The sequence below is a fragment of the Couchioplanes caeruleus genome (assembly GCF_003751945.1).
Classification (GTDB): domain Bacteria; phylum Actinomycetota; class Actinomycetes; order Mycobacteriales; family Micromonosporaceae; genus Actinoplanes; species Actinoplanes caeruleus.
This window is the reverse complement of sequence record NZ_RJKL01000001.1, coordinates 6,962,501-7,192,369: the sequence shown is the minus strand read 5'-3', so window position 1 is coordinate 7,192,369 and position 229,869 is coordinate 6,962,501. Positions and strand designations below refer to the sequence as shown.

Annotated in this window: 222 protein-coding genes, 1 tRNA gene, 2 rRNA genes and 10 pseudogenes (1 of these 235 running past the window's edge); 115 read left to right on the top strand and 120 right to left on the bottom strand. The window is 68.9% G+C overall.

Annotation, left to right across the window (positions count from 1 at the left end):
- Positions 1-58: 58 nt before the first annotated feature.
- Positions 59-442: a response regulator gene (locus tag EDD30_RS32425; protein WP_071806068.1), complete on the top strand. Its 384-nt coding sequence runs from the start codon at positions 59-61 to the stop codon at positions 440-442.
- Positions 443-481: 39 nt separating this feature from the next.
- On the opposite strand, the gene EDD30_RS32420 is transcribed toward EDD30_RS32425, so the two are convergent.
- Positions 482-697 carry an EAL domain-containing protein gene (locus EDD30_RS32420; RefSeq protein ID WP_244945668.1) on the bottom strand — a complete coding sequence of 72 codons (216 nt, stop codon included), beginning with the start codon at positions 695-697 and terminating at the stop codon, positions 482-484.
- Between the two features lie 65 nt (positions 698-762).
- Here EDD30_RS32420 and EDD30_RS32415 point away from each other — a divergent pair, with 65 nt between their 5' ends.
- Both EDD30_RS32415 and EDD30_RS32410 read left to right on the top strand, forming a co-directional pair.
- Entirely contained in the window at positions 763-1,308 is a 546-nt protein-coding gene (locus tag EDD30_RS32415; protein ID WP_071806067.1) for a GNAT family N-acetyltransferase, read from the top strand.
- A gap of 199 nt (positions 1,309-1,507) precedes the next feature.
- Positions 1,508-2,092: a transposase gene (locus EDD30_RS32410; protein WP_282958180.1), complete on the top strand. Its 585-nt coding sequence runs from the start codon at positions 1,508-1,510 to the stop codon at positions 2,090-2,092.
- Here the strand turns inward: EDD30_RS32410 and EDD30_RS41840 are convergent.
- The 3 genes and pseudogenes from EDD30_RS41840 to EDD30_RS32395 form a co-directional block, all read right to left on the bottom strand.
- Positions 2,029-2,271 (bottom strand): annotated as a pseudogene (locus EDD30_RS41840) (methyltransferase domain-containing protein); the annotation flags it as partial. The gene EDD30_RS32410 and the pseudogene EDD30_RS41840 overlap by 64 nt on opposite strands.
- 39 nt (positions 2,272-2,310) lie before the next feature.
- Entirely contained in the window at positions 2,311-3,042 is a 732-nt protein-coding gene (locus tag EDD30_RS32400) for an ABC transporter permease (protein WP_071806065.1), read from the bottom strand.
- Positions 3,039-3,764, bottom strand: a complete 726-nt coding sequence (locus tag EDD30_RS32395; RefSeq protein WP_071806074.1) for an ABC transporter ATP-binding protein — start codon at positions 3,762-3,764, stop codon at positions 3,039-3,041. The genes EDD30_RS32400 and EDD30_RS32395 overlap by 4 nt, the downstream gene beginning before the upstream one ends.
- A 162-nt stretch (positions 3,765-3,926) precedes the next feature.
- Here EDD30_RS32395 and EDD30_RS32390 point away from each other — a divergent pair, with 162 nt between their 5' ends.
- The 4 genes from EDD30_RS32390 (at position 3,927) to EDD30_RS41095 (ending at position 6,947) form a co-directional block, all read left to right on the top strand.
- Positions 3,927-5,087, top strand: a complete 1,161-nt coding sequence (locus EDD30_RS32390; protein WP_143162715.1) for a sensor histidine kinase — start codon at positions 3,927-3,929, stop codon at positions 5,085-5,087.
- Entirely contained in the window at positions 5,084-5,761 is a 678-nt protein-coding gene (locus EDD30_RS32385) for a response regulator transcription factor (RefSeq protein WP_071806063.1), read from the top strand. The genes EDD30_RS32390 and EDD30_RS32385 overlap by 4 nt, the downstream gene beginning before the upstream one ends.
- 326 nt (positions 5,762-6,087) lie before the next feature.
- Positions 6,088-6,447: an Arm DNA-binding domain-containing protein gene (locus EDD30_RS41100; protein WP_071806062.1), complete on the top strand. Its 360-nt coding sequence runs from the start codon at positions 6,088-6,090 to the stop codon at positions 6,445-6,447.
- A gap of 188 nt (positions 6,448-6,635) precedes the next feature.
- Positions 6,636-6,947 (top strand): tyrosine-type recombinase/integrase, encoded by a 312-nt coding sequence (locus EDD30_RS41095; protein WP_244945480.1) that lies wholly within the window; start codon positions 6,636-6,638, stop codon positions 6,945-6,947.
- Between the two features lie 406 nt (positions 6,948-7,353).
- Here the strand turns inward: EDD30_RS41095 and EDD30_RS32370 are convergent, their stop codons facing one another.
- The gene (locus EDD30_RS32370) at positions 7,354-8,898 is read right to left on the bottom strand and encodes a hypothetical protein (protein ID WP_148088170.1); all 1,545 of its coding nucleotides are present in this window, start codon (positions 8,896-8,898) and stop codon (positions 7,354-7,356) included.
- 180 nt (positions 8,899-9,078) lie between these two features.
- Here EDD30_RS32370 and EDD30_RS32365 point away from each other — a divergent pair, with 180 nt between their 5' ends.
- Positions 9,079-9,396, top strand: a complete 318-nt coding sequence (locus EDD30_RS32365; RefSeq protein WP_071806059.1) for a hypothetical protein — start codon at positions 9,079-9,081, stop codon at positions 9,394-9,396.
- Positions 9,397-10,160: 764 nt separating this feature from the next.
- On the top strand, positions 10,161-11,990 hold the full coding sequence (locus tag EDD30_RS32355) for a right-handed parallel beta-helix repeat-containing protein (protein WP_071806057.1): 1,830 nt from the start codon (positions 10,161-10,163) through the stop codon (positions 11,988-11,990).
- 607 nt (positions 11,991-12,597) lie between these two features.
- Here EDD30_RS32355 and EDD30_RS32350 read toward each other — a convergent pair.
- Positions 12,598-13,575: an aldo/keto reductase gene (locus EDD30_RS32350; RefSeq protein ID WP_071806056.1), complete on the bottom strand. Its 978-nt coding sequence runs from the start codon at positions 13,573-13,575 to the stop codon at positions 12,598-12,600.
- A gap of 78 nt (positions 13,576-13,653) precedes the next feature.
- Here EDD30_RS32350 and EDD30_RS32345 point away from each other — a divergent pair, with 78 nt between their 5' ends.
- The 7 genes from EDD30_RS32345 (at position 13,654) to EDD30_RS32320 (ending at position 19,898) form a co-directional block, all read left to right on the top strand.
- Positions 13,654-14,145 carry a MarR family winged helix-turn-helix transcriptional regulator gene (locus EDD30_RS32345; RefSeq protein WP_071806055.1) on the top strand — a complete coding sequence of 164 codons (492 nt, stop codon included), beginning with the start codon at positions 13,654-13,656 and terminating at the stop codon, positions 14,143-14,145.
- 170 nt (positions 14,146-14,315) lie between these two features.
- Positions 14,316-14,684, top strand: coding sequence for a transposase (locus tag EDD30_RS40055; protein ID WP_211277820.1), 369 nt, complete (start codon positions 14,316-14,318; stop codon positions 14,682-14,684).
- Between the two features lie 16 nt (positions 14,685-14,700).
- Positions 14,701-15,030, top strand: coding sequence for a transposase (locus EDD30_RS40050; RefSeq protein ID WP_244945479.1), 330 nt, complete (start codon positions 14,701-14,703; stop codon positions 15,028-15,030).
- Between the two features lie 126 nt (positions 15,031-15,156).
- Positions 15,157-15,330: a hypothetical protein gene (locus EDD30_RS39460; RefSeq protein WP_170047307.1), complete on the top strand. Its 174-nt coding sequence runs from the start codon at positions 15,157-15,159 to the stop codon at positions 15,328-15,330.
- A gap of 1,145 nt (positions 15,331-16,475) precedes the next feature.
- The gene (locus EDD30_RS32330) at positions 16,476-17,807 is read left to right on the top strand and encodes a phosphatase PAP2 family protein (protein WP_071806054.1); all 1,332 of its coding nucleotides are present in this window, start codon (positions 16,476-16,478) and stop codon (positions 17,805-17,807) included.
- A 123-nt stretch (positions 17,808-17,930) separates the two neighbouring features.
- Positions 17,931-19,148 carry a sensor histidine kinase gene (locus EDD30_RS32325; RefSeq protein ID WP_211277818.1) on the top strand — a complete coding sequence of 406 codons (1,218 nt, stop codon included), beginning with the start codon at positions 17,931-17,933 and terminating at the stop codon, positions 19,146-19,148.
- A 57-nt stretch (positions 19,149-19,205) separates the two neighbouring features.
- Complete coding sequence (locus EDD30_RS32320) at positions 19,206-19,898, top strand: response regulator (protein WP_071806072.1); 693 nt, start codon at positions 19,206-19,208, stop codon at positions 19,896-19,898.
- A 531-nt stretch (positions 19,899-20,429) separates the two neighbouring features.
- Here the strand turns inward: EDD30_RS32320 and EDD30_RS32315 are convergent.
- On the bottom strand, positions 20,430-24,122 hold the full coding sequence (locus EDD30_RS32315; RefSeq protein ID WP_071806053.1) for an nSTAND1 domain-containing NTPase: 3,693 nt from the start codon (positions 24,120-24,122) through the stop codon (positions 20,430-20,432).
- Positions 24,123-24,468: 346 nt separating this feature from the next.
- Here EDD30_RS32315 and EDD30_RS32310 point away from each other — a divergent pair, with 346 nt between their 5' ends.
- The 4 genes from EDD30_RS32310 to EDD30_RS32295 all read left to right on the top strand — a co-directional run bounded on the left by EDD30_RS32310 (position 24,469) and on the right by EDD30_RS32295 (position 27,050).
- Positions 24,469-24,978, top strand: coding sequence for an RICIN domain-containing protein (locus tag EDD30_RS32310; RefSeq protein WP_170208294.1), 510 nt, complete (start codon positions 24,469-24,471; stop codon positions 24,976-24,978).
- A gap of 90 nt (positions 24,979-25,068) precedes the next feature.
- Complete coding sequence (locus tag EDD30_RS32305; protein WP_211353761.1) at positions 25,069-25,290, top strand: hypothetical protein; 222 nt, start codon at positions 25,069-25,071, stop codon at positions 25,288-25,290.
- A gap of 138 nt (positions 25,291-25,428) precedes the next feature.
- Positions 25,429-26,070: a helix-turn-helix domain-containing protein gene (locus EDD30_RS32300; RefSeq protein WP_071810326.1), complete on the top strand. Its 642-nt coding sequence runs from the start codon at positions 25,429-25,431 to the stop codon at positions 26,068-26,070.
- Between the two features lie 77 nt (positions 26,071-26,147).
- Positions 26,148-27,050 (top strand): LysR family transcriptional regulator, encoded by a 903-nt coding sequence (locus tag EDD30_RS32295; RefSeq protein ID WP_071810325.1) that lies wholly within the window; start codon positions 26,148-26,150, stop codon positions 27,048-27,050.
- A 441-nt stretch (positions 27,051-27,491) separates the two neighbouring features.
- On the opposite strand, the gene EDD30_RS32285 is transcribed toward EDD30_RS32295, so the two are convergent.
- The 6 genes from EDD30_RS32285 to EDD30_RS32260 all read right to left on the bottom strand — a co-directional run bounded on the left by EDD30_RS32285 (position 27,492) and on the right by EDD30_RS32260 (position 33,650).
- Positions 27,492-28,463: a DMT family transporter gene (locus EDD30_RS32285; RefSeq protein ID WP_071810324.1), complete on the bottom strand. Its 972-nt coding sequence runs from the start codon at positions 28,461-28,463 to the stop codon at positions 27,492-27,494.
- Positions 28,460-28,963 (bottom strand): MarR family winged helix-turn-helix transcriptional regulator, encoded by a 504-nt coding sequence (locus tag EDD30_RS32280; RefSeq protein WP_071810330.1) that lies wholly within the window; start codon positions 28,961-28,963, stop codon positions 28,460-28,462. Before EDD30_RS32280 ends, EDD30_RS32285 begins: the two co-directional genes overlap by 4 nt.
- Positions 28,964-29,047: 84 nt before the next feature.
- On the bottom strand, positions 29,048-30,520 hold the full coding sequence (locus tag EDD30_RS32275) for a saccharopine dehydrogenase NADP-binding domain-containing protein (protein WP_071810323.1): 1,473 nt from the start codon (positions 30,518-30,520) through the stop codon (positions 29,048-29,050).
- Positions 30,517-31,695 carry a type III PLP-dependent enzyme gene (locus EDD30_RS32270; RefSeq protein WP_084558069.1) on the bottom strand — a complete coding sequence of 393 codons (1,179 nt, stop codon included), beginning with the start codon at positions 31,693-31,695 and terminating at the stop codon, positions 30,517-30,519. The genes EDD30_RS32275 and EDD30_RS32270 overlap by 4 nt, the downstream gene beginning before the upstream one ends.
- Positions 31,688-32,533: a dimethylarginine dimethylaminohydrolase family protein gene (locus EDD30_RS32265; protein WP_071810322.1), complete on the bottom strand. Its 846-nt coding sequence runs from the start codon at positions 32,531-32,533 to the stop codon at positions 31,688-31,690. The genes EDD30_RS32270 and EDD30_RS32265 overlap by 8 nt, the downstream gene beginning before the upstream one ends.
- 43 nt (positions 32,534-32,576) lie before the next feature.
- Positions 32,577-33,650: a hypothetical protein gene (locus EDD30_RS32260; RefSeq protein WP_071810321.1), complete on the bottom strand. Its 1,074-nt coding sequence runs from the start codon at positions 33,648-33,650 to the stop codon at positions 32,577-32,579.
- Positions 33,651-33,973: 323 nt separating this feature from the next.
- On the opposite strand from EDD30_RS32260, the gene EDD30_RS32255 reads away from it, so the two are divergent.
- Genes EDD30_RS32255 through EDD30_RS32230 form a run of 6 tightly spaced genes read left to right on the top strand, consistent with a single transcriptional unit; the run spans position 33,974 to position 39,608 of the window.
- On the top strand, positions 33,974-35,059 hold the full coding sequence (locus EDD30_RS32255; RefSeq protein WP_084558067.1) for a hypothetical protein: 1,086 nt from the start codon (positions 33,974-33,976) through the stop codon (positions 35,057-35,059).
- A gap of 9 nt (positions 35,060-35,068) precedes the next feature.
- The gene (locus EDD30_RS32250; protein WP_071810320.1) at positions 35,069-35,416 is read left to right on the top strand and encodes a cupin domain-containing protein; all 348 of its coding nucleotides are present in this window, start codon (positions 35,069-35,071) and stop codon (positions 35,414-35,416) included.
- 9 nt (positions 35,417-35,425) lie between these two features.
- Complete coding sequence (locus EDD30_RS32245) at positions 35,426-37,090, top strand: methionine--tRNA ligase (RefSeq protein WP_071810319.1); 1,665 nt, start codon at positions 35,426-35,428, stop codon at positions 37,088-37,090.
- Entirely contained in the window at positions 37,078-38,136 is a 1,059-nt protein-coding gene (locus EDD30_RS32240; protein ID WP_123678633.1) for an FAD-dependent oxidoreductase, read from the top strand. The genes EDD30_RS32245 and EDD30_RS32240 overlap by 13 nt, the downstream gene beginning before the upstream one ends.
- Positions 38,137-38,154: 18 nt before the next feature.
- On the top strand, positions 38,155-38,631 hold the full coding sequence (locus EDD30_RS32235) for a DUF4178 domain-containing protein (protein ID WP_244945667.1): 477 nt from the start codon (positions 38,155-38,157) through the stop codon (positions 38,629-38,631).
- Positions 38,628-39,608 (top strand): SIS domain-containing protein, encoded by a 981-nt coding sequence (locus EDD30_RS32230; protein WP_071808217.1) that lies wholly within the window; start codon positions 38,628-38,630, stop codon positions 39,606-39,608. The genes EDD30_RS32235 and EDD30_RS32230 overlap by 4 nt, the downstream gene beginning before the upstream one ends.
- 185 nt (positions 39,609-39,793) lie before the next feature.
- Here the strand turns inward: EDD30_RS32230 and EDD30_RS32225 are convergent.
- From EDD30_RS32225 to EDD30_RS32195, 7 genes and pseudogenes are all read right to left on the bottom strand, one after another.
- Positions 39,794-40,617: pseudogene (locus EDD30_RS32225) on the bottom strand (IS5 family transposase).
- Between the two features lie 97 nt (positions 40,618-40,714).
- Complete coding sequence (locus EDD30_RS32220) at positions 40,715-41,932, bottom strand: alpha/beta hydrolase (RefSeq protein ID WP_071802837.1); 1,218 nt, start codon at positions 41,930-41,932, stop codon at positions 40,715-40,717.
- 16 nt (positions 41,933-41,948) lie between these two features.
- Positions 41,949-42,248: a CHAT domain-containing protein gene (locus EDD30_RS39455; protein ID WP_170047067.1), complete on the bottom strand. Its 300-nt coding sequence runs from the start codon at positions 42,246-42,248 to the stop codon at positions 41,949-41,951.
- A 408-nt stretch (positions 42,249-42,656) separates the two neighbouring features.
- Entirely contained in the window at positions 42,657-43,163 is a 507-nt protein-coding gene (locus EDD30_RS32210) for a hypothetical protein (protein WP_143162527.1), read from the bottom strand.
- Positions 43,164-43,168: 5 nt separating this feature from the next.
- Positions 43,169-44,047 carry a hypothetical protein gene (locus EDD30_RS32205; protein ID WP_143162528.1) on the bottom strand — a complete coding sequence of 293 codons (879 nt, stop codon included), beginning with the start codon at positions 44,045-44,047 and terminating at the stop codon, positions 43,169-43,171.
- Between the two features lie 29 nt (positions 44,048-44,076).
- Positions 44,077-44,766, bottom strand: a complete 690-nt coding sequence (locus EDD30_RS32200) for an FtsK/SpoIIIE domain-containing protein (protein WP_071802841.1) — start codon at positions 44,764-44,766, stop codon at positions 44,077-44,079.
- Between the two features lie 5 nt (positions 44,767-44,771).
- Entirely contained in the window at positions 44,772-45,698 is a 927-nt protein-coding gene (locus EDD30_RS32195; RefSeq protein WP_280526228.1) for a transposase family protein, read from the bottom strand.
- 190 nt (positions 45,699-45,888) lie between these two features.
- Here EDD30_RS32195 and EDD30_RS32190 point away from each other — a divergent pair, with 190 nt between their 5' ends.
- The 3 genes from EDD30_RS32190 to EDD30_RS32180 are packed head-to-tail and all read left to right on the top strand — an operon-like array spanning position 45,889 to position 47,115.
- Positions 45,889-46,200 carry a hypothetical protein gene (locus EDD30_RS32190; protein ID WP_071802842.1) on the top strand — a complete coding sequence of 104 codons (312 nt, stop codon included), beginning with the start codon at positions 45,889-45,891 and terminating at the stop codon, positions 46,198-46,200.
- Complete coding sequence (locus EDD30_RS40045; RefSeq protein ID WP_211277646.1) at positions 46,197-46,562, top strand: hypothetical protein; 366 nt, start codon at positions 46,197-46,199, stop codon at positions 46,560-46,562. The genes EDD30_RS32190 and EDD30_RS40045 overlap by 4 nt, the downstream gene beginning before the upstream one ends.
- Positions 46,563-46,566: 4 nt before the next feature.
- Positions 46,567-47,115: a hypothetical protein gene (locus tag EDD30_RS32180; protein WP_071808510.1), complete on the top strand. Its 549-nt coding sequence runs from the start codon at positions 46,567-46,569 to the stop codon at positions 47,113-47,115.
- A gap of 122 nt (positions 47,116-47,237) precedes the next feature.
- Here EDD30_RS32180 and EDD30_RS32175 read toward each other — a convergent pair whose 3' ends face one another.
- The 8 genes and pseudogenes from EDD30_RS32175 to EDD30_RS32145 form a co-directional block, all read right to left on the bottom strand.
- Complete coding sequence (locus EDD30_RS32175; protein ID WP_071808504.1) at positions 47,238-48,905, bottom strand: AMP-binding protein; 1,668 nt, start codon at positions 48,903-48,905, stop codon at positions 47,238-47,240.
- Between the two features lie 233 nt (positions 48,906-49,138).
- Positions 49,139-50,296: a beta-ketoacyl-[acyl-carrier-protein] synthase family protein gene (locus tag EDD30_RS32170; RefSeq protein WP_244945478.1), complete on the bottom strand. Its 1,158-nt coding sequence runs from the start codon at positions 50,294-50,296 to the stop codon at positions 49,139-49,141.
- A 132-nt stretch (positions 50,297-50,428) separates the two neighbouring features.
- On the bottom strand, positions 50,429-50,569 hold the full coding sequence (locus EDD30_RS41085) for a hypothetical protein (RefSeq protein ID WP_170047606.1): 141 nt from the start codon (positions 50,567-50,569) through the stop codon (positions 50,429-50,431).
- A 17-nt stretch (positions 50,570-50,586) separates the two neighbouring features.
- Positions 50,587-50,748, bottom strand: a pseudogene (locus EDD30_RS42165) (aldehyde dehydrogenase family protein); the annotation flags it as partial.
- Positions 50,749-50,814: 66 nt separating this feature from the next.
- The gene (locus EDD30_RS32160) at positions 50,815-52,356 is read right to left on the bottom strand and encodes a GMC family oxidoreductase (RefSeq protein WP_071808501.1); all 1,542 of its coding nucleotides are present in this window, start codon (positions 52,354-52,356) and stop codon (positions 50,815-50,817) included.
- Positions 52,357-52,466: 110 nt separating this feature from the next.
- On the bottom strand, positions 52,467-53,594 hold the full coding sequence (locus tag EDD30_RS32155) for an FAD-dependent monooxygenase (RefSeq protein WP_071808500.1): 1,128 nt from the start codon (positions 53,592-53,594) through the stop codon (positions 52,467-52,469).
- A gap of 199 nt (positions 53,595-53,793) precedes the next feature.
- Positions 53,794-54,372: pseudogene (locus EDD30_RS42160) on the bottom strand (alpha/beta hydrolase); the annotation flags it as partial.
- 38 nt (positions 54,373-54,410) lie between these two features.
- Positions 54,411-55,397 (bottom strand): TetR/AcrR family transcriptional regulator, encoded by a 987-nt coding sequence (locus EDD30_RS32145; RefSeq protein WP_071808499.1) that lies wholly within the window; start codon positions 55,395-55,397, stop codon positions 54,411-54,413.
- 173 nt (positions 55,398-55,570) lie between these two features.
- Here EDD30_RS32145 and EDD30_RS32140 point away from each other — a divergent pair, with 173 nt between their 5' ends.
- Positions 55,571-56,290 carry an ATP-binding protein gene (locus EDD30_RS32140; RefSeq protein ID WP_170208293.1) on the top strand — a complete coding sequence of 240 codons (720 nt, stop codon included), beginning with the start codon at positions 55,571-55,573 and terminating at the stop codon, positions 56,288-56,290.
- Between the two features lie 521 nt (positions 56,291-56,811).
- Here EDD30_RS32140 and EDD30_RS32135 read toward each other — a convergent pair.
- Positions 56,812-57,498, bottom strand: coding sequence for a hypothetical protein (locus tag EDD30_RS32135; RefSeq protein WP_143162958.1), 687 nt, complete (start codon positions 57,496-57,498; stop codon positions 56,812-56,814).
- A 534-nt stretch (positions 57,499-58,032) separates the two neighbouring features.
- On the opposite strand from EDD30_RS32135, the gene EDD30_RS32130 reads away from it, so the two are divergent.
- Positions 58,033-58,698 carry an ATP-binding protein gene (locus EDD30_RS32130; RefSeq protein WP_143162957.1) on the top strand — a complete coding sequence of 222 codons (666 nt, stop codon included), beginning with the start codon at positions 58,033-58,035 and terminating at the stop codon, positions 58,696-58,698.
- Positions 58,695-59,363, top strand: coding sequence for an STAS domain-containing protein (locus tag EDD30_RS32125; RefSeq protein WP_071808495.1), 669 nt, complete (start codon positions 58,695-58,697; stop codon positions 59,361-59,363). Before EDD30_RS32130 ends, EDD30_RS32125 begins: the two co-directional genes overlap by 4 nt.
- Positions 59,364-59,407: 44 nt before the next feature.
- Here the strand turns inward: EDD30_RS32125 and EDD30_RS32120 are convergent, their stop codons facing one another.
- A complete protein-coding gene (locus tag EDD30_RS32120; protein ID WP_170047608.1) occupies positions 59,408-59,662 on the bottom strand; it encodes a response regulator in 255 nt (84 codons plus the stop codon).
- Here EDD30_RS32120 and EDD30_RS41835 point away from each other — a divergent pair.
- The 3 genes and pseudogenes from EDD30_RS41835 to EDD30_RS32105 form a co-directional block, all read left to right on the top strand.
- Positions 59,663-59,815: pseudogene (locus EDD30_RS41835) on the top strand (transposase); the annotation flags it as partial.
- A 58-nt stretch (positions 59,816-59,873) separates the two neighbouring features.
- Positions 59,874-61,013: an IS701 family transposase gene (locus EDD30_RS32110; RefSeq protein WP_123678631.1), complete on the top strand. Its 1,140-nt coding sequence runs from the start codon at positions 59,874-59,876 to the stop codon at positions 61,011-61,013.
- 99 nt (positions 61,014-61,112) lie between these two features.
- Positions 61,113-61,499, top strand: a complete 387-nt coding sequence (locus EDD30_RS32105; RefSeq protein ID WP_123678630.1) for a transposase — start codon at positions 61,113-61,115, stop codon at positions 61,497-61,499.
- Positions 61,500-61,972: 473 nt separating this feature from the next.
- Here EDD30_RS32105 and EDD30_RS41080 read toward each other — a convergent pair.
- Positions 61,973-62,101, bottom strand: a pseudogene (locus EDD30_RS41080) (tyrosine-type recombinase/integrase); the annotation flags it as partial.
- A 119-nt stretch (positions 62,102-62,220) separates the two neighbouring features.
- On the opposite strand from EDD30_RS41080, the gene EDD30_RS38510 reads away from it, so the two are divergent.
- A complete protein-coding gene (locus EDD30_RS38510; RefSeq protein ID WP_143162865.1) occupies positions 62,221-63,177 on the top strand; it encodes a helix-turn-helix domain-containing protein in 957 nt (318 codons plus the stop codon).
- Here the strand turns inward: EDD30_RS38510 and EDD30_RS32095 are convergent.
- The 4 genes from EDD30_RS32095 to EDD30_RS32080 all read right to left on the bottom strand — a co-directional run bounded on the left by EDD30_RS32095 (position 63,094) and on the right by EDD30_RS32080 (position 70,778).
- The gene (locus EDD30_RS32095) at positions 63,094-67,170 is read right to left on the bottom strand and encodes a polymorphic toxin-type HINT domain-containing protein (protein WP_148088169.1); all 4,077 of its coding nucleotides are present in this window, start codon (positions 67,168-67,170) and stop codon (positions 63,094-63,096) included. The two genes, EDD30_RS38510 and EDD30_RS32095, sit on opposite strands and share 84 nt — an antisense overlap.
- Positions 67,171-68,416: 1,246 nt before the next feature.
- Complete coding sequence (locus tag EDD30_RS39445) at positions 68,417-68,590, bottom strand: hypothetical protein (RefSeq protein WP_170047516.1); 174 nt, start codon at positions 68,588-68,590, stop codon at positions 68,417-68,419.
- A 426-nt stretch (positions 68,591-69,016) separates the two neighbouring features.
- Positions 69,017-69,772, bottom strand: coding sequence for a hypothetical protein (locus EDD30_RS39440; RefSeq protein ID WP_211277919.1), 756 nt, complete (start codon positions 69,770-69,772; stop codon positions 69,017-69,019).
- Positions 69,762-70,778 carry an ArsR family transcriptional regulator gene (locus tag EDD30_RS32080; RefSeq protein WP_211277918.1) on the bottom strand — a complete coding sequence of 339 codons (1,017 nt, stop codon included), beginning with the start codon at positions 70,776-70,778 and terminating at the stop codon, positions 69,762-69,764. The genes EDD30_RS39440 and EDD30_RS32080 overlap by 11 nt, the downstream gene beginning before the upstream one ends.
- A gap of 461 nt (positions 70,779-71,239) precedes the next feature.
- On the opposite strand from EDD30_RS32080, the gene EDD30_RS39435 reads away from it, so the two are divergent.
- Positions 71,240-71,359 (top strand): ATP-binding protein, encoded by a 120-nt coding sequence (locus EDD30_RS39435; RefSeq protein WP_143162878.1) that lies wholly within the window; start codon positions 71,240-71,242, stop codon positions 71,357-71,359.
- A gap of 574 nt (positions 71,360-71,933) precedes the next feature.
- Here EDD30_RS39435 and EDD30_RS32075 read toward each other — a convergent pair.
- On the bottom strand, positions 71,934-72,605 hold the full coding sequence (locus EDD30_RS32075) for an HlyD family secretion protein (RefSeq protein ID WP_123678628.1): 672 nt from the start codon (positions 72,603-72,605) through the stop codon (positions 71,934-71,936).
- 114 nt (positions 72,606-72,719) lie between these two features.
- On the opposite strand from EDD30_RS32075, the gene EDD30_RS32070 reads away from it, so the two are divergent.
- The 4 genes from EDD30_RS32070 to EDD30_RS32055 all read left to right on the top strand — a co-directional run bounded on the left by EDD30_RS32070 (position 72,720) and on the right by EDD30_RS32055 (position 76,667).
- On the top strand, positions 72,720-73,544 hold the full coding sequence (locus EDD30_RS32070; RefSeq protein WP_211277928.1) for an IS5 family transposase: 825 nt from the start codon (positions 72,720-72,722) through the stop codon (positions 73,542-73,544).
- 270 nt (positions 73,545-73,814) lie between these two features.
- On the top strand, positions 73,815-74,672 hold the full coding sequence (locus EDD30_RS32065) for an IS5 family transposase (RefSeq protein ID WP_123678311.1): 858 nt from the start codon (positions 73,815-73,817) through the stop codon (positions 74,670-74,672).
- A gap of 228 nt (positions 74,673-74,900) precedes the next feature.
- Positions 74,901-75,743: a DUF4253 domain-containing protein gene (locus EDD30_RS32060; RefSeq protein ID WP_084557052.1), complete on the top strand. Its 843-nt coding sequence runs from the start codon at positions 74,901-74,903 to the stop codon at positions 75,741-75,743.
- A 144-nt stretch (positions 75,744-75,887) separates the two neighbouring features.
- Entirely contained in the window at positions 75,888-76,667 is a 780-nt protein-coding gene (locus EDD30_RS32055) for a transposase family protein (RefSeq protein ID WP_084557054.1), read from the top strand.
- Between the two features lie 65 nt (positions 76,668-76,732).
- Here EDD30_RS32055 and EDD30_RS32050 read toward each other — a convergent pair whose 3' ends face one another.
- The 8 genes from EDD30_RS32050 to EDD30_RS32015 form a co-directional block, all read right to left on the bottom strand.
- The gene (locus EDD30_RS32050; protein WP_123678626.1) at positions 76,733-78,409 is read right to left on the bottom strand and encodes an ISAzo13 family transposase; all 1,677 of its coding nucleotides are present in this window, start codon (positions 78,407-78,409) and stop codon (positions 76,733-76,735) included.
- Between the two features lie 575 nt (positions 78,410-78,984).
- Positions 78,985-79,278, bottom strand: a complete 294-nt coding sequence (locus tag EDD30_RS32045) for a hypothetical protein (protein ID WP_071806836.1) — start codon at positions 79,276-79,278, stop codon at positions 78,985-78,987.
- Entirely contained in the window at positions 79,271-80,371 is a 1,101-nt protein-coding gene (locus tag EDD30_RS32040) for a WXG100 family type VII secretion target (RefSeq protein ID WP_071806837.1), read from the bottom strand. Before EDD30_RS32040 ends, EDD30_RS32045 begins: the two co-directional genes overlap by 8 nt.
- Positions 80,368-80,742, bottom strand: a complete 375-nt coding sequence (locus tag EDD30_RS32035; protein WP_143162787.1) for a hypothetical protein — start codon at positions 80,740-80,742, stop codon at positions 80,368-80,370. The genes EDD30_RS32040 and EDD30_RS32035 overlap by 4 nt, the downstream gene beginning before the upstream one ends.
- Positions 80,743-80,866: 124 nt before the next feature.
- A complete protein-coding gene (locus EDD30_RS32030) occupies positions 80,867-81,571 on the bottom strand; it encodes a creatininase family protein (protein ID WP_071806839.1) in 705 nt (234 codons plus the stop codon).
- 126 nt (positions 81,572-81,697) lie between these two features.
- Positions 81,698-82,318, bottom strand: coding sequence for a transposase (locus EDD30_RS32025; protein ID WP_244945117.1), 621 nt, complete (start codon positions 82,316-82,318; stop codon positions 81,698-81,700).
- Positions 82,282-82,746 (bottom strand): winged helix-turn-helix domain-containing protein, encoded by a 465-nt coding sequence (locus EDD30_RS32020; protein ID WP_280526127.1) that lies wholly within the window; start codon positions 82,744-82,746, stop codon positions 82,282-82,284. The genes EDD30_RS32025 and EDD30_RS32020 overlap by 37 nt, the downstream gene beginning before the upstream one ends.
- A gap of 77 nt (positions 82,747-82,823) precedes the next feature.
- Entirely contained in the window at positions 82,824-83,804 is a 981-nt protein-coding gene (locus EDD30_RS32015) for an NsdA family TPR-like regulatory protein (protein ID WP_123678625.1), read from the bottom strand.
- A gap of 353 nt (positions 83,805-84,157) precedes the next feature.
- Between EDD30_RS32015 and EDD30_RS32010 the strand changes: the two genes are divergently transcribed.
- The 11 genes from EDD30_RS32010 to EDD30_RS31960 all read left to right on the top strand — a co-directional run bounded on the left by EDD30_RS32010 (position 84,158) and on the right by EDD30_RS31960 (position 93,432).
- Positions 84,158-84,985, top strand: a complete 828-nt coding sequence (locus tag EDD30_RS32010; protein WP_143162918.1) for a hypothetical protein — start codon at positions 84,158-84,160, stop codon at positions 84,983-84,985.
- A 63-nt stretch (positions 84,986-85,048) separates the two neighbouring features.
- Positions 85,049-85,504, top strand: a complete 456-nt coding sequence (locus EDD30_RS32005; protein ID WP_071808254.1) for a single-stranded DNA-binding protein — start codon at positions 85,049-85,051, stop codon at positions 85,502-85,504.
- 10 nt (positions 85,505-85,514) lie between these two features.
- On the top strand, positions 85,515-86,432 hold the full coding sequence (locus EDD30_RS32000) for an FtsK/SpoIIIE domain-containing protein (RefSeq protein ID WP_123678624.1): 918 nt from the start codon (positions 85,515-85,517) through the stop codon (positions 86,430-86,432).
- Positions 86,433-86,503: 71 nt separating this feature from the next.
- A complete protein-coding gene (locus tag EDD30_RS31995; RefSeq protein WP_071808252.1) occupies positions 86,504-86,884 on the top strand; it encodes a hypothetical protein in 381 nt (126 codons plus the stop codon).
- Positions 86,885-87,004: 120 nt separating this feature from the next.
- Positions 87,005-87,649, top strand: coding sequence for a DUF6197 family protein (locus EDD30_RS31990; protein ID WP_071806112.1), 645 nt, complete (start codon positions 87,005-87,007; stop codon positions 87,647-87,649).
- The gene (locus EDD30_RS41830) at positions 87,646-88,323 is read left to right on the top strand and encodes a hypothetical protein (RefSeq protein WP_071806113.1); all 678 of its coding nucleotides are present in this window, start codon (positions 87,646-87,648) and stop codon (positions 88,321-88,323) included. Before EDD30_RS31990 ends, EDD30_RS41830 begins: the two co-directional genes overlap by 4 nt.
- Complete coding sequence (locus tag EDD30_RS31980; RefSeq protein ID WP_071806114.1) at positions 88,320-88,604, top strand: hypothetical protein; 285 nt, start codon at positions 88,320-88,322, stop codon at positions 88,602-88,604. The genes EDD30_RS41830 and EDD30_RS31980 overlap by 4 nt, the downstream gene beginning before the upstream one ends.
- Positions 88,601-89,611 carry a hypothetical protein gene (locus EDD30_RS31975; protein ID WP_071806115.1) on the top strand — a complete coding sequence of 337 codons (1,011 nt, stop codon included), beginning with the start codon at positions 88,601-88,603 and terminating at the stop codon, positions 89,609-89,611. Before EDD30_RS31980 ends, EDD30_RS31975 begins: the two co-directional genes overlap by 4 nt.
- A complete protein-coding gene (locus EDD30_RS31970; RefSeq protein ID WP_071806116.1) occupies positions 89,608-91,407 on the top strand; it encodes a replication initiator in 1,800 nt (599 codons plus the stop codon). The genes EDD30_RS31975 and EDD30_RS31970 overlap by 4 nt, the downstream gene beginning before the upstream one ends.
- A 57-nt stretch (positions 91,408-91,464) precedes the next feature.
- On the top strand, positions 91,465-91,794 hold the full coding sequence (locus EDD30_RS31965) for a MerR family transcriptional regulator (protein ID WP_071806117.1): 330 nt from the start codon (positions 91,465-91,467) through the stop codon (positions 91,792-91,794).
- A 21-nt stretch (positions 91,795-91,815) separates the two neighbouring features.
- Positions 91,816-93,432 (top strand): tyrosine-type recombinase/integrase, encoded by a 1,617-nt coding sequence (locus EDD30_RS31960; RefSeq protein ID WP_071806118.1) that lies wholly within the window; start codon positions 91,816-91,818, stop codon positions 93,430-93,432.
- Between the two features lie 428 nt (positions 93,433-93,860).
- Here EDD30_RS31960 and EDD30_RS38505 read toward each other — a convergent pair whose 3' ends face one another.
- The 3 genes from EDD30_RS38505 to EDD30_RS31945 all read right to left on the bottom strand — a co-directional run bounded on the left by EDD30_RS38505 (position 93,861) and on the right by EDD30_RS31945 (position 105,484).
- Positions 93,861-94,586, bottom strand: a complete 726-nt coding sequence (locus EDD30_RS38505) for a hypothetical protein (protein WP_143162721.1) — start codon at positions 94,584-94,586, stop codon at positions 93,861-93,863.
- A 123-nt stretch (positions 94,587-94,709) separates the two neighbouring features.
- Positions 94,710-100,919 (bottom strand): RHS repeat-associated core domain-containing protein, encoded by a 6,210-nt coding sequence (locus EDD30_RS31955; RefSeq protein WP_143162722.1) that lies wholly within the window; start codon positions 100,917-100,919, stop codon positions 94,710-94,712.
- Positions 100,920-102,013: 1,094 nt separating this feature from the next.
- Positions 102,014-105,484, bottom strand: a complete 3,471-nt coding sequence (locus EDD30_RS31945) for a putative Ig domain-containing protein (protein WP_170047313.1) — start codon at positions 105,482-105,484, stop codon at positions 102,014-102,016.
- 259 nt (positions 105,485-105,743) lie between these two features.
- Between EDD30_RS31945 and EDD30_RS31940 the strand changes: the two genes are divergently transcribed.
- On the top strand, positions 105,744-106,037 hold the full coding sequence (locus tag EDD30_RS31940; protein WP_071806121.1) for a hypothetical protein: 294 nt from the start codon (positions 105,744-105,746) through the stop codon (positions 106,035-106,037).
- Between the two features lie 341 nt (positions 106,038-106,378).
- Complete coding sequence (locus EDD30_RS31935) at positions 106,379-107,341, top strand: hypothetical protein (protein ID WP_143162723.1); 963 nt, start codon at positions 106,379-106,381, stop codon at positions 107,339-107,341.
- Positions 107,342-107,544: 203 nt separating this feature from the next.
- Here EDD30_RS31935 and EDD30_RS31930 read toward each other — a convergent pair.
- A pseudogene (locus EDD30_RS31930) lies at positions 107,545-107,640 on the bottom strand (cold-shock protein); the annotation flags it as partial.
- A gap of 196 nt (positions 107,641-107,836) precedes the next feature.
- On the opposite strand from EDD30_RS31930, the gene EDD30_RS31925 reads away from it, so the two are divergent.
- From EDD30_RS31925 to EDD30_RS31900, 7 genes are all read left to right on the top strand, one after another.
- Positions 107,837-109,183, top strand: coding sequence for a putative antirestriction adenine methyltransferase (locus EDD30_RS31925; RefSeq protein ID WP_071806123.1), 1,347 nt, complete (start codon positions 107,837-107,839; stop codon positions 109,181-109,183).
- Entirely contained in the window at positions 109,180-110,100 is a 921-nt protein-coding gene (locus EDD30_RS31920; protein ID WP_071806124.1) for a ParB N-terminal domain-containing protein, read from the top strand. Before EDD30_RS31925 ends, EDD30_RS31920 begins: the two co-directional genes overlap by 4 nt.
- A 70-nt stretch (positions 110,101-110,170) precedes the next feature.
- Positions 110,171-110,446, top strand: coding sequence for an Acb2/Tad1 domain-containing protein (locus tag EDD30_RS31915; RefSeq protein ID WP_071806125.1), 276 nt, complete (start codon positions 110,171-110,173; stop codon positions 110,444-110,446).
- Between the two features lie 88 nt (positions 110,447-110,534).
- A complete protein-coding gene (locus EDD30_RS31910) occupies positions 110,535-111,140 on the top strand; it encodes a hypothetical protein (RefSeq protein WP_071806126.1) in 606 nt (201 codons plus the stop codon).
- On the top strand, positions 111,137-111,280 hold the full coding sequence (locus EDD30_RS39430; protein ID WP_170047315.1) for a hypothetical protein: 144 nt from the start codon (positions 111,137-111,139) through the stop codon (positions 111,278-111,280). Before EDD30_RS31910 ends, EDD30_RS39430 begins: the two co-directional genes overlap by 4 nt.
- Positions 111,277-111,681: a hypothetical protein gene (locus EDD30_RS31905; protein ID WP_123678623.1), complete on the top strand. Its 405-nt coding sequence runs from the start codon at positions 111,277-111,279 to the stop codon at positions 111,679-111,681. Before EDD30_RS39430 ends, EDD30_RS31905 begins: the two co-directional genes overlap by 4 nt.
- 20 nt (positions 111,682-111,701) lie before the next feature.
- Positions 111,702-113,114, top strand: coding sequence for a terminase large subunit domain-containing protein (locus EDD30_RS31900; protein ID WP_071805678.1), 1,413 nt, complete (start codon positions 111,702-111,704; stop codon positions 113,112-113,114).
- A 15-nt stretch (positions 113,115-113,129) separates the two neighbouring features.
- Here the strand turns inward: EDD30_RS31900 and EDD30_RS31895 are convergent, their stop codons facing one another.
- Positions 113,130-114,065, bottom strand: a complete 936-nt coding sequence (locus EDD30_RS31895; RefSeq protein ID WP_071805677.1) for an AbiTii domain-containing protein — start codon at positions 114,063-114,065, stop codon at positions 113,130-113,132.
- Positions 114,066-114,176: 111 nt separating this feature from the next.
- Here EDD30_RS31895 and EDD30_RS31890 point away from each other — a divergent pair, with 111 nt between their 5' ends.
- The 6 genes from EDD30_RS31890 (at position 114,177) to EDD30_RS31870 (ending at position 121,540) form a co-directional block, all read left to right on the top strand.
- The gene (locus EDD30_RS31890; protein ID WP_084556405.1) at positions 114,177-116,105 is read left to right on the top strand and encodes a ParB/RepB/Spo0J family partition protein; all 1,929 of its coding nucleotides are present in this window, start codon (positions 114,177-114,179) and stop codon (positions 116,103-116,105) included.
- A 106-nt stretch (positions 116,106-116,211) separates the two neighbouring features.
- Complete coding sequence (locus tag EDD30_RS31885) at positions 116,212-116,526, top strand: hypothetical protein (protein WP_071805675.1); 315 nt, start codon at positions 116,212-116,214, stop codon at positions 116,524-116,526.
- A 5-nt stretch (positions 116,527-116,531) separates the two neighbouring features.
- Complete coding sequence (locus tag EDD30_RS31880; protein WP_123678621.1) at positions 116,532-118,379, top strand: hypothetical protein; 1,848 nt, start codon at positions 116,532-116,534, stop codon at positions 118,377-118,379.
- Positions 118,376-120,583 (top strand): phage head morphogenesis protein, encoded by a 2,208-nt coding sequence (locus EDD30_RS31875; RefSeq protein ID WP_071805673.1) that lies wholly within the window; start codon positions 118,376-118,378, stop codon positions 120,581-120,583. The genes EDD30_RS31880 and EDD30_RS31875 overlap by 4 nt, the downstream gene beginning before the upstream one ends.
- Before the next feature lie 15 nt (positions 120,584-120,598).
- Positions 120,599-120,760 (top strand): hypothetical protein, encoded by a 162-nt coding sequence (locus EDD30_RS39425; protein ID WP_170047271.1) that lies wholly within the window; start codon positions 120,599-120,601, stop codon positions 120,758-120,760.
- 72 nt (positions 120,761-120,832) lie between these two features.
- Positions 120,833-121,540, top strand: coding sequence for a DUF981 family protein (locus tag EDD30_RS31870; protein WP_071805672.1), 708 nt, complete (start codon positions 120,833-120,835; stop codon positions 121,538-121,540).
- Between the two features lie 310 nt (positions 121,541-121,850).
- On the opposite strand, the gene EDD30_RS31865 is transcribed toward EDD30_RS31870, so the two are convergent.
- The 4 genes from EDD30_RS31865 to EDD30_RS31860 all read right to left on the bottom strand — a co-directional run bounded on the left by EDD30_RS31865 (position 121,851) and on the right by EDD30_RS31860 (position 124,050).
- Complete coding sequence (locus EDD30_RS31865) at positions 121,851-122,567, bottom strand: MarR family transcriptional regulator (protein WP_071805671.1); 717 nt, start codon at positions 122,565-122,567, stop codon at positions 121,851-121,853.
- A gap of 362 nt (positions 122,568-122,929) precedes the next feature.
- On the bottom strand, positions 122,930-123,145 hold the full coding sequence (locus tag EDD30_RS38500; protein ID WP_143162693.1) for a hypothetical protein: 216 nt from the start codon (positions 123,143-123,145) through the stop codon (positions 122,930-122,932).
- Positions 123,146-123,204: 59 nt separating this feature from the next.
- Entirely contained in the window at positions 123,205-123,330 is a 126-nt protein-coding gene (locus tag EDD30_RS41620) for a hypothetical protein (RefSeq protein WP_280526182.1), read from the bottom strand.
- 63 nt (positions 123,331-123,393) lie between these two features.
- Positions 123,394-124,050, bottom strand: coding sequence for a hypothetical protein (locus tag EDD30_RS31860; RefSeq protein WP_071805670.1), 657 nt, complete (start codon positions 124,048-124,050; stop codon positions 123,394-123,396).
- Positions 124,051-124,522: 472 nt separating this feature from the next.
- Here EDD30_RS31860 and EDD30_RS31855 point away from each other — a divergent pair, with 472 nt between their 5' ends.
- Genes EDD30_RS31855 through EDD30_RS31840 form a run of 3 tightly spaced genes read left to right on the top strand, consistent with a single transcriptional unit; the run spans position 124,523 to position 127,459 of the window.
- Complete coding sequence (locus EDD30_RS31855; protein ID WP_123678620.1) at positions 124,523-126,217, top strand: major capsid protein; 1,695 nt, start codon at positions 124,523-124,525, stop codon at positions 126,215-126,217.
- Between the two features lie 31 nt (positions 126,218-126,248).
- Positions 126,249-127,079, top strand: a complete 831-nt coding sequence (locus EDD30_RS31845; RefSeq protein ID WP_071805668.1) for a hypothetical protein — start codon at positions 126,249-126,251, stop codon at positions 127,077-127,079.
- Between the two features lie 14 nt (positions 127,080-127,093).
- Complete coding sequence (locus tag EDD30_RS31840) at positions 127,094-127,459, top strand: hypothetical protein (RefSeq protein WP_148088167.1); 366 nt, start codon at positions 127,094-127,096, stop codon at positions 127,457-127,459.
- 291 nt (positions 127,460-127,750) lie between these two features.
- On the opposite strand, the gene EDD30_RS31835 is transcribed toward EDD30_RS31840, so the two are convergent.
- Positions 127,751-128,137, bottom strand: a complete 387-nt coding sequence (locus EDD30_RS31835) for a hypothetical protein (RefSeq protein ID WP_071808279.1) — start codon at positions 128,135-128,137, stop codon at positions 127,751-127,753.
- A 320-nt stretch (positions 128,138-128,457) separates the two neighbouring features.
- Between EDD30_RS31835 and EDD30_RS31830 the strand changes: the two genes are divergently transcribed.
- The 4 genes from EDD30_RS31830 to EDD30_RS31815 all read left to right on the top strand — a co-directional run bounded on the left by EDD30_RS31830 (position 128,458) and on the right by EDD30_RS31815 (position 133,110).
- Positions 128,458-129,567, top strand: coding sequence for a tyrosine-type recombinase/integrase (locus EDD30_RS31830; RefSeq protein WP_071803513.1), 1,110 nt, complete (start codon positions 128,458-128,460; stop codon positions 129,565-129,567).
- Positions 129,568-129,572: 5 nt separating this feature from the next.
- Positions 129,573-129,896, top strand: coding sequence for a helix-turn-helix domain-containing protein (locus EDD30_RS31825; protein WP_071803512.1), 324 nt, complete (start codon positions 129,573-129,575; stop codon positions 129,894-129,896).
- A gap of 262 nt (positions 129,897-130,158) precedes the next feature.
- Positions 130,159-131,661, top strand: a complete 1,503-nt coding sequence (locus EDD30_RS31820; protein ID WP_123678615.1) for a site-specific integrase — start codon at positions 130,159-130,161, stop codon at positions 131,659-131,661.
- A 174-nt stretch (positions 131,662-131,835) separates the two neighbouring features.
- Entirely contained in the window at positions 131,836-133,110 is a 1,275-nt protein-coding gene (locus tag EDD30_RS31815; protein ID WP_244945474.1) for a barstar family protein, read from the top strand.
- On the opposite strand, the gene EDD30_RS31810 is transcribed toward EDD30_RS31815, so the two are convergent.
- The 5 genes and pseudogenes from EDD30_RS31810 to EDD30_RS41065 all read right to left on the bottom strand — a co-directional run.
- A complete protein-coding gene (locus EDD30_RS31810) occupies positions 133,020-133,763 on the bottom strand; it encodes an ATP-dependent DNA ligase (RefSeq protein ID WP_143162571.1) in 744 nt (247 codons plus the stop codon). The two genes, EDD30_RS31815 and EDD30_RS31810, sit on opposite strands and share 91 nt — an antisense overlap.
- A 232-nt stretch (positions 133,764-133,995) precedes the next feature.
- Positions 133,996-135,069 (bottom strand): TniQ family protein, encoded by a 1,074-nt coding sequence (locus tag EDD30_RS31805; protein ID WP_071803510.1) that lies wholly within the window; start codon positions 135,067-135,069, stop codon positions 133,996-133,998.
- Positions 135,066-135,236 carry a hypothetical protein gene (locus EDD30_RS41075; protein ID WP_244945473.1) on the bottom strand — a complete coding sequence of 57 codons (171 nt, stop codon included), beginning with the start codon at positions 135,234-135,236 and terminating at the stop codon, positions 135,066-135,068. The genes EDD30_RS31805 and EDD30_RS41075 overlap by 4 nt, the downstream gene beginning before the upstream one ends.
- Positions 135,237-135,338: 102 nt before the next feature.
- Positions 135,339-135,572, bottom strand: coding sequence for a hypothetical protein (locus tag EDD30_RS41070; RefSeq protein WP_244945697.1), 234 nt, complete (start codon positions 135,570-135,572; stop codon positions 135,339-135,341).
- 71 nt (positions 135,573-135,643) lie between these two features.
- Positions 135,644-135,874: pseudogene (locus tag EDD30_RS41065) on the bottom strand (ATP-binding protein); the annotation flags it as partial.
- Here EDD30_RS41065 and EDD30_RS41060 point away from each other — a divergent pair.
- Positions 135,773-135,997, top strand: a complete 225-nt coding sequence (locus EDD30_RS41060; protein ID WP_244945696.1) for a hypothetical protein — start codon at positions 135,773-135,775, stop codon at positions 135,995-135,997. The pseudogene EDD30_RS41065 and the gene EDD30_RS41060 sit on opposite strands and share 102 nt — an antisense overlap.
- 119 nt (positions 135,998-136,116) lie before the next feature.
- On the opposite strand, the gene EDD30_RS31795 is transcribed toward EDD30_RS41060, so the two are convergent.
- Together EDD30_RS31795 and EDD30_RS31790 are read right to left on the bottom strand one after the other, a co-directional pair.
- Positions 136,117-138,168 (bottom strand): Mu transposase C-terminal domain-containing protein, encoded by a 2,052-nt coding sequence (locus tag EDD30_RS31795; RefSeq protein WP_071803509.1) that lies wholly within the window; start codon positions 138,166-138,168, stop codon positions 136,117-136,119.
- Complete coding sequence (locus EDD30_RS31790) at positions 138,165-138,929, bottom strand: TnsA-like heteromeric transposase endonuclease subunit (RefSeq protein WP_244945472.1); 765 nt, start codon at positions 138,927-138,929, stop codon at positions 138,165-138,167. The genes EDD30_RS31795 and EDD30_RS31790 overlap by 4 nt, the downstream gene beginning before the upstream one ends.
- A gap of 358 nt (positions 138,930-139,287) precedes the next feature.
- Between EDD30_RS31790 and EDD30_RS31785 the strand changes: the two genes are divergently transcribed.
- Both EDD30_RS31785 and EDD30_RS31780 read left to right on the top strand, forming a co-directional pair.
- Positions 139,288-139,833: a hypothetical protein gene (locus EDD30_RS31785; protein WP_071803508.1), complete on the top strand. Its 546-nt coding sequence runs from the start codon at positions 139,288-139,290 to the stop codon at positions 139,831-139,833.
- Between the two features lie 26 nt (positions 139,834-139,859).
- Complete coding sequence (locus EDD30_RS31780; RefSeq protein ID WP_244945471.1) at positions 139,860-140,324, top strand: hypothetical protein; 465 nt, start codon at positions 139,860-139,862, stop codon at positions 140,322-140,324.
- A gap of 112 nt (positions 140,325-140,436) precedes the next feature.
- On the opposite strand, the gene EDD30_RS31775 is transcribed toward EDD30_RS31780, so the two are convergent.
- Positions 140,437-140,871: a DUF6334 family protein gene (locus EDD30_RS31775; RefSeq protein ID WP_071803507.1), complete on the bottom strand. Its 435-nt coding sequence runs from the start codon at positions 140,869-140,871 to the stop codon at positions 140,437-140,439.
- A gap of 188 nt (positions 140,872-141,059) precedes the next feature.
- Between EDD30_RS31775 and EDD30_RS38495 the strand changes: the two genes are divergently transcribed.
- Positions 141,060-141,314, top strand: a complete 255-nt coding sequence (locus EDD30_RS38495; protein ID WP_148088166.1) for an Imm32 family immunity protein — start codon at positions 141,060-141,062, stop codon at positions 141,312-141,314.
- A 32-nt stretch (positions 141,315-141,346) separates the two neighbouring features.
- On the opposite strand, the gene EDD30_RS31770 is transcribed toward EDD30_RS38495, so the two are convergent.
- The gene (locus tag EDD30_RS31770; protein WP_143162568.1) at positions 141,347-142,288 is read right to left on the bottom strand and encodes a DUF7710 domain-containing protein; all 942 of its coding nucleotides are present in this window, start codon (positions 142,286-142,288) and stop codon (positions 141,347-141,349) included.
- Between the two features lie 312 nt (positions 142,289-142,600).
- Positions 142,601-143,035 carry a hypothetical protein gene (locus EDD30_RS31765; RefSeq protein ID WP_071803505.1) on the bottom strand — a complete coding sequence of 145 codons (435 nt, stop codon included), beginning with the start codon at positions 143,033-143,035 and terminating at the stop codon, positions 142,601-142,603.
- Positions 143,036-143,311: 276 nt separating this feature from the next.
- Between EDD30_RS31765 and EDD30_RS31760 the strand changes: the two genes are divergently transcribed.
- Entirely contained in the window at positions 143,312-143,632 is a 321-nt protein-coding gene (locus tag EDD30_RS31760) for a hypothetical protein (protein WP_071803504.1), read from the top strand.
- 120 nt (positions 143,633-143,752) lie between these two features.
- Positions 143,753-144,736: an N-6 DNA methylase gene (locus EDD30_RS31755; RefSeq protein WP_071803503.1), complete on the top strand. Its 984-nt coding sequence runs from the start codon at positions 143,753-143,755 to the stop codon at positions 144,734-144,736.
- Positions 144,737-145,163: 427 nt separating this feature from the next.
- Here EDD30_RS31755 and EDD30_RS31750 read toward each other — a convergent pair whose 3' ends face one another.
- Positions 145,164-145,736 carry a hypothetical protein gene (locus EDD30_RS31750; protein WP_071803502.1) on the bottom strand — a complete coding sequence of 191 codons (573 nt, stop codon included), beginning with the start codon at positions 145,734-145,736 and terminating at the stop codon, positions 145,164-145,166.
- Between the two features lie 53 nt (positions 145,737-145,789).
- Positions 145,790-146,677, bottom strand: a complete 888-nt coding sequence (locus EDD30_RS31745) for a NucA/NucB deoxyribonuclease domain-containing protein (RefSeq protein ID WP_071803501.1) — start codon at positions 146,675-146,677, stop codon at positions 145,790-145,792.
- 740 nt (positions 146,678-147,417) lie between these two features.
- Between EDD30_RS31745 and EDD30_RS31740 the strand changes: the two genes are divergently transcribed.
- From EDD30_RS31740 to EDD30_RS31710, 7 genes are read left to right on the top strand one after another with little or no spacing between them, the layout of a single operon-like run.
- Positions 147,418-148,332, top strand: coding sequence for a hypothetical protein (locus EDD30_RS31740; RefSeq protein WP_143162567.1), 915 nt, complete (start codon positions 147,418-147,420; stop codon positions 148,330-148,332).
- Entirely contained in the window at positions 148,329-149,123 is a 795-nt protein-coding gene (locus EDD30_RS31735) for a hypothetical protein (RefSeq protein WP_084556145.1), read from the top strand. The genes EDD30_RS31740 and EDD30_RS31735 overlap by 4 nt, the downstream gene beginning before the upstream one ends.
- On the top strand, positions 149,120-149,659 hold the full coding sequence (locus EDD30_RS31730) for a hypothetical protein (RefSeq protein WP_143162566.1): 540 nt from the start codon (positions 149,120-149,122) through the stop codon (positions 149,657-149,659). Before EDD30_RS31735 ends, EDD30_RS31730 begins: the two co-directional genes overlap by 4 nt.
- A 6-nt stretch (positions 149,660-149,665) precedes the next feature.
- The gene (locus EDD30_RS31725; RefSeq protein WP_123678613.1) at positions 149,666-149,935 is read left to right on the top strand and encodes a hypothetical protein; all 270 of its coding nucleotides are present in this window, start codon (positions 149,666-149,668) and stop codon (positions 149,933-149,935) included.
- Positions 149,935-150,366: an HK97 gp10 family phage protein gene (locus EDD30_RS31720; RefSeq protein ID WP_084556144.1), complete on the top strand. Its 432-nt coding sequence runs from the start codon at positions 149,935-149,937 to the stop codon at positions 150,364-150,366. Before EDD30_RS31725 ends, EDD30_RS31720 begins: the two co-directional genes overlap by 1 nt.
- A 15-nt stretch (positions 150,367-150,381) precedes the next feature.
- Positions 150,382-150,723, top strand: a complete 342-nt coding sequence (locus EDD30_RS31715; protein ID WP_071803497.1) for a hypothetical protein — start codon at positions 150,382-150,384, stop codon at positions 150,721-150,723.
- A gap of 41 nt (positions 150,724-150,764) precedes the next feature.
- A complete protein-coding gene (locus EDD30_RS31710; protein WP_143162565.1) occupies positions 150,765-150,989 on the top strand; it encodes a hypothetical protein in 225 nt (74 codons plus the stop codon).
- Positions 150,990-151,318: 329 nt separating this feature from the next.
- Here EDD30_RS31710 and EDD30_RS31705 read toward each other — a convergent pair whose 3' ends face one another.
- Positions 151,319-151,900, bottom strand: a complete 582-nt coding sequence (locus EDD30_RS31705; protein WP_071803495.1) for a hypothetical protein — start codon at positions 151,898-151,900, stop codon at positions 151,319-151,321.
- A 445-nt stretch (positions 151,901-152,345) separates the two neighbouring features.
- Positions 152,346-153,212, bottom strand: a complete 867-nt coding sequence (locus EDD30_RS31700; protein ID WP_071803494.1) for an oxidoreductase — start codon at positions 153,210-153,212, stop codon at positions 152,346-152,348.
- Positions 153,213-153,349: 137 nt separating this feature from the next.
- On the opposite strand from EDD30_RS31700, the gene EDD30_RS31695 reads away from it, so the two are divergent.
- Positions 153,350-154,222 carry a helix-turn-helix domain-containing protein gene (locus EDD30_RS31695; RefSeq protein WP_071803493.1) on the top strand — a complete coding sequence of 291 codons (873 nt, stop codon included), beginning with the start codon at positions 153,350-153,352 and terminating at the stop codon, positions 154,220-154,222.
- A gap of 200 nt (positions 154,223-154,422) precedes the next feature.
- On the opposite strand, the gene EDD30_RS41615 is transcribed toward EDD30_RS31695, so the two are convergent.
- The gene (locus tag EDD30_RS41615) at positions 154,423-154,545 is read right to left on the bottom strand and encodes a hypothetical protein (protein WP_280526181.1); all 123 of its coding nucleotides are present in this window, start codon (positions 154,543-154,545) and stop codon (positions 154,423-154,425) included.
- Between the two features lie 358 nt (positions 154,546-154,903).
- On the opposite strand from EDD30_RS41615, the gene EDD30_RS31680 reads away from it, so the two are divergent.
- Entirely contained in the window at positions 154,904-155,809 is a 906-nt protein-coding gene (locus EDD30_RS31680; protein ID WP_071803492.1) for a hypothetical protein, read from the top strand.
- Positions 155,810-155,855: 46 nt separating this feature from the next.
- Here EDD30_RS31680 and EDD30_RS31675 read toward each other — a convergent pair whose 3' ends face one another.
- The 9 genes and pseudogenes from EDD30_RS31675 to EDD30_RS31645 all read right to left on the bottom strand — a co-directional run bounded on the left by EDD30_RS31675 (position 155,856) and on the right by EDD30_RS31645 (position 161,983).
- Positions 155,856-156,059, bottom strand: a complete 204-nt coding sequence (locus tag EDD30_RS31675; RefSeq protein WP_071803491.1) for a type 1 periplasmic-binding domain-containing protein — start codon at positions 156,057-156,059, stop codon at positions 155,856-155,858.
- A gap of 134 nt (positions 156,060-156,193) precedes the next feature.
- Complete coding sequence (locus EDD30_RS31670) at positions 156,194-156,964, bottom strand: hypothetical protein (protein WP_143162564.1); 771 nt, start codon at positions 156,962-156,964, stop codon at positions 156,194-156,196.
- Between the two features lie 159 nt (positions 156,965-157,123).
- The gene (locus EDD30_RS40035; RefSeq protein ID WP_211277689.1) at positions 157,124-157,387 is read right to left on the bottom strand and encodes a hypothetical protein; all 264 of its coding nucleotides are present in this window, start codon (positions 157,385-157,387) and stop codon (positions 157,124-157,126) included.
- Between the two features lie 150 nt (positions 157,388-157,537).
- Positions 157,538-157,675 (bottom strand): annotated as a pseudogene (locus EDD30_RS42155) (peptidoglycan-binding domain-containing protein); the annotation flags it as partial.
- 187 nt (positions 157,676-157,862) lie between these two features.
- Positions 157,863-158,027: pseudogene (locus tag EDD30_RS42150) on the bottom strand (GH25 family lysozyme); the annotation flags it as partial.
- 463 nt (positions 158,028-158,490) lie between these two features.
- Positions 158,491-158,658 (bottom strand): hypothetical protein, encoded by a 168-nt coding sequence (locus EDD30_RS39420; protein WP_170047148.1) that lies wholly within the window; start codon positions 158,656-158,658, stop codon positions 158,491-158,493.
- A 34-nt stretch (positions 158,659-158,692) separates the two neighbouring features.
- Positions 158,693-159,448: a GOLPH3/VPS74 family protein gene (locus tag EDD30_RS31655; protein ID WP_170047146.1), complete on the bottom strand. Its 756-nt coding sequence runs from the start codon at positions 159,446-159,448 to the stop codon at positions 158,693-158,695.
- A gap of 68 nt (positions 159,449-159,516) precedes the next feature.
- Entirely contained in the window at positions 159,517-160,557 is a 1,041-nt protein-coding gene (locus EDD30_RS31650) for an acetamidase/formamidase family protein (protein WP_084556143.1), read from the bottom strand.
- Positions 160,550-161,983 (bottom strand): APC family permease, encoded by a 1,434-nt coding sequence (locus EDD30_RS31645; RefSeq protein WP_071803516.1) that lies wholly within the window; start codon positions 161,981-161,983, stop codon positions 160,550-160,552. The genes EDD30_RS31650 and EDD30_RS31645 overlap by 8 nt, the downstream gene beginning before the upstream one ends.
- Before the next feature lie 614 nt (positions 161,984-162,597).
- On the opposite strand from EDD30_RS31645, the gene EDD30_RS31640 reads away from it, so the two are divergent.
- The 5 genes from EDD30_RS31640 to EDD30_RS31620 all read left to right on the top strand — a co-directional run bounded on the left by EDD30_RS31640 (position 162,598) and on the right by EDD30_RS31620 (position 166,551).
- On the top strand, positions 162,598-162,810 hold the full coding sequence (locus EDD30_RS31640) for a hypothetical protein (protein WP_071803486.1): 213 nt from the start codon (positions 162,598-162,600) through the stop codon (positions 162,808-162,810).
- 294 nt (positions 162,811-163,104) lie between these two features.
- Complete coding sequence (locus EDD30_RS39415; RefSeq protein ID WP_170047144.1) at positions 163,105-163,296, top strand: hypothetical protein; 192 nt, start codon at positions 163,105-163,107, stop codon at positions 163,294-163,296.
- Positions 163,297-163,427: 131 nt separating this feature from the next.
- A complete protein-coding gene (locus EDD30_RS31630) occupies positions 163,428-164,963 on the top strand; it encodes a helix-turn-helix domain-containing protein (protein ID WP_071803484.1) in 1,536 nt (511 codons plus the stop codon).
- A gap of 69 nt (positions 164,964-165,032) precedes the next feature.
- The gene (locus tag EDD30_RS31625) at positions 165,033-166,094 is read left to right on the top strand and encodes an asparaginase (RefSeq protein ID WP_071803483.1); all 1,062 of its coding nucleotides are present in this window, start codon (positions 165,033-165,035) and stop codon (positions 166,092-166,094) included.
- The gene (locus EDD30_RS31620; RefSeq protein ID WP_071803482.1) at positions 166,087-166,551 is read left to right on the top strand and encodes a PPC domain-containing DNA-binding protein; all 465 of its coding nucleotides are present in this window, start codon (positions 166,087-166,089) and stop codon (positions 166,549-166,551) included. Before EDD30_RS31625 ends, EDD30_RS31620 begins: the two co-directional genes overlap by 8 nt.
- 183 nt (positions 166,552-166,734) lie before the next feature.
- On the opposite strand, the gene EDD30_RS31615 is transcribed toward EDD30_RS31620, so the two are convergent.
- The 7 genes from EDD30_RS31615 to EDD30_RS31585 form a co-directional block, all read right to left on the bottom strand.
- Positions 166,735-167,541 carry a twin-arginine translocation signal domain-containing protein gene (locus EDD30_RS31615; RefSeq protein ID WP_123678611.1) on the bottom strand — a complete coding sequence of 269 codons (807 nt, stop codon included), beginning with the start codon at positions 167,539-167,541 and terminating at the stop codon, positions 166,735-166,737.
- Positions 167,529-167,885: a tyrosine-type recombinase/integrase gene (locus tag EDD30_RS42145; RefSeq protein WP_071803480.1), complete on the bottom strand. Its 357-nt coding sequence runs from the start codon at positions 167,883-167,885 to the stop codon at positions 167,529-167,531. Before EDD30_RS42145 ends, EDD30_RS31615 begins: the two co-directional genes overlap by 13 nt.
- Before the next feature lie 406 nt (positions 167,886-168,291).
- Positions 168,292-169,008 (bottom strand): enhanced serine sensitivity protein SseB C-terminal domain-containing protein, encoded by a 717-nt coding sequence (locus EDD30_RS31605; RefSeq protein WP_071803479.1) that lies wholly within the window; start codon positions 169,006-169,008, stop codon positions 168,292-168,294.
- 9 nt (positions 169,009-169,017) lie between these two features.
- The gene (locus EDD30_RS31600; protein WP_143162562.1) at positions 169,018-169,353 is read right to left on the bottom strand and encodes a hypothetical protein; all 336 of its coding nucleotides are present in this window, start codon (positions 169,351-169,353) and stop codon (positions 169,018-169,020) included.
- Positions 169,350-170,582, bottom strand: a complete 1,233-nt coding sequence (locus EDD30_RS40020) for a hypothetical protein (RefSeq protein ID WP_071803477.1) — start codon at positions 170,580-170,582, stop codon at positions 169,350-169,352. Before EDD30_RS40020 ends, EDD30_RS31600 begins: the two co-directional genes overlap by 4 nt.
- The gene (locus EDD30_RS31590; protein WP_071803476.1) at positions 170,579-170,917 is read right to left on the bottom strand and encodes a type VII secretion target; all 339 of its coding nucleotides are present in this window, start codon (positions 170,915-170,917) and stop codon (positions 170,579-170,581) included. The genes EDD30_RS40020 and EDD30_RS31590 overlap by 4 nt, the downstream gene beginning before the upstream one ends.
- The gene (locus tag EDD30_RS31585; protein WP_071803475.1) at positions 170,907-171,302 is read right to left on the bottom strand and encodes a YbaB/EbfC family nucleoid-associated protein; all 396 of its coding nucleotides are present in this window, start codon (positions 171,300-171,302) and stop codon (positions 170,907-170,909) included. The genes EDD30_RS31590 and EDD30_RS31585 overlap by 11 nt, the downstream gene beginning before the upstream one ends.
- A 181-nt stretch (positions 171,303-171,483) precedes the next feature.
- Between EDD30_RS31585 and EDD30_RS31580 the strand changes: the two genes are divergently transcribed.
- The 13 genes from EDD30_RS31580 (at position 171,484) to EDD30_RS31530 (ending at position 186,359) form a co-directional block, all read left to right on the top strand.
- On the top strand, positions 171,484-174,303 hold the full coding sequence (locus EDD30_RS31580) for a phage tail protein (RefSeq protein ID WP_071803474.1): 2,820 nt from the start codon (positions 171,484-171,486) through the stop codon (positions 174,301-174,303).
- On the top strand, positions 174,303-178,535 hold the full coding sequence (locus EDD30_RS31575; RefSeq protein WP_071803473.1) for a hypothetical protein: 4,233 nt from the start codon (positions 174,303-174,305) through the stop codon (positions 178,533-178,535). Before EDD30_RS31580 ends, EDD30_RS31575 begins: the two co-directional genes overlap by 1 nt.
- Positions 178,507-179,592, top strand: a complete 1,086-nt coding sequence (locus tag EDD30_RS31570) for a hypothetical protein (RefSeq protein ID WP_071803472.1) — start codon at positions 178,507-178,509, stop codon at positions 179,590-179,592. The genes EDD30_RS31575 and EDD30_RS31570 overlap by 29 nt, the downstream gene beginning before the upstream one ends.
- Complete coding sequence (locus EDD30_RS31565) at positions 179,589-180,305, top strand: hypothetical protein (protein WP_071803471.1); 717 nt, start codon at positions 179,589-179,591, stop codon at positions 180,303-180,305. The genes EDD30_RS31570 and EDD30_RS31565 overlap by 4 nt, the downstream gene beginning before the upstream one ends.
- 291 nt (positions 180,306-180,596) lie before the next feature.
- Positions 180,597-180,929 (top strand): hypothetical protein, encoded by a 333-nt coding sequence (locus tag EDD30_RS31560; protein WP_071803470.1) that lies wholly within the window; start codon positions 180,597-180,599, stop codon positions 180,927-180,929.
- 104 nt (positions 180,930-181,033) lie between these two features.
- Positions 181,034-181,828 carry a helix-turn-helix domain-containing protein gene (locus tag EDD30_RS42140; protein ID WP_394328212.1) on the top strand — a complete coding sequence of 265 codons (795 nt, stop codon included), beginning with the start codon at positions 181,034-181,036 and terminating at the stop codon, positions 181,826-181,828.
- A complete protein-coding gene (locus tag EDD30_RS31555) occupies positions 181,825-182,079 on the top strand; it encodes a hypothetical protein (RefSeq protein WP_071803469.1) in 255 nt (84 codons plus the stop codon). Before EDD30_RS42140 ends, EDD30_RS31555 begins: the two co-directional genes overlap by 4 nt.
- A 16-nt stretch (positions 182,080-182,095) precedes the next feature.
- Entirely contained in the window at positions 182,096-183,184 is a 1,089-nt protein-coding gene (locus tag EDD30_RS31550) for an AAA family ATPase (protein WP_071803468.1), read from the top strand.
- A complete protein-coding gene (locus tag EDD30_RS31545; protein WP_071803467.1) occupies positions 183,181-183,726 on the top strand; it encodes a hypothetical protein in 546 nt (181 codons plus the stop codon). Before EDD30_RS31550 ends, EDD30_RS31545 begins: the two co-directional genes overlap by 4 nt.
- Entirely contained in the window at positions 183,726-183,890 is a 165-nt protein-coding gene (locus EDD30_RS39405; protein ID WP_170047142.1) for a hypothetical protein, read from the top strand. Before EDD30_RS31545 ends, EDD30_RS39405 begins: the two co-directional genes overlap by 1 nt.
- Complete coding sequence (locus EDD30_RS31540; protein ID WP_071803466.1) at positions 183,887-184,396, top strand: hypothetical protein; 510 nt, start codon at positions 183,887-183,889, stop codon at positions 184,394-184,396. The genes EDD30_RS39405 and EDD30_RS31540 overlap by 4 nt, the downstream gene beginning before the upstream one ends.
- Positions 184,393-184,653: a hypothetical protein gene (locus EDD30_RS31535; protein WP_071803465.1), complete on the top strand. Its 261-nt coding sequence runs from the start codon at positions 184,393-184,395 to the stop codon at positions 184,651-184,653. The genes EDD30_RS31540 and EDD30_RS31535 overlap by 4 nt, the downstream gene beginning before the upstream one ends.
- Positions 184,654-185,441: 788 nt before the next feature.
- Positions 185,442-186,359, top strand: a complete 918-nt coding sequence (locus tag EDD30_RS31530) for a recombinase family protein (RefSeq protein WP_071803464.1) — start codon at positions 185,442-185,444, stop codon at positions 186,357-186,359.
- A gap of 180 nt (positions 186,360-186,539) precedes the next feature.
- Here EDD30_RS31530 and EDD30_RS31525 read toward each other — a convergent pair whose 3' ends face one another.
- The 6 genes from EDD30_RS31525 to EDD30_RS31500 all read right to left on the bottom strand — a co-directional run bounded on the left by EDD30_RS31525 (position 186,540) and on the right by EDD30_RS31500 (position 192,152).
- Positions 186,540-187,754 carry a cytochrome P450 family protein gene (locus EDD30_RS31525; protein ID WP_084556140.1) on the bottom strand — a complete coding sequence of 405 codons (1,215 nt, stop codon included), beginning with the start codon at positions 187,752-187,754 and terminating at the stop codon, positions 186,540-186,542.
- 12 nt (positions 187,755-187,766) lie between these two features.
- Positions 187,767-189,005, bottom strand: a complete 1,239-nt coding sequence (locus EDD30_RS31520) for an MAB_1171c family putative transporter (protein WP_071803463.1) — start codon at positions 189,003-189,005, stop codon at positions 187,767-187,769.
- A gap of 17 nt (positions 189,006-189,022) precedes the next feature.
- Positions 189,023-189,493, bottom strand: coding sequence for a hypothetical protein (locus tag EDD30_RS31515; protein WP_143162561.1), 471 nt, complete (start codon positions 189,491-189,493; stop codon positions 189,023-189,025).
- Between the two features lie 116 nt (positions 189,494-189,609).
- Positions 189,610-190,467, bottom strand: coding sequence for an IS5 family transposase (locus EDD30_RS31510; protein WP_123678311.1), 858 nt, complete (start codon positions 190,465-190,467; stop codon positions 189,610-189,612).
- Positions 190,468-190,737: 270 nt separating this feature from the next.
- The gene (locus EDD30_RS31505) at positions 190,738-191,562 is read right to left on the bottom strand and encodes an IS5 family transposase (protein WP_211277928.1); all 825 of its coding nucleotides are present in this window, start codon (positions 191,560-191,562) and stop codon (positions 190,738-190,740) included.
- Between the two features lie 149 nt (positions 191,563-191,711).
- On the bottom strand, positions 191,712-192,152 hold the full coding sequence (locus EDD30_RS31500; RefSeq protein ID WP_071806658.1) for a helix-turn-helix transcriptional regulator: 441 nt from the start codon (positions 192,150-192,152) through the stop codon (positions 191,712-191,714).
- 539 nt (positions 192,153-192,691) lie between these two features.
- Here EDD30_RS31500 and EDD30_RS31495 point away from each other — a divergent pair.
- The 5 genes from EDD30_RS31495 (at position 192,692) to EDD30_RS31475 (ending at position 196,620) form a co-directional block, all read left to right on the top strand.
- A complete protein-coding gene (locus tag EDD30_RS31495; RefSeq protein ID WP_071806659.1) occupies positions 192,692-193,762 on the top strand; it encodes a ParB/RepB/Spo0J family partition protein in 1,071 nt (356 codons plus the stop codon).
- Between the two features lie 306 nt (positions 193,763-194,068).
- Positions 194,069-194,533, top strand: coding sequence for a hypothetical protein (locus EDD30_RS31490; RefSeq protein WP_071806660.1), 465 nt, complete (start codon positions 194,069-194,071; stop codon positions 194,531-194,533).
- Complete coding sequence (locus tag EDD30_RS31485) at positions 194,530-194,934, top strand: hypothetical protein (protein WP_211277852.1); 405 nt, start codon at positions 194,530-194,532, stop codon at positions 194,932-194,934. Before EDD30_RS31490 ends, EDD30_RS31485 begins: the two co-directional genes overlap by 4 nt.
- Before the next feature lie 211 nt (positions 194,935-195,145).
- On the top strand, positions 195,146-195,415 hold the full coding sequence (locus EDD30_RS31480; protein WP_244945469.1) for a helix-turn-helix transcriptional regulator: 270 nt from the start codon (positions 195,146-195,148) through the stop codon (positions 195,413-195,415).
- Positions 195,415-196,620 carry a tyrosine-type recombinase/integrase gene (locus EDD30_RS31475; protein ID WP_123678608.1) on the top strand — a complete coding sequence of 402 codons (1,206 nt, stop codon included), beginning with the start codon at positions 195,415-195,417 and terminating at the stop codon, positions 196,618-196,620. The genes EDD30_RS31480 and EDD30_RS31475 overlap by 1 nt, the downstream gene beginning before the upstream one ends.
- A gap of 158 nt (positions 196,621-196,778) precedes the next feature.
- On the opposite strand, the gene EDD30_RS31470 is transcribed toward EDD30_RS31475, so the two are convergent.
- The 7 genes from EDD30_RS31470 to EDD30_RS31440 all read right to left on the bottom strand — a co-directional run bounded on the left by EDD30_RS31470 (position 196,779) and on the right by EDD30_RS31440 (position 203,193).
- Positions 196,779-196,852: transfer RNA gene (locus EDD30_RS31470), tRNA-Pro, on the bottom strand.
- A 222-nt stretch (positions 196,853-197,074) separates the two neighbouring features.
- Positions 197,075-198,460 (bottom strand): ribosome biogenesis GTPase Der, encoded by a 1,386-nt coding sequence (der, locus tag EDD30_RS31465; RefSeq protein WP_071809391.1) that lies wholly within the window; start codon positions 198,458-198,460, stop codon positions 197,075-197,077.
- A 35-nt stretch (positions 198,461-198,495) separates the two neighbouring features.
- Positions 198,496-199,176, bottom strand: a complete 681-nt coding sequence (gene cmk, locus EDD30_RS31460) for a (d)CMP kinase (protein ID WP_071809388.1) — start codon at positions 199,174-199,176, stop codon at positions 198,496-198,498.
- Between the two features lie 309 nt (positions 199,177-199,485).
- A complete protein-coding gene (locus EDD30_RS31455; RefSeq protein ID WP_071809389.1) occupies positions 199,486-200,232 on the bottom strand; it encodes an alpha/beta fold hydrolase in 747 nt (248 codons plus the stop codon).
- Between the two features lie 57 nt (positions 200,233-200,289).
- The gene (locus EDD30_RS31450; protein WP_071809390.1) at positions 200,290-201,048 is read right to left on the bottom strand and encodes a pseudouridine synthase; all 759 of its coding nucleotides are present in this window, start codon (positions 201,046-201,048) and stop codon (positions 200,290-200,292) included.
- On the bottom strand, positions 201,017-202,126 hold the full coding sequence (gene scpB, locus EDD30_RS31445) for an SMC-Scp complex subunit ScpB (RefSeq protein WP_123678607.1): 1,110 nt from the start codon (positions 202,124-202,126) through the stop codon (positions 201,017-201,019). The genes EDD30_RS31450 and scpB overlap by 32 nt, the downstream gene beginning before the upstream one ends.
- A complete protein-coding gene (locus EDD30_RS31440) occupies positions 202,123-203,193 on the bottom strand; it encodes a segregation and condensation protein A (protein WP_123678891.1) in 1,071 nt (356 codons plus the stop codon). Before EDD30_RS31440 ends, scpB begins: the two co-directional genes overlap by 4 nt.
- A 297-nt stretch (positions 203,194-203,490) precedes the next feature.
- Here EDD30_RS31440 and EDD30_RS31435 point away from each other — a divergent pair, with 297 nt between their 5' ends.
- The gene (locus EDD30_RS31435; protein WP_211277826.1) at positions 203,491-204,318 is read left to right on the top strand and encodes a DUF72 domain-containing protein; all 828 of its coding nucleotides are present in this window, start codon (positions 203,491-203,493) and stop codon (positions 204,316-204,318) included.
- Between the two features lie 4 nt (positions 204,319-204,322).
- Here EDD30_RS31435 and EDD30_RS31430 read toward each other — a convergent pair whose 3' ends face one another.
- From EDD30_RS31430 to EDD30_RS42135, 18 genes are all read right to left on the bottom strand, one after another.
- Positions 204,323-204,991, bottom strand: a complete 669-nt coding sequence (locus EDD30_RS31430; RefSeq protein ID WP_071806244.1) for a zinc metalloprotease — start codon at positions 204,989-204,991, stop codon at positions 204,323-204,325.
- 1 nt (position 204,992) lies between these two features.
- Positions 204,993-205,925 carry a ParA family protein gene (locus EDD30_RS31425; RefSeq protein WP_071806245.1) on the bottom strand — a complete coding sequence of 311 codons (933 nt, stop codon included), beginning with the start codon at positions 205,923-205,925 and terminating at the stop codon, positions 204,993-204,995.
- A 113-nt stretch (positions 205,926-206,038) separates the two neighbouring features.
- Positions 206,039-206,962: a site-specific tyrosine recombinase XerD gene (locus EDD30_RS31420; protein ID WP_071806246.1), complete on the bottom strand. Its 924-nt coding sequence runs from the start codon at positions 206,960-206,962 to the stop codon at positions 206,039-206,041.
- A gap of 35 nt (positions 206,963-206,997) precedes the next feature.
- Positions 206,998-208,113, bottom strand: coding sequence for an alanine dehydrogenase (gene ald, locus EDD30_RS31415; protein ID WP_071806247.1), 1,116 nt, complete (start codon positions 208,111-208,113; stop codon positions 206,998-207,000).
- Between the two features lie 129 nt (positions 208,114-208,242).
- Positions 208,243-208,554, bottom strand: coding sequence for a hypothetical protein (locus EDD30_RS31410; RefSeq protein WP_143162725.1), 312 nt, complete (start codon positions 208,552-208,554; stop codon positions 208,243-208,245).
- Between the two features lie 124 nt (positions 208,555-208,678).
- Positions 208,679-209,278, bottom strand: a complete 600-nt coding sequence (locus tag EDD30_RS31405; protein ID WP_071806249.1) for an NUDIX domain-containing protein — start codon at positions 209,276-209,278, stop codon at positions 208,679-208,681.
- A complete protein-coding gene (locus EDD30_RS31400; protein ID WP_071806250.1) occupies positions 209,275-210,999 on the bottom strand; it encodes a CTP synthase in 1,725 nt (574 codons plus the stop codon). Before EDD30_RS31400 ends, EDD30_RS31405 begins: the two co-directional genes overlap by 4 nt.
- Positions 211,000-211,131: 132 nt before the next feature.
- Entirely contained in the window at positions 211,132-213,405 is a 2,274-nt protein-coding gene (locus EDD30_RS31395; RefSeq protein ID WP_244945468.1) for a hypothetical protein, read from the bottom strand.
- Complete coding sequence (locus EDD30_RS31390) at positions 213,402-214,532, bottom strand: glycosyltransferase family 4 protein (protein WP_071806251.1); 1,131 nt, start codon at positions 214,530-214,532, stop codon at positions 213,402-213,404. Before EDD30_RS31390 ends, EDD30_RS31395 begins: the two co-directional genes overlap by 4 nt.
- A complete protein-coding gene (gene murJ / locus EDD30_RS31385) occupies positions 214,529-216,103 on the bottom strand; it encodes a murein biosynthesis integral membrane protein MurJ (protein ID WP_071806252.1) in 1,575 nt (524 codons plus the stop codon). Before murJ ends, EDD30_RS31390 begins: the two co-directional genes overlap by 4 nt.
- Positions 216,100-216,960: a hypothetical protein gene (locus tag EDD30_RS31380; RefSeq protein WP_071806253.1), complete on the bottom strand. Its 861-nt coding sequence runs from the start codon at positions 216,958-216,960 to the stop codon at positions 216,100-216,102. Before EDD30_RS31380 ends, murJ begins: the two co-directional genes overlap by 4 nt.
- A 105-nt stretch (positions 216,961-217,065) precedes the next feature.
- Positions 217,066-217,989, bottom strand: a complete 924-nt coding sequence (locus EDD30_RS31375) for a copper transporter (RefSeq protein ID WP_071806254.1) — start codon at positions 217,987-217,989, stop codon at positions 217,066-217,068.
- Between the two features lie 28 nt (positions 217,990-218,017).
- A complete protein-coding gene (gene steA, locus EDD30_RS31370; RefSeq protein ID WP_071806255.1) occupies positions 218,018-219,196 on the bottom strand; it encodes a putative cytokinetic ring protein SteA in 1,179 nt (392 codons plus the stop codon).
- Positions 219,197-219,270: 74 nt separating this feature from the next.
- The gene (recN, locus tag EDD30_RS31365; RefSeq protein ID WP_071806256.1) at positions 219,271-221,019 is read right to left on the bottom strand and encodes a DNA repair protein RecN; all 1,749 of its coding nucleotides are present in this window, start codon (positions 221,017-221,019) and stop codon (positions 219,271-219,273) included.
- An 87-nt stretch (positions 221,020-221,106) separates the two neighbouring features.
- Positions 221,107-221,994 carry an NAD kinase gene (locus EDD30_RS31360; RefSeq protein WP_071806257.1) on the bottom strand — a complete coding sequence of 296 codons (888 nt, stop codon included), beginning with the start codon at positions 221,992-221,994 and terminating at the stop codon, positions 221,107-221,109.
- Positions 221,991-222,851, bottom strand: coding sequence for a TlyA family RNA methyltransferase (locus EDD30_RS31355; protein WP_071806258.1), 861 nt, complete (start codon positions 222,849-222,851; stop codon positions 221,991-221,993). Before EDD30_RS31355 ends, EDD30_RS31360 begins: the two co-directional genes overlap by 4 nt.
- 31 nt (positions 222,852-222,882) lie before the next feature.
- Positions 222,883-223,182, bottom strand: a complete 300-nt coding sequence (locus EDD30_RS38485; protein WP_071806259.1) for a hypothetical protein — start codon at positions 223,180-223,182, stop codon at positions 222,883-222,885.
- On the bottom strand, positions 223,179-224,267 hold the full coding sequence (locus EDD30_RS42135) for a phasin family protein (protein WP_071806260.1): 1,089 nt from the start codon (positions 224,265-224,267) through the stop codon (positions 223,179-223,181). The genes EDD30_RS38485 and EDD30_RS42135 overlap by 4 nt, the downstream gene beginning before the upstream one ends.
- A 118-nt stretch (positions 224,268-224,385) precedes the next feature.
- Between EDD30_RS42135 and EDD30_RS31345 the strand changes: the two genes are divergently transcribed.
- Positions 224,386-224,721 carry an SCP2 sterol-binding domain-containing protein gene (locus EDD30_RS31345; RefSeq protein ID WP_071806261.1) on the top strand — a complete coding sequence of 112 codons (336 nt, stop codon included), beginning with the start codon at positions 224,386-224,388 and terminating at the stop codon, positions 224,719-224,721.
- 34 nt (positions 224,722-224,755) lie between these two features.
- On the opposite strand, the gene EDD30_RS31340 is transcribed toward EDD30_RS31345, so the two are convergent.
- Together EDD30_RS31340 and EDD30_RS41045 are read right to left on the bottom strand one after the other, a co-directional pair.
- Positions 224,756-225,739, bottom strand: coding sequence for an HAD-IIA family hydrolase (locus EDD30_RS31340; RefSeq protein WP_123678606.1), 984 nt, complete (start codon positions 225,737-225,739; stop codon positions 224,756-224,758).
- Positions 225,736-226,758: a Replicase polyprotein 1ab gene (locus tag EDD30_RS41045; RefSeq protein ID WP_244945467.1), complete on the bottom strand. Its 1,023-nt coding sequence runs from the start codon at positions 226,756-226,758 to the stop codon at positions 225,736-225,738. The genes EDD30_RS31340 and EDD30_RS41045 overlap by 4 nt, the downstream gene beginning before the upstream one ends.
- Here EDD30_RS41045 and EDD30_RS39400 point away from each other — a divergent pair.
- On the top strand, positions 226,702-228,441 hold the full coding sequence (locus tag EDD30_RS39400; protein ID WP_170208292.1) for a hypothetical protein: 1,740 nt from the start codon (positions 226,702-226,704) through the stop codon (positions 228,439-228,441). The genes EDD30_RS41045 and EDD30_RS39400 overlap by 57 nt on opposite strands.
- Positions 228,442-228,581: 140 nt before the next feature.
- Here EDD30_RS39400 and rrf read toward each other — a convergent pair.
- Positions 228,582-228,698: ribosomal RNA gene (gene rrf / locus EDD30_RS31325) — 5S ribosomal RNA — on the bottom strand.
- Between the two features lie 118 nt (positions 228,699-228,816).
- A 23S ribosomal RNA gene (locus EDD30_RS31320) occupies positions 228,817-229,869 on the bottom strand (it continues 2,056 nt past the right edge of the window).

Below are 229,869 nucleotides of genomic sequence, written 5' to 3'. Positions count from 1 at the left end.
GGTGCGGTAGACAGCGGCGTGATGAGCGCTATCGGGTGTGTAGGTGAGGGGGCTACCTATGTCGGTGCTGGTGGTTGACGATTCCCGTGCGATGCGGGCGATTCTGCGTCGTCTGGTCACGTCGGTGGGTTACGACGTGGTCGAGGCCGACAACGGCCGCAGCGCTCTGGAGGCGCTCGGCGCGATGGAGCAGCCCCCGCAGGCGGCTCTGGTCGACTGGAACATGCCGGAGATGAATGGTCTGGAGTTCATCGGCGCCGTGCGGGCTCAGCCGCAGTGGCGCGACATCGCCCTGATGATGGTCACCACCGAAAGTGACCCGAACCAGATCGTCCGAGCCCTGGCCGCCGGCGCTCATGAGTACCTCATCAAGCCCTTCACCCCCGAGGTGATCAGGGACAAGCTCGCGATACTGGGCGTGATGGAGACAGCCGCCGCCTAACGCGCAACCCGCCCCGGAGCGCGCCCGGGTGAGTGTGTTTCAGAGCAGGGGCTCGATGTGGCGGCTGGGTAGCGGTCCCGGGCGGGCCATGTAGTAGCCCTGGCCCAGTTCAATGCCCAGCGTACGGAGCTTCTCGTGTTCGGCGTGTGTCTCGACGCCCTCGGCGATCAGCCGGGCGCCGATGTCGCGGGCGAAGCTGGCCAGCGCCCGGGCCAGGGCCGTGCGGATCGGGTCGATATCGATGTTACGGACCAGGGCGATGTCGAGTTTGATGATGTCGGGGCGTAGCTGCAGGATGTGGCTGAGGCTGGCGTAGCGTCATGGAACCACCTGAAATGATCAACGTTGGCGACGTCGTGCTTAAGCGATGGGAGCCCGCCTGGGCCGACCATGCCACCATGGCCGTCCGCGAGTTACTGCCGGAACTGAAGCCTTTCCTGCCATGGGCCACCGACGCCTACGACGTCGAGGCATCCCGCGCCTTCATCGAGATGTCGATAGCGAACTGGGACAACGGCACGGCGTTCAACTACGGCATCTTCACCGGGGCGGGTGACTTTGCCGGCGGCATTGGCCTGATGACCCGGATGGGGCCTGGCGTGCTCGAGATCGGCTACTGGATGCGTACCGCATTCACCGGACGCGGCTACATGACTACGGCTGTCGAGGCGCTGACCCGCGTGGCGCTCACACTGCCCGGCATCGAGCGCGTGGCCATCCGACACGACGTGGCGAACGCAGCCTCGGCCGCGGTGGCGGCCAAGGCCGGATTCGTCGAAGCCGGCCGGGTCCAAAGCGAACCTGAGGCGCCCGGAGAGACAGGTACGGAAATCATTAGCGAGCGCCGCGCTACCCAAGGCTTCTAGCAGCCGGCCACGGTCGATCCCTTGCCCAGAAACATATCCAAGGGGAGCACCGGCGCCCAAGCCAAAGCCCGGGGATGGTCATCACGTCGCGGGTTTAGCTTGACGGGTTGGCTGCACCGTGACGGGCTGTATCGCAGCGTTGCTCGGTCCGATGAAGTGGTGGCGCTGCAGCGCACGAAGCCGCGTCCGGCCCGGGTCGATGCTCGTTGTCGCGGTCATGACCGACCGGGCGCAAGCAATCGAGGTGTTAGCGGGGTTTCGGGAAGAGTTCTACCGGTGCATGAACAGGCGGGCGGATGCTCTATTCGAGCTGACCGAGGCGTTGTTGTGCACGGATGGGCCGGTCAAGATGCTGGTCGGGTTGTCGCTCGCACCGGAGCACCGGCGCGGCCACGGCGCCTTGTATGACGCGTTCAACCACGGCCACATCGACGTGGAGTCGTTGCGCCGCCAGTTGGCCGGTTTGCCGTTGCCGCGGGCGGCGGACGGCCGCCTGGTGCTGGCCGTGGACGTCTCGCCGTGGCTGCGCCCGGACGGCGCTTGCAGTCCGCAGCGTTTGTTCTGCCACACCTACGGGCGGGGCAAGGACGAACATCGGATGATCCCGGGCTGGCCGTACTCAATCGTCGCTGCCCTGGAAAGCGACGGGACATCCTGGGCCGCAGTGAAGGTGCACGTCGGTGGGGCGAGACGGCGGGCCAGGCTCAGCATCTCGGTGGACGGGTCGATGCCGGTGACCGACCCGGCCGGGCCGACGGCGCGGGCTGTCCGCCGGGTGAGGTAGCCGGTGCCGCAGCCGACGTCGAGAACCCGGTCGCCGGGCCCGGCGCCGGACACGCGGACCAGAGCGTCGTAGGCGCGGCGGCGGGATCCGCCGAAGACGAGGGCCGACAGGACCTCGTAGCCACGAGCGTGGCGGATGACCCCGCCGTGGGCCGACGGGTGTGTGTGGGAGTGGGGCATCGGACCTCCATGATGGAAGGGCAGGGTGGCCGCCGCGAGTCAGGTGACATCGCGGCGCAGGGTGGTGGCGACACCGGCCAGGACGAACGCCGCGGCGTAGCCGCTCAGGGCGAGGCCTGCCTGCCACTGCGGCGGCCCGTCCACCGCGGTGGGCAGCCGGTCCAGGGCCGAGCCGAGGGCGAACGGCAGCCACTGTTTGGCGTCGCCGATGAGCTGCGCCACGAGGCCCTCCACCAGGGCCAGCCACGCCAGCGCGGCGGCGATCGCCCCGATCTGGTTGGTGACGAGTGCGCCGATGCCGACACCGATCGCCGCGAACGCGGCAATCCATGCCACTCCACCGGCGACCGTCAGCCACAGGTCGGTGGATCCCAGGTCCAGCGAGAAGCCGCGGCCGGCCAGCCACACCGCGCTGGCGGCGAGCGCCAGCAGCGCCGTGACGACACCGAAGGCCAGGCCCGCGCCGGTGTACACGAGCAGTTTCGCGACGACGATGCGGCCGCGCCGAGGAACCGTCAGGTAGGTGTCCGTGATGGTGCGGTGGCGGTACTCCCCCGCCACTGCCGTGATCCCCAGCACGAGGGTGAACAGCGAAATCAGGCCGATGTGCGCGACGGCGCTCTGCTGCACGGTCGGGGAGCTGACGTCGTCGCGATCGAGCATGACCCCGCTGACCCCGACGACGATGAGGACCTGCGCGGCGGCGAGCAGCAGCCACGCGCTGCGGGTGGTCCGCAGCCGCAGCAACTCGGCGGAGATCAGTGCGGTCACGGCCGGCTCCCTTCCAGCGTGGGGTCCGAGGTGAGCCGCAGGAACGCGGCCTCCAGACCGACCGCGCCCGGTGCGGTCAGCTCGTCGAGGGTGCCGGCGAAGCGGACCACGCCCGCGTGCATGACGATCACCCGGTCCACGGTCTGCGCCACCTCGGCCAGGACGTGGCTGGACACGATCACCGTGCGGCCCTGGGCGGCCAGGTCGCGAAGAAGCCCGCGCAGCCAGGCCATTCCGGCCGGGTCCAGGCCGTTGCCCGGCTCGTCGAGGATGAGGACCTGCGGATCGCCGAGCAGCGCCGCGGCCAGGCCGAGGCGCTGCCGCATGCCCAGCGAGTACCCACCCACCCGGCGATGAGCGTCCCCGTTCAAGCCGACCTCGTCGAGAACCTGGCCGACCCGGGAAGCCGGCAACCCGGCCAACCGTGCAGTGATCGCCAGGTGGTCCCGGGCCGTACGGCCGGGGTGGAAGCCGGTGGCTTCCAGCAGCGCGCCGACCACCCGTCGCGCTTCGCTCAGCTGGGCGTACGGGCGGCCGTCGATCAGCGCGGTGCCCGCGGTCGGACGGACCAGGCCGAGCAGCATGCGCAGCGTCGTCGTCTTGCCGGCGCCGTTCGGGCCGAGGAACCCGGTCACGCCCGGCGACACGGTGAAGCCGGCGTCGCGTACCGCGGTCACCGCGCCGAAGCGTTTCGTCAGCCTCGTGACGGACACGTCGGTCATCGTCATTCCCTTCCTTCGGATCAACGACCTCACTGTCGCCCGGAAGCCACCAGGGTGTCGTCGCCTCGGCGCGGCATCCTGCGCATACCGCGACCGCGGTACGACCCGGATGCACCGCCAGGACGACGCGGCCGCCCCTCGGCGCCCCGTACGGTGATGAACGTGCACGTCATCAGCCATCTCCAGCACGCGGCACAGCACCGTCCGCACCTCGCGGATCTCTCTGTCGCGCTCGTGATCCTGCTGGTGACCCTGCTCACCACCGCCGTCCCGGGTCACCTACCCGACGGCGTGTCGCTGGCCAGCGCCGCGATCGCCTGCGGGATTCTGCTGCTGCGGCGCCGCTGGCCGTACGCCGTCCTCGTGGTGTCGACGATCGCCGCCGAGGTGTACCTCGCCCGCCACCACGGCCTGGGCGGCATCCTGATCCTGGCCGCCCCGCTGTTCGCCCTCTACACCGTGGCCGAGCTCTCCGACCGCCGCAGCGCCCTGATCGTCAGCGGCCTGGTCATCGTCGCGGTCGGCGTCACACACACCCTCGGGCTGCCCTCACGACGGCTCGGCCCGGAGAACCTCGCCCTCGCCGCGCTCGGCGGCCTCGCCGTCGCCGCCGGCACCGCATCCCGGCACCGCCGCGCCTACCTCGCCGAGGTGGTCCGCCGCGCCCAGGACGCCGAACGCGACCGCGACGCCGACACCCGCCGCCGTCTCACCGAGGAACGCCTGCGCATCGCGCGCGACCTACACGACAGCGTCGGCCACCACCTCGCCCTGATCAATGTCCAGGCCGGTGTCACCGGCCACCTCCTGACCGGCGAATCGGAGCAAGTCCGCGACACCCTGGCCCAGATCCGTCAGAGCAGCCGCGCCGCCCTCGACGAACTCCGCGAGTCCGTCGGCCTGCTGCGCCAATCCGACGACCCCGCGCCCCTGCACCCCGCCGTCGGCCTGGCCGGACTCGCCGACCTGCTCGGCACGTTCCGGCGTACCGGCCTGCAGATCACCGCCCGCATCGACGGCCGGCGAGCCGATCTGCCCTGGGCAGCCGACCACACCGCGTATCGCGTCATCCAGGAAGCTCTCACGAACGTCCGCAAGCATGCCGGACCGGCCGAGGTCGCCCTGACACTGCACCACGACGGCGATGCCGTCACCGTCGTCGTCGACAACGACGGCCCGCCCGTCGCCCCCATCGACGACGCACACGCGCACGGCATCGTCGGCATGCGCGAACGGGTCACCGCCCTCGGCGGCACCCTGCTCGCCGGTCCCCGACCCACCGGCGGCTTCCGTGTCACCGCGACCATCCCGACCACCTCATGACCACACCGATCCGCGTGCTCATCGCCGACGACCAGCCCCTGCTGCGCGCCAGCTTCACCACCCTCATCAACTCCACACCCGACCTGCACGTCGTCGGCGAGGCCGGCACCGGCCACGACGCGATCGACCGCACCCGCACCACCGGCGCCGACGTCGTCCTGATGGACATCCGCATGCCCGACCTCGACGGCCTCACCGCCACCCGCCGGATCACCACCGACGCGCACCTCGCGCACGTCAAGGTCCTGATCCTCACCACGTTCGAGATCGACGAGTACGTGTTCGAGGCGCTCCGCAGCGGCGCCAGCGGCTTCCTCGGCAAAAGCGCCGAACCCGGCGACCTGCTCGACGCCATCCGTATCGTGCACCGCGGCGACGCACTACTCAGCCCCGCCGCCACCCGCAGCCTCATCAGCCGCTACCTCGCCCGTCCCGACCACGGCCTCGCCATCACCCCGACCCGGCTCGACCGCCTCACCGAACGGGAACGAGAAATCCTCACCCTCGTCGGCACCGGCCTCTCCAACGACGACATCGCCGGCCACCTCACCGTCAGCCCGCACACCGTCAAGACCCACGTGAACCGCACCATGACCAAACTCGACGCCCACGACCGCGCCCAACTCGTCGTCATCGCCTACGAAACCGGCCTGGTCCGACCGGTACGCCCCTGACGAACGGCCATTCCGCCGCTTTTCGTCGCTTGCGGCAGGGTAGGACCAGCAGACCGCGACGGTGCTGCATGAAACTGGGACTTGCCACCGCGACGCCGGTTAAGCCTTCCTCCGTCCGGCGCTGAGTCTGGTGTGCATGCTGTCTGCAGGTTTGCGCCGCACGGGCTCGGCCGCGAGCCCCAGTCACTCGAACACTGGGCACCCCTTGACCGGGCTACAACTCCGGGGCTCACACCCAGGGGTGACGTCCCGGATGGTCGCGTTGTGGTCGCACCCGGATCGGGCACCGCGCTGGAGACAGAGCAAACCGGCCTGAGGAGGCCATCATGAGGCCGAATCCGAACCGGGGCCGCGTCTACCGCCGATGCGGCTACCGGGACAGCCACGGCAGGCAACTCGGCACCCGCTGCCCGCGGCTGTCCAACACCCGCCACGGCAGTGGGGCGTACGCCGTCGACATGCCGTCACTGAACGGCAAGCGCAAGACCAGGCGCCGCAGCGGCTACGCCACCAAGACCGAAGCGTCCACAGCGTTGGCCAAGACGCTCGAGTGCGAGCGAGCCGGCGTACACCTCGACGACACCGAGACCGTCGCGCAGTACCTGACCGGCTGGCTGCAGGAGAGATCCCGCACGCTCAAGCCAACACCGTCGTCCGCTACCGCAACTACACCACCAAGGACCTGATTCCCGCCTTCGGCTCCATCCGGCTCGAGCAGCTGACCCACGAACACATCAAGCAGTTCATCACCAGCCAGCTCAACGCCGGCCGCGGCAGAGTCACCCTGCGGCGCTGCATCTCCACGCTGTCCAGTGCCCTCAGCCATGCCGTCAAACAACGCCGACTCCCCCACAACCCAGCCCGCTACACCAACTTGCCCCAACAGCCACGCGGCGAACTCGTCTGCTGGAGCACCGAACAGACGATCGAGTTCCTGGACTATTGCCACCGCGTCGACGACCCGCTCACCGACCTCTACGAAGTGATCATCTACACCGGGATGCGCAAGGGTGAAGCGCTCGGTTTGCACTGGGCCGACGTCGATCTCGACAGCCGGCTGCTGTACGTGCACAAGCATCTGGCCACCACCGTGGACATCTACGGTCACCTCACCCGGCAGGCCGCCCAGCAGGCCGTCGACGCCATCGCCGAGGCGCTGGACGTAGACCCGTCGCAGCCCGCCTGACCAGCACGGTTACAAGATCCGTGCACGGATGCGACCACATGACGACCACATCGCTTCTAAATGATCTCAGCGGATATGCATTACATGCATATCCGCTGGTCAGGCGTGTCGGGCTGACAGGATTTGAACCTGCGACCCCTTGACCCCCAGCGCGATGTACGGCGTTCACCGCTCCCCCACTCGTTCAGGTCCGCGCATTGGAGCGCATGGCGTGTGGTCCCCAACTGGTCCCCGCCGGTCCCCAGTTCACCGCTGGCCTGACGGAGAGATGCCCCCTACGGCATGCCATCCTCCGTTTGCCCCGGCCCCGCATGACTACGCGATAACCGCGGTCAGCGCGAGGCACGGGAGTGAACGACTCACCCCCGCCGAGGCACGACGGGGGTGAGTGCAGATAAGTGTTGCCTCAGACGGCGGGGTTGGTGCCGTTCATCATCCCGTAGCCGGTGTCGACGGCGCGTTCGCCGTCGCGGATCCAGAGGAAGCCGGTGTTGGCCTGAAAGGCGATCCGGTAGCCGCGGATGGCGGGGCTGGTGCCGCGCATCATCCCGAATCCGGTGTCCTTGGTGACCCCGGTGTTGGTGTGGACGTACAGGAAACCGGTGTTGGCCTGGAACGCCGTGGTGTAACCAACCGGGGTGGCGCTGATCGCCGGGCTGGTGCCGTTCATCATCCCGTAGCCGGTGTCGCGGGCGCGGCCGTTGCCGTCGATGACGTATAGGAAGCCGGTGTTGGCCTGGAACGCGATGGCGTAGCCGCCGCCGGGCAGGGCGGTGATGGACGGGCTGGTGCCGGCCATCATTCCGTAGCCGGTGTTCACCACGGCCCCGGAGGAGTCGCGGGTGTAGAGGAAGCCGGTGTTGGCCTGGAAGGCGATCCGCCACCGGCCGGTGTCACCCGCGATGGACGGGCTGGTGCCGCGCATCATGCCCAGCTGCAGGTCGTGGGTGGCGCCGGTGTTCATGTTGCGGGTGTAGAGCATGGTCGTGTTCGCCTGGAAGGCGATCTGGCCGCCGGAGATGGCCGGGCTGGTGCCGTTCATCATCCCGTAGCCGGTGTCGAGCATCGCGCCGTTGGAGTTGCGGGTATAGAGGAACCCGGTGTTGGCCTGGAACGCGGTCTGCCCGCCCGACGTGGCGGGACTGGTGCCGTTCATCATCCCGTAGCGGGTGTCGAGCATGGCGCCGGCGCCGCTGCGAGTGTAGAGAAAGCCGGTGTTGGCCTGAAACGCCGCCGGGATGGTTTCGGGGCTCGGTATGGTCGTGCCGGTCCCCGAGCCGGAACCCGTATCGCCGCCGCCGGGCGCGGTACCGAACCCTTCATCGGCGGGAATGACGATGCGGGGGAACCAGGAGGGGCCCTCGGGGAGACCGGCCGCGCGACCACCGCATCTCATGGAGGTGATGATGACTTTGTCGCCGTCGTGGAGCCGTATCCACCGGCTTTGCTTGCCGACCTGGTTCAACTGGCCGCTGGAGCCGTTGAGGGTGTAGTTGGTGATGCAGTCTTGGTAGCCGCGGAAGGCGTCGACGTCGTAGTACTTCATGAATGTGTGATTCATGCTCGAGTCCTGCCCGGGGGGCAGCTCGTAGTCGCCGTACACGGCGCCCTTGTTGTTGAAATTCGACGGATCGATGCACGGATCGGACGAACCGGTTTTGTAGGGCTGGTCTAAGTGAGCACCGAAGCGCTCATGTTGCCACTTCCAGCACCAATTGTTCGCAATGAGGATCGACAAGTCATTATTGTCTGTTTTGTTATAGACCACGCCACCGCAGTAGGGCGTGTAACACTTTTCGGCCATGGCGGGGCCGGCAAACGCGACCGGTGCGACAGTTCCGGCGAGCATCACGACCGCGGCAATCCGGGCTATGACACCGATTCGTGTCCGCGATTGCGGGCGTCCACCGGCCGTGTCGGACCGGCGTGGGCGCAGGAAGTGTGGTTTCACAAATACTCCACTACAACTGGGTGGTTCGAGCAGTCGGGCTGCGGCTCGGCGGGCAGCGTACTTGGCGCTTGCCACGTATCAGAGCGGTGTCGATCACTACGCCATCATCTCTATCCAAGCCCACCCATACGAGACATCAACGACGAAGCGGAGCAGGAAAGAGCAATCACCGACCCGTACTTGCAGGCGCAGGCGCTGGCCGCGGTGGCCGGGGCGGTCGCCGCTGGTGACCCAGAGCGGGCCGGGCGGCTGGCCACCGACGCCGAGACCGCGGCCCGCTCGATCACCGACCCGGCCGCGCAGGCGCAGACGCTGGCCGCGGTGGCCGAGGCGGTCGCCGCCGCTGGCGATTACCACCGGGCCGGCAATCTGCTGGGTGTGGTACTGGCGGTGCGATCCTGGCAGGTTCCGTTACCAGTGTTGGCCAAGTATTGGCCCCGGGTGGTGCTTCGGTTCGTGGATGAGCTGTCCGGTAACGAACGTCCGCGTTACACCTGACCTGCGCGACATTCGCGCGGGTTATTCCCGTCAGACCGCCAAGGATATCGGTGATCATGATGCCTGAAGTTGTTCGGGTCTGGAAATTACGGACGGGCCCACAGGGTGCAGTGGAGCGTGAGCTGGACTAGCACCAGTTTCGGTTCCATTGCTCCTTACGGGCCGTGGAGCCGGCCTTCGCGACCGGCTCGCCAGGCCGGTCGTAGCTCGGTTACCAGCAGGTGCAGGTGCCGCCGTGAGATGCCGGTGAACGCGTAGTTACTGAACACCCTGCGAGCCCACCGCATCGACATCCGCTGCGCGGACTGCAGACCGATCGCACAGCGCAGGTCGTGATCGCCGGGCACGCCTTCCTGCAGAACCTGCGCCGCGGTCACTACGAACTCGCCGTCGACACCACCCCGGTAGAGCGGGTCGCGGCTGCGTTCACCGAACTCGCCCAAGCGATCTGACGCCTGTCTCGGCCGAGATCGGCGCGTCCGCTGATCTCTCAATGCAACGGTGCCCACCGGAGCAAGGGTCCTTTCGCCGGAAACACACCGCTTCAAAGAGGACGCGCGCCAGCGCGCAGCTGTGTGCTGTAGACACCGCGGTGCGCAGGGCCCCACCGAAGCGTCTCAGCTATCGCGAACTGGGAGAGGTGGCCACTCTCTCCAGGCTAGGCTCCCCACCGCAGCGTCCATCCAGGACACTGTGGATGTCGCCGTCCTGTAGAGGAGTCACCCGTGACCCACGGCACCCCGCGTCCTACGCCCGAGAGAGGCGTGCGGCCGCTTGTAGCGACCGCCTCCATCGCCGGCGTCCTGGCATTGGCCCTCGTCGCCCCGGCGGCTCCCGCAGCGGCCGCCGCCGCACCGGCTGTGGCGGCCTCCACCGCCACGCCGCCGGCCAGCCTCGGCGTCGTCGGCCCCGTCACGACGATCACCTGCCCCACCGGCTCCACCATCCTGGAGCCTTCCGATCCCACAAGAGGCATCGACAACGACGGCTGGAAGGCGGCCGTCGAGGCCCAAGGCGCCGCCGGCCGCACGTTCTGCTTCAGGACCGGCAGGTACACCGGCTTCAGCGTGCGGCCCCAGACCGGGCAGAAGTTCTACGGCACGCCCGGAACGGTCCTGGACGGCTCCGTCGCGCTGACCGGCACCGTCGGGGAAAACGGCCTCTGGACCTACAGGGGTGTCGCCGCCAACCCGGTGCCGACGTCCTACGACCTGGTCTGCGTCGATCAGCGGCCGGCCTGCCGGCTCACCGACGACTTGTATGTCGGCGCCAGTCGGCAGACCCGCGTGGCCAGCGCGGCAGAGGTGACGACGAACAAGTACTTCATCGACGCCGCGACCAAGAAGCTGTACTCGGGCACCGATCCGGCCGGCCGGACGGTCAGCCTGACGCGCACCCCGTACGCCTTCGACGGCGCGTCCGGCGCGGAGAACGTCGAGATCCGGAACTTCGTCGTCCAGCGGTACGCGACGCCGGGCCACGAGTACGCAGTGGGCGGTGCGAGCAAGCCCACCGGCTGGATCGTCGAGAACCTCGACGTCAAGGACAACCACGGCGGTGGCATCGCCGTCTACGGCGGCCAGGCGCGCCGCAACCGCGTGCAGTGGAACGGCCACCAGGGCATCAGCGGTGACGGCCGGTACACCGTCATGGAGAACAACGACATCGCCTACAACAACGTCGCCGGGTACCACCTCCACGAGGGTGCGGCCGAGGGCGGCGCCGGCAAGTTCACCAACACGGTAGGCATCCAGTACCGGTATAACTGGGTGCACGACAACTTCGGCCAGGGCATCTGGTTCGACATCTACAACATCGACGCGCACATCGAGCACAACACCGTGACCGACAACGAGGGCGTCGGCATCATGTACGAGATCAGCAAGTCCGGGTACATCCAGCACAACGACGTGCGGGGCAACGGCGCCGGCAGCGCCCGGTTCGCGCCGGAGGGTGGCAAGTTCTACGCGTACAGCGCCGGCATTCTGGTCTCCAGCTCCGAGAAGGTGCTGGTCGCGCACAACACGGTGGTGGTGCCTCCGGTCTTCCTGCATGGCATGAGCACGAAGCGCGCGTACGACAACAGCCTGGGCCGGGACAGCTGGGTGCTCAAGGAGACCGCACACGGCATCATCGTGCTTCAGGGCGCGCGCAAAGAGTACTGGGCCAACTGCTCGCTCAACCCGGCGAAGACCAACGCGCACCTGATCTGGGACTGCGACGCCAAAGACGTCACGGTGCGCGACAACCGCACGGTCTTCCAAGGCACCTGGACGTCGAAGCTCATCGACCCGGCCACCGGCAGGGAACTCGTCGACCCGGCCACCGGCAAGCCGTACCGGTCGGACGGCAAGGGCGCGAGCGGCTCCGGGCTGTTGGCCAACGGCGAGACCAGAAAGGCCGTTGTGACGTTCCAGAACAACCGGTACGAGATGTCGAACTGTGCCGACTGGCGCTGGTTCTGGCTGATCCCCAACCCCGATGACCCCGACAACCCGCAGGCGGAGTACAAGGGAGCCTCGGGACCGCTCGCCGGGGCGCAGAATGCAGGGCTGGAGAGCGAAAGCTCCATCTGCACGCCCGTCCCGTCCTGACGTGAGCCCCTGGGGACCGGTTCCGGCCGGTCCCCAGGTCAGGAGGCCGGTCCGGATCCAGGGGCCGGCCCGATGCGCATCGCCGACCCGGCGGGCGTCCCGACGCCATAAGTCGCCCGCATTCTTCACTTCGAGCGGGCCGCGGAACGTTTTCAGGTGTCCTGGCGTACGGCGAAACGCTGGGCCGAGCGCGGCGCGGGCGCCATGAACGACCGGCTTCCCCCGAACGGTCCCACGGCCGGCTTCCTGCCGGTGGCCCCGCACCGAAGGATGTCCCTGCCGCCTACCGCCCTACCGGTTATCAGACCGGGCCATGGACTGGCCGGCGCGCCCACTGACCTGCTGCGAAAGGCGTGCAGGCATCCCCCCGCCTTGCAGCCGACACGTATTCGACGTGCCCGCAGATGCCGGCAAGTAGGCTGGCCGCGCCGACACCTGCGCTCGCCTGCCGTTGCTCACACACTGGAGTCCCGTTCGATGGGCAGTAGCCGCGCGCTGGCACCCCGAGAGGACTGGTCGCCGAGGGCAGACAACGGCACGGGTGACCGCCGGGCCACGCGCTGCTGGCGGACGGCGCACGTGGCAGTGGTATGGCCTGGTGACGCGGTTAGCCGTTGACCCGGCTCATGTCGACATACCGGTCGCCGGCGGCCGCGCCAGGCGGCGCCGCGGCGTCGAGCGAGGCCAGTTCCTCGGCGCTCAGCCGCAAGCTGGTCGCGCCGACGTTGTCTTCCAGGTACTCCCGGCGCTTGGTGCCGGGAATGGGCACGATGTCGTCGCCCTGAGCATGCAGCCAGGCGAGGGCGAGGCGGGTCGGTGAGGTGCCACGCTGCTCGGCGAGGTGGCGCACCCGGTCGGCGATGGCCAGGTTGGCGGCCAGTGCGTCGGGTTGGAAACGGGGGTCGTAGCGCCGATAGTCCGCGGGGTCCAGCCCGTCGAGCGAGCGGATGGTTCCGGCCAGGAAGCCACGTCCCAGCGGCGCGTACGGCACGAACCCGATGCCCAGCTCACGAACGACGGGCAGGATCTCGCGCTCCGGGCCGCGTTCCCACAGCGAGTACTCCGTCTGCAGCGCGCTGATGGGGTGTACCGCATGGGCCCGCCGGATCGTCTCGGGAGCCGCCTCGGAGAGCCCCAGATATCGGACCTTGCCCGCGGCGACCAGCTCCGCCATCGCACCCACGGTTTCCTCGATCGGGACGGCCGGGTCGACCCGGTGCAGGTAGTACAGGTCGATGTGGTCCGTGCCCAGTCGTCGCAGCGATGCGTCGCAGGCCCGCCGGACGTACCCGGGACTGCCGTCGATACGCGGCATCCGATCGGCGGCCTCGCGGACGCCGCCGAACTTGGTGGCCACAACCGCCTCGCCGCGCCGGCCCGCCAGGGCCTGGCCGAGCAGGCGCTCGTTGGCCCCGTCGATGCCGTACACGTCCGCGGTGTCGAACAGGGTGACGCCGAGGTCGAGCGCATGGTGCACCGTGGCGACCGCCTCCGCCTCGAGGGCCGGCCCGTAGAACTCCGACATCCCCATGCAGCCGAGGCCCTGTGCCCCGACCGTGAGTGTGCCAAGTCGATGCTGCCGCATGTCCGTTCTCCGCTCCTCGTATCATGTATGTGGCCACATACAATCACTTGTATGCGCGTACATCCAGTGGAGGATGGTATGACTCAACCCACAACAGAGCCGGAACCCGAGCCCTCGCTGGTCGAACAGTGGGCCTGGTATGGGCTGATCCGGGCCCGCGAGAAGCTGACCCTGGAACTCGAACGCGAGCTACAGCGTGCACACGGTCTACCGCTGTCCTGGCTGGAGATCCTGATGCATCTCGCCAAGCAGCCCGCGCCACGCAAGATCACCGACGTGGTGAGCACCGTCCTGCTCAGTCAGAGTCAGACCTCCCGCGCACTCGATCAGATGGTCGGCCGGGGACTCGTCACCCGGGCGTCGAGCACCGACGACGCGCGGGCGCGCACCGTCGCACTCACCGACGCCGGCCGCCGGGTGTGCGTCGAGGGGATGGCGCTGCAGTGGCATGTCGTACGCGAACAGATGCTCGACCGGCTGTCCCCCGCACAGGTGCAGATCCTGGCCCAGATATGGCAGGAGCTCGACGCGGTCCCGGCGAATGCCCTCGACCACAAGACCGGACCATGAGGATGCACAGGACGAGGCCGGCGCTTGGCAGAAGTTCCTCGCCGCTGTCTACCGGTAGTTTATCGAGTCCGTAACTTTCTCCTGCTCTGTGCGGTTACTCAATGTGCATGACCGGCTGAGCGGGTGAGGTTTCGATGGTCCGTGCGGTGTGTCCGGCGGCTGCGGGCCCCTTGGAGGATTACGCGGCCTGTTTTGATGATCTATTCCCTCGGCTGGCGCAGCGGCGCGGGTTTCGTGAATATCCGACCGGGCTGCTCGCGCCGCGGGACCGCAACAAGACGTTGACGTGCCTGGCCGCGGCCGAACCAGTGGAAGGGGCGCAGCACGCGGCGGTGCAGCGGCTGCAGTACATCCTGTCGCAATCCGCTTGGGACAGTGAGCAGGTCAACGACCGGCGGCTGGAACTACTGCTCACCGATCCGTCGACTGCACCGCACGAACGTGGCGTGCTGGTGATCGACGATTCCGGGGATCGCAAGGACGGCACCCGCACCGCGCACGTGGGGCCGGCAGTGGCTGGGGCGCTACGGCGAGACTGACAACGGCATCGTTACCGTGACCACGGTGTGGGCCGACGAGCGTGTCTACTATCCGCTACACGCCGAGCCCTACACCCCCGCCTCACACTTTGTGAAGAAGCGCACCGATCCTGGCTTCCGCACGAAGCTGCAGATCGCCGCCGACCTGGTCGCCAAGGCGCGCACCACGGGAGTGGTGTGCCGGGCGGTGGTGGCGGACTGCTTCTACGGCGACCACGACGACCTGCGCGCCGAACTGCGCCAGGGTGGATGGGGCTTCGTCATGGCCCTCAAGCCAGCCCGCGGCACCTGGCAGTACCAGGCCGAGGCGTATACCCCGAAAGACGCCGCTCGGGTGGTTGCCTAGAACGGGCCCGACGACCCCGGCGGCTGGCACCCGGTGCAGCGCCGGTTTCGTGACGGGCGCACCGAGACCTGGTGGGCTACCGACGCCGTTCTGTGCTGGTGGGGACCCGACGGGCACACTCGGCTCGTGGTCGCCACCACCGACCCGCAGACCCTGCCGGACAAGGCAACCTGGTACCTGGCCACCGACCTGCCCCGCCCCGGCGGCCCGCACGACATCCCCGAGCGCAGCCATGAGCCGGCGGATCTGACCGAGGTCGTGCGGCTCTACGGCATCCGGCACTGGATCGAGCAAAGCTAAAAGCAGGTGAAAGACGAACTCGGCTGGGCCGACTTCCAAACCCGCTCCACGACCGCGATCCGCCGCCACCAAACCCTGGTCCACTGCGCGTTCTCATTCTGCTGGAACACCTGGTTCGACCCGCCCGCCCCGGACAACCCGACCACGACGTCCCCGCGGCCACCCCTCGACGACGCCGGAGAGAGGGGGTGCTCCGACCGACCAGCCCGCCGTATATCCCTGCTGGCCCAAGGCCCTACGCGCCGTCCGCGCCTGGCTCACCCCATGGCTGCTCCTGCAGCGCTGGTGGAAAGCCTGGTCCGACAAGCCCCCGCCTGACGAACTTCAGCAACTCCTCAACGCCCTCGCACAAGGTCACGCCATCAACCTATATTTACCGCCGTAAAAACGACGAACTACCGGTAATCGCGGCTCCCTTGGCCATCCTGAGCATGTTCGTCTCCTCGTGTCGCGCCGTCGCTCTTGTCCGCGCGGCGTGACGCAAGCCTCGCAAGGTCAAGCGGGCCAGTCGTCAATCCACCGCGGTGCTTGCGGGTAGACCCTGAGATTAGGCCGTAGGAAAGCGGTGGCCCCGCCGGTGGTTATCACGAGACTGGAGGCCAGGTCATTCCGGAGTGGCCGACCGAGCGCGAGGGCCTTTGCAACCCGCGAATGGGGCGCCCTTCGCCGGCGACGGTGGGCGAGACTCGCGGATCCACAGCGCGGCCCTGACAGCGGCATGGTGGCGGATTCCTCCGGGCGTTACCAGTACGAGGATCCGGGGACGACAACAGCTCGGTGGCTGACCTGTGAACGCGCCTGCCACGCGTCCCCCGCAAGCTGAACGGCTTCTGGCTCCCACGATCCACGTCCTAGTTCGACGGTCGTAGAGGCGGTGCCGTCTACCGCGATGGTTGCAGCAAAAGTTCCTTCCCGCGTGTGAGGCTTCACGATCCGCTCGGCCCGTAGCGTCGTCGCGGGCTCCGTCTGACCCGGTCCGATTCCGGCCGGCACCCCTACACAGAGGCGGAGCCGAAAGGGGGAGGAACATGCCCGGGTCCAGGCGAAAAGCCGGCCGCACGGTCGAACGGCGGAGGCCGGAGGGTTCGGTCGGAGGGGTTCGACGGGTGACGAGAAGCCGACGACGACGGCCAGGAACGGCGTTCGTGGTGGTGGTGCTTTGTGTGCTCGGCCTGCTGACCGTGGTGCCGCAGCGCGCCACGGCCGCGCCGAACTACAGCGGTGACCCGGTGCACTACTGGAACGGCGTGCTGCTGGAGTTGTTCCGCCGCGTGGACGAGCCGCCGGGCAAGGTGACCCGGGCCGCGGCGATGCTGAACATCGCGGTCTACGACGCCGAGAGCGCCTATCAGCGGACCTGGCACACCATGGTCTACCAGCCGTATCTGGGAGCGCCCCGTTACTCCGGGCCGCCATTTCTGGAGGGGCCGGACGAAGAGGAGCGGGTGATCGGGCGTACCGCGTACCGCATGCTCACCCGGTTATACCCCAGCCAGGCGAACTTCCTGGAGAATCGCTTCCAGAACCGGTTCGGCACGGCGCCGGACGCCTTCGATATCCTCGACATCCTGGTCGTCAATCCGGTCGTTCAGCAGACCATGAACGCCCGGGCCGACGACGGACACGATGACCCACGGCCCTACTCGGCGGACGGCGTGCCGGGCGCATGGCGACCCACCGACAGCAAGTGCACCGCGGCCAGCCAGGCGGCGACCCCATTCTGGGGTGAGGTACGCCCCTTCGCCATCCCGTCCGGGGCGCACTTCCGACCACCGACGCCACAGCTCTACGCGTCCTACGACGCCCTGCTGGCCAGCCCGGAATACCGGACCCAGGTGGACGAGGTGCGGCGTCTCGGCGGCGCGGCCTCGACGGAACGCACCGTGGAGCAGACCGCGATCGGCTGGTTCTGGGCCAACGAGGTGCCCGGGACCTACAAGCCTCCCGGCCAACTGCTCGAGCACACCAGCATCGTGGCGGCCCAGCAGAGGCTGACCGTCTACCAGAACGCGCGGCTGTTCGCCCTGGTGTCGTTGGCCCTGGCCGATGCGGCGATCGCCGAGTGGGACGTCAAATACCTTACCCCGATCGACCTGTGGCGTCCGGTGTCGGCGATCCGCGACACTGGGCTGGACCCGAACTGGCAACCACTGTCGGCCGACCGTAACGGCGTCCACTTCACCCCATGCTTTCCGGCGTGGGCGTCGGGGCATGCCACCTTCGGCGGCGCCTGGGCCCGGGTCATGAGGGGATTCTTCAACGGGGTCGACGCGATCACCTTCGAAGCCACCACGGAGGACCCACACTCGCCGGTGCGGACGCGGCGGTTCACGAGCTTCAGTCAGGCGGCGGAGGAAAACGCGCAGAGCCGGGTCTATCTCGGCGTGCACTACTCCTGGGACGCACGCGACGGCCTGAAGCTCGGCGACGACGTGGCCGGGCAGGTACTCGCCACCAAGCTGTTGAAGATCACCTGATCGGTCCCGTACCCGTCCGGGAGGCTTGGGTCGCGAGGCCCCGCGGCCGGGACCGGAAGTGACGGGGGCGACGCCGCCGGCGGCCGATCCTGGCCGCCGGCGGCGACGCGCTACCGTGCCCTCGTGGGAGGTCGGGCAGGTACGTCGAGGGCGCGGCCTCCATTGTCGTCGGCGCGGATCTCGACGCTGGGCGAGCGGCACCCGCTGCTGCTCGACGCCGTGCTGGCCGCCGCCACGGCGGTGGTGAGCCTCGCGCTGGCGCGGCAGCACCCGCCGGGTGAATGGCGGTTGATGGACGGGCTCGGCGTCGCCCTGACCTGCCTGGCGAGCCTGACGCTGGTGGCGCGCCGTCGCGCGCCGATGGCCGTCCTGCTCGGATACGGCGCCCTATGGTGCGCCTATGTGACGGCGGGTTACTGGCCCGTCGTCAACAGCGCCGGGGCGCTGCTCACGCTCTACACCGTCGCTTCACTGCGGCCGCCGCGAGTAACGCTCGCGGCCGCCCTGCTCACGGCCGCGATCTGGGTGTACGCAGGGTTGGTCGGCCACTCGGACGCGTTCCTGACGATCCTCGGTCAGAGCATCGTCTGGACCGGCGTGGTCTCCTGGTTCGGCAGCCGCGCCCGGCTGCTGGCCGAGCGTGGCCGCCGGCTCGAGCGCCTCACCATGCTTCTGCGGCGGGACCGCGAGGAGCGGGCGCGACGAGCGGTCGTCAACGAGCGGGTCCGAATCGCTCGGGAACTGCACGACGTGGTCGCCCACCACATGTCGGTGGTCTCGGTGCAGGCGGGCCTCGCGCGGTATGTCCTTTACTCGGACCCCCGTACCTCGCACGCCGCCCTGGACACCGTCCTCGACAGCAGTGGGGAGGCGCTCGGGGAGATGCGCCGCCTGTTGACCGTGCTACGTGTCGATCCCGAGGAGAGCGAGGGCGACGACCCGCACGGTTCGGCAGTCGGGCTGGATCACCTGGACGACCTCGTGAACCGGGTGCGGCGGGCAGGAGTACCGGTCGACGTGGTTGTCGTCGGCGCACCGCGACACCTGCCGTCCGGCTTGGATCTGTGCGCCTACCGTGTCATCCAGGAGGGTCTGACCAATGTGCTCAAACACGCCGGACGCGCCTCGGTTACCGTGACCCTGCGGTACGAGGTCGACCGGTTCGTCGCTCAGGTCGTCGACGATGGCGGGAAAACGACGTCGATCGTGCCGGAAGCGGCCGATGGGCAGGGGCTGGTCGGCATGCGGGAACGCGCGGGGCTCTACGGCGGCAGCGTCGTCGCCGGTCCCTGTCCGGCGGGCGGGTTTGAGGTCGTTCTCATCCTGCCGGTCCCGCAGTGACCGGAAGGGAACCGGGCCGGGCCGAGCCAGCCGGGTGCCGAGATGGGGAGGCTGTGGATGGCCAGGGTGCTCGTTGTCGATGATCAGATCCTGGTGCGGGCTGGGCTTGCCGCGTTGATCCGGGCGGCGCCCGGGCTCGACGTGGTGGGCGAGGCCAGTGATGGGCGGGACGCGGTCGCCCAGGCCGCGGCGAACCTCCCGGAGGTCATCCTCATGGACGTCCGGATGCCGGGCCTGGACGGGGTGGAGGCGACCCGCCAGATCCTCAGCACCGCCTGCGTGGACCCGCCGAAGGTCATCATCTTGACAACCTTCGATCTTGATGAGTACGTCTACGCCGCGCTCCGCGCCGGCGCCAGCGGATTCCTGCTCAAGGACACCGCCCCGGAGCGGCTGCTCGCCGCCATCCACACCGTCGCCGGTGGCGACATGCTCTTCGCTCCCAGCGTGACCCGGCGTCTCGTTGAGGCGTATGCGCACCGCCCGCGGCTGTTCACGGAGACGCCGCCGGACCTGCGTCCCCTGACCGGTCGGGAGCGCGAGGTCCTTGAGCTTGTCGCCACCGGCATGACGAACGCGGACATTGCCCGCCGGATCATGGTGAGCGAGGCGACCGTCAAGACGCATCTCAGCCGGACCATGACCAAGCTTGGTCTGTCCAGCCGCGCCCAGGCCGTGGTGGTTGCCTACGAGACCGGGCTCGCCACGCCGGGGAACGCCGGCTCGCCGACTGACGTCGAATGTCGATGATGTCGGCAATGGCGGCCAGCGTGCCTCTGAGCTTTCCGTTTACAGTAAACGGAAAGCTGAGACCCTGGTAAATAAGGGAAATCAACCCGGCTCAGGATTTGTGCCTGCTGCCGGCAAGGAACGAAATGCCATCGACGGCACAGCCCAGTGTTGATCGGGTCGCAGTAGGCGTACAGCTTGTTGCGCCTCCATCGCTCCCCTTGACCGGGCCACGCGCGATGTGTGGCGTTCACCGCGCGACCACCTGTTCAGGTCCGCGCATCGGAGCGCATGGCGTGTGGTCCCCAACTGGTCCCCGCCGTCCTCCCAGTTCGGCGCTGGCCTGACGGAAGAAGTCCCCACCGCATGCCATCCTGCGTCTGCCAGTCCGGCATGACGCGTTGTTGAAGTCGCAGGGCGTCCGCCCTGTTAGACGCGGTAAGCGCCTCGAGGGCCCGGTCGTGCAGCGCGGTGGACTCCGCGAACATGCCGCATCGCTGGAGCGCGACCCGGCGGACAGCTGCGCTTGCCCTAGTTTCGGAACATTCTCGCTCAATCGGATTGGTGTAGGTATTTCTGGCGTTCCTCGGTGTTGAAGTCGCGGGTAATGCGCTGGCGGGCGAGCGCTGTCACGGTGGTGATCGGTCCGCAGACGTCGCAGATCAGGTGGCGGACGGTGCCGTCGTTGTGCAGGGTGACCAGATCGCGGCCGTTGGGGGCGAATCCCAGGGACATGATGGGCGGCCCGGAGCGTTCCAGGGTGATCGATTCGCCGGTGCCGTCGATATTCTGGATGCGCACGGCGCCGTCACCCATGTTGTTCGCTACCAACTTGCCGTCCGGGCTGAAGGCGATGTTCACCGCCTCTGCAGGCGTTCTGGCTAGGACTGTGGAAGCATCTGGGGCGCCAACGCGGTATATCCGAAAGGCGCCATCCCTGGTCTGGACGGCCAACTGTTTGCTGTCTGGTCCGAACTGCAGAAGCGTAGCGGCGTCTGATGTCTGCACTCGGTGTATGACCGTATCGGTGTGGAACCGCCAAACGGTGATCGGCCGGGGGACGTCGTAGGGACCTGCAGAGACGCTGGCCAGCAGTTGCCCGTCCGGGCTGAAGACGAACGGCGCGCCGCCCTCCGGCAGTGACACGGTCTTCTTTTCGCCCGCTTTCAGGTCCCACAGTGTCAGCTCCTGGTCTAAGCCGCAGGTAGCAGCCAGCCACCGTCCGTCCGGGCTGAGCCGCATCTCGCCGGTGTCGGCGCACTTCAGCGATCGGGGCCGGCCGTCACCATCGACGTTCCACACAGATATCTCGTGGTCATCACGGGTCGCCACTGTCTGGCCGTTCTCGCTTATCCGCAGGACAAGTCGATGCGGCGCGTCGCGTAGGATGACCATGCCCTTGACACGTCGATGCACGCGAATCGTCCGATCGGCGGCGAATGCCGCCACTACGGAGCCGTTCGCGCTCATGGCCACCGGTGTGACGGCGTTGGGGACGCTGACTACGGGCGTGAGCCCGCGGCCTACGTCCCAGACTCGCACGGCCATGTCAGTGCTGCTCGAGACCAGTCGCTGTCCGTCCGGGCTGAACGCGAATTCGTGCACTGGGCTGGGGCTGTACAAGGTAAGAGAATGCGACGGGTCGGACAGATCCCACACCTGAATGGTCCGGTCGCGGATCGCCGCGATTCGTTGCCCGTCGGCGCTGAGCCTAACGGAGTGGGTGTCCTCCCCGCCGCGCAGCGTCACCTGTTTGGTCACCTCCGACGCCGTGGCTGTCCAGACCCGGTTTCCGTCGGTGACCGCGACTCGTCGTCCGTCCGCGCTGAACGCGCCGTCATAGGGTGCCCCCACCACACGGCGATAGGCCGGACGGCCCGGTCGTTCCAGGACCCAGTGGCTGACCGATCCGTCCGAGGTGACAGCGACAAGGCGGGCGCCGTTCTGGGTGAACGCCAAGCTCTGCACCGTAGCGCCACTGCGCAGCACGGTCGCTACCCGACGCGTCCGCACGTCCACGATCCTGATGTCCCCGGCCATGTCACCGATCGCCGCGAGCCGGCCGTCCGGGCTGAAGGCAACACCGGTGGCGGGGGCTTCTGCCGGAAAGTCGAGCGTGACCGCATTTCCGGACTTCACAGTCCAGACAGTCATCCTTGCCACCCCGACCTCGGTGGCTGCCACGATCGCGAGCTGTGTGCCGTCTGGACTGAACGTCAGCCCGGAAAGGGTTCCGGCGGCGCGTGATGGCTCAATCTTGTGTGATACCGGCTTGGTTCGGCCGGCCGGATCCCACACCTTCACTACCCCGTCGTCGGCCGCACTGGCGACGCGCTGACCGTCGGGGCTGAATGCGACGTAGGCGCCCTGTGCATGGTGCTCTCGGAAGGCTGTCATGATTCGCGAGTCCGCTGTGGCCTGACGCAACACCGACCCTGTCTCGACGCTTGGCCACAGCTCGTACCCGCGCATCGCCAGCATCAACGCGAGTTCCGGATCATTGCGGCGCTGCGTGCGGGCCTCGGCGGTCAATTGCCGGGCGTACGCTCGGTCGAGCTCCGATCTGGCGCGATCCGCCTGCACCAGCGCCACCACCGACAGCACGGCCAGCAGCACCGAGGCCAGACTGAAGCTAGTCCAGGCCACCAACCGCCGACGGCGACCGGCCGCCGCCTCGCGTCGACAAAGCCGCACGCTGGCATCGAGAAACTGCTCTTCGGTAGGGGTCAGCGTCTCTCGGCGAGAGGCACTCCACTCGGTCGCGGCCGTCAGACGCGCACCGCGATATAGGGCCCCTTCGTCGCGGTCAAGCAACTCCCACGCAGCGGCCGCTTCGGTCAGCCGGCGGTGGATCCGTAGGCCGTTGACGTCTTCGTCCACCCAGTCTTGCAGCCGTGGCCAGGCCCGGAACAGCGCCTCGTGCGCGATCTCGACCGTGTCGAGGTCGGTGCTCACCAGCCGCGCGGCCACGAACGCCTCGATCACCGTCGGCGCCCGCTCGATCGTGCCCAGCTCGGCACGACTCAGCCGCCGACGGGTGATCAACCCGTCCGGCCCGACGTCCACCATCCGCAGCAGCACCCGCCTCGCGACAAGGCGTTCCTGCTCGGACAGCAGCTCATACGCCTGCTCCGCCGTACGAGCCACCGCACCGGACACGCCGCCGGCCGCCTGATAGCCCGCCAGCGTGACCATCGCACCCTGACGACGGTGCCACGCCTCACGCAACGCGTGCGCCGCCAACGGCAACGCGCCCGGCGAGTCACCCACCTCCGCCACGATCGTGGCCACCAGCGCACCCTCCACCCGGGCACCGCGCAGCTCGGCCGGTCTGGTCACCGCCTCCCGCATCTGCGCCGGGCTCATCCCACCGATCAGCACCTGCGCATCCGCCAACGCCGCCAGCAGCTCCGGATGCTCGGCGAACCGGGCGTAATGATCGGCGCGCACAGCCAGCACCACCCGGGCACGACCGTCCGACTCCTCGCACATCGCCAGCAGCGCGGCCACGAAGCCCACCCGCTCGGCCTGATCCGCACAAGCCGCGAAAACTTCCTCGAACTGGTCCACCACCACCAGAAGATCAACCTCCGGCGGTGTGTCGGGCAGGCCCTGCCGGACCAACAGATGCGATCGCGCCGGGTCCTCACACAGCTCGTCCAGCAGCCCACCGGCCGGCACCCCGGCATGCCGCGCGAGGTGCACCGCCAGTTCCGCCATCGGATGCGCGCCCGGCGTCAGCACCACCGCCGGTCCGCCCACGGCCGGGACCAGCCCCGCCCGCACCAGCGACGACTTACCCGCGCCCGACGGGCCGAACACCGCCAGGAAACGCCGCTCTCTGAGGCGGCGCACCAGCTCGTCCACCAGCGCACCGCGCCCGAAAAACAACTCCGCGTCCTGCGGCTGAAACGCCGCCAGCCCCGGATACGGCGGCCGCTCGTGCCCGTTCACGACGACCGGGTCCTCGGCCGGCGCCACGCTCAAGCGCTCCGCCTCTCGCCAGCGCCGCTCCCACACCTGAAGGTCGCCGTCGCATGCGGCGACGTAGGCCAGGGTCACCTCCAGCGTCGGCAGCCGCCGCCCCGACGCCGCCGCCGCCAGCGTCGCCACCGAGTAGTTCACCCGCGCGGCCATCTGCCGGTAACCCGGCTTGCCCGCCTTCTCCCGCAACTGCCGCAGCTCGGCCGCCAGCTGCGCGACCGGGCCCTCCGACTCGTCCAGAGGACGTTCCGGCCTCGGCATCCCCGACCTCCCCGCACACCACGACGTCCATCGCTCACCGTCAATTGTCACTGCGTTGTCCAGAGTTGTTTGTCTGACCACCCTGAGCAGGGACCAGACAACTCTCACGCCGCTAGACAGAGGTCTCGTCCACCACACGGACCAAGCGGCGACGACGAGAGGAGCATCGCCGTCTCGTCTGTGAATGGATCTCTCGGCACGTGGCCGACCGGGGCAAACCGTAAACGTCAAGGAGGGCATCTTCGATGCGTACGACAACCAGAAGATCGCCGGGCGTGCGGCGAAGTGCGCGACCGGCGCCGATACCATCCCTGCCCGCCCGGTACACACAGGAACGGAGGAACTCGTGCGGAGAGAAGTGAAACTCGGGCTGCTGGTGACCGCGCTGGTCGCGGTGCTGGCGGCGATGCAACCCACCGCCGCGGTGGGCGCGTCCACCGCGACCGACCCGCCGCGTTCCCGATCGGTCCGGCTGTCGGACGCGCTCGCCCGGTCCACGGGCGTCGGCGTCGGCGTCGGCGTCGGCGTCGGCGTGCACCAACTGACGCGTCAGCTGCGGCCGCTACACAGCGGGAAGTGCCTCGACGTGGTCGGCGGCCCCGGCGCGACCGGCAACGGAGCACGGCTCCAGCAGTGGGACTGCCTCGGGCAGGGGCAGACCAACCAGCTCTGGAATCTCACCGACGAGGTTCTTCAACATGACGTCTACACCTACAACCTCCGACCGGTCCACAGCGGAAAGTGCCTCGACGTAGTCGGCGGTCCCCGCGCGACCGGCAACGGTACGCCGGTCCAGCAGTGGGACTGCCTCGGGCAGGGGCAGACTAACCAGCTCTGGTGGTTCTTCGCGCCGTGACCGCCGCCGTTGGCCCATGTGGACCGGACGGTGAGGGGCAGCCACGAGGAAGGAATCGAGGGTTGCGCACCGCGACCGACGATGGCCGACGTGACCGGGCCGCTGGCCGAGGGCTGGGCGAACCCGGACACGATCACATCGCTTGTGGAGTTCTTGGGTGACGTGGCCTTGAGCGTGACCGACCGGCAAAGGAACTCGCACTTCGCCGAGCTGCTGCCAGAGATTGTCGAGGCCGTGGCGACGGCATACCCGGTAGTGCTATCGGCATGGGACCTGCACGGGGCGCCCAATGCGGATGTTGTGGAAACGTGATTTCAAGATTGCCCTGACTAGTGCTTCAGCTAACGGAAATAGACGCCCGTGAAGCGGCGCTGGCAGGCTGACCCAGGAAGCAGAATGGGTCCCGACGCGCCCTCGGGCGCGCGGACTCCGACAGTACGGGGGGCGAGCATGACGGCGAAGGTTCTCGTCGTGGATCCGGTGGCGACCACTCGCGAGGGTGTCGCCCTCATCCTGGAGAGATGCGGATTCCAGGTCGACCGGTTGGACAGCCCTGACGCGTACCCCACTGAGCAGCACACGGACGCCGTGGTGGTGAACGTCCACACGGAGGACGACTTCACCGGCGTGCGCGCGTTGCGCGACCGCCACGACAGCGTGGTCGTGGCCCTGCTGCGCTCGTCGGAGGCGGGTGACTACCGGGCGGCGCTGACCGCCGGCGCCCGGACCGCCTGCGCCTGGGACACCTCGCCGCGGGATCTGGCGATGGTGGTCACCGCCGCGGTGGTTGGCCAGACCGTGCTGCCCACCGCGATCGTGGAACAGCTGGTCGGCCTGATGCAGGACGCTCCGCCCGAACTCACCGTGTCGGCAGAGGACCTGCGGTGGCTACAACTGCTCGCCCGCGGCGGATCGGTGACCGAGCTGTCCACCGTCGTGGGCTACTCGCCACGGGAGGTATTCCGCCGGCTACGTCAGCTCTACCAGCGCATGGGAGTCAGCAACCGGCAACAGGCGATCGCCCTGGCCGGCATCTGGGGACTGGTGCACCTCACTGCCGCCGATGAGCGACGGCGGCTGTCCCGGGTCTGACGATCGCCCGCTCGACCGGGGACGCGATCGCCCCGGCTCGACGGCAATCGAATGCCTGCGAACGACGGGGGTTGTAGGTGATCGACGTACGGCGCCTTCGCTTGTTACGGGAACTGTCCCGGCTCGGCACCGCCTCGGCGGTCGCCGAACTGTACTTCCTGTCGCCGTCGGCGGTGTCCCAACAGCTGGCCACGCTGGAGCGGGAAGTCGGTGTCGCCCTCCTGCGCCGCATCGGACGCCGGCTGACCCTCACCGTCGCGGGAGAACTGCTCGTCAAACACGCGGACCGGATCCTGGTCGACCTGGAACTGGCCGAGGCGGACCTCGCGGCCCACCAGGCCGAGCTACAGGGCCGGGTGCGCATCGCCACGTTTCCCACCGCCTCCCGGCTGTTCATGGTGCTGGCCCTGACCGCCGCCGGACGGGAGCACCCGGAGCTGACGATCGCGTTCGAGGAGATGGAGACCCACGAAGCGGTGGAGGCGTTGCGCCGCGATGACCTCGACGCCGCCATCATCTACGAGTACGAGGTCCTCGGCCCGCTCGCCGCTCCGGACTTGGAGATTGTTACGTTGTTCAGCGAGCCGCTGGTACTGCTCTTCAGCCAGGACGAGAAGCAGCGGCCAACGCATCTGGCCGAACTCGCGGACCGACGCTGGATCGCGCCGCGCGCCGACACTCTGTGCCACGCGGCGCTCGTCGCCGCGTGCAAGGCGGCCGGCTTCACCCCTCGCATCGATGCCCTAACCAACGACTACCTGCTCACTCACAATCTGGTGGTCGGCGGTCTCGGGGTCGCGCTAGTCCCCACCAGCGGGCTGGTGGGGATGCCGGTGACACTGCGCTCGGTGGCGTTGGAGGACCCGGGGCTGGTGCGCAAGGTCTGCTTCGCCTCGCGCATCGGCGGGCAGCGACGTCCCGCGATCATCCGGATGTTCGACATCTTCCTGCGGCTGACCGAGGACTACCAGGATCTGTGACCGCCTGCTCAAACCCGGTGTCCTTGACGGTACGCAGCGGGAAGAAGACCTCGGCCCGGCGTGCCTCCGCAGAGCGCGGGTGTCCTCGTTGACCACGCGCAACAGCTCACGCTCGTCCTGCAAGCTGACCCAGGCCAGCGGGTTGTACGCCCGGTGCAGGGGACGCCACGCCGTCGAGCCCCACCAGAGCGCCGGCGGTCCCCAGGACCGGGTCCGTATTGCCCTCGACGGACAGTCCGACGAGCGCCTGCCGCGCACCCTGACGACGTCCCGGTTGACCCGCACAGCGACGCGGGCGACGCCCGTGTCGAGCAGGTGATGCACCCGTCGCCGGGCGGTGTAGGGCGCACCCCGGCGTCGGCGGCGAGTGGCAGTTAAGAGCGGTGTCCGTCGGCGCGCAGGCCGGCGAGCAGCGCGCTGTCCACGTCGTCGAGCAACCGGTCACCGCCCATCGGCGACGCCCCCTCCGGTGGTCGTGACCGGGGGCGTGGCCGCTGCCGGTGCCACCGGGGCCTGCGGGGGCGGGGCCGGCACCACCGCTGGGTCGTCGCGGCCGTGCGGGAACGCGGCCAGACCGGCGACAATGAGCGCCGCCCCGATGCCCTGGGTGAGGCTGAACGACTCGTTGAGCCCGATGATGGCGGCAAGCACGCCGAAGACCGGGATGAGGTTCAAGGTCATTCCGGCCGCCCCGGCCGGTACCTTGCGGATCGCGAAGTTATAGAGCAGGAAGCTCATCGCGAAGCCGAGCCCACCGGCGGCCACGGCGGCCGTCCAGTGGCCGCCGTACGGTGCCATCCCGGTGAGCCGCTCCTGACCGGACATCCACTGCACTCCGGCGACCGGCAGGGTGAACATCAGGCCGAAGCCGAACTGGTAGGTGGTCATCTCGACCGGGTCGACGTGCACCACCAGCCGGCTAGCGAAGATGACGTAGATCGCCGCCGACAACGCGCCGCCCATGATCAGCATGTCGCCGAGGCTGACGGCGTTGACGGAGTCGGCCCGGTTGAGTACGGCCACGCCGATGACGGCGAGGACTAGGCCGAAGGCCGAGCGGCGGCCGATGCGCTCACCGAGGAACAACGCGGCCAGGATCACCACGAAGCAGGATTCGAGGCTGGACAGCAGCGACGCGTTCGCCGCCGTGGTGTACCCCAGGCCGAGGGTCAGACCGGTGTAGGCGAGCGCCGGCTCGAAGAAGCCGAGCAGGGCGAAGCGCCACGGCGCCGAAGGGCGGCGCATGCCGCGTACGGCCAGGACCGGCCAGAGGATCAGGTTGGCTACGACGAGCTGCACAACCAGCAGAGTGATCGGGGGGAAGCCGTCCAGGGCGTACTTGGTGAACGCCGCCGAACTGCCCCAGCCGAGCGCGGCGACGACGAGCGCGGCGAGGTGCCAGGGCCGCCTCATGCCACGGCCCGCTCGACGGGGCAGCGGTCCTGCGGGCAGAGGACGTAGTCGCAGAGTCGGCAGATGCGATCGGCGGAGTGCCGGTCGGTGCTCAGCTCCGCCAGCACCCGCTCCGCCATCGTGCCGAGGGCGGCGCGCTCCTGCGGTCGCAGGCCGGCCAGCGCGTGGCGCAGCGCCTCCCGGCGCCGCGAGACGATCTGCAAGGCCACGGCGGAGCCGGCCGGCGTCAGGTGGAGGGCGACGCTGCGGGCATCCCTGCCCGGCCGGCGCTCCATCAGGCCGGCGCTGGCGAGCCGGTCGACGAGGCGGACCGCACCCGAGTTGGTGATGCCCAGGACGCGGCTGAGGGACTCGACACTCTCCCCAGGACACGCCCGGAGGGTGGCCAGCGCGGCCGGCGCGGACGCGCCGAGGCCACTGACCTGGGTGCCCTCGTCCGCCATCCGGTCGTGCAGGGCGTCGACTAGGGCGCCGAGGAGGTTGAGGGCACGGCCATTCATCGCCATAGGATATTTGACTGAGTCAGTCATCAATGCTCCCATCAATGCCCGCCCCGCCCTCCGGACGCGGCGGACGGCGCGACATCAGGACACCAGGAAACGCTCGAACGCCCAGCTCTCGCCGTCCGTGGCGGCACCGGTGTACCGGGCGAACGGGTCGCAGCTCGACGGCGTCCAGTGGGTCTGCACCGACGGACACGGGCCGAGATACGGGTTGGCGACCGCCAGCACGTGCTCGTGGTCGAGCTCGTCCGGCACGCACAGCCCACGGCGCGGGTTACGCACGATCCAGTACACGGCGCCGAGCACCGACGCGGCCACCTGCAGCGTGGTCGCGTTCTGCCCCGGCACCAGGCGGCGGGTCTCGTGGATGTCCAACTGCGAGCCGACCCACCAGCCGTTGAGGTCGTGCCCGAGCAGCAGGACGCCGAGTTCGTCGGCGCCGTCGACGATCTCGTCGGCCATGATGCGCTGGTCCTGCTGGAGCTCGTAGCCGCGCATCCGGCACTCGTGCAGGGAGGCCATCGCCGCGTCGGTCGGCAGGTAGGCGTAGTGGACGGTGGGCCGGTAGCGGGCGGTGTCACCGTCGCACACGGTTAGCTTGTCACTGATGGTGAACGCCTCGCCGTGCCGAATCACCATGCCGATGATCGGGCCGCCGATGGGCACCCACGAGCGCACCAGCGTCGTCATGCCGGTACGGGCGATGCAGATCTGGTTGCGCGGGCCCGTCTCGTGGGTGAAGGCGCCCTGTGGCAGGGCCGGTTCGTGGGTGCCCCACCCGAGCTCCGCCGGCGCGATGCCCTCCTCGTAGAAGCCCTCGATCGACCAGGTGTTGACGAACTCGCCCACCCGCTTCGGCAGGTTGCCGATCTGGGTGTCGCGCTCGGAGATGTGGATGACCTTCGTCCCGGTCAGCATCGCCAGCCGCGCGTGGTCACGGTCGCCGAGGGCCGATTGGAGGCTTGTCGCACGCTGCGGCTCCAGTGGCGCGGGGAGCCGGTCCGGGTCCTTGAGCATCGCCGTGGCGATGTCCTCCAGCGCCACCTTGGTCCAGTGGCTGACCAGGCCGGGGTTCGCCCCATGCTCGACCACGGCCGTGCTGCCCTCGACGCCCCACCGCCGCGCGTGCTCGCGCAGCCGCATGTGCCGGGCGTAGAGCGTCCGCTCGCTGGGGTGCTTGGCCACCTGGTCCTCGTACGGGTCCCACAGCTCGACGGAGGTGTCGACGTAGAGCACGTCGTGGCGCTGACACCAGTCGATGATGTCGATAGTGTCGATGTTCCAGCTCAGGTTGATCAGCAGGTCGCCCCGGCCGAGGTACTCGCCGAGCGTCGTGGCGAGGTTCTCTGGGGTGATCCGGTGCCGGACGTAGCGGGCGCCCGCGGCGAGGGTGTCGGAGATCTTGTCGGCCAGGTCTTCGAAGTCCATCACGGTCAGCCGGGTGAAGTCCATGTCCAGGTGCCGCAGGAGCAGCGGCTGCAGGCACTGTGACACCGATCCGCTGCCAAGCAGCAGGACGCGACCGGGGAAGGTAAGCTTTCCGGTTAAGGTCACTCGTCGTCTCCTATACAGACGGTTGGCAGGGGCGGGAATCCGTTGAACCCGACAGAGGCGTAGGTGGTGGTGTAGGCGCCCGCGGCGAGGATGTCCACGACGTCGCCTTGGCGAAGGGCCAGCGGCAGCCGGTACTCCGCGCGCTGGTAGAGGATGTCGACGCTGTCGCAGGTCGGACCGGCCAGCACGACCGCGCCGTCGGGTCTGCCGTCATGCGGCGTGACGAGCCGGTAGCGGATCGCCTCCCCCTCCGTCTCGGCCAGCCCGCCGAAGCGCCCCACGTCCAGGTAGACCCAGCGGGTGTCGTCGTCGAAGGTCTTGCGGGAGACCAGGACGACCTCGGTGCGCAGCACACCGGCGACCGCGGCGACGTAGCGGCCCGGCTCGGTGGCCAGCCGGGGCTGGGTGCCGAAGTGCCGCCCGACCGCCGCCGCGATCGCGTCGGCGTACCGTTCGATCGGCGGCACAGGAGAGGTGTACTCCACCGGGAACCCGCCGCCGACGTTGAGCATGGTCAGCTCAATGCTGGCGGCGGCGAGTTCGCCGGACACCCATGCCGCCGTGGCCACGCTCGGCTCCCACCGGCCGGGGTCGAGCTGCTGGGAGCCGACGTGGAACGACACGCCAACCGGCCGCAGGCCGAGCCGGGGCGCCTGGGTCAGCAGGTCGACCGCCATCTCCGGCGTGCAGCCGAACTTGCCGCTCAGCGGCCACTGCGCGCCGGCGCTGCTGGCGAGCAGCCGGCAGAACACCGCCGAGCCGGGCGCGTGCTCCGCCAGCTTGAGCAGCTCGTCCTGACTGTCGAAGACGAACAGGCGCACCCCGCTGCGGTAGGCGTGCCGGATGTCGGACGCCTTCTTCACCGTGTTGCCATACGACAATCTCGACGGATCCGCCCCCTCTGCCAGGCACAGCGCGATCTCGGCCGGACTGGCCACGTCGAAGAAGGCACCGGCGCGCACCAGCCGTCGGATCAGGCGCGGCTCCGGGTTGGCCTTGACGGCGTAATAGGAGTCGGTGTCCGCGAACGCCGCGCGCAACTGCTCGTACCGCTCGACGGCGACCCCCGGATCGAGGTAGAGACACGGGGTGTGGGCCGACGCGTCCCGCTCGCCGACGGCGTCGGCGATGGCACGGCGCTCGACGATCTGCACACCGCCTCGGGGCTCAGTCATGACCGCCGACTCCGGTGGACAGGACGGTGTCGAGGACTAGGGTCAAGCAGCGTACGCCGCCGCCGGCCTTGAGGAACTCGCCGACCGGGCGGACGACGACCTCGAAGCCTCGGCGGCGCAGCTCGGCCTCCAGCCGGGCGGAACAGGCCGGCATAACCACCACGTGTCCGACCACGATGGAGTTGGCGCTGAACGCCAGCGCCTCCTCCATCGTCAGCAGCACCGGATCGGGCACGAGGTCGGCCAGCGCGCGGCGACCCTCGTGGTCGAAGGCGTCCGGAGCCACCAGCGCCTGCCGGTCGTCGAGTGGGCAGAAGGCGATGTCGACGTGGTACAGCCGGGGGTCGACCAGGCGCACCGGCAGGATCTGCCAGCCGGTGCGGGCGACGATGTCGTCGTAGGCGGCCCGCTCGGACCGGATGCCGTACCCGGCCACCAGGACGTCACCGAAGGCGAGCGCGTCACCCGCGCCCTCCTGGACGCCGGCCGGCGGGTCGAGCACCTTGCACCCGAACTCCTCGAACCAGGCCTGCAGATGGGGCGTCTCGCCCTGCCGCTCGGGGTGTCGCATGGCGGCGGGCAGGAACAAGTCCCCACTGATGATGCCGCCGTTGGCGACGAAAACCATGTCCGGCAATTGCGGTACGGGCGGAATCTGCTCGACCAGACCACCGACCTCACGGATCGACTCGACCAGCCCACGCCACTGCTCGTGGGCCGACTGCTCGTTCACCGCGACGTCGGTGTCCATCCAGGGATTTATGGAATACGACACCTCGAAATAGTCGGGTGGGCACATCAGGTAGTGCCTGCCCCGCGTGAATTCCTCCGTCGTCATGTGCTGTCCTCCACCTCCACCGGGGATCGTCCAGCTCGTCGGGTCAGTAACGGAACTGCTCGTCGTTCCATGCCGCACGCGCCTGCCAGGGGTTGTGGTACCGGTTGCAATCGTCCACGGGATGGCCCTGGAACTGCCCGTAGTTCTCGTGGTCGGCCGGGAAACGCTCGTCGGTGATGTAGTCCAGGAGCAGGTTGGGCCACACCTCGACACCGCTGGCCTCGTACGGCCCGCTGACCCGCGCCCCATCGACGGTGACCGCGGTCGGGACGAGCACATCGGTGTGGTACAAGGCCGAGTAGCTCCGCGGGTCGAAGTCCGGCGGGACATAGGCCGGCAGCCGGCGGACCGGGCACCCGTCCTGCTCCTCACGCCGGCGGTTGTGCCAGCTCTGGCTCGGCACGTCGCTTGCGCCCAGCCCGCCGTTGCCGATGGACCGGAACGCCGTGTCCCGGACGAACTCGATGGCGGCCGGCAGCGAGTCAAAGAAGCCGCGGGCGTACAGCGAGTTGGCATAGTGGCCCGGGGAGTTCATCGAGAACATCAGGCCACCGGGGACCCTCCGGTCGTGGTTGCGGGTGCCGTGCGCCCCCGAGTAGAAGATGTTGCAGCCGACCTTGAACAGGTGCAGCCGACCGTCGATGCGCAGCGGCGCGGCCTCCGTGTAAATCACGTCCGGCCGGATCGGGGCATGCTCGATCAGGTACAGGTCGGACAGGAATAGGCCCAGCCGCAGCAACTCCTTGCCGGGCGCAGCGAAGGCCAGCCGGCGACTGTTGAACATGATCAGGAAACCACTGGCCAGGCCCTGCTCGGCGCGGTCCTTCCAGCGCCGCCGGGCCTGCTGGATCGTGGCGCTGATGTGGTTCGCGCCGCAGGCCAGGTCGGTGTCGGTCAGCCAGCAGACGTCCACCTCGAGGCCCTTGGCCGCTGCCGGGCCCTTGGCCGCGTGCGCCGCGAGGCGCCCGAACAGGCAGGGCTGCCAGCGGCCCACCCACCGGAAGAACACCCGGCGCTTCTCCTCGACATCGGCGTCCGAGAGCAGGATGTGGTGGGCGCGAGCGATGTCGTCCCCGAAGTCCGCGTTGAGCGGAAGGCTGGGCAGGTCGTCGATCATTTCCGACAGGCTCGGCAATGGTTCCCGCAGACCGTTCGAGGTCCCGATCAAGCTCACTTTCCGGCCTCTTCTCCTGACAGTTATCCTCGGCTCCCGCCAATCAAACGGGCGACTGCCATATTTGTATCTCCTGCCGCCGCGCGCAGGTGTGATGAATATTTGGCCGACACCTCCGCATATGCGGCACGATCGTGCCAGCATTCGTCACGACCACGCCAGAAACAACCGATCAGCGCCTCGGGCCTCGACGCTTCATGCATTCGGCTGCTATCAAGTAATGCGTCCCGAGGAAGAAGGGCCGACACTTTCAGAGGCGGAAGAGAATGCGGATCGGAGACGGTGTCGTCGTCCCTGCGGTACTGCGCGACCTGCCCCAACTACCCGCCGACGTCTCCTTCGGCGCGGACATCGACGCCGCCCACGAGGTGCTGCTTTGCCCGGACAGCACCGAGGTGCAACGCCGCGCGGCCCTGCACCGCTGGCTCGCCCGCAGCCAGCCATGCCTGTTCGGTCGCCTCGCCACCCGGCAGAACGACGGCGTAGGGGCCAGCCGAGGGCTCGGCATGGACATGTGCTGGATCGACGACGAGGACCTGTCCCGAGGGCTGGACGCGGTGACCGAGAAGGTCCAACGCGCCCGGCACCGATGGAAGGACCGGGCCGTCACCGGCCACAGCAGCGCCTTCCTGATCATGTTCAACAGCCGGCGGCTTGCGTACGCCGCGCCGGGGTCCGACCTGGCCGCCGCGGCGCTCACCCTCGCCGGCGCGTATCTGGTCGAACACGCCCCGGTCCCGGACGTCATCTACACCGAGGCGGTGCCGCTGCGCCACCCCGACGGCGCGCTACGCGTCTACAAGGCCAGCGTCCAGCTATTCCACACTTCAGCCCACCTGCGCCGCCACCACGACCGCAGGGTGCCGGGCGGGCTGCTCATCTCCATGAACGCACCGGGGCACTACGCCCAGGCCTTGGCCGCCCGGGGCCTAATGACCGATCTCACCGAGGCGATGGCGTTCGTCCGGCGGATGGCGCTGCGCTCCATCGGCGCCGGCGGCATCGGCCATCCCCGGGCCAGCGGCTCGAGCTGGCGCAACCCGGCACCGCACGCGGCCGACGGCGGCTGTCCCCGCGACGGGTTCGACCCGCACCACTACTCCGCCACCTACCAGATCGACGTCCTGGTCCAGCCCGAGGTGATCACCGACGCACGCATCCGCACCGACGGATCGTGGTCGGCCGAGGAAATCTGGCCGTCGCTGCACCTGGACTACCTGAACCCCGCGCCGACCGACCCCGGATCCCCCGAGCACGGCTGGGCACACGGGCTCGACGTCAACGAGACGGCCCGCCACGACAACCCCTGGCCGGCCCGGCCGGCGGTCAACGCACCGGACTTCGACTACTGAGGAGGCGCCATGCTCGTCCGGCCGATCGGCGACGACCAGCTGCAACCCGGCTACGGGGTGCGGTACCAGCAGATCTATCCCCACGGCGGGGAGGACCTGGCCGACTGGGGCGTCGGGCGGGCGGTACTCGACCGCGGCGACGCCACCGACGAGCATGCCCACCCCGAGCATGAGATGTTCCTGATCCTGACCGGACGCGGGGACATGACCGTCGGCGCGGAGCAGCGGCCGGTCGTCGCCGGGGAGGCCGTCGTCATTCCCGCCGGCACTCTGCACCGCCTCGTCAACCTCGGCGCCGACCCGCTGGCGCTGCTGTCCGTGTACTGGCCACCGACGTACGGCCGATCCGACCTGTAGGGAGGAGGCATGCCACCGGCCGAGCGCGGCACGGACCCGGCCCTGAGCGTCGTCACCGCGGCGCCACCCACCCCGAACGGCGACCTGCACCTCGGGCATCTCTCCGGTCCGTACGCCGCGGCCGACATATACACCCGCGCCCGCCGGCTCACCGGGCACGATGCCGTCTATCTGACCGGCTCGGACCTGCACCAGAGCTACGTACCGGTCAAGGCGCGGGCGAACGGCGTCGATCCGTACCGGATGGCCGACGACTACGCCGACGACATCGCCCGGGTCTTCGCCGCCATCGGCTTCGCCCCCGACGCCTGCCCCCGGCCGGCGCGCGACCGACGGCACCGCGACATGGTGATCGAGTTCATCGCGACCCTGCACGCACGCGGCGCCCTCCTGCCCCGCACCGGCGACGGACTGCACTGCGGACGCTGCGATCGCTACCTGTTCGAGGCATACGTCTCCGGTGGGTGCCCGCACTGCACGGCCGACAGCGACGGCAACTCCTGCGAGGCGTGCGCCCAGCCGAACACCTGCGTGGACCTCGTCGACCCGGTCTGCAACGTCTGCGGCACGCCGCCGACCCGCCGGCCGTACCGCCGGCTGGTTTTCCCCTTACATCGGTACGCGGACAGTCTGCGCGCCTATCACGCCCGTACGGTGATGAGCCCGCAGTTGGAGGCGCTTTGCGCGACGATGCTCGCCGCGCCGCTGCCCGAGATCCCGCTGACCCACCCCACCGACTGGGGCATCGCTAGCCCGGTGGCCGGCTTCACCGACCAGCGGGTGTACGTCTGGGCCGAGATGGTGCCGGGATACCTCGCTGCGCTCGCCGAAGCGCTCGCCGCCCGCGGCGGCGGCGACTGGCGGGCGGTGTGGGACGCGCCGGAGAGCGAGGTCGTGCAGTTCTTCGGCTTCGACAACGGCTACTTCCACACGATCCTGTTCCCGGCGCTGCTGATGGCCTACGACCCCGCGATACGGCTGCCCGACGCGCTGCTGACCAACGAGTTCCTGCACCTAGACGACGGGAAGTTCTCCACCAGCCGCGGGCACGCCATCTGGGCCCGGGAGCTGCTCGACCGCGTCCCGGCGTCTGCCGTGCGCTTCGCCCTGGCCCACGACCGACCGGAGACCGGACCGTCTTCGTTCACCCTCGACCGGTTCCGCACGCTGGTCGACCACGAGCTCGCTGGCAGGTGGCAGTCCTGGCTGGACTCTCTCGCGGATCGGGTGCCCCTGACCGGGGTGCTGCCGCTGGACGACCCGCTGCCCAGCCACCGCCGCTTCCTCGCCGACCTGGCCGACATGGCCCGGCAGTGCCTGGTCGTCTACTCGGCCGCACGGTTCTCGCCTCGCACGGCGACCCGGGTGCTGGTCGACATCGTCCGCCGGGCGACGGAGTTCGCGGCCGGCCAGTCCCGCCTGCGGACCTTCGGCCCGTCGGCCACCTTGGACGCGGCGGTGGCGGCCGAGACGGCTGCCGCCCGGACCCTCGCCCAGCTCGCCTGGCCGGTGATGCCGGAGTTCGCCGAGCATCTGTGGCACGCGCTCGGCGAAACCGGGAGCCCTCGCTGGGACGGGGTCCATCCCGTCGCCCCCGGCCGACGGCTGACCCGGACCTCGCCCTTCTTCCGTCCACTACCGGCCGGCCTGGAGCAGTCGGTATGGCCAGGCTGACCATCGGGCGGGCCACGGTGGTCGGCGCAGGCGTTTTCGGACTCTGCCTCGCCCACGAACTCGCGGTACGGGGCTGGCAGGTACAGGTCGTCTACCGCGATCCGCTCGACGACTCCGGCGCGTCCACCGCGGAGTCGCGCATCCTGCGCACCTCGTACGGGGCCGACGACTGGTACACCCGATCGGCGTGGCGTTCACGGGAGCTGTGGCGCCGGTTCGGTCGGACCGCCGGGCGGACGGTGCTGGCGCCGACCGGTGTGCTCCTGCTCGGTGCGGCCGACCAGTGGACGCGCGACACTATGGGCGCGGCCCGGCGGGTCGGGGTGCCGCTGCGGGAGGTCGACCGGGCCGAGGCGGCCCGGCGGTTCCCGTGGTTCGCCCCCGGCCCCGCCGACCACCTGCTCTTCGAGCCGTCCGGCGGCGTGCTGCTCGCCCGGGAGGCGATCCGCGCCGTGGCCGCGTGTGCCATCGACCGGGGCGTCCGGCTGCGCCGGGCCGAGGTTCGCGCAGTCGACGCCCGACCGGTCACCGGCGGGCGACCGTTCGCCGGGGACATCACGGTTTGGGCGGTCGGCCCGGGTCTGCCGGCCTTGTTCCCCGGCCTCAGCTCGGCGCGAGTGGTCGCCCAGGACAGCACTTTCCTCGACCCGCCGGCCGCGGGGCCGAGTCACCCGGCCCCGCCCGCCTGGATCGACCGCGACGCCGAGTGGTACGGCGTGCCCGCCGTCGGCGCCAGCGGCGTCAAGGTGGTGGCTGACCGGACAGTCGCGCCGGACGCCGAGACCGTGCCGGTCGACCCGTTCCCCTACCTCCGCCGCCGGGTGCCCGCGCTGCGCGACGCCCCGGTGCGGCGGCACGAGCGCTGCCGCTACGTGGAGATGCCGGACGAGCATTTCCTGCTGGACCGGCACCCGGCCGACCCGACGGTCTGGCTCGTCGGCGGCGACAGCGGGCACGGCTTCAAGCACGGTCCGGCCTGGGCGGCGTTCGTGTGCGACGCGGTGGAGGGACGGATCATGGTGCCCTCCCGGTTCCGGATCCGATGACAGGTGGTCACCGTGGACATGGCGCTCCTGCACCAACTGTCGCCCGGCACGCAGGTCGGGATGCACGAGACCCGGTGGACGGTGCGTACCCGGCTGCTGGCCTGTGACGACGTCGACGAATGGGGTGAGTACCTGCTGGGCAACGGCCGGGCCGGCATGTGGCTCGCGCTCGAACCCGGCCCGGACGGGCTGCGGGCATCCTCGTGGGTCCGACAGCCGTTCACCGCCGACGAGTACGACCCGGCGCGCGGCCGGCTGCGCGACACCGCGCTGACCGAGACCGCTCGGGGGCGGGCGGCGTACCGGGCCGACGGGGACCTCGGCGTCGTCCCCGGCGCGGCGGCCCGGGGACACCTGCACTACGTCGAGTACCGCACCGACTCGGGTGTCCACGTGGCGGCGGAACGACTCGCACTGGACGCGCCGTGGCTGATCGGGGTGGACTGTATGTTGACCATGACGGACCTGCGACTGCTCTCGAAGGCTTCCCCGTGACGTCCGCTCTGCACCGGACCATCCACACCCAGGCCGACGCCATCGAGGAGATGGCCGGCGCTGACCTCGCCGACCCGGCGCGACGGCTGTGCGACGTCCGCCGGGTCCTGCTGGTCGGCACCGGCACCAGCCGGCACGCCGCCGACCTGGGAGCGCTCCTGCTGCGCGACGCCCGCGCCGACGCGTATAGCTTCGCCGCTGAGCAGTTCGTCACCTGGGGTCCGGCGCTGCGCCCGGACGACGCCGTGGTAGTCATCTCGCACACCGGGCGGACGGCCTACAGCCGCCGGGCGCGGGAGGTGGCCCGGTCGGCGGGCTGCCACCTGCTGACGATCACGGGTGAGCGGGCCGGCTGGCCGGAGGCGATCGTCACGGTCGGGCCGGAGGAGTCCGAGACGTACACGGTGAGCTACACCTCCTGCCTGGCCGCGCTGGCCAACCTGGCGCACCGCCTCGGCTGCCCGGACGTCGGCCCGGCGGACCTCGCCCGGGCGGCCCGGCACGTACGCGCCGTGTGTGCCACGTACGAGCCGGGCGCCGTGCCCGCACCCGAACGCGCGCTCGGGCTGGTCGGCGCCGGGCCGTACGCAGTCACCGCCGCCGAGGGCGCCTTGAAGATCCGGGAGGCCGCCGGAGTGTTGGCCGAGGGCTTCGACGCGGAACGTTTGCTGCACGGCGCCGCCGTGCCGTACGGCCCCCGAGACCGGCTGCTGCTGGTCGCCCCAGGCAGCGACATCGACGGGCTGGTCGCCGCGATCGGCGACGCCGCCGCTGCCGAGGCCGTCCCGGTGAGCACCGTCCCGGGCGTCGCCGGCCTGCACCCGGTGCTAGCGCAACTGCCGGTCACCGTCGGCCTGCAACTGCTGGCCGCCGAGCTTGCCGAGGTGAACCGACGCGATCCCGATCAGGTGATCGTCGGCGCGTGGGCCGAGGAGAGCCTGTGGGAGCGCGGCGCCGTGCCGAACCCGGGCCACTGACACCCGACCCGACCTGGACCGGATGAGGTCGACTCCTGCCGCGGTGGGGACTGTCCAGTTGACGGCTGATCTTGGTTGTTGAACAGGGTCAGTGGGCGGCCGGGGTCAGCCGGCCTTCGAAGACGATTTGGAAGGCGTTCAGGGGCGCTTTCCAGCGCATGGTCCACTAGAGCGAATCTGACGGATCATTGGCAGGCTCGGTCGGGTTTGGCCCGGAGCCAGATCATGATCGAGGCGATGGTCACGGTGGCGTGGTAACGGTCCTTGAGCTTGTCGTAGCGCGTGGCGACGGCCCGGAACTGCTTGAGCCGGTTTGAAGGCCCGTTCGATCTGGTGCGGTCCTTGTACCGCTCGGCGTCGAACAGCGGTGGTCTGCCACCACGAGAACCACGGCGGGCGCGACCAGCACGCACGTCATCGCGTTCAGGGATGGTGTGCGGGATGCGTCGGGCTCGTAGCGAACGGCGGTTCGCCTTGGATCCGTACGCCTTGTCGGCGGTCAGATGATCCAGGCGCTTGCGGGGTCGCCCTCGCCTGCCGGACCGGGCGACACCGACCGCGTCGATCAGCGCCACTAACTCTTTGGTGTCAGAGCTCTGCCCGGCTGTGATGCGCGTGACCAGTGACCGGCCGCGTCCCTCGGCGAGCAGATGCAGTTTGGTGCTCAGGCCGCCCCGGGAACGGCCAAGCCCTTGAGCTGCCCGCGATTCGGTGGCGGTCAGCCCCTTTTGCGGGCGCCCGCAGCGTTTTGATGAGCCCGCACGATCGTCGAGTCGACCTGCGCACGCCAATCAAGTTCGCCGGTAGCGTCCGCGTCGACCTGCAACCGCCGTTCGATCCTGGCCCAGGTCCCGTCCTGTTCCCACTGCGAGAACCGGTGATAGCAGGTCTTCCACGGCCCGTAGCGGTCCGGGACCTGATGCCACTTCGCGCCGTTCTCGGTCCGCCACAGGATCCCGTTGATCACCTGCCGGTGATCACGCCACCGGCCACCACGCTGCGGCAACATGCTCGGCAGCAAGACCGCCAAACGATCCCACTCTTGATCAGTCAGATCACCAGCCACGCCACATCAACGATCGATCAACGCGATCCGCGATGATCCGTCAGATGCGCTCTAGATGCAAAACGGGTCCCACATCAGACGGCCGGACCCGCACGGTCGGCGGCTCCCCCGGCGGGTAGACGTCTGCCAGGTCGACCGAAATGGTCACGGGTGCCATGGCCCGGAACTGGGCCAGATTCAGCGAGGGGGTCACCAGGCTCCGCCGGATCTGCAGCAGTACAGCGTCGGCGTTCTGCAACGACGAATGCCGGGTGCCCGCGAACCACTCACTGCCGTCGGCACTGTGTTCGATCGCGGTCGCCGACACGCGGGGCACCGTGCCATCCCCGCCCATGTCCTGGCCGTCCCACTCGCGGTGAAAGGTCAGGCGGCCGCTGGCCCAATCGGCGGATTGCCGGGTCGGATGCTCGCTGCCGATGACCTCGTTCATCGTGTACCCGCGCTCGCGGTAGGCGGCATCGTCGCGGTTGCGGGTGACCGCGCTCTCGATCTCTCGGTGGAAAACGTCCGCCGCGCGGACCTTGGCCGGATCAAGTCCCTGCAGGGGTTGTGTCAACTCGGTGAGCCGGGCCGGCGCGGCGCCGTCGATACGAATACACGGGTAGATCGGCAAGAGCTGGTGGACCGAGGTGAACGATCTCATCAGGTCGGTGATGTCGACCAGGCCGAACGCCTTTTCGTAGCCGTTCACCAGGAAGTTCAGTACGTTCAGCGACCCCCGGTGCGGCGTTCCGATGGTGATCAGCCGGCGGGTTTCGGACCAGCCGCGGAGCACCTCCAGGTAGTAGCGGGCGACGAGGCCGCCCATCGAATGGGTGAGTAGGACCAGCCGTGCCTGCGGGAAGGACTTCCGGCGCTCGTGCAACCACCGACAGGCATGGTCTCGCAGTAACGTCGCCGCGACCCGGTTGTCGCGCCGCCAGTCGTACGGAAACTCGAACAGATCGATCCCCCGCTCCAGTCGCAACCGCTGACTGAGCCAGTCGGTGATCCGGCGGTACCCGTCGATCTTCCACAGCCCAGGGATGAGGTGGGCGTCCGGCGCCAGGCGGTCTGCGGTGACCCCGTCGCCCAGGTCGGCGACGTCCGGCGGGTCGCCAGCAAGAGCCATCGTCTGCAAGCTGCCACCCACCGACCAAAGCGCGCGCAGCCCCGCACCCACTGACAGTCCTAAGATATCGCGGCCGTCGCGGCGCAGAACGCTGCCGGTGATGCCGGGCACGATCACTACGACGTCGCCATGCTCATCCCAGGCCATGTCGCACCTCCTTCAATCATCGACAGCCGTAGCCGGTGATGCCTACCCAGGACCAAGGCGGCAGGTCAGCCCGCTTCAGAAGCTCTAGCTGGGTCGCCCGGACGGCGGCGAGCGGGCTCGCACCGCCGAGCCGGTGCCGGTGCCAGGCGACGGCAAAGGCAAATGCGGCCTCGTCCAGGGCGGGCGGGATGCTGGCGAGTACGAATCGTGCGCCGGCCTCCAGGAAGGACGCGACCAGGCCCAGCGCGTCATCGCCGGTCAGCGGCAGTGTCTCGGCCTCGCTGGGTCGCCACCCCGTGCTGCAGGCGCTTAACACGACCTCGCGCCTGCCCCAACCGACGGCAGGTAACCACCGCTCCATCAAAGCGGGGTGTCCGCGGCCACTGGATCCAACTGACCGTTGACAGCGGGGGAAGCTCAGTCGCGGCTCCAAGGTTGAGCACAGGCACGTCACCGCGACCTTCTCTGCCGGCAGAGCATTACTTGAGCGGAAAGTCACGCTCCTCGAACTCGGTGACATTGGACTTGTCACCGCCTGTCAGAACTTGGCGCTGAGCTGCGCAAACGCTACCGCAGGGTGATCATCACTTGTCACCGCTGGTCAACCCTTGGTAGGAGTTTTCGGGGGTAAACGGGGGGCATTTTTCACGGCGGCGCATCACCCAGCCAGCATCGCGGGCGCACCACCCATCGCCCGCGTCAACAACGATGCTGATCCCTCCAGCTAGCCGTTGGCGCCAGTCCCCCGGGCCCGCCAGCGCGCGGCGATCCGTTCGACGATGGGCGTCTCACGTACCGTTGTCAGCTCGATCAGCTCGGGTCGCGGTGCGGCCAGTGAGCGCGGTGCCGCGAACTGCGCCACCTCACCAGCGACATGCTGCGCCAGCTCGTCTGCCGCGCCTCGGCCGTCCGCACTGCCCCACCACTCGGCCCACGGGTTCTCCTCCCAGTATGCGATCACGGGGCTGGGACGTCCCAGCGTCGACCGCGCGAGCCAGGCGAACGGTGTCACGATGAGGCAGACCAGCCAGGACAACAGGTACCAGATCAGGAACGGCGACATGATCAGAAGCAGGACCATCGCGTAGACCCCGACGACGAGGCCGATGATGTTGTCGTCGGGCCAGCCCTCGGGCCACCACTCCACAATCCATCGCGGGAGCCGAGGACGCCACGCCAGTCGGCGGCGGAACACCCGCCACTGACGGCCGTCTGCTGCTTGCACCTTCATGTCACTCACCCGGCCTTGAGGGCATCGAAGTCGCCGTCCATCTGGTGGCGCAGCATGACCACCGTCGCCGAGATCATCTCGAATCCCTCGATGAGCATCTGGACCTGCTCCACCGCCAGCTTGACGCCGTCCACGACCAGGTCGTAGAGCGACGACACGACACCATAGAGCGCCGCGGCCAGCTTCGCCCAGTTCGTGGCAACCATGATCTTTCCCAGGCCCTTCTTGATCTGGGAAAGGAAGTACGTCAGCGTATACAGCAGGCCTTTCACGGTGTGTTCGTACTGCGCGGCCATCGACTCACACATCTGCTGCATGGTGTCGGCCGTCTGCGCGAGCGCCTCGAACGCTTTCATCCAGCGGGAGCGCAGGTGGTAATCGAACGCCCGGGAAGCCCCGAGCGTGCCGGAACCGCTGGAATCCCAGTGCTCCGACAGCACATCCATACCCTCGCCCAGGTCGGCGGCCACGGCGCGCCAGGCCACTTCCAGCTCGCCGTAGGCGCGGGCGATGCGCTTGAGGGCACCCCAATCACCGAGCAGCAGCGGCATGACCGTGCCGAGAATGTCGTACCCGGTCAGCTTTTCGATCATCGTGTTGATCGTGCCGAACAGACTCTTGAGGTTGTCCTCGGCCTCGCCGGCCTCGCGGACATACGGCGGCGGCACCAGCGTCAGGACCGCGCCGCTACCCCCAACGGTGGCGGCGCTCGACGTCGCTACGTCGGTCTCGCGCCAGTCGTACGGGGTGCTCCATCCCGGCGCCGCCGACCACTGTCTCTCTGCTGCGCTCCAGTCGGTGCGGTCGTAGTCATCGGCGGACTGGCGCAGGTCCGCCGCCGTCTGGCGCAGCCCGCGCTGCGCCGCGGCGATCAAATCCAGCATCGACTCGGCGACCGAGGTCAGCGACGGCCTCAAAACGGCCCGCTGCGAGCAGTGTGGCGGGCCCAGATCGCGCGGCCGGCGGGGAGTCGGGTGGCCGGCACCCCGCAGGCGAGGGGCCCTTCTCCGCGGGAGCCCGAATGCAGCAGCCCGGCGGTGGCAAGGTCCCCGAGTCGCTGCAGCAGCGGGTCGAACAGGGCGCGGCTCGCCCCGCCGGCGCGGCGGGCCAAGATCAAATGCAGGCCCACGTCGCGGCCGTACGGCAGCAGCTCCACCAACGACAGCAGCGGGTTGCCGGCGGAGGTCGCGACCATGTCGTAGTCGTCGACGACGACCACCATTTCGGGCCCTTGCCACCAGGACCGGCCCCGCAACTGCTCGGCGGTCAGGTTCGAGGGCGGCAGCCGGTCGGTGATCAGGCGGGCGAGTTCGGTGGACATCGTCTCGGTGGCCGTACGGGTGGAGCAGTACGCCATCTGGTACTCGTCGGGCACGGCGCCGAGCAGGGTGCGCCGGTAGTCGATCACGACGATGCCCAGGTCTTCGGGTTCGCGGACGCGGATGAGTTGGGCGGTGATGACCCGCAGGGTGTTGGTCTTGCCGGTTTCCGAGTCGCCGAAGACCAGCAGGTGCGGGTCGGCGCCGAACAATTGCAGCCGGGCGGGTCCGAGGTCGGTCTCGGACAGGCCGACGGCGATGCCCTCGGTGCTCGGTTCGGGCATGGTGGTCAGCGGGATCTCAGCGGGAAGGGTCCGGAGCGGTCGGAGACGATTCCGGCGACGGCGTTGATGGTCTCGGGTAGTAGTTCCCGGCGGCCGGTGAAGCGTTGCAGCACGCGCCACCACTTGTGCTCGGCGATGGCGTGTTCGACCGGGATGCGTTGCGACGACTGTGCCTTGCGCGCGGTCTGCCACTGAATGTGACGCTCGACAGGGACGCCAGGGCGCGGTTTCAGGGGCGGGGCGCTGACTTGGTCGGGATGGTCGCGGGCCAGGCCCTGGTAGCCGGCGTCGACGAGCAGCCGCACTGTGGGATGGAGCTGCAGCAGTACCTCGATGCCTTCGATACGTGCGGCGGTGGTGTCGTGCATGCGTCCGGGACGGGTGCTGCCGCACCACAGCGTCGCGCCGTGCTGGTCAGCGGCCACGGTCGTCTTGATGGTGTTCTGTTTGAGCTTGCCCGACACGAACGCTTTACGCCCGCCGCGACCGGCCCGCGGCCGGCGCACGCGGATCTCGGTGGCATCCAGCCGCACTGTCACGCCCTCGGCCGCGGCGTAGGCAAACACATCGGCCAGGCTGTGCAGCCGCACCCCGGACGGCGCCGCGCAGCCTCGGCTGGCCAGCAGCGGTCGGAGCTGCCCGATCGCCCGGGTGATCGTGGACCGGTCCACCCCGAACACCACCGCGATCGCCTCGTGCGGCAGACCCAACCGCAGATGGGCCAGGGTCACGACGAGCCGGTCGGTGAATCGTAACGTCGGTGGGCGCCCGGCACCGGGCGCCCGGCGGCGGCACCCACCCCTGCGGGTGTGCAACCGAGCTTCCCTGCCGGCGCGCCATACCGGGCGCAGCTCGGCTACCAACAAATGCAAGTGCCGTCGGGAGACCCCGGTGAGCGCGTGATGGCTGAACACTCGACGAGCCCACCGCATCGACACCCGCAGATCATGCGCACCCGACTCAGAAGCAACCCAGCCGCCTACTGTGCACAAGGTCGTTACGGCGCTGTGCGCCGCAGCCCTGACCGCGCTGCCGGAGCACCGATTTCCGCTCGCGGAGGGCTGCCCAAGCGCACGAGGCGGTTGAGGCGGCGGTCACCGGAAAGGTGCTGCTGGAGGTTCCGTGGTAGACACAGACCGGCTCGCTGCCGGCGCTTGGGTGGAGATCAGGTACGAGCTGATACCGGCCGGAGCGCGCGCGACGGACGTTCCGCCGGACACCGCCGATACGGCCTACACCGTTCGGTTGCGTGGCTGGCTGGTCGACGGCGCGGAGCCCGGTGACATGGCAACGGTCCACACCGTCACCGGCAGGCACAGGACCGGGACGCTGACCAGGGCTATGCCCTGGGACGCGCACACGTTCGGCCAGCCGCACCCCGTGCTGCTGGCCACGATCGAGGCGATAGTCCAGCACCTGGCGGATCTGCGATGACGGGCGGCGCGCCCATGGAAGAGGACCCTTTCGACGCGGTGCTGCGACGCAGTACCGAGATCCTGCGCGGCAGCGCCGGGCTGGACTATCAGGAGGTCTACGACAGTCAGGGTAGAGGCCAGCCTGAGATCCTGGAGAAGGGCCGGAAGTGTGAGGCTCTCGGCGCGGAGGTCATGCGCACGTCGGTTGGGCCTGAGCTGTTCGCCGTGCTGCTGCACACCCTCGAGGAGACCGGCTACTTCAACGCCTCGCTCTACACGCCGTACAGCGTCGCCGGGATCGAGACACTCGGTGCGGAGATCGCCCGCCAGGTGCGGGCCGAGACCGGCAGACGCACATGTTGTGGCGCCCGTGCACCATGAGGCCATGAGCGCGTTGACGGACCAACTGCCGGCTTTGCTCGGCGTCCTCCTCGGAACAAGCGGGACCATCCTCGCCACCGGGATCGCGGACCGCTCGCGGTGGCAGCGCCAGCAGGCGGCGCGGTGGGACGAGCGCCGGCTTCAGGCGTACGTCGAGTTCGCCAACGCAGTCAAGGAAGTGCATACGTACGCGCTCCGGATCGCCAACCTGAACGCGCTTTCTCACGATGTCGATCGTGAGCAGGCCCTGGCCAGGATGGAAGAGGCCGACATCCGGCGCACAAAGACATGGGAGAGCGTCCTGCTCCTGGGCGACGCCGCATCAATCATCGCGGCCCGCGAGTGGCGCGCCGCAGTGACGGACATCGCCCGTTACGCCCGCGGCATGACTTCCGCGGGGTTCGAGCTGGCTGCCGGGCTCGACCATGCCAACGACACACGCGATCGCTTCTACCAGGCGGCCCGGGCGAGTCTCGGCATCCGTGGGTCGGCCGTGCCCCAGTCGGACTGGCTGGCGGGAAAGTTGGACCTCCCCGCACAGCCGGGCGCCTGAGCGAGCGGAACGCGTCGACGGTCATCGTTGACACCTCGGTCTCCGAGCACTACGGAGATCATCTATTTCCCTGTGGCGCCTACCGGCCCGACGCCAGGCTCCCTGATCTTGGCGCGGAGGGTTTACGTGCTCGTTGAGTCGAGGAGCCACTCCCGGACGAGGTCCTTGCGGATCTTTCCTAAGGCGTTGCGTGGTAGTTCCGGCACGACCTCGAGACGGGTGGGCCAGTACCAGTCGGTCATGCCCTTGCCGCGCAGATACTCGCGTACCTCGTCGAGGGTGGGCGATGTGGAACGCGATACCACGACCGCGCACGGCAGCTCGGTGCCGTCCGGCTGCCGATAACCCACCAGCGCCACCTCGTCGACCCCAGGATGATCGAGGAGCTCGCTTTCCACGTCGATCACTGGGATCATGAACGCGCCGCCGATGCGGTCCACCGTCCGGCCCATCAACCGGATCCCGCCGCGCCCGTCCGGGGCGGCCAGATCGCCGGTGTCGTACCAGCCGTTGTCGTGGTCCGCGATGATCTTCACCTCGCCGCTGTCCCGGCCGACCATGGCCAGGCACACCGCGGGGCCGCGCACATGCAACCGTCCCGGATGCTCCGCGGTGACCGCTCTGTCCGACCGCAACTCGATCTCCGTCCCTTCCACGGGCCGGCCCTCGCTGTGCTCGGCCCAGTTCGGCGGGTCGTCTCGCCGGGTCCACGTGCCTGCCGATGTCTCGGTCATCCCCCAGACGGCCCGCAGCTGAACGCCGAACGCCTCGGCCATCTCCCTCACCAGCTGACGAGGGACCTTCATGGCACCGCTAAACACGCGGTGCAGCGCGGGGATCTCGCGGGGTCGCCGCCGCTGCGCCGCGATCATCTCGAACAGAAAGGGCGGTGCGGCGAACAACGTACTGGTGCGGCTGTCCGCCAGCAGATCCAGCACCCGGTCCGCGTCCCACCGGTCACAGACCACCGATCGCGCGCCAACCAGCAACGGCGCGAACACGCACATCACAATGCCGGCGAGATGCGAGGTGGAGTGCGGGGTCATCGTGGCGTCTCGATCGGACAAGCCCTCGATGCGCACCAGTTGCGATGTTCCAGCGTAGAGGGTGTTGTGACTGTGCAAGACCGCCTTGGGCTCGCCAGTGGTGCCCGAGGTGAACAACACCAGGAACACCCGGTCGGGATCCTCGACCGCGTCCCGCAGCGCGGTCGGATGGCGTTCCTCCCACGCGGCATCTTCGAAGACCGCACCGAAGTCGATCTCACCCGGTTCATGCTCGCCGCCCAGCACCACACGGTAGCGCAGGGCGGGCAGCCGCGTGGCGATCTCGGCAAGCGCCTTCGCGTGCCCGAAGCCTTCCCATTGATCGACCGTCACACACACCACCGCTTCGGTGGCGGCAAGCACCCGCTCCAACTCCCGCTGCCGGATCGTCATCATGATCGGCGCCACCACCGCGCCAACCCGGGCGCAGGCCAGAACCAGCGCATTGAACTGCCACCAGCTCGGCATCTGGACCGCCACCGTCTGCCCCGGCCGCACGCCCATTTCGAGCAGCGCACCAGCGAACCGTTCGACGTACCGGGCGAGTTCCGCGTACGTCAGACGCCTCGCCGTGGTCGCATCAGCGCGGTAGGCCATCACGGCCAGGCTGTCCGGCGCCTGCTCCCGCCAGCGTTGTAGATCGGTCAGCGCACTCCCGGTCCGCCACCAACCGCGACGGCGGTAATCCATGGCGAGATCCGACCTCGGCCTTACGTCAAACGTCGTCCCCAGCACAGCATCCATCAGTTGCAGCCTCTTCCTCTGAATGAATTCCAAACCACGAGATCTCCCCGGCAAACCGCGCCGGGTCCCATCAAGAAGACGCAGTCCGGCGCGAAAGCTCGTCCGGGCTCAGCAGCGTGGTGGTCGACACAAGAGGCCGAGAGGCCCTTCCCGGCCACCGAAGCCACCGGAAGTCCGCCGGAAACGCCCTTCGCGACAGTTTCGCCGGCGCCCACGGAGAACGCCGGGGGTATCTAGTCCGGAGCCGGGACGAACAGCAGGGTCGCATTGTGTCCGCCGAACCCGAACGAATTCGAGATAGCTGGTGCCGGATCCCACGCCCGGGACTGCAAGACGACGTCGAGGTTGAGCGCCGGATCGACCGCGGTCGTGCCCATGGTCGGGGGCAGTCTTCGGTGGACGTAGGTCAAGGCGAGCGCGGCCGCCTCGATGGCCCCGGCGGCACCAAGCGAGTGACCCGTTACCCCCTTGATCGAGGTGACGGCGGGCCGAGCCGGCGCGAAGACAGAGGCAATGGCCTTGGCCTCGGCCTCATCGTTGAGCGCGGTGGATGTGCCGTGCGCGTTAACGTGCGTGACGTCGGCCGGTTCGACGCCGCCGTCCGCGAGAGCCTCACGCATGCACGCCACCGCGCCCCGGCCTTCCGGAGCTGGCGCGAAAATGTGGTGAGCATCGCAGGTGGAGCCTGTTCCGGCGATTTCGGCGTAGACGCGTGCGCCGCGAGCCCGGGCCCGGCCGAGTTCCTCCAGCACGAGCACTGCGGCGCCCTCGGCGGCGCAGAAGCCGTCCCGATCGACATCGAACGGGCGGGACAGTCCAGTGGGGGACAACGCTCGCATACTTCCGAAGCCGGCGAGGTTGACGCCGGTCAGGCACGCCTCCGCACTGCCGGCGAGGACAACGTCGGCGCGTCCCGCGGCGATCCATCGGGCGGCACCCGCGATGGAGTGCGTGCCGGTTGCACACGCCGTCGAGATGGTCTCACACGGGCCGGTGAGGCCCCAGCGAAGCGCTACGGCGGCAGCCGCCGCATTGGGCATCACCATCGGGATCGTGAGCGGTGAGACGCCCCGCTCGCCGCGGGTATCGAGCGTACGGACCTGCGTCTCCCAGGAATACGCGCCACCGATGCCGCACCCGATGAACACACCGGTGCCATCCTTGTCGCCGTCGCGCAGCGTGGCGTCGCCGACGGCCTCGTGAGCGGCGACGAGGGCGAGCTGTGCGAACCGGTCCAGTCGCCGAAGCTCTACCTTGGAGAGTCCGATCACCGCCGGCTCAAAGTTCTTGATCCAGCGGGCGGATGCCGCCTCGGTCCCCTTGAACAAACCCTCCCAGAATTCCCCGGCACCGGTACCACATGGCGCGACCACTCCGACGCCGGTCACCACTACCCGCCGACCGTCCCGACTCTCCAACATGGCATTTCCCTCCCTCCGCAAACCGCGCCGTAGTAGTCGGAGCGGCTTGACATGGTCTCCCTCTGCTTCGGGCATCCGGCGGGCGCCGTCGGCCGCGCGGTTTCATTGCGGTGCCCAGTCCTGGCACTGGTAGCGCAACGCCCGGGTGAAGCTGCGCACGCCCGCCTTGGTGGCGCGGTACACAGGGGCGGAGCGTCTGGGCGCCCGGGCCAGTCCGGAGGCGAACGTCGACACGGCGACCATTTGTCGGTGCTGGCGCGGATGCCGCTGCGGCCGAGTTCACGGCCGATGCCCCTGGTCACCATGCCGCCCCAGGGCATTGCCTGATCGATCGCCGCCCGGCCGTTGACCCACACCGTGCCGGCATGCACGCCGTGGGCCAGCCTGTGGGCCCCCGCGACGTCTGGGCTCGAAGGGCGCACCGACCACGTCGAGGGTGCCGTGCTGGACGCGGCCTGGCCGTACCGGGTGTCGGTCGGCGGCCACCGTCATGACTGGTTCTTCGGCTGGCTGTCGAGGATGAGGTCGGCCGCCTTCTCACCGATCATGATCGACGGGGCGTTGGTGTTGCCCGAGGTTATCGTGGGCATGATCGATGCGTCAGCGACGCGCAGCCCGGTCACGCCGCGCACTGTGAGGTCGGGGCTGACCACGGCGTCGTCGTCGACTCCCATCCGGCAGGTGCCGACCTGGTGGTGGTAGGTGCCCACCGTACGGCGGACGTAGGTGCGCAGGTCCTCGCGGGTACGCGCGTCCGGCCCGGGAGCGACCTCCGTCTTGCGCCAGGTCTTGAAACCATCCGCAGCGCCGATCTGGCGGCAGATCTCCACCGCGTCGACGAGTGCCTCCAGGTCGTAGCTGTCGGCAAGCACGTTCGGATCGCACAGCGGCGGGACGGCAGGGTCGGCCGAAGCAAGCCGCAGCGTGCCCCTCGATCGCGGCCGGACGATCCCGGCCGCGATCGTGTACCCCTGTTCGGGCTGTGGGTAGCCCTCCGCCGGATACACCACATGCATGAACAGCGGCTGCAGATCCGGCCCCGGCCCCTCCCATCTGTGGCTATACGTGAATAGCTGGGCCTCCAGAAGATTGTGACGACCGGGGGGAAGCGGCTGCGTGGCCTCGTAGACGTTGCTCACCAGTAGGTGGTCGTGCAGGTTCGCGCCGACACCGGGAAGATCCAGCACGACCGGCACGCCCACCTCACCGAGGTGCGCCGCCGGGCCGATACCGCTGCGCATCAGGATCTGCGGCGACCCGATTGTGCCCGCGCTGAGCACCACCTCGGCGTCTGCCCACGCCCGGCACACCGCTCCGCCGGTCGAGTACTCCACGAAGGTCGCCCGGCCGTCACGCACGACGACACGGTGTACCAACGCATCGGTCGTAACCGTCAACCTCGGATTGTCGAGAACCGGAGCCACGAAGCTCTGCCACGCGCTCGCCCGTCGTCCGTTGCGCGTCGTGAGGTGGTTGTAGCCCACACCGGTCATATGCTCGCCGTTGAAGTCCTCGTTCACCGGATATCCCAGCACCGAAGCCGCCTCCAGGAACGCCGCCGCAGTCGGATGCGGCTCCGCGATCCGCTCAACCGGCAACGGGCCGCCGGCGCCATGCCACGCACCGGCGCCGTCGACATGGTCCTCCGAGCGCAGGAACAACGGCAGCACACTGTCGAAGTCCCACCCCGTACAGCCCTGCGCGGCCCAACCATCGAAGTCGCTGCGATGTCCACGCACGTAGATCATCCCGTTGAGCGAGCTGCTGCCACCCAGCACCTTTCCGCGCGGCCAGAACAAGGACCGGCCGTTCGCATGCTGCTGCGGAGTCGTCATGACCGACCAGTCCTGGGAGCCACCGAGCAACACCGGCCACGCCTGCGGGTCGTGAACGGCCGGGTCGATGTCCGGCGGCCCAGCCTCGATCACATGGACGGTGAAACCCCGGTCGAGCAGCCGCCGGGTGATCACGCTGCCCGCCGAGCCCGCCCCGACAACCACATACTCGCTGGCGACGTCCTGTTCAGCCATGCCAACCTCTCTACGTCTCGGCATACGTCTTGCGCGGCCGCGCACACTCGATGCGACAGAAGCGCCCTTCCCCGGTGATCCGCCGGTGAGCAGGCGCAGCTCCTCAGACCTCAGCCCCCGGTGCTGACCGGCCTTCGCAGCGGACCGTAGGTCGCCCGGTACGACCGGGGCCCCATCACAGGCGTGACCAGGTCGCGGATCCACGGGGGCACGCCCGCGAGTCGCGAGAACCGGTCGGTCATCGCCTGGACGTGCGTCACGCGATCCCGGCGATGTTCTTCGTACCGTGCGCCCACGGTGTCCCAGTCGCCGCCGGCGAGCAGGTCGGCGAGCACGATCGCATCCTCCATCGCGAGCGCGGCACCCTGCGCCCACACCGGTGCTGTGGCATGGGCCGCGTCACCGAGCAGGACGCACCGGCCGCGGGACCACTCGGAGATCCGCACCTCCTCGACCGGCGAGTGATACAGCGACTCCGGCTGGCGTAGCACCATGTCGACCACCTCGGGGATCGGCGCGGCGAACCCGCGGAAGGTCGTGTGCAGCCAGCCCGGGTCGGCGCCGACCGAACCACCCCCGGTAGCGGACGCGTATCCGTACACCTCGTCGCCGTCGACGGGGATCAGCAGGATGACCCCGGTCGGCCCGGTCCACACGGTCCAGCAATCGATTCCCGGGTTCGGCGCCATGAACCGCCAACTAGCGGTGCTCAGGACCGCGGTTCGCACGCCCTCGCCGCCGAACACCGTGGCGCGGACCACCGAGTGCACGCCGTCAGCGCCCGCGACGAAGCCATGCGGCTCCGTTCCTCCGTCGTCGAAAGCAACCTCGGCGCCGGACTGCTTCAGCCGTACCGATTCCACCGTCGAGGACCGCCGGGAGGCCAAGGCTTCCGGGCCATCGTCGAGCAGCGCGAGCAAGTCCACGCGGCGCACACAGCGTGGGCGAGCCTCGGAGTCCCAGAAGGCGTCCTCGTCGACCGCGAACAACAGGCGCCCGCGAGCACCGCGATACTCCCGACGTCGAACCGGCCTGCCCAGGCTCTCGAGACCGTCGCGGAGCCCCAACGCGGCGAGGGCCGACACGGCGTTGCCCGGAAGATTGATCGCCAGTCCGCCGCTCGCCGGCGTCGCGCTCCGCTCCGCGACCGACGCCGGTACACCGCGTTGCCGCAGCGCCCGCGACAGCGCTAGTCCCGCGATGCCGCCACCGACAACGAGCACCGAATCGTCCGTCACCTAGCCTCCTCAGTCTTGTTTGACATCGCCCAACACCTTCCGCTCGCCCAGCGGCCCACGATGTCCTCGAGCATGTCGGCGAGCGTGGCGGGCTGGGCCAGGGGCGTGTCCGCGGGATACACGAGACACCCCCGCCGGAGGGTTCAGGGAAGGGCGAATGGCTGCCCGGAAGACGGCGTACGACGTCCGCCTTCGGCGCCAACTTCTCCGCCAACCCTTCGGGAAACACCCGATCCTCGTCGCAGATGATGTACGCGGAGCGGATGCTCTTCCAGGACGCCGTCGTCAGCGGCTCCTCGAACGACCTGGCGCTCTGCGGTCGGAGCCGGGACACGGCGTCGTCCGCGATCGCCGCCGACGCGTCGTGGTAGAACAATTCGCGCGCGTTCTCCGGCGGCGTGAGCAGTTTGGTCTCCGGTGGATACCACGGCCCGCCGATCGGGCTCACCATCGACTCGCCCTCGTCGAACATGTGCGCGCTCAGATAGATGAGCTGTTGGACGTTCGGCGCGTCGGCGGCCACCTCGGTGACCGGCATTCCCCCGTACGAGTGGGCGAGCAGGACGACTGGCCCGTCGAACCGTGCCAGGTGCTCCCGGACCGCTCGCGCGTCGTCGCGCATGCCCGCATTCGGATCCCCCATGGTGCTCGGCAGGTCGTGGACCACGGAGGCGGGCCAGCCGCGCGAGGTGAGCTCCGCGACAAGTTGATCCCAGCACCACGCGCCATGCCACGCTCCGTGCACGAGCACCAGGACCGGCCGGTAGCGAGTATTCATGTAAAACGGTTTCCTTCGATCACGACTGAAGCGGGGTTCTATGTGCAGACCTGGAATGCGGAGCGCAGGTAAAGGTCGGTAGCGGCTCCGGGTGTAGCTGTTCGGCGCTGCCGTACCGACTCGCCACTGCGTGGCATCCGCCCCTGGCTTTCCGGCGCAGCGGTCCTGCCCACGGCAGCTCCGCTGTGCGCTCGCGTCGCCCGAGCGGACGCGGACTTCGCTTCGTCATCGCGTATCGCGCATCTCGAGACCAGCATCGTGGCTGTCGCGCGCCGAGACATCAGCCGTGGCACGTACGTTCTGGCGGTATCGGGGCATGCTCCTGTCCTTCGGCTCGCGGAAGGACGTGCGCCTGCCACGATCTGCCCTGGAACACCGGCCGCCGGCCCGCTGGAAGCCCTACTCGGCCGGGCGCCGAAACGCGCCGTACCAGACGATGCGGGCCAACTCCCCGGCGAAGACCGCGTCGCGGCTCGCGTCGCACGTTCCAGATGCCGGCTCATCGCCTCGCTACCGCCACAGACGACCATGGTGATGGCCGCGTCGGCGTCCATAGACGCCGGCACCAATCCGGCTTGCTGATCACGCAGCGACCGGGCGCGCGCCCCGGCGGCCAACCGCTCGACATGCGCGGCCTGGCTCTCCCGGACATCCGGGTCGTACGCCGCCACCTCCCTGAGCGCCGCCCACACCACGGCGTGTCGGCGAAACAACACCATCAACTGCTCGTACAGCAACACCAGGGCGGCCAACCCCGCGACGTCGTCGGAGTGCCAGGCTGTGACCAGCTTCGCCGACTGGTCCTGGAAGTCCTCGGACAGTCGCACCAGCAGCGCCGTCTTGTCGGGGAAGACCGTGTAGAAGGCGGAGCGACTCATGCCGGCCGCGTCCGTGATCCGCTGCACCCCCATCTCGGTGAAGCCGGCCCCGTCGGCCAGCAGCCGCACGGTGGCCTCCAGCAGCCGGCCCTGCGCCTCGGCCCGCCGGTCGGCTCCGCCGCCCGGCCGGTACGGCAATGGGGTCACGGCTACCTCCTCACTCGCTCGCGGTGCGCGCTCCTACCGACGACACCGGGCCGACGACCGCGAACCCGGAGGAGGCTAACACGGTGTCTGACATAGTGTCTAACATGGTGTCAACGCGAGGTCGGAGCGAGGTCGGAGCGAGATCGGTGGGGAGGCCTCTGGAGGAGACTGCGGTGGGTGTACGGATGTCCGGTGCGGTGCAGCAGCGTGTCGGCGGCCCGGGGGTGAGGCCACCGGCGCGCACGGGTCGTCGCATCGATGACGCCGAAGTTCGGAAACGGGCCGCGGCGGTAGGCTCAGGCTTCGTGGGTGCGTACGGCGACTCAGGCCTGGAGGGCCGTTCCGGCGAGCTGTCGACGCTCGACGACCTGGTCGGCGGGTTGGTGCGCGGGGTCGGCCGGGTGCTCTGGATCGAGGGTGAGCCGGGCATCGGCAAGTCCTCGCTGGTGAGCGAGCTGGCGGCCAGAGCGGCGGCACGGGGCTGTGCGGTGTCGCGTGGTGCGGCGGAGGAGCTGGCTCAGCCGTTTCCACTGCGGACGATGGCGCGCCGCCTGGACGTCGCGGCTGGATCCCTCGATCCGCTGCGCGTGGAGATCGCAGACCTTATAGGTGGTCGCCGCAGTTGCGGTGTGCTCGACCCGGTCCTTGCCGCGGGAGAACGGATGCTGGAGCTGGTCGACCGCGTGTGCGCGCCCCTGGCCGTTCTCGACCGCGTACCTGAGCCCGGCGGCCTTCGCGTCGGCGGCTTGACGAAACCTCTGGCCCGGATTTCAGGCGTCACCTTCGCGGTCGAGCGTGGGGCGACCGGGATGACCGCACCGTCAACCGGGGGAGGTAGGGCAAGCCAAGGGGCCGTCACTCAACCTGTTTCCGCACCTAGCGCCCATGTCTAGGCCTGCCCCGTGCCCGCGTGACGTTCGGGTGCCGTGTGAAGCCCGGCGGAACAGGTGTACGGCCGCTCCGGAGGTCGCACAACCACCCAGACGACCTTGCCTGTCGCCGCTACGAACTGATCCAATCGGCAGCTAAGAGGCGATGGTTTGGTCCGCGAATTCCGGGTCGGTCCCACGAGCCGTGATGCCTTCCGGCTCTGGCTTGGTGGCTGGAGTCTCCACCAGGGACGCTGCTTCGTAAGCTGCCCTGGTGAGTACACCTGATGTTCTGAGTGTCGGCAGGTTGTCCAAGGGGCCGTTTGTTGAGTACCTGAGTGAGACGAGCACTGATGATTTGGTGGTTGGCATCGATTACCCGTCACCTATCTGCGATCGCCTCTGGCATGTACATCCCGGAGTCGTCTGGGAGCCGCAGATGCAGCATGTGTAGGTGACCTGGGCGGGCTTGCAGGACGCAGCCGTGAGTTTCGGAATCGGTCACAGTTGCGACGACCGCGGTTTCTACGGGTCTTTGGGCGTCATTACAGCCGAGGAGTATGAGAAGCGTCGGCTTCGTGTACTGGCGGGTGAACCTCCCTGTGGTTGACGGCAAGAGCCTGGCCGCGGCCTGGATCAATCAATAGGCATAGGCCAATCTCGACGTTTCTTCCTGCATGGCGTCCGTCCTTAGTGACCATTCCGAAGGGCAACGTGCGCAAGTTCACGTCCGGCCAGGTTACAGGCGGATGCCCGTGGAGGACGCCGCGAGGCCCACACAACAACCAGGCGGCCATGCGCCGGAGCTGCCGGTCGTCGACGGCGATGAACCCCACTCCGGGGTCAACCAGTAGCTCCGCGGCCCGCACCCAACGGGCGCCCCACGGGAGCAGCCGGTTGGGATTGCGCAGAGCGGCCCCGCCGCCCTGCACCTCGACAGTGCCGGCCGGAAACTGGGTTCTGGCCTGCTCGAATGCGTTTGCCGACCAGGGCTCGCCGGTGCTGGCACCGCTGGTGGCCAGTAACTGCCAGCCGTTGTCGCCGCGCGCCAGCAGATGAGTCTCGTCCCAGAAGCACCCAGCACCGCGGCGAATGAATCTCGTGCACGCGATGTCGTCGTCGACATCCACCGCTGCCGGCGCGAACCGCCGACGCGTACTCAGCCGCACCGGACGCTCGGGGAGCCCGTTGTCGATGAGCTGCCGGCTCTCGCCCAAGACGTCGTACGCCACCCCAGGGACCATACGGCTCCGCCTTGCGTGCGCACCGACATTTGACCCCACTCGTCGGGTCTTGCTCCTTCGCGCTGCTGAGATGCCGGGGCCGGGTGGGGGTGTGCCCACCGCGCGCGTGCACGGGGAGCTCGCGTCTCTTGACGGCGTGATGTGGCCCGCCTAATGGCGGTCGGTGCTGCCGTTCCGCGGCGGCACATCGCACGCCTGAACGCTTGATCTCAATCCTCAAGATCGTTTCGTGCTGGCCTGACCGGGAGGCTGGCACCGGATCACAGGCTTAACTGATATCCACAAGGGACGACACCCGGAATTCATGTGCGACATGGTGAGAGGCTCTAGCGTCACGGTGTCGAGGGGAGCAGACTGGCCGACGAAATAACGGGTTTCTCTGTCGTATGCGGAGGATCTGGTCTTATGAACGATCCGTTTCTCGTGGTGGACAGTCCGCAGGTCGGCTGTGTCAGCGAGCCCGGCCGCGCGTTCACCCAGATGGTGGTGCGGGGACACTGGGATGGGCGGCTTCGTCAAGAGGTGTCGCGGGTGCTGCGGGCATGTGTGACCGAAGCGCCTCGCATGTTGCTGGTGGATCTGACACGGTTGCAGGACGAGGCCGGTGAGTCGGCGTCGACCTGGCAAACCGCGGCACGGTACGCGATGGAAGCCAAGCTGCAGGTCACGGTCGTCCTCTGTGCGGCGGGGCCGGCGGTGCGGCAGCGTCTGTCGACCAACGGTTGCGATCAAGCGGTCACGCTGGTCGATACCGCATCCGCACAGATGCCGAGCCGAGATGGCGACATCAGGCAGCAGCACCTGGCTCTGCCGGCCCAGCCCGCGGCGAGTGCGCTGGCCCGCACGATGGTCACCGACGCCTGCCTGACCTTCGACGTCGCTCACCTGGTGCACCCGGCTCGGCTGATCGTGTCGGAGCTGGTAGCCAACGCGGTCGAGCACACCGGCACCGATGTCAGGTTGTGGGTATCGGTTCGTGGTTCGATCCTGCATCTGGCCGTACAGGACGGTAGCCGCGAGCTTCCGCACCTGCTCGACACCGGGCACCAGCACCCTGCTCCCATCCTCGCACCAGGAACGGGACTGAGACTCGTGAGCGCTGCCGCCACCGCGTGGGGTGCCCTGCCGTGCCGGCGTGGCAAGGCGGTGTGGGCCACCCTTACCAAGCAGGCGGGGAGGGCAGCATGACCTTCTTCACCGATGACGGCAGCCGGCTGCACGCGGCGGTGCACTGCGACCGCGACCGGATCACGGTCACTCTGACCGGTGAACTCGACCGGGTCAGCGCACCACCGCTGGCGCGCCTGCTGGACACCGCGATGGACGGCAGCATCATCCGCCTGCAGGTGCACATGGCCCAGCTCGGCTTCGTCGACGCCGCCGGGGCGCGGCTACTGCTGAACGCCTACCGGCTGGCCGCAGATCGCGGGGTCGAGCTGACGTTGCTTGATCCCCAGCCACACATCGTCTGGCTGCTGCACACCCTTGACCTCGCCGCCGTACTGCCGGGCGACAGCCCATCTGCCGACGACGCGATGCCGTTCCGCGGCCACCCGCCGACGTTCATCGCCGATGAAACGATGGATGAGCTTATGTCCGCCCTGCTGGCAGACAGCCAGGATGAGCGTGACCGGCATGTCGACGAGCGTGCCGCGCAGGCCGACGAACGTGACCGGCGTGCTGATGAGCGTGAGGAACAGGCCGACGACCGAGATCGGCTCGCGCAGGAACGTGACCGGCTTGTCGACGAGCGCCAGCAACACATCGACGAACATCAGCGGTGGGCGGACATCCGTGAGGACGTGGCCGACACCCGTGAACGCGCCCTCGAACGCCGCGAAGAGGACTGCTGATCTTCAACGCTGACAGGAGTGCCGTCCACAGGCTCATTGACCGATCACCGGGCGGTGATCTGCATCGTGGCCGTGAACCGGTGCACGTCGTCCGGGGCGGCCGGGTCGGGCAGGGAGGTGGGGCCGGCGAGCATGGCGACCCGCACGATCACCCCGCCCGGCAGGGCGGTCCCGCGGGCGCTCGCAAGGCTGTGGTCGCTGATGATCACATGGCAGGGGCGGGCCGTGAGGATCTCGACGGCATCGCTGGCGTTGCTGGCGAACGACATCAGCCATCGGTCTGCGTGATGGTGCAGCATGACGCGCATACCTCGGCACAGCGGATCCTGTGTCACACCTATGGCCGGGACAAGGATCAGCACGTGATGGTTCCCGGCTGGCCGTACTCGTTCGTCACCGCTCTGGAACCGGGCCGCAGCTCGTGGACCGCGCCGTTGGACCCTCAACGGCTAGTACGGCAACGGCAGTTGCCAGGCGAAACGGGTTCATGATCGGGTCGTTGGTCATGGTGTGACGGATGTCGATGTTGCGGTGTGGTCGGCGGAGCTGGATCGGTTGCATGCCCGTTTCGCGGGTCGGTTCGCTCGGTCGGAGCCGCGGCGGCGGGCCCGCCAGTACCTGTCCGGGCTGGTCGCGGGCCTGGACCGGACCAACGGGTGGACCCTGGCGGAGCAGGCCGGTGACATGTCGCCGGACGGGATGCAGCGCCTGCTGCGGTGGGCGGACTGGGACGTCGACGCCGTGCGAGACGACGTGCGGGACTACGTCATCGAGCACCTCGGCGACCCGCAAGGTGTGCTGATCATCGACGACACCGGGTTCCTGAAGAAGGGCGTCAAGTCCGCCGGTGTGGCCCGGCAGTACTCCGGCACCGCCGGCAGGATCGAGAATTGCCAGGTCGGGGTGTTCCTGGCCTACCGCTCGGCCAAGGGCCACGCGTTGATCGACCGGCAGTTGTATTTGCCGCAGGCCTGGACCGATGACCGGGACCGGTGCCGCCAGGCCGGGATCCCGGACGAGGTCGGCTTCGCCACGAAGGTTGAGATGGCCCGCACCATGCTCGCCCGCGCGTTCGCTGCCGGGATTACGCCCGGCTGGGTCACGATGGACGAGGCATACGGGCAGTCGAAGTCGTTGCGGGTCTGGATGGAAGAACACGACCAGGCGCATGTCGTCGCGACCCGCCGCAACGACGATGTGGTCACCACCAGGATGGGCTTCACCCGCGTCGACAAGCTGATCGCCGCGCTGCCGGGCCGGGCCTGGTCGCGGATCTCGGCCGGGCCGGGGGCGCACGGACCGCGCGAATACTGGTGGGCGCGAATTCCGATTCGGGTGTTCTGGCGGCCCGGGCGTGGGCATTGGCTGCTCGCCCGCCGCAACATCAGCACCGGCGAGTTGGCTTACTACGTCTGCTACGGACCGCGCAGGACTCGGTTGATGGACCTGGCCCGCATCGCCGGCACTCGGTGGGCCGTCGAGGAGTGCTTCCAGCAGGCCAAAGGTCAGGCCGGCCTCGACGAATACCAGGTCCGCGACTGGCGAGCCTGGTACGCGCACATCACTCTGTCGATGGCCGCACACGCCTGGCTCGTCGTCGCTAAGACCCTTACCGCAAAAGGGGAAACAGCACCGGCGGCGGCATGCTGATCGGCTACACCGTACCCGAGATCCGACCCCTGCTCACCGCACTGTTCGTCCGCTCTCACCAGCCCAGACAGCACCTCTGGTGGTGGTCACACTGGGAGGCTGCACCGAAACCGCAAAGGTGAGCGTGGCAGTTTCAGCGAGGACGACTACATCGCCTTCCTCGATCAGGCCCACCAACGCTTGCGGGCACCGATCGTGCTGATCTGGGACAACCTGAACACCCACGTCAGCGTCCGGATCCGGGAACTGATCACGGCCCGGAGGTGGCTGACCGTGATCCGGTTACCCGCCTACGCCCCGGACCTCAACCCGGCCGAGGGCGTCTGGCGGTGGATGAAACGCGGCCTGACCAACACCGCCGCCCGCGGCGTCGACCACCTCGCCGACCTCGTCAAACGTCGGCTACGCGCCTGCCAGCAACAAACCGATCTCCTCGCTGGCTTCTTCGCCGGCACCGGCATGACCCTCGACCCCGAGCCACCGTGACGACTCGAACCTCAGCCTTTCAACCTCTGTAGCGAACGTTTCACCAGGTCATGGAAAATTATACTCGGCCGAGTAAAGGGTTCTATCTATCCCTGCCGCTTTCGATGTTTCATCGCATAGTCGACCAGGCCCTTCGCAACCCTTGTTTCACGAGTGGGAGCACAGAGCCGCGCCCTGTTCAGGTTCCCGCTCCGGAGCGCCGGTTCCCGGAGCCACCGCAGCCGCGAGTGTCGCCGGAGGGGCTCGCCACCGCCGAACGCGAGCCCACCGTGGCAGGACCCTGGTGGTCGTGGTGTTCCTGGCATTGATCCTGGCCATGACGCTCGTCTTCACTCAGATCGGCTGAGTAACTCAGTGGGGACCCGGAAGAAGTTCTTTCTGGGCCCCACGGCGCGGCTGCCCGCTCAGTATTGCAGGTAGTCGGCCAGGGCGTACCCGGGCGACCGGTCCAGGCGCAGGGCGCCGCGGTCTTACCGGCGGGTGGTCCGGGGGTCCGCGTGGTCCAGGGCGTCCTGGATGTCCTCCAGCCGGGAGCCGGCGTCGCGGCTCAGCGTGGCGAAGGTATGCCGCAACACGTGCGGACTCATCATGGTGTCTCCGGGGGCGGTGCGGTGTCCGGCGTGGGGGATGGCGTCGGTGGGTCCGGTACGGTGCCAGGCCCGCGTGACCCGGGTACCTCGGGGGCGGGGTGCTTGTCCGCGGTCAGCCATGTCCACCAGCCGTGCCACGTGCGGGCCGCATTGCCGTCACGCAATTTCACCACTTCGATCCCGACAATCGCGGCGCCGACCGCGATCGTCGCGGCGCCGGCCCGGATCGCAGCAGCCACCCGCCGAACGTGACGGTGCGTTACAGCCACTACGGCATCAGGCCCGCTCGAACGGTAGTCGCGGCACGGATCGGCCGCAAAGTGCTCTGCTCCCCGGCGACCCTGAGCCGCTGGCTCAGCGGCGAGTCCTTTCCCGACCGCACGGCCGTTCTGCGTTTCGCGCAGGTGTGCGCCGATCCCGACCCCCAGACCATGCAGCTCCTGTGGGAACGCGCGGCCGCCGGACGCGCCCAACCCCCTGCGGAGACCACCACCATGAACCAGCCGCCCACCAGCATGCCGGGCGACAGCCCGGCCGCGCTCTGGTGCTGCGCCCCCGTCGTACGTACAAAAGCATCAACAGACGGCGGGCCGCCCACACATCGTGAGCGGCCCACCACACGTGCCTGCCGGTCGGGTGACGAGTTACAGGGATCCTATGCGAAGGAATTCACCATACATTCGATGCAGCAGAACTGCATACCGATGATGAGCGTCGACGACTTCCCGCTCCTTCGCGGTCGCGCCTTCGCCGAATCGTTCCAAGCGAGAAATGATCCCTTCAAGCGCACCCATGACATCCCCCCGAGCCGGCTGGAACAAGCCCTTTTCCACAAGGAGAATGACCTGCGTTGCATCTTCGTCGGCCACAGCCAGATCACCATGGATGAGTGCCAGATTCTCGCCCGCACGCAACACGGTCTCGCCCCGGCGCAGACTGGGGAACGGCAAGCGCCGCCACAGTGCATAGTCTTCCATGAAATCCGGCAACGGTCCGCCCTCTCGCTACTCGGGGCCGTACCAGAAGGTTACCGGTTTGCCATCTGGGCCGATGATCCCACCCTTACCCGTTCGGGGATCCGTGTATGAGATCCCACGCGACCCGTCGGCCAACTCCTTCAATTTGGCGTTGAGTCCCCTTTTCCCACCCGGCTGAGCAATGGCCGCCGCCCAGTCTTTCGCGTCCTGGAGATACTGCTCACGCGAGATGCCGAGCGCCTTCGCGTGCTTGTCCCAGTGGTACTCGAACTGCTCCACGGAGGATCTACCGCTGGGATTGTGGAAGACGTCATCGATTTTCTTGGGGCACAGTCCCGTGTTGTGCACCAACACAGGAACTTTGCCGGCGAGCACGTAGTAGGTGGGGATGCCGGCGACGGTCAGGTTGTACACGCGGGCGTCGACCTCGCGGACCTTGCCCACCTTGGCGATGAACGTGTACGCACCGGAGCTGGTACGCAGCCACTGCCTGTCGGACAGGTCCCCCGCGTTCACCCACTTGGACAGACTGGGCACCCAGAAGGGGTGGCCCGCGGTGGCGGTGATGGTGGCCGTGGCACCGCCGGGAATGCCGTCGGCGTCGACGGTGATGTCGACCAGCCTCTTGAGGCCCGCGCTGGTGATCGTGTTCGTCACCCGGCGGCTGCCGGTGATCCCGGTGAGGGGATCCGTCGCTCTGACCCGGTCCCCGATCCGGACCTTCTCGATCGCCCGGGTGCGGCCGTGGGCCAGCAGTACCCGCGTACCGGGCGTGAAGCTGTTCGCCTTGCATCCGCTGGCGAAAAGAGCCTTGGCCTTGTCGAGGAGTTTCTGGGCTCGTTCGCGGGCCTGGGTGGTGCGCAGGAAGAACTTGGTGATCTTCACGCCGAACTTGCCGAGGTCGGCCATGAAGCCGAAGAGCCGTCGCGCGGGGATGAAGTTAGAGGCGGCCCAGAGGCAGGCCATGACATCGCCCGTGCGGATGCAGTCCTCGATGTCCTGGATGCCGGTCAGGTCCTTGAACAGCTGCGGCGCTTCGGCCTTGAGGAAGTCCCAGAAGCTCTCGGCGCCTTCAGCCAGCAGCTTCTTCAGTTCCTCCTGCTCACTGGGGTCCAGTACCGCGACCTCGTCCGGGTTGGGCACCGGCTGGTTCGCAGCGTTGGCGAAGTTGTCCGCCGCCGCGTCGCGTTGCCGCTGCCGATCGGCCTCGGCGGCGCGTTCGTAGGCGTGTTGCGCGTCGATGGAGTGCTGCAACGCGGAAGCGGCCGCGGCAGCAGCGCTGTCGGCATGCTTCTGCGCTCTGTCGGCCGCGTCCTTGGCAGCCTTCGCGTCGGCTTCAGCGCGGTCGGCGGCGGCATCCGCGGCTGCGGCGTCGGCTTCGGCCGCGGTGGCGGCCCGGTCTGCGGCGTCGGCCTCGGCCTGGGCCTGCTGCGCCGCACGCCCGGCGATCGCCGCGTCGTTGGCGGCCTCGTTCGCGGCCTGCCGGGCCGCGGCCGCATCCGCACGGGCCTGCGCGTCCGCCTTCGCCGCGCTCGCCGCAGCAGCTCGCGCGGCAGCACCATCGACAGCAGCCTGAGCGGCATACCGCTTCGCCTCGGCGGCGGACTTCGCCGCGTCCGCTGCCGAACGGGCCGCCTGGGCAGCCGCCGCGTACGCGGGCTTGACCTGGGCGTTCGCCTTCTGCGCAGCCGCCTCGGCCTTCTCCGCGGCGGTGACCGCCTCCGCGGCGCGGGCCTCGGCGGCCTTGGCCTGTTCCTCGCCGATGCTCTTGGCCTGCTCCGCGACCTGCTTGACGAAGTCGGCGTCGATGTCGGCGCCGGCGAACGGTGACACCAGGGCGATCGCGGCGTTGTGCGGCTCGGCGATACCCGCCGAGGACTGCGACGCCGCCGCCGCCGCGGCGATCGCGATGTCGGCCTGCGCCGCCGCGGTCACCGCCTCGGTCGTGGCGGCCTGCGCCTCGTCCTTCGTCCGGTCGGCCGACCACAGGGCACGGACCGCCTCGTCCGCGGCCCGCTCGGCCAGATTCGTCGCCGCCGCAGCCGCCTTGGCCGCGGCGATCTGCTCCGCGGTCGCCTTCGCCGCCTTCGCATCCGCCTTCAAACGCGCCGCGTGGGTGGCCTTCGCCGCCGCCTCGGCCTTGTCCGCGGCCGCGTCCGCCGCCCGCGCCGCGGCCCGAGCCCGTTCCGCCGCCGCCCACGCCCGGTCCGCAGCCGCCCGCGCCTGCGTCGCCGCCGCGCGGGCGTTCGCCGCCGCACCCGAAGCAGAGTTGGCGTACCCGCGGGCACTCTTGGCCGCGCCGTCGGCCACGGTGAACTCCTGGTCCGCCGCGTCGGCCGCGTCCTGGGCGTTCTTGCGTTCCTGGTCGCTGGCGCCGTGCGCGACCGCTGCCCGCATGGCCTGCCGCTTCGCGTCGGCGGTCTGCCGGGCCCGCTCGGCGGAGGCCGCCGCCTCGCTGGCCTGCCGCGCCTCGCCCTCCTTCGCCCATGCGCGCTCGTCGGCGCCGCCCGCGGCCAGAGTCGCGGTCTCCGCACGCTGCAAAGCACCGTTGGCGATCGCGGCCTGGGCGTCCGCGTTGGCCCGCGCGTTTCGTGCCGCGGCGGCCTGCCGGTCGGCCTCGGCCCGGTGCCGGGCGGCGTTGGCGCGCTCCGCCTCGGCGATCTGCCGCTGCTGCCTGGCCTCAGCGGCCTTCGCCTCGGCGACCTGCCGCTGCTGGCGTGCCTTCTCCGCACCAGCCCACGCCTTCGCCTCGGCCGCCTGCGCCTGCTCGCGCGCCTGCTTCGCCCGCGCCGCCGCCGTCTTGGCCGCAACAGCCTGCTTCGCCGCCGCGGCGGCCAGCTTCGCCGCGGACTGCGCGTGCTGCTCGGCGTGCTGACGCCACTTGATCGCCTGCTGCGCGTGCGCCTCGGCCTGCGCCTGCGCGCCCTGGGCTTTGTTCGTCGCGATCGTCGCGTCGATGGCGTGCTGCGCGGTCTGCGTCGCACCCACCGCGGCCGCCGCGGCCTCGCTCATCCCCTGCGCGATCACAGACCACTCGGCGCCGTACGTCAGTCCGGTCTCGTGCAGCGTGTCGGCCGCCGACGACGCGGTACCCGCCGCGACGCGGGCCTGCTCCGCGGCCGCCTGCGCGGCACGCAGATCGTTGGCCGTCTGGGCCTGGGCCGCTGCCAGCTCGGTCGCCTTCGCCGCCACCGTGCCGGTGCCGGCCAGCACCCGCTGCGCGTGCCGGGCGGCGTTCGCCGCACCCGCCATCGCGTTCGACGCCCGCTGCAACGCCCGTACGCCCTCACCATGCGCGGCCAGCAGACGGGTACGCGCCTCGGACGCCTTCTGCGCCCGCTGGGCCAGGTCCGACAGCTCCTCAGCGGCCTTGTTCCGGGCCTCCAGGTCGCGCAGGTAACGCTCGCGCTCCTCGGCGTCCGCCTTGGCCGCCGCCGGGTAACCGGTGTTCCAGAATGCCGCCACCGCCGCGTCGTCGCCGGCCAGGGCCTGCTCGGCAACAGCCCTGAGCTGCGACTCCGCCGGCGCCGTCGCCGCGAAGGTGCGCAGCCGCTCCCGCAGCTGGGTCGCCCGCTCCTTGGCGTTCGCCGCGACCTTCTCGTCCTGCGCCCGGGCGATGTCCGCGCCGTACGCCAGGAACGCCTCCCGGTCACCGTCGGTGCCGGCCAGGACCCGCTGGACCTCGGCGTTGAAGGAGGCACCGCCGGTGCCGGCCATCGCCTTGATCTTCACCAGGTTGTCCGCGGCGACCTGCTTCTTACGCGCGGCGATCTGGGTCTCCAGCTGGCGCTTCTCCACCGTGGCGAACTTCTGGATCGCCTGCGGATCCGCCGACGCCAACGCCGCGTTGGCCGCGTCGCGGACCTCCGGCTCGGGTGCCAGCGCGGCCACGTCGCCGACCGCCTTGCGCCACCGCTCCGCGACCAGGTCGACGCCGGTCTGCCCGTTCCACGGCTCCGTCACCAGCGGCGGCACCACGATGGGTGACGTCGTGGGCTCCTCGCGGAGCACCGGCACAACGGCCGTCGCCGGCGGCACCCACAAGCCGGTGCCGACCAACACCGCGACCAGCGACATCAACATCGCTGCGCGTACGCGTCTCATATTCAGTTCCCCCGTTGTCACCGCTGCACGACCACATCGGAGCCGCAGCTCGACGATGCCGGACGGCATATAACCAGGGACCGGCGGCGCGGTCCATCCCGGTCGGCCGGCGCAGGCCGGCATCCCGGTACGGACCTGGGAAAACATTCACGGAGATAGCTTCGTCACAAGGCGCTCAAGCGCCCGATTCTCACCGTTTCGGTACAGGTGCGGTTACGGCCGGTGCGCTTGGCCGGGTATGGGCTGCGGATCGCGGCCGAGAGCAGCGCCGACGCGGTGATTTCGCGCAGCACCTCGTCCGGGCCCGGTCGGAGATGGTGTCGTCGACCCGTTTACCGGCAGGAGGCGCTCCGGTGCCGGCAGCGCACGGACAAGTCGAGCGAGAGGCACGAAGCCCTCAGGCCGAGAGTCGCATCCGCCCCTGCCGGCCGTCAGCCCGCTGTCAACGAGCCGACCCGGACAGCCGCACGGTCAGTCCAGGCCGTGCACGGCGGGATCTCCAGCGTACGGGCGGCGGGGGTGCCGCCCAGCCGGATCTCGCGCAGCGCGGTGTTGTTCCGGACGTTCGACTCGGTCAGGATCCGGGCCGGGTTCGCCCGGGACCTCGATCCAGTACGTGCCGTTCGGCAGGTCGGTGAAGTGCCAGTGCCGGTGACCGTCGCGGGCGTCCCACTCCATGGGTGCCGGCCCGGACCGAGCCGACCTGGTTGCCCTTGGCGTCGAAGAAGTACTGGTACGGGTCCATGAGCTCGGACCCGGTACGCCGGAAGCCGTCCACGAGCAGCGGCGACGTGCCGCCGTTCCAGACGGTGGCCCCGAAGTTGACCAGCCAGCGGTCGTCCTGCTGGGACAGCGAGATCCCCCAGGCGGGCAGCGAGCGCAGGTCGGGCGCGGGCCCCGGGCCAGGCGGGAGACCGCGACGGCCTTCGGCGCCTTGGCCGGCGGTCGGAAGCCCGGCTGGAAGGCCGAGAGCTGCCGGGTGGGGTCGCCCTCCCCGGCGTGGTCGCCGTGCGCGGCGGCCACTGCCCGCGGTGCCGGGTCCGCGCCGGACCGGACGGCTTCGAGCCGCGCCCTGGTGAACGCCGCGGCACCTTCACCGCCCTCGGCGGTCCGTATGGTGAGGCCGACGGTCTGCACCGCGTCACTCTGCGCGATCTTGAACTGGTCCCGGTAGTGCTGGCTCAACGGCACGTCACCGCGTACTCGCCGTCGGGCAGGTCGAGGTTCTGGTTCTGCGGGTTGGTGTTCACCTCCGCGTTCCAGCCCGCCTGGATGCCCAGCCGTGGCCGGCGGCCTCGTCAAGCAGCGCCTGCAGCTGGCGTTGCAGGTCACGGAGTTCGTCGGCGGCGCCGCCGAGCAGCGAGCCGACGGTCCGTACCTGCATCGCCGCGACTTCGAACTCGTCATCGACCTTGTCCAACAGGCTGAACGCGGCATCTGCCGCCGAGCCGGCCCACGACGAGGCCCGCAGCGGGCCGATCAGCTCCGCGGGACGTGTCGCCGGACAGGTCCTCGCCTGCTTACCCCCAGCATTTAGAGGGTCCAGCGACGTGCTAACAACGTTTTACCAGGTCACTGAAAAGTGTACTCGGCCGAGTAAAGGTGTCTAGCGCAAGGCGCCCATCTGGCTGCGGCTCCAGCCTAGCGGAGCAGCAGTTTCGTGAACGCGGTTCCCTCAGATTGAACGTTAGGGCGGCTCGGCTGCTCAACTCATCGCCAGCGAGACGGCCATAATCGGCGATGAATCTTCGCGACGGCGCTAGCCCGAGCAACGACAGCAGCGCCGGATGGGTGACGTCACCAAGTGGTTCTCGAACTTCACTATGCCTGGTGCTGTCAAGCGCGCCTATCGTCGGTTGCACGCGTCGAGGATGAGTTCCGAGATCAGGTCAACGTCGTCTGAGGTGATGTCGATCCCGCCGACGGATTTGATGAGCCGCAACGCTTGTGCGCGGCGACGCACAAGCCAGTAGTCGATGTGTAGTGCGATGTCGTTCGCAACGGAGGAGTCGACAGTGCTGATCTGTTCCAGTGCTGCGGGCCGGGTTGCGCTATCGAGCATGATTCTGACGGTGTCGAGCAGGTCGGTGCCTTGTTTAGCGGTCGAGCGGTTCATGACTGCTTGGATTTTCATGGCAACCAGTGGTCCCGGCTCGGCCACCAGTGTGGCAACTTCGAGGTGTTCGCCGTTGGAGCGGCTGACCTGAAGTGTCATATTGGTGGCGGTGTCGTTGGCCCACGCATGCGCCGAAGCGTGGAGCCGGTCGCCGGGATCGGTGCTGGGAAGGTCGAGTTCGATCTGACGCACCTCGAGGACGTCGACTTTCACCGGACCGTAGGGCGTGGGCAACAGGACGGCAGCGGGTGGGGCGGGCTCGGCGCCGTCGGCGGATCTCAAGATTTCGAGGTGGGGTACATCGCCGTGCAAGCGGTCGACTACGTCGAGGTCCACGGTAGCCCGGTAGGGGTTCGACAGCCGTGACAGGACGGCTACGCCTCCGACGATGACCGGAGGCTGGTGAAGCAGTTTCTGGACCTCGATGATGCCCTGGACCACGATGGCCATCGCGTCGCCGAGGAAGACGACGTGGTTACCAGACACGGGGCCATCCGTCTTCAGGCGTCCACGCGTCCAGGATTTCCCGGCCTCGGCCGGGATCCTGCGCCAGGTCGAGCGCGACGAACAAGGGATGCGCGAGCGGCCATTTGAGTGGATTGAGGGCGGGACTCAGGCGGGACTGTACGACGGCGGGTACAGGGGCGATGCGGACGGTGGCGTGGGCCTGGGCCGGTGTGGTCGCTACGCCGAGCAAGGTCATGGCGCGGCGCTGGACGGCTTGGTCAGGGACGTAGAAGTCGAGGACCTGTCCCGACCGGAACGCCACCGGCGCTCCATAGACAGCTGCGGCAGCCGAGTCCGTCAAGGCCCATCCGATTCCCGACTCCGCTTCGTCCATGCCTAGTCGCAGCGCCCGCGTGAGAGCTGCGTCACCAGGCGGTGGTAGTTGCGCGAGGTGGGTGCGCGGCGTCGCCCAATGGTCGGCGACCTGCCAGAAGAAGCGAGAGTCCGTTACGGCGTTAGTCGCGTCCACCAGCTCATCACCGCGGAGCGCGGACAGGATTTCGGACACGGTGCTGACTGAGCGCCCGAGTCGACGAGCCAGCTCACGGACCGTGGTTCCCTGCCCGGGTTGCTGCAGGAGGGCACAGGCGACTTCAAGTCCAGCTTTCCCTCGCAGCGCGGCTGTCCGCTGAGGGCGCTCGCGAAGCGGAGCGACCTCAGCGTCTATCACCAGGCCGCGAGCGCGCAGCGCGAGCCGACCGCGTAAGTCGTAGTAGCCGGCGCCCCGGGCAGTTAGAACCCCTCTGGCAGCCTCAGTCACCCGGTCACCGATGATCAGGAGGGTTGAGCCAGGTGGACCCGGTTCTGCAAGGACACGTTCCGCGATTGTGTCATCGACGAGGGCGCGCCGCTTGACTTGAATTGCCAGCTGCACGCCGTTGACGTCGAGTACAAGGTCGATACCCGCATCAGGCGTTCCGGTTGGTATGTGAGCCTCGATCCCGAGCTGAGCGAAGGCATCAGCTATGAGAGTCTCAGCGGCCACGAATATCATCATGGCTCGCTGTTCGCTGTTCGGTCAATACCGAACAGCGAACAGCGTCTTCAGCATGGTGGCTGAACTTGGCTCCCCCTCAGTGCATTGAGTCCGGGATGCACCTGCGACGCCTTAGTGACCCATATCTGCTGTACCGCGACAAACCTACCCCTTGGGTAGGGGGCTGAACGCCGTCAAGACGACCAGGGTGCCCGCTTGGCGGCCGCGCAGCCCTGCCGACGACCGGCACGCGGCCGCACCTGGATGCCCCGAGTCGGCGACCACATCCCGCCGCCAAGCGGCTGCCGACCAGAGTTGAAGCCTGCGCCACAGTCCCTAAGATCATCCTAGGAACCTACCCTGAAGGCCAATCGTTTGATGTACCTCAAGGCTGTGCGGGTGCAGTCGAAGAAGCAGACCGAGCGGCCGTAGCACCACCTGCGCGTACCGCCGTGCACATTGGCCCCGTAGTGATCGCCCAACTCGTCCGCAACCTGATCGACAACGCCGCGCGCTACAACGTCCCCGGCGGCGAAGTGCTGGTGCGGCTCCAGTCGAACGGCCACCTGACCATCCCTACCAGATATTGACCGCCCTGCAGATGTTCCGCCGCGCTGAACTCACCGATCGACTCGAGGTGCGTGTCAACGACCGCCCGCTCGGCGCGGCCGCGCCCCAGTTGCCGCCGAAGTGCCGGTCGGCCTCGGCCTGGATCCACTGGTGGTGGCCTCGTTGAGGTGACCGTCCTCGCCCTGGTCAGCCATCCTGTCCACCTCCCCGGTCGGCGCGAGCGCCGACCATAGCTCGACCTCCGCCAGCCAGTGAAGTCCATTCCCCGGGGTCGTCTCCAGGACCGGCGGGCAGGTCTCCTGACGGACCCGGACGGGTCTAGTCGGAGGGGATACATCATCACGGTCAAAGACCCCCTCGGGTTCCGCCCGGTGAGGTCACGGAAGGTCAAACCGCCGAGCAGAGCGACGGGGCGTCCGTCGCGAGCTCGGCGATCGGCCCGACGTTGGTCGGCTCGGTCACGCAGCCCAGGCGGGGATCATGAAGACCCGCATGCAGGGGTCCCGTTGCTATACAACTTCGGACCGCCTCGATTCACGACGACCAGGTGAACTGCGCGTACTTGCCGGTTCACTGGTCAGCGAGCCTGGCGCGTCAACTGGCCTTGAGTTCGGCAAGCCGTTCCTGCCAGCGGGCGACCCGAGCCTCAGCCTGGGCGATGTCGCCCTGGTCGACGCCGCTGGTGTTGTAGAGGACCTGCAGCTCCATCTGCGCCTGGGCGAGGTACGCCTTCGCGCCCTCGATTTCCAAGCTGCGATGGAATTTGCCGGGTGTGCCGTCCTTCAGGTCCTGCAGGGCGACTATCGCCGCCTTGTACTCGTAGAGGGCGACCTGGACATCTTCTGGAGAGCTTCCCGGGTCGGCCTGAGCTTCCTGAAATGCCTGCTTGGCTGATGCAACATCCGCCTCGGCCTGTAGCAACTGCGCCCTGGTGGCGGTGTAACGGGGAGACGGCGGGGAGGTGGTTGCCGTCGGCCGGGTGGTCGCCTTCTTCGTCGGCTCTGGCTTCGGTGAGGTGGTGGTCGGTTCCTCGGTCGGCTCGTTCGTCTCGCTGGGTGCAGTGGTCATCGAGACGGAGCTCGCGGCTACCGGCGGTTCTGCGGCGGGTGCGGACACCGGATCGTCGGAGCGGGTAACCCCGTACGCTGTGCCGCCGAGCAGCACCGCAGCCGCGGTGGCAGCAGCCGCGAGAATAAGCGGGCGGATGCGGCGCGGTTCGCTATCCTGCGGCGCTTTGTATGGGACCACGTACGGCGCGTTGTTCACATCGCGTCAGTCGGCACGCGGGGGTACGACTTAGAGGGCATCTGATCCTCGATCGGGTTGATTCGTGTTTGCGGGCAGTTGGTGGCCGTGCTGGCTCGTTGGCAGGGCATGGGGATGGAGCGACGTCCATATCGATCGGACCTGTCGGATGCGCGGTGGGCGGTGATCGAACCGGTCCTGACGCAGTGGCGGGCCTCTCGGCCAGGACTCGGGATCAACCCGCCGGTACACGATCTGCGGGAGATCGTGAACGCGATCCTCTACGTCACACGCACCGGGATCGCCTGGGAGTACCTGCCGCACGATTTTCCGCCGGCCAAGACGGTGTACGACTACTACGCCAAGTGGGAGAAGGACGGCACGACGCAACGGATCCATGATCTGCTGCGTCGCAGACTCCGGCAGGCGCATGGCCGTGACGGCTCACCGAGCGCGGCGGTCATCGACGCGCAAAGCGTCAAAACCTCCTGCAACGTAAGGGAATCCGAGCAAGGCATCGACGCGGCAAAGAAGATCAAGGGCCGTAAGCGGCACATCGTCACCGATACCCTCGGGCTCCTGCTGGCCGTGGTGGTCACCGCGGCGTCCGTGTCGGACACCGCCGCCGGTCGGGGCCTTCTCGACGAGGTGGCCGCCTCGCATCCCACGGTGCGCAAGGTCTGGGTCGATGGCGGCTACCAGACCACCGTGTGGCGGCGCGGCGCCCGACATGGCATCGACGTCGAGAGGGTCACCCGCCGTCCGGCGGAGAAAGGCTTCCGCGCGTTGCCGCGCCGGTGGGTGGTCGAGCGCACCTTCGGCTGGCTGATGCAACACCGCCGGCTTGCCCGCGACTACGAGTCCCTGCCCCAACGATCACGCACCATGATCCTCTGGGCCATGGCTAACACAATGTCCCGCCGATTGGCAGGAGAATCCACCCAAACCTGGCGCGACTAAACACCGCCAATCCGGGTCAGACCCGGCTGCCCGGGATCAGATGCCCTCTAACTGGACGTTTTGTTGGCATTGATGGTGCTAAAGAACGGTTAACAGCAGGCGATGGCAGTACCCGCCTGGCCGATCTAACCGAATAACGCAGTATCAGGTGCTTCAGATCTGTGAGGGTCCGCGGCTTTTCGTCCCTCGATCATGTTTCATTGACTTCCACCTCGGAATCGGCGGACATGGTGTCCTCACCGCACGACTCCACCACCGTAATCCACTGCTATGACCGAACGTCGCGCATACCCGTCCGACCTGTCCGACGCCCGCTGGGCCTTGATCGCGCCCCGGCTGACCGCGTGGCGTCAGGCCCGCACCGACGCCCGCACCGCGATCGGCATCAAAGGCCGCACCCCCAGCCACGACCTGCGGGAGATTTTCAACGCCATCCTCTACGTCAACCGCACCGGCATTGCCTGGCGTTACCTCCCGCACGACTTCCCTCCACACGCGACGGTCTACGGCTACTTCGCCCTATGGAGTAAGGAAGGGATCTTCACCGCCCTCAACTACAACCTCACCGGACTCGTCCGTGACCACCACGGCCGATCCGCCGAACCCACCGCATCGATCATGGACACCCAGAGCGTCAAGACCTCCACCAACGTGCCGCTCAAGACCCAGGGCATCGACGCCGGCAAAAAGATCGCCGGCCGTAAACGCGGCATCATCACCGACACCCTCGGCCTGCTGCTCGCCGTGATCGTCACCGCCGCCAGCGTCAGCGACAACGTGATCGGCAACGATCTGCTCGACCAGGCCACCGCCACCCACTCCGCCCTGACCAAGACCTGGGTCGATGCCGGCTTCAAAGTCAAAACCGTCGAACACGGCGCCAGTCTCGACATCGACGTCGAGATCGTCAACAAAGAACCGCAGGTCAAAGGCTTCAACGTGGTCAAACGACGCTGGGTCGTCGAGCGCACCATTGGCTGGCTCATGCACCACCGCCGCCTGGTGCGCGACTACGAAACCCGGCCCAGCAACTCCGAAGCCATGATCACCCTTGCCATGATCGACAACCTCGCTCGCCGAATCACCGGCGAAACCACCCCAACCTGGCGAGACCCTCAAATTACATAACACCACAAAATACGTTAATCAGACGTCCTCTAAGGGATGTCTCGCAACCCGGTGCAAGTCCGGCTCGGGCCGTCGGTGATCATCGATGGGTGCTGGTGCTCTCGGCCTCCCGCATCGAGTTAATCCACCCCTTCACTGGGCTGCGACCGGCACAATGGCACTGGGACGCAAGGCGCATACCGGGATCCGGTGACGTTCAGCTGAGGTTTCACACACAATTGGTTGGTGATGACGCCTGATGAGGTGGCTGTAGCGCTGTCCGGGACGCCAATGGCCGGCCTGCCGGTCGGCCACGGCCCGCGGGGAACCCTCCTGGTGCAGGATGTCCCGCCGGACGAGTCGCTGGCGGCTTGGCGGGCCGCGCGGGCGAGAGTGCCGGTCACGGGCCGATGGCCCGTCCTCGTCACTGACGAGTTCGAGCCCGAGTGGCTACGGTTGCGAGCACGGCCGGATCCCTCCGCTCCGACCGCATCGGAGCTGGCCGACCTTGACCAGACGACGAACACCATCGATCCGTGGCCCGAGTTCACGTTCGACGACGACAGGGAACTGCTCAAGGCCGGCTATGTAGCCTTGATTACTCAGGGTTATCACGTCGATCTGACAGCGGAGGCGATTCAGAGGTTCGGTCTGCCTACGACGGCCGGAGCCGTGGAACGGTGGGTATATCAGCGGGTGCTGTCCGATCCGGAACTGCTCCATCGAGTGGAGAGCGACGATCGCTATGTTCGCCACATCGAAGCCTGGTACGCCCCGGATCGGGTGACGCTGATGCTGCTGCCCACCGACTTGCCATGGATGGCACCCTTCTGGACCGATCTCTACATGACCTCGGACGAGAGACTGGCCGGGGCGTTACGGCAGTGGCACGAACGCTGGGGAGCGCACCTCGTGGCTAGTTGGGGAACCGTCCTGCAGCTGGTCGTCGAACGGCCACCGCAGTCACGCGAAGACGCCTGGACCGTGGCCGGCCAGATTCTCGGGATGGCGTCGCATCTCGAGATGGCCCGATGGAAACTGGCTATCGCCCTCCCCAGAAGCAAGCAATGGCACATTCACAACCGGCCGTAGCCTGGCGAACGTCACCGGGCCACCCGGGTGCGGCAGCGCCTTCCCGAAAACCAGAATTCGGCAGGTGCGCGCAGTGATTGCTACTTCGCTTAAGCGAAGTAGCCCGGTGACGGTCCGGTTCGGACCGTAGGTGATCATCGATGGGTGCAGGTGTTCTCAGCCTCCCACCCAGAGTTGATTCACCCGTTCACCGGGCTGCGACCGGCGCAGTTCCACCGGCTGGTGTGCCTGGCTGCCCGACGCGGTGGTGACGCCATCGCGGACGGACGTCCGGGCCGGCCCTGGGCGCTCGACCTGCCGGATCGGGTGCTGCTGGTAGCCGTGTACTGGCGCACCAACCTGACCATGCGTCAACTCGGACCGCTGTTCGGGATTTCGCACTCGGCGGTGCACCGGGCCCTCGACACGGTCGGGCCTCTGCTGGCCATGACGCCCAGTCGCCGCCGAGCAAAAGAGCAGGTCGTGATCGTGGACGGCACCCTGATCCCGACCCGCGATCACCGCCTCGCCGCCCCGAGTAAGAACTACCGCTACTCGACTAACCTGCAGGTAGCGATCGACGCGAACACACGCCTGGTCACCGCCCTGGGCGAGCCCCAACCCGGCAACCGCAACGACACAATCGCCTACCGCAGCAGCGGCATCAACGAACACCTGGCCGGACGTGCGGTGATGGCCGACGGCGGCTACCGCGGCAACCCGGAAGTGATCATTCCGTACCGCAAACCGGTCGACGGCAGCGAACTACCCGACTGGAAGCAGCACTACAACACCCGCCATCGCAAGGTCCGCGCCCGAGTCGAGCACTGCCTGGCCCGGCTCAAGACCTACAAGATCCTACGTGACTACCGTCGCGCTGCCCGGACCCTGGCCGTCACCGCTGCCGGGATCGCTCACCTGCACAACATCGCTCTGGCCAGCTGACCCACAAACCCCGAAAAGGCAATGCGGCATCGAGTTACGAGACATCGCTTAGGGCGTGCAGATTTTTAACTTGCCGTCTTGATCTGCGTGGTTGTGTTTGATGGGGTCGCGGCGGTTCGGGGTGGGATGGCTGGGACGGTTGCTGTGCTGGCTGGGGTGATGGTGATGCCTTGCTGGTGGAGTAGGTGTCGGATCTCGGTGGTGGTCCTGTGGATGGTGGCACTGCTGCTGTTGAACATCGCGGCGAGGCGGCGGCAGGGTAGCTCCAGCCGTAGATGCAGGATGGTGACCAGGACACGGTCCGGGAAGCCGAATCGGTGTGGCCGGCCGGATTGCGCAGGGTGTGGTTTTCTGTCTGCGTCGATTTCCTGTTGCTGTGCGGTCTTTTGACGGTGGTGGCGCAGGATGTCCAGGCGAGCGATGAGGTCATCGAGTTGCTGTTGCGTCATCCCGGTGAGCAGCGGGTGCGACAGAGCCGCGATCTCGGTGGCTGCCGTGGTGTCCTGCTGGCCGCTCTGGTGGTGATGCCGGCTGGTGCTGGGATGCAGGGTGTAGTTCCAGTCGCCGTGGAACAGGTGCCGGGCCAGGGGCAGGGCGATCATGTTCGCGTCGTTGACGCTCAGGCCGATCGGGTAGGAGCCGGTGTCGAGGTGGGCCTGCACCCGCAGACCGGTTGTTGTCGTGGTCGCGGCGATGGACTGCACGATGACCTCGTGGCTGGTCAGCGGCCGGCCGCGCCAGTTCATCGAGATGTGCGAGAACAAACGGTGCTCGATCTTGTTCCATTTCGAGGTGCCGGGCGGGAAGTGGCAGACGGTGATCTGTAGTCCGGTCTCGGCGGCCAGTGCGGCGAGTTCAGCCTTCCAGGCACGGGTGCGGTAGCCGTTGGAGCCGCCCGCGTCCGCGGTGATCAGTAGCCGGTCGGCGTGGGGATAGTCGTCGTGACCGACGGTGGTCCACCAGCGGCGGATGGACTGGACGGCGAACGCGGCGGTGTCGTGGTCGGTGCCCACGTTGACCCAGCCGGTGTTGGCGGTCAGGTCGTAGATGCCGTAGGGCACCGCCTTGCCCAGGCTGTCGCCGGGAAAATCATGGGTCTGCGTGGCCAGCGGCCTACCGCTGGGTCGCCACTGCCGGCCCGGGTTGCTGAACGCGCCGACGAGTTCCTTCTTCTTGGTGTCCACGCTGATCACCGGATCAGCGGTGCTCTGATGAGCGGTCACCTGCGCGCTGATGTAGCGAAACTGAGCGTCGCGGTCGGGATGCTGGCGACCTTCAAGGGTCTTGGTGTTGGCCTGCAGGCTGAAGCCTTCATCACGCAGCAGGCCGGCGACGGTGTCCGCGCTGACTCGATGACCTTGCCGGGTCAACTCATCGGCCAGCTTGCGGGTCGACTTCGTCGTCCACCGCAGGGCCACCATCGGATCACCACGTTCATCCGGCTCGACCAGCGCCAGCAACGCCGTCCGCAAACCCGGATCCAGCTCAACAACCCGTTTGCGGCCTCCACCCGGGCGTCGCGCCCGGCCCAGCGACGGCGCGCCCGACTCCAGTTCATCGACGCCGGCAGACACCGTCGCCTCACGCATCCCGGCGGCTTGCGCCACCGCCCGGATGCCGCCATGGCCGAGCGCCCGAGCCTCAGCTGCCAGCAGCAACCGCCGCTGCCGCTCGTCCAGATGCGGCAAAATCACCTCGAACTTCGCCGCCAACATCGACCGAACCTCATCCGAGACCGCCATAACAGATCAACGAACAAGAATCCCGGAAGCTACGCCTTAAACCTCGGCAAGCTCTTAGTGAGAACGTCGGTCAACCAGGCTGCGGTGTCGTGCGTCCTCCACTTTGCAATTCCGGTGTAGCACAACAGTGCAGACCATCGAAAGTACACTAGGACGAACTGTTTTTGGGCGGCGTTCTCTTCCCTGGTTCCGGTTAAGCGAAAGTCTGACGACTGGATAACCATCCATGGGGCGACGGCCGTAAGGTTTAGTGTCATCTACTCTCCAGTTCGTCCTGATCAAGGCCCTTCTTCCGCCTCTGTAGCCAAGTACAATCTCGCGAGTATTTTACCAGCGACTGCGTGCACGGTTACCGAATAGCAAGGGCCATCAAGAATCGGCCAGGCACGTCCCGTTGCCCCGCTAAGCATGGTCGGTGGCGGTGCGGGAGGAAGGGCCGAGACGCCCGCTCCGTCCAAACTCGAACGGAACCTCCTGGACATCCTCGCGCTGGCAGTGCGCGAGTCGAGCCAGGCCGAGGACGTCGTGCTCGACTCGTGCCCGATGAGTCGGGAAGCAGAGATCAACCTCAGGCGTCAGTAATTCTCAGGTGCTTCGTAGAAGCGCTCTCGGGCGAGGCTGTCGAGTTCAGCGCGCTCTTCGCTGGGCATCGCTTGGTAGCGGTGCCAGAAAGTGTCGAACGCCGAGCCAATCTCTTCCCCGTAGGTGTCGCTCAGCGCGAGTTCGCGGAGTGAGCCGCCGTCGAGGACCGCTCCGGCCATCTCGCGGAGCTTTTCGTTGCCGTGGTCAGCGAGGGTTTGCAGATTCTCGTGCAGGGCCCGTGCGAGCTTCGGGTTGCCGTGTGCCATCTCGAACAGTTCGTCAGCCATGCTGGCCCGCTCCGGCGAGTGGGTGGTCGTAGCCGGCACCGCCGCCGATGACAGGCAGTTTCACCATCTCAAGGTCACTCAAAGTGCCAGTGAGTACGGAGCGGAAAAGCAGGACCGCCGCGGTGGCGTTCTGCGCGAACTTCGTGGCCTCACCCCAGAGCCGCAGCATATTGGCGACCTCGACGCCAGCGATTCCGTAACCCACCACAGCGCCGACGCCGGTCTCGGCCGTAATGGTCCCTGCTGCGGCAGCGATCCCTGCGACCACGGCGGAGTCGATCAGGCCCTTCAGGGCGCCACCGACGGCTTCACCGGCGGCCCAGACCGACTCGGCCATGACCCGGTAGGCCTCGCCGATCTTGTTCAGTGGGTCCTTGAGCGCGTCGACGGCGGTCGCCAGGTCGGTGAAGTAGCGGTAGGCGGTGTCGCCGGCATTGCCCCGCCACGTGGACTGCAAGGTCGTGGCGCCGGACTGGATGTTGGCGGCCAGGTCGTGCAGGGCTGAGCCGGAGTTGGTGAGCACGGCCTGCATGCTCGCCAGGGCTTCCCAGTCGCCGAACAGCTTCTCCTGCATCTCGCCGATGGGGTCGAAGCCGAAGATGATGTCGCAGCCCTTGGCTGCCCACGAGCTGAGGCTCAGGTAGTCCATCCAGCCCAGCGGGTTGCTCGGGTTCTCCGGCTCTGGTGGCGGCTTGAGGTGGCTCTCGGGAAAACGCGGGTCGGCGAACAGGCCCGGCTTGCAGACGTTCGACGCGAGCTCGTACTCCAGCGGTGTCGGGCACTGGCCACGCCCGGGCGGCAGCGTGCCGTCCACCCGAGCAGCGGCAACCAGATCGGTGCGCTGGTAGTAGTCCGCGGCCTTGTCCAACTCCGGCGACGACGTTTCCAGCAAACAGGCGAGCCGGTAGAAGGTGCCGTCGATGACCTCGACGGCGTGTGTATGGCCTTCGCGGGCGATCGAGATCAGCTCGCCTCCGGTGCCACCCTCGGCGTTCTTGGCGATGTAGGCCTTGATGGTGCTGACGTCCTCGCGGGCCCGGTCGAGCTGGCGGGCGTAGCTGGTCAGTGCGCTCGGTTCGACGGACAGGATCAACGGCCGAGCACCTGCACGACCAGGACCAGGCCCAAGATGCCCAGAACCAGGAATCCCACCGAGGCGATGAGCAGGTACTTGACCATGCTCGGGTACGGGCGGCTGAAGTACACCGCAGCACCGCAGACGCCGCCGAGAACGCAGAGCAGGGTGGGCGAGAGCCGGGCACCGTCGGCGCTGCCGAGCACGACCGCAAGCAGCGCCAGGGCGCCGATCACGATGCCGACGTTGGCGATCCTGGTCCGCAGGTTCCAGAACGCGGACCGCTGGAAAGCATCGACCGCTTCCCGGTACTCCCCCGCTGCAGCCTGCTGCTCTTGCTCCGTTCGCTGCGGTCGCGTCCTGCCGCCCTTGCGTTTCCCCCGAGCCATGGCGGCGACCATAGCAATGGATCACCGCACGGAGAAGATCACGGGAGCGCTCGCGACTGACAGTAACGGAGCCCCGACGGCAAGGATGAGAACTCCTTCAGCCGTTAGGGCTGCGAAACGTGCCCTATTCGGTCATGAGAGAGTAAGTGGAAGCGAAGGTGCGCACGAGGCTGGTCATCGCACGGACACCCTTCTCCGCTGTGCCCAGCGATGGGCGACCAACAACCCCGGACTTCGTGTACGCCGCCATGCCAAGAGTGAGCAGGTGCGGCCGCTCGGAGGTCCAGTCAGCCGACTCATTACCCGGGCGAACTACCTCGGGGCAGTAGGCCAGCAGCAGCGAGGTCTCCAGCTCGCCTGCATGCATGTCCTCGTGGCCGTCCGTCTCCATTCCGGCGTCCTGCCGAGCCTGGTGCCACTCCTGACCCTGAGGGAAGACAGCAACTCGCGGGCCGCTGACGGAGGCCTCCTGCGCAACGTTGCTCAACACGTAGTTACCACCGTGACCACTGATGATCACCAAGCGTTCCACCCCGCTCGCTGCGAGAGAGTCGGCAATGTCGGTGACGACCTGATGCAAGGTCCGGGCGCTGATGCTGACGGTTCCTCGCCACCCGGCGTGCTCGTGCGAACAGGAGATCGTGATCGGCGGCAGCAGGAGGACGGAGTATCGACGCGCGACCTCCCTACCGATCAGGCCTGCAACGATCGTGTCCGTGGCGAGGGGAAGGTAATCGCCATGCTGCTCGAAGCTACCGACGGGCAGCAGCGCGACCGGCGCGTCTCGATCGGATTCGTCCCTCGATGTCGCCGTGGTAATCAGATCGATCAAAGCCGGGCTCCTCGTAGCTACGCGGCCGGGCGGAACAGGCTGCGGATCCGGTCGCTCAGATCGGATACTTCCGCATCACGCCGCCACGGCGCTACAGAGGTTGAAAGGCTGAGGTTCGAGTCGTCACGGTGGCTCGGGGTCGAGGGTCATGCCGGTGCCGGCGAAGAAGCCAGCGAGGAGATCGGTTTGTTGCTGGCAGGCGCGTAGCCGACGTTTGACGAGGTCGGCGAGGTGGTCGACGCCGCGGGCGGCGGTGTTGGTCAGGCCGCGTTTCATCCACCGCCAGACGCCCTCGGCCGGGTTGAGGTCCGGGGCGTAGGCGGGTAACCGGATCACGGTCAGCCACCTCCGGGCCGTGATCAGTTCCCGCATCCGGACGCTGACGTGGGTGTTCAGGTTGTCCCAGATCAGCACGATCGGTGCCCGCAAGCGTTGGTGGGCCTGATCGAGGAAGGCGATGTAGTCGTCCTCGCTGAAACTGCCACGCTCACCTTTGCGGTTTCGGTGCAGCCTCGTGCGCCACATCAACCGGCCGCGGTGTCCGGGCTTGAGGCAGACCAGCCCGGCAATCGAGACCCGCCCGGAGCCCTTGCCGGAGACCTCGACCACGGGAGTGTGCCCGCGCCGGGCCCAGGTCTTGGCCACCGGCGGCCGCATCACCTGGCCCGCCTCGTCCTGGAAACAGATCCCCGCGCCCTGAGCCGCCGCTAACCTCTTACCGACGGCCACCGCCGGCGATGCCACGTAGCGATCGCCTGAGGGTCGCGTTCGATCGCCCGACGAGTGGGAACCTGCTGGCTGTAGCCGATGCGGTGCAGCAGATACGACACTCCGCGCAGCGTGTAGGTGATCTCGAAGCGACGCTCGATCAGCTCCGCGACCCTGGCGAGGGTCCAGCGGGCGTCGTCCCAGCCGTGCACGACCGGGCCGTCATCGAGCATCTCGATCAACTGTTTCTGCTGGTCGCCGGAGAGTTTGCAGTCCGAGCCGCCAGGGCCGGCCGACGCCAGAGCCGCCGTCCCGCCGGCCGTCCACCGTCGACGCCACTGGCGTACTGATTTCTCGGAAACTCGCAGCTCAGACGCAATCTGCGCGGTCGTTTGGGATTCGGCGAACATGGCCGCAGCCTGGATCCGAACCTTCTCACGCCGGACCCGGGCTGCCGCGTTCATGCCACCACCAGCCGGATACCTCATCCCTTCGGCCTACCGAACCCATCGAGATCTATCACGCCGCCACGCCGAGAACCTCAGCTATTCAACCTCTGTAGCTGAACGCGCAGACGCTGAAGTTCGCCGAGTGCCCGGCCCGATGGTGCGGCCCGAACGATGTCAACGGCTTGGCGTCCCTGGACACATGCGCGCTGGACATCCTCGCTGGCGGCGTACGCGTAGCTGAGTCTCGCGAGGCAGAGACCCTGATCTCGACGAAGCTCCGCCGGCCAGGCGCTCAGGCTCTGCTCATAGGCCGCGATCGCCTTGCCGAACTGCTCAAGTCTGCTCCAGCAGCTCGCGGCTTCCATGCCGATGTAGGCGGGCGTGCAGTAGTCCGTGAGGCCGTCCGGCTCGTGGTCGCGTTCGACGTCTGCCCGGGCTGCGTCGAGTGCCCGTTCACACTCTCCGGCGTCGCCGAGTCGGGCGTGAGCGCGCCCGCGCAAACGCAGTATGAGCGCTCGGCTTCTCGGCGAGAGTTTCCCAGGACCGCGAAGCGCGGCGTCCGTCAGGCCGATCACTCGCTCCGGCTTGTCCTGGTCGGCGGCGATGTCCGCCTTGCGCATCAGCACGTAGGACGTTTCGGAGGCCCGGCCGATTTCCAGTGCATAGTCCATAGAGCGGTCGGTGAACCTCATCGCCTGTTCAGCGGTGCACGCATCCTGATAGAGCCATCCAGTGAACTCGTTATAGCGAAGCGCCAGCAGAAGTAGCTCGTCGCGGACGCTGTCACGCGCATTGGGCAACATCTGGTCGAGTAGTGCGGCCTGAGCCCTGACGACGTCGACTAAGTGGCTCGGGCCCATCAAGTTATCGGCGCGCAGATGCTCTGCAAAAACATTCCGAAAATACTGCACCATCTCGGGTCCTACCGGCGGCGCGAGGTGAGATCGAGCGGGAAGCTCAACATCACCCGCTGTGAAACCGAGCTCGTCCGGAGTCTGGCAATAGACCTGGCAGAGCAGCCGCTGGTACAGCGGATCGCGGAGCCGCAGCCCGTTCTCCCAGCGCGAGAGCATCGTCTTCAGGCTGCTCGGCGTAGCGACTTGCGCACCGGATGCAGCGGCAGCCTTCCGGAGAGCTCGGATCGTCTGGGTCCTGCTTCCAGCCAAGCTCCAGGCGAGCAGCCTGCAAGGGTGTTGCAGCGCGGACTGACATTCCGTAAGCCATGCCGAGTTCCTCTCGAGCGGACGCGTCCAGTGTGCACACATTGACCCTGGTCGCGCACCGGTTAACTCGTTCAATCAGCGGCTGTCAACTTCCATCATCTGACATCGCCGATCTTCGCCGTCGTCTTATGGATCCCGACGAAATAGCGAAGGGAGGCCTTGGAATGGTGAGACGACTGGTTGACAGCTCTGCGATCGGCACGGTGGCGATCGTGGATGCACCGGAGTCGCAGTGGTACGCACGGCGTGCGGGCGTCACGGCTGTGGTCGTGGGTCTGACGTCGGATACGTTGGTGACGGCGGTGTCGAGCGTGTTCTGCCCGCTGCTGTTGGCGGTGGCGATAGGCGCGCTGGCCGGTGTCGTGTGTGCCGTGGTGGCGGCGGTGCTGGTACGAATTTGGCCGGTACTGCGAGTGCTGTGGTGGTGGTCGATCGAGATCACGGCTGCGGTGGGCGCGGTAGGCGGTTGGGTGACGCTGGCTCATCTGACCAGTTCGTGGCTCGCGTCGGCGGTCGCACTGGTCGCGGCTCTCGGATGCCTGGTGCCGCGCCGGGTGCGGCAGTTCGTGTGGGCGTGGGCGTGGTGCCTGGTGGTGCGTCACCGGCTGCGGTTGTACTTCGCCACCTTGGCCCGTGCTGTGGTGCGCACGGGTGGCCCGCGTCCGGTGGCGTTGCCGTTGTTGTTGTGGGCGCGTCCGACGCCTGCGGGTGAGCGGGTGTGGTTGTGGCTGCGTCCGGGCCTGTCGCTGGAAGCCCTGGAGGGTAAGGCGCCGCTGATCGCGGTGGTGTGCATCGCCAAGCAGGTCCGGATCGCACCCGCGTCGGAGCGGTACGCCGCTCTGCTGCGTGTCGACATCGCCCGTCGTGACCCGCTTGCGGGCCGGATCGATTCGCCGTTGGCGCTGCTGATCCCCGGCCTGCTCAACAACCAGGCGGATGTGCCGGTGTCGCCGGCCGTGCCGCCGGTCGGCCTTGAGCTGGCCGACATCGAAGACCCGGCACCCGAACCGCCGCGTGGTGGTCGCCGATGACCTCCCACGTCCGGGTGCCTGGGCAAGTCCAGTGGCAAGCCATCACCGACAAGGAGAACTGAGATGGCGAACGAAACCACGATCACCATGGTCGGCAACCTCACCGCCGACCCGGAACTGCGGTTCCTGCCGAATGGCACCGCGATGGTGAAGTTCACCATCGCGTCCACGCCGCGCACCCTCGACCGCCAGTCGGGCGAGTGGAAGGACGGCGACCCGCTGTTCCTGACCTGCACCGGCTGGCGCGACCTGGCCGAGCACATCGCCGAGTCGCTGACCAAGGGCACCCGCGTCCTCGTCTGCGGCCGTCTGAAGCTGTCGCGGTGGGAGGACAAGGAGACCAAGGAGAAGCGCTCGGCGTACGGCCTGGACGTCGATGAGATCGGCCCGAGCCTGCGCTTTGCTCAGGCCAAGGTGCAGCGGATGCACCGCAGCAGCAAGAGCGACGGGTTCATCCCCGACGCGCCGCAGGACGACGCCTGGAGCATCGCCGCTCCGGCTTCTGCGGCGGCGGCCTGAGGGCTGAGCTGTGCCACCCGTCCTCGCTGCGAACACCACACTGGGGCCGGTCAAGCCTGGCCTGCCCCTGTCAATCTTCGACCCGGTCCCGATCGGGATCGACGAGTTCGGCATGCCGGTGCTGATCCGGCTGATCTGGCGCAACCTGCTGATCGGCGGCGAGCCCGGCGCGGGTAAGTCGGCGCTGCTGAACGTGCTCGTCGCCTACGCGGCGCTGTGCGCGAACTGCAGGCTGATCCTGCTGGACGGCAAGCAGGTCGAACTCGGCCAGTGGCGTAAATGCGCCGACGCGTTCGTCGGCCCGAACATCGTCCAGGCACTGGTCCTGCTGACCAAGTTGCAGAAGATGATGGACAACCGGTACGCGTTCCTGCTCGACTGCGAACGCCGCAAGGTCGTCGAGAAGATCCAGACCCTTTCACCGGTCACTGGTGAGATCATCTGGGTACCGGACGCGTTCCTGCCCTACGTGGTCGCGATCGACGAGATCGCCTACTACTCGGCCACGATCGGGGACAAGCGGCAGCGCGAAGAGTTCGCGGCGCTGCTGCGTGACCTGGTCGCCCGGGGCCGGGCGGTCGGCATCATCGTCATCGCCGCCACCCAACGCCCCTCCAGCGACATCATCCCGACGTCGCTGCGGGACCTGTTCGCGTGGCGCTTCGCCGGGCGCTGCACCAACGACAGCAGCTCGGACATCGTCCTCGGGCACGGGTGGGCGCAGAAGAACTGGTCGGCCAACTCGATCAGTCCGAACAACCCCGGCGCGGGTCTGCTCATCGCCGAAGGCGGCAGCCCGCAGCTGGTGAAGACCGCCTACCTGGATGACCGCACCTGCGCGGCCATCGCCGCCTACGCGGCCGATATGCGCGCCACCGTCACCGCTGCCGACCGTCGCGCGTTGCGGGCGGTCCCGGCGGCGGCCTGACGAGCCACCCTGACCACCCCGCAACCGAGGCGGGCTGGAATCCACCCACATCTATCGAAGGAGATCAATCCATGGTCAAGCGTCTCCCGGCCACCCGGCCCCCCGTACCGCGGGTCGTGCACTACGTCGACCCGTCCACCCCGGCCGAGGTGGCCTACCCGATGAACCCGGCCCAGCTCGCCGCCCGGCAGCGCCAGCACGACGCCCTCTACGCCCAGTGGAAGGCCCGCCAGGCGGCCATCGCCGAACGCGACCGCAAGGTCCGCCACTTCTGGCTCGGCTTCGGCGCCGTCCTCGGCCTCGCCGTGCTCGGCCTGCTCATCGCGGCGGGTTGGCTGCTGTGGACCGGCATCGGCCTCGGCGCCCTCGCCGTGCCGGTACTGATCGCCATCATCGCCGCCCTCGCGGTCGGCGGTCACCGCTGCATCACCGTCGTGCAGCACTGGCACTGACCAACCAATACCTACAACCGCGGACCTCGGTCCGAGCGGACGACACCAGGTCCACCGACCAAAGCGAACTGGTGCCGCCGCCCCATCACCAACCCACATCCGACGGAAGGAGTCGGCACGATGAACCCTACCCACCACCAGAACAGCACCCCGCAACCCGGCCACGACGCGGACGGCCCGGCGGGCTGGCTCGCCGGTCTACTGACCGACGACAACCGGTTCCGCGCCTGGGTCGGCTCGGCTATCGCGACAGCGGCCCGGCCGGTGACCCTGCCGGACAACCCGGAGCCGGACGGCTACGTCGTCACCGACGCCGGGCTCAAGGCCCTTGCCGACACCGGCGAGGCCCCGGGCACGGCCGCGATGGTGCTGCGCCTTGCTGCCCTGTACCTGCAACGACACGGCTGGATCCAAGGCGCCTACTACGACCTGTCCGCCACGGTGTTCACCCCGGCGGCCGACATGGTCGGCGCCATCGGCATGGTCTGCTACGGCGGACCGGTCGAAGCCCCGGCGCAGCACTTCGACGACCCCGGCTTCCTCGACTTCGAAGAGGCCGTGCTGCACCTCGACCGGTACCTGCTGGTCATGGACGGCAGCCAGGCATACGAGTTCAACGACGCCCACGGCCGCACCGCCGGCCAGGTCACCGACGTGCTCCGCCGGGCGGCCGCGATACCGGCAGCGGAACTCATCGACGCCCTGCGCATCGTCCACGCCGACGACGCTCGCAGGGCACAGCTGTTCGGCGGTGACGCCGAATGAGCAAGAACACCGTCAAGCCCGCCTTGACGCCGAAACCGCGTAAGCGGTCGAAGCGTGAGGTGGAGAACCCGGAGTTCGACGCGTTCGTGCGCCGGATTCTGCGGGCGTACGCCCGCCGCGTCGCCGTCGGCGACGTCGAAGCACTTCAGTCCCTCTCGCAGTTGTCGAGCGAGGTCGACGCGGTGACCCGCCTGGCCGTCGCCGGGCTACGAAAGGCCCCGTATTCCTACTCCTGGTCCGAGATCGCCGACCGGCTTGGCGTATCCAAGCAGGCCGCACAGATGCGCTACGGCGACCGGACCGACCGCGGTGCCCTGGACCGCCGGCTCCTTCAGACCGGTCTGGGCGTCAGCGTGGCGACCCTGGTGCAGGTGTTCGCCGACCATCACCCCGGTAGTCCGGCCGCCAGTGTGTGTCCGGGCTGCGGCTACCGCTACCCCGACGGGGTCTGCGATTGCCCCACCACCGCCACCGTCCGGCCGCTGCTGCGCCGGCGCCGCCACGAAGACGACGACGCGGTGGCGCGATTGTCCCCTGTCCAGTTCGCCGACCTGCTCACCACCAAGTCCCGATCCCCTCGGGCAACGGCGGTCCGGCAGGCGGCCTTCACCGCGCTGATTCCGGACCGGCCCGCATCACTGTTCGATCTCTCTGGAAAGGACTCAGCGTCATGAACAACAACCAATCCCACACCACCAACCGCCACTCCCAGACGACCGGGCAGAGCGATCCGGCTCGGCCGTTCCACTACTTCGTCGCCATCATGTCGATGGAGCCGAGGGGCCTGCGGACCATGCAGGTCGAGGTCCACCTCTCCCGGCGGATCACCACCATGGACGAGGTCAAGGACGTCCAGGAGTGGGCACGCACCACGCACCACCTCAGCAACCCGATGATCATCGGGTTCACCCTGCTGCGTAACGACCTGGCCGACCGACGCCGGACACGGTCATGACCATTACTGGCCGTGGCTGGGCCTACATCGGTGCCGCCCTGGGCGGCATCGTGTCGATCGCGGCGAACATCGCCCACTCCTACGTCCCACCCGCGGGTGCGACCGACGGGTGGAGCCCGAACCTCGGTGCCGTCATCGGTGCCGTTTTCTGGCCGGTCGCGTTGTTCGTGACCACCGAGATCCTGACCCGGGTGGCCTGGCCGTTCGGGCGGATCTGGCAACTGCTGCGCTGGGCGGGCATGCTGCCTGTCGCCGCCGTGGCTGCGCTGGTGTCGTACCGGCACCTGTCCGGGCTCCTCGACTTCTACGGCGAAGAGCCCGTCGTGTGTGTGCTCGGCCCGCTCGCTGTCGACGGGCTCATGGTCATGTCGGCCGGTGCGCTGCTGGCCACCGTCACCCACAAGCACACCGAATCCGTATCCACCCCGGCCGGGCCGAACCTCGTTCGGCTCCCGGCCCCAACCCCGCCCGCCGACCCGGCGCCGCACCTCGCCGCGCCGCCACCGGCGGCCGACCCGAAGCCGCCCACGCCACCGGCAGCGACGCCGGAACCCGTGACGGCCTCCCGGACCGATATCGTGCCGACCCCGGCACAGGTTGCCGCCCGGGTCACCGCAAGCCCGACGAGCCTCCCGCTACGACCGACCACCGACCGGGCGTCTACTGCGGGCACCTCGAAGCCCCGACCCCGCACGACCGAGCAGACGACCACGGCGAAGCCGCTGGCCGCTCCCGCCACCGACCTTCCTGTCACCGAGCCGGAGCCCGCACAGCTGTCCCTGCCGTACGCCGTCGACCCGGCCCTGCTGGTCAAGGCCCGCGAGATCGCCACGCAGTACCGCACCGAACACGGTGTTCCGATCAAAGCAGGTCAGCTCGCCGCCCGCCTGCGGGTCAACTCCGAACAAGCAACCCAGGCCCTGGCCGTGCTCGACCTCGGCCCCAACAGCCCCACCACACCGATCCCGACCGTCAACGGCAACCGTCCGAGCAAGGCGGCCCGGTGACCGTCTCCACGTTGAGCGTCGTACCCGAAGCACCCGCTTCGGGTGCGGCCCCCTACGCGAAGCCGGACACATACCCGAGCGTTCCCGCCTGGTGGCGCCGCTCCACCGACGTGCGCCTGCAGGCCATCGCCCGCGCCGCCCGCCCGGACTACGAAGCCTGGCTCGCCCACGTCAAAACCGCCGCCGCCTGCACCCGCCCGATCCGGCTCGCCGGCACCATCGCCACCATCGAAGCCGCCACCAGCCGTCTCCTTGCTGAACGATCAACGGCGGACATGCCCGACGGAGTCATCTACAAGCCCTGCGGCAACCGCCGCGAATCCGTCTGCCCCTCCTGCTCGAAGCTGTACCAGCGCGACGCCTACCAAGTCGTCCGCGCCGGGCTGGTCGGCGGCAAGGGCGTACCCGAACAGGTCGCCCACCACCCGGCGGTCTTCCCCACCTTCACCGCACCCAGCTTCGGTGAGGTCCACACCCGCGCCATCAAACGGCACACCTGCGCCCGCCGAAAGGACTGCGACTGCCGCCCCGACCCGTGCCACGCCCGCCGCGCCCTGACCGTCTGCCCGCACGGCGTCCGCCTCGTGTGCTTCGTCCGGCACGCCGGCGACGACCAGCGGCTCGGGACGCCGCTATGCCGCGACTGCTACGACTACGACACCCAGGCCGTGTGGAACGTGATGGCCGGCGAACTGTGGCGGCGCACCACCATCGCCATCCACCGCTACCTACGGCGCCTGGCCCGTCACCGCGGCATCCCCGAGTTCCGCATCTACTACGTCGACAGCACCGGCAAGCAACGGTCGCGGCTGGTGCCGCCGTGGCGGCTGTCGTTCGGCAAAGCCGCCGAGATGCAACGCCGCGGCGTCGTGCACTTCCACGCCATCATCCGCCTGGACGGCTACCACCCCGACACCCCCGATGCCATCCTGCCGCCCCCGCCCGGACTGGACACCGCCGACCTGATCGCCGCCATCGACCACACCGCGAAGAGGGTCTGCTTCACCACCGACCCGCACCCATCCCGACCCGGCGGCTGGGCGATCGGCTGGGGCGACCAGGTGCACACCAAAGTGATCACCGTGGCCGCCGAGGGCGAGGTGACCGACGCGCAGGTCGCCGCCTACCTGGCCAAGTACGCCACCAAATCCACCGAGATCACCGGCCACACCTCGGCCCGCCTGGACGAGGACACCATCGGCCTGTTTGCCGACCCGCACGGCAGCCACACGGAACGGCTGATCGCCGCCTGTTGGCGCCTCGGCGACACCGGCCAACCCGCAACCCGGCCCCACGTCGATCTGCTGCCGGTACGCACCGCTACGACCGGCGCGGCCTTACGCGCGCCGTGGATCTGCCCGGCCTGCGCCAACCGCACCCGGCTGCGCACCTGCCCCACCTGTTCGGCCCAGACCGCGGCCGCAGCCCGGGCCGCCGCGGCCGTCCACGCCGGACAGTCGCAAGCCCGGCATCGTGCGACCGACCCCGGGCCGCGGTTGCGGCGTTGGGCGCACATGCTCGGCTTCGGCGGGCACTTCCTCACCAAGTCTCGCCGTCACAGCGTCACCTTCGCACTGCTCCGCGAACAACGCATCTTCTTTCGCCGCGCGCAGACCAGTGCCCCCGAGGCCATCGAAACCGCCATGGAGCCAACGACATTGGTCGTCAACTTCCTGCAGTTCGTGGGCGCCGGCTGGCACACCACCGCCGACGCCATGCTCGCCAACACCTCCGCCGCGATGGCCCGAGAACACGCCGAAGCCGCCAGGCAAGCCCGGACCACCCTGGCCGCGTGATCGGCCGCCAACCGTCAAACCCAGCTTGACGCCAAACCGGAGGAGACAGCCGCAGCTATGACCGGCACGCCGAACGGGTTACCACGCCTTTACACCGCCGCTGAGGTGGCGGAGGCGTTGCGTCGTTCGTCGTGGTGGGTCAAGGAGCAGGCGCGGCATCGGCGCATCCCGCACTGCTGGATGGGTGGCAGCTATCTGTTCACCGCGGACCACGTCGCCGCCATCGTTCGCCAGTTCGAGGTACAGCCGGTCGAGGTCGGCAGGACGGTACCGCCTACTGGACGGAGCTGGCGTGGTGACAGCACGACCAGCCCGGAGCCTGCGATGCGGCTGGTGGCCCGGGTACCGCGCCGGGCACGGAGCGCGCGCTCCGATGAAGCGGCATAGTCGAACGAGAGGAGTGGGGTCGTGGGATATGCAGAGAAGCGCGGCGACTATTGGCGGGGGCGCTACAAGCTGGCGCCGGGCCGGTACGCCACTGTGGTGGACACCAACGGCGCGACCATGAAGTTCCGCACCCGCCGTGACGCAGAGCAGGCGGCGAACGACGCGGAGGCCAAGGTCCGCAACGGAGGCCGGCCACCCCGAGCGGCGGGACGGATGACGTTCGCCGAGTACGTCAATGACTGGTACGCGCGACAGGAGCTGGCCCGGTCCACGATGCAGAACTACCAGCGCACGATCGAGGACCATCTGCTCCCCGCGTTCCAGGACTTCGCCGTGGCCGCCATCTCCCCCGCCGATGTGATGGCGTGGGAGAAGCGGGAACGGGCGCTCGGCTACGCGGAGGCGAGTCTTCGGCTATGGCGCACCACGCTGCATCTGATCCTGGCCGACGCGGTCGACGAGGGCCTGCGGGAATCGAACCCGGCGGCCCGGCGACGCGGCCGGGGCAAACGCGCGGGCCGGTCGCAGAAACGCGCACCGGAGAAGACCGTCACCACCGGACTCGGCATCCTGCTGCTCGCCGAGCGGGCCGCGCTGCTGTCGGGCCGCGACGACGAGTTCCTGGCGGTGACGACGCTCGGCTTCACCGGTCTGCGCTGGGGCGAACTGGTCGGCCTGGAGACGCGGTACATCCGCCCGGGCGAGGTGCGCGTCGAGTGGCAGTTGTACGAGCTGGATACCGGCGAACTGCACCGTTGCCCGCCGAAGGACGACTCCTACCGGACAGTGCATGTGCCGGAATGGCTTGGGTCGCTGCTCACTACACACGTGGCTCAGACCGCTCTGGTCCCGTGCGCCTGTCACGGCCACCGGTACGCCTTCCGCGGGTACGGCACGGCGAACGGCGCGGCCCGGCGGCCGGGACCGAAACTCGCCGATGTCGCCCAGGTGGCCGGAGTGTCGACGGGCACGGTGTCCAATGTGCTCAACCGCCCGCGCGTCGTGCAGGAGGCGACCCGCGACAAAGTGACGGCGGCGATCGAGCAGCTCGGGTTCGTGTGCGGTGCGCCCACCGGCACGGCGGCCGGGCACTATCGGCGCAACGGCTTCGCCACCTGGCTGTTCCAGCCGGCTGCCACGGGCCGCTATCCGGCGAAGGCACCCAAGGTGGCCCGACCGGTACCGGTCGCGGCGGATCCGTGGCCCGGCGTGCCGATCCGGGGCCGAAGTGCGGCGAGCCGGGCGGAAGCGTGCTGGCTACCGATCGCGCCGGGTCTGACCCCGCACGGCCTGCGGCACACGTACAAGACCCTGATGGTGGAGCTCGGCACGCCGTCGACCGTGATGGACGCCCAGATGGGGCACGCGGACGGGTCGGTCCAGGCGCGCTACGCGCATGCGACGGTGGACATGATCCGGCGGCTGCTCGACGGTCTGACCGAGCTGTGGGAGAACGCTCTGGCGGTCCGGCGGCAGCTCGCCTCCGGGTCGCCGGTGGCGGTCCTGGATCACCTGCTCCGGGAGAAGATCGTCTCCCAGAATTCTCCCCAGCAGGCTCCAGGTACAGAAAAGGCCGGTCCGCGAATCCGCGATACCGGCCCTGACCTGCTGTTTTATGGTCGGGCTGACAGGATTTGAACCTGCGACCCCTTGACCCCCAGCCCGTTGATGTTGGCGTTTCCACACGTCAAGCGCGGTATTCGCCGTTCACTCACGCGTCAAGTGTTCAGGTCCGCGCACTGCTATGCATAGCGTTTGGTCCCCACATGGTCCCCAGAGCGGCACTCCCCATTTCGCTGCCGGCCCAGATCGTTACTCAATCCTGCGAAACCGGTGTGCCGCGAAGTCCGGGTCCCGGCAAGATCTGGGGGTGCCCACCTCCGGAGGCCGCGGCCGCTCACGCCCGGCCCGGGCTTCACCTCCACGGCCTTGATCTACATGGACGGGTGTTGACAAGTTGGCCGCGGGCGGACACCGTTGAACTTCTCGGAGTTGACGTTCGTCACCTCCGTCGAGCAGCAACTGTGCGGGGAATCATCGCCCTCGTGGCACATCTCTTTATCTAGCTAGCCGCGATTTCTTCCCCTGCGGCCGAAGCTCGAAGGCAAGGCCCTATGCGCCGCGGCGATTGTCATTGCGAACAACGCCAGTATTGCCATGAAGGCGATCACGTGGATTCCCTCATTGCGGTCGGTCGTGACCAGGATCAGCAAACCAGCGCCTGCTACTGCCGTCAGGGTTGAGAACAAGGCGTAAGTTCGGGCCGAGAATCGTCGCCATGGCGGCGGCTGGGATACGATCTGCACGGCACTGTTGCGGTGAACCCATTCCTGTGCGACTCCTGCCGGCACCCCGGAGATGTAGATGCCGAGTCGGCCGATCGGTTCTGGACGGGGCCGTACAGACGTACGCTTTTCCATGCGTGCCACCCACCATCCGAGGGCGCCGGCGGTCAGGTAGAGAATGGTCTGGATGGTGTTGGAAGATGTGTTGTTTGTTGTCTCCTCGAGTTGCCCGATGACGAATCCGGCGATAATGAGGAGGGTGAAGACCGGAACTAGAAGAAGCTGGCGCATCCGGCGGAACCGAACGAACTGTCGCGCAGTGGGTGCGGTAGCCGCATCGTAGGGCAACGACAGCGGCGGTCGGCGGGTGTGCAAGAGTCCGCAGCTGGTTGGGAAACCCACCCACTCTGGCTCCGCGGAACCGTCGGTGAGGGCTAAAGCGGGAACAGAAAGAGTACCGACGAACGTCATCGGAATAAAAAGGTTCGCCTGTGTGTCGGTGGCCACGGTGTCCCTCCTTCAGGTTCGCGAGTTTCTGTCGAGCGCGCCGCCTTGGTGTTGCGTCCTGCCGCCGCATTCGGCGGCAGGACGCAATTACGAGCAAGCTACCTTTCGGGCGAAATCCCTCGGTTACCGGCAGCCGATTCCGTCGAGCCAATATCCAAAGGGGATGAAGCCGGTGATGCCAGCCCAGGCGTAGTACCTGATCCAAACTCCCTGTTGCTTCTTGCAGAACCTGCCGTACGCCCACTCTAGTGTCCAGCCAATGGACTGCGTGACCATGGCCGCAAGAACCGCTCTGCCAATGGTCTTCTTCCAGGCGAGGTAGACGGCGTACCACATCCCCCCGCCTTCGGTGCCCGACGCGACATCCTTGACCTCTTGGCTACTGAAATTGCATGTGATCTTCCATTCCCACTTGATGGGGATCCTGAAGAGCCAGCTTCGGGTCGTCTTAGAGTACGTCTTCTTGCAGGAGACGGCGCCGCTCGTGTCCGTGCAGTTGATCGGGTCGCCGGCGCAGTAGTCGTAGGAGTTGGCGTTTCCTCCGTAAATCGGATCCGTAGATAGGAATCTTCCGGTGACGGGGTTGTAGGTCCGCACTCCCATGGTGATCAGGCCTGCAGGGTTGTCGGCGGACCGCTGGAACGTTCCGAGCCAGCCGTACCGTCCGGCGCCGGCGCCGGCGTTGCTCTCGCGGCCGTACTCGTCAGCGAGGTGGCTGGCCGTGATGCCGGTGTCGCCGCCGACGATCGTGGCGACAAAGTCGCCGTGCAGATTCGCGATCTTCCAGTGCATCTTGCCAGTCGCCCCGTCGTACACGGCCGCGACGCCTCCCAGGCCCGTCACCATGCGGGTGTACGAACCGTTCTCGGCGATCCACGTTGGGTTGTCCGTGTCGTCGCTGTAGTGATTGGTCTTGGCGCTGGAGACGGTGCCCACCTGTGTCGTGTAATTCCGGAACCGCTTGGCGTTCACATCCAAGGTATAGGTTGTGCTAACGGATCCGGTGGTGATTGCACGCGTCATGTCATTGGCGTAGTAGTCCATCTGGACATCGCCCGCGCCGTCGCCGGCGGCAGTGTCGTCGTCAGGAAGGGTGAGCGTGCGGCCGAGATTGTCGTACGCGTATCCGGAGTTGGACGAGCGATCTGCGGTGTCATGGGCCCAGGTGCGGCTGGACGCAGGATCATTTGTCTGACACTCCCCGTCCAGGGCCGCCCCATACGTCTTGAGGGTCTCGCGGTTGCTTGCCCGGTCGAAGCCGTAGTTGCGGGTGGTGCATTCAGGCGAGCCCGCCCTGTTGCTGGAGTGGACAAGACGTCCTGCGGCGTCGTAGTCCAAGCCGCTGGTCGAGAATGTGCTAGAAGTCCACTTCCATTGGCCATGGGCCTGCACGCCGACCCAGTCGTAATACATGGATGTGGCTCCACGCATATATTCGACGCCCGTTCGGCGACCCTCTTCGTTGTAATGGTTGTTGATGGTCAATCCATCCGGACGGGTTTCGCTGACCAGCTCGCCGTCAGCGTTGTAGCTGCCGCTGAACGTTCCAGCCTGGCTATCCGAAAGCTGAGTCGGCATGCCGCTGCCCTGGGCGCTGTCGTCGTAGCCCATCGTCCTAACGGCCTTGCCGTCGTTGAGCGTGTGGGGCCGGGATGCAATGTCATAGGTGACGGTGGAGGTTGCGCCGTCTGCGTCGGTGTACGACGTCTGCCGACCGACCTCGTCAAAGGTGCGCACGAGCTTCGCCGTCACCCTGCCGGAGGGGTCGAGCATTTCGGTCCGGATTTGATCTCCGGTTGCTGGCGCGTAGACGCTGCGCCGGGTCTCGACCGGCGTACCGAGCGAGCTTTGAGCCGTGATCTTGACCTCCGTAGGCCGTCCAGCCTCGTCGTACTCGATACGGGTCGTGCGCAGCGTCGTCGAACTGTTGTTCTCGGAAATCACGGCGGGTTGTTCGTACATTGTGTACGTGGTCGTTGTGGTGGGTAGTTCTGGATCGGTTCCCGGCTGAGCCCCCGGGCCCGTGCGGCACGGCAGACCCGACCATTCCGGACGGTTATCACATTGGCTAAATCCGGATCCGGTGCCGGCGCGGTAGTGAACCGTCGTGCGGGTGGCTGCGGTCGTACCGTCGCCGGCTGGGGTGGTGGTGGCCGTGACTAGGCCGCTTGCGTCGTCGTAGGACGTGCGCGTGGTCAGTGCCAGACCTTGGGGGTCCACCGTCTGTGCCGTGACGCGGCGTAGGTTCCAGTCGTATTGATACGTCGTAGTTCTGGGGTCGGCGTCGGCGATGGTTCCCGGGCTGGCCCAGTATTGAACCGACGCGGTCTCCGTGGTGACGAGGTCGTAGCGCTCACCGGAATTCGGCGCGCCTTCGTCGTATTTGAAAGCGGTGTGTGATCGACCTCGGACGGTTGTCCAGTTGGAGAGCACGACGTCGTGCTCCGGGCCGATAGTGTCTGTGATCCGCTGCCCGTCGTTGCTGTACCTGGTGGTGCTGGAGAACGCCGTGGCGAGCGCGGCTTCCGCGGCAGCGTTGTCGGACGGGGATGCGTCCAGAGCGCGCTGGCGGTTACGGGCAGTCAGTTCCTGGATCACATTGCCGTAGATGTCGTACCACGTGCTGGTGATGTGCGGACCGGGTTGGAGGGTGTTGACCTCCCTGGCATTGCCGTCCAGGTAGGTGACCGAGGCCTGCCGCCAGGACGACGGCAATTGGCCGGTGGACTGGTTGCCGTCGGGCACATGTGTTGGCGGGAAGACGGCGGTCGCGTCCACCGGAGCGATCGTCTGACCCCATCGTTCCGTCTGCGCCACCGACAAGTCCGCCGGCGCGTTTACTCCCGTCACTGGGACGCCATAGACGACACTGGTTACTGCTGTACCTGCGGCCAGCGCCGACCTGCTGACGCTGTTCAACCTGCCCTTGCCTGCGTCGCCCGGCACAGTGGTGTACGACAGCTGCCAGGGCTGCTGGCCAGGTGGTGTGATCGTGGACAGAATCCCGTCGGCGTCGTACGCGTATCCCGTCGCCTGGTGACTTAGGCCGTCAAGGTCGTTGTAATCGAGGCGGGGATCCCACGCCTCTCGCAGCCGACCGGTGTTGTCGTAGCTGTAGCGGGCCAGCACCACGCTGTTCATGGCGCCCGTCGCCGGGCTATACGCGGTGAATGACATCTGCTTGATCCGACCCAGGTAGTCGCCGTGGGCAGATGCCGTGGCGGTTGTCGCGGTGCTATAGGCATACGTCAGCACCTTGCAGCCGCGGGTGGTGAGAGGGTTGTCTTTGCAGTTGACTCCGGTCGGAGCCGGAGCGACGACCCTGGTCGGACGCACCACGTCGGTACCGTCCACGCTGGCCTTTTCCCACGACACGGCAGTGGTGTCGCCGGTGCCGACTGCAACCGCCGAGGAGGGGGTGTAAAGGCCGGCAGGATCGGTCGTGCGGCGACTGAACGTCGTGATATCGCCGGTGGAAGCGGTCAGCTTGTAGGTGTCACTGCTGCTGAGGTATTCCAGCCGCAGGGCTTCTTCACCGACAACAGGGTCGAACGTCGCCCCGGTGGAGGTGGTCGCCTTCTTGGTAAAGTCGATGCTGTCACCGTCGGGTGTTCCGACCTGCGCCAGGCCGCCCGTGACGACGAGATTTCGGTACGTGTCAGCGGTTGAGACCGTCGCGCTCGACACCCATCCCGGACCGAAGAGCGGGTCAACACCGCCAGGCTGGCGGCTGTTGAAGGTCCGACCCACACTGAGCCCGCCCGCCGCCTGCGCATCAACGGCCTCGACCTGAAGGTTGCCGGTCAGCAAATTTACCGATCCAGGACCCATATCGGCGCTCGGAGCGTCGGCCCGGTCGCGGTCCAGGGCAAAGCGTACGGGCGCGGTACTGCCCGTGGATCCGCCGGCGAAGGAGGCCCGAACCTGAATTGGTCCGTCCAGAGCAGCCGGCCCGGGTTCGGCGGTGTTGACGGTGTTCTCCACGTTCCAGTTCAGATCGGGGAACTTACCGCTGCCGGTAGTGGCCAGAGGCCAGGTGACCGCGCCGCCGACGGTCTTAGTGACATCTGCGGTCGGGATGTTGGTCCAGGTGTCGGTTTCTGCACGTCGCCACTGGTACGTCGCCCCGGTGGAGGTCGATGCACCGGTGCTGGAGAGCACCACCTTGCCGGCAGACAGGTCGCCGGTCTTGGGCGATGCCGTGGTGCCGATGACGTTGCTGACCGTGAAGGCATGGGACTTGACCGGGGAAAGGTTCCCGGCGCGGTCCCGCGAGCGCACGTAGAGGGTGTGCGCGCCAGCGGTGGAAGGGGTGATGGAGACGCTGGCACTGCCTCCTAGCGTGGTCGCGTTGACCGCGGTGGTCGGCGGGTTGGTGTCCAGGCCGTACAGGAACGCTGAAGCGTCGGTCGTCCCGTTAGCCCCGAAACTGAACGTGCCTGCCGTGCCAGGCCCGCCGCCGGAGCCACCTGCCGGGTAGGTCGAGGAAGACACGGTCGGTGTCGCGGTCGGGACGGTGGTGTCGATGGTGAATTCGCAGGACGTCGACCAGGCACTGTTGCCGATGCCGTCGCTGCCCTGCACCCGCCACGAGTACGAAGAATTGTTCGTGAATGCGCCCGCAGGGACGGCCGCCGATAGGGTGGAACCGGAGGCGGCCGTGGCGGTGGTGGCGCCGCCGATCTTGGCGCCGCCGGCGGCGTACCACTCGAAGTTGGCCTTCACCGGGCTGGTCTCGGCATCCGAGACGACGGCCTTCAACGTCGGGGTCAGCGAGTTGATGTAGGGCCGTCCGGTGCCGGTGGCACACGCCGAGGCCGGGGTGGTCGAACGGGTGCCGACGGTCGCAATCGTGTTGTACGACACGACGGCGTACGGAACCTGGCTGTTGTCGGCGGCGTTCCGCGAGCGGAACTGCTTGAACGCGTTGCCGTCGGTTTCGCTGGTGGCGCGGATGCCCATGTACCCGCGGGACCCGCCCGCGTCGGCGGCGCGCTGGAAGAACGTCTTGGCGTCGATGTCGACCCAGGCGTCGTTGCAGGTGGTGTTGAAGCCCTTGGTGAGCGTGGAGGTGGCTTCCTTGGTCTTCCACGCTGGCTGGTTGGTCCAGCGGGTGTCCGAGTCGGCCGGGTCGGTGGACCAGATCTCCCAGCTGGCCGGGGTGCACGAGGGCGACCACCAATTCCAGAAGTAGGCGCGCGCCTGGGTGATGAGCTTGCCGCGTAGCAGGGTGGTGTCCCAGTGCACGAACGATCGGGTCACGTTGCCGCTCAGGTTGCCGAACTGCAGGTCGTTCGCGCCACCACGGTCGACGGTGTCGTTCTGCTTGACGTAGGTGTCGAAGGTGGTGGACACCGGGTCGAGGATCGGATCGATCGTCACCGGATACTGCGTGGCCGGGTCGTTCAGGAAGCCCTGATCCGGGGTGAGGGTGATCTGCGCGCCGGCGCCGTCCTCGGCCTTCTTCGGCTTGGCCGCCTTGGCCGCACGCTTGGCCAACTTCGTGGCGATCTTGCGAATCTTGGCCGGCTTGCCGGTGGTGGGCTCCGTGCGGGCGTCCCACATCTCCGGCGCCGGGACGGTGGCCAGCGGCTTGTCGGCCTTGTCCAGCAGGACCATATTACCGGCGGCGTCCTGACGGTACGACGACACGGCGGCACCGGTCACCGGCAGCGTCAGCTTCGCCACCCGCGCGGCGGCGGCCCGAGACTTGACCACGAAGAACGTTTCCGCGCCGGTGCGGGTGGCCTGGACGACCAGGTCCACTCCGGGCAGCGCCTCGGGGTAGGTGGCGCGGTCTCCGTCGAGCGTGGGATCGGGCAGCTTGCCCGACCACGACATCGCGACACGGCGAGCGCCGGTGCCAACCTCCGCGAGCGGATGCGACCCTTCTTTGCTCTCGGCACCCGACAGCACCAGCTTTGAGGTCTGCGCCTTGGGCGAGACTGTGCCGTCGGCGTTCTTGGCGAGCGTCAGGTCCACGGGCGCCCATTTGCCGTCCGGCTGCTTGACGCGGACTGGCGCGGCGCTGACGATTTGCTCCACCTGGCCGGACGGTAGGGCGAATGCCTCCACCGTCTCGGAGGTCGCGCCTTCGATCTGTACTCGGCCGTTGCACATCCGCGCGGTGATCAGCGCGGCGGATTCGTCGGGGCGCGAGGGCGGGCACTGCACGGCTGGCGCCGCCTTCGCCGCGGCGAAGGCCTGCGGAGTCGGCGCGGCGGCCACCGACGCGATCAGCGTCACCGGTAAGGCCAACGCCAACCGCCTCGACCACGGCGCCGGCGTATCACGCCACAGCGCCGTCGCGGCATTCGCGCGCTTTCGGAACACAGACAAGATCCGTCCCTCCCCAGGACTCACAGCGAAGACCGAGAGAACCTAAGCCACAGGGACCCCACCCGAAGAACGCTCTTGACAAACGTCCGAAGCCCTGCAGGTGGGCGATTTGTGTCCCCTCGTGACACGAGGCGTCTTCTGAGGCAGCAGGAACGGTACTTAAAGACGGGAAGGAAAAACCTTAGTGGCCGAGGTCATCGCATCAACTAGCTGGCCAGGGAACTCACCCTTGAGCGGATTGCGTTCACAGCGCCGGTGACCTGCTGCCACTGGCGGGGCCGCGTGGCTCTCTTTGACTTACGGAGGGCTGCGGCGCTTCGTTCAAGCCCTTGGCAAACTCAACGAAGCGCGCATCCGCTGCCTTACGACCCGCCTGCTTTCAACAAACCCGAGAGTCGCGGCGTCGCGGTCGGCCAAGTGGTAGCGCTTTGGGTCAGAGGAGTCGCTGATCCCGATGCAGCACAAACAGGATGCCCTGCAGGCACAATTGGTTCCGGGTCCGGCCGCGGCCCCGGTGCCTTGTCCGGCCACGGTGGCAGCAACGGCTCGATCAGCTCCCGCAACGCGTGGCCAGGCACCGATCCCCGAACCCGCCGCACGAGCCGTGGCTATACGCCAACCCGCCCACGCCTAGCATCGTCGTTGAGTCGGCACTCGGCAGGGACACCCTTCCTCCCTACCGGTTTTCAAGACCGGCGCCCTCCGCAACCGCACAACCTGCCTGACCTGGGCAGGAAGCGGTGCTGATCCAGAGGGACGTCACCCGCCGACGCGTATTCGACGCGGCGGCTGCGTCGGGATCCGTTCGCGTTCGCGGACGTGTGCGGCCGGTTCCGCCGGCCGCCTACTCAGCGTGGCGCCGTCACAGTGCTGAGGCTGACACGTCCCATACCTGCGTCACTCTGAGATTGCTGCTGGCAGTCGTCGGCACGGCCGCGTCGGTGTCCGACACCGCGGGTGGCTGGCAGCTGTTGGACGTGGTGGCCGACGAGCATCCGTCCGTCAGCAAGGTCTGGGCCGACGGCGGCGAACGCGGCGAACGCGGCGAACGCGGCGAACGAAGTTACCGCCGGATTGTGGACGAGGATTTATGCCGGGATGTTCTGGACGTAGACGTCGTCGGTTCCATCGGTATCCGCTACGTGGAGGCGGGTGCTGGTGACAAAGGCGATGCGCCTGCCGTCACCGCTGAGAGATGGACTGGTTCCGCCCATGTCGGGGCTGGTCAGGTCGTATCGCGGGGTGCTGATCCGCACGCTGGTGTTGGTTGCCTGGTCCCAGCGGAATACGTCAGGCAGGCCGTTGGTGTCGCCGGGTCCGGGACGGTCGGTGTCGAAGGCCAGGTAGCGGCCGTCGGTGGACAGGGACAACCGGACGGTGGTTCCTCCTGCAATAACGGTGGTCGTGGTGCCGGTTGTCAGGTCGTGGATGTGTACTCCGTTGGAGACGTACGCCACGTAGCGGCCGTCCGCGGAGATCGCGGGTGACGTGGAGCCGGTGGTTCGCTGGGCGCCGCTGCTGGTTCGGCTGATGAGGCTGATGGCACCGGTGGTCATGTCTCGGACGAAGATGTCGCTGCTGTGGTTGGTGTCGTCGGCGACCAGGTTCGCGGAGTCCGAGGTGAAGGCTACGTAGCGGCCATCGGCGGAGATGCTCGGCTGGCGGCCGCTGCCGGTGAAGGAACCGTCCGCGGCGGTGCTGACGAGGCGTGTTGTGAAGTTGTCCATGTCGCGCAGGTAGATGTTGGGGCTGCCGGTGGTTTGCTGGCCGCCGGTGCGGACGACGTCGGTTGAGGTGGAGGCGAACGCGACGTAGCGGCCGTTCGCCGAGACAGCCGGGGAGTCGATGCCGCCGCCGACGTCGTTGGAGAGCGAGTTGTATTGGAGGCTGGCGGCGCGGTGAGACCAGCCGGTGGTGATGGGTTCATGCTGGTAGAAGGCGTCGAAGGTGGCCGGTCGCGACCAGATGGAGCTGGCGTTGGCCACGATGTACTTGCCGTCTGCCGAGATGGCGGGCACGACCGACGATTGTGCGTATCCGGAGACTCTGGTTTGGGTGGCGAGATCGTGGCGAATCACCCCTGACCGCTGACTGCCGCTGATGCCGCGGAACGCTACATAGCGGCCGTCTGCCGACAGCGCAGGGTCTCCGAAGGGCGTGTTCCATGTCTGGGTGACGAGGGTGGACGGCGGCGGGTTGACCGTCACGGTTAGCAGCCGTTCGGCGATGAAGCCGTTGGAGTCGGTGAACCTGACGGCCACGGTGATCGACGCGGCACCGGTCGGTGTGCCGGCGATCGCGCCGGTCGGTGACAGCGTCAGTCCCGGCGGCAGGGTTCCTTGTCCGATGCTCCACATGCCTGGTCGCGCGGCGATCAGGCTCAGTTGTGCGTGGTAGGCCTCCCCGACGGCTCCAGCAGGCACGACGTCAGTGCTGATGACCGCGGGGCCTGGTGCGACGGTGAGCGCGTAGCTTTGGGATGCCGTGCGCTGTAGCGAGTCGGTGAAGAGCAGGGTCAATGGGGTGGAACCGGCGGTGGCGGGTGTTCCGGCGAGCAGTCCTGCGGGTGTCATGGTCAGGCCGACAGGCAGGGTGCCGTCGGTGATCGACCAGGTTCCGGGTCGCTGGTCCTGGGTGCGTAGTTGGGCGGTGTAGGGCGAGCCGGAGGTCGCGCCGGGCAGTTCTGTGGTGGCGATGATGGGCGGGTTCAGGTCGATGAGCAGGCTGTACATGCGGGTGGCCGTCTGCCCGGCGGGGTCGACGAATCGGAGAGTGATGGGGAAGGCGCCGCGTGTGGTGGGCGTACCGGTGATGAGGCCGTCGGTGGACAGCGTCAAGCCGGCGGGTAGCTCGCCGACGGCGAGTGCCCATGTGCCGGTGCGCCGGTCGCGCGTTTGCAGCCGGACGGAGTAGCGCTTTTCGTATTCGCCGGCTGGGAGCTCAGCCGTCACGATGACCGGCGGGTTGACCCGGCTGACCACCTTGTACGCACGGGTGGCGTGCTGGCCGTACCGGTCGGCAAAGCGCACCGTGAAGGTGAAGGACCCTGCGGCGTTCGGTATACCAGCGAAAGTGCCCTTGGTGGTCAGAGTCAGCCCTCGCGGGACGACACCCTTGACGAGGCGCCATGTACCCGGCCGGCTGTCGACGGTGCGTAGCTGACCTTGGTAGTCCGCGCCGAGCGTGGCTGCGGGCAGGGCGGCTGTCTTGATAACAGGTGCATTCGCCTTGATCGTGAGCGCCATGCTGCGGGTGATAGAGCGGGGCACGAAGTCGGTGAAGCGCAGGGTAACGCGGCTCTTACCCGCGCGGCCGGGCGTCCCTGAGATCCAGCCGGAGGCCGACAAGCTCAGCCCGCGGGGAAGGTTCCCGGAGGCCACGCTCCATCTGCCGGTCAAGGCACGGGTGAGGGCCACGCGGGTGGAGTAGCCGCGGGCGACGGCGCCGCCCGGCAGCGCCGTGGTGCGGATGGCGGTGGCGGGCGGTCGCGGTACATATAGCAGGCGATTGGGTGAGCCGGTGCCCTTGCTCTTGACTGCGCCGGTGGTGGCATCGCTGATCAGTCGGGCACGTATCTGGCTGGGTGACCAGCCGGGGTGTGCTGCTTGGATCATGGCGACGGCGCCCGCTACGTGCGGTGCTGCCATGGAGGTGCCGCTCTTGGTGGCCGTGGCGGAGTTGCTGCGCGAGCTGGCCGAAGTGATGTTGACACCCGGGGCGAACAGGTCCACACAACGGCCATAGTTCGACCACGCCGGGCGGCGGTCCGTTGAATCGGTCGCGCCGACGGTGATAGCGGCTGCCAAGCCGGAGGGGCTGCCATGGCAGGCGTTGGTGCCTTCGTTGCCCGCGGCGACCACGTAGACAATGCCGGCATTGATGGATTTCTGGACGGCACGTTCCACCGACGCACTATTGGGCATGCCCAGGCTCATGTTCGCCACCGCCGGGCGGACGGCATGCGTCGTCACCCAGTTGATGCCCGCGACGACTTCGGCAAGCGTGCCGGCACCACGACAGTCCAACACGCGCACGGCCACCAATCGAACGCGTTTCGCGAGGCCGGAATGGGCGCCGCCGATGGTGCCCGCGACGTGAGTGCCATGGCCGCTGCAGTCGGCGGCGGCACCGCCGTCAACGAAATCCACGCCATAGCTCGCGCGGCCGCCGAACTGGCTGTGGCCGATCCGGATACCGGAGTCAATGACATAGGCATGAACGGCACGCGCATCACTGGCAGCCGTATACGTCCCCGACCGAGGCAAGGACCGCTCGTCGACACGATCCAGCCCCCACGTCGCATTGCGCTGTACCGTCGCCTGCTGCACCACCCGGTTTTGCTCGACGTGCTGCACCAACGGGTGAGCGGCCAAGATCCGCGCTCTGCGCTCACTCAATCGGACCGTGAAGCCGGAGAAACCTTCACCAAAGACGTTCACCACGTCGTCGCCCACCAGCCGCTGGGCGACGGCGGCAACATCATCAGAGGACTGAAGTGGAGTCTTGAGCGCGACGATGAAGCTGTCCGCGATAGCGCCAGCCGCATTCGCGCCCAGCACGACGCCTTCTCGCTGAGCGGGTGACGCCAACAGCGCCGATGTGATTACCCCAACCAGCAAGGCCGCAATCCGATGCCGACAACCTAGAACAGGCGACATGAGTATCGGATGGGCCTTCCGCTCAGGGACAGGTCAAATACGCGCCGAGGCAGTCGGCTCAGTAACCATCGGTGACCACTGGAGCGCTGATGGTGGGCCTCGGGTGCAACTTCGTTGCGGTGGCGGCGCTACGCCGCCGAGGCGCAGGAAGACCCAGGTCGTGGCGACGATCGCCCTGCCCATGTCACCGCATGCTGATCAGACAGTCGGCGCAGCCAGGGCCCCGGCCAGCCAACACGGCCGCATTTTCCATCGCGTTGACCTTCCGGACGGCGCCGACGAGGAGGAGGAGGAGGAGGAGGAGGAGTACGTCGACGAACTCCCACACACCGACGCCGCCGAGGCGTCGAGGCGACGGCACCGGGCTAGCCCACCGGGGACTATGGATCTTTCGGTGTTTTCCGGCCCATTCCGCCTGGCGCGGTTCTTTACGGCGCTCGGCGGACCTGACTGACGCTGGGGCGTTGCTTCACGGTTGGCTGGAAACGGAGCAGCTACCAGTCCGCAACCGGCGGGTCAGGGCGGGTTCTCAGGTGGGTATGACCGGCGCCCGATATGTGGCAGGCGAATCCCCAACACCACCGCAATCTGATGCAGCCGCCTCGGAGGTAACCTGCCGTGACGAACCCGGACGCCGAATTCTCACGTCAGGACGCCGCCTACCCCCCAGTTCCCCCTGGAACGCCCTCGGCTGGATCACACGACGGCTTTACGCCGTCTGCTGGGGACCCGTATCCTCCCGCCAATCCGTTCCGAGCGCTCCCGCCGTACATGGTCGCGTTCAACGGATCGCCCATGAAGACGTCGACCAATCGTAGGCGTGTGCAGGTGGTGGTAGCAGCCTCTGCCGCGGTACTGCTGTTGGGTGGTGGCGGAGCATACGGAGCAAACGCGTACGCCAAGGACCAGATCTGTTCTGCCATCGAAGGCGGTACGGCTTCCCTCTCCGGTAGCGAGTCGAAGGACAGCAGTTCCGCATCCGACGACATCGCCGAGGTGGAGTCCACGAGGAGCAAGTTGGAGACCTATGCGCGGATGCTCGTCGTCGACACCGATCTGAAGAACGCTGTCGAGGGGCTCATCGCCGACATTGGTCAGATGATCACACTCAAGAAGGCCATGGATTCCGGGGCCGGCGAGGGGATGGAGGTGTTGGCGGAGATGTTCTCGCTCGCCGGGTCGGTGAACACGCATGTCCGCCAGGCACAAGATGCGTGCGGCCTGCCTGCCATCGGTATCCCGAGCAAGTCAGGCAAAGAGAAGGCCACAACCTCGGAGGCAGTGCTTGAGCCGCAGACGATATCGACTGCGCCGGACGCTTATGGCACTGACGCGTCCGACGAAGAACTTCTTGAGGCCGCCCGTCTCGCTGTCCAGACTCGCCAGGACCGGGTGGGGTCGCTCGATTACGCCTCCGCCTATGACATGTTTGCCGCGGCCGGCAAAGCATTGTGGCCGAGAAAGCAGTATGTTGCATTCACTGAGGGCTGCGACGAACGCAAGATGGCGACCGGCGACCTCGACGAGGACGACTTGAGCACCAAGTACAGGGTTACTGATCCCCGTTGGGCGGATCCAGGTAAGAAGCGGGTCACAGTCACGGTTGCTGGTGCTGGTAAGCCGTGGACCATCACCGCGGTGCACGAGCTTGGCGAGTGGAAGGTTCTCGGTTCAGACGCGTTGCGCAAGACCATGGTGAACGTGTCGAAGCAAGGCGTGGAAGCTGTCGTTGCAGAGGAATGCACTCTCGGCGACTGAGCCGGGCACGCAGCCCTGCTGCTCGGGTGTGTCAAGGAGCCGCGCCGAAGGCGGTCAGAAGGCTACTGGCCATGGACGGTAGCGATGGCGGACGAGGCGATCCCGAGGAATGGCTTGAGTCCTGGGGCATCTCACGCTGCCTGGAGGAAACATCGAACGGCGGCCTGCTGAATCAGTCGGGCCGTCGTTCGTGGAGTTGTGGGTCAGAGCGGGCGGATGTTCGACGCCTGCGGGCCCTTCTGGCCCTGGGTGATGTCGAACTCGAACTTCTGGTTCTCGTCGAGGCTGTCCGGGCCGGTCACACGCTTGACGCCACCGGCTGGCTACCCCACGGATGCCGCCGCAGACTTAATATACGGCCGCAATACTGTATGGTGGCATGCATTGCGTCGGAAGTGTTGTGGGTGGCACGCCGCTGTTCCACAGTGGAGGATCTGGTTCAACTCCAGGCCGGCGCTCGAAATTGGCCGACGCCGAGGGGACGGGGTAGGCGCGATGTTCCACGGCTCCATACCCGCAGACTTGCGGGCGATCATCTACGAGCACGCGGCCGCCTGGCCTGCCATGGACCTGTTTGTGGGCTGCTCGGGCAACTACACGATCGAGCGGGTGCTGCACGCTCGCCCGGGTGAGCAGCGCCCGATCCACGGCAACGACGTGCAGGCGTACTCGTCGGCGATTGGCTGGTGGCTGGCCGGGCAGCCGCTGCCGTACGCGCTCAAGGACGAGCATCGCGAGGAGCTGGCCTGGCTGGAGCCGTACCTGACGACGTCGACGGACACCCTCGCGTCGCTGATGCTGGGCACCCGCTTCTTGCAGTTCGTCGGCCGTACCGGGCTGTACTACGAGCGGATGGTCGCCGCGACGATCGGACAGTTTCCGACGATGCACGCCAAGACGACGGCGAAGCTGAACGCGCTGACGGTGCGCCTGGCGTCGTACTACTGCGGCGACGTGCGCGCCTACCTGCGCGACGTCGTCCCGGCGGATGCTCCGGTGGCGATGTTCCCACCGTTCTACGCCGGGGACTACGAGTCGCAGTTCGCCGCGATCGACGAGTTCTTCGACTGGCCGGCCCCGAGCTACGACACCCTCGATGAGGACGGCAAGGAAGAGATCATCGGGGCGGTGCTGGACCGGCCGCACTGGATCCTCGGCCTGCACATTGAACGCCCCGAGCTGCGCGCGCAGTTGCGCGGGGTGGTGCAGACCTCCAACCGCGGTCTGCCGATCTACGTGTACGCCTCCTCCGGGCCGCGGCGGGTCGTGCGCCCGGTGCAGCAGACCGCGCCCATCCCGATGCCGAAGATCAGCCCCACCGACGAGCTCGGCGACCGGATGAGCGTGCACCCGCTGACCGGGGGCCAGTTCGCGCAGGTCCGCTCGCAGTTCATGTCCAAGACGATCCTGCCCGGCTCCCCGCTGCTGGCCTGCGGTGTCGCGGTCGATGGCCGGCTGGTCGGGGCGTTCGCGTTCCTGCCGCCGAAGTTCGACCCGGCATGCGCGTACCTGATGTCGGACTTTCCGGTGTCGTGGTCGCGGTACCGGCGCCTGTCGAAGCTGATCGTGATGGCGGCGATGACCCGCGAGTCCCAGCTGCTGCTCCAGCGGTCGCTGTCCAAGCGCATCACCGCCTGGTCCACGACCGCGTTCACCAACCACCCGAACAGTGCGAAGTACGGCCGCGGCATCCCCGGCGTGAAGCTGCAAAAACGCTCGGAGCCCGCCGCGGACGGGGTGCACCGCTACCAGCTTCAGTACGGCGGCCCGATCGGCGGCTGGTCCTGCGACGAGGCCCTGACCGAGTGGAAGCGCAAGCACGGGAAGGACCAGAAGTCATGACCGACGAAGAGCAGCCGCTGACCCGGCGTATCGAGACGGTGGACCCCCGGTCGCTGACGCTGCTGGAGGTCAACGCCCGGTTCATGCGCAAAGAGACCTTCGACCGGCTGGTGGCGAACGTACGCCGCGACGGCGGACTGACCAGCGTGCCGCTGGTCTGGGACGACACCGCCGGCGGCCGCCGCGTGGTGCTGTCCGGCAACCACAGGGTCATGGCGGCGATCGAGGCCGGCGTCGAGGCGGTCGACGTGATGGTGGTCGACCAGCCGCTGTCACGGGCCCGGCAGGTCGCGTTGCAGCTGTCGCACAACGCCATCGAGGGAGAGGACGACCCGGCGACGCTCAAGCACCTGTACGACGAACTGGACGATGTCGACTGGCGCGGCTACTCCGGCCTGGACGACAAGCAACTCGGATTGCTCGCCGACCTCGACATGGAGGGCCTGTCTGAGGCCAACCTCGACTTCGCCTCCGTGCAGATGGTGTTCCTGCCCCAGGAACTCGACGCCGCCCGCGCCGCTCTCGACGAGGCACGCGGGTTGACGCAGGCCGACGCCCGCTGGCTCGCCGCCTACCGCGACTACGAACTCACCCTAGATGCGCTCGCAACGGCCCACGGCGCGCACAACGTCGGCAACGTTGCCACCGCGCTCGGCATCATCCTCGCCGTGTTCGAGCGTCACCTCGGCGAGTTGCGCGACGGCGTCTGGTACGACCCGGACAGCGGCGAGCCGCTGGTTAACGCCAGGCAGCTTGTGCCGATCGAGACCGTGCTGGAGACCCGGTCGATGCCGGCGGATGCGGCCGCGGTGTTCGCCCGCGCCGTGGACACCGCGGTACGCCGCGGTGACGTTCCTGCCGAGCAGCGCTGGCGTGCGTTGGAGCTGTTCGCCGCGGAATACCTGGCCGGCGCTTGAACCGTGCCGACTCACGCCCGCGAACGATACGGCCGCAGTGACATCGGCGGCCGGTGAAAGGAGAGTTGGGATGGACACCACGGACGACGTGTACGCGGAGCTCACCGAGGCGCAGCGCACCGAGCTGGACCGCCGCTTCGACCACCACCCGCCCGCCGACGAGGAAACCGCGGCGCGGCACGCCCGCTGGCGGGCCGAGGTCAAGCACCTCGCCGCGGTCGCGATGCGGGAGCTGCCCAACGGGCGCGAGACGTCGCTGGTGCTCACCGCCCTCGACGACGTCCTGTGGCGCGGCACCGCCGCGATCGCCCGCCCACCGATGCGCGACGCACGCCCCGCCGCATAAGCAGGCGGCCCGGCCGGCGTCTTCCCCCGTGGACCCGGCCGGGCCGCCCCTCCCCCACCACCCGCGACCAGGACGGCAGGAGGCGAGCGTGAGCGAAGCGGCCGTCCTGCCATGGGACCGGCATAAACGAGAACCCGAGGCCGCGTACGCGTACTTCGCCGTGTACCGGGACCTGGGCCGCACCCGCACCGTGGCGAAGGTCGCCACGGAGGTCAACAAATCCCGGGATTACCTCCACAAGATCGCCGCCGCGTGGCGGTGGGTGCAGCGGGCGCAGGCGTTCGACCGCGAGCAGGACCGCATGTACGGCGAAGCGCTCGCCGAGCGGCGCCGGGAGATGGCCGAGCGGCACGCCCGGCTCGCCTCCGCGCTGCAGTCGAAGGTCGTCGCCCGCCTCCAGTCACTGGACGCCTCGAAGCTCACGCCCGGCGACATCGCCCGCTGGCTAGAGGTCACCACCCGCCTGGAACGCCTGGCCCTCGGGCTGCCGGACTCGGCAACCGCGGTGTCCGGGCCGGGCGGCGCACCGATCGAGGTCGAGATCGGCGCGATGGGCGAGGCAGACCGGTCGGCGTTCTTCCGCGCCCTAGTCGCCGAGGCCAGCGCCCGCGCCGGCGGCGACCTGCCGAGCAACTCAAGCGACGAAGGCGCCGGCGAGAAGCCGAGCGTCGAGGATGAAGGAGAACAGCATTGACACACCCGCCCCTCACCGAACCCGCGACCGTCCGACCGTCCGCGCCCAGCCCCCGCTGGGCGGTGCTGTGCCTGCGCGTGGGCACGGCGCTGCTGGCCGCGTCGGCGATCGGCCTCGGCGTGCTGACGGTGATGCTGTGACCGGCAACCAGCCGCGTTCAGCGGCCCGGCTCGTCCACAACGGCCGCCACCCGGTCCCGGCGCCACGCCCTGGCCGCTCGGCCGGCGACGCCCTCACGACGGCGATCCTCGGCCTGCAGGCGGGACCGCCGGCGGGCGCTCTGTACGCGAGCCGATACGGCCGCGGGCAGCGACGCGTGGAAATCGGCGCCGTTCGCCGCCGGCTCTGGGCCCTGCGGATCCTCGCCGCGGCCTGGACGCTCGGGATCGCCGTCACGCTGTGGCTTGTCGTCACCTGGTTCGGTGCATGGACGGCCTTCTTCACGCACACTCCGATGCTGGTGTTGCTCATCGCGCTGCTGCACGCCACACGGGTGGAGCGCCGCTGGCTGTCCCGCCTACGCGCTGGCGACCGCCGCTGATCGTGGGGTAGTCGCGCACCGTGTCGGCGTACCCGGATCCGGCGATGATGAGCGACGCCGAGCTCGCCGCCTACCTGCGCGCCGTCACCGACGCGCAGCAGGCGGTCCGGTTCGACTGGCCCCGGCACGCCCGCCCGGAGCAGTTGGAGCCGGACGCCGCGTACCGGGTGTGGCTGCTGCTCGCCGGCCGTGGCTTCGGTAAGACTCGCACCGGCGCGGAGACGATGCGCTCCTGGGCGAGCAAGCCGCGCGGCCACTTCGCGGTGATCGCGAAGACCGAACGTGAGGTGCTGAACATCTGCTTCGAGGCCCCCCGGGCCGGCCTGGTCGCGGTGATCCCGCCGAAGGAGGTGGCGCAGTTCAACCGCGGCTCCGGGTCGATCCTCCTGCGCCTGACCAACGGCACGATCATCAGAGGGTTTGGCGCGCAGGACCCCGACACGCTGCGCGGGTACGCGTTCGACGGCGTGTGGTGCGACGAGTACGCGGCCTGGCCGCTGCAAACTGCGCAAGGCGTGTACGACATGGCGTGGTTCTGCATGCGCGAGGCCGCCGCCCCGCACATGGTCATCTCGACGACGCCGAAGCCGCTGCCGCACGTCAAGAAGCTGCTGACCCGCTACGCCAAGCAGAAGACCAGCCGCCGCCGGCGCCGTATCGTCGTGACGCGCGGCCGCACCCTGGACAACGCGGCAAACCTGTCCGACGACGCCCTCGAGGAACTGCTGGAGCAGTACCAGGGCACCCGCCTCGGCCGCCAAGAACTCGACGCGGAACTGCTCAGCGACGTCGAGGGCGCCCTGTGGAAGACAGCGTGGATCGAAGCCGGCCGCGTCGACGCCGACGACGTGCCCGAGCTGACCCGCACCGTCGTGTCGGTCGACCCGGCCGACACCGTGTCGGAAACCTCTGACGAGACCGGCATCGTCGCGGTCGGCCGCGGCGTCGACGGCGACCACTACGTCCTCGCCGACCGCAGCATGCGCATCGCCGGCGTCGCCGCCGCCAGGCGGATCTGGCAGTGCTACGTCGACGTCGACGCCGACCTCGTCGTCTACGAAGGCTCCTCGGCGTGGATGCGCGACATCCTTGTCGACGCCTGGACCGCGATGCAGGCCGAAGGGCTCCTCCCGGGCGGTGACGCACCTCTCGACGTGGTCCAGGCGCGCGTCTCGAAGCGGGTCCGCGCCGAGCCGGTCGCCGCCCGGTACGAGGTCGATCCGCCGCGCGTCCATCACGTCGGCACGATGGCGAAGCTGGAGGACCAGCTCACCACGTGGACCCCGGAGTCCGGGCACTCCCCGGACCGCCTCGACGCGCTCGTGCACGGCGTCGCATACCTACGAGTCCGGGAGGCTCGGCGTGCCGTGGTCGCCTCGCCTCTCGCCGGGACTGCGGGCCGGTCATTGCCGGTGCATGGTTCCCGCCGGTAGGCGGCCCAGCCAGGTCTAGCCGAACGCGCCACTCACGGCCAGCTCGGTGATGGCCTGAGCAGCGCCACCGGCAGCAGCCGCCACGGAAGGAAGCCCCACCTTGTCGGCCAGGGCGCGCATTTTGCCGACCTTCTTCACCACGTCGCCGGTGTCCGGCGCTTCACTCTCGACTGTCGCGCGAAGATCAGCCAACGCGTCGAGAAGCTCGGTGCGTTGGGCGTCCGCGATGTCGGCTGCCGCCTCTTGGACCTTGTCGAGCAGGCCAAGGGTCCCTTCGACGGTGAGGCCCTGCGTCGTGGCCTGTGCCTTGGCGCCGATGGCAACGGGCCCAGCGGCGGTCCGGATCGTGGTGTTGTAGATGTCCCCGACATGGTTGCTCACTGCGGCGTCGACCTTGCCCTTCTCGGGTAGCTCGGACAGAGGATTTTCTGAGGTGAGGTCCGCGACGATGTCCACGAGGTGTGTGCGGACCTGACCGAGGATCCCAGCTATCACCGAACCGCTCACCACGAAGGACAAGCTCATGATCTGCTGGAATGGGCCCAGCTTCTTGTTCCAGACGGCCTGAGCAGCGGCCAGGCCCTCGGACGTGAAGTTCAAACTCTTCTGCTCGGAAAGCTGCTGCAACTGCTCGATCGGCTCCGTGAAGGGAAGGGTGTCCGGCAGGTACTCCCAGGTCTCACGCGGCATCTGGAGCCGACTGATGGACTGGTTCGCGGTCCAGGTGCTTCCGCTCATCGAGTTCATCGACATCGCCGGGCATGGAACCTCGCGGTACTTGGGAACCTCGTCCTCGTCGCCGTACCCGGTGAGTTCCTTGCGCGCCCAGTCTCGCAACGCATCGGAGCCGGTTTCGGCGCCGAGGAGCAGGCACTTGCGGAGCAGCCCCGCGAGCGGCTGCGACTCGTCGACGACGTGCTCGCGCAGCGAGTGAAGCAGCGTGTCAGTCACGTGCTCAAGGCTAGACGGAGGGTCCGACGCTGAGCGGACGGCCGCCCATCTCCGGCGCCGCGAGTACGCCCCTTTCGTGGCCTCGAAGGCGAGCGTGTACGGCAACTCCTTATGTCACTCAGGGTAACCGTCTGGTACAATGAATATATACAGCTTAGACCCTCTGAGCTGCCAAAACTGGAGGACCGCATAGTGGCAACGAAGACCGTGGACCGGCCGGATCTCAGGCTTGTAGAGCCGAGCGACACTTCAGAGGACGGCATCGCTGAGACTGCCGCCGCTGAGGCTGAGGGCTACCTGCTGTACCTGGACCCCCGCGACCTGCTCGGGCATCGCGGTAACCTGCGCCGCGACCTCGGCGACCTGAGCGAGCTGCAGGCGAGCATCGCCGCGGAGGGCGTTCTCCAGGCGCTCACCGTGATCCCGGAATCAGGTGATCGGTTCCGGGTGGTGGCCGGCCACCGCCGCACCGCGGCGGCGTCGGCAGCCCTCGACGCAGGTGAGTGGAACCCGGCGATCGCCCCGACGGTGCCGTGCCTGGTGCGCCCGGACCTCGCGGAGCGTCCGGCCGAGCAGATCTTCGCGATGCTGGGGGAGAACGACCACCGCACCGACCTGACGGTGAGCGAACGCAGTAAGGGTTACGCCCAGCTGGCGGCGTTCGACATCGCGCCGTCGGAGATCGCCCGCCGCGCGAGCATCAAGGTGGAGCACGTGAAGGCGGCGATCCGGCTCGACGTGATGGACGACGAGGTGAAGGCCAAGGCTGATGCGGGCCACCTGACCTTCGACGACATTCTGGCGTTAGAGGAGTTCGAGGATGATCCCGAGGTCCAACAGCGGATCGTCGCCGCGGCGGGCACGTCGTGGGGTGTTCGGCATGAGATGGCCACGGAGCGCAGGAAGCGCAACGACAAGGTGCGCGTCGCCGAGCTGAAGGCGGAACTGGAGACAGCCGGGGTGCGGGAGGTGGCCAAGCCGAAGGGGTGGCCATACGAGTCGAAGGCGGTGGGTGTCGCCAGGCTGGCCGACGCCGGCGGCAAGCCGTTGGACGTGGAAGCGGTCAAGACCGCCGAGGGCTTCGCCGCGTTCATCGACACGGTGGGCAGCCCGGAAGTCGTGTACGTGTGCCTGGACCCGGAGGGTATGGGCTACAAGCGGCCGAACAGCAGCTCCTACCGCTCGCCGGAGGAGCGGAAGCGGGCGAGCGAGAAGCGGGAGGCAGACGAGCAGCGGATGGTCGCGTTGAACGTGGCCGCGTCGGTGCGCCGCAAGTTCATCCGGGAGACGTGGGGCAGCGCCAAGGCGGCCAAGGAGCTGCTGGAGGAGGCGACGCGGGCGGCGGCGACGTACCCGTATGACCTGGCGGCCCGCAACACGCAGGACTTTCTGGCGGTGATGGCCGGAGGGTCGCTGGACAACCTGGCCACGGCGCGGCTGGAGCGGTTGCAGCGGATGCTGGTGTGCCGGTGGATCGCCGGGCAGGAGGAACACATCACCGACGTCGGCCGGATGGGCTACGAGTTCACCAAACGCCCTCATCAGGCGATCGCCTGGTTCGACCGGCTGACCGCCAAAGGCTACGGCCTGTCGCCGGCCGAGGCCCAGCTGTACGAGAAGCTGACCGACCGGGTGGCGCAGATCGCCGTGGAGGCGCAGCAGCGTGCAGTGGCGGAACGCGACGCGCAACTGCGCAAGGCCGCGGAGGTCGGGGGCGGCGACTCGGTGGTGTTCATGCTGTGGCCCGTCCCCGATGGCGACGTCGTGAACTGGCAGTTGGTCGCCGGCGACGGTGAGCACATCGATGAGCTGCCGGGCGATGACGTGGCCCAGGTGCAGCAGTGGGCGGCGGGAGTGCTCGAAAAGATGGAGTTCGAGGCCACGCAGTGGGTGGAGAAGCACGACGAGGCGTCGTCGACTACCTATTACGTGATCGAGTTCGAGGAAGATGACGGGTATGCCGACGAGCCAGACGCCGTCGACGGCGAGACCGACGGGGCCGGCGGCGAGCCGGACGCGTCCCTGAGTGAGCCGGTGTAGGCGCTGGGGCCGCATCGCAGCCTGGACGCGGTGACTCCCCTCCTGGTCAAGGGCGGGGAGTCGCCGTTGTATATACGGCCACAGTCGCGCTGCTACGCTGACATTCATGGTGTTGTGGATCGAAGTGGCCATCGTCGTGCTCGCCGTGGCACGGCTGACGCGACTCATCTGCGCAGACAAGATCACCGAACCGTTCCGGACCGCGGCCGCGCAGCGCCTCAAGGCCGGCAGTATGTGGACCTACCTGCTGCACTGCCGCTGGTGCGTATCCGCGTGGGTCGCCCTTCCTGCCGCCGCCATTTGGTGGGCCGCGTCCGCCGGACCCCGCTGGTCGGGGCACTGGTGGATCGACATCCCGGCTGCCGCGCTGGCCCTGTCGTACGCCACCGGGCTGCTGGTGCGCGCCGAGCCGGAGGAGTGACCGCGATGGCGTGGTGGGGACGACGCCCCAGCGACGAAACCCCGGTCGGACGCGCGACGGCGGTCGTCGCGTCGGCGGCACGGATGCGCTACGACTCGGCCGGGTCGGTGCGCCGTATCGGCCGGCAGGAGTGGCAGGACGAGGCGTGGCGGCACTACGAGGAGTGCGGCGAACTCTCCTACATCGTCGACCTGATCGCCAAGGCGATGTCCAGGTCACGGCTGTACATCACCCAGCTCGACGAGCACGGCGACCCGATCGAGTCGCCGGACACCGCACCGGGCGACATCAACGACACATTCCTCGGCGGCCCGTCGCGTCAGGCGGAACTGCTGCACGAGGTCGGCGTGCAGCTCGGCGTGCCCGGCGAGTGCTACCTGATCGGCGAGCCGGAACGCAACAGCGACGGCCGGACCGGCGACCGCGAGCGGTGGCTGATCGCCTCCACCGACGAACTGCAGGAACGCTCCGGGCAGTACCTGCTCGACCAGGGCGACGGCGCCCGCGAGCTGGTCGCCGACGAGACAGTGATCGTCCGGATCTGGGTGCCGTCCCCGCGTAAACACCAGCTCCCGAAGTCCCAGGTCCAGGCCAACCGCAGGGTATTGCGCTTGATCGAAAGGTTGTCGCAGTACGTGCAGTCGCAGATCGACTCGCGGCTCGCCGGCGCCGGGATCCTGCTGCTGCCCAACGAGCTGTCGTTCGTCCCATCGGATCAGCAGGACCAGCCCGACGACGGAGTGTCGTCGTTCCTGGCCGCGCTGACCGAGGCGATGACCACCGCCGTGCGCGACCGCGACTCCGTCGCCGCCCTGGTGCCGATCGTGGTGCAAGGCCCGGCCGAGCACCTGGAGAAGGCCCGGCTGCTGTCGTTCGCCACCGAACTCTCCGCGTCCGTGCCGGGCCTGCTCGACGGGGCGATCCGCCGTCTCGCGCTCGGCCTGGACGTGCCACCAGAGGTGCTGCTCGGGATGGCGGAGACGAACCACTGGTCGGCGTGGCAGCTCGATGAGGCGACGATCAAGTACCACGTGGAGTCCAAGCTGGAGCTGTTGTGCGCGGCGTTGACGCAGCAGATGCTGTGGCCCGCCCTGGACGGCGTCGTCGACGACCCGCGCTCGTGGGTGGTCTGGTACGACACCAGCGAGCTCACCCAGGCTCCCGACCGCGGTAGTGACGCGAAGGACCTGTTCGACCGCGGGGAGCTGTCCGGTAAGGCACTGCGCCGCGAGACCGGCTTTTCCGACAACGACGCCCCGGAACCGGGTGAGCGCGAACTGCGCCGGCTCCTGGAGATCGTGCGGACCGTGCCCGCGGCCGGGCCGGCGCTGGTGACCCGGTTGTTGGAACTCGCCGGGGTGACCGCGGACGTCGACGTCCAGCATCTGCTCGCCCCTCCCCCGCCGGTCGACGAGCCGACGCCCTCGGCTGAGGATCCGGCACCGGTGCAGGACCCGGACCGGGCGCCGCCGGACCGGGACCAGGCGAGCATCACGGCGTCGGCGGCGCGGGTGGAGCCCGTTGTAGCGGCGTGCGAGGCGCTGGTGCTCAAGGCCCTGGAGCTGGCCGGCAAGCGGATCCTGGGTCGCCAGCGTTACCAGCATCGGGACCTGCCGTCGTGGGAGTACCACACCGTGCGGCCCCAGCCGGCCGACGCGGTCCCGCGCCTGTTGTCCGGGGCGTTCGCGACCGTGCCGACCGTCGCGCCGCGGCTGGGCGTCGACGCGGAGGCGTTGACCGTGCATCTGTCGGCGTACGTCGGCGGTCTGCTTGTCAGCGGCGCCCGGCACGACCCCGACACACTCCGAGAGCACCTGGCCGGTGCGGTCGGCGGTGAGCTGGTGCCGGCATGACCCCCACCTCCGGCACCCCGCCCGCCGGGAGCGGCGACTTGTGGATGCCGCTGCGCCTGGCGCACGCCGCGCAGGTCGCGGCGTGTGAGCAGCGAATGCACGCTGCCGTCCAAGCTGCCCTCACCGCCTGGCTGACCACGGCACGCCGGCTCGCGCTGCCGACACTGACCGCGGCCGCGCTGCCGCCGGACCCTTCGGCGCTGGCCGGCGCCGGACAGGCGTGGCTGGACGCGATGACCGTGCACCTGCTGCCCGCAGCCGCCGACACCTTCCGGACCGGGGTCGTCGACGCCGGCGGGGACCTCGACGTGCTCGCCGTGGCCGACGCGGTCGCCGAGTACCTGGACCAGTTGCCGAACCGGCTCGCCAAGGTTCCCGACGACGCCTGGTCGCAGGTAGCCGCGACGGTCGCCGAGCTGGCCGGGCAAGGCGGGTCGATCCCGCGCATCCGGGACGCGATCGCCGAGATCCTGGGCGCCGACGCGTGGGACGGCCGCGCGCAGACGATCGCCCGCACGGAGACGATCGGGGCATACAACGCGGGCACGCTTACCGGCTGGCTGACCTCGGCCGCGGTGCTGGACGAGAAGTTGGACAAGGTGTGGGTGGCCACCCACGACGAGCGCACCCGCGACGCGCACCGCGCCCTTGACGGACAACGCGCACCCCTGGACGGGGTGTTCCACGCGGACGGGGTGCCGCTGCGCTACCCCGGCGACCCGGCAGCACCGCCACACCTGACGGTGGCGTGCCGCTGCACCATGGTCGAGATTCCCGCCGGTGAGCCGCTGCCCGACATTGCGACACATCCCTGGACCGGCCGCACGGCCGGCACAACGGTGACGGCGGCCGCGGCCGCGGAAGGTGGAGCTGGCATGGCCAGATGGGAAGGGATCCTCGCACCGCTCGAGGAGACGTCCGGGGACCGGCGGGTGTTCGCCGCCGACGGCACCTGGTCGTTCCGCGAGTTCCCGCTGCCGCTGCGGTGGGCCCGCGAAGACGCCCCCGGACACGAAGGCGCCGTCACGATCGGCCGGATCACTGACGGGCACATCGACGACGGGCAGATCACTGGGACCGGAGACTTCATCGCCGCCGTCCCAGAGCTGGGCGAGGCCCTGGAGCTGCTACGCGCCGGGGTGCTGTACCCGTCGGTGGACCTGGACGACTTCGAGTGGACCCTCACCGACGCCGCCGGGGTGCTGATCGAGGACATGACCGACGAGCAGTTCGAGACGTTCATCGACTCCGGCGAGGAACCGACCGTGCTGGTCACCCGCGGCCGGGTCATGGCCGTCACCCTGGTCGGCACGCAAGCGTTCCCGCAGGCCCGCATCACCCTCACCGACGGCGACGCCCCAGCCGGCGACGTCGCCGAGGACGCGGTCACCGCCGGTGGACCGCCGGCACAGGCGGCGGCGCCGCTGTACCCGCCGCGGGCCTGGTTCGACGACCCCGACCTGCCGGAGCTGACCCCGGTCACCGTCACCGCCGACGGCCGCGTATTCGGACACCTCGCCGACAACGACTGCCACCTGTCGTTCCTGCCCGGCGGCCAATGCGTCCTGCCGCCGACCGAGGGCGGCTTCGACTGGTTCCACCGCCCCGAAATCCAGACTGCCGAAGGCGACCTGATCGCGGTCGGGCATTTGACCGCCGGCACCGGCCACGCCGACCTGTCCGCCAGCGCCGCTGCCGCGGTCGAGCACTACGACCACACCGGCACCCAGGTCGCCGTGGTCCGCGCCGGCCGCGACGTGCACGGCATCTACATCGCCGGATCGCTCGTTCCCGAGGCCACCCCGGCGCAGGTGCAGCTGCTGCGCCGCTCCCCGCTGTCGGGCGACTGGCGCGTCATCGGCGGCCAGCGCCAGCTCGTCGCCGCGCTGTGCGTCAACGTCGGTGGGTTCCCCGTCGTGCGGGGCCGCTCCGCCGGCGGCCGATCGGTGTCACTGCTCGCCTCCGGCTGGACCGGCTGGCAACCCTCCACCAGCACCGCAGCAGGACGACGGCGGACCGGGCTGCTCATGGCCGACTCCGCCGCCCTCGACTCTGCGGTGCGGCGTGCTGTTGCGGCCGGGTTCGCGGCCGAGCGCGACGCGGCCGCCCGCCGCCGGCAGGCCGACGCCATCGCCGAAACCATCGGCCGAGACCGGCGCAGCCTCGTCGACGCCCTGACCGCCGAAGTCCACCCCCAACCCTGAGCGAAGGAGACCCTGATGGCTGGATGCGGCTGCGGGAACCGCCGGACCACCACCGTGTGGCTGCTCGAGTACGAGAACACCGGTCGGACCGCCACCGAGCACGCCACGAAGATCGACGCGGAGATCGCCGACGCCCGCAACGGCGGCGGCGGCACCATCCGCCCCATCTCCAAGTAACACCCGCCTGGTGATGGTCAGCTCGACCCGCTCCCCGACCTGACCACCCCTTGCACCACGCCGGGAGCACCGATGCGACTGATCATGTTCAACACCACCATGGGCGTGGCCGCCGGCCTCGCCCTCATGCTCGTCCCCCGCTTCTGCGCGGTCATGCGCGGCGACCGCCCGCCGCTGCTGCTCGTCAACCGCAAGCCAGCCGGCGGGGGCTGGGCCGCCACGTTCGGGGTCCTCGGCGCCATCCTCACAGGGCTGGGCTTCGTGATGACGGTGTGGCACCCCCTGGCGCCCGCGAAGGACTACATCGACACGATCTTCGGCGAGCCGTCGCTGATCCTCGGCGTGCTGCTGCTCGCCGCGGCCTGGTACCTCGCCCGCACCGGCGACCCCCTCGACCCGGAGCGGCTGCGGACCGCCCTGTCGCCGGCGAGCTGGGTGGTGTTCTGGCTCGGCATCGTCCTCGCCTGGTGCGCCGCCGCGATCGCCCGGTTCGACGTGGTGTCCTCGGCGCCAGCCGAAGAGCCGATCACCGGACTGCTGCACGACTGGCCGATGATCGAAAACCTGTTCTTCGCCGTCGTCCTGTACGGCCTCGCCGCCGTCGGCTGTCTTGCGTTCCCGTTCGCGATCCGCCCGAACAGCCGCATCGCCTGGCTGCTCATGTACTGGGCCTGGACCGTGTCCGGCGTCGCGTTCGCCCTCTTCTCGGCGATGAACTTCTACACCCACACCGGTCTCTTGATCAATCTTGGAACGGACGGTCCGGGTCTCCGGTGGTAGCCCTGTGTCAAGGGATCCGAGACTGCGGGATGGGAGTGACTGTGGTGTGGGGTGTACCCGAGCCAGACCTTCGAGGCCCCTTGGGCGCCGAGCGGTGTCAGCAACTTCCTATCTCACGAACGGAGCGCTCCGGACCGCGCTCGAAGAGCTAGATGATGCTCGGCGAGAAGCAGCAGATAACGGTGGTCGTACCGCCGGGCGTTCCATCACTATCAAGACCACAGGCGCCGCCAGGTCTGCTCTTTGCCGACGCCCCGGATGCGATCGGCGAGACGTTGTTGCTCATATGTCCCGAATCTTGTCCCTATGTTCAAGAGTCGGCACGGTCCGGGGTGCCGGGGTGGTCGATCTGAGCGCCGGGCGGGAACGGTTGCGCGTCCGGGTCGTCAGCGTGTCGGTACACGGTGCGGTAGTCGTCGGTGAACTGGCTGACGTCCTCGTTGGTGATGGAGAGGTACCGGTTGCGGTTCTTGAGCGTGCTGTGCAAGAGCCGCTGCGGAAGGCGCAGATGATCGAGGACGCCTTCCCGGCGGGCGCCGACCCGGGCGCCGAGGGCTTCGGTGGCGTCGGCGTAGGCGTCGCCGGTGACGCGGCGCACCACTGTGATTGAGACGTCGACGTCGGCAACCTCAGCTGCGCCGCATGCGTGGCTGCCGAACAGGGTTACTCGTTCGACAGTGAGCAGGTTATCTGGGTCGGCGTTGTAGGCCCGGACCCGATTGAGGAACGCCGCCAACACCTGTTCGGCCTTGGCCGCCGGTATCGGTGAGACGAACTTCGCGCCGGCGATTGCGTTGCCGGAGATTGTGGTGTCGAACAGCTCATGGCCACCCGGGTCGCGGATCTGCGTGAGGTGCCCGTCGGCGAGCAGATGGTCGATGATCGAGCGGGAGGCGTCGGCATCGACCTCGAGCAGGTCGGCAATCTCCGCGACGGTCAGCCCGTCTCTGCGTTTGATGTGCTGCAGCAGTGTGCGTAGCTGCGGCGCGGGAACGCCGGCGATCACATCTGTGCTTTTGAGCCGCATGAGACGTCCCTTCGCTCCAGCCCGATCTTGAATCGTCGTGCAACGGTGCCAAGGCCGGCGAAACCGTGGCGACGGTGATCCGCATGCTCAGCATCCCAGGAAGGCAGGGTCGCCGAAGACGAACTCGTCACCATGCTTTGCCGGCTAGCCTGCGCCTGGTATACGCGTGGGGGCTGTGTGTACTCCAACACCACGTGATCCGACTCATCCTCGTATGAGCGCTACTTTGGCGGGCGCGGCACGATCGCTGGTGTGTCGCGTCTTGGACCTTGCACCAGTCTTGTTCGTGGGGCTCATGGCACCTTGGCTCTGCGCACCCTCGAACGCGGCCGCCACAGGAGAAGCGGCGCCAACCCGCGTCGCTACCGGTGTCGACGACGGCGAAGATGTTGTCGACACCGGCCTTCCACCCCTAGTTCGGTCGGCTTCTCAGTACGGTTTCGGCGCCACCGCAGCAGCGTGTTCCACCAGAGCACCTTGTCGTGCGAGTCCTGCGGCACCACGATCTGCAAAATGGCGACCACGGTGGTGAGCAGGGCTGCGACGATCGTGTAGGACAGCAGTGCCGCCCAGGGCATGCCAACCTACGTGCCGAGCAGGTAGCCGAATGCACCGAGGCTGGCCACACCGAGGGTTTTCATGCCGCCACCGCCGGGCCGAGACCGACGACGACCGCGGGCAGCGTCCGCGGATTGACCAACCGCATCGGCACGCCACTAGCCGTGCCTGCAGATTCTTCGACGATCATGATGATTGCCGTCACAGTCGAATCCGACAACATGACTCCCTGTACGCAAACGAGCCGGCGGCGTAGGGAGCATGTCGGTTACACCACGCTCAACACCCCACCGGAAGGCCAAGAGGTCGCACTGCACAGGGCAGCACTGGGACCACGAGGCACGCGGGGATGCGTACGCACGAACTCGCCGGGCGGCTGCGCCGACGCCGACGCCGATGGCAGGCCTCGCACCGAGCGGGCCGCCATCGCCAGCTTGGACATCGCCCGTGCGAGATCAAGCGCTGTCGCCTGTCGGAGCTGGATGGCGGTCAGGGCAGCCGACCACCGCGATGACCTGAACGCCTGGTGGAGCCGATTGCTGAGCGATGCGGGCTGCTCGTCCACCAGCGCGAACGCACACTCGAACGCTTCCTTAATGGCGCGGCGTCGGCTCCTTAGCGCCCACCGCGCGCTATCGGTCTTTACTACTGTGAGCACCTCGAGGAAAAAACCCGGGACGCGCCCGCTGCCGCTGCTCGGTGGATCGTCGATGTTGCTTGATGATCCCGGTGACGATGTGCCGGCGACGATAGGTTCCGCCGTGGAGCTCAACTGCCTCATCACGCGCTTGACCATCCGCGTGGATGCGGTGAAGCGGGCGGACCGCTTGGCCTCCCACGCCAGGAGCGCCATGGTGACGGACTTGCCGGAGCCTGCGGGGAGGTGCTTGATCTGCCAAACTTCCGAACGACCGTCGGCGGTCATGACCAGATTCGCGCCCCTGCCGGGCCGTGAGGTAGTAGGTGCGCCACAATCGCACAGAGGCAGAGCGCGGCACGAAGCCGACGCGTAGTCCTCGAAGTGACTGCGATGCACGTGGTCACTGTACGGGGCACACCACCACAATGGGGGTTCGCGCGCGGGGGCTCGCAGCGCCAACGACTCCCTGCAGATCGACCAGCCTCTTTGGATCTCGGAATACCGTCTCTTTGGGAATCCGGCGGGTCACTGCCTGGGTCGTTGCCGACTGCCCGGCGGTTCGGGACAGCCCACCTTTGCCCGGACACCGACCGGCATGCGGTAGTTCCGTTGCCGGGTATGCCGCTGCTCGGCCAGGGGTCACACCGCTCCCGTCACAACGCCCGGTCGCGGATCTTCGGTATGGTGGGAGTAACTGCCGATGCTGGCTGCGGGCCGGTCGGGACTGATGTCCCAACCGTGCCGAGGAGAGCCACCGGTGGAGTTCGAGATTCCCGAGACCCTTGACGGTCTCGACCTGGACGCGTTGACCGCCTTGGAGAACGATGCGGTCGCCGCGTTCGACACGCTACGCGACGACCCCGAGCTGACCGGCGACGGCCTGGTGCGGCTGCGCGAGCTGGCCGAGTTCGTGCGGCAAGTCCGTGCTCGCGAAGGCGAGATCATGGCCGCTGCGGCGCAGGTCGCCGCCGAGCTGGACGACCTCGCCGGGCAGGTCCACGGCGACGACGAGGACGACGAGACCGAAGGCGAGGAAGAGGGTGAGCCGGCCGGGAGCGCTCCGGGCCAACAGGGGGAGCCTGCGCCGGCGCAGCCGGATGAGGCGCCCGTCGAGCCAGCCGAGCCGGCGGAGCCGACTCCGGTTCTCGCGTCGCTGGCGCGGCGTGCCGCGGCACGGCAGCCGAAGCCGCGTACGGCGGTGTCGGCGCGCTCCGCGCGAGTGAAAGCCGCCCCAGACGTCCCCAACGTGCCGAACGGGCATCTGTTCTCTTCTGTGGAGGATCTAGCGAGGGCAGTGGATGAGCGGTTCGCGGCAATGCCGCGCGGCGCGGCGGTGCAGACCCGGATCCGGCAGGGCGTCGCGCGGATCGAACTGCCAACCGAGCAGGGACTGGTGGCGTCGGCGGGCGACGACTTCGACGTGGTGGAGCACGCGGCGTCGCAGACGCGGTTGTCGGGCGGCAACCTGGTGGCGGCGGGCGGCTGGTGCGCGCCGTCGGAGACGCTGTGGGATCTATGCCCCGGGCTGGAAACCTCGGAGGGGATCCTGGACCTGCCGACGGTGACGGTGACCCGCGGCGGTCTGCGGTACCCGACCGGGCTGGAGTTCCGGGACCTGTTCTCCGCGGTCGGATTCGTGCAGACCGAGGCGGACTCGGTCGCCGGCACGGACAAGTCCTGCTACCGGGTGCCGTGCCCGGACTTCGCGGAGACCCGCCTCGAAGTCGACGGGATCTGCCTGGAGCACGACATCGTGCAGAACGAGGTGTGGCCGGAGAACACCCGCGAGGTCGTACGGCGGGCGATGGTCGCCCACGAACACAAGATCAACGCGAGGTTGATCGCGAAGATGGCCGCCCCGTCCGGGTCGACGCCGTTCACGCTGCCGCTGGGCACCGACGTTGACGGTGACCACACCACGACCGGGGTGCTGGGTGCGGTGGCGATCGCGGCGACGGACTACCGCCACCGGTACCGGATGAGCCGGCGGGCCACCCTGGAAATGCCGGCGCCGTCGTGGCTGCTGGACTGGATCCGCGCGGACATGGCCCGCCGGGCCGGGCAGAACTTCTTCGACATCACCGACGAGCAGATCACCGCCTGGTTCCAGCGGCGCAACGTGCTGCCGCGATGGGTGTACGACTGGCAGGACGGCTACGTCGACGCAGGCGGCGCCGGCTTCGGCGGAGCGGCGTCGCCGCAGCAGTGGCCGTCCTCGGTGCAGCTGCTGATGTACGCGCCGGGCACGTGGGTGAAGGGCACCCGCGGAATCATCGACCTCGCCGCGGTGTACGACTCGACGAAGCTGCGCGACAACGAGTACATCGCGCTGTGGTCGGAGGAGGCCACTCTGCTGATCAAGCGGTGCTACGCCTCGTACCGGCTGACGGTGCCGCTGTGCCCGTCGGGTGTGACCGGTCAGCCGGTCGCGTTCGACTGCGTCGCCGCATGACCCGCACCGCCCCGGGTGGGGAGTCGGCGCGGTGACGCAGCCGTGGGTGAGCGTCGCCGCGCCACCCGTGGTGCCGTACCGGTATGGGCTGTTCTCCGCGGCGGCGGTGCTCGACCCCGCCGACGCGCGCGAGTTCATGGCCGGGGTGCAGTGGGAGCCGGTGTGCGCGGACGCCCCGGCGCCGGTCACCCTGGCCGAGGCGTGCGCGGTCGACCGCCCGCCGCTGCACCTCCCGCCGGGCGTGGACGTGGCGCAGGCCGGCCCGCCGATCTCGCTGTATACCGGGTTCGTGTGCGCGCTGCCGGGCCGCGATGACCTCCTCGAACGGGCCCACCAGAAACTCGGCCTGATCGAGCAGCAGTCGCTGGAGCACTACGCGTGGACCGGCACAGCCGGCAACCGGCCCCGGCTGGCCGACCCGGACACCGAAATACTCGGCGGCTCCGCCGCCGCGCCGGTGTCCGCGGCGATCGGGCTGGGATTGCTGGAGGCGTTCGTGTCGGACCGCAGCGGCGGGATCGGAGTGCTGTGGGCGCCGCGGTGGACCGCCGGCGTCCTGACCGGTGCGCAGCTGCTCCGGGTGGAAAACCCACGGCTGGTCGCGCCACTGGGCAACCCGGTTGTGTTCGCCCACACCGACGGCGCCGGCCCCGACGGCACCGTGCCGCCGGCCGGTGACGCGTGGCTGTACGCGACCGGTGCGGTGCAGGTACGGCGGGGCGCGGTGTCGTTGCCGACGCTGCCGCAGGCCCTGTCGACGGTTGACAACGAGGTGTTTGCCGTGGCGCAGCGCCGCTACCTGGTCGGGTGGGGTTGCGCGCAGGCGGCGGTGAAGGTGCGGCTGCCGCAGGCGACCGCGTGAGCGTGGAGGGCGACATGACGGTGACGATCCATCCCCAGGACCGCGACGACGCGCGGCGGCTGGCCCGCCGCCTGCTGAAGGCGGCCGGGCCGGACCAGCACGACGAGGTCCGCACGACGACCGGCGGCGCCGGCGGCCTCGCATTCGATGTACCGGCCGACCTGGCAGATCGAGTGTTCGGGCTCGACAACGATCCTGGCCGTACCGAGCACTCCAGCGGCGGGCTCGCTGACCCGCCTACGCCGGACGAGCCGAAGGCTACAGAAGCGTCGAGCCCGGAGCCGGCTGATGACGCCTCCGATGAAGCGCGTCCGCCTGCCGCGACCGGCGCGGGTCGGGGCTCCGGCAGGACGGCGGGCCGGCGGCCACGTAGCCGCTGAGTCAGCGGCGCCGAAGCAGCGGATTACGACGCGTCGGACAGCGGCGGTTCCAACCGGCTAGACCCGTCTCATGCGCTCGGCGAGGTCACGAAGGTCGGCCGGGGTCAGACCGGTGTTGGCAAGGTATTCGGCAACCCTGTCTTTCCCACCGTGACGCTTGCGCCGGGTTCAGGCACCCAGAGGGCCGCCGAGGCGGGATGGCCGGCATCCCGGCCGGTTGACCCTTGGGCGGCTCTCGTACCGCCCAACGCTCCACGGCGAAACACCAAGCGGCGTACGCAGTGACCCGGGTCAGTCCGCGGGGGCGCCCGGGTCCGGCGGTGAAGGTCGCCACTGTTCGACGTCGCCAGGATCGAGGTCGGCCCGTAAGCGCAGGTGCCGTACGGCATGGCGGAAACGTCCGTTCTCATACGCCTGGTCCACGACGATCTCCGCGACCAGCAGCGGCTCGACCTGCGCGTACGGTTGCGGTTCGCGCTGGTCGAGCTGTCCGATCCACGCGGCGGGCAGCGGATGCGGCCACGGATGGGAACCGCCGGCGGGGGTCAGCAGCCCTGCCGCTTCCTGACGCTGGCTAAACGCCAGCGGCACGGTCCGCCCCACGTACCGCAGCCGTTGACCGCGAGCGTCGAGGCGCCCGAGCAGCAGCACCCGCGGGTCGTCGACCGGACCGATCACCCCGCCAACAATCGCCTCGGCGGTTACCCGCCGCTTCAGTTTCCACCAGGCCCCGGTCCGTCCGGCCCGGTACGGGGACGCCAGATCCTTCACGACCAGGCCCTCAGCGCCGGTGAGGTACTCGTCGAACCAGGTGCGGGCGAGGTCTACGTCTACCCGAACTCCTCCCGGTTCCTTCGGCGGGTGTTCGTGGTTTGGCGCTTCGTTTGCTGGTCATCGGAGTTCGACCTGGAGGGTGAAAGCGGTGACGGACCGTCGAGATTCTCGACGATTGCGGGTAATTTCCGATGTATGGTCGTCTTCTGTGAGCCGAGTCGTCCGTGAGCTTGGCGGTCGTCCGCAACTTGGCCTCTCCGCGCCGTCTGCAGAACGCTGCAGAGGCTGAGGACTTCGAGCAGGAGCTCGTCGATCAGTTCCTTCTCGCGGGCGTCGGAGCCGGCGTGACAGACTCGGTCGTCTGTCAGGAGCGGTCGCTGATCTTCGAGTTCTTGCGCTTCCTGTCGCGACCCTTGTGGACTGCCGGGCCCGAGGACGCCGATCGGTTCCTGGCCTCCCAGCGGCGGGGTGGTTTGGCGCACTCGACCGTGCAGCGCAAGGCATGGGCGTTGGCCAGCTTCTACGACTTCCTGATTGCCCGGTATAGCGGCGACATCCATGCCCTGACCGGGTACGTGGTCGAGCAGATTGTTGACGAGTTCAACAGGCCGGCGAAAGCTGAGTACGGCGCACCACGGGTGCCGCCGTCGACCGCGGAGGTCGAGGAACTGTTCGGCGGCTGGCGGCAGGCACTTCCGCAAGCGCGGAAATTCCTCCCGTCCGCCCGCGACTATCTGGCCGCCTCGCTCTGGCGACGGGTCGGCTTGCGCATCGGCGAGACCGTCATGCTCGACCTGCGGGACTGGCGGCCCGACCTGGGCGAGCACGGCAAGCGGCCCGACCTGGGCGAGCACGGCAAGCTGCATGTGCGCTTCGGTAAAGGCAGTCGCGGCCGTGGCCCGAAGACGCGACTGGTCCCGGCGATCGATGAGGTTGACCGGCTGATCACATGGTGGTTGGCAGAGGTGCGGCATCAGTTCGGCGACGACTGGGACGATCCGGATGCTCCGCTGCTGCCAAGTGAGCGCCGCGACCCGATGACTGGCCGGTGCCTTCGCGCCGGCGATGGCGCGTTGCGGCAAGGGCTGGCGCAGGCGGTGGACCGGCATCTGCCGAAGTGGTCACGGCGGCTGTCGCCGCACGGGCTCCGGCACTCCTGCGCCTCGCGACTGTATGAGCAGGGCATGGACCTGAAGGCGATTCAGGAGCTTCTCGGTCATGAGTGGCTCTCCACGACGACCCGCTACGTCCATGTCCATGACGATCACGTGGAGCAGGCGTGGGCGGCAGCCAACCAGCGGGTCTCCGCCCGGCTTGACGCGAAGGCGAGGTAGGGCAGATGCGATGGAATCTGCGCATGAAGGCCGCCGAACGCGGGATCTGGAAGTCGACTGAACTGCGCCGCCGGCTGGCCGGGGCCGGGATGGCGGTCAGCGCGGGGAAGATGTCCGCGTTATGGACCAGCACGCCGACCACGGTGCGCCTCGATGACCTGGACGTCATCTGCTCGGTGTTGGAGTGCACGCCCGCAGACCTGCTGATCTGCGAGCCGGAGAAGGTCGCCGCCCGCAAGCCCCAGCAGGAGGCGGCCGCCGGTGACGGTGCGGTCGTGCCGATGCCGCCACCGCGTCTGGGCAGGCGGCGAACCACGCCGCCGGCATGAACACCCGCAGCGGCCCTCGACCCGAGACGTGCCCGGCGTGCCGGGCCAAGCCCGTCATGAACGTCACGACGAGGTGCTGCGAGGACTGCTACCCGGCGCATCACCGCTCCCCGGACCCGTGCCGGCGGTGCGGGTCGCCAGACAACTACTGGTCCAGCGGCCTATGCATCCGCTGCCACCGGTATGCACCGGCACTGCCGGATTCGTGCCCGCACTGTCTGGCGTGGGGCCTGTTCAAGAACACTGGTGGAATGTGCCGGGCGTGCCGGCACTGGCACAGCCAAGACCCCCCATCGGCCAGTGCCCGTCCTGCGGGACTATCAGCACGCTGCACCCGCTCACCGGCCGCTGCCGCCTGTGCCGGCGCCGCGACCGAGCCCGCCGCCGCTGGGAAGCCGGCGATACCCGCGATACCCGCCGCGCCGAGGCCGTCTACGGCGGCCAGCAGCTCTTCCTCGACGGGATGGAGCACAAGCTGGCGCTGGCAATGAAGGGCTCCAGGCACCGGTCCCGACTTCGTCCCACGCAGCCGCGCTCCACAACCCCGCCGCGTCCCGGTCCCATCCGGCCGCTGCCGTATCGGCAACTCGTTCTCTTCGACGCCACGCGCGAGCTGGTGCGCGACGGCAGATACGTCGAGTTGCCCCCACCGCCGGTCTCCAGGCTGGCGGAGGCGCTCGAGGCCGCGGCTATCGAGTACGGCCCTCGTCACGGCTGGACGGACAGTCTGATCGGGACCGCCAGGCGCGGACTTCGTGTCCTGTTAGCCCTTCAAGACACGCCCGGCGCCCCGATCCGCGCCAGCGAGGCCGCGGTCCTGTCACAGCTCAGCCGCCGCGCGCTCACCGTTACACCTGTGCTCGCTGTTCTCGCCAGCGTCGGCATGCTCGACGACGACCGCGTGCCCGCGATCGTGCCCTGGTTCAACCAATGCGCATCCGGACTACCACACCGTATGGCCAGGGAGCTGACAGAGTGGTTCACCGCTATGCGCGAGGGCAGCTCACGCGCGCCGCGACTGCACGTCCGAACCGACCGGACAGTCCGTAACCACCTCACGGTGGCGTTGCCCTTCCTCAAGACGTGGGCAGCCGCCGGCCACGACTCCCTCCGCGAAATCACTAAGGACCAGGTCTATGCAGCCGCTGCCCGAGCGCGACGCCCGGGACAGCGCAAGGACATCATCTCTGCTTTCCGGTCGATCTTCCGGCTGCTCAAGGCTCGGGGCCTCGTGTTCGCCAATCCGACCACCGGCCTACGCGGTGCCACCATCCGGGGACAAACACCGCTGCCGCTGACCGTCGATGAACTCGTGACAGCCTTGGATCCGGCCGAACCCACCCGCGCCGCTCTGGCAGCATTGCTGATCTTCCACGGCATCCGACCGCGCCAGCTGCGCAGCCTGCACCTGCTGGACCACCGCGACGGCCGACTGCACGTCGACGGCCTGGTGATCCTGCTGGCGCCGGCGGTGCTCCAGCGACTCACCACCTATCTCGACTTCCGCTGCAGGCGATGGCCGGCTACGGCGAACCCGCACCTATTCATCAACGTGCGTACCGCGTCACGCACCAGCCAGGCGACCTACGTGTGGGTCAACAAGACCCTCGGCATTCCCGCCAGCAGATTCCGCGAGGACCGCATCCTGGACGAGATCCACGCCTCCGGCGGCGACGTCCGCCGCGCGGCCGAGTTGTTCGGACTGACGATCCCCCCGCTGATGCGATACCTCGCTACCCTCAACCATCGCGGACTCGGCGGATGAACAGGTCAGCCGGTCGAGGGGTGCCGGGTGCGCAAACTTCGTCGACAGCACGTGGTGTGTCAGGCATTGACGGCGTCCGCAGCCGATGAGCCGACGGGTTTGAGGTTGCCGGGCCGTGCTCGGGCATCCACGAACGCGCCGCATCGTGGCGTCTCCAGCGGGTAGGGTCTCGGCGTGACGACGAGCGCCGGTCCCGACGCGGTCATGCCGCCCGAGCGGCGGCGGTGGACGTGGGAGCATCCGGTCGGCCCACGCTGGCTCCTTCTTGGCGACGCCGGCTTCGAGGACACTTACGAGGACGACATCCCTCTGGCACTCTGCGCGCAGATCGAAGGACTGTTCGCGGATCTGCCGCCCCAGCCCCGAGAGCAGTTCACCCTTATCGGCTGCACGCCGGACGGCGCGCTTGCCGATCTCATCGGTCGGCTGCCCGCCGATGCACTCGGCACTGACCAGGCCTCGCTGGGCGACGTCTCCATCACCGCGCCTGCACCACAGTCAGGCATGCCGCCGCCCTGGTCGGGCGAGGACCTCGGTGACGTCGTCATTCTGAAACAACGACCGAATGCCACCATGCCGGGAACAATAGACATTGATCTTGGTGGCTTTGTTCATGTCTACGACCGCACGGACGCCGTGCTACGTCCCGGCGAGGTAACCGAATTCGTGCTCCACGGCCGCGACGAGGCGTCCTACGGCACGTGTCGGGATGTCACCGGCGTGTTTCGCGATCAGGCGGCACCGCTGGTGCCGCAGATTCGTCTACTCGGCTGCCGACCGGAACCCCCGTTACTGAGCGCCCTCGGTGCGCTCGGCCAGTCGACCAAGGCAGGCCTGCGTCACCGCCGAATCCGCGCCGATGTCCACGTGGTCGCCGCTGACGGCTCAGCGGGTCAAGTCATCGGCGCGGCGGTGTCAGGGACGGTCCACGCGAGCGGACCATCAAGACTCGGTGCCGGACTTCTCGACGTGACCGTCGACAGCGATCCGCAGGAACCGCTGCCGACAGGGATCCTCGACATCCTGAAGCATTGGCACACTGGACGGCCCACCGAGAAGAACCTCTGGGCCGGCTACAACCGGGAACTGCGCCACCAATGGGCCGGCGTCGCGCTCACCCACCGAACAGATGCACCCGACCAGCCCGCCGACACCACATACCACCTCGACGGCCAGTTCGTGACCGACATCGAAGGGTTCTACTGCGCGATCGGTGAGGCGATCAACGGCCCGGGCGGATACTTCGGGTGGAACCTCGACGCGCTCGCTGACTGTCTGCGCGGGAAGTTCGGCGCGCGGGCACCGTTTCGGCTCGTGTGGCACAACTCGACCGTCGCCTGCAAACACCTCGTGACCGGTTACGATCGGCGTCGGCTAAGTCCAGCGATCAGCCTGGAGTATCTCCTAGAAATGCTTACGGCGCACCAGGTCCAGGTCGACCTCGACTGAGCTGTACGCCCGTCACAGAGTCGGCCGACGAGGGGCTGGCAGGTGGTAAAGATCCAGACCGCGGGCTCGGCCGAGCGCGAAACGACGAGACCAACCTCCAGATTCCTCGAACCGGAGCGCATACCAAGGCCAACGGTCGCGAACGTGGCCCGGTTCTGGCAAGACCGCCGTTCGGAATTGACGAACCGAGGCACTTTGGTCTGCGGGCACAGCACCAGCGCTGGCGGCGCGTCGGCGAACAGAGCTTCGAGCCGGGTGCGGCGTTCCCGCAGCGGCCGGGCGGTCAGGTCTTCTCCGGCGGCGGCGAGGACGTCGAACAGCACCAGGTTCGCCGGACGGCGGGCGACCTCGGTGGGTAGCCGGCGCCCGGCGGTGATCCGGCCGAGCAACGCCGAGAACGATGTCCGGCCCGTGGCCGGGTCAAAGACGACAAGCTCTCCGTCGACGACGGTGTCCGGCGGTAGCGCCTGCTCGACCGCGGCCGCGACCTCCGGCGCGTATGGCGTCAGGTCTTTGGCCTGGCGGCTTTGCAAATAGGCGCCGCTGGGACGGGTGAACGCGAGGCACCGCCAGCCATCCATCTTGATCTCGTAGGCGCAACCGCCGCGGCACATCCCCGGCTCGGGCAGCTCCGGTACGCCGACCGCCCGCATCGGCGCGATTGGCGGCCTGAGCACCCACTGACGCTAACGATCATGATCAGCGTGACGTGCCGGAATGCGCGCTCGCCACCCGAGAGGGGTGGCGGCGCGGCGGGAAGTGGCGGCGGCCCGGCCGAGGTGGGTGCGGATGACATTCATTGCCGCATTGCTTCCGCCTGGCCGGGCCCGCCATGTCAGTTCTCAACCAAGTTGGTCCGCGTGGGGCCCGTTGGCCTGCGGCGGATCAGTTTGACTGAGATGGTGTCGAACTGGCTGGTCTCACTAAATCTGATCTTTTTCTGCGGTGGGCTGCTGCGGTTTTCGGGTTGTTCCTGTGCCGGAAGTAGATGCTTCTGTCGGGTTCGGTTCCGTAGTCGCGCCACCAGTAGCCGGGTCGTTCGGGGACGTCGGCCCAGCGGCAGAGGGGGTGACCGCGTTGGAACAGCTGGTTGGGTTCGGGATGGGCTAAGTGCACGGCGGCTTGCTCGAGGAAGTGCAGGGGCGCGGTGATGATCGGCTTGGCTTGCTGATCTGCGGACGCATCGGGCCAGGGCAGGGTGCTGAACAGCTGGGCCAGCGCGATCATCTCGGGGTAGCGCACGAGCTGATCGGTGTCGGGCAGGTTGAGTCGGCTGGCGCGTTCGTGCCATCTGCTGATGAGGTGTTCGGGGGACTCGGCCCGCCGCTTGGCGAAGGGCCGCCAACGTCGGATCAGGGCTGACGCGGCGTCGAGGGACCGGCTGAAGGTGTGCCGGCGTCGCCGGTGCAGGTGGTGGTGACGGTGGGCTGCGGCGGCGATCTCCGTGAAGGGGCGGAGTTGCTGCTCGCCGGTGATACCTGCTCGGGCGAGGATCGCCTGGTGGGTGCGGCAGATTGCCGGCTGGTGTTCGTCCAGGGCGATCAGACCGGTGCCGGGCGAAATTTCTGGGGCACAGCGTGTGCAGGCGAAGGCGGACCGCCGGTTGAGGATGCTGGTCCACTCACAGATCGGAGTGGGGCCGATGTCGGTGGAGAGCGCGGCGCCGGTGGCCTTGAGCAGGGCAGCCGGTGTAGATCCGCTGTAGATCGCGAGCCGGGTGAGCGCGGCATGGTTGAGGGCGAGGTCGTAGGTGCTGGTGGCGATGCCACCGGCTTTGGGGTGGGAGTGGTGGCGGCCGAGGTGGGATAGCAGTAGTCGCGGCGTGGCGTGGTTGGCGGCGGCCAGCCGCCGGACGTAGGAGAACAAGAACTCGCGCGGCAGTGGTGACAGGGGTATGGGCAGCGCCCGGGCGGGTTGCTGCCATGGGCCGGTGAGGCTTTGAGCGTCCGGGCGGATCATGCGGGTCGGACGGCTGGCTGGCGGCGGCGTGGTCGTGGTGGGGTTTGGCGCTCGGCGGCGTGGTCGAGGGTCACCTGGTCGAGGCTGGTCTGGGTGAGGCGTTCGGTGCCGTCGTAGATGGCCTCGATCGCGGCGTCGCGCAGCAGATGCGAGAGGCTGCCGATCATGCCGTTGGTGCGTTCGTAGAGGTAGGTGGCCAGGCGCAGCAGGCTGCCGGGGCGGTGCCGGTGCAGTCGCAGGGCGGTTTCGAGGGCGGCGATCAGGGCGGCTCATTGGTCGCGCTGGCTGCGGGTGCCGTAGATGAAGGGTGTGCTGGCGATGCTGGTGAAGCGGCCGGCGATTTGGCGGCCGCGGACGCCGGTGAACAAGCCGACGTGTTCGACGTCGATGCCGGCGTAGATGAACGTGGCGGGGATGCGTTCGGCAAGGTATTTGAGCTGGTCGGAGCTTTCGGCGCCGCCGCGGGTGGCGAGGTTGAGGTTGTGGATCTCGTCGACGAGCACGAGTCTGTGCGCAGCTGGAAGAGCAGGTCGCAGACGGCGTTGGTGATGTTGACCTGGTTGAGGTGCCGGGGTAGCGGTAGGCCGAGGAACCGAGCGAACTCGGCGGCGAGGACTTTCGGGGTCGCCGCGGGTGGGACGGTGACGTAGACGACCGGTAGGAACGGGCCGGGGGCGGTGCGCCGGCGCCGGGCGAGCAGTTCGTGGTGTTTGCCGAGTTGTTTGATCGCGGTGGTCTTGCCGGTGCTGGATTCCCCAGTGACGACCAGTCCCCGGCGGGCAGTGTCCTGGCCGCGGTTGAGCACGGTCAGCCGCCGTCCGGTCTTGACGACGCGTTCGACGGTGGGGGTCGCGACCACGATGAGCCGGGCATGGTGCCCGATGCGGGTTTCGTCGTAGACGTCGCGCTGGGCAGGGGTGAGCGCTGAAAGCTCGGCGGGGCCGAGCAACTTGACGGGTGTGGGCTGCCGGTTGACGAAGGCCGCCCAGCCCTCCTTGGTGGTGGCCGGGCTTTCGCAGTCGGCCGCCGGGTCGGCTTCTTGGCTGGTCATCGGTAGCGTCGCTCGTCTCCTGCCTCGAAGGCGCGCAGCGGAATGATCGTGGCGATAGGGGCATCGTCGTCGGTCGGTGCGTCGTCGGAGCGTGCGTCGGGGAGGTCGGGCCGCGGTGCGGGTGGGGCTGCCGCGGTGCGGGCGCGGACCCGGCGAGCGTGGGCGTCGGGTGCGGACGGCCCGGCGGCGCGGGTTAGCAGGTCGTGCAGGGCATGTGCCACCTCGCTCTGCTGCGAAGTGTCGCCGCCTTGGCCGGCCACGATCTGGCGGGCGGCGCGCCAGGTGAAGTCGGCGAACGGCGCTGCGACCATGGGCAGGTGGGTCCAAGTGGCGGTGATCCACCGCTTCGTGCGCATGTCGCGGACGAATACTTGGGACAGGTTGTACGGGTCGTAGTGGATCTCCCAGCGCCGGTTCTTGCCGGCCACGCCGGAAGTGGTGTGCCGGCAGGGGTTGAGCTGCGGGCTGTCGTAGTGCCGATGACCGATCTGGATGCCGTGGTCGCCGATGGTGCGCCAGCAGACGGGCAACAGTTCAAGGTAGTCGTCGCCGGTCAGCGGCAGGCGCAGATAGCCCGCTGCGGCAATCCCCGCAGCGAACATCTCGTTAGGCGACAGCGGCCGCAGACCTGAAGCCGCCAAGCGCAGGCCTTCGTGCGGGCGCGGCTGCCAGCCGGCGACGATCCATTCGTCGAGCAGCTCCTGCAACTGCGGGACCGACCAGCGGGCCTGGGTTGTGTCCGGGGTTCCTCGCCGGGTGACGTCGGCGCCGAGGTAGCCCGCGACGTGCTGGCTGAACAGGGTGTTGATCGACCGGAACGACCGCTCGACGATGCCTTTGTCGGTCGGCGTACGCGGCCGCGCTGTCTGGATCGAGATCCCCAGCCGGGCGCACGCGCTGACAAAGGTCTGGGAAAGGAACACCGAGCCGCGGTCGGTCACGACGGTCTCGGGCACTACCACCGGCCGCGCCGCGGCGTGCTCGAGCCGCTCGTCCAGCGCCAGCAGTCGGCCGTGCGGGATGCTGGAGCGAGCCATGTGCAGTGCCTCGGGCCAGCCGGGTCGCATCGGTTCGGGCACCAGCATCCGGGCCAACAGCAGCGCCGCGTCCACCGCTTTGGTGCCTCTCGGGCGTAGAACCGCGGCGCAGATCGAGCGGGTCGCGACGTCCAGCACGATAGTTAGCTCGACCCGTCCGGGCACGCCGTCGTCGAGCAAAGCGATAACGTCCAGCGGTGACGTGTCGATCTGCACTAGTTCACCCGGACGCTGCGCGAGCGTCTGGGTGAACGGGCGTTCCGGCCGGTTCGCCTGGGTGCGGGGGGTGGTCGCCTGCCCGAAGGTGTGCCGGCCGGTGTCCATGGCCGCGCAGAGCCGGTAGAACGTCGCCCGTGACGGCATGCGCACCTCGTGGTCGCCGTATTCGACCGCGATCTGCCGCTCGACGCGGCGCCGCAGCCGCGACCGGGTGCCGGTCGACTCGAGGGTTTCGGCCTGCATGGCCGCCGCGAGAACAGTGGCCACCCGCGGGTCGACGCGCCCGTGCTGGCCGACCGGTCGGGTGCCACGATGGTCGACCAGAGCCCAAATGCCGCCGGCGCGGTAGCGCAGCCGCATCCGTTTGACCGTTGCAGCGCTGACGGGCTCGCCGGCGAGGCTCAGTTCGGCGGCCTTCGCGGCATCTCGCTGGGCCAGGGTGCGCGTGGAGGGATCGAACGAGGCGTGGGCAGGTGTGCCGGGCGGGGCGTCGGGCGGCAGCCCGGTCTCGACCTCGACGACATGCCGCTCCCAGCTGCGCGCTCGCTGCACCACCGAAGGGGGCAGGGCGTCCAACAGCCCGACGGGGTCGAGATATCGGGCCGCAGGATCTGCTCCGAGGAGCCGGAAGCCCGGGCTGGCCAGTAGATGGCCTGCCAGCAGCAGCCGCGTTCGGCCGGTGTCGCCGGACAGACGCACCCGGGTGCCGTCGAGCCCGGTGACGCTCCACTCGTCGTCCTCGAAACGGACCCGGTCGCCGACACGTAACACCTGGTTATGGCCGGCGGTCATCGCCTGACCGCTGTCACGGGCGAGGTAGCCGACAGAGCGATGGTCAGGTCGGTGCGCAACCGGCCACGCCAGAGCAGATGGAAGATCACCGGCAGGCTTGCCAGCGGATCGCCGAGCAGCGCGCCGGCCTGCATCAACGGCATCGGCGCCGCGAGGAGTTCTTCGGCCGCCTCCTGCAGGTCGGGTCGTGCGCAGCGGGGATGCCGGTAGCCGGCCAACCAGCGCACATTCGCGGTCACCGTCGCATCGGGCTCGTGTAGTAGCCGATACTGCCAGCCCACCAGCGCGCAGGCGCGGCCGGTCGCGGCGAACCCCGCCGCGTCGGCCGGCTTCACGCGGGCGGCAGGCCGCACGTCGATGACCACTCCGGTGCCGTCGGTGAGCCGGGCGAAGAAGTCCGGCACATGCCGGCGTACACGGGTGCCGTCGTCGTAGTACAACCGGAACGGCTGCGACGCGATCGCCGCCACCATCGGGTCGAAGTCAAGCAGCATCAGGTGATCGCGTTCCAGCCAGGACTCGAACCCCACATGCCCACCGGTCGAGGCCGACCACCACAGCCCGGTGTTGCTGCGCTGGCCCTGATACCGGGCGAACGACCGCACCGGCGGCACCGCTTCGAACGCCACCGCCAGCGCGTCCGGCAAACTAACCGTGCGTTCCAGGCCGTCAGGTTTCGCGTATCCGATCGCATACCGCAGGGCGGCGACCTGACGCGCGGCTGTCAACGCCGCGTCTGCCGACATCACCGTCTCGGCCATGCCCCTCCCGCCCGTGTCCCCGTTCCTGCAGGCTATGGCCGACGAGGCAAACGTCCCATCGCCGAAAAGAGCGACACCGTGCCGACGAAACCAGACGTGCCGTGGGCCGTCTCCCGAGCGTGTAGGTGGAGCGCGTGCTCTCGCGCCAGCGCGAACAAGGTACGGATTTCAACCGATGCCGGCCGTCAGCTGCTCGCTGCTCAGGGTGCGTAATCCGCGGACGAGCGTCAACCCTCGGATCGCGACTCAGATCAAGGCATCTGATCATGGTCAGGCCTGGCCGTTGAATGGCGATACGTCATAGCCCGACGGTCGCTGGTTCTTGATTATCGTCGTGGGTGGCGACACTGTTGGCCATGTGCGAGACGAGGTGGTAGCGAGCGGGGAACTCGACCAGCTGTTGCGGTCGGACGAGGACGGCCGTCTGCGATGGCTCGACCACCGTCAGCCGGGGCCTCCAGACGCGAACTGGTGGTTGCACCTGCTGCTGTTGATCGATGAGCGATGGGAGGAGCGGCCGGCGGGGCGACCGGCATGGGCTCAGCTGAAGATTTGGCTGCTGGGCCAGGCCGGTTGGCGTGGCGCGCTCGAGCAGGGCGAGGTCGCGGAGCGGACGGCGTACTACGTGGCGCAGATGCGCGACGCCGCAATGGCGGCTTCGAGCCTGCCGTCAGCGGACACCGTGGTCCGGGCGTGCCTGGATGCCATACCCGTGTCCCTCGACCGCGTCGCCGTCCTGACCGATCGGGTGGACCTGCACTCGCTGGAACGCCAAGAGCTGCTCGATTCACGGCGCGCCAAGAACCTGCTTAACGCTGCGGAACTTCTCCAGGCCGACCTCGAGGATCCGGATCTGGTCGATCGTCTCCGCGCGTGGCTGGCGATCAAGCCACGCTTGGTCTGAATGCCGCACCACGAGATGATCATTCCGTGGTGACAATCCGAGAGACGGGGACGCTCCTGGCGTCGATGCTTGAAAGCGCAGGAGTGTACCCGAGCACGGTGACTGCGGCAGACGTGCGAAGCATCGTCGAGGTCTTCCGACGGTTCGCCGCGCTGCCGGTCGACGGCGTGGGGCGACCTGAGGAGGACGGGGACGGAGTCCTCGCCCAGTTCGGCACGTTCGACTTCCGTGGTCGGCCCGAGTTCTCGGCCGATCTCACCCGGCAGCTCATCGACGCCAGCGATGAGGACGCGCCGATGTGGCAACTGAGCTGCACGCTTCACTGGGCTTCCAGCACGGACACCGAGCTTCTGAGGTCGGGACACCTGTGGTCCTTTGGCAAAACCCTGGACGAGTTCTTCACCGAAGCCGTCGCCCTTCCCGGCTGGGCATGGGCACTGGACCGGTCACATACGCCCAAAGACCTCAAGATTGCCCTCACAGAGGTGTGAGCAAGGGCCCTCATCGACGCCACCGAGCACTGCCCCCAGCCGGAGCCCGCTATCCGAGCAACGGCGTACCAGTAACCAACGGCCAAGCGGATCGCGGCCATGTGCGTACGGCTCAGGACCGGGCCCTTTGCGGGATCGGTACGTCTTTCACGTGGCGGACGTGGAGGCGCGAGGCCATCGCGAGGTACTGCAACGTCGTGGTTGACGACGGTGTGCCCAGTTCGATCTGGAACGCGTCCTCGTATCCCTGCTGATTGCGAAGCACCCACCGCCAGGCGCAGGCCATGCCGAGCAGGCCGGCATAGTGCTGATCCGGTTGGGTCGGCACCGAATCCGACACCCAGTGATGAAGCTGCGGCCGTTGCTGCGGATCGAAGGAAATCTCGACCGTGTCGTCGTCAGGATCGGCTTCCACCTGGAGGTATCCCTCGTGGAAGCGGAACTGGACCGCCACAAGCCAGGATGGGTCGTCCATGTGCGCCAGATGGACGACCTCAGCCAGATTGGTCAACACGGAAGGCCCAGGAGGAAACAAGTCGTGCGCCATACGGAGATCATGGCAGCGACTGTGTCGGTCGATGTATCCGCTATTCGGCAGTTCAGGTCTACCAGGCTCCGCGCCGCCGGTCACCAACCGTGACGGCCGGCGCTGCCCCGCGCGCACGAACGGCGGCAGGAGAGTAAGAGCTGCGGACAGCATGGAGAATGAGACCCATGCCAGGACCTTCGATTTCCGTGCCGGCCTACGATGCGTCGATCGGAGTTGTAGCACCCGCTGAAGGCGGCACCATCACGGTGCAAGTGGTGGACGGATCGGTAGAAATCTTCGGTGACTCAGCCGGACTTCGCGATCTCGCCCGAATGTGCCTCGCGCTGTCCGACGTCCATGCGCCAGAGGGGGCCCACATTCATCTCGACGCTCGCATCAACCCTCTGGATCTCGGCTCAGCTTCTTTGATGCTCGCACGTGATCAGTACCGCACTGGGTAGCAGGCGCGGACTGCGGCATGAGCGGACGCTGATCAGTCTGGTTGGCCGTCGACCAGGTGGAGATGCCGTAGGCCGGGAGCGAAGGCGGCGACGTGGTCGGTGGTGCCGTGGTGTGACTGCGACGGTGTGAAGCGGCCTTCGCTGAGTGCGATGTCGTAGGCGCCTCCGTAGGGGTACTCGGCCAGGATGCCGGTGACGTGGTGCTCGCCCGCCCAGGCCAGTCCGGCTTCCTCTGTCTCGAAGACGGCGGAGGCGTGTCGGGCCTGGTCGCCATGGAAGATCCAAACGGTCGGGCGTAGCGGACTCTGCTGGTCAGTGGTGGGTCGGCGACGAAGGCCTTCTGGAGTGAACGAGAACGCGTAAGGGGCGTCATTGGTTCGATGACGCACTGCGAGTACCACCGGTTCCGGATGCAGAGACTGTGGTCCGGCGTCGGGGTCGGTGGTTGCAATGGCGCTCCAGAGATGGAAGCAGATCAGGTCGTCCTTCGAACTGGCTGTGGCGTAACCGAGCGTTTTGGCCCCCAAGGAGTTTCTTCCACCAACCCACAGTGACGGTTCGCCGAACGTGCCGATGACTTGGGAGAGGGTCTGGTCTTGTAAGACCCGTTCATCAATGGTGGCGGTGAGCTGTCGATACTCGGCCGCGGACATGGTTCGGTCGAGATCAAGCCAGCCGCATCGGTGAGCGATGCCGGCATAGACCGATGCTGCGGCGTCACGTACTGCGTCTGTCGGCAGCAGGTTGGAGTAGCGGCCTTTGACTCCCGTGGCGGAGAAGAAGTGATTGCGGAGGCTGTCGAACTCTGTCTCCCACCGTGCTGAGCTGCCGTCCACGGCTGCCATCGCGCCCAGCAGGAGCAGCTCGGCTATCTCGTCACGGCCGTACATGCCGGGACGGCGGAACAGGGCGTTCAACTGCTTGCGATGATGCTGACGCGCTTGATCGAGGATGGAACCTTCATCGCTACTCATCACCACTGATCATGACATCTGCTGTATCCGCTCATCGGCTACTCCGGACGGCGCCAGGGATTTGGGCAGAACTACCCTCAGTAATCGATCTGTGCTGGCTCTTGGACCGGCGATCGGCCGGCCGCTGCGCCGCGGATCTCGATGGCCGCGGCGTACCCGGTCGCGTACGCGGCTGCGCACTTCCACGCGTACGCCGACATTAATGGTGGTCGGATCAATTCCAATGAGACTGGATCAGATCCGTTGAGAACTCACACGCCATCACACCCACTGTGACCTGCGAATTCGCCCTCGCCAAGAGCCTCGCGCGAACTACAGCCGGGTAGTTTGATCTACCCCTGGGCCTAGCGCAGGTAGGGCAGCGTGAGGTCCAGGACCAGGCCCTCGGCGGCGACCATGCCCACCGCCGTGGCCCACCACCATGCAGTCCCCGAGACGTACAGGCAATCTTGCGGAAATGTCATCGCGCAGCAGCTCCACCCGCACGCCCGGCATGAGCAGCCGCACGACTCGGCCGTCGGACAGCGGCAGGTCCCAGCCGTACCGGCCGTCGCGGTCCGCCGCCGGGTCCCGCACGGGGTCACCGGTGAGGCCGGCGACGCGGCGCTTGAGCGGCGTGGCCTCCAGGTAGGCTGCGCGCTTGCGGACCTCGGTGAGGAACACCTCCAGCGCGGCGACCGCCAACTCCTCGCTCGGGTTCTCGACCGGCTGCGTGCCCGGGTTGATGACCCCGCCCGTGTTGATCATGCGCCCACCGTACGCCGCCGTGAGCCGGCCTTTGTGCTGCTGAACGGACCGCTCGCCCTGGCGCGTCGACGACCGGAGGGCGGTGGCTGATCGCCGTGCCGGTCATGGTCGGCAGCTCGTAGGCCATGTCGCCGCCGCGCGCCCATGCTGGGCAGGTGAGCGGGTCGCCGTGTGATCCGCTCCACGGCCATATCGGAACGCATAAATGTACGGCAACGATCATTCTGAATACAATGAATATATACAGGCAGTCGCGACTCGAGAAAGGAATCCGGTATGAGTGACGAGCGGGAAGCTGAGATCAGGGACGAGTTCGGGTTGACCGAGGAGCAGGTCGCGCCGCGACAGATCAAGCTTCTGATCGACCGCCTCGTGCAGGCCGAGCAGCTCGTCGCACGAGCGGGCTCCGAGCTCGCCGACCGGGCGCAACAGGGCGCCGACCAGGCCACCGTACGCAACACCTGGCCGACCCTCGGCGGGTCACCCTTGCACGCCACCGCGGAACTCGCGGCCCGCTTCGACTACGCCCTGGTGCGCCTCGCCGAACGGTACGAGGCACTGGCGCTGGTCGCCGAATCCATCCGCGACATCCGCTGACCACCATCTCGCCGGACCTTGTGCACCGGCAAGACGCCCCGACCGCATCACCTCTCTTGCGCGCCCTCCCGCAGCCGACGCTGCACGGAGGGCGCGCCCCATTTCCCCAGGGGAGAACTCATGGCAACGATCATCCGGTGGCGGCCGCCGCCGGTGCCGGCAGACCCCAAACAGCACGCACAAGCGGTCGCCGAAGCGGTCGCAACGGCGTGGCACGGGCAGTACGGCAGCTCTCTCAACGAAGTGGCGATCAGTGTGGTCGCCGCCCTGGCGGTCGCCGGACAGCACGGCCCGCCGGACCCCGACATGCCAGAACTCGTGGCAAACCTGGACCGGGCGCGGTTCGCCGAGCTGGTGAAACGCATCTGGCTCGAATGGTCGATCGTCCGCCCAGACCTCGTACCCCGCGCCCGCATGTTGTGGACGTGCCTGGACGGCAACCTCGACGATGCACTGTTGCGGGCGGTGCACTCCGTCGGCCAGGCGGCCCTGCGCCGCGGGGTATGGCAGCTCGGCGCGGAGCAGAACCGCCGGCATGAGGTCGATCTTCTCGGCACGGTGCTGCAGGCGGTCACGTCGGCGAAGGCGAAACAGGCCCGAGGCCAGTTCCTGACGCCGGAGTGCGTGACCGAGCTGATGGGCCGCATGGTCGAACCGCCGCCGGGTCGCAGCGTCATGGATCCGGCGGCCGGCACTGGCCGGATGCTGCTCGGCGCCGCGCGGGCGATGCGTGAGCAGGGCCTGGATCCGGCGGACGCGGAGTGGTGGGCCAACGACATCGACCCGTTGGCCGCCGCGCTGTGTGCGGTCAACACCGACATGTGGGATCTGGGCTTCCGTGTGGTCGTCGGCTGCGGTGACGGCCTGCTGACCGCCTGGACAGGCGAGGCGTTGCGGCAGCGGCAGGCAGCGATCGACGAGCTGCTCGGCTACGTCGAGGTCGCCCGCAAGGAGGCGGCGTCCCGCCACGTGCTCAACCTGCCCGCGCCGAAAGACCCGTTGATGCAGCACCTGCGGGCGGCCCGGCCCGCGCCGCCGCGGCAGGCGCCGCCGCACTCGTCGACGTTCGACGCGGCCTCGGCCTACCAAGGCCGGCTGTTCTGAGCCCGCCGCGGCTCACCTTTGCGACGTCCTGCGGCGCTGTTCAGTGGCTCGCCGGCTTCCTCTCACACCGAAGGTGAATCCCGATGAACCCGTCCCGCCCACTGCGTCCGGCAGCGACCCTGCAGGTGGCGCCGAGGCGCGAACCCAACGGACGTGGTCGCCTCGATCGCCTTGGGGGTCGAGCACCACCCGAGCGATCAGGTGGTGCTCGCCGGCGTACGAGGGGCATGTTGGACTTCTTCGCTGCGGACACCTAACCCCGACGAACACGGAGCACGAAGAGCCGCCACGGGTCCGCGAGACGGTGCAGCACACCGCCTACGCGACTCCTGGGTGAACCGGAACCAGCCCCGGAGTCCGAGGGCTACTGACAGGCTCCAGCGCGAGGCGCCGCGCCGCCGGCACAGATGTGGTGGCGCGGCGCCGGTCAGCCGTTGTCCCGCTGGTGCTGGTGGAACTTGTCGTCTTCGGCCTGCAGCCTGGCCCGCAGCCGGGCCCGGAGGGCGGCCTGCCTGTCTTCTGCGCCAGTGGCCGGTGCCGGCCCGCGGCGTCTGGCGCGGCGCCGTCCGGCACCGTAGCTGTCGGTGTTCTTGAGGCTGGTTTCCGGTGCGAGCTGCGCCGGCCAGGCGATGACAAGGTAGTCCTCGACCGGCTCGAGCACGCCCAGGTCGATGGCGGTGTCGCGGCCGCGGGCGTGCAACCGGACCCGGTAGTCGCCCGGGCCCGCCGTGGTCAGGACCGGCAGTTCCGGCGCGTCGCTGAACACGCCGGAAACCACCATTCTCCCGACCGGTGCGTGCACCGAAACCTCGAGGACCTCGTCCCAGGCTTCCGTGTCGGCCGTGGATGGTGGCGCATCACGGGCATCGACGGTGACCCGCACGGGGCCGCAGCTGATGCCGGTGAACACCACGATGCCGCCCGGATGCACGGAAGCCAGACCGTTGGTGGAGTCGTGTGGTGGCCGTAGGTTGATGCCGGTATCGGCCAGGTAGAACATGTGCTCGGAGACTGGCACATCTCCTCGGTCATCCACCACGACAGGTTAGTCCTTTACGGCGTGATCCAGACATAGAAGGCGTCGCTGTTCAGCATCCGCTGATCGATGTAGAAGCTGTTCAGAGCGCTGCCGCCGTTGCTGTTGTCATCGTCGTCGATCATGCAGGCGCTGTAGCCGCTCGGCCCGGTTCCAGCCGGCAACGGCACCTGGCATCCGTCGAAGGTGCGGCCTGGGCCGCCGCCGGTGGAGGCGCCTTGCCGGCTGGACTGGAACGGGTACTCGTCGCAGCTGAGCCCGGCTGGTCGCGGGTAGCTGGACGGGCAGGCGCGGCGGTAGTTGGCGTCCTGCTGGGCGGCGTCGATCAGCCGGTTAAGCGGCGCTGGGTGCGACAGTCCGTAGGCGGGGTGCGAGCCGGCAAGCCCGGAGTCCTGCGCGGCGAGGACGTGCCAGGCGAGTTCCTCGTACGGTCCCGAAATGCTGTAGTACAGCATCGGTGCGATGTCGCGGATGATGCAGCCGGCCACGGTGTTGTTGCCGGGCAGGTTGTGGTCGCAGCGGGTCGCCGGCGGTGTGATGGTGACCGGTGTTGACGGCGCTGTCCAGGTCGGGTTGGTGAAGAAGTACGACCAGGTCACGGTGGCGGCGCCGACCGAGCCACGGGTGGTGGCGGTGGACCGGTGGTACGACTCGCCGTCCGGGGAGTTGGTCAGTGTCACGGCCTGCGGTGGGAAGTCGGAACTGCTCACCGTGCAGGCGCCGGTGCAGGTGGCGCTGCCCTGCGCGAGGGTGCCGCCGATCGTGCCCCAGCCTCCGTACATGTCGAGCATGATTTGATAGCCGAAGGTGGGGCTGCTGGACGAGGTGAACTCGAAGGCGTACTGATCGAAGTGGATCTGCCCGATCACTGCGCCGGTGTTCAGATTGATCACATTGAGCGTCATGTCGGCATACGAGCAGACCCACTCGCGGCCGGTCTCATAGTCGAAAACCCACGAGCCTGGTGCGTCGTTGCACCAGTCGGGAAACGGCTCCAGCCGCGGTGTCGGACCGGGCTTCTGTGTCCTCCCAGCGCTCGACTTTGTGGGCTCGATACAGCTGACCGACGCCTTGCCCGGCTGCGCCGCCCGGGCGAGTTCCGGCAGCTGAGCCCGGACCGTCGTGCAGTCACCCGCCGTGCGGCTCACGCTCGGTGCGAGGGTCGCTACCGAGGTCGGAGCGGGTTTAGGCTGCGGTCGGCCGCGTTCTCGTGCGGTAGCGGGGTGCGTCGTGGTGGCGAGTATCAGCAGGATTCCCGCCGTGGACATGAGTAGCTTGCGCATTCATCCTCCCCCAGGATCCAGTCCACTGAGGACCGTATTCATCCGTGGAGATCGATTCAACGAATTGGATGTGCCATGCTCGATCAGTTGCACATCAGCTGACATGAAGCGGTCTCGTCGGCTCCGTCGGCGCAAGCCGTCGTCATTCGGCAGCAGGTCAGCCGCATCCTCGTGACGGCAGTACACAGGCTGCCGGGGGACGCCTGCTCGAACACGAACCCGCTGACCCGCTGCGCCAGGCCGATCAGCAGGGCAGCGCCGCGGCCTGGTACCGCGGCGTTGATGGGATACGATCACGCCAGAATGCGCCGCTGGCTCCGGGCCGGGCACCGACCTCCTGATCACGGTTGAGGACGTGCCAGATGGCTGCGGTGACTGATACCCCTGTTAAAGGCAAGATGCTGCGGGCGACCAAGCTCGGTCCATGCGGTGATCCCGTGTTTGTTGCGGGCGGCTGGCCGGTGCAGGTCGTCACGAAGGGCTTCGTGTCCGTCGAGTATTCCGCCGAGGTCGACGACGGCGAGGAAATCGATCAGCGCGACGCCAACGGCGACTCCTGTGTGTATGTGCCGGCGCGGCGGCGGATCAAGTTCTACAACGTGACCGTCACCGCGTGCCGGGTCGATCCGGAGCTGTACTCGCTGTTCACCGGCTCCCCGATCGTCGTGGACGAGGACGGCGTCAGCACCGGGCTGCGGGTGACCTCCGCGGTGAACCAGGACTCCGCGGTCGCCCTGGAGTTGTGGTCCGGCACCGCGCAGAAGCGCTGCTCGGGCTCGGCGGTGAACCGCCGGCCCCGCTTCGGGTACTTCCTCCTGCCGCAGATCCTCGACGGGCAGATCGGCGACTTCACGATTGAGAACGGCACCGCGAACTTCACCCTGACCGGCAAGGCGGTGGAGAACCCGGAGTGGGGCACCGGCCCGTACCCGGTGTACCTGCGCACGGCCGGGGTGGCGCCGCTGGCCGACCCGATGGGTGAGCAGGACCTGCTGCACCTGGACTGGACCACCCTGCCGCCGCCGGCCCCGACCGCCGGGCTGGTGCCGCGACCTGCCGAAGGGACGCTGACGGCGAACGGGTTGAAGGCGACGTTCACCGCCTCGTTCGCCCCGCCCGGCGGGTACACCCTCGACTGGGGTGACGGCTGGGTGACCCCGGGGGTCGCCGTGGGTGCGCCGGCGACGCATGACTACACCGAGGCGGGCACTTATCTGGTGACGGTCACCGACACCGCCTCGGGCGGTCAGCGGTTCCTGTCCGTCGCCGTCGCATGACCGGCCCCCTCGCGCCCGGTGGCTCGTGCGAGTGGCCGGTCGACGTGCAGCAATGCGCCGGGTGGGACGACCATCCCGAGGCGGTACGCGATCTGGCTAAGGTGGTGGCGGGGCATCTGCTGTGGATGCTGTCGGGCCGCCAGTTTGGGCTGTGCCCCACCACCGTGCGGCCGGTGCCACGCGGGCACCCCGGGGTGCGGGTGTGGCGGCGGTGGGAGCTGTACCTGTCGCCGGAACTGCCCGGCTGGACGACCTTCTGCGGCTGCCCGGGCCTCGGACCCGTGGTCGACTGTGGCTGCGACCGCGACGTGCAGGTGAGCCTGCCCGGCGGCGTGCAGCAGGTGCTCGAGGTGCGCGTCGACGGGCAGACGCTGCCCGCGTCGGCGTACCGGGTCGATAACCGGCGCTGGCTGGTCCGCACCGACGGCGGCCGCTGGCCGACCCGGCAGGAGCTCACCGCCGGCGACGACCAGCCCGGCGCATTCGCCGTTACCTACGAGCGCGGCGTGCCGGTGCCGGCGGCGGGCCGGTGGGCGGGCGGGCATCTGGCGTGTGAGATCGCGAAGGCCGCCGTCGGAGACACGAAGTGCCGGCTGCCGCGCCGGGTCTCGGCGATCGTGCGTCAGGGCGTGCACACCGAGTTCGTCGACCCGACCAAGTTGGCCCGCGACGGCATGACCGGCATCCCGGAGGTCGACGGGTGGCTGGCCGCGGTCAACCCGTACGGGCTGCCGCGCGACAGCGTCGTGTGGTCAGCCGACCTCCCCTCACCGCGGCGGCGCACGTCATGACCGCGCCGGTGCTGGCCGACGATGTGGCCTGGCCGATCGCGGTCGGGCTGCGGACTGTCATCCGGGCGGCGTTGGCCGATGCGGTGGGCGGGCCGCCGGCGTCGTGCGCGGTGGTGCCCGGCCGCGATGTCGCGATCGATGACTGCTGCGCCGGGCAGGCGTGGGTACGCATCGTGCGGGTGTACCCGACCACCGCGGCGGAGTTCCCGAACCCGCGCGGCACAGCCGTCGGGGAAGGCTGCGACGACGGCGTGTTCTGGGCGGTCGAGCTAGGTGCGGGCAGCGCCCGGTGCGCGCCGTCCGCCGACGACTACGGCAACCCGCCCAGCGACGAGCTGTTGGAGGACGCCGCCCGCACGCTGGCCGACGACGCCGCGCGGATCCGCCGCGCCGTCCTGCACGACCTGCGCGCCGCCGAAGCCGTCGACGAGGTGTTCGTCGCCGAGCAGTCGTCGGTCGGCCCCTCCGGCGGCTGCGTCGGTCAAGAGGTGCTGGTGGCGGTGCTGACCGTGATGTGTGTAGACGAGACGGGGTGAGCGGTGATGCCGACAGAGGGTGAACTGGTGACGGTGCGGGCGCTGTGGCCGATGCCGGGCGTGCCGGATCAGGCGGTGTCGACGCTGTCGTGGGGGCCGCATCTGGCCGCCCTCGTCGACGCCGGCCGCTACGAGATCCTGCCCCCGGCGCACGTTCCGGATGGCGGCGAGGCGCCCATCCGCGCGCGAGATCAGCCCGCGGTTGGTAACGCGCCCGCGCGCCCCGACGCCGAGCCGCCGGAGGACCGGCCCGCCCGCAGGCCGCGGGCACGCTGATGGCCGTCACGGTCAAGGCCCGCCTCGACCTGTTCCAGCCGGAGATCCGCCGGCTGCTCACCGGCCCGGTCGGGCCGGTCCTCACGTTCGTGCGCGGCGTCGCCCGGCGGGTCCGCACCCGGGCGGTGCTCACCTGCCCGGTCGACAGCGGCCGGCTGCGCTCGGCGCACCGCGAAGAAGTCGGGGTGCGCCGCGGCACCGTGTACGGGCTGGTCACCAACGACGTCGAGTACGCCGAACTCGTGCACGACGGCACCGGCCCGCACACGATCCGGCCGCGCCACCCGGACGGGGTGCTGCGCTTCGAGAAAGGCGGCCAGGTCGTGTTCACCACGATCGTGCGGCACCCGGGCACACGACCGCAGCCGTGGCTGCGTGAGGCGATGGAACACGAAGCGCGCCGGTCCGGGTTCCGGATCGTGCGCCGCTAACCAGGGGAGTCGAAGATGCGCGAATTCACGACCAGTACGAAGGCCGCCGCAGACAGCGGGGCACGCCTGCCGGCGGTCCCGTTCGTGCTCGACGGGGTGCAGATGGTGTGCCAGGCGCCGAAGAACGCGCAGGTCGCGTATCTGGTGGCGGCGGCGTCATCGAACCGCAGCGAACAGGACCAGGTCGCCGCCGTGTTGGACTTCTTCGAGCAGACCCTCGACCCGGCGTCGCTGATGGTGTTCCGCCGCCGGCTGCTCAACACCCGCGACGAGTTCGACTTCGAGGACGCGATGCGAATCTTCGAGTACGTGTGTGAGGAGTGGTCCGGCTCCCCTACTGGGTCGGGTGGCGGCTGATCCACCTAGCCGTCGCCCACTGGTCCGCCTTCCATGGCCGGATGCTGCTGGCCACCGGCCGCGACCCCCTCGAACTGCCGCTGCCGTCGTTGCTGAACCTTATCTACGCCTGGTGGGTCGGGGACGCACCGGACAACGAGGTGGCCAAGTTCGACGCCTCGTTGCAGACGCCACCGGCCGCAGCTGACCTCGACGAGCGCGACGAATGGTCCGACGACGAAACCGATGACAGCTTCGCCCGCGCCCTGGACGCGCAGACACCATGAGAGCCGCGAGGCAGACAAGGAGACACCGATGACTGTCCGAGGCGGCTACTACCTTGGCGGCAACGCCGATATTCGCACCAACGCGGCCGTCATCGGCAACGTCAGAGCCCAAGAGGACCATTCCCTAGTAGACCAGCTAGCTGGCGCTCAGAGCTCGCGAACTCGCCGGCGCCGACGCCGACGCACGAATGGCTACAGGAACGAGTTTCGGCCCCATCTACGAGCGGGTTTTGGCTCCATATGTCGATCACCAACGGCCTTGATCGCGAAGGAGATTTGGCCCCATCCCCCAGTCGGCGTCGCGCGTCTGATGAGGCTACTCGTCGGGCTTACGTGGTGGCGGGATGGTAGTCCAGACCACCGGCGGACGGCAGCAGGACGGCGGCGTACCGTTGATCAGCGGTGATGTCAGCGTCCTCATCGATCTCGAAGCCGATGAGGGCGCGTTGGAACGGCACGTCGGCGTACACGGCAGCAGCGACGTCGGCCAGCCACCGGTCGAGTTGCGCCCGCCAGGCGAGTGACTCGACACCGCTGCGTTGGTCGAAGGGATAGCCACCAATCCGGCGGTCGCTCCGGGCCAACGCGCCGAGCGGCAGGTAGAGCTCAACCTCGTCGCCGTCCTCGTACCGGCCTGAGTACCCGCCGCAGACGACGCGGTCACCGGACGGCAAGGTCAGCGTGCCGCGTAGATGGCCGTGCTCGTGCAGCGCGGCCGCGCTCGGCTCGACCTCGACGAATCCGCAACCGCTGGCGTGGCCAACTAGGCAGCCTTGGACGCCGGCGGCACGCCACAGGGACCGCACCGCCCGGTCGAGCTTGTCGTCGTCTGGGACGCCGAGGCTCAAAGACAGCTCATAGAATCCGCCGCTCCAGTTTTCCTCGTCGTTCATGTCGTCCGCGGTCGCCATCACACCAAGATTCACTATTTGACGATTGGCGTCACCTTGGTTGCTCGCACCTCCCACGTGAGGGGCGGAGAGCCGCAGGGAGCGACGAGGTGGGGCCAACCCTCGTCTAAATCGATTGCCGGCCGAGACGAGTGGGGCCACAACTGGTTCCCAGATGGGGCCGACTCTCACCCGCGAAACCACACGAAACCCCACAATCCGCAAAGTAGGTCTGGACGACTGAAGTCGGTGATGTCCAGACCCACTTTGCGGACCGCTGGTCAGCGCCTTGGCCGTCCGCGGCCTTCGGCTGGACCGGACAGAAAGAGACGACGCAGGCCCGCTCAACGTGACAGGTGGTGGTCCGGCCCCGCGCCACCGACGCCGCCGGTTCGTCGACCTCCATCGAGGAGTGTCGCACCAGTGACCACCTGGTCGAGCGGCGCGGCGGCGCCGGGCACGGGCCTCAGCGGCCGATCGCGTCGAGTTCCGCGACGGCGTCGGCCGGCAGCGTGAGGGCGGCGCTGGCGACGTTCTCACGCAGGTGCGTCACCGACGACGTGCCGGGGATCAGCAGGATGTTCGGTGACCGGTGCAGCAGCCAGGCCAGCGCGACGGCCGGCGCAGCGACGCCGAGCCGCTGCGCGACCGCCTGCAGGGTGTCCGATTGCAGCGGCGAGAAGCCGCCGAGAGGGAAGTACGGCACGAACCCGATCCCCTGCCGGGCGGTGAGGTCCACGAGGGCGTCGTCGCCGCGGTGAGCGATGTTGTAGAGGTTCTGGACGCATACCACCGGTGCGATCGACTGTGCCTCGGCGAGCTGGGCGGCGGTGACGGTGCTGAGGCCGAGGTGCCGGATCAGTCCCTGCTGCTGCAGCTCGGCGAGCGTCTCGAACTGTTCCGCGATGGAGCCCGGTTCTGGCGCGTCGACACCGCCGACGCGCAGGTTCACGACATCGAGCACGTCCAGGTGGAGGTGCCTCAGGTTGTCGTGGACCTGCGCGCGCAGCTCCGCGGGCGTGCGGGCGTGCGGCCACCCGCCGTGCTCGTCCCGGCGGACGCCGACCTTCGTGACGATGTGCAGATCGTCCGGGTACGGCGCGAGCGCGTCGCGGATGAGCTCGTTCGTGACGCGCGGCCCGTAGAAGTCGGCGGTGTCGATGTGCCGGACTCCGAGGTCCACAGCCGCGCGCAGGACGGCGATCGCGGTGTCCCGGTCTTTCGGTGGCCCGAAGACACCGGGGCCGGCGAGCTGCATGGCGCCATAGCCGACGCGAGTGAGCTCAAGATCGGCGACGCGGTAGCTGCCGCCCGGGAGATCGTGGGATGCCATGGCTTCCTTCCTGTTCACAGACGCATGCCGTGAGCGGCATTCACGATGCTTCGGGTCCGGCGCAGCAGCGAGTGCCCCGGTCATCCTGGGGGCGGCAGGACCAGGATGCCTGGCCGCGCTGCCCGTACCATAGGCGCATGGCCAGGCCAAATTTCCTGGGCGAGTATCTGCGCGCACGTCGCGAGCTCGTCGATCCCGTGGACGTGGGCCTGCGCGTCGTGGGCGTCCGGCGGACGCCGGGTCTGCGCCGCGAGGAGGTCGCAACCCTCGCCGGTATCAGCGCCGACTACTACCTGCGCCTCGAACAGGGGCGCGACCGGAACCCGTCGCCGCAGGTGCTCGAGGCGCTGGCCGGCGTGTTCGGGCTCGATGCGGCCGCGACGCAGTACCTGCTGAGCCTCTCCGGCGCTCGACCGACGACCCGGAAGCGGCCACGCCGCGAGGTCGTTCCGACGGGCATCCGGCATCTGCTCGACGCGCTCGAGCTACCGGCGTACGTGGTGAGCCGGATGTTCGATGTGCTCGCCGCGAACCGGCTCGGGACCGCCCTGTCGCCGAGCATCCGGACCGGAGAGAACCGTCTGCGGTCAATTTTCCTGGATCCGGTCGAGCGGGATCTGTACCCGGACTGGGAGCAGGTGGTTGGTGGCATGGTCCCGTCGTTCCGCGCCTCGCTCGGCACCGACGTCCACGATCCGCGAGTCGCGCAGTTGGTCGGCGAGCTGTCTCTTGCGAGCGAGTCGTTCCGGCAACTCTGGGCGCGGCACGACGTCAAGCCGCTCGCGGGAGCGCCGGCACGGATGCGCCACCCGCAGGTCGGGCTGCTGGAGCTGCGCCGCGAAAAGCTGCCGATCGGCGACTCGGGCGGCCAGTTCCTGGTGATCTACCACGCGGAGCCGGGCTCCGACAGTGCCAGGTCGCTCACGCTGCTCGGGTCGCTGGCCGCGACGGATGAGGCGCCAGGGGCAGAGGCCGGGACCGGACCGCAGTCGCGCACCTCGTCATACTGAGAGGGCCACCGGAGCGATAGCCTCCAGCGACATGCCCCGGTTGATCGCCTGGGTGGCTAGAGTGTGCCGGGGTTGGTGTGGGGTGACCCGGCCCGAGGCCGGCCTGTTCAGCGGCCTTGCGAACAGCGGCTTCGATGCGAGAGGCGTTGACCGGTCGGCCGTGGTCGGTGAGATCGCAGACCCGCTGGCCGGTGCAGCAGCTACTCGTCGAGCAGGGCCTTCATCTGCGGATGCAGGGAAACGTAGCGGTCGGTATGCATTTCGCCGACCGGAACGCGCAGCCAGTAAACGAAGCCGATCTGGACCACCGTATCGGTGGTCAACGCCCCGTTGACCGCACCAACCCCACATAACCGCAGGTCAGCCGCCTTTTGCTGTCATCGGCGTTATGGACTCCGTGGATGATGCTGAGAGAACCCGCTCGGACCTTGCCGGGCTCGTGGTCACCTCGGTGGGCCGGCTGGTTCCCGTCGATGACGAGTACGAGCCGTACCGCCTGCTGGACGGGACGGGGCCGTCGTCGTGCCGGTGGCGGAGTTCTTTCGGGAGCTGGTCGCGGCCGGCCGCTCACCGTCGGCGCTGCGATCGTACGGGATGGACTTGCTGCGGTGGTGGAACGATCCCCAAACGGACCCAACGCATAGATCAGCCTGAAGGATCTCGAACTGCCCTCTCAGGGCGTTGACGCAGTACCGATCCCTCGCTGATCCGTACCTGCTGCCGGGATGGAAGGCCGAATGGCTCACCCAGCTTAGTGGCGACGTCCTGCTCAACGTGGTGGTGGAGCTCAAGCACTACGGCACCCGACCGGGTCCGCAGAGCGTCGGCGGGCGCACGGTGCTGGCCCCCACGATGATGATCCAGCGCCGCAACGGGGTGGGCGTTCCCGCCTACGGCTACGGCCAAGTCCTCGCCGGCCATATCGATCCCCTGCTCGACCGCCTACGCGTCCAGCTCACCGCCATGCCTCACCCGGAGATGATCAACGTCCAGTTCGCCAGTGAGTTCGACACCGATCACGAGTTCGGCGTGATCGAGCATTGCCCCCTCAATTGGCCGGAGGCGGACGCGCGCGCTGTCGCGTCGGTCAGGTACATGGCCGGCTACCTGCTTGACGGTGGCATCCCGGCTGGTGTCACCTTTTCGATCGGCTGCGGGGGTTTCGACCGCCCGTCGTTTCGGCGCCTGCACCCCGCCAGCCTCGCCGGCGTCCTCGACCGGATGCAGTTCAACGCCTACAACCACGGCACGGCCCGCACGCCCTACGACGTGCTCAACCGGACCAAGGCGTGGATCACCGATGACCTCGACCCCAGGTGGCACCGAAAGCCAATCATCATTGCCGAGTACGGCACCGCCGCTTCGCTGGGCAGCCAGGCTGCGTGGCTCGCCGGCGTACCCGGAGCGATCGACCGCATGGAGTCCGACGGGCGCCCCTTCGTGGAAGCCCTGGTGTATTTTGACTCCAACCCAGAGTGGGCAACCCTCAACCCCCGACCGGAAGGGCTTCAGGCCCTCCACCGCGCCTACAGCACGACCCCCCTCGCGCCGGCATCACGACCCGCCCTCTGCGCACGAGCGCGGTAGCCGTCGAGGTTCAGGCCGGGTAAGTCGCATTCGACGGACGAGAGCCCTAGTCGGCCTTCGTCTCCGGGTCGGTGCTGAACGCAAGGAACTCGTTCCCGAGATCTGTCGTCGCCGGCTGCGAGAGAGTCGTCTGATACATCATGGCGGTGATCGGGTCGAGTATCAGGCCGGCGGTCGCAAGCGCCCTTGCGTAGCGGTCGATCAGATCGTGTCGGTTCGTCAGCTCCGGCATCCCGGCCTCGATAGCCATCGCCTTCGCCGCGTCGGCGCTGGGACGTGGCACGCCGCGGCCGGAGTCGTCACGGCCGAAGTTCCAAGGAGGAGCGGTGGCGGCGAGCTGCCGATACCGGACCTTGTACTACATCGCAGGTGTGCGGGCGGTCGTCAGCTCGGCGGTGCCGATGGAGTGTTGCGCTGGAGCAAGCTGTCGACGCTGGCCTGCAACCGGTCCACCCGGCCGCGGATGTCCTGTCCCACGTTCGACGCGACGATTGCTCGGTACAGCGCCCAAGCGGGCCGTACTGTCGGGTTGCTGGCGGCATCGTCGTCCGGGTTCACGACGGCGGCCGCGGACACCTTGCCGGCGGCATCCTTGCCGGGGTCGTAGGCCAGCACCGCGGTCGCCAGGGCATCCCGGCCGGCGCTGCTGCGCGCCCACTCGGTCATCCAGGCGGTGAACTCCGTCTTGGTCACGTCGTCGTCCTCCTCGAGTAGCCCCCACGGGCGGGTGTTGCTCTCCTGTGCGGTGTTGTACCGGGCGCTGAAGTGTGCATGCCCGGTGTGTGGGTTGTCGCCGTTGTAGGCCCGGGCGGTCCAGCCCCAGGAACGGGCCCAGATGCGGCGGTCCCAGATGACGTAGTCGAGCCGGTCATCGCGGCCCTGACGGTGCCGGGTGACGATGACCTGGACAACCCGGGCCATGTTCCAGCCTGCCTTGCGCAGATCCTTATCCACATCGAGCGCGTGGACCTCGTTGATGCGGTCGCTGTCCTTGGTCGGGGTGTTGCCGGTCTCGTCGGGGTTGTGGTCGGATGCGCCCGCGGCGTGTGAGGTGTCACCGATCGATCCGTCGGAGTCCTTGCGCCGGCTCGGCGCGAGGCGGTTGACCTCGTTACGCAGGCTGACCAGGCAGGGCACCAGGATCCAGCTGGCCACCGTCGTCACCTCCGTTCTGCTGTACGGGCGCCTCAGCCGGCTCGGCGGCAGGCGTGTCCCATCCGTCGTTCACGGGATCACCGGCGTTGGCTTCGGGGTTGCGGTCGCCGCAGAGTGGCTGGCCCACGTTCGGCTCCTTCCAGGTGAGCTGGCTCGGTATCAGATGTCGTTGCGGCTGCGACCCGGCCGGGGCGGGATGGCCGGCGGCGGGGTGGCAAGCGCGGTCGCTACCTGGCCGTCGACGCGCGGCTTGACCCAGCCGAAGTAGACGGCGAGGTCGGCGACGGCGGCCAGGGCGAGGGTGACGGCGGCGATTTGGTCGTCGTCGAGGGGCAGGATGTTGAGGGCGGCGATTGCGACCAGGACGGCTTTGATCGTCGTGGAGACCACGACGCCGACCGCGGTCGGATTTTGCGGGATCATGCGAACTCCTTCGCAAGGTAGCGATGGGTGGGAAGGCCGGTGCCTGGACCGACGTCGGCGACGGCAGCCAGCACCGGGGTCAGGTGACGTTGACGCCGAGCAGCAGCACCGAGTAGATGGCCGGCCCGGTGATACTTCGACGGCGAGTCCGGCTTCGCGCTGCTCGGCCTGGACCGCCGCTTCGGTGGCCGCGCCGAAGTCTCCGTCGACGGCGATGTCCTGGCCGCGGACAGTGAGCAGCGACTGAAGGACGCGTACTCCGACGCCGGTGTCCCCGCGCTTGAGCACGGGCAACTCCCGCAAAATCTCCTTTGTGTGTGGCGGCGTGTTCGGTGTTCCGGGTTTTGCCGGGGCCGGCTTCGGTGTGCGGGTGAGCGCGCGCAGCTGCTCGACGGTGCCACGGAACGCGTTGACGTCGATCTGTCGTCCGGCGACCTTGCCGGAGGAGGAGAACTGCAAGCGGGATCATCCCAGCCTTCTTGACCGCGGCGATGTTGCGATCGAAGGTCGGGTCGTTGTAGGCGGTACCTTCGGTCGCCTTGCACACGCACGCGGTGTATCCCTCGCGGGCGATCTGGGCGATGTTGATACCGCCCTGCCAGTGCGAGATGTCGACAAGCCAGGTGATGGGCTCGGCCACAGCGCTCCTCTCGTCGAGAGTGGAGCGACTGCTCGGGGGGCAGTGAGATCACTGTAACGCGAGCGTGCGACACGTTTACGGGCGGTCGCGGCGCCAACGGCGGCCTCGTTGCCGAGACGGTGTCGGAGCAGGTCGTTGGTGAGGGCCCTGCCTGCTTCACAGGGTTATCCACAGCTTCGGATCCGGCGGTTGCGAGTGCTGGAGGGAGCGGGGACAGTCAACGGTGTCGGCCAGGTACCGAACGGGCTGCCGGCCACGGCCGCGCGGCAGGTGGGGCAGAGCTCGTTCCGCAGGCCACCGACGGCAAGGCAGATTGGGGTCGACCGTAGGAGCCGGTTGGGGTGGGCGGTGTGTCACCGGTCGGGGGATCGCGGTGGCACACCGCCCGCGGCGCCGCCAGTCACACCGGCAGTGCCGCATCCGTCAGGCCCATGCGCTGCACGCGTGCACGGACCGACGATGGTCATGCGGTGGCGAGGACGTACCGGCCGTCGCGGACGAGTACCTGGAGGGCGGTCCGCCGGTACGGGCAGCGGACGGTGTCGCAGGTCAGATGGGCCTGCATGGTGTGGTGGACCTGGTCGACGGTCATGGAATCGGGGTCGAGCGTGGCAACGTCGTCGGCGGGCACCCTTACCTCCTTGTATCGATCGCCGGGTACGGGGTCAGTAGGGGGAGGTAGCCAGGGCGCCGACGGCGGTGCGGATGGCGTCGGCGACCTCGGGGATCGCGGCGGCGGGCCAGTCGGGGTCCGTCAGGAGCGCCTTCTCCGTGATCCGGTTCATGACGGCGCGCAGCATGTTGCTGGTCTCGGTGTCGCTGAGGTCGATGACCAGGCTGTGTTGCAGGTTCAGCGCCCAGGTGAGCGCGCAGAGCGCATCGATGTGCGGCTCCGGACGCTGGCGTCCTTCGATGCGGTAACGGACGTTCTGCCTGACCCACGCGGCCGAGCCGATCCAGGTGAGTTCATAGCGGCTGCGGCCCCAGCGACGGTCGCTGGTGATGACGTTCTTGTCGATCAGTTCCCTGCGGGTCTGCCGGTAGAGCTCAGGGCCGAGTTCGCGAAGGAGCAGATGTAGCCCGGGTATGTGTCGCAGGTTGACGATCGTGGCCAACACCTGTTCGGTGACGGCCCCACAGGTTGTGCAGCCATCGTCGGTGTTCTCGTCGACGGGGGCTGTGCTTCGCGCACCGTCCGTCCGCCGTCCGCTGTCATCCGGCTGGCGGGAACGGGTACTGCCGTCGGCGGATGACCAGCGGTGATCGCAGCGGCCACGGTTGAACAGGTACGGGCTGCCCTGCACGACGTGGACCCGATTCGCGATCAGCAGATCGGTCAAGGCCGCGCCTGCGAGCCCGACACCGATCGCGGGCACATGCAGGTGGGGTTTGAGGCTGCGGGTCTCGTCGTGGGCGAGCACGAACAGCTGCTCTCGTACCGAGGTGAGGCCGTAGCGGTGGCGGGTCGTCATGGTCATTAGCTCCACGCTCACAAGACCGGCCTCGAGGAACGCAGTCCGGCGTGCACCCCGGCGTATGAGCAGGCGCCGTCGAGGTAGCGCTTGGCGATGCGGGCCACCATCGAGTAGTTGGCGTCGACGACGTTGCCGACCCGGGTCTCGCCGGCCTGCGCGACCAGTTGCAGCGCGTCGAGCAGGTCCAGGCCAGTCACCGCGGCGATCTGCTCGACCAGGTCGTGCTGGGCGACCCGGAACGCGTCCTCCAAGGGCCGGCCCAGCCCGATCGACATCAGCGCGGCGTCGGTCTCCAGCCGCGGCGTCGGCGTGTACACGCCGGGGATCAGGTCCACGGCAAGGACTACATCCATGGCCACCTCGACCGCGACGCCGGAGACTTCGCCGTCGCCTTGGCGGGCGTGGCCGTCGCCGAGCGACAGCATCGCCCCCGGCTCGTTCACCCCCAGGTACAGAGTGCTGCCTGCGCGCAGCAACGGCGTGTCGAGGTTGCCGCCATACCGATCGGGGACGATCGACATGCGCACCTCACCAGCGGCGGGTGCGACCCCGACGGTCCCCAGCATCGGTTCGAGGGGCAGATCGATCTTGACGTCGCTGGTGCGGGCGGAGTAGCGCACCGTCTGCGCGTGGAGATCGATGGCGTAGCGCCATACCCGCTCTTCCAACGGCGGCTGTAGCGTCGCCGTCTGCGCGGTGGAGGTAAGTGCCCCGAAGTGCGGGAAGGTCGACGACCACCCGTACGGCACGCTCGGATGTAGGGACACGAGGTGCACCGCGAGGGTGTCGCCGGGCTGCGCGCCGATGATGTGGAACGGGCCGGTCACCGGGTTCAGGTACGGGAACTGGCACACCTGGCTGGGCAGGTCGTCGATGGAGGCGACGGCGCCGCCGAAGCAGTCCTTGGTCTGGGTGTACAGCCGGTCACCTGGCCTCAGCTTCGCGATCGCCGGGCGGCCTCCGAAGGTGAACCCGACCGACGCATCCGTGAGCTCGTGCACGACGTACGCGCCCCGAGGCCCCTGACCGTGGGAGACAACGAGCGGCTCAGACATGACGTCCCGCCCAGGCCGGCACGTGGGCGGCAGAGGTGTCATCGAGCCCGGACAACCGTGGTCGCCGGCCCGTCAGATGAAGCACGAGCAGAACGAGCAGTCCGGCGACGATCCAGGCGATGCCCACCTGCTGCGCGGCGATGTTCGCATGCACGATGACCATGAGGAGGATCGCGGCGCCGACCAGCGGAACCACTAGATTCCGCATGCTGCTGCCGTCGCGGCCGTTCGTGAGCCACCGCCAGATCACCGCGATGTGCAGCACCGTGAACGAGGCCATCGCGCCGAAGTTCACCAAGCTCACCAACAACCTGATCCCGTCCGCACGAGACGCCATGTACAGACCGACTACCAGGGAGATCACGGCGGTGAGCAGGACCGCGTTGGCCGGCACCGACCGGCTGCGCGTCACCCGGGCCAGCTCGCCTGGTAGCTGACGGTCGCGGCCCATCGCGTACAGCAGCCGAGAGGTGGCGAGCTGGGCCACCATGTTGTTCGCGATACCCCACGCCAACGCGGTCGCGACCGCGGTCAGGGTGGCCACCCACGGGCCGCCGGCGATGCGGGCGGTGTCGTAGAACGCCGTCCCGGCCGCGTCTCCTTCGGCGATCAACCGGCCGGGGTCGTCCACCAGTAGCGCGGCGACGAAGGTCTGCGCGATGAACAACAGCCCCGTGAGGCCGAGGACGGCGTACATGGCTCGGCCGACCTGTTCGCCGCCGCCTCGGGTCTCCTCTGCCAGCATCGAGATCGCGTCGAAGCCCAGATAGCTCAACGCCGCCACCGACACCGCCCCGGCCGCCACCGACAGGGAGAAAGTGTTCGCGTTGAAGAACGGCACCCACGAGAAGCCCCGGCCAGCACCGGCGGCGAGCGCGGCGATGCCGACCACTAAGTAGATGGCTAGGACGGCGAGTTCGCCGATCAGGAAGACCCGCATGGCCTGCTTGGTGACCTTGATTCCCAGCAGATTCAACCCGGTGTTGACGGCGACGAACACCACGATCCAACCCCACACCGGAACCGCCGGCACCACCGACGCCATGCTCCCGGCCGCGATCAAGCCAAGCAGCGCCGGAATCAGCACGTAATCCAGCAGGATCGTCCAGCCAGTGAGGAACCCGACCGACGGAGCAATCGCCCGCCCGGCGTAGGTGTACGTCGAACCGGCAGTCGGATACGCCTGCACCATCACCGCATACGACGACGCGGTGAACATCATCGCCACCATGCCGATCAGATACGCCAGCGCCACCATCCCACCCGACGCCTGGAACACGCCGCCGAAGATCCCGAAGGGTGCGATGACGACCATGAAGATCAAGCCATAGATGACGAGGTCCCGGAACCGTAAGGAGCGGCTAAGCTCCTGCTTGTATCCGAACTGCTCGATTCCAGGCGGGGCGTTCAGGATGTGTGCAGCCATCATAGGGCCCTTCTATGCAGAGTGACGCTGGCCGGACCGCTTTGCGAGCGTGAAGTGGAGCCAGCCCGCCGTGACGCGCCCAATGCAGCGACGGCAAGCGGGGGCTCAGGCTCGGCCAGGCGACCTGCCGCGACATCGACGATGGTCAGTGCAGGTGGTCATGTCGAGCCCTTAGATGCAGACAGGCACCGTTGTCCGCATCGCGAGCCGCTGACCTATGTGAGGGGCCCTCGTAGGTCAGGGTTGATTGCGCGATGCTGCAGACCTCGCGGGATCGCCGATTCGCAGCGCCGTAGAAGTGCCGTATGCGCGGGTCGCTGCAGCGGCTGCGGCGGTCGTCCTGCTCATCGCTCAACCCTTGGGTGAGGGATGAATGCCCCTGCTCCATGCCGCCGAACGGTGCCTGCTTCCTGTTCATGGCTAGGTTTGCTGCGGCTAATCGTGCGTCAGTGATGCGGACAGCTTCTGCTGTCCGCATCCGCCTCCTAGCTTTCGGCGTTCAACCTCTGCCTCAATTGAGCCGCTGGCGAGCGAAGTCTCTTCCTGAGTTCGCCCGATCCGCGTGAAGGGAAGTGCCTGTGCCTGCGCCACCACAAGCCCGAACAGCGCCGGGAGTGCCGCTGCACCAGCTATGGCTGACCGTTGGTGACGGTCTCCAGGTGCAGCGAGTTCACCTGCACCTCGCCGAATGGCGAGAGATCATCGCGTCCGATGCGCCATTGCCGGACGTCCGCGACGTGGATCTCACCACGGCTCTCGCCACCAATCCGGTGAAAGACGTCGCGTCAACTCTGAGCCGCATCGACGCGGCGGGACTACGGCCGTGAATTGACCTGGCGGCGCAACACACCTTCCCAGTCGGCCCGGCCAACGTACTCGCCCCTACTACAGCCGCTCAGGCCAGCGACATGCTAGGTGAGGGCGTCGACCCGCAGGTATCCGCCGACGTCAGCGCGGTGTGCGGTGCTGCCGCCTGGTGGGTCGGATTCTTCGCGATCATCCGCCACCGCGGAGTCCATCACCTCACCCTTCAGCCCGAAAAGCCTCCGGTAGCACGGACGGTGCGGGGCGTCTTGCACGCTTGCTGGGCATTCCCGCTCACCGTCTTGTACACCGCCCAGGTGGCCACGACCGCCTCGCCCACAGTTCGCGAGTTCTTCTCCGCCTACCTGCGCATGCAGGCCGAACAACTCGGCCAAGCCCGGGACAGCTTTCAGACCGCCATCACACTCGTGGACCATGACGACCTACGACGTCGCATGATCCACGTTTTCGACGCCGCGCTGGACATCACCACGGTACGAGCGACCTAACCAATGGAGGGAGAGCAGGACGGTGGTTGACGTGTGCACGCTGTACCGTCGACGACACCGACCGCTACCATGCGGCGAACCCGTTCGCCCGCCGGTAGGGCATACGGCCGGCGCACCTCCGTGAGGTTGGGATGGCCCAGACTCCCCGCGAACTCGCACCAAACACCTCCGCCAGGCACTACTTCGGCGCCCACCTGCGCCGGATGCGCGAGGAGCGCGGTTGGTCGCAAGCACAGTTGGGGCAACGACTGCACGTCAGCGCCGATCTCATCGCCAAGGTCGAAAAGGCCATGCGCTGGCCGACCGGCGAGTTTGCCGCGGCCTGCGACGCCACCCTCGACACAGGCGGCACTCTCAGCAAGCTGACGCCGCTGATTGACATCGAGCGCTGTCAAGAGCGGACTGCGGCGACCGCGACCGCCCAAGCAGTACGAGCCGCCATCGCTCAGCAGCGAAGCGGCAACCCACCGACAGTCTCCAGACCCGCCGCCTCATCACGAGCGTCGGTCCGATCAGGCACGGTTCAAGCGGGCGACATGGCATCGACGCTGCCGGGCGTAGAACTCACGGCCCCGCCACCGGCGTGGCCGGTCGACCGCTTGCTCACCCTGCCCCAAGGAAAAGCCCTACCCGCAACCACCCTCACACTTACCGATACCTCTTCACTACCCGCCAGCCATGCTGCTGTCCAGCCAGGCAGAGTAGGCCGCTTCCATGCCGCCGCGTCCGGACTGCGCGATCTCGCGGTGGTCGAGATTCCCACCGACGAAGGGCCGGCCGTTGCCGTGGCCACGTCGCCGGCCTTTGGGATGGTTTCCCCGGCGTACCGCCTCGACGCCTTCACCCTTGGCATCCTCTGGGCCCTGTGCGGCATGGACGACGCCCTCCTCGCCGACGACGCCGCCCTCGCCGAGAGCATCCCCAAACTGCGCCGCTACGCCGAACTACCTGGCTCCGCAGTCGGCCGCGCCGTCGCTGCGGACCTCAACCCGCTGAGCCAGATGTGGCTCGGCTCCGACTTCTGTGCCCGATACATCAGCCACCGACTCGAAACCGCCACAGACCAACCCATTTTCTGGACTCGCGAACAGTACGGGGAAGAAGCAAGCACCTGGCTCCTCTTCCGCCACAAGATCGACTACTTGCGGGCAACGAGCGGACGCTTCACCACACCAACCGCACCTGCAAACCGCGTCTTCTGCATCCCGGAGACCGCAGTACAGACCAGCCCCCTCGCCGAACGCGTCCTGTTGCTGCTGTCCGCCGCCTTCATGGAGTCCCTCCACATCGCCGTACACGTCAGCGCCGACCCCGCCTACGCAACCGTCGAAGGGTTCGTCCTGAGCCCCCAGGCACAGGTAATCCTCGCCAACTGGGTACGCGCAGACGGGCTCTGGCACGTCGACGCCCTCGACCGCCGCACCGCCCTGCGCCGTTACGACGACGTCGCCCGCGGCGGCCAAGCCGACGCGATCACCGCAGCACCCCACTCCAATCAACGTCTACAGGGCCTCGCCGAGTACCTCGACCTGAACTGGACATGGCTACGCCGACGCTGTACCGAATTGTCTACAGTCGGTATCGAAGGCATGATTCGGCCTCGTAGTCGGCTGCTGTCCACCGACGGAATCAACGCCGCCTGCCGGTACCTGGCCCGACTTACCTAACCTCCGCTCCAAGCCTGAAGCTGTGACAGGCTACTGCGGGCACCACAACAACACGAACGAGGAGGTGCGGTGGCGGAGAAGCCGGCATCGGTCCTAATGCTCTCCCTGGGCGGCACGATCGCCATGACCTCCAGCAACGGGCCGGGCGGCGTCGTGCCGACATTGACGGCCGAGGACCTCATCGCCGCCGTACCCGGTTTGGCGGAAACCGGGATCGAAGTGCAGGTCCAAACGTTTCGCCAACTGCCCGGCGCCTCCCTGGACTTCGACGACCTCACCGCTCTCGCCACTCTGATCGCCGAGCGCACAGCTACGGGCGGTGTGGACGGAGTGGTGGTCACCCAGGGCACCGACACCATCGAGGAGACGGCCTACCTACTCGACCTACTGCACGCCGGAGACGCACCCGTCGTGATCACCGGGGCGATGCGGAACCCCACCATGGCCGGCGCCGACGGACCCGCGAACGTGCTCGCCGCGATCCGCACCGCCGCCAGCCCTATCACCCGCACCCTCGGCGCCGTCGTGGTGTTCGCTGACGAGATCCACGCCGCCCGGCACGTCCGCAAAACCCACTCCACCAGCGTTGCCACCTTCCGCTCACCCAACACCGGCTTGCTCGGCCACGTCATCGAGGGCACAGTTCGGCTATTCAGCCGCCCGCCAAGCCGCCTGGTCGTGCCGCTCGAGCAGGTCGCGCGCGTGCCGCGGATCGGGCTCTACACCGTAACGCTGGGCGACGACGGTGCCCTCCTCGCCAGCGCGGACGACATCGACGGTCTTGTCGTCGCCGGCTTCGGCGTCGGCCACGTACCCCAACGCCTCATCGACCGGCTCACCACCCTCGCCGCGCGGATTCCCCTCGTGCTCACTTCCCGCACCGGCGCCGGACCTGCCCTGCAGTCCACCTACGCCTTCCCAGGCTCCGAGACTGACCTACAACGCCGAGGACTCACCAACGCCGGATTCCTCGACCCCTACAAGGCCCGGATCCTGCTCCACGCCCTGCTAGCCACCAGCGCCGACCACGACACGATCGCCGCCGCGTTCAGCGCCGCCGGCGGCACCGGTGACGCTGCCTGCTGGCCCTGGCCTGCCCACGACTCGAAGCAGGAGAAGCAACATGCGTAGTCACGAACTGACACCCGGGCGAATGATCGGCGTGACGTTCGACCACGGCGAGGACTTCTTCACTGCTCTCACCGAAGCTTGCCGCACCAACGGCATCCGGCACGGCTACATCCCCGTCTTCATCGCCGGTCTCAGCACCGTCGAGATCGTCGGCACCTGCCAACGCCTCGACGACCCCGCAGCCCCCGTCTGGGATCGTGTTCATTTGACGAACGTCGAAGCACTCGGCGGCGGCACCATCGCCTACGACGAATCCAATGATCGCATCGCACCACACATCCACGTCAGTGTCGGACTCAAGGAACACAGCGCCACCGGGCATACCAGCCACCTACTCGCCGCCACCGTCCAGTTCCTAACCGAGATGCTCATCATCGAGGTGGCTGAGCCGGCCATGCACCGCGTCCCTGACGCCGCGTTGTACGACGTCCCGCTACTTCGCTTCGGAGACCAATGACGCCGTCGGGCTCCTTTGTGCTTGTCCTTGAACTTCAAGATCTGGTTGGTGATGGTCGTACGCTCGCGGCATGACCGGTGGCGGGCGGCGTGCCTGGCAGACAGATTGCAAGGCCCGGGGCTATGAGCGCCCCGGGCCTTGCGTGTATGTGGTGCTGTGCTGTTGTGCAGTCCTACTGCTTGCTTACTGCCGGGTCCAGGTCCAGTCCTTGACCAGTACCTCCTGCTGCGGACCCCACGTGGCCGTGGCGCCGGGCCAGAGGGAGATCGCTTCGGCCTGCAGGCGTGCCGCGACCTCGGTGCCCCAGCCGTTCTTGGTCGTGCGGGAGTACGGCGCGGCGATCTGGGTGCCGTCGATGGAGAGTTCCACCCGCTGGCCGGCGGGGTCGACGAGGAAGGAGGCCTGGTGCCAGGCGGTGTCTGGCTTGAGGTAGCCGGCTGCCGCCCAGGAGTTGCCGGTCCAGACCCGGATCTTGCCGAAGTTCGCGTCCCACGGGTTGAGCACCCACTGGAAGGCGGTGCCGTGGTCGACCCGGGTGTTCTGGCCGTCCCAGACGAACAGGCCGCCCTCGACGGTCTGGGCGTTGCGGGGGCCTCCGGCCTTGGACGGCACGAAGGGCATCTGGAAGGAGAAGCTGGCCTGGTGAACGAGCGTCATCATGGACGCGTCGACGACCGGCTTGTAGGTGATGTTGTGCGCCATGATCCCGCGGTTGAGGATGTTGGAACGCAGTCGGGAATCGGTGCCGCGGTGTTCAGTGGTGATGTCGGCGTCGTTGACCGGTGCCTGGCCGGCCGCCGCGTAAAGGCCGTCACCGACGACGGTGGTCCAGCCGGCCAGGTCGGTGCCGGAGTCGGTGACCGAACCGGCGGCCATGGCGGGCGTCGACAGGCCCGTCGAGGCCGCGACCGCGAGGGCCGCCGCGCCGGTGCCGAGCATCTGGAGGAAGCGTCGCCGGCCGCGCACGGCTGACAGGTTCAGGTTAGGCATGCCCCTCTAGTTCGGCGTCGAACCTCAAGCCCACCCCAAGCGTCCCTCAAGCCGAGGGCAAGCCTGCCCGCCTCGGGGCCCGGCGCGGCAGTACTCAAGGTGTGATCTGCTCGCCGCACATGCACATGCGGGCCCCTGACCTGACAACCCAGAGCCTGCGAATCGGCCAACAGATGCATGTCTTCGCGGCGCAGCCCGAGCGCCTCACCGATCCGGATCCCCGTGGACCACAACAGCAACACCAGGAACCGGTCGCGGGCGTGGCGGGTGACATCGACCAGCCGCGCGACCTGCTCGACCGTCAGCCACTCGATTCCCGCATCGACCGCCGCGAACTTGATCAACCGGGAACGGACCGTCCGACGCTGGTCATCCTCACCGGGGTCCAAGCCCGCAAGACGCCATGACCGCCGACCTACGCCCCGCCATCGCCCAGACCCTCTCCACGTTCTGGCTCACCCCCACATACGAAGAAGCCGTAGCGTGGGGCACCTACCCCTACGACAGCGACCCCCTGGCCCGTGCAACCCGGCCCCTCGCCAGCCCTTTCCGCCCCGACGAACTGACGCCAGTCCTCAACGGACATGCCCTTAACCAAGGCAAGCGGGCTTGGCTGCAGGGCTCCCTAGCAATCAGCAATTCACAAGGTCAACAGGTCACAGCCGTGCTTCGGCCGCACTACGAGACACTTGGTGCTCCGGCAACTGACTAATGTGACCGATCTGATCACAGAGGCGGCTCACTCTTCGGTCAAGTTCGGCCAGTGGCGTAGAACGGTTCGGTGTTTGCCATCAGCCAGGCGGTGAGGGGGTCACTCCCATCGCGTAGCACCACCGTATCGACCGGGTAGGGCGACGGTACTCGGGCAGTTGCCGCCTGGACGGCCGCCGTGACCTGGCGGGCGCCCGCGTCCGGCGGCGGGTCCGTCTTGAGCCGGACGCCGATCAGTAGCGCCGGTGGCTGCTCCCCCACCTGGGCCAGCGCGAGCCGCGCCTCGAGCACGGCAGGGAGTGAGGCGAATGCGTCGGCGAGCGCGGTGAGCAGGTCGGCCGGTTCCTCGGGGGGCAGGCCGAGACGCATCCGGGACCCCGCGGTGACGCGCCGAGTCTCGCCTCGGAGGATGCCGACCCCGGACGCCCGGATCGGCAGGCCGATCTCAGCGCCTGGGTTGACCGCCAGGCCCAGCTCCGGCGGCATCAGTGCGGCCAGCTCTCGACCGGTGAGGACCATGTGCGCCTGCTCACCCGCGGCGTGGGTGAACTGCTCCTGCGAGGTGTAGGCGGCCACGTACGGGCCGTCCTCGAGCGGCATGACCGGCAGCGCGGCGTCGCCGTTCGGGTCGGCCCCGGCCGGCAGCGGCACCCAGAGGTCGTTGTCGCGCAGGGCGTGCAGCAGCTGCTCGGCGGTCGCCGCGCCGGTGCGGACGCCGGCGAGGACCGACTCCAGGGGGTTCGCCGGGAATGCCATGGCGGGATCCTATCCGCGGTCCTGGTCACGCCCGGACAGCGCCGCGTGCAGGGTCTCGGCGGCAGCGGTGAACCGCCGGTTCTGTTCGGCGCGCTGCTGCGGGTCCACGGTGAGCAGGTAGAAGTCGGCGAAGTTGTCTCGTGGCGCCGCGTACAGCAGGTCTTCCAGCGTGGCGGCGTCGGTCAGGATCTGGCCGGCCGGGCGGTCTTCGACCCCGAGGGCGTCCTGGAGGTCACGCAACCGGGGCAGCCAGAAGGCCCCGCGGCGGCCCTCCTGAGTGACGGCGGCGACCAGCTCTGCCACGGCGGCGCGGGCTGCGGCGAGTCGTTGTTCCGGACTTGTCATGGCAATGGCTCCGATCCGAGGACTTCCACGCCGTCGATATTCCAGGGGGTGGGTACGAAGACCTGGTGGCCGCCGCCGACGTATACCCCGCCCATGCTGCCCACCGGGCCGGGGTAGACCTTGGTTCCGGCCGGGATTTTCACGCGGTAGACGGTGTCGATGGGAGATACACCGGTCAGCAGATGCGTCTGCGGGTCGATCCATTGCGCCTTGACGGCGCTGTCGGTCCGTACGTGCGCGACGCTGGCCGGTGGCTCGGTGGTGAACCATTGGCCGAGCGGGTTCTCCGTGTCTCCGGCGCGGTAGAGTACCCGGTCCTCGGGCAGCTCGACCTCGTCGTAGCGGCCGCCCGCGTAGTTGGCCGCCGGGGTGCTCCGCAGGTCCGCCAGCGGGCCCGGGTTCTCCACCATGTTGAACTCGTACTCGTCGGCGGCCTTGGGCGCCAGCGGGTCGACGCCGGTGCGCGCGCCGCGCTTGAGCAGGCTCTTGAGGTCGATGAGGACCTGCCCCAGATGGTCGACCATCGGGGTCAGCCGGCGCAGGCTGTCCAGCAGCGCCCGGATGAAGTGCTGAATCTTGTTGACCCACTTGGCGACCAGAGAGCCGACCTGGCTGACCACCAACGGGGTGGCAATTCCCAGGGTGATGCCCTCCGTGGCAAGCCACTGCGGCAGCCGAGCGGCTAGAGTGGCGATGAAATCGGCGATGAGGTCGCGCACGATCCCCCGTACCAACCCCACCAGCAGGCCGGCACCCTCCACCGCTGACGAGATGCCCTGCGCGGCGGTCGCGATGCCCTCCATCGCCGCCAGATGCCTATCGGCGTGCCCGCGGTAGGCATCGCCCGAGGCGCCAAACCACTGCGACACCTCGCTGCCCAGCTTGGCCGCGTAGTCGGCGCGCGCGGAAGCGGTGAACCTAGCGACGTTGCCCCAGGTGGCGGCGTGCGCGGCGACCGCGTCGGCGTTGCCGGCCAGCCAGTCGAGGGCCTCCTTGAGCGGCTGGACATGTTCCATCAGCCAGCCGACACCCCACGACAGCAGGCCGCCGATCGGGTCGAGCGCCAGCGACAGAATTTCCAGCGACGCGCCGACCCCACCGAGACTGGTGTCCACCCATCTGTTGTTCTCAATCCCGGAGGCGATCTGCTGGGCGTCCTCCACCAGCCCCAGCCCCGTGGCCCACGTGGTCGAATCATGCGCGGTGGCGACCAGCGCGTTCTCGCTCACAGCGGCAACTCGACAGCCGGCGCGGCGAAGCTGGTGGCGCGGACTCGCCGGGCGGCGTCATCGTCGGTTCCGGAAGCTGCGGCCGCCGTCGTCCGCAGGTCGTCCGCGGTCCCATGCAGGGCATCGATCGTGGCATCCAGCGCATCGACGGCCAACTCGAACACCGGGGTGAGCAGCACCGGCAGGAACTGGCACAGATGCCCGTACGCACCGGTATCCATGGTTACCTCACGCACCGCCGCGCGGGCCTGCTCCATGCCGGCGCCGACCTGATCGACGCTGGCGGCGTGGCCGCGGACCGCGTCGATCGGCATCTGCATCGCGTCACCGGCCATCGTGCGTCTCCTGCTCCGGCGGCGGTGCTGGGAATCGTCGCTCGTACGCGTCGACGACCGCCCGACCGGTTTCGGTTTCCGCGCCGACGGTGCCACGGACCTGTTCGGCGACGAACTCGGCCATGCGGCTCTGCGCGGCCCGCATGACGGCCAGGATCCGGTCGCTCAGCTCGCTGCCCCGACCGTTACAGGCCCGGTCGTCCAACTCCAAGGCGAGCACCTGTCCGGACGACCCGACAGTCACCGCTATCAGGCATTCTGTGTCACGCTCCGTAGCGGTCAGCTCGGCCACCTGCCGCGCCAGGCGCGTGGCCTGTTCGGCGCGGGCGTCGATGCCTGCAGCCCACGATTCCAGCCAATCCTCGGCCGCGTCGATGTCCCGCACGTCTCCCCCGCTCCTGTGCCTGGTCCGCAGGCTAGGAGATCTTCTCTTCCGAGTGCAACTCTGCGTGCCTACAACCGTGGTTGCAGCTCGTGCTCAAAGTGCGGTTCATCGCTCCTCGCCTGAAGGCAGCGCAGTAGAACACGGCCACAGTCTGGGGCCGTGGCCGTATTAATCTGGTGAGATGGCGTTGGGGCAGGCTTACATCGAGATCGTCGGAGACGTCTCGAAGTTCGCCCCTGATCTGAGGCGAAGCCTGACGTCGGTCTTCAAGTTGGGTGCGATCACCGGGGTGGCGGCGGTGGCGTCGTCGCATCTGCTCGGAGTGGCCGGCGCGATCACGCAGCTGGGCGGCGCGGCGGTAGCGATCCCGGCCGGTATCGCGGTGGCATCGGCGGCGATCGGCGCGTTGAAGCTCGCCACCTCAGGGCTGGGGGAGGCGTTCTCGGCCGCGGCCACCGGCGACGCGGCCGCATTCGAGAAGTCCCTGGAGAACCTGTCTCCGCGGGCGCAACAGCTGGCGCGGGAGCTGCGCGGGGTGAAGCCCGCCATGGATGCAGTACGCAGCAGTGCGCAGGACGCGTTCGCGGGACCGCTGATCGGGCAGATCACCGCCACGTCCGGGGTGATCTCGGGGCCGCTACGCACCGGCCTGGCCGGTATCGCCGCCGAGTACGGACAGATCGCGCGGCGGGCGCTGGAGTTCGTACGGCAGTCCGCGTCGGTGTCGGCCCTCACCGCAGTGCTGAACACGACCCGCACCGCGATCGCCGGCGCGGGTGTCGCGGTCGGTCCGCTGCTGGCCGGGTTCCGCGACCTGGCCGTGGTGGCGTTGCCGACCCTGTCGCGCCTGGCGCAGCTCGCCGGACCGCTCGCTGCGCAATTCGGGGCGTGGATGTCGCAGATGGCCGCCAGCGGCGCCGCCGCACAGGCGTTGCAAGGTGCGGTGCAGGTGCTGACTCAGCTCGGGCAGGTCGCGGTCAACGTCGGCGGGATCATTAGCGCCGCGTTGCGCGCCGCCGCGGAGGGCGGCGGCGGGTCGCTGCTGTCAGCCCTCGTCCAGCTCACCGGGCAGCTGAAGGCGTTCCTGAACTCGGCGACCGGCCAGCAAGCCCTGACCAGCCTGTTCTCCACCATCTCGACGCTGGCGGCCGGGCTGGGCCCGATCCTGACGACGCTGCTCGGGATCATCGCCCGCTCGATCCTGCCGGCCCTGGCCGAGGTCGCCGCCGCCGTGCTGCCGGCAGTCCAGGCCATCGCCGACGGGCTCGGCCCGGCGATCGCCGCGCTCGCCCCGGTCGCCGCGAAGCTGATCGCCGCGCTCGCCGAAGGGATCCGGGCGCTCGCGCCGGCGCTCGGCCCGATCGGTGAGGTGATCGCGTCGGTCGTGTCCGCGCTGACCCCGCTGTTACCGGTCGTCGGTCAGCTGATCGCGATGCTGATCGGGCCGCTCGCCACCGCCCTGTCCGCGCTCGGTCCGCTGATCGCTCCGCTGGTCACCGCCCTCGGCCCCGTGCTACTGCAGCTCGGCCGTACCCTGACCGACGCGCTCGCGCCGATCGCCCGGCTGCTCGCCGACCTGTTCCGGCAGCTCGGCCCGGTGATCGGTCAGCTCGTCGCCGCGCTCGGTACCGCGCTCGCCCCGGCCCTCGACGCGGTCGCGCCGGTGGTCACCGCGCTGGTCGAAGCGCTGATGCCGCTGATCCCCGCCATCGTGGACCTGGTCCCGGCCATCACCGAGATCGTCGTGGCGGCCGCGCCGCTGACGAAGGTCTTGGCCGAGCTGCTGATCCTCGCCGCGCAGATCCTCGCCCCGCTGATCAAGCTCGCCGCGGTGCTGGTGCAGATGATGGTGTCCAAGGCCGTCGCCCCGCTGATCTCCTGGATCGCCTCCGCCTTGGCCGATCTGCTGGCGCCGCTGACCGGTGTCGCGGACTGGATCGGCCGGCTGTCGACGGCGATCGCCGGTATCGACTGGGCGGAAGTCGGCGCGGCGATCAGCGGGGCGTTCTCCGCCGCGTGGCAGGCCGTGGCCCGCTTCTTCGCCGGGCTGGGCGAGTTCCTGACGTCGCTGCCCGGCCGGCTGCTCGCCGCGCTCGCCGCCCTGCCGGGCCTGCTGGTCGGGGCGCTGAAGTTTGCCTTCGATTCGGGGCTGCGCGCGGTCGGTGTCGGCATCGGGTTGCTGGTGTACTCGGTGACGACCCTGCCGGGACGGATCATGGCGGCGCTGCAATCGCTGGCCGGGTCGATCTCGCGGTTCTTCACCGGCGTGTGGAGCTCGGCGACGTCGCTGGCGAGCCGCGGCATCGCCTCGCTGGTGTCGTTCGCGACGGGGCTGCCGGGGCGGATCAGTGCGGCCTGGTCACGGCTGCCCGGCGTGCTGGGCTCGCTGCTGAACAACGCGTTCAACGCCACCCGCCGCGCGGCGTCGTCGGGGATCTCCTCGGTGGTCTCCTACGTCGCGAGGGTGCCGGGCCGGCTGTCCGGGCTGGCGGGCCGGTTCGTGTCGGCCGGCACCAACCTCATCGGCGGGTTCATGCGCGGCCTGCGCCGCGTCGGGTCGCTGGGCGACATCGCCGCGTCGATCACCGCGGCGGTCCGCTCCGGGCTCAACAACGTGATCGGGCGGATCAACTCCGGCATCGCCGACATCGACCGGTACCTGCCCGGCTCGTTGCCGCGGATCCCGTACCTGGCCGACGGCGCGGTCGTGAACCGGGCCACCCTCGCCGTGCTCGGTGAGGCCGGCCGGGAGGTCGTCATCCCGCTGACCCGGCCACGGCGGGCCCGCGAGCTGGCCGAGCAGTCCGGGCTGATGGACCTGCTCGGCGCCGGCGAGGGCGGCGGCGGGGCGGTGATGTTCGGCCGTGGCGCCATCTCGATCACGTTCGAGGGGGCGGTACCGACCCGGCAGGAGGCGCTGCAAGTAGGCCAGGCGGTCGGTGAAGGGGTGTCGCGGACGCTGGCGCGCCGCGACGTGGCAACGACGGTGAGGACACTCTGATGGGCAACTACAACCCGGACCTGCCGCACGTGGTGGGGATGCAGTGGGCGCCGCTGGTCGCAGACCAGGTGATGCTCGACCCGGCAACCGAGGTCGGTTACACGTTCCGCTCGGCCACAAACTGGAAGGAGTTGCAGGTCGGCCCGGACCGGGTGCGGGTCCTGGTGCAACCCCCGCCGGGCCAGCCGCGGCAGAAGCATGTGTCGGTGAACCTGTACAACGACGGCGCAGCCACGGCGACCGGCCCGATCCGCAAACTGGTCATCCCCTGCACGTCCGGCGCAGCGGTGACCGGGGCAGCGCTCGGCGGCGGCGCCGGCACCTACCAAGCGGCAGTACACAACCCGTCCGACGCCGGGCATGTGACCTTGACCGGGCCGAACGCTGGCGCGCGGTTCTGGTTTGCGGTCACCGCCGGGCACATCGTCGCGGCGCTGCAATACCGGCGGATCCTGGACGTCACCGTCCTCTACGCGGTGACCGGGCCGTTCGAGACGGTGCCGGCCGCGCTGACCGTCGGGTTGGAACGCCCGGCAGCGAATCTGAACTGGGTCATGGACGACACCGTGACCGGGCCGGCGTCCCCGCAGGCCGGGGTGAGCGTGCGCCGGGCACCGCTCGGCGAACTGAACCCGTGGTGGTCGCCGACAAACAGCCCGGCGTCGATCGCCTCACGGCTACCCTTCAAGGCGATCGGGACGCCGTTCGCGCCGACGCCCACCACCGGCCTCGACGCCCTCGCAGGGGCGGGCGGTGCCAACATCAACGTGCGGCTCAGCACCAGCGGAACGGTGCCCGGCGGCGCCGTGTTCCAGATCCACCACGTCGCCCTCGAGGTCACCTTCTGCGAGGAGTCGCGCATCGCGGCGGGTGGCCTGGACATCTCCGGTGGAGCCGCGCAGGCCGACGGCGGCTACTTCTTCGACGTGCCGATCCGCCAGCTGCACAACTTCGGCTTCCCGGTGTCGTTGGCCCGCGGCGCAAAGTACGCGCTGACCGTCACGCAGGCGTTCGCCGGGGCGTTGTCGCTCACCTCTCCTGTGCCGGTCGTGCTCAACCGCCTCGGCACGGTCGGCCCGGACCCCAACCATGAAGGCATCGTGCTCCGCAAGACGCTGCGGGAAGGGACGGCGCCCACACGGGAACCGAGCCCGCTGATGCCCGCGATGGTGCTGATGGGCCCCAACGGCACGGTCGAGACCGGCTCGCACGCCTACACCGCGCAGGCGGTGGGAACCTGCCATCAGCAATACGCACTGTCCGCCAACAGCCAGGTGCTGACCGACGCGGTGCCCGGCACCTACGTCTGGGCGGTGTTCTACGCCCGGCACACGCCCGGCACCGTCGACCCGCTCACGGTGGCACAGGCAGACCTGCACGACGAGTCGGCTGCGGTCGGCCCGTCCGGGCAGATCAGCGTGGCCGACTTCGACCAACTGCCGGAGGTCGCCAACGGCTGGAAGAAGGTCACCGTGCGGCTGGAGCCGCCGGTCATCCTCACCGGCGATGACAGCCCACTACGGTTTCGGTTCTCCTCCGCCGGGGACGCGTCCGCACCGTGGCAGGTCCTCGGCGCGGACAGCAACCCCGCCGCGCAGGTGTCCTCGCCGGCCAGCCGCGCGAGCTTCAACGGCGAAAGCGACTTCGCCCGCCTCGACAACCAGCCGGACACCTCTGCCGACCTCGCCCTCAGCCTCGTGCGCGACATGGACCCGGTCACCGGCCTGACCGTCACCAGCCAGGTCCAAGACCTCGCCGTTGTGGACGCCGACTTCTGCTGGCCCGGCGACCGCGTGCCCACCGGGATCCGCTACCACCGGCTGCGCTGGGATCCGATCAACTCGTCGATGGTGCGCGGCTGGGCGCACTACGAGGTGCAGCGGCAAGACGACATGTACGGCGAGGCGTGGGAGGTCATCGCTCGCGTCGCCGAACCGCACATCACCAGCATCGACGACTACGAGGCCCGCGTCGGGGTCACCACCCGCTACCGGATCCGGGCCGTACACCGCACCGGCATCGGCGGTCCCTGGACCGCCCCGGTCACGGCCACGATCGCCGCGCCCGGGGTGACCGGCCGCAACGTCGACTCCGGGGTGCTGATCATGACCAGCAATCACCGTCCGGCCGCCAACCTGGCGTACGTGATGAGCTGGGATCGGCGCAGTCCGGAAGAGTTCACCTTCCCGGAAGCAGGACAGGTCGACCTGCAGGCGATGTACGGACGTGACTATCGCGTCGTGATGCGGCCGGTCGAACGCGGCGGCGTCGAGTTCGCCCGCACCGTGCTAGTCAACGCGGCCGCGATCCCGGCGGGCAGCCTCGACGCCGGGTTCCGGCAGTTGCGGGACCTAGCGTGGGAATCGGTGCCGTACGTCTGCGTGCGCGACGAACTGCACCACCGCTGGCTGTCGACTGTGCTGGTCCCGTCCGCGTCGGTGCGCCGCCGCCCCGGTCGCTCGCACCTGCAGCTGGCCCAGCTGACCGTCGTCGAGGTGACCAGCACACCCGCACCGCTCGACGGCGGCCCCGCCCCCTGCGAGGGCCTGCGCCCGGAGGGAACCCAGATCGCCAAGGCCACCGCGACCACCACGGCCGACACCTTCTCGTCGCGGGTCGGCGCCGACGGGTTCGACCGGCAGGTGCCCGCCGGCGGCTGGGGCGCCACGCAGATGCCGGGACAACCGTGGCAACTCCTGCAAGGAGCGGCCGCCGCCCTGTCGGTGTCCGATGGCGCTGGACTCATCCAGGTAGTCGAGGTCACTAACCGTAACCCCACCTTCGAGACCGACACCGCGGGATGGACCGCATTCGGCGCGAGCGCAGCACGCTCGACCGTCCAAGCCCACGAGGGCGCGGCGTCGCTGGTGCTGACACCCGACGGTGTCAGCGAGACAGCCCGCGTCCAATCCGAGGCGGTTGCCGGGGCGGCACCCGGCGTGGACTGGCGTGCCACTGCCTGGGTGCGCTGCGCCGTGGCCCGCCCGGTCATCCTGTCGATCAACTGGTTCGACGCGGCCGGCGGCTACCTGGGCACGTCGACGGGCCCGCCGGAAACCGTGGCGGCGAACACCTGGACGAGGTTGACGTTCACCGCGGCGACCACGATCGCCGGCGCCGCCCGCGCCGCGGTCAACGTCGTGATGACCGGGACCCCTCCAGCGGCGCACGTACTGTTCATCGACGAGGCCACGATCGCCCGTGAACCGGCAACGACCCGCCTCGTCACCGCCGCTCCCGTGCTGGCCGACGTCGACATCCGGGTCCGATTCCAGGTCGACCAGATGCCGACCGGGGCAGCCATCCAGGCTGGGCTGATCGCCCGCGACACCAGCGGCGGCGACTACTACCGGGCGATGATGGCGTTTCGCACCGACGGGCAGATTGGCGTATCGCTGGAGCGGATCAACGCCGGCGTGCGGACCGTGCTGGTCGCCGAGCAGGTCCAGACCACCACCGACAACACGCCGCTGCGCTACTCGCCGTCGCAGTGGATCACGTTGCGGTTTCAAGTCCGAGGACAGGTGCTGATCGCGCAAGCGTTCACCGATGCCGCACCGCCGATGAACGCGGCGCGCGCCGTCGACGACACCGTCACCGCCGCCGGGCGCACCGGCGTGCGGACCGTGGTCCTGCCGGGGAACACTAACTGGGCCACGGCAGTCCGCGTCGACTCCTTCGAGGTGCGCTCCCCGCTGGGCGACCTCGACATGCGGATGTTGGTGCGGCCCACCACCGAAGACGTGTGGCGTCTGTCGATCGAACAGCTCGCGCTGCACGGGCGCGCGATCACCTCGCATGTGGAGGTTGATGTGAACTCCCTGGGCATGTGCGCCTACCTGAGCGAGCGCCTCTCTACGGAGGCGTGCGCGAGCGGGGAGGCGATGCAACTCAATCCCCGACAGCGGCGGTGGGTTCGCTGCGTCTACGAGCAGAACATCGGCGGCGGCCAGTCACGGATCAGCTTCTTCACCTCCCTGTACGGCACGACTTGGGCGGCGGCCGGCTCCCAGACCGGACCGGCAGTCCAGGCGTCCACCGACCCGGGTGAATTCCTGATCACCGCCAGCGAGGGCGTCACCCTCAGCCGCATGCAGTGGCGTGACGGCATCAACGGCCGGCTGCTGGCCAGCCCCGACTTCGAGACCCAACCGCAAGGCACCACCGAGTTCGTCGACGCGCAAGGCAACCGATGGGAGATCCATGGCCGCGGCATCTGCGCCACCGCCTGACCTGCTCGCCCTCGACGAGCATGTCGGGCAGCGCCCGGTCACGTTCCGATTGGAGCTCGTCGACCGGCTCGGCGTGCGCCGCGGCCGGCTCACCCCGCTGCGCTCGTCGACGCCGAGCTTGAGCCACGACACGACGGCGACGATCAGCCGCCGCGTCACCGGACTCACCCTCGGCGCCGGCGACAGTGCCCTGATCCGGCCGCTGACCGACCGCATCGACATCGCGATGGTGCTCGGCGCCACCCCGCCTCTGATGTACCCGCTGGGCCGGTACCTGATCGCCGATGCCGTCAGTGTGCACACCACCGGCGGCACCACGACGGCGCTGACGTTGTACGACCCAATGTTCATCGTCGACCAGCAACTCGAGGCTGGCTTCGACGCCGGCGGGGCGCTGGTCGACACCGCCGTACGCCGCCTGCTCGACGGTCTGCCGATCGGCGAGCTCGTCCTGGACGCCACCGAACAGAACAGCACCAATTCGTGGTCAGCGGGCACCTCCCGCGCGGCCGCCCTACTCGATCTGGCCACCGTCGGCGGCTACGTCAAACCATGGTTCAACCACACCGGCCAACTACGGATGCCGCGCGCATCCGAGCCCGCCGCCCAGGCCCCCACCATCGACCTGGACCATCCGCGTCGGGTACTGCGCGGCTCGATCACCCGCAGCCCGCAGATGCTGAGCGCACCGAACCGGTTCGTGGTGGTGTCCAACGACCCCACCTCCGACGCCGCCCCGGTGATCGGCACCTACGACGTGCCGTCGTCGGCGCCGCATTCCATCAACCAGCGCGGCTTCATCATCCCCACCGTCGTCGAAGCACAGCTGCCGTCACAGCGGCACGCCACCGTGTACGCGCGCACCCTCGGCATCCAGCAAGCCGTGTACGAGGTGGTCGAGTTGAGCACCCCACCGGACCCGCGCCATGACGGCTATGACGTGGTCCGCTTCGACGGCCAGCTGTGGTTGGAGACCGGCTGGGAGATGCCCTTGACCGCCGGCGGAGAGATGCGGCACACGCTGCGCCGCGCCTACCCCAGCGACGGCGACCTATGAACGGCACATCGGGCGGTCAGGTGCCGTTCAAGGCAATCGCCGAGGCGGTCCTCGACCGGGCCCGCCGCGCCGGACTGATCTGGCGACTGCGACCTGCGACCGTGACCGACGTGTCGCTCGGCGGCGCCACGCGGGTGCGTATCGACGGCGATCCGGAGCCGATCCGGGTCGCCTCGATGATCGGCCCGGTCGCCGTCGCTGCTCGGGTGATGGTGCTGATCACCCCACCGGCCGGGCACCATATCGTCGGCTGGGCCGGCCCGCCTGCGCCCGGCGGCGGGCCTGCGGGACTGGCGTGGTCCGACAGCAGTTCACCGCCCACCGCCAACACGCCCCTTGTTGTGCTGTCCGCCGCCATGGTGCTGCGGGCCAGGACCGCGTACCGCGTCGAGCTGGGCGGCGGGGTCCTTTCCTCGGCACCGGGCATCCTTGCCGACCTCCGCCTGGCGCGGGCAGCGGCCGACGGGCGCCCGGAGCAGGCGCTGGCGGAGTTCTACCGGTACCGCGCGGAGGGCGGATCCGTGGTGAACATCGACGGCATCCGCTACATCCGGCGCAGTGCCGGCACCGACCTGAGCGTCACCGTTCAGCTGACCCTGCAGGCGGCGTCCGGGTCCGTGACCCACGTCGCCGCAGCCGGGCGACCGCGCTATCTGATGATCACCGCCTGTGGTGAAGCTGCCGCATTCCCGCATGCTACTGACATGCAGTAACGCAACGACTGTCGTCGACGACGCCAGCACTTGTATATAAAACATTGACGGCAACGAAGCTCACGGAATACAATAAATCTATACACCGCGCTCTTCTGAAAGGACCTTGGCGTGAGTACTTCGGCCAAACCGTGGCGCGCCTTCTGGCGCCGCTGGCTCTACGGCGGACGCCACCTCGCACCGATCGCTGTCGGTGGCCACATCGATCGGACCGAAGCCTGATGACCGTCGCCGTGCCCGCGGGTCGTACATTGACTATGTACGACTGCCGAGCATGGGAGGCATCAGTCAATGAAGGTCACCAAGGCGCAGCTACGCGCGGCCGTCGCCCGCGTCGCCGAGGACCTGATCACCGACGGCCCCTCCGAGATTCCATCGGTCGTGGGCCTCAAGGAGATCAACCGGATGTTCGGCTACGCCGCGAACACCGCCTACCAGCTCCGCGCGCGCGGCGTGCTGCCGGTGGCAACCTCGCCCATCTCCAACAATCCGGTGTGGAAGCTGGTCACCATCTACAACTTCGCCGAGCAGACGAACCGGGAGATCGTCTGGGATCCCTGGGGCATCTGCGCACCGTCCGGCGAGCCCGAGAAGTCGACAGACGGCACCCCGGAAGGAGAATAGGTTCCCACGGCCGCACTGCGGCCGTATATACCCGGTGTAGGGTGCCCAGGTACGTCGCAGCCCCACTGGGGTCGGATCCAGCGGGGCTGCGGTGGACGTACCCGATGTGCAGACCGGGTCGCCCTCGCATCGTACGTCGCCCCGGCGTGCTTTCACTTTGCGACCCACAGGGGATGGGGGTCGCGTGGATGGTCGACCGATGGACCGTCGAGAAGGCAGTCCGGGCCTCGCGCCTGGAACCACCGGGGCGCCACATCATCCTGACGCTGCTGACGTATGTCGACGTCAAGACTGCGACGATTCCTGAGCGGTTCACGCCGAGCCTGACCGAGCTCAAGGACGCCACCGGGTACGCCCGGTCGACGGTGGCCGAGTGGCTGAACACCCTAGAGGGCGTCGGCTGGGTGATCCGTGACCGGCCGACCGTCGCCGACGCCCGCGTCCGCAAGAAGCGGACCGTATACCGCCTCGCCGTACCCGCCGCCGCGCTGGACTCCCTCACCCTGCCCGCTGAGCCGCCAGACGGACCAGTGTCGGATATGCCCCCTTCGGTTAGTCCGGCCGGCGGACCAGCCGCTGACGGCGTAGTTAGTCCGCCCAGCGGACCAGCGCCAGAATCACCCCGCTTTGGTAGTCCGGCACCCGGACCAGATCAGAGGCCGGTTGGTCCGCCAGCCGGACCAGAGCTAGTCCGGCACCCGGACCGAGTTGGTCCGCCAGCCGGACTCAACCAGACCAGCTCATCTGTTGACCTTGTTGGGCGCGCGCGGAGCAGGGCTGACACCGACCACCCGTACATCGAAGGGCCGAACGGCTACTGCGCCGCGAAGGGGTGCGCGGTTTCCGAACGCATGCACGGCATCGGCCGCCCCGCCGACCCGAAAGGACCCAGGCGATGAACATCGCGGCGACCGGACCGCACGAAGCCCAGTGCGCCACTTGCGGCGGCGTGCTCGTCCCCGCCGGCGACGACTGGCAACACCTCACCGACACCGGCTGCACCCTGTACGGCGAGCCGATCCTGTGCGGACGCGACCCGGGGTGCGCCCTGCCGGCGGTCGTAGGCGGCACTGCCTGCCACGACCACTTTGGCTTTTCCATGCCCAAAATCAATACGGCCACTGTCCTCGACCGTGACCCACTTGAATAGGAAGGTGATGAGACCGATGGCTCTGTTCACCCCCGCCACCCGCAAGCAGGCCAAGGCGCGCATCGCGCTCGCCGGCCCGAGCGGGGCCGGCAAGACGCTGACCGGCCTGAAGCTGCTCTACGCGCTGACCGACGCCCGCACCGTCGCCGACGGCGCCGAAAGGATCGCGTTCATCGACACCGAGCGCGACTCCGCCGACAAATACGCCGTCGACCCTAGCCAGCCGAGCGTCGGCGACATGACGCCCGAGCAGGCCGGCGGATACGGCTTCCAGAAGACCTCACCGGTGCGGTACGACCCGCGCGAGCTCGTGACCACGATCGAGGAAGCCGCCCGCGCCGGGTTCATCGGCCTGCAGGTCGACTCGCTGTCGCACTACTGGTTCGGCGCCGGCGGAGTCCTGGAGCTCGTCGACCTGTTCACCCGCAACAACGGCGGCCGGTCGATGGACGGCTGGCGCGACGTACGCCCGATCGAACGCGCCTACATCGAGGCGCTGATGGCGTTCCCCGGCCACGTCGTGGTGTGCCTGCGCTCCAAGCAGCGCTACGAGATCGAGGAAGGTAACGACGGCCGCAAGCGCGTCGCGAAGCTCGGCATGCAACCGGACCAGCGCGAGGGCCTCGAGTTTGAGTTCGACGTCTTCGGCGATCTCGACAGCGAGCACTACCTGCGGATCAGTAAGACGCGCTGCACCGCGCTGGACGGGCAGGTGATCCACAAGCCGGGCCAGGAGCTCGGTGAGCAGATGCTCGACTGGCTGGCCTACGGCGAACCGCCGCGGGCCATCGACTGGGACCGGGTGCTCGCGGACTGCACCAGCCGCGAGGACTTGGCCGTGTGGTGGCAGCAGGCGCAACGCGCCGGGCAGTCGTTCGCCTTGCGGGATAAGTTCGCCGCCCGCGGGCAGGAGATCAGCGCCGCCCGCAACGGCCCGGCCACCATGCCGGCCGAGCAGACGGACAGCCCACCATCATCCGCGCAGACTCCGGCCGAGCCTGCGTCCGGCGCCAAGTCGCAGCAGGAAGCGCAGGACACCGCGGCCGCCGGGCGCCGCCCGGCCGGCTCCCGCGCAAAGGCTCGTGCGGCGGAGGTAGCCCAGTGACCGCGGATCCCGCCACGGTGGCGGCGCTGCCCGGCGCGGCGATGCGCGCCGCCGTGCTCAAGGCGCTGCTCGACGAGGTGAAGAAGGCGTACGACGCGGCCCGCGCGCAGGCGGACACCGCGCTGCTGCACCTGCACAGCACTGTCGGTGTCCGCACCGTCGAAGTACGGCTACCGGGCGCGATCGCGCCGATCGCGCAGATCACCGTCCCGGAGGCATCAGCGGGTCTGCGCGTCGACGAGCAGGCCCTGCTGGACTACTGCGCCCGCGAGCACCCCGGCGAGATCGAGCAGATCCCGGCGAAGAAGGTCGTGCGCCCGGCGTGGCGCAAGACGCTGCTGGCCCGGCTGAGCGTGGAGCCGGACGGCACCGTCGTGGACTCGGCGACCGGCCGTGTCCTGGACTTCATCGAGGTGCGCCCAGCCGCGGCGCCGATGTCGACGACGATGACGTTCAAGGACCACGGCCGTGACACCGTCGCCGCGAGCCACCGCGAGGGCCGGCTGTCGCTGCCCGAGCTGCTGCAAGGCACGGCGCAGTGATGGGGCACCAGCCGGTCGCGGAACGCGGCCGCTCGGCCGTGGCCGACGTACGCCGTGCCCGCGCCGAGCACCGCCTCACCGTGGCGCACCTTGACCGATGGCTGCTGCCCGGCCTGGACTTCCACGACGAGGGCAGCGGCGAAAACGGGGCGTGTTTCACATGAGCGCCGAAATCTGGCACCTGGCGATCACCGACGGCGGGATCGTCGCCGATGGTGTCATCGGGCAGTTCGACACCGCCACGGAAGCGGCCCGGACGGCGTCCATCGTGCTGCACCGCGTCGCGGCACGCCTGCGTGCCTGGGCCGCGACCGCAGACCGCGGCGACCCGCGAGCCGGGCGGGCCCGCGAGATCGCCGGACGGCTCGTGCGGGAGGCCGCCGAGATCTTCGCCGCCGACACCGAGCACGCAGTCGCCGAGGTCCTTGACGACCCCAACCTCGCCGCGATCCCGCTGAACACGCTCGCCCTTCATCACGACTTTCGCCTGGAGAGGACGGCGTTCTGCGACGCGCCGATCCCGTTCAGCGGCAGGTGGAGCCGCCAGGCCCTGTGGTTGCAGACCTGGACCACGACCTGGCGCGACGAGCCGGATCCCAGCTGCCCGAGGCGGCGCCCAGCTCAGGCCGCGCGCCGCCACCTGCACAACCCTGCAAGGAGCACCCCGTGACCATCCCCCTGCGCCAGCTCGGCGACGGGCCGGAACCCGCCGAGAACCGTCCGCAGCCGGTACGAGACTGGTTGACGGCGGCGATCACCGCGGCCGACTGCCCGGACTGCCCGGACTGCCGCGATCTGCGGTCCTGTCCGCCCCATGCGGCCGACGCCGTTCTCGACGCCTGCCGCCAGGAGCGGCTGATCATCATGCCGGTCGAGGACGCCGACGCGATCATTGCCCCCGCCAGCGACGACCGCGTCTATCAATGAGGCCCTACGCCGGTGCGCGGCATTCAACCCCTGGACACATACGCGCGCTAACGCCCACCTGCGTCGACGATCAACACGGCCGCGGTGCTAATGTGTGACCGTGTATAGCTCACGAGGGTGAGCGAGCACTCCGGGCGAAACTGGCGACTGCCGGGGGGTAGCTCCATGACGCCCGGTAACACCTGCGTGGCGGGTGCGGACCAAGGGCCGGGCGATCGTTGGATCGCCCGGCCCTTGTGGGTCAAGGCGCCGCCGAACCCGACGTCCGAAGCGCCGACCCGCTCGCGACTTCCCAAGCTGGAGAAATCGACGATGGGCTCGATGCGGCACGACCGCCGTGGTCGTCATGGTGACCACCGCGCCAGAGTCGGGAATGCTCACCATCCACATCACGCGTAGTCACACGGTGGAGTCGGTGTAGTGTCTCGCCGTCGGCACTGCGCGCGTCCTACACTCAAGGGTGTAACTAGCGGTGGCACCGAGGCATTGCTACCGTACAGATAACTTGGTCGAAGAAGGGTCAATTTTGCGACCGTGGCGGTCTGCATGAATGCGCCACGAGGACAGCAGCCACACGCAACCGCGGCATTCCGATCGTGGCAGTCATCGTACGGTGGGCCGGGATCAGTGATCAGCGGCGGCGAAGCTGGCTGAGGCGCCCGTTCGTCCGGCGACGTTTGTATCCGGCTACAGCACAACAGTGGCAAGGGAAGCGGCTACGTCCAGAGAGACGTAGCTGGGAATCCTGGGGGTATGGGTTGCGGTGTTACGGCTATGACCAGACGGGCATGGTCGTCATCGAGTCGGAGGCAGACGTCATCCGTGACGTCGTGCGACGGCTTCTTGCCGACGAAAAGATGACATCGATCGTGGCGGACCTGCGCGCTCGGGGTGTACCGACAGTCACCGGCGCTTTGTGGTCGCATCATTCGATGACCCGGCTGGTGGGCTACCCGCGCCTCGCCGGGTTGAAGGAGCGCAACGGAAAGCTGGTCAAGGCTGACTGGCCGGCGATCATCACACGGGCGGAACACCGGAAGCTGATGAAGCTGTTCGCCGATCCCAGCCGCGAGCAGCCGGTATCGAACAGCCCCAAGTACCTGCTGTCCGGTGGACTGTTGACCTGTGACTTCCCGCTACCCGACGACCATGGCACGCATCCGTGCGGCAAGCCGCTGTACACGCAGCCGTCTACGACGGCCACACGCGGGTATGTGTGCCGCACCGGCAGTCCCTCCTATGGATGTGGCCGCATCCGCATTGCGGCCCCGGCTCTGGAAGAACTCGTCGCGTCCCGAGCGCTCGCGCGTCTGGCGTCACCTCCGGTGCTGGAACGCCTCAAACGTGCGATCGGCGCTGTAGGCAGCGAAGGCTTCAGTATCGATCAGGCCCTGAGTGATCTCGACGATCGCCTCCGGGAAGCGGGAGAGCAGTACGCCCGCCGGGAGTTGAGCATGACGACACTGCGAGCGATCGAGAAACAGACCAAGGCCGACCGTAAGGCGCTGCTCGAGCGGGCCAAACAGGCGGACCGGCTCCTGAGGCTTCCCGAACCCGAGGCACTGGCGGAGTGGTGGGTAGACGCATCCATCGAGGACCGGCGCGAATTGGTGTCGCTCGTGCTGGACCATGTCAAGGTGAAGCCCGCCCCGCGGCGAGGGAATGTCGCTTTGGACTCGGATCGTCTGGAGTTCGTCTGGAAGTGAGTGGCCACGCCGCCCTCCAAGGGGCTCCTGCTGCGCGGCATCGCAGCGTCGTAGGCGCGACTTTGTCCGCTGGCACGTCGCATGCGGTCACGGCCGCACAGCAGGGGCCGTCCCACCGTGGCCTTCGCCCGGGGCACTGGCGTCCGGACCGGAGGAGGACCGTCACGACGCTTCGAGATCTCACAGCGTTACGGGCAGTTGCTGTAACCCACGGCTGCGGAATGACGGGCGCCAGCTCAGATGATCGACGGGACGTGCGAGCGCCAAGCCGGGAAACCGCTCGAACAGCGTGCTCACTGCGACCTCGGTCTCCAATCGAGCCAGAGCGCTACCGAGGCAGTGATGGATGCCATGGCCGAATGCCAGATGCGCGTTGTCTTCACGCGCCACGTCGAACCGGTCGGGGTCACGAAACCGGCTCGGGTCCCGATGCGCGGCGGCCAGGCACAGCAACACGGTGTCACCGGCCGGGATGGTGTGCTCGCCGATGCGAACGTCCTCGAGGGGGAACCGGCGGATGGAGAAGGGGTTCGGATTGGCGAAGCGCAGCATCTCCTCTACCGCCGAGGGGTACAGGCCCGGCTGGGCCTGCAGGCGGGCCAGCTGCTCTGGGTGGGTGAGCAGCGCCAGGATGCCGTTGCCGATCAGGTGAACTGTCGTCTCGTACCCGGCCCAGAGGATCAGAAAGGCGAGGGACGTCAGTTCGTCCTCGCTGAGGCGTTCCTCGTCTTCCTCCCGCACGCTGACTAGGGCGGAGATCAGATCGCCTCCGGGCTTGGCCCGCTTCTGCACAACAAGATTGATCAGAAGTCGGTGCAGGCCGGCGACCGCCTCCTTGGCTTGTTCTGGGGGCTGGCCAGGCTGCGGCGCGAGCAGGTTGGTGGTCCAGCTACGGAACTGCTGTCCGTCCTCGGGCGGTACCCCGAGCAGCTCGCTGATGACGGTCAAGGGCAACCGCATCGCCAACGCTGCCATGAGATCTGCGCGGCTTTGACAGGCGACCTGGTCGAGCATCTCGTTGGTAACTCGGCGGACGAAGGGTCGCAGCTGTTCCACCCGGCGAGCCGTGAACTCCCGCGTCACCAGCCGGCGCAGCCGGGTGTGGTCGGGAGGGTCGATGTTGAGCAGGTTTGCGTCCAGAGATGGTGGCAGCGCAAATCCGCCGTAGCCCTTGCCTGCCGAGTTGCGCTTGCTCAGTGATAGCCGGGGGTCGTTGAGCAATAGCCGCACGTCGGCGTAGCGCGTCACCAGCCACACCGGCGAGCCGTCCGGTGTGGTGGCCCGACGCACCGGCGCGGCGGTCCTGAGCGCGGCGTACGCCGGGTGCGGATCGGCCATGAATCCGGGATCGTTGACCAGCAAGAAGGGGTCCTGTTCGTGCAGCACGGTAGTCATGTGGTGCCTTTCTCAGGCGTCCTGGGGAGCCGGCTGCGGGCTGTCTGCGGCCACGGCGGCGCGGACGACGGGTGAGCGGGCGAAGGCCTGCGACACCTTCACCAACCGCCTCACTTCCCGGGACATGTCGGTCCGGTCGCCGTCGGCGTTGACGGTGAGCTGGGCTGGTTCCAGAGGAAGTTGATCTCGCTGTTTGGCGCGTACCGCGCCGGCAAGCACAGCGGCCTCTACGACTGCCGATAGCTCCGCCGCGTCGAAACCCCGGTCAGCGGCTGTCTGCCGGGCAGACTGCTCGACCTGCGCATCGAAGTGCTCTCGCAGCGCCAGGCGGCCATCGAGGATCTCGACCACGCGTCGGGTGAGCTTGAACTTCACATCGCGTACCGCATAGCGCCCGAGCCACGAGATCCGCGGCGGCGGGTCCAGGGCGATGCCCGGAACGGCGCCGTGCAGCGCCGACCACAGCGGGTACAACTGTTGGTAGGCGCGCTGGCGACCGAACCACTCCGCTACCCGTGACAGGTGTGGTCCCCAGCTAGGCATGGTGAGACCGACCATCGTGCAGATCGCGCCGATGCCGGCGCCGAGACGCGCCATGTTCTCCCACCGGTTCGGGTCCCACCCCGCGACGGCGCCGACGATGTCGGTGATGCGCGCCGCGCAATAGATCAACCCGAAGATCGCGCCACCGCCGAAGATGCGCAGACCTCGTCGCAGCCAAGGCGCGCCGGCGACAGGTGCGTAGCGCCAGGTCATGCGCAGAATGTCCAGGCGGGTGATCGTGTAGGCGGCCATGTACACCAGCAGGTACACCGAGTAGGTGGGGATGCGGGCGTGGGTGGCGACGAAGTCCCGGCTGCGCTCGCCAGCAGTTGGCGTCATGAGGAATAGGGCGGTCATCACGAGCAGCACCAGAGCGAGAAGGGTCGCCCTGAATCGGATCTTGCGCCACGCCTCGGTCCGAGGGTAGAGCCAGAACAGCATCATGGCTTGCAGGGCTGCCGTGTTGGCAATCACGAGGCCTTGGGTCACCAGAGCTGCCAGGTTGGGCACGCCGAGAGCGCGGTCGAAGGCCGACCACACCACAGGTGTCGAGATCGTAAACACGATCGTGAGGAACCCGAACCCGATGCACAGGGCCACCGAGGCGGCGTCACGGTTCTTCCGCAAGCTGACGAGCTTGAACAGAAAGGCCGCACCAGCAAGCGTGGCGTCGATGGGATAGAGGACGTCGTTGATCGTGCGGTTCATCTGCTCCGGGTTCCGTCTCAGGGGTATGAGCGGCTGATGCGGCGGACGACGTCAGCCACCTCAGCAGGCACCTCGAACGTTCGCTCCGGCGAGAAGCGGCTGACCTCGCCGAGGATCAGTGTGGCGATGGTTTCGGCCTCCTGCTCGGCCTCCTGCGAGTAGTGGCCTCGACCAAGCATGGTTTTGATCAAGGCCGGGTCCAGATCCGGGACAAGCAGTTGAGAAAGGTCATCGCTGAGCACGGAACCGATCCGGTGCTCGCAGAGCAGGTGACCGAGCTCGTGCAGGATGATCTGCAGCTGGTGCGGTCCGCTGGTCTCTTGCTGGAAGAACACGAAGTCCGCTTGCTCCGTGGACAGCCACAGCCCGCAGGGACAGTCGGGTGGCAGATCCATCGGCAGGAGTCGGATCGGCCGGCCGCGCTTGTCGCCGAGGCGACGGCAGAACTCCTGTACATCAAATGGCGACGGAATCTCAAGATCGCGCACAATGTTCCGGCACCGCTGTCGCATCCCTCGCCGCATCAAGTCCCCTCCCCCCGTGCCCGGCGGATCCTCCGCACTGCCGCCTCTAAGAGGACGTCTGATTAACGTATTTTGTGGTGTTATGTAATTTGAGGGTCTCGCCAGGTTGGGGTGGTTTCGCCGGTGATTCGGCGAGCGAGGTTGTCGATCATGGCAAGGGTGATCATGGCTTCGGAGTTGCTGGGCCGGGTTTCGTAGTCGCGCACCAGGCGGCGGTGGTGCATGAGCCAGCCAATGGTGCGCTCGACGACCCAGCGTCGTTTGACCACGTTGAAGCCTTTGACCTGCGGTTCTTTGTTGACGATCTCGACGTCGATGTCGAGACTGGCGCCGTGTTCGACGGTTTTGACTTTGAAGCCGGCATCGACCCAGGTCTTGGTCAGGGCGGAGTGGGTGGCGGTGGCCTGGTCGAGCAGATCGTTGCCGATCACGTTGTCGCTGACGCTGGCGGCGGTGACGATCACGGCGAGCAGCAGGCCGAGGGTGTCGGTGATGATGCCGCGTTTACGGCCGGCGATCTTTTTGCCGGCGTCGATGCCCTGGGTCTTGAGCGGCACGTTGGTGGAGGTCTTGACGCTCTGGGTGTCCATGATCGATGCGGTGGGTTCGGCGGATCGGCCGTGGTGGTCACGGACGAGTCCGGTGAGGTTGTAGTTGAGGGCGGTGAAGATCCCTTCCTTACTCCATAGGGCGAAGTAGCCGTAGACCGTCGCGTGTGGAGGGAAGTCGTGCGGGAGGTAACGCCAGGCAATGCCGGTGCGGTTGACGTAGAGGATGGCGTTGAAAATCTCCCGCAGGTCGTGGCTGGGGGTGCGGCCTTTGATGCCGATCGCGGTGCGGGCGTCGGTGCGGGCCTGACGCCACGCGGTCAGCCGGGGCGCGATCAAGGCCCAGCGGGCGTCGGACAGGTCGGACGGGTATGCGCGACGTTCGGTCATAGCAGTGGATTACGGTGGTGGAGTCGTGCGGTGAGGACACCATGTCCGCCGATTCCGAGGTGGAAGTCAATGAAACATGATCGAGGGACGAAAAGCCGCGGACCCTCACAGATCTGAAGCACCTGATACTGCGTTATTCGGTTAGATCGGCCAGGCGGGTACTGCCATCGCCTGCTGTTAACCGTTCTTTAGCACCATCAATGCCAACAAAACGTCCAGTAAGAGGGCATCTGATCCCGGGCAGCCGGGTCTGACCCGGATTGGCGGTGTTTAGTCGCGCCAGGTTTGGGTGGATTCTCCTGCCAATCGGCGGGACATTGTGTTAGCCATGGCCCAGAGGATCATGGTGCGTGATCGTTGGGGCAGGGACTCGTAGTCGCGGGCAAGCCGGCGGTGTTGCATCAGCCAGCCGAAGGTGCGCTCGACCACCCACCGGCGCGGCAACGCGCGGAAGCCTTTCTCCGCCGGACGGCGGGTGACCCTCTCGACGTCGATGCCATGTCGGGCGCCGCGCCGCCACACGGTGGTCTGGTAGCCGCCATCGACCCAGACCTTGCGCACCGTGGGATGCGAGGCGGCCACCTCGTCGAGAAGGCCCCGACCGGCGGCGGTGTCCGACACGGACGCCGCGGTGACCACCACGGCCAGCAGGAGCCCGAGGGTATCGGTGACGATGTGCCGCTTACGGCCCTTGATCTTCTTTGCCGCGTCGATGCCTTGCTCGGATTCCCTTACGTTGCAGGAGGTTTTGACGCTTTGCGCGTCGATGACCGCCGCGCTCGGTGAGCCGTCACGGCCATGCGCCTGCCGGAGTCTGCGACGCAGCAGATCATGGATCCGTTGCGTCGTGCCGTCCTTCTCCCACTTGGCGTAGTAGTCGTACACCGTCTTGGCCGGCGGAAAATCGTGCGGCAGGTACTCCCAGGCGATCCCGGTGCGTGTGACGTAGAGGATCGCGTTCACGATCTCCCGCAGATCGTGTACCGGCGGGTTGATCCCGAGTCCTGGCCGAGAGGCCCGCCACTGCGTCAGGACCGGTTCGATCACCGCCCACCGCGCATCCGACAGGTCCGATCGATATGGACGTCGCTCCATCCCCATGCCCTGCCAACGAGCCAGCACGGCCACCAACTGCCCGCAAACACGAATCAACCCGATCGAGGATCAGATGCCCTCTAAGGGCTACCTGATTTCGCCCACAGTGGATCCGGGCCGAGCAGCCCCCGTCACCGTCGGCCGACCGATCACCGCGGTCCGTCGTCAAGCCCCTCCCACTCGCGGACTCGACTGATCAAGTCGGCCACCAAGTTGATGCTCTTGGGCGACAAGCCGTTCAGGCGCAGCGCCAGCTGTTGCGCCTGGGTATCGCGCAAGGCCGCGATCATTTCCATCTGCTGGTTCTGTTGCTGCTCGACGGTCTCATCGAAGAAGTACGCGACCGGGACCTTGAAGAACCCTGCCAGCAGCACCAACGTCCTCTGCTGCGGGTTGGAGCTGCGCCCCGCACAGAGGTCGGCGATCTGAGTGTGCGAGATGGCTCGCTCACCGGGCTGCTGTCGCGTCCGGATCTCCTCAGCGATCTCCCGGTATGAGAACGGCCCCCGGTTCGGAGGATGAACGGTGGCGACCAGGTGGCGGAGCTTGTCAGCAAGCGTCCGCGGCGGTGGCTCGGCTTCGGCAGCCATTCCCAACCTCCTCCGACGTGGAGTGTCAATCTTACACTGTGGACCGACATGGTCGAGCGTTCGGGCACGTTCCGTACGGCAAAGTTGACACGGAGCGAAGAAACCTGGCTAACATGCACCGACGGAGGATGGATCTTACGGGCCCGGCCTCCATGTAAGAAGATTCGGACACGGGGGTGCCGACGAGGGAAATCTGGGGGGCCACCGTGGGGCCCCGGCCCTCTTTGCGGACATTGACGGAGCGGGGGGCGCTGCTGCGTGAGCCGGAAACGGGCCGAACGCATCTTGCGGCTAGCGGAGTTGATCGAGCAGGCGCGAACGTCCGGCCATCTGCCGGACACCGACATGGAGGATGAGGCGATTGAGCGGGCTGCGAAACTCCTTGCCGCCTCTGACCGACGCAGTGGGCGCCGTCCACATGGTTTTTGAGCTGCGGGGTTAGCGCGTCAGGTGTACATACTTTATTGACGTCAAGATCGTCGGTTACTACAATGAATATATACAGCTATTTGCTGTTCATCGTTGTGAGGAGACGAGCAATGCCTACCAGGCCGACGTTCAAGACGATCGAGGTCGCACGCATCGACCCCGACCCGGACCAGCCGCGCAAGGAATTCAAACAAAAGGAGCTCGACGAGCTGGCCGCGTCGCTCAAAGCCAACGGGCAGCTCCAGGCGATCGTTGTGCGCTATGACAAGTCGACCCGGCGCTACATGATCGTCGTCGGAGAGCGCCGATGGCGTGCTGCGCAACGGGGCGGCTTGGCAACGCTGAACGCCCAGGTGTTCGACGTCGACGATGACCGCGCATTCGAGCTGCAGATCGCGGAGAACGTCAACCGGCTGGACATGTCGCCGATGGAGGAGGCGGCGGCCTACGACGTGCTGCACCGTCGCGGGTGGGAGATCTCCCGGATCGCCACGGCGTACGGCAAGACCGAGCCGTACGTGCAGTGGCGCATCGACCTGCTGAACCTGAACCCGGACGCCAAGGACCTGGTTGAGAAGGGGCACCTGCCCATCAATGCGGCCTGGCACGTGTGCCGGCTGCCGGCCGATGCGCAGCAGCGCTTCCTGGTCAAGTGGGCCCGCGGCGACTTCAAGAGCCCCCGAGACGCCGAGGAGTTCGCCAAAGCCTGCAAGCACGTCGAGGCGCAGGGCAGCTTCTTCTCACTTGACGAGTCGCAGCACACCGAGGAGAAGCGAGAAGAGGTCGCTGCCGCCCGCCGCAGGGTCGTCACGAAGATCGAGCGGCTTGCCGCCGCAGGCGAGATCCTGACCGAACTCGCGGGCACCGACCCGGCGGAACTCGCCCAGGTGCTCGTCGGCGCCGACGGCGGGATCGTCGCCTACCAGGAGCGCGTCGGTCACCTGCAGGCCGCCGCGGGCAAGGCGGTGACGGCGCTGCGCAAGGCCGCCGCGATCGCCGCGGCCGTCACCATCGACATCGACCCTGCCGCCCTCGCCGAGGTCGCCAGCGTCGGCGAGGGTGAGCCGGACATGGCGTCGACCGGCGACGCCGTCGCCGACGACTCCGGCAGCGACAGCGACGCCCCCGAGGAAGAGGCCGGCGAGCGCTCCGACGCCGATTTCGCCCTCGCCTCCGCCTGACCGGCCAACCCAAGGACCGTGCGGGCGCATTGTCCGCGCAATATATACGGCCACAGTGCGACCGTGTATGTTGATTGATCGTGGATGACGGCTGGACCGCCGTCACCCTGGTCGGTCCCCCTGCCTTCGAGCGGCGCAAACGTGCCACCTGACTAGGAAACGGAAACCGCCATGCACAACACACCACTTAGCGCGAGCCGGCTCGCACCATCGCGCCCGGTGATCAACTCAGCCGCCTGCGACGCGCGCGCACCGATCCGGTACCGCTCCACCTGCGGCCGCGCCGAGCAGGCAGGTTGGTAGGTCGTGAGCCCTGGACCCCTGCTCCTGTCGACCCTGTCGGTCGCCGAGGCCGCGGAGCTGCGCCGCACTGCCTTCGACGCGGCCGACTGCGTCGCCACTCGGGAGGCTTTGCCGCTCAACCGGGCGACGATCGGGCGGCTGGCTGACGCCGTCGTGGACCGCATCGCTCATCACCTCCTCACCCGCGGCTTCCATCTGGCCTGCGAACGGATCGAGCAGTACATCGCCGACACCGACCAGTACCTGATCACGCCGGCACGCCGACGCGCTGTGGCGGGCCTCGACACCGCGGGCACCCTCCACACGCATCTGCAGTACCTCGAAGGGATGCATGACCTGCACACCACCGTCCAGGCAGCGTTGGACCAGTTCCACCGCGGCCCCGACCCGGCCAGCGTGGCGAGCACTGCCACTCCGGTCCCAATCACCGAACCCTGCCTCCGACCGCTGATGCGAGAGACGTCGTGACCGTTCATCTGTACACCTGCCGCTACCAGCGGTTTCAACCCGACATGGGATCGCCCGTACGGACCACCGTGGGCTACCCCAGATTCACCCTGCCGTACGAGCTGGCCGGGCACGCCCGCCTCATCAGCCCCACCTGGGCGATGGTGTCGATCAGTAACGAGGCGACCTACCGCGGCCAGTACCGGCAGCAGCTCGACGCCCACGGCGTCGATGCCGTCTGCGGCGAACTCCACGCCATCGCCGACCAAGCATCCGATCCGCGGCTGGTGCTCCTGTGCTTCGACGACCTGTCGAAACCGGATGGCTGGTGCCACCGCAGGATGTTCGCCGACTGGTGGACCGAACTAACCGGCGACGACGTTCCCGAACTCGCCGAGCCGCCGATCGCGAGCCTGTTCTGACCCGCTCGGCTGCCGAACGAAGTCATCCGTTCGGCAGCCGAGCGGCACCGCTTGACCGGCCCTGGCACTCGCATGGCAGCTACCGCCAGGGCCGCACTCCCCTCTGTCGAACGCAACACTGAGGAGCGTCCTCATCATGGCTGGTACGCCTGCTGACCGGAACCCCGCATCCGCTGGCAGACTGACGATCCGAAATCATGAAGGAAGCTGCGTGACCGCCTCGGATCACGGGCAGGTCCGCAGCAAGCGACTCGGGCCGCTGAACGCCGACGCCATCGAGACTGCAGAGTCCGAACTGATTACCACTGAGGAGCTGGCCAGGATGCTGCGGGTGGATTCATCCAGCATCCGCAGATGGCGGACAGCCCAGCCGCCGCAAGGTCCACCCTTCATCCCGCTATCCGAACGGGTGATCATGTACGCCCGCGACGACGTACGGGAATGGCTGGCGAGCCGACGAGTGCGCCCGGAAGCCGCCTAATGGCCATCGCACAACACCCGCCCATCGGCGTCTCAGTCAAGGCCGATGTGGAGTACCGCGAGGGACGCCCAAAGCCCTACAAGGCAAGGGTGCGGTGGAACGACCCCACGACCGGCGAGCGCCGGTCCAAATCACACTCGACCGCGACACCGGAAGAAGCTCAGGACTGGATCGACGGCATATTGCGAGCAGCGCGCGGCGGGATCGACCCCGCCGCGGCCACGCAGCCGCTTGCCGAGTACGGCGCGGACGTGATGCCGCTGGCCACCCGCGGACTGGAGCGTAAGACCCTCGATCCGTACCTCGCCGGCCGGCGGCTGCGGGTCGTGCCGACCCTCGGCCACATCCCGGTCCCGATGATCACCAATGGTGTCGTGGACCGGGCCGTCTACTCATGGATCGCCGACGAGTGCAGCCGCTCCACCGTCAAGAACACTCTCGCGATTCTGGTCAGGGTGCTTGAACAGGCCGTACGCGATGGAGTCGTGGGCCAAAACGTTGCTCGGGTGACCGGCTGGCAACGGGAGTACGAGCGTGCCGAGGACGAGCTTGACGACCCTCGCTCGCTCGCCCTGCCGAACTGGGAAACCTTGACCACCCTCGCGGACGCACTGGTCAGGCGTTCGCACGGCCAATTCAGCGGGTGGGGGCACATTGTGGTCTTCGCCGCCTGCACGGCGGCCCGCATCGGCGAAGTGTCGGGCGTACGCGCCGGGGACATCGACCGGAAGGCATGGATCTGGACTGTGCGGAGGCAGACCACACCGGGACCAGGAGGTCTGATCGACAAAGGCACCAAGGGCAAGCGTGCCCGCAAGGTGCCGATCATCGACGAGGTCCGACCGATGGTGACCGAGCGGCTCGACTCCGCCTCCGGACCGGATGCGCGACTGTTCACTGGGCCGCGCGGCGGCCGGATCAGTACCGCGGTACTGCGAGACGCCACGCATTGGGACGAGGTAGTCACTGAGCTGGGCTACGAACACCTACGGCGGCACGACCTCCGGCACACCGGCCTGACGTGGATGGCCGACGCTGGCGTACCCGTGCATGTGCTCCGCAAGATCGCTGGGCACGGATCACTGACCACCACCCAGCGATACCTGCACCCGGATCAACGCTCGATCGAGGACGCCGGAACAGCTCTCAGCGCCCACCTCAACGCGCCTCGGTCGCTCGATGGTCCCCGGTTGCGCGCCGTCTGACCAGGAGGCCGCCACCAGTCAAGCGACCCAGAATTCTCCCAGTGGTCCCTAAACGGTCCCCGAATACGCCCAAGCCAGTAGGAATATGAGGATCGAGGAAGATATGAGAAGGGCCGCTGACCAGGGTTTTAACCCTCGTCAACGGCCCTTCTTGATCGTCGGGCTGACAGGATTTGAACCTGCGACCCCTTGACCCCCAGTCAAGTGCGCTACCAAGCTGCGCTACAGCCCGATGCCACGCCCCGGAACCCCAGTGCGCGGCAACACCACTACCCTACCCCAGCCGCTCAACCCGTTTCGCACCGGCATGCCGGGAGCCGCCCACAAGCCGATAGCCGCCCACAAGCCGATAGCCGCCCAAAAGCCGAGTGCCGCCGAAACGCCGACTAGCCGGGAGCCACCCCGGCACGCCGGCACGCCGGCACGCCGGCACGCCGGCACGCCCCGGAGCGTCTCAGCCGTGTGCCTTTCCTCGCCCACCCGGGCCGAGCTTCTTGCGGGGTCGCACCGATACCTCCACCGGGCTTCCTTCGAAGCCGAACTCTTCACGCAGCTTCCGCTCGACGAACCGCTGATACCCCGCGTCGAACGGCCCGGTCGTGAACAGCACGAACCTCGGCGGTGCCACTCCTGCCTGCGTTGCGAACAGGACGCGGGGGGCTCGGCCTCCTCGGACCGGGTGCGGCGTGGCCTGAGTCAGGGCGGTCAGCCACTGGTTCAGCGCCCCGGTCGGGATGCGCTTCTCCCAGCTTGCCAGGGCTCGGCGGAGGGCCGGGGCGAGCTTGTCGACCGCTCGGCCGGTTTTGGCGGAGATGTTGACCCGGATCGCCCAGGGGATGCGTTTGAGCTCCCGGTCGATCTCCTTGTCGAGGTAGAACCGGCGGTCGGCGTCGACCAGGTCCCACTTGTTGAAGGCGATCACGAGGGCTCGGCCGGCCTCGACGACCTGGGTGAGGACGCGCTGGTCCTGTTCGCTGATGACCTCGGCGGCGTCGAGGAGGACGACGGCGACCTCGGCCGCCTCGACCGCGCCGGCGGTGCGTAGGGAGGCATAGTACTCGGTGCCGGAGGCCTGGTTGACGCGTTTGCGCAGGCCGGCGGTGTCGACGAACTGCCAGATCTCGCCGTCCATCTCCACCAGGCTGTCGACCGGGTCGACCGTGGTGCCGGCCACCGAGTCGACCACCGCGCGTTCCTCGCGGGCGACGCGGTTGAGCAACGACGACTTGCCCACGTTGGGGCGGCCGACGAGGGCGACGCGGCGGGGGCCGCGGGGGCCGCCTTCGATGATGGGCGGGGCCGGGGGCATGGCGGCGAGGATCGCGTCGAGCAGGTCGCCGGACCCGCGACCGTGCAGGGCCGAGATCGGGTGCGGCTCGCCGAGTCCGAGCGACCACAGCGACGTGGCCTCGAGCTCCACGGCCTGGTTGTCGGCCTTGTTCGCCACGAGGATGACCGGCTTGGCGCTGCGGCGGAGCATGCGCACGGCCTTCTCGTCCATGTCGGTGGCGCCGATGGTGGCGTCGACGACGAAGACCACCACGTCGGCGGTCTGGACGGCGATCTCGGCCTGGGCGGCGATGGCGGCGGCGCGGTCGCGGGCGTCCGGTTCCCAGCCGCCGGTGTCGACCACCGTGAAGCGGCGACCGTTCCACTGGGCGTCGTACGGCACGCGGTCGCGGGTGACGCCGGGCACGTCCTCGACGACCGCCTGGCGACGGCCGATGATGCGGTTGACCAGGGTCGACTTGCCGACGTTGGGCCGGCCGACGACCGCCACGACCGGCTGGGGGCCGGCCGGTTCGTCGGAGTCCGCGGACGTACCGTCGGAAAAGGTCACGTCGTCGAACTCGGAGAGATCGACGGGGAAGTCAGTCACGAACTCACCTTGCTGTTGAGCATGTCCAAAAGCCGGTTCACGACCTCGTCGATCCCCATGCCGGTGGTGTCCAGTTCCGTCGCGTCGACGGCCTGCCGCAGCGGGTCGACCGTGCGGGTGGAGTCGAGCCGGTCGCGCCGGGCCAGGTCGGCCTGGGTCGCCGCGACGTCGGTGGCGTCCTCGGCGCTGCGGCGCTGGGCGCGCGCGGCCGCCGACGCGGTCAGGTAGACCTTGAGGTCGGCGTCGGGGGCCACGACGGTGGCGATGTCCCGCCCCTCGACGACGATGCGGGACGCGGCCGAGATGATCTCCTGCTGGAACTGCACGAGCATGGTGCGCACCTGCGGGATCGCGGCGACGGCCGAGACCGCCCCGGTGACCTCGGGCCCGCGGATGGCCGCGTCGACGTCGACGCCGTTGGCCTCGAAGTGGGGCGCCAGCGGGTCTGTGCCGATGGAGAGGTCGGTCTCCATCGCCACCTTGACCACGGAGTCGGTGTCGGCGAGGTCGACCCCGGACTGGAGCACCGACCAGGTGATCGCCCGGTACATCGCGCCGGTGTCGAGGTAGACGCCGTCGATCGCCGTGGCGAGACGCCGGGAAACGGTGGATTTGCCCGACCCCGAGGGGCCGTCGACGGCCACCACGCACCGCTCGGGCCGTACTACTTGCGCCACCGTTACCTCCAACGTCGGGGAAGACGAACCTCCCCATTGTGCCCGGTGCCTCCGACAACTACGCGCGCGCAGTCCGCGGGGCATCCTCTAGGCCGTTTTGGTCCAGCATTTCTGGAAAGTACGGCGCCACCCGCCCCCACCGCAGCGACCCACCCCAGCCGTCAGAGGCCGCCCAGCAGCGTCCGCCCCACCGCAACCGCTCGCAGCTCAACTCTCTCCACCAGGCCTAGACGCACACACCCAGCCTCAAAAGCCCAGCCACGCAGCCTCACCGGCGAGCACACGACCCGGAAAGAAGAGGAAGCCGGGTCAGGCCCACCCCTCCAGAAGCGTCATGCACCGCTCCGGGCTCTCCACGTGGGCGTTGTGCCCCAGGCCCGCCAGGGTGACGACCGGTACGCCGAACCGCCCGAGCTGCTCGCCGGTGTTCATCGGATCGTGCTCGCCGCGCGCCAGGGTCACCTCCGCCGGGCACCGGGCCACCAGCCCCGCCATGTCCGGTTCGCCGACCCCGAAGGCTCTGCCGTCCAGCGCGAGACGCCACCGCCCGTCCTCGTGGACCAGACCCGCATCCGTCGCCGGGTCGGCGGGGTCGAGCAGCCCGGTGAGCCCGGAGACGCGCAGGTGCCGCACGGCGGCCTCGTCCCGGGTGTCGAACCATGCCGCCGGGCGCCGGGCCAGCGCCTGCGCACGGTCCAGTTCGTCGGCGCTCCAAGCGACCTTGATGCCGAGCCCGGCGATCCCGGCCACCGGTGACCCGGCCGCGGCCAGCGCGAGGGCGACCACTCCGCCCAGCGAGTGCCCCAGCACGTACGTCCGCCCACCCGGTTCCACGAGGGGGCTCACCGCGGCCGCGAAGGCGTCGAACGTGTACTTCGGCAGCGGCGCGGAACCGCCGTGACCGGGAAGATCCGGCGCCACCCAGCGGCCGGGCCACCGGTCGGCCAGCACCGGCCACCAGCCCGCCCATACGTCGGCGGTCGCGCCCAGCCCGTGCAGCAGGACCAGCAGCGGGCCGCCTTCGCCGCCGCTTCGCACCCGGAGATCGCCGTTCACACCGCGATTCTGCCATCCGGGCGGGTCCTGCCCATGCGGCGGGGAAAGCGGGGCCTCTCAGTCTCCGACGGACTTGAACAGGGCGCCGATCTCGGCGTTCGACAGATGCCGGAAGCCGCCGGGACGCATGTCGCCGAGCCGGATCGGGCCGACCGCCGTACGGATCAGTCGCGATACGGGATGCCCGACCTCGTCCATCATCCGCCGCACGATGTGCTTGCGCCCCTCGTGCAGCGTGAGCTCCACCTGAGCGGTCTTGCCCACCGCGTCGACCAGCTTGAACGCGTCGACCTTGGCCGGCCCGTCCTCCAGCTCGATCCCGGAGAGCAGCCGGCGGCCGACGTTGCGCGGCAGCGGCCCGGCGACCTCGGCCAGGTACGTCTTGGCCACCCCGTACGAGGGGTGCATGAGCTTGTGCGCGAGCGCCCCGTCGTTGGTGAGCAGCAGCAGGCCCTCGCTGTCCGCGTCGAGGCGGCCGACGTGGAAGATGCGCTGCTCGAACGTGCCGAGGAAGTCGGCCAGCTCGTTGCGGCCCTTCTCGTCGTCCATGCTGGAGACGACGCCCCGCGGCTTGTTCATGGCCAGGTAGACGAGCTTGGTGTCGGTGACGATCCGCTGGCCGTCGACGTGGATCTCCGCGGTCGCCGGGTCGACCTTGTCGCCGAGCTGGGCCACCCGGCCGTCGACGGTGACGCGCCGGCGGAAGATCAGGTCTTCGCAGGCGCGCCGGGATCCGACTCCGGCGGTCGCCAGGACCTTCTGCAAGCGCACGGAGTTTTCCGGATCAGCCTGAGGCATCGAGCACTTCTTCCACATCGTCGGGCAGGAACGGGGCCAGCGGCGGCAACTGGTCGACCGAGTTGAGGCCGAGCTTCTCGAGGAACAGCGCCGTGGTCCGGTACAGGAATGCCCCGGTCTCGCCCTCGGTGCCGCATTCCTCGATGAGGCCGCGCGTGACAAGGGTACGCATCACGCCATCACAGTTCACACCGCGGATGGCCGAGATGCGCGACCGCGTCACAGGCTGCTTGTAGGCGACCACTGCCAGCGTCTCCAGCGCGGCCTGCGTGAGCCGCACGGACTGCCCGTCGAGCACGAACCGCTCGACGTAGGGCGCATACTCCGGCCGGGTGTAGAGCCGCCAGCCACCCGCGGCCCGCCGCAGGTCGAATCCGTGCCCCGCCGCGGTGTACCGCGCCGAGATGTCCTCCAGCATGGCGGCGACCCGCTCGGTCGCCTGCTCCACGATCTGCGCAAGCTGCATCTCGGCCACCGGCTCGTCGACGACGAGCAGGATCGCCTCGAGGGCCGCGCGCAACTCACCGTCGTCGAGGGCCTTGAGCGCCGGCTCCTCGGCGGGCTTGAGCTCGACTTCTTCAGTACGGGGCGACGACTCCCCAGAAGCAGCACCCCCGTCCCGGCCTCGACGGCCCTGAGCCGGTATCCCGGAACTCGGCGCGCTCAGCGCCACCGCCTCCCCGTCGGCGCCGGACTCGTCCCCCCCATCGACCGGCTCTGATGCGGCCTCAGCCGGGACCTCGGCATCGACGGGTTCCGCGGCGACCTCACCGTCGATCAGCAGCTCCGAGGCGGCCTCGCCACCGGTCACCCCCGACGCGACCTCCCCCTCGAGCTCGGAGTCCTCGGCCTCCGGGACGTCCGACCCCGCGGCCTCGGCCTCCGGGACGTCCGACCCCGCGGCCTCGGCCTCCGGGACGTCCGACCCCGCAACGTCGACCTCCGGGGCATCGAGCTGGGCGTCGAGCTCCTTCGCGTCGGCCTCCGGGCGATGGGCGGCGGCGTAGGCGGGATCCGGCGGGCGCGGCGCGCGTTCCCATGGCGGAACCCACGAGGCCGCCTGCGCGGCGAGGGAGTCGGGGCGCTCGTCCGTCATGGCTTGTCCTCTTCCGATGGAGCCGACGGCCCGGCGTGTGCCCCCGGACCGTCCTGGTCAGCGTCTTCGTCCTCCGCCACCGGCCCCGCCCCGGCGGTGTCCGGCTCCGGCTCTGCCGCGGCGGTGTCCGGCTCCGGCTCTGCCGCGGCGGTTTCCGGCTCCGGCTCTGCCGCGGCGGTGTCCGGCTCGGGCGGGCTGCCTTCGTAGTCGTCGATGTCGAGCTCAGCCCCGCTGTCGGCGCCGCCGATCCACCTGATCGTCAGCTCGTCCAGGGACACCGGCTGCTCGAAGTCGACCAGGCCCTCCCGGTACAGCTCGAGCAGCGCGAGGAACCGGGCCACCACTTCCAGCGTGTTCTCGCAGTCGGCGACGAGCAGGCTGAAGGTCGAGGTGCCGGCGCGCCGCAGCCGTTTCCGGATCAGGTTGGCGTGCTCGCGCACGCTGACCCGCACCTGGTGGATGTGCGCGATCGACACCTCGGGCGGCCCCGGCTTGGGGGTGAACTGCTTCAGCGCCAGCTTGAACAGGCGCTCCGGTCCGACGCCGAGCACCAGCTCGGGCAGCGCCTCGGCGTACCGTTCCTCCAGCGAGACCGCGCGCGGCCAGCGCCGTGCCCCCATGCCCTCCAGCTCGGCGAGGTGGGCGGCGGCCTCCTTGAAGGCCTTGTACTGCAGCAGTCGCGCGAAGAGCAGGTCGCGCGCCTCGAGCAGGGCGAGGTCCTCCTCGTCCTCCACCTCGGCGGCGGGCAGCAGCCGGGCGGCCTTGAGGTCGAGCAGCGTGGCCGCGACCAGGAGGAACTCGCTGGCTTCGCCGAGGTCCCAGTCGTCGCCCATCCCGCGGATGTACGCGATGAAGTCGTCGGTCACCTGGTGCAACGCCACCTCGGTGACGTCGAGCTTGTGCTTGCCGATGAGCTGCAGCAACAGGTCGAACGGCCCGGTGAAGTTCGTCAGCCGCACGGTGAACTTGCCGGTGTCACCCTCCGCGGCGGCCTCGGCCGGGGCCGACGCCGACGCCGACGCCGACGCCGGGGCCGGGGCCGGGGCCGGGGCCGACGGGGAGTCCACGGCCGGTGAGCCGGTCGGCGCCGGACCGGGGCCGTCCGGATCGCCGGGCGTGGTGAGAGCAGGCACGTGCTGACCGTAGACCACGGGTCCGACAAGCTGTTCCCGGCTCACTCCACATCCCCCACAACCGTCGCGAACAGCCTCTCGAGGGTCAAACGCCACGGCACGCGACCGGTAACTGACCGTGTCCACGAAGATCGACAATTCGGCGACGGGCGGGCGTACCGATATCGTCCATGGGTCACCCCTGGAGAAAGGGCGGAGGTCACCGCGGTGCGTCTGCACGTCGGGTGCGCGATGTGGAGCCTGAAGTCGTGGCAGGGTCGCTTCCTGCCGCACCCCCGGCCCTCCCACGAACGGCTGCGCTCCTACGCCGGCTGGTGCGACGCGGTCGAGGGCAACACGACCTTCTACGCGACGCCGGCCCGCGACACGGTGGCCGGCTGGGCCGAGCAGACCGACCCGGCCTTCCGGTTCGTCGTCAAGCTGCCCCGGGTGGTCACCCACGAGCGCCGGCTCACCGGCGCCGAGGAGGAGCTGCGCGCCTTCCTGCACGCGATCGAGCCGCTCGGACCGCGCGCCCATGCCCTGTGGATCCAGCTTCCGGGATCGTTCGGTCCGGACGACATCCCGGTCCTGGCCGGTTTCCTGCGCCGGCTTCCCGCTTCCCATCGGTACGCCGTGGAGGTCCGTCACCGCGCCTTCTTCGCCGAACCGCGCACGACGGGTCACCTCGAGGAGGCGCTCGCCGCCGTGGACGCCGAGTGGATCCCGTTCGACACCACCGCGTTCTTCCGCAGCCCTCCGACCAGCGACGCCGAACGCGACGCCTGGAGCAAGAAGCCGCGCATGCCCCTGCGTACGGTCGCACTCACCGACCGTCCGATCGTGCGATACCTCGGCCGGGACGCCACCGACCGTACGGTCGAAGGCTGGCGGCCCTGGGTCGGGATCGTCGCGGACTGGCTGCGCGAGGGCCGCTCGCCGACGGTCTTCATCCACACCCCGGACAACGCCGACGCGCCCGCGCTCGCCCGGCGGTTCCACGACGAGGTCCGGGCGCGGGTTCCCGAGCTGGCCGCGCTACCGCGGCCCACGCCCGTCGAGCCCCTGACCCTGTTCTGAAGAGTCAGCCCCAGAGTCGCAGGAAGAGCACACCCAACAGGTCGAGCAGGCCCAGCAGCAACGGGTAGTCGAGCGGGAAGAAGCAGCAAACCAGCAACAGGACGTTGCCGATGTTCTTCTCTTCGAACCAGAGCCGGATCCACTGCAGCCCCGGGCCCGGCTTCGGCGGTATCGACCACATCACCCCGAAGCCGTCCAGCGGCGGGAGCGGGATCAGCGCGAGCAGGCCGAACGTCAGCAGGCCCACGCCCAGGGAGAGCAGCGCCTGCTCGGCGAGCGGCAGGGGTACGCCGCGCAGGACCATCGACGGGTCGAGGACGCCGAGGAGGTTTTCCGGGGCGCTGTAGACGTACGCGGCGAAGCAGAGCTGGGCCACGACGATGCAGGTCAGCGGGCCGGAGAGAAAGACCGCGGCGGCGCGGCCCCGGCCGCGCCAGCGCGGGATCTCGTCGACCGGGATGATCCGGCCCCAGCCCATGCCGCCGACGGCGGCGGCGACCGCGCCGAAGGGGTCGATGTCCTCGCGCGGGCGCGGGCCGATCGGTTCGCGGCGGTCGGTCAGGCCGAGCGTACGGGCGGTGAAGCGGATCGCGAAGGCGCGCAGCAGGAGCGCGAGCAGGAAGGCGACGACCAGCGCGACGAACGCGGCCGGTTCGCCGAGGGCGAAGAGCAATCTAGCCCCGTTCCGCCTTGGCGGCGATGACTTCGCGGGCGAGCTGGCGGTAGTTGCGCGCGCCCGACGACGCCGGATCGAGGGTGGTGATCGGCGCGCCGGCCACGGTGGACTCCGGGAACTTCACCGTCTTGGTGATCACCGTCTGGTAGACCTTGTCGCCGAAGGCCTCCACGACCCGCTGCAGCACCTGGCGGCAGTGGGTCGTGCGGCTGTCGTACATGGTCGCCAGGATGCCCTCGAGCTCGAGGTCGAAGTTGAGGCGCTCGCGGACCTTGTCGATCGTGTCCAGCAGCAGCGCGACGCCGCGCAGGCTGAAGAACTCGCACTCCAGCGGGATGAGCACCCCGTGGGCGATGGTCAGCGCGTTGATCGCCAGCAGGCCGAGGGAGGGCTGGCAGTCGATGAGGATGAAGTCGTATTCCTTGCGCACGCTGCGCAGCACCCGGGCGAGGGCCATCTCGCGGGCGACCTCGTTGACGAGCTGAATCTCGGCCGCGGAGAGGTCGATGTTGGCGGGCAGCAGGTGCAGGCCGGCCACATCGGACTTGATGATCACGTCCTCGGCGGTCACGTCGTCCTGCATGAGCAGGTTGTAGACGCTCAGGTCGAGGTTGTGCGGGTTGACGCCCAGGCCGACCGAGCAGGCGCCCTGCGGGTCGAAGTCGACGAGCAGGACCTTGCGGCCGTACTCGGCGAGGGCGGCGCCCAGATTGATCGTCGTCGTGGTCTTGCCGACGCCGCCCTTCTGGTTGGCGAGGGCGATGATCCGCGCCGGGCCGTGCCGGTCGGTGGGCATCGGCTCGGGGATCGGGCGGCGCATGGTGTAGGCCGTCGGGTCGGCCGGACCGAGGTCGGCGCCCAGGTCGAGAGAACTCTGCTGTTCCCGTAGGGCCGAGGTCCAGGCCTCCGCGCGCTCGTCGTTTCCCGCCATGCCCCTGTAGCCCCCTCTCGACCCGCAGCCGGAGCCGATGCCCGACTGTACGCCACGCAAGCCGTCGATCAGGGGTCACCCACACGGCGTGTCGTCCACTGGTGGCCCAACGGTTAACGAGCGCGCGGGTGTGCGGTGGCGTACACCTCCCGCAACCGGTCCACTGTCACCAGGGTGTAGACCTGGGTGGTGGTCACCGAGGCATGCCCGAGCAGTTCCTGAACGACTCTCACGTCCGCGCCGCCGTCGAGCAGGTGGGTCGCGTACGAGTGGCGCAGGGTGTGCGGCGACACGGCGTGCGCTCCCTCCACCGGCAGCCCGGCGGCCGCGGCGGCACGATGCAGAATCGTCCAGGCGCTCTGGCGTGACAGCGCTCCCCCGCGGGCGTTGAGGAACACCGCCGGGGTGCCTCTGCCCGCGGCGGCCAGAGACGGGCGCCCGCGGACGAGGTAGGCGTCCAGGGCGGCGCGCGCATACGAACCGAGGGGCACGAGCCGGGTCCGGCCGCCCTTGCCGTGCAGCGTCACGACGGCATCGTCCACGTCGTCCACGGCCAGCCCGACCGTCTCGGAGATCCGGGCGCCGGTGCCGTACAGGAATTCCAGCAGGGCGCGGTCGCGCAGCGCGAGCGGCTCGTCCCCGGTGACCGCCTCCAGGAGCCGGGTCACCTGGTCGACGTCGAGGGCCTTCGGCAGCCGTCGGGGCGGAGCGGGCGGTTTCACGTCGCGGCTCACGTCGTGGGCGGCGAGGCCCTCGCGGGCGGCGAAGCGGTGCAGGCCGCGTACCGCGCTGACCGCGCGGGCGGCGGAGGCCGCCGACAGCGGCGGATGCTCGGGCGTGCCCTCCCGCAGCACCAGGAGGTGCCGGGTGAGATCGGCGGGAGTGACCGCGGCCAGCTCGGTGATGCCGGCCGCGGTCAGCGACTCCAGATAACGGTCCAGATCCCGCCGGTAGGAGGCGAGAGTGTTGCGGGACAGGCCGCGCTCGACCGTGAGGTGGTCGAGGTAGGTCCGCACGGCCTGTCGCAACGCCGTCATCGCCGGTCTGTTCCGGTCTTCCGCCGCGGGTGGGCTCAGGCGAGCACCTCGGCGAGGGACAGGGACTGCATGCCGTGCGCCTCGGCGACCGGGCCGTAGGTGACGTTCCCGGCATGGGTGTTCAGGCCGAGGGCCAGCCCGGCGTCGGCCTTGAGCGCGTCGCGCCAGCCCCGGTTGGCCAGCTCCAGCGCGTACGGCAGGGTGACGTTGGTCAGCGCGTACGTGCTGGTGTGCGGCACCGCGCCGGGCATGTTCGCGACGCAGTAGAACATCGACTCGTGCACCTTGTAGACCGGATCGGCGTGGGTGGTGGGACGCGAGTCCTCGAAGCAGCCACCCTGGTCGATGGCGATGTCGACGAGCACGCTGCCCGGCTTCATCCGCGAGACCAGCTCGTTGGAGATCAGGTTCGGCGCCTTCGCACCGGGGACCAGGACCGCGCCGATCACCAGGTCGGCGTCGATGACGGCCTTCTCGATCTCGTACGCGTTCGACGCGATCGTCTGCAGGTGACCGCGGTAGTCGGCGTCGGCGGCCCGCAGGCGCGCGATGTTCTTGTCCAGCACCAGCACCTCGGCCTGCATGCCGAGGGCGATCGCCGCCGCGTTCATGCCCGATACGCCGGCGCCGATGACGACGACCTTGGCCTGGTAGACGCCCGGGACGCCACCCATGAGCACGCCGCGGCCGCCGCCGGAGCGCATCAGGTGGTAGGAGCCGACCTGGGGCGCGAGCCGCCCGGCGACCTCCGACATCGGGGCGAGCAGGGGCAGCGAGCGGTCGGGCAGCTCGACCGTCTCGTACGCGATGCCGGTGACCTTGCGGTCGATGAGCGCGTCGGTGCACTCCTTCGACGCGGCCAGGTGCAGGTAGGTGAAGAGCACCTGCCCCTCCCGCATGCGCGAGTATTCCTCGGCGATGGGCTCCTTCACCTTGAGCACGAGATCCGCGGTGCCCCACACGTCGTCCGCGCCGGCCAGGATCGTGGCTCCGGCGGCGACATAGTCGTCGTCCGCGATCGAGGAACCGGCGCCCGCGCCGGCCTGCACGAAGACCTGATGGCCCGCGCGGGTGAACTCGAAGACACCCGCCGGGGTGATCGCCACCCGGAACTCGTTGTTCTTCACTTCGCTCGGAATGCCGACCTTCACGAGTCGACACCGTCCTTTCCGGGGGAGAGACGTCGATGGCTCATACCCGAGACGGGCTGCTGTTGCAGACTACCGTCCCACCAAACGGAAGATACTGCCGATTCGCGGCTCGAAGATCAAGAACTGGTTTTACATAGTGGTCAGCGCGGCGGAGAGCAGCGCGGCCGACGCCAGCGCTCCCGCGACGAGCGCGGCGGCGCCGGTCACGACAGCCGCCCTCACGCTCACCAGCCGCCGCATGACCAGATAGGCCACGACCGCGGCGAGGAACGCCCCGACGGCCAGGTAGAGGATCCCGAAGAAGCTCAGCCCGACGACCAGCCCGATCCCGGCGCCGATCGCCGTCGCCCGGTTCCGGCCGAAGTCGGCGCGCACGACAAGGAAGGTCACCAGGCCGCAGACGAGTGCGAGGACAGCCGCGATCGCAATGAGAATATCCACGGCGTGCATGGTGGCACCCGGAAATCGACACGATCGGCGTTCCCGGCGGAACCTGCCCGGTTCCTGCACAAGATCTTCACGGACGGACCGCCGGATCCCGGCGGTCCGTCCGTGGGTACGGGCGTCAGCGCAGCGGCGAAGCTCCGGCCGGGCGCAGGGTGGCCCAGCCGTCGTCGCGGGCGCGGGCCGCGCTGAGCAGTCCGCCCACCGCCGCGGCGTTGGTGATCTCGCCGCGCAGCACCATGGCGACCGCCTCGTCGAGATCCACCCAGCAGATCTCGATGTCGGCCTCCTCGTCCTTGCGGGCGTGCCGCTCCTCCTCCGGCACGGGCGTCAGCTCCCGGGCGAGGAAGATCCGGATCGTCTCCGCGCTGAAGCCCGGCGACGTGTGCAGGTCGACGAGCAGGTCGAAGCGGCGGGCCGTGATGTCGGCCTCCTCGGCGAGCTCGCGCCCCGCGGTGACCACCAGGTCCTCACCCGCGACGTCGCGCAGGCCCGCGGGCAGCTCCCAGAGCTTCTCGCCGACCGGGTGGCGGTACTGCTTGATCAGCACGACCCGGCCGACCTCGTCGAGGGCGACCACCCCGACCGCGTTCTTGTTGACCACCACGTCGCGATGGGCGGTGCCGCCGCCCGACATGGTCACCTCGTCGGTGAAGACCGAGAAGATCGGCCCGGTGTACCGCTCGGTCCGCGACCGCGTCTCGTGCGCGAAGGCGCTCACGACGCTGCCACGGCCGTCTTGTCGCTGTCGGGCTCCGCCGAGGGCGCGACCTCGACGGGCAGCTCGTCGGCGGCTGCGTACGCCACGGCGGCCTTGACGAACGCCGCGAACAGCGGGTGCGCCCGGGTCGGCCGGCTCTTCAGCTCCGGGTGCGCCTGGGTGGCCACGAAGAACGGGTGCGTCTCGCGGTCGAGCTCGATGAACTCCACCAGCCGCCCGTCCGGTGAGGTGCCGGAGAACCGCAGGCCGGCCTTGGAGAGCCGGTCCCGGTACGCGTTGTTCACCTCGTAGCGGTGCCGGTGCCGCTCGGAGATCTCGGTGCTGGCGTACGCCTCGGCGACGACGGAGCCCGCCGTCAGCGCCGCCGGGTACGCCCCCAGCCGCATGGTGCCGCCCAGGTCGCCCTTGCCCGCGACGATGTCCTCCTGGTCCGCCATGGTGGAGATCACCGGGTGCGGCGCGCGCTCGTCGAACTCGAGCGAGTTGGCGCCGTCGAGGCCGGCCAGGTTCCGGGCGGCGTCGATGGTCATGCACTGCAGGCCCAGGCAGAGGCCGAGGATCGGGATGCCGTTCTCCCGCGCGTACCGGGAAGTGTTGATCTTTCCCTCGATGCCGCGGATGCCGAAGCCCCCGGGGATGCAGATGCCGTCGACGCCCTTGAGGGCGGCGGCGGCGCCGGCCATGGTGTCGCAGTCGTCGCTGGGGACCCAGCGCAACTGCACCTTGGCCGTGTTGGCGAAGCCCGCGGCGCGGATCGCCTCGCTCACCGACAGGTACGCGTCCGGCAGGTCGACGTACTTGCCGACCAGCGCCACGGTGATCGTGCGGCGCGGGTGGTGCACGCGCTCCAGCAGGTCGTCCCAGGTGGACCAGTCCACGTCGCGGAACGACAGGCCCAGGCGGCGCACCACGTACGCGTCGAGGCCCTCGCGGTGCAGCACCTTGGGGATGTCGTAGATGCTCGGCGCGTCCGGGGCGGCGACCACGGCCTCGCGGTCGACGTCGCAGTAGAGCGAGAGCTTGTGCTTGAGCTTGTCCGGGATCTCCCGGTCGCTGCGGCAGACCAGCGCGTCCGGCTGGATACCGATGTTGCGCAGCGTGGCGACCGAGTGCTGGGTCGGCTTGGTCTTCAGCTCGCCCGACGGCGCCAGGTACGGCACCAGCGAGACGTGCAGGTAGAAGACGTGGTCCCGGCCGATCTCGTGGCGCACCTGGCGGATCGCCTCGAGGAACGGCAGCGACTCCATGTCGCCGACGGTGCCGCCGACCTCGGTGATGACGACGTCCGGGATCCGGCCGAACTCGTCGGGGGCGGCCATCGCGAAGATGCGCTCCTTGATCTCGTTCGTCACGTGCGGGATGACCTGCACGGTGTCGCCGAGATACTCGCCGCGGCGCTCCTTGGCGATGACGGCCGAGTAGATCTGGCCGGTGGTGACGTTCGCCTTCGCCGACAGCGCCCGGTCGAGGAAGCGCTCGTAGTGGCCGACGTCCAGGTCGGTCTCGGCGCCGTCCTCGGTGACGAACACCTCGCCGTGCTGGAACGGGTTCATCGTGCCGGGATCGACGTTGAGGTAAGGGTCCAGCTTCTGCATGACGACCCGCAGGCCGCGCGCGGTCAGCAAGTTGCCGAGGCTGGAGGCGGTGAGGCCCTTGCCCAGCGAGGAGGCGACGCCTCCGGTGACGAAGATGTGCCGCGTCTCGCGCACTGTTGGTGCCAAGGCCTGCTCCCGTGGTCGGTCAGTTCGGTCGTGCAGACCGGCGCCGATCGTCCTCGACGATCGCGCCATCCACGGGATTTCACAGTAACACCTGCCGCGGCGCTCGCACGTTCGGGCTGCTCGGCGCGCGTGTCAGCGTACGGTCGCTCCCTCGGTTCCGGATTTGTCCGCCCGCGCGGAGGCCTCGTCGCGGCGCAGTGACAACCCCGGCCCGCCGGGGCCGTCCGTCTCGCCCTCCGGGCGGGTGCGGTCGGCGGCGTGCGCCAGCACCCGCAGCGTGGTGAGGACGAACAGCGGGACGGCGATGGCGGCGGCCGCCCCGGCGACCGCGAAGGCCGCTCCCCCGAGAATCCCGGCGAGCACGACCGTGACCGTGGTGCCGGCCAGGGCGGCCCGCAGCGCCGGGTGCAGGCCGAAGACCCGGTTGAGCCCGCCCCACGGGGAGAACTGGCTGAAGGCCAGCATGAGGGCCCCGACCAGGGCCAGGATCGTTAACGAGCTGTCCAGGGCGTGGCCGCTGGACGTCGCCGCGCGCTGGATGGCCGGGCCGGCCGTGCCGTCGAGCAGCGCGGCCAGGAACCGCCCGACGCTGCCCTGCTCCAGGGGCGGACGGCGCAGGTCGAGCACGGCGAAGCCGATGGTGACGGCCAACCCGGCCACGGTGGACCAGGCGATGCGCGGGAAGGTGAGCCAGCCGCCGGTGCTGATCGCGGCCGCCACGCACACCCCGGCGGTCACGGCGATCGCCCCGGTCGGGTCCGCGCCCAGGTACGGGCTGCCCACCATGATCACGGCGAAGCCGCCGACGAGCACGACGATCACGGGACGCCAGGGGCGGCGTACCCACTGGGCGGCACAGCCGGCGACGACCAGCGCGCCCGCCACGAAGACGCCGAGCCCGACGCTGCCGACCCCGGCGTAGCGGGCACCCTCGATGGCCGAATAGCCGGCCACGCCGTTGAGCTGCAACTGCGCGCCGGTCAGCAGGTCCACGCCGACGACCGCCACGGCGGAGGCCCCGACCAGGCCCATCGGCCACAACGTCCGCGCGAACCGAGGGGCGGACCGCACGGCGGCCGTGCCGATCGCCGTCACCGCGAGGGCGAGCAGCGCGAACGCGATGCCCGGGCGCCCGGCTCGCCACCAGGGGAAGGCGTCGGCCAGCAGCGCCGCCGGGATGGCCAGGGCGGCGGCGATCAGCAGCAGTTCCACCCCGAGCATCAGCATCCGCGGCGGCGCCGCCGGTCCGGTGGGGCCGACATGCCGCCGGCCCCGCATCATCAGCGGCACCACGAGCAGGAAGATCGCCATCTGTACGGCGGCCAGCCCGGTGAAGAACGTGTCCGTGATGCCGAGCTGGACGCCGGCCCGCCGGTTCGCGTCATGGCTGCCGAGCATCGAATCGTCCGGCGACGCCGGACGACCCTGCACGGTGCTGGCGGTACGCCCGTTGAACAGCTTCTCCGGCGCCGGCTTCCCCAGCGCGGTGAGGATCGTCGGGGCCAGGTCGACCAGTTGCAGGTAGCCGTCGCGGCCGGTGCCGGCGGAGGTCAGCCAGCCGCCCTGCCAGCCGGGCCCCTCGGCGATGGCCACGTGCAGCCGCGAGTAGGTGTCGGTGTCCGAGACGCCGGCGATCACCATGAGCGAGCGCTCCGGGCGGGCGGCCAGCACGCGGGCCAGGGCGGCGTCGGCCTCGGCCACCCGCTGCCGGCGCGCCGCGCCGGAACCGGTGATCGTGCCGAGGTCGACCACGCTCAGCACGCACTGCGTGAACAGGCTCCGCGGGTCGTCCGGCAGCGCCGGGACGTACCGGTCGACGCGGCCGTACGGCCGGGCGGCGGCGACGGCCGCGCCGGGTCCCACGGCGACGGTGCAGCGCACCGACTCGGCGAGCGCGCCGGGCACCGCGCCGTAGGGCTGGCGGTCGGCGTTGGCCCGTACCACCCCGCTGAGCTCGGGCAGGTTGGCGCCGATGCCGTCGGGCTGCTCCAGGGCCGGGGCCAGCGTCGGGCACTGGCCGGCGACGCGGCCCGCGTTCCAGACCGCGTAGTTGCCCGCGCCCAGGGTCAGCCAGCCGTCGGCGGGGCAGGTGGCGTGGTGCGCCGAGCGTACGGACAGCCAGCCGACGGATCCCCGGGTCGCCTCCTGCCACAGGGCCGGCGTCCGCCGCGGGTCCAGGTCGTCCCAGCGCAGCCCGGCCGCCCCGGCGACGATCACGTAGTCGGCGCTGTCCCCGGGCACCCCGGTGGGCGGGCGCACCGCCAGCCCGGCGAGGCTCGCCGCCGCGGTCAGCACCACCAGCAGGTACGGCACCCAGCCCCGGCCGCGCCGCGAGCGCGACGGCGGCGCGGAATCCGGCCGGCTGCCGCGGCGCACCGCGGCCAGCAGGCGGCGCAGCACCGTCACCCCTGGCCCGCCGGAACCTGGGTGACCGAGGCGTAGGCCCGCAGCACGTCGACGATGGTGTCCTGCTCCGTCGGCCAGCGGGCGGCCTGCCGGGGACCGCGGGCGGCATAGTCGGCACGCCGGGCCGGATCGGCGATCATCTCCCGCACGGCCCGGTCGAGCGCGTCCACGTCACCGGGCGGTATGAGCACCGCGGCGTCGCCCACCAGGCCGGGCAGCCCACCCACCGCCGTGGTGATCAGCGGTACGCCCGCGCGCAGTGCCTCCTGGGCGAACAACTGCCGGGCCTCCCAGTCGCTGGTGACCACGGCGAGGTCGGCGCCGGCGAGCAGGTCGGGCACGTCGGTGCGGTGCCCGAGAAGCTGGACCCGGGCGTGCAGTTCCGAGGCGCGCTGGGCCAGCATCATGTAGCTGGGCCCGCTGCCCGCGACGACGGTCAGCGGCGCGGGATCGAGCTCGCGCCACCGGGCCGCGGCCTCCACCAGCACGTCGTAGCGCTTCTGCGGGTGCAGCCGGCCCACGGAGAGGATCAGCGGCACGTCCGGGGCGACGCGGAACTCGGCGCGGACCGCGGTGCGGCTGCGCTTCGGCGCGCCACCGACCGGCGCGGCGACCGCACCGAGCCGGGCGTTGCGCGCCCCGAGCGACTCGGCGCGCGCGACCAGATCCTCAGAGGCACCCAGCGTCAGCGCGGCGGAACGGGCCACGATCCGCTCGACCAGTGCGGAGGCGCTGCCCCGCAGGCCCCGGGCCAGGACGACGTTGTGCCAGGTGACGACCAGCGGCGCGGTCGGACGGGCGAGGGCGGCGACGAACGCGGCCCGCAGGCCGTGTGCGTGCACCACGCCGAGCTCGCGCCCGGTCAGCGCCCGGCGCAGCGCGCGGATCGCGCCCGAGTCCTGCGGGCCCGGGTTCGCCGAGATCTCGACCGGGGCGAACCCGGCCCCGGCCGCGGAGAAGCCGAACAGCTCGTCGGTGGCGGCGGGACCGCAGACCAGCACCCCGCACCCGGCCGCGAGCAGCCCGCGCGCGAGCGAGGAGACGTGCTGGCCGACCCCGCCGGTGCTGGAGCCCAGCACCAGCGCGACCGTGCCCTGCCACGGTGCCGCCTGCGCCGCGTCCGTCACGTGCGATCCCTCCCGGTGAACTTCGAGACCAGCGATCGGAGGCCGTGGCGGTCGAGCGGATACACCACGGCGGCGAACACGACCGCGACCACGACCCCGCCCAGCATGCCCTCCAGAACGCTGCCCCACACTCCCGGGGTGCCGCCGATCGCCTGTCGCACACCCTCGGCGGCGCCCCACCCGGCGAAGCCGGCCGCGACCGCCGCCACGATACCCACCACGCTCACGCGAAGCAGTCCGGAAAGCGCCTCTGGGCCGGCGTGGCGGCGTACGCCCAGCACCAGCAGCAGTCCGATGACGGACATGCCGATGGTGCTGGCGGCGCCGAGCCCGGCCACCTCGTGCCGCTCGGCGAGCCGTGCGGAGAACACGATCGCGGCGAGCGCGGCGATTCCCCATCCGACGGCGGTGGCGGCCGCCGCGGCGGCCGTTGCGCCGCGGGCGTAGAGGGCACGGGAGAGCAGCGCGAAGAGGGCGTAGCCGAGCAGTCCCGGAGCGAACGCGACGATGCCCGGCGCTGCGGCGGGCGCGTCGATCAGGCGCGCCGCCGGCCAGGCCACGGCGCCGAGCGCGGCCGCGCCGAGGCAGGCCAGCAGGACCACCGACCGTGCGGTCCGGGCCAGCGAGGCGGTGTACTCCGCCTCGTCGCCGCGGGAGGCGGCCGCGGCCAGGCCCGGATACACCGCGGTCGCCAGCGGGACGGCGAGAACCGCCCAGGGCAGCAGGAACACGGTCTGCGCGGCGTTGAACACCACCAGCGGGCCGTCGACGGCCAGGATGGTGACGGTCGACACCATGATCTGCTGAGCCCCGACGGTGACCGCGCCGGCCCATCCCAGCCGCAGCGCCAGCCGCCCCTCGTTCCCGGGGAAGCCCCAGACGGGCCGCCAGTGCAGCCGCAGCCTGCGCAGCGGGATGAGCAGGCACAGCGCCAGCACCACCACGCCCAGGGTGGTGCCGCCGGCCAGGATCAGCTCCCCGGTGCCGCTCAGCCCGGCGAAGTCGCTGCGGGCACCGTCGACGACGGCATAGCTCAGGTACGCCCCCATCACCGTGACACTGGACAGCAGCGGGGCGATCACCGGCCACGCGAAGCGGTGGTGGGCCTGAAGCACGCCGGTGAGCACGATGCCGACGCCGTAGAGCGGGAGCTGCGGCGCGAAGATCCGCAGCATCCGCGCGGCCACCTCCTGACCCTCGGCCGGGACGGCGAACAGCCCCGCGATCGGGCCGGCGAGCACGGCGACCAGGACCGCCAACGGCACCATCAGCAGCAGGACCCGGGTGAGCAGCGCCGAGGCGACGGCGCCGACCCGCTCCCGGTCGCCCGCCTCGACCGCCCCGGCGATCAGCGGCACCACGAGGCTGGCCAGGGCGCCACCCGCGACGAGCTCGAAGACGATGTTGGGGATGGAGTTGGCAGCGGTGTAGACGTTGGCGAGCCCGTCCTTGCCGACCGTCCGCAGGAAGACGAACATACGGCCGAAGCCGGCGATCCGGGCGAGGATCGTCAGGACCGCGATGACGGTGGCGGCACCCGCCACCCCCGCGCGGATGCGGGCCGAGGTCACGGAGCCCGGCGGCCGAGCGCGTCGAATTCGCGCAGCCCCGGCGTGTCCTGGATGACCCGCGTGAAGCTGACCTTCTCGCTGGCCGCGGTCAGCCCGGCGAGCACCGCGAGCGCCAGCGCCCGCCCGGCCGGTCCGGTCCGAGCGGCCAGAGCGACGCCGAGCAGGGCGCCGAGGGCGTTGGCGCCCGCGTCGCCGAGCATGATCTCCTCGCCGAGGTCGGCGGGCAGCAGACCCACGCCCGCGCCCAGCGTGCCGGCGGTCAGCGCCCCGCCGCGGCCGGCGACCAGCGGCGTGCCGATGACGGTGGCGGCCTTGATCGCCCGGCCGGGACGCAGGTCGAGCAGGTTGAGCAGGTTCGCCGTGCCCGCGACGACCCCGGCGCCCAGCAGCACGTCGGCCGTGCGGCGCACCGCACCGGCCCGCTGCCGTGCCGGGTGGGCGCGCACGCTCGGGTCGCGGGCCAGCAGGGCGGCGGCGGCCAGCCCGGCCGCGCCCACGCCGGCGATCTTGACGAGGCCGCTGGTGACCCGCCCCTCGCGCAGCGCGCCCAGGTGGCCCCGGAAGCCCTTGGCGGACTTCTGCTCCGGGCGGTTGCCGACGACGTCGTCGTAGAAGCCGACCGCTCCGCCGGTCACCCCTGCGGTGATCGCGGCCGCGGCGGCGACGGCGCTGGGCGCGCCCGCGGCGGCGCCCAGGGTGGCACCGGCCGCCAGCGCGGGCCCACCCGCCAGCGAGACCGTGCGGCCGTGGAAGTTGGTGCGGTCCAGCTCGCCGGAGCGCGGATCCCGGCGGATCCAGGCCAGCGCGGCCCGGGCGGCGAGCGCACCGAGGCCGGACGACGTCATCCTGCTGGCCATGCGTCTGCTCTCCTGACTCGCGGGGCCGCTCCCGCGGCGGCCGACCGCTGAGTCTAGGACTTGCCCGCGCGGAACCGGCCCGCGACTCTCGGGCGGGCCGCGGCGTCAGCTCGCGGCTTTGGGGACCCGGGAGGCGCCGTTCAGGCCGTACTGACCGACCTTGCCGGCCGCGATCCGCTCGATCGCGGTCAGGGCGGTCGCGAGCTGCCCCTGGGCGGTGCTCGCGTTGTCCACCGTGGAGACCTTCGTGACCAGCGTCGGATCGCCACGCACCTCGGCGACGAGGTTGCCGTCCTGGGTGCCGTTGCCCGCCACCACCAGGGGCCGGTTGTTGACGAACTGGTTGGTCAGGGTGACCGCGTTCTGGTTCTTCTTGCCCGCCTCCCGATCGACGGGCGGCAGGCCGGACACGACCACGGTCGCCTCCGCGCCCGGCACTATGTCGTCGGTCACTCCGAGATAGCCCAGTGTCGTGTACGCGGACAGCACCGCGGTCAGGTCCTGCTCGGCGACGGCGTCCGTCTTCAGCAGCAGCGCCCGGGCGAGCAGGGCGCTGGCGGTCTCCACGGCGTCGATGTTGTGCGGCAGTCCCTCGATGGAGACCGTCGGGCGGGGCGCCTTCTCGGTCAGCTCGAGCAACTCGGTGGCGTTCGCCGGGTCGAGGAACTTGTCCTGCACCGTCACCTGGCCGGTGATCGTGGCACCGGTGGCCTTCAGCATCGAGGTCACGCCCTCGGCGTGGTCCTTGCCGCTGGGCAGCACCACGACGACGATCTTGCGACCGGCGAGCTTGCCGCCGAGCAGCGCCGGGGCCACCTCGGTGGCGAACTCCTCGCTGCGGTTGAGCTCCTCGCGATACTGGTTGGCCTGCTCGCGGTAGTTGCTGTTGTCCTTGCTCAGCGCGTCGACGCGGTCCTTGAGGAGGTCGGCCGCCGGCCCGTTGAGCGCGGCGGTGCCCACCACCAGCCCGATGGCGAGCGCGAGGAAGACCGCGGTGAGCGACACCACGTGGTACCGGAAATTGATCACACCAAAGCCTCTTGGTCCGTATCGCCGATCAGAAAAGCTGTCCTAACTGGAAGACCAGATTGTTCCACCACTCGGACATCACGGACAGGTAGGCCTTCCCCACGGTCGACACGGCCACCGCCGAGGTCATCGCCGCGATCGCGGAGAGCACCAGCAGCAGCAGCGCCGAACCGGAGATGTTCTGCTTGTAGAGGCGGCTGACCCCCTTGGCGTCGACCAGCTTGCCGCCGACCTTGAGCCGGGTCAGGAAGGTCGAGGCCATGCCACCGCGTCCCTTGTCGAGGAACTCGACAAGGTTGGCGTGGGTGCCGACGGCGACGATCAGGGAGGCGCCCTTCTCGTCGGCGAGCAGCATGGCGAGGTCCTCGCTGGTGGCCGCCGCGGGGAAGGTGGTGGCCGCCACGCCGAGCCCGTGCACCCGGGCGAGACCGGGCGCCCGCCCGTCCGGATAGGCGTGCACGATGACCTCGGCGCCGCAGCGCAGCACGTCGTCGGTGACCGAGTCCATGTCGCCGATGATCATGTCTGGGGTGTAGCCGGACTCGACCAGCGCGTCGGCGCCGCCGTCGACCCCGATCAGCACCGGCTTGAACTCCCGGATGTACGGGCGCAGCACGTCCAGGTCGGCCTTGTAGTCGTAGCCGCGCACGACGATGAGCACGTGCCGCCCGGCGATGCGGGTCTCCACATCCGGCACGCCGACGCCGTCGAGCAGCAGGTCGCGCTCCTGCTTGAGGTAGTCCATGGTGTTCGCGGCGAACGCCTCGAGCTGCACCGACAGCCCCTCGCGGGCGTCGGCCATCGCCTTGGCGACGCTTTCGGCGTCCTGGCGCAGGCCGGAGGCCACGGTCTCGCCGCCGAGCAGCACCGTGTCGTTGTCGAGGCTGACCACGTCACCCTCGCTGATCCGGTCGAAGATCTCCTCGCCGAGGTTGTCGATGAGCACGATCCCGGCCTGGACCAGCACCTCGGGGCCCAGGTTCGGATAGCGCCCGGAGATCGACGGCTTGACGTTGAGCACGGCCGCGACGCCGACGGCGACCAGCGAGTCGGCGGCGACCCGGTCGATGTCGACGTGGTCGATGACGGCGATGTCACCGGGGCGCAACCGGCCGACCAGACGCTTGGTCCGGCGGTCGAGACGAGCGGTGCCGGCTACAGCCCCGGGTTCGACGCTCCGGGTCCGGCGCAAGGTGGGAAGTCGCATCCCGGCCATCCTGACATGCCCGATCGACCCGCTCGTACGCGACATGCACAAGGTCACCCCGGGAAAGGGGCAAATCACCCGCCGTGCTTCTCCCGCTCCGCCACCGCCAGCAGCTCCTCCGCGTGCGCGATGCCCAGGTCGGAATCGGGCAGGCCGGCGAGCATCCGGGCCAGCTCGCGGGCCCTCTCGGTCTCCTCGACGATCCGGACGCCGCTGGTCGTGATCGCGCCACCGGTGTCCTTGGCCACGACCAGATGCCGGTCGGCGAACGCGGCCACCTGGGGCAGGTGGGTGACGACCAGCACCTGGTGGGTGCGGGCCAGCCGGGCCAGCCGGCGCCCGATCTCCACGGCCGCCTGGCCGCCCACGCCGGCGTCGACCTCGTCGAAGACCAGCGTCGGCGGGCCGCCCGCCCCGGCGAAGACCACCTCGATCGCCAGCATGACGCGCGACAACTCGCCGCCGGATGCGCCCTTCTGCAACGGCAGCGCGGGGGCACCGGGATGCGCGATCAGGCGCAGCTCGATCTCGTCGGCGCCGTCCGGCCCCACCGCGAGTCCGTCGATGGAGGGCTCGTCGCGCCCGGCGCCACGCGGCAACACCGCGATCTCCACCCGGGAGTGCGGCATCGCCAGGCCGGCGAGCTCGACGCTGACCTGGGCGGCGAAGCGCCCGGCGGCCTCGGCCCGGGCGGCGGTCAGCCGTGCGGCCAGCTCGGCGACGTGCCCGGCGAGACGCGCCCGCTCCTTGTCGAGCTCCTCCAGCAGCTCGTCAGAGGTGTCCAGGGCGGCGAGGCGCGTGCGGGCGTGGTCGGCCCAGGCGATGACCCCGTCGACGTCGTCGGCGTACTTGCGGGTCAGCGCCCGCAGCGCGGCGCGGCGCTCATAGATCGCCTCCAGCCGCGCCGGGTCGGCGTCGAGCCGGTCGAGATAGGCCGACAGCTCGGCGGACACGTCGCCGACCAGCGTGGCCGCCTCCTCCACCCGGGCGGCGAGCTCGCTCAGCGCCGGGTCCACCCCGGACTGCGCCTCCAGGGTCCGCCGGGCGGTGCCCAGCAACTGCGTCGCGTCCGGGGTCTCGTCGGCCGCCTCCACGCCACCGGCCAGGGCCTGTGCCGCCAGCGCCGCGGCCGTCCGCAGGCCCTCGGCGTGCTCCAGCCGCTGCACCTCGGCGCGCAGCTCATCGTCCTCGCCCGGCTGCGGGTCCACCCGGCTGATCTCGTCGAGACCGAGCTTGAGCAGATCGGCCTCCTGGCTGCGCTCCCGGGCGTGCCGGCGCCGGTCGGCGAGGTCGTCGACCACCGCCCGCCACTGCGTGTAGCCCTGGCGGTAGGTCTCCAGCAGCTTCTCGTGCTCAGGGCCGGCGTAGCGGTCCAGCGCGGCGCGCTGCTCGGCCGGGCGCAGCAGGCGCAACTGGTCGGACTGCCCGTGCACCGCGACGACCTGCTCGCCCACCTCGCCGAGCATCGCGACCGGCATGCCCCGCCCGCCGACGTGCGCCCGCGAGCGGCCCTCGATCGTCACCGTGCGGCTCAACAGCACCGAGCCGTCGTCGTCGACCTCCGCGCCCGCATCGACGATGCGCGCCTGCACCGCGCCGGCGAGGTGCCCCTCGAGGCGCAGCCGGCCCTCGACGACCGCCCGGCCCGGGTCGGCGCGCACCCGCCCGGCGTCGGCCCGGCCGCCGAAGAGCAACCCCAGCCCGGTCACGACCATCGTCTTGCCCGCGCCGGTCTCACCGGTGATGGCGTTCATGCCCGTGGTCAGCCTCAGCGTCGTGTCGTCGATGACGCCGAGCCCGGTGATCCGCAGTTCCTCCAGCACAGGGCGAACAGTATCGGTGCCCACCGACAATTGCCCACTGAGCCCCCGGACAGGAAAACCAAGATCAAATACAGGAAGGCCCGCTCATCAGCGTCGATTACCGCGCCACCCCTCCACGGGCAGGTGGAACTTCGCCACCAGGGTGTCGGTGAACGGCCGCGGCTTGAGGCGTACCAGCCGCACCGGGAGCTGCCCGCGCTCGACCGTGACCTGCGCGCCCGGCGGCAGGTCCCAGGTCCGCCGCCCGTCGCAGCACAGCACCGCGAACGACGTGTACGGGTCCACGGTGATCACAAACGTCGAGGTCGGCGCGGTGACGATCGGCTTGCTGAACAACGCGTGCGCGCTGATCGGCACGAGCAGCAGCGCCTCCACCTCCGGCCACACGACCGGGCCGCCGGCGGAGAACGCGTACGCCGTCGAGCCGGTCGGTGTGGCACACACGACACCGTCGCAGCCGTAGCGCGACAGCGGGCGCCCGTCGACGTCGACGAGCAGTTCGAGCATCTGCGCGCGCTGGCCCTTCTCGACACTCACCTCGTTGAGCGCCCAGGAGTCGGCGATCAGGCGGCCGTCGTACTCGGCGCGCACGTCGAGGGTGAGGCGTTCGTCCACGGTGTAGTCGCCGTCGACGATGTCGCGCACGGTCTGGTCGATGTTCTGCAGCTCGGCCTCGGCGAGGAAGCCCACCTTGCCCAGGTTGATGCCGAGCAGCGGCGCCTTCGCCGGGCGCGCCAGCTCGGCGGCGCGCAGGAAGGTGCCGTCCCCGCCGAGCGCGAAGACGATCTCCGCGCCCTCGGCCGCGGAGGGGTCGTCGACCGGCGTGACGCCGGGTGGCAACTCGAGGTCGTCCACTTCCTCGGCGATGACCCGTACCTCGAAACCGGCGGCGACGAGGTCCCGGGCGACGGCCTGGGCCTGCTGGGTGCTCTGCCGCCGGCCGGTGTGGGTCACCAGCAGTGCCGAGCGGGTCATGCGTCCTCCAACGGGGGCGAATCCGGCATCGTCGCCGGCCCGCCGGACGTTACCGCGCCGGTGGGCCCGGCAGCGACCACGGCGTGCACCCGGTCGGCGTCCGCGGGTGGGGCGCCGCGCCGGAACCACACGAAGAACTCCACGTTGCCGCTGGGCCCCGGCAGCGGGCTCGCGGCCACGGAGGCGACGCCCAGACCCAGCTCGGCGGCCGCCGCGGCCACGTCGAGGACCGCCTCGGCCCGCAGCGCGGGATCGCGCACCACCCCGCCGGAACCGACCCGATCCTTGCCGACCTCGAACTGCGGTTTGACCATCAGCGCCAGATCGCCGTCCTCGGCGGTGCAGGCGCTCAGGGCGGGCAGCACCAACCGCAGCGAGATGAAGGACAGGTCGGCCACGGTCAACGCCACCTGGCCGCCCAGCATGTCGGGCGTCAAGGTCCGGACGTTGGTCCGTTCCATCACCGTCACGCGCTCGTCGGTACGCAGCGGCCACGCGAGCTGGCCGTATCCGACGTCGACCGCGTACACGTGCGCGGCGCCCCCACGCAGCAGCACGTCGGTGAACCCACCGGTGGAGGCGCCGGCGTCGAGGCATCGCCGGCCGCGCACCACCAGCTCGGGAAAGGCCTTGAGCGCCCCGGCCAGCTTGTGGCTGCCCCGCGAGACGTACTCGTCGGCGGGATCCTCGCCGGTGACCACCACCGGGTCCGCGGGGTCGATCATGGTGGCGACCTTGGCCGCCACGCTGCCGCGGACCTGGACCCGCCCGGCCGCGACGAGCGCGGCGGCCTGCTCCCGGGAACGGGCCAGCTTGCGGCGGACGAGCTCGGCGTCGAGACGCGCGCGGCGGGCCATCAGTGCACAACCTTCTTACGGGTACGGCTCATCAGCGGTCGATGCTCGCCAGAGTCTCCTGGAGCACCTGGTGCGCGGCCTCGTACTCGGCGATCTGGTCGGCCGGCGCGAGCGTGGCGGCGTTGGCGAGCGACCGCAACACCGCGTCGACGGCCGGGTGGCCGGTCGACTCCGAGCCGTCGAGCAGCCCCGGGGTCACCTCCGCCCGCGGCGGCGGGGCCGCCTGCTGACCGGGCGGCGGCCCGGGCCGGAATCCTCCGCCGGGCGGCGGGCCCGGCCGGAAACCACCGGGCGGCGGGCCGGGGCGCGGGGGCTGGTGCGGATACGTCACGGCGTGACCTCCGGCGTCGCGGTGTCGGTGCCGGTCATCTTCTGGGCCGGCGCGCTCTTCTCCGGGCCTGCCTTCGCCTCGCTGCTCTTGCGGGGAGCGGCCTTCGCTGAGGCGCTCTTGCCGGGAGCGGCCTTCGCCGGGCCGCCCTTCGCGGGGATGGTCTTCGCCGGGCTGCTCTTCGTCGGCGTGCTCTTCGCCGGGCTGCTCTTCGACGGCGTGCTCTTCGACGGCGGAAGCACCGTCTCGGCGGCGGCGGCCTTCACCGCGGCGGTCGGCGCGGCGGCGGTTCCGGCGGGCTCGGTGGTGGGTGCGGTGGCCTTGGCAGCCTTGCGCGCCGCCTTCGCCACCTGCGTCGCCTTGGCCGGCACGGCCTTCTCCGGCGCGGCGGTCGCCGGCCCGGCGGTCGCCGGCGTCGCCTTGGCCCGCCCGCCCGCAATCTTCGCCGGCCCGGCCTTGGGCACCCCGGACTTGGATGGCGTGGCCTTGGACGGTCCGGCCTTTGCCGGCACGGCCTTTGCCGGCACGGCCTTTGCCGGTGCGGCCTTTGCCGGTGCGGCCTTTGCCGGTGCGGTCGTCGCGGGGGTCGCCTTCTTCGCCGCCTTGCGGGCGGAGGCGGCAGGAGTCGCGGCGGCCGGCATCGCGTTGGGGGTGGGGGGCTTGACCGCCTTCTTCGCGACCGGCTTGACCGTGCCCTTGCTGGCCGGCGGCACCACGGAGACCGGGCCGGGCTCGGCGATGGTCACGTCGGCCGCCGCGTCGTCCCCAGCCGCCGCGTCGGCGCGCGCACGGGCGGCTTTGAGCTGCTTCTCGAGGTCGCGTACCCGCGCGGTCAGGTCCGAGACCTCGTCGGCGGTGGCCAGGCCGACCAGCCCGAGCGCCCGGTCCACCTCGTAGCGCACGATGTTGGTCAGCGCGTCGCGGTTGGCCATGCCCGTCGACAGCAGGTCCTCGACCAGGCCCTGGAGCTGTCCCGCCGTGGCGCCGCCCTTGTTCAGCAGTTCACCGGCAACCTTCTGCGCCTTCTTGCGCGGTGCCTCCGTCAAGCCGAGCGCCATCTCCAGATACGCCCGCCATGCGTCCTGCATGAGCCTCTCCCCTCGCGCTCGCGCCACGATCGTGCTGCTGTCACGCTACCGGGCATACCCGGTCCGCCCGTCGGGTACCGTGCGGAACGACATCGGGTGTCGCGGAAGGAGGGCCGCAGTGGCCAGCGTGGACGAGTGCCGTGAGGCGTTGCATCAGCTCGCGGCCCGACTCGACGCCGACGCCGAGACCGGCGGCAAGCTCGATCTCGACCGCACCCTCGCCTGCCGGGTTCCGGATCTGGAGACGGCCTTCCACGGCCGGCTCACCGGCGGACGCCTGGTCGGCATCGCCGACGGCGACGATCCCAAGGCCAAGATCGCTCTGACCGCCGCCAGCGACGACCTGATCGCGCTGGTGACCGGCAAGCTGGACGCGACCCGGGCGATCGCCTCCCGGCAGGTGCAGGTCAGGGCCAATCCGTTCGACCTGCTGAAGCTCCGCAAGCTCCTGTAGAGCGGCGGGCCGGCCCGGCCGGGCCGGCACCTGCCTAACCCAGCCACTCCTTGAGCAGCCCGGCCGCTTCGTCGGAGCCGGCCCGCGGCGCGCCGCCGTCCCACACGCACCCGGCCACCAGCCGCAACGCGTCCACCGGCGCGCCCGCACCCTCGAGCCGCCCGTCCGCCAGCCGCCACCCGCCCGCCTCGCCACCACCGGCGGGGATGCGGGCAGCCTCGGCAGCGCCGAACAACCCGGAAAGGTCGGTGCACACGTACGTCGGCCGGCGCGACGCGGGCGCCGCGATCAGATCGGCCGGTCCGCTCACCCCGGTGAGGACGAGCACGCTGTCCATCCCGGCGCCGACCGCACCCTCGATGTCCGTGTCGAGCCGGTCGCCGACGACCAGCGGACGCCGCGACCCCGCCAGCGACGCCGCGGTGTCGAAGAGGGCCGGGGCGGGCTTGCCCACGACCACGTCAGGATCCCGGTCCAGGGCCGTGCGCAGCACCGACACCAGCGAACCGTTGCCGGGAAGCGGGCCACGCGGGCTCGGCAGCGTACGGTCGGTGTTGGTCGCCATCCACAGCGCCCCCGCACGGACGGCGAGCGACGCCTCGGCAAGGAGCCTCCAGCCGACGTCGGGCCCGTAGCCCTGCACGACCGCGACCGGTGCGTCGTCGGCGCGCTCGACCGGGACGAGCCCGGCCTCGCGCACCTCGGCCCGCAGCGCGTCGGCCCCCACGACCAGCACGGGTGCACCGGCCGGAAGCCGGTCGGCCAGCATGGCCGCGGCGGCGCCGGCCGAGGTCAGCACCTCGCCGGACGCCGCCGGCACGCCCATCCCGGTGAGCAGCGCGGCGACGTCCGCCGCGCGCCGCGAGGCGTTGTTCGTCGCGTACGCGACCGCGGTCCCGGCATCCCGCAACCGCTCGATCGCCTCGGCGGCGCCGTCGATCGGCTTGTCGATGAGATACACGACGCCGTCCAGATCGAAGACGACGAGGTCGTACCCGCCGGCGAGCGAAGCGGTCATGCCCGGTCGCCCGTCACCCGCGACTCGTCGTCGAGTTCCTCGCGTCCCTCACCGGTCCCGTCGGCCGCGTCGTCACCGTCGGTCTTGTCCGCGGGCAGCTCATCGCCGGCCGCATCCTCGGCCGCCTCGACCCGGGCGGCGTCGTCCACGCCCCCACGGTGGGCGGGCACGTCGTCGTCCTCGTCGAGGTCGTCGAGGTCCGCGGCCACCTCACGCTCGTCGTCCTCGTCGTCCTCGTCGTCCTCGTCGTCCTCGTCGAGGTCGTCATCGTCGAGGTCGTCATCGTCCCCGTCGAGGTCGTCATCGGCGGCGTCGAGGTCGTCATCGGCGGCGTCGGCGTCGCGGGCCTCAGCGTCCTGGTCCGCCTCGGCGTCGTCGCTGTCGTCGTCCTCGTCACCCTCGATGGTGACGCCGTCGAGCTCCAGCAACCGCTCCGCGGCATCGGTCAGATCGTCCTCGTCGGCGGACGCGGCCCGCGAGAACCACTCTCGCGCCTCCTCGCGCCGCCCGGCCGCGAGCAGCGCGTCGGCGTACGCATACCGCAGCCGTGCCGCCCACTCGGCGGTGTCGTCCGAGGTCAGCTCCTTGACCTGGAGCATGGCCACGGCGGCGTCGTGCTGGCTCAGGTCGCCGCGCGCCCCGGCCGCCACGATCAGCAGCTCGATCGCGCCGGCCTTGTCGAGCGCCTCCCGGTCGGCGCCGCGGAACAGATCGATCGCCCGTTCCGGGCGCCCCAGGGCGCGCTCGCAGTCGGCCAGCTCGGCCAGGTGGGTCTGCCGCCCCGTCATCCGATGGTACGTCCGCAGCTCGGCGATGGCGGTCGTCCAGTCCCCGGCGGCGTACGCGGCCAGCCCGACGGCCTCCCGCACCACGGCGATCCGCGAGGCGAGCCGTCGCGCCGCGATCGCGTGCTGAAGCGCCAGCTCGGAGTCCTCGTCGATGATCGTCCCCGCGGCGACGAGATGCCGGGCGACCCGGTCGGCGGTGTCCCGCGACAGGCTCAGCAGCTCGGCACGCACCTCCTTGTCGAGGTCGCTCGCCGCGATGTCCTCCGGGATGTCCGGCGTCTGGAAGGCGGGCTGCTCGTCCCGGCCCAGCTCACGAGGGGACTGCTCGTCCCGCGGCCCCCGCTCGAACCGAGGTCCACGGTCGTCGCGGGCCCCCCGCTCGTCGCGCGGCCCCCGGTCGTAACGCGGCCGGTCCTCCCGCGGTCCCCGGTCGTCCCGGAATCCACGGTCCGCACGGGGCCGGTCGAAGCGCGGCCGGTCGTCACGGGGTCCACGGTCGTCACGGCGGAAGCCCCCGTCACGCGGGCCCCGGTCGCCCTGCGGCCGGTCACCCTGAGGCCGGTCGCTGCGGAAACCACCGGTCCGGTTGCCCGGCCGGTCTCCGCCCTGGAAGCCACCGCGGTCACGGTCGCCACCACGGAAACCGCCCCGGTCGCCGCCACCCTGGTAACCACCACGGTCGCGGTCGCCGCCGCGGTCGCCACCCTGGAAGCTGCCCCGCGGACTGCCCTCGGTCCGGTCCCCGCGGAATCCACCCCGGTCGCCGCCACCCTGGTAACCACCACGGTCACGGTCGCCACCACGGAAACCGCCCCGGTCGCCACCACCCTGGTAACCACCACGGTCACGGTCGCCACCACGGAAACCACCGCGGTCACCGCCACCCTGGTAACCACCACGGTCACGGTCGCCACCACGGAAGCCGCCGCCCTGAGGCCGGTCGCCACCACGGAAACCACCCCGGTCACCACCGCCCTGGTAACCACCACGGTCACGGTCGCCACCACGGAAGCCGCCGCCCTGAGGCCGGTCGCCACCACGGAAACCACCCCGGTCACCACCGCCCTGATAACCACCACGGTCACGGTCGCCACCACGGAAGCCGCCGCCCTGAGGCCGGTCGCCACCACGGAAACCACCCCGGTCACCACCACCCTGATAACCACCACGGTCACGGTCGCCACCACGGAAGCCGCCGCCCTGAGGCCGGTCGCCACCACGGAAACCACCCCGGTCACCACCACCCTGATAACCACCACGATCGCGGTCACCGCCACGGAAGCCGCCGCCCTGAGGCCGGTCGCCACCACGGAAACCACCCCGGTCACCACCACCCTGATAACCACCGCCCTGAGGCCGGTCGCCACCACGGAAACCACCCCGGTCACCGCCACCCTGATAACCACCACGATCGCGGTCACCGCCACGGAAGCCGCCGCCCTGAGGCCGGTCGCCACCACGGAAACCACCGCGGTCACCGCCACCCTGATAACCACCACGGTCACGGTCGCCGCCACGGAAACCGCCCCGGTCACCGCCACCCTGCGGGGCGCCGCGGTCGGGGCCGCGGAAGCCACCGCGGTCGCCACCACGGTCGCGGTCTCCGCCACGGAAGCCGCCGCGGTCCGAGCCGCGGCCGCCCTGATAACCGCCGCGGTCACCCTGGTAGCCGGGTCGGCTGCCCTGGTAGCCGCCACGGTCGCGGCTGCCGCTGTCGCGGCGGGGGGCGCCCCCGTCTCCCCGGTCACCGCGGGGGCTTCCGTCGGAGCCACCGTCGCGATCCCGGCGGGGCCGGCTCTCGTCGTCGCGGTTGCCGCCGTCCTGCGGTCCTGGGTTCACGGGTCAAATCCTTCCGATTTCGGCGGTGCCGCGCGGTTGGGCGGTCGCCGGAGCACTTCACATACAGGGGTATAACGGGTACACGTCGGTCCGGCACGGACCGCGACGCACATCGGCCCGTCGCGGGCGCGTCCGTACCACGCTACAAGGCACCGGACACGCAAAAGCAGTCGAGGGCCAACCCCCGTAGGGGATGGCCCTCGACTGTACGTTAAGTCCGGCGGCGTCCTACTCTCCCACACCCTCCCGAGTGCAGTACCATCGGCGCTGGAGGGCTTAGCTTCCGGGTTCGGAATGAGACCGGGCGTTTCCCCTCCGCTATAACCACCGAAACATCTATCAGCGGAAACAACCTCTTCACCAGCAACCCCCTGGAATATCACCCAGGGGGGTGAGGGGTGGTTGTTTGCTGTGAATCACACAGTGGACGCATAGAGTATCAAATATGATGTGGTTAAGCCCTCGGCCTATTAGTACCGGTCAACTGAACCAGTTACCTGGCTTACATTTCCGGCCTATCAACCCAGTCGTCTAGCTGGGGGCCTTACCCACTCAAGGTGGTGGGATACCTCATCTCGAAGCGAGCTTCCCGCTTAGATGCTTTCAGCGGTTATCCCTTCCGAACGTAGCTAACCAGCCGTGCCCCTGGCGGGACAACTGGCACACCAGAGGTTCGTCCGTCCCGGTCCTCTCGTACTAGGGACAGCCCTTCTCAAGTATCCAACGCGCACGGCGGATAGGGACCGAACTGTCTCACGACGTTCTAAACCCAGCTCGCGTACCGCTTTAATGGGCGAACAGCCCAACCCTTGGGACCTGCTACAGCCCCAGGATGCGACGAGCCGACATCGAGGTGCCAAACCATCCCGTCGATATGGACTCTTGGGGAAGATCAGCCTGTTATCCCCGGGGTACCTTTTATCCGTTGAGCGACACCGCTTCCACACGCAAGTGCCGGATCACTAGTCCCGACTTTCGTCCCTGCTCGACCTGTCAGTCTCACAGTCAAGCTCCCTTATGTACTTACACTCAACACCTGATTGCCAACCAGGCTGAGGGAACCTTTGGGCGCCTCCGTTACCTTTTAGGAGGCAACCGCCCCAGTTAAACTACCCACCAGACACTGTCCCTCGACCCGATCAGGGCCGCAAGTTAGATACCCAAATCCAACAGAGTGGTATTTCAAGATTGCCTCCACCCGAACTGGCGTCCGAGCTTCACCGGCTCCCACCTATCCTACACAATTACATTCGGATACCAATGTCAAGCTATAGTAAAGGTCCCGGGGTCTTTCCGTCCTGCCGCGCGTAACGAGCATCTTTACTCGTACTGCAATTTCGCCGGGCCTGTGGTTGAGACAGTGGGGAAGTCGTTACGCCATTCGTGCAGGTCGGAACTTACCCGACAAGGAATTTCGCTACCTTAGGATGGTTATAGTTACCACCGCCGTTTACTGGCGCTTAAGTTCTCCGCTTCGCCCCGAAGAGCTAACAGGTCCCCTTA

Coding starts and splice junctions, on each gene's coding strand:
- EDD30_RS32425 (WP_071806068.1), top strand. CDS start 59: ATGTCGGTGCTGGTGGTTGACGATTCCCGTGCGATGCGGGCGATTCTG.
- EDD30_RS32415 (WP_071806067.1), top strand. CDS start 763: ATGGAACCACCTGAAATGATCAACGTTGGCGACGTCGTGCTTAAGCGA.
- EDD30_RS32410 (WP_282958180.1), top strand. CDS start 1,508: ATGCTCGTTGTCGCGGTCATGACCGACCGGGCGCAAGCAATCGAGGTG.
- EDD30_RS32395 (WP_071806074.1), bottom strand. CDS start 3,764: ATGACCGACGTGTCCGTCACGAGGCTGACGAAACGCTTCGGCGCGGTG.
- EDD30_RS32385 (WP_071806063.1), top strand. CDS start 5,084: ATGACCACACCGATCCGCGTGCTCATCGCCGACGACCAGCCCCTGCTG.
- EDD30_RS41100 (WP_071806062.1), top strand. CDS start 6,088: ATGAGGCCGAATCCGAACCGGGGCCGCGTCTACCGCCGATGCGGCTAC.
- EDD30_RS32350 (WP_071806056.1), bottom strand. CDS start 13,575: ATGCGGCAGCATCGACTTGGCACACTCACGGTCGGGGCACAGGGCCTC.
- EDD30_RS32345 (WP_071806055.1), top strand. CDS start 13,654: ATGACTCAACCCACAACAGAGCCGGAACCCGAGCCCTCGCTGGTCGAA.
- EDD30_RS32320 (WP_071806072.1), top strand. CDS start 19,206: ATGGCCAGGGTGCTCGTTGTCGATGATCAGATCCTGGTGCGGGCTGGG.
- EDD30_RS32315 (WP_071806053.1), bottom strand. CDS start 24,122: ATGCCGAGGCCGGAACGTCCTCTGGACGAGTCGGAGGGCCCGGTCGCG.
- EDD30_RS32300 (WP_071810326.1), top strand. CDS start 25,429: ATGACGGCGAAGGTTCTCGTCGTGGATCCGGTGGCGACCACTCGCGAG.
- EDD30_RS32285 (WP_071810324.1), bottom strand. CDS start 28,463: ATGAGGCGGCCCTGGCACCTCGCCGCGCTCGTCGTCGCCGCGCTCGGC.
- EDD30_RS32280 (WP_071810330.1), bottom strand. CDS start 28,963: ATGAATGGCCGTGCCCTCAACCTCCTCGGCGCCCTAGTCGACGCCCTG.
- EDD30_RS32270 (WP_084558069.1), bottom strand. CDS start 31,695: ATGACTGAGCCCCGAGGCGGTGTGCAGATCGTCGAGCGCCGTGCCATC.
- EDD30_RS32265 (WP_071810322.1), bottom strand. CDS start 32,533: ATGACGACGGAGGAATTCACGCGGGGCAGGCACTACCTGATGTGCCCA.
- EDD30_RS32260 (WP_071810321.1), bottom strand. CDS start 33,650: ATGATCGACGACCTGCCCAGCCTTCCGCTCAACGCGGACTTCGGGGAC.
- EDD30_RS32255 (WP_084558067.1), top strand. CDS start 33,974: ATGCGGATCGGAGACGGTGTCGTCGTCCCTGCGGTACTGCGCGACCTG.
- EDD30_RS32250 (WP_071810320.1), top strand. CDS start 35,069: ATGCTCGTCCGGCCGATCGGCGACGACCAGCTGCAACCCGGCTACGGG.
- EDD30_RS32245 (WP_071810319.1), top strand. CDS start 35,426: ATGCCACCGGCCGAGCGCGGCACGGACCCGGCCCTGAGCGTCGTCACC.
- EDD30_RS32240 (WP_123678633.1), top strand. CDS start 37,078: ATGGCCAGGCTGACCATCGGGCGGGCCACGGTGGTCGGCGCAGGCGTT.
- EDD30_RS32235 (WP_244945667.1), top strand. CDS start 38,155: ATGGCGCTCCTGCACCAACTGTCGCCCGGCACGCAGGTCGGGATGCAC.
- EDD30_RS32220 (WP_071802837.1), bottom strand. CDS start 41,932: ATGGCCTGGGATGAGCATGGCGACGTCGTAGTGATCGTGCCCGGCATC.
- EDD30_RS32210 (WP_143162527.1), bottom strand. CDS start 43,163: ATGAAGGTGCAAGCAGCAGACGGCCGTCAGTGGCGGGTGTTCCGCCGC.
- EDD30_RS32205 (WP_143162528.1), bottom strand. CDS start 44,047: ATGCTGGATTTGATCGCCGCGGCGCAGCGCGGGCTGCGCCAGACGGCG.
- EDD30_RS32200 (WP_071802841.1), bottom strand. CDS start 44,766: ATGCCCGAACCGAGCACCGAGGGCATCGCCGTCGGCCTGTCCGAGACC.
- EDD30_RS32195 (WP_280526228.1), bottom strand. CDS start 45,698: ATGCGGTGGGCTCGTCGAGTGTTCAGCCATCACGCGCTCACCGGGGTC.
- EDD30_RS40045 (WP_211277646.1), top strand. CDS start 46,197: ATGACGGGCGGCGCGCCCATGGAAGAGGACCCTTTCGACGCGGTGCTG.
- EDD30_RS32180 (WP_071808510.1), top strand. CDS start 46,567: ATGAGCGCGTTGACGGACCAACTGCCGGCTTTGCTCGGCGTCCTCCTC.
- EDD30_RS32175 (WP_071808504.1), bottom strand. CDS start 48,905: ATGGATGCTGTGCTGGGGACGACGTTTGACGTAAGGCCGAGGTCGGAT.
- EDD30_RS41085 (WP_170047606.1), bottom strand. CDS start 50,569: ATGGTCGCCGTGTCGACGTTCGCCTCCGGACTGGCCCGGGCGCCCAGA.
- EDD30_RS32160 (WP_071808501.1), bottom strand. CDS start 52,356: ATGGCTGAACAGGACGTCGCCAGCGAGTATGTGGTTGTCGGGGCGGGC.
- EDD30_RS32125 (WP_071808495.1), top strand. CDS start 58,695: ATGACCTTCTTCACCGATGACGGCAGCCGGCTGCACGCGGCGGTGCAC.
- EDD30_RS32120 (WP_170047608.1), bottom strand. CDS start 59,662: ATGCTGCACCATCACGCAGACCGATGGCTGATGTCGTTCGCCAGCAAC.
- EDD30_RS32095 (WP_148088169.1), bottom strand. CDS start 67,170: ATGAGACGCGTACGCGCAGCGATGTTGATGTCGCTGGTCGCGGTGTTG.
- EDD30_RS32070 (WP_211277928.1), top strand. CDS start 72,720: ATGGAGCGACGTCCATATCGATCGGACCTGTCGGATGCGCGGTGGGCG.
- EDD30_RS32065 (WP_123678311.1), top strand. CDS start 73,815: ATGACCGAACGTCGCGCATACCCGTCCGACCTGTCCGACGCCCGCTGG.
- EDD30_RS32060 (WP_084557052.1), top strand. CDS start 74,901: ATGACGCCTGATGAGGTGGCTGTAGCGCTGTCCGGGACGCCAATGGCC.
- EDD30_RS32050 (WP_123678626.1), bottom strand. CDS start 78,409: ATGGCGGTCTCGGATGAGGTTCGGTCGATGTTGGCGGCGAAGTTCGAG.
- EDD30_RS32045 (WP_071806836.1), bottom strand. CDS start 79,278: ATGGCTGACGAACTGTTCGAGATGGCACACGGCAACCCGAAGCTCGCA.
- EDD30_RS32035 (WP_143162787.1), bottom strand. CDS start 80,742: ATGGCTCGGGGGAAACGCAAGGGCGGCAGGACGCGACCGCAGCGAACG.
- EDD30_RS32020 (WP_280526127.1), bottom strand. CDS start 82,746: ATGAACGCGGCAGCCCGGGTCCGGCGTGAGAAGGTTCGGATCCAGGCT.
- EDD30_RS32015 (WP_123678625.1), bottom strand. CDS start 83,804: ATGCTCTCGCGCTGGGAGAACGGGCTGCGGCTCCGCGATCCGCTGTAC.
- EDD30_RS32005 (WP_071808254.1), top strand. CDS start 85,049: ATGGCGAACGAAACCACGATCACCATGGTCGGCAACCTCACCGCCGAC.
- EDD30_RS31995 (WP_071808252.1), top strand. CDS start 86,504: ATGGTCAAGCGTCTCCCGGCCACCCGGCCCCCCGTACCGCGGGTCGTG.
- EDD30_RS31990 (WP_071806112.1), top strand. CDS start 87,005: ATGAACCCTACCCACCACCAGAACAGCACCCCGCAACCCGGCCACGAC.
- EDD30_RS41830 (WP_071806113.1), top strand. CDS start 87,646: ATGAGCAAGAACACCGTCAAGCCCGCCTTGACGCCGAAACCGCGTAAG.
- EDD30_RS31980 (WP_071806114.1), top strand. CDS start 88,320: ATGAACAACAACCAATCCCACACCACCAACCGCCACTCCCAGACGACC.
- EDD30_RS31975 (WP_071806115.1), top strand. CDS start 88,601: ATGACCATTACTGGCCGTGGCTGGGCCTACATCGGTGCCGCCCTGGGC.
- EDD30_RS31965 (WP_071806117.1), top strand. CDS start 91,465: ATGACCGGCACGCCGAACGGGTTACCACGCCTTTACACCGCCGCTGAG.
- EDD30_RS31935 (WP_143162723.1), top strand. CDS start 106,379: ATGAAGACGTCGACCAATCGTAGGCGTGTGCAGGTGGTGGTAGCAGCC.
- EDD30_RS31925 (WP_071806123.1), top strand. CDS start 107,837: ATGTTCCACGGCTCCATACCCGCAGACTTGCGGGCGATCATCTACGAG.
- EDD30_RS31920 (WP_071806124.1), top strand. CDS start 109,180: ATGACCGACGAAGAGCAGCCGCTGACCCGGCGTATCGAGACGGTGGAC.
- EDD30_RS31915 (WP_071806125.1), top strand. CDS start 110,171: ATGGACACCACGGACGACGTGTACGCGGAGCTCACCGAGGCGCAGCGC.
- EDD30_RS31890 (WP_084556405.1), top strand. CDS start 114,177: ATGTCACTCAGGGTAACCGTCTGGTACAATGAATATATACAGCTTAGA.
- EDD30_RS31885 (WP_071805675.1), top strand. CDS start 116,212: ATGGTGTTGTGGATCGAAGTGGCCATCGTCGTGCTCGCCGTGGCACGG.
- EDD30_RS31880 (WP_123678621.1), top strand. CDS start 116,532: ATGGCGTGGTGGGGACGACGCCCCAGCGACGAAACCCCGGTCGGACGC.
- EDD30_RS31875 (WP_071805673.1), top strand. CDS start 118,376: ATGACCCCCACCTCCGGCACCCCGCCCGCCGGGAGCGGCGACTTGTGG.
- EDD30_RS39425 (WP_170047271.1), top strand. CDS start 120,599: ATGGCTGGATGCGGCTGCGGGAACCGCCGGACCACCACCGTGTGGCTG.
- EDD30_RS31870 (WP_071805672.1), top strand. CDS start 120,833: ATGCGACTGATCATGTTCAACACCACCATGGGCGTGGCCGCCGGCCTC.
- EDD30_RS31865 (WP_071805671.1), bottom strand. CDS start 122,567: ATGCGGCTCAAAAGCACAGATGTGATCGCCGGCGTTCCCGCGCCGCAG.
- EDD30_RS38500 (WP_143162693.1), bottom strand. CDS start 123,145: ATGCCCTGGGCGGCACTGCTGTCCTACACGATCGTCGCAGCCCTGCTC.
- EDD30_RS31860 (WP_071805670.1), bottom strand. CDS start 124,050: ATGACCGCCGACGGTCGTTCGGAAGTTTGGCAGATCAAGCACCTCCCC.
- EDD30_RS31840 (WP_148088167.1), top strand. CDS start 127,094: ATGACGGTGACGATCCATCCCCAGGACCGCGACGACGCGCGGCGGCTG.
- EDD30_RS31825 (WP_071803512.1), top strand. CDS start 129,573: ATGCGATGGAATCTGCGCATGAAGGCCGCCGAACGCGGGATCTGGAAG.
- EDD30_RS31810 (WP_143162571.1), bottom strand. CDS start 133,763: ATGCGGGCGGTCGGCGTACCGGAGCTGCCCGAGCCGGGGATGTGCCGC.
- EDD30_RS31805 (WP_071803510.1), bottom strand. CDS start 135,069: ATGATCCGCCCGGACGCTCAAAGCCTCACCGGCCCATGGCAGCAACCC.
- EDD30_RS41075 (WP_244945473.1), bottom strand. CDS start 135,236: ATGATCGGCAGCCTCTCGCATCTGCTGCGCGACGCCGCGATCGAGGCC.
- EDD30_RS31795 (WP_071803509.1), bottom strand. CDS start 138,168: ATGACCGCCGGCCATAACCAGGTGTTACGTGTCGGCGACCGGGTCCGT.
- EDD30_RS31790 (WP_244945472.1), bottom strand. CDS start 138,929: ATGGCCGAGACGGTGATGTCGGCAGACGCGGCGTTGACAGCCGCGCGT.
- EDD30_RS31775 (WP_071803507.1), bottom strand. CDS start 140,871: ATGGCGCACGACTTGTTTCCTCCTGGGCCTTCCGTGTTGACCAATCTG.
- EDD30_RS31770 (WP_143162568.1), bottom strand. CDS start 142,288: ATGAGTAGCGATGAAGGTTCCATCCTCGATCAAGCGCGTCAGCATCAT.
- EDD30_RS31765 (WP_071803505.1), bottom strand. CDS start 143,035: ATGATCAACACGGGCGGGGTCATCAACCCGGGCACGCAGCCGGTCGAG.
- EDD30_RS31760 (WP_071803504.1), top strand. CDS start 143,312: ATGAGTGACGAGCGGGAAGCTGAGATCAGGGACGAGTTCGGGTTGACC.
- EDD30_RS31755 (WP_071803503.1), top strand. CDS start 143,753: ATGGCAACGATCATCCGGTGGCGGCCGCCGCCGGTGCCGGCAGACCCC.
- EDD30_RS31750 (WP_071803502.1), bottom strand. CDS start 145,736: ATGTTCTACCTGGCCGATACCGGCATCAACCTACGGCCACCACACGAC.
- EDD30_RS31745 (WP_071803501.1), bottom strand. CDS start 146,677: ATGACGCTCAATGTGATCAATCTGAACACCGGCGCAGTGATCGGGCAG.
- EDD30_RS31740 (WP_143162567.1), top strand. CDS start 147,418: ATGGCTGCGGTGACTGATACCCCTGTTAAAGGCAAGATGCTGCGGGCG.
- EDD30_RS31735 (WP_084556145.1), top strand. CDS start 148,329: ATGACCGGCCCCCTCGCGCCCGGTGGCTCGTGCGAGTGGCCGGTCGAC.
- EDD30_RS31730 (WP_143162566.1), top strand. CDS start 149,120: ATGACCGCGCCGGTGCTGGCCGACGATGTGGCCTGGCCGATCGCGGTC.
- EDD30_RS31725 (WP_123678613.1), top strand. CDS start 149,666: ATGCCGACAGAGGGTGAACTGGTGACGGTGCGGGCGCTGTGGCCGATG.
- EDD30_RS31720 (WP_084556144.1), top strand. CDS start 149,935: ATGGCCGTCACGGTCAAGGCCCGCCTCGACCTGTTCCAGCCGGAGATC.
- EDD30_RS31715 (WP_071803497.1), top strand. CDS start 150,382: ATGCGCGAATTCACGACCAGTACGAAGGCCGCCGCAGACAGCGGGGCA.
- EDD30_RS31710 (WP_143162565.1), top strand. CDS start 150,765: ATGCTGCTGGCCACCGGCCGCGACCCCCTCGAACTGCCGCTGCCGTCG.
- EDD30_RS31705 (WP_071803495.1), bottom strand. CDS start 151,900: ATGGCGACCGCGGACGACATGAACGACGAGGAAAACTGGAGCGGCGGA.
- EDD30_RS31700 (WP_071803494.1), bottom strand. CDS start 153,212: ATGGCATCCCACGATCTCCCGGGCGGCAGCTACCGCGTCGCCGATCTT.
- EDD30_RS31695 (WP_071803493.1), top strand. CDS start 153,350: ATGGCCAGGCCAAATTTCCTGGGCGAGTATCTGCGCGCACGTCGCGAG.
- EDD30_RS31675 (WP_071803491.1), bottom strand. CDS start 156,059: ATGGCTATCGAGGCCGGGATGCCGGAGCTGACGAACCGACACGATCTG.
- EDD30_RS40035 (WP_211277689.1), bottom strand. CDS start 157,387: ATGATCCCGCAAAATCCGACCGCGGTCGGCGTCGTGGTCTCCACGACG.
- EDD30_RS31650 (WP_084556143.1), bottom strand. CDS start 160,557: ATGTCTGAGCCGCTCGTTGTCTCCCACGGTCAGGGGCCTCGGGGCGCG.
- EDD30_RS31645 (WP_071803516.1), bottom strand. CDS start 161,983: ATGGCTGCACACATCCTGAACGCCCCGCCTGGAATCGAGCAGTTCGGA.
- EDD30_RS31630 (WP_071803484.1), top strand. CDS start 163,428: ATGGCCCAGACTCCCCGCGAACTCGCACCAAACACCTCCGCCAGGCAC.
- EDD30_RS31620 (WP_071803482.1), top strand. CDS start 166,087: ATGCGTAGTCACGAACTGACACCCGGGCGAATGATCGGCGTGACGTTC.
- EDD30_RS31615 (WP_123678611.1), bottom strand. CDS start 167,541: ATGCCTAACCTGAACCTGTCAGCCGTGCGCGGCCGGCGACGCTTCCTC.
- EDD30_RS31605 (WP_071803479.1), bottom strand. CDS start 169,008: ATGGCATTCCCGGCGAACCCCCTGGAGTCGGTCCTCGCCGGCGTCCGC.
- EDD30_RS31600 (WP_143162562.1), bottom strand. CDS start 169,353: ATGACAAGTCCGGAACAACGACTCGCCGCAGCCCGCGCCGCCGTGGCA.
- EDD30_RS31590 (WP_071803476.1), bottom strand. CDS start 170,917: ATGGCCGGTGACGCGATGCAGATGCCGATCGACGCGGTCCGCGGCCAC.
- EDD30_RS31580 (WP_071803474.1), top strand. CDS start 171,484: ATGGCGTTGGGGCAGGCTTACATCGAGATCGTCGGAGACGTCTCGAAG.
- EDD30_RS31575 (WP_071803473.1), top strand. CDS start 174,303: ATGGGCAACTACAACCCGGACCTGCCGCACGTGGTGGGGATGCAGTGG.
- EDD30_RS31570 (WP_071803472.1), top strand. CDS start 178,507: ATGGCCGCGGCATCTGCGCCACCGCCTGACCTGCTCGCCCTCGACGAG.
- EDD30_RS31565 (WP_071803471.1), top strand. CDS start 179,589: ATGAACGGCACATCGGGCGGTCAGGTGCCGTTCAAGGCAATCGCCGAG.
- EDD30_RS31560 (WP_071803470.1), top strand. CDS start 180,597: ATGAAGGTCACCAAGGCGCAGCTACGCGCGGCCGTCGCCCGCGTCGCC.
- EDD30_RS42140 (WP_394328212.1), top strand. CDS start 181,034: ATGTGCAGACCGGGTCGCCCTCGCATCGTACGTCGCCCCGGCGTGCTT.
- EDD30_RS31555 (WP_071803469.1), top strand. CDS start 181,825: ATGAACATCGCGGCGACCGGACCGCACGAAGCCCAGTGCGCCACTTGC.
- EDD30_RS31550 (WP_071803468.1), top strand. CDS start 182,096: ATGGCTCTGTTCACCCCCGCCACCCGCAAGCAGGCCAAGGCGCGCATC.
- EDD30_RS39405 (WP_170047142.1), top strand. CDS start 183,726: ATGGGGCACCAGCCGGTCGCGGAACGCGGCCGCTCGGCCGTGGCCGAC.
- EDD30_RS31540 (WP_071803466.1), top strand. CDS start 183,887: ATGAGCGCCGAAATCTGGCACCTGGCGATCACCGACGGCGGGATCGTC.
- EDD30_RS31530 (WP_071803464.1), top strand. CDS start 185,442: ATGGTCGTCATCGAGTCGGAGGCAGACGTCATCCGTGACGTCGTGCGA.
- EDD30_RS31525 (WP_084556140.1), bottom strand. CDS start 187,754: ATGACTACCGTGCTGCACGAACAGGACCCCTTCTTGCTGGTCAACGAT.
- EDD30_RS31520 (WP_071803463.1), bottom strand. CDS start 189,005: ATGAACCGCACGATCAACGACGTCCTCTATCCCATCGACGCCACGCTT.
- EDD30_RS31510 (WP_123678311.1), bottom strand. CDS start 190,467: ATGACCGAACGTCGCGCATACCCGTCCGACCTGTCCGACGCCCGCTGG.
- EDD30_RS31505 (WP_211277928.1), bottom strand. CDS start 191,562: ATGGAGCGACGTCCATATCGATCGGACCTGTCGGATGCGCGGTGGGCG.
- EDD30_RS31500 (WP_071806658.1), bottom strand. CDS start 192,152: ATGGCTGCCGAAGCCGAGCCACCGCCGCGGACGCTTGCTGACAAGCTC.
- EDD30_RS31495 (WP_071806659.1), top strand. CDS start 192,692: ATGCCTACCAGGCCGACGTTCAAGACGATCGAGGTCGCACGCATCGAC.
- EDD30_RS31475 (WP_123678608.1), top strand. CDS start 195,415: ATGGCCATCGCACAACACCCGCCCATCGGCGTCTCAGTCAAGGCCGAT.
- EDD30_RS31450 (WP_071809390.1), bottom strand. CDS start 201,048: ATGTGGAAGAAGTGCTCGATGCCTCAGGCTGATCCGGAAAACTCCGTG.
- scpB (WP_123678607.1), bottom strand. CDS start 202,126: ATGACGGACGAGCGCCCCGACTCCCTCGCCGCGCAGGCGGCCTCGTGG.
- EDD30_RS31435 (WP_211277826.1), top strand. CDS start 203,491: ATGTGGAGCCTGAAGTCGTGGCAGGGTCGCTTCCTGCCGCACCCCCGG.
- EDD30_RS31425 (WP_071806245.1), bottom strand. CDS start 205,925: ATGGCGGGAAACGACGAGCGCGCGGAGGCCTGGACCTCGGCCCTACGG.
- EDD30_RS31420 (WP_071806246.1), bottom strand. CDS start 206,962: ATGACGGCGTTGCGACAGGCCGTGCGGACCTACCTCGACCACCTCACG.
- EDD30_RS31380 (WP_071806253.1), bottom strand. CDS start 216,960: ATGGCCAGCAGGATGACGTCGTCCGGCCTCGGTGCGCTCGCCGCCCGG.
- steA (WP_071806255.1), bottom strand. CDS start 219,196: ATGCGACTTCCCACCTTGCGCCGGACCCGGAGCGTCGAACCCGGGGCT.
- EDD30_RS31360 (WP_071806257.1), bottom strand. CDS start 221,994: ATGACCCGCTCGGCACTGCTGGTGACCCACACCGGCCGGCGGCAGAGC.
- EDD30_RS31355 (WP_071806258.1), bottom strand. CDS start 222,851: ATGGCCCGCCGCGCGCGTCTCGACGCCGAGCTCGTCCGCCGCAAGCTG.
- EDD30_RS42135 (WP_071806260.1), bottom strand. CDS start 224,267: ATGCAGGACGCATGGCGGGCGTATCTGGAGATGGCGCTCGGCTTGACG.
- EDD30_RS31340 (WP_123678606.1), bottom strand. CDS start 225,739: ATGACCGCTTCGCTCGCCGGCGGGTACGACCTCGTCGTCTTCGATCTG.
- EDD30_RS39400 (WP_170208292.1), top strand. CDS start 226,702: ATGCCGGGCGACCCGGTCGGCGGTGTCCCGCGACAGGCTCAGCAGCTC.